Annotated in this window: 227 protein-coding genes, 3 pseudogenes, 1 riboswitch and 1 other annotated feature (2 of these 232 only partly in view); of the genes and pseudogenes, 208 read left to right on the forward strand and 22 right to left on the reverse strand. The window is 45.7% G+C overall.

The window, feature by feature from the left end:
• Both MHI01_RS29505 and MHI01_RS29510 read left to right on the forward strand, forming a co-directional pair.
• Positions 1-766, forward strand: partial view of a Gfo/Idh/MocA family protein gene (locus MHI01_RS29505; RefSeq protein WP_036674957.1) — the 3' portion only. 173 nt of this gene lie to the left of the window's left edge; the window shows 766 of its 939 coding nt (coding positions 174-939); the start codon falls outside the window, past its left edge; its stop codon occupies positions 764-766.
• Positions 767-798: 32 nt separating this feature from the next.
• Positions 799-1,113 carry a hypothetical protein gene (locus MHI01_RS29510; protein WP_036674958.1) on the forward strand — a complete coding sequence of 105 codons (315 nt, stop codon included), beginning with the start codon at positions 799-801 and terminating at the stop codon, positions 1,111-1,113.
• Between the two features lie 25 nt (positions 1,114-1,138).
• On the opposite strand, the gene MHI01_RS29515 is transcribed toward MHI01_RS29510, so the two are convergent.
• Complete coding sequence (locus MHI01_RS29515; RefSeq protein ID WP_307534607.1) at positions 1,139-1,957, reverse strand: AraC family transcriptional regulator; 819 nt, start codon at positions 1,955-1,957, stop codon at positions 1,139-1,141.
• Positions 1,958-2,147: 190 nt separating this feature from the next.
• Between MHI01_RS29515 and MHI01_RS29520 the strand changes: the two genes are divergently transcribed.
• From MHI01_RS29520 to MHI01_RS29545, 6 genes are all read left to right on the forward strand, one after another.
• Positions 2,148-3,260 (forward strand): Gfo/Idh/MocA family protein, encoded by a 1,113-nt coding sequence (locus tag MHI01_RS29520; RefSeq protein ID WP_036614448.1) that lies wholly within the window; start codon positions 2,148-2,150, stop codon positions 3,258-3,260.
• A gap of 201 nt (positions 3,261-3,461) precedes the next feature.
• On the forward strand, positions 3,462-4,430 hold the full coding sequence (locus MHI01_RS29525) for a sugar phosphate isomerase/epimerase family protein (protein ID WP_036674961.1): 969 nt from the start codon (positions 3,462-3,464) through the stop codon (positions 4,428-4,430).
• Between the two features lie 24 nt (positions 4,431-4,454).
• Positions 4,455-5,183 (forward strand): ThuA domain-containing protein, encoded by a 729-nt coding sequence (locus tag MHI01_RS29530; RefSeq protein ID WP_340984718.1) that lies wholly within the window; start codon positions 4,455-4,457, stop codon positions 5,181-5,183.
• 331 nt (positions 5,184-5,514) lie between these two features.
• Positions 5,515-5,811, forward strand: coding sequence for a winged helix-turn-helix transcriptional regulator (locus MHI01_RS29535; RefSeq protein ID WP_074096966.1), 297 nt, complete (start codon positions 5,515-5,517; stop codon positions 5,809-5,811).
• 194 nt (positions 5,812-6,005) lie between these two features.
• Positions 6,006-6,737 (forward strand): hypothetical protein, encoded by a 732-nt coding sequence (locus MHI01_RS29540; protein ID WP_340984719.1) that lies wholly within the window; start codon positions 6,006-6,008, stop codon positions 6,735-6,737.
• A 197-nt stretch (positions 6,738-6,934) separates the two neighbouring features.
• Positions 6,935-7,648 carry a hypothetical protein gene (locus MHI01_RS29545; RefSeq protein ID WP_017687552.1) on the forward strand — a complete coding sequence of 238 codons (714 nt, stop codon included), beginning with the start codon at positions 6,935-6,937 and terminating at the stop codon, positions 7,646-7,648.
• Positions 7,649-7,735: 87 nt separating this feature from the next.
• On the opposite strand, the gene MHI01_RS29550 is transcribed toward MHI01_RS29545, so the two are convergent.
• Positions 7,736-8,452, reverse strand: a complete 717-nt coding sequence (locus tag MHI01_RS29550; RefSeq protein ID WP_036614443.1) for a Crp/Fnr family transcriptional regulator — start codon at positions 8,450-8,452, stop codon at positions 7,736-7,738.
• A gap of 430 nt (positions 8,453-8,882) precedes the next feature.
• Here MHI01_RS29550 and adhE point away from each other — a divergent pair, with 430 nt between their 5' ends.
• The 17 genes from adhE (at position 8,883) to MHI01_RS29635 (ending at position 33,816) form a co-directional block, all read left to right on the forward strand.
• Positions 8,883-11,495, forward strand: a complete 2,613-nt coding sequence (gene adhE / locus MHI01_RS29555) for a bifunctional acetaldehyde-CoA/alcohol dehydrogenase (protein WP_211085307.1) — start codon at positions 8,883-8,885, stop codon at positions 11,493-11,495.
• Between the two features lie 635 nt (positions 11,496-12,130).
• Positions 12,131-14,389, forward strand: coding sequence for a formate C-acetyltransferase (gene pflB, locus MHI01_RS29560; RefSeq protein ID WP_076327975.1), 2,259 nt, complete (start codon positions 12,131-12,133; stop codon positions 14,387-14,389).
• 89 nt (positions 14,390-14,478) lie between these two features.
• Complete coding sequence (gene pflA / locus MHI01_RS29565) at positions 14,479-15,231, forward strand: pyruvate formate-lyase-activating protein (protein ID WP_076215706.1); 753 nt, start codon at positions 14,479-14,481, stop codon at positions 15,229-15,231.
• 450 nt (positions 15,232-15,681) lie between these two features.
• On the forward strand, positions 15,682-17,049 hold the full coding sequence (locus MHI01_RS29570; protein WP_340984720.1) for an ABC transporter substrate-binding protein: 1,368 nt from the start codon (positions 15,682-15,684) through the stop codon (positions 17,047-17,049).
• Positions 17,050-17,100: 51 nt separating this feature from the next.
• Complete coding sequence (locus MHI01_RS29575) at positions 17,101-17,985, forward strand: carbohydrate ABC transporter permease (RefSeq protein ID WP_282320858.1); 885 nt, start codon at positions 17,101-17,103, stop codon at positions 17,983-17,985.
• Entirely contained in the window at positions 17,985-18,815 is an 831-nt protein-coding gene (locus MHI01_RS29580) for a carbohydrate ABC transporter permease (protein WP_340984721.1), read from the forward strand. Before MHI01_RS29575 ends, MHI01_RS29580 begins: the two co-directional genes overlap by 1 nt.
• A 32-nt stretch (positions 18,816-18,847) precedes the next feature.
• Entirely contained in the window at positions 18,848-20,683 is a 1,836-nt protein-coding gene (locus MHI01_RS29585; RefSeq protein WP_036674969.1) for a cache domain-containing sensor histidine kinase, read from the forward strand.
• Positions 20,680-22,311 (forward strand): response regulator transcription factor, encoded by a 1,632-nt coding sequence (locus tag MHI01_RS29590; RefSeq protein WP_340984722.1) that lies wholly within the window; start codon positions 20,680-20,682, stop codon positions 22,309-22,311. The genes MHI01_RS29585 and MHI01_RS29590 overlap by 4 nt, the downstream gene beginning before the upstream one ends.
• Positions 22,312-22,339: 28 nt before the next feature.
• Positions 22,340-23,968 (forward strand): beta-N-acetylhexosaminidase, encoded by a 1,629-nt coding sequence (gene nagZ / locus MHI01_RS29595; RefSeq protein WP_340984723.1) that lies wholly within the window; start codon positions 22,340-22,342, stop codon positions 23,966-23,968.
• 275 nt (positions 23,969-24,243) lie between these two features.
• Entirely contained in the window at positions 24,244-26,499 is a 2,256-nt protein-coding gene (locus MHI01_RS29600; RefSeq protein ID WP_036674972.1) for a stalk domain-containing protein, read from the forward strand.
• 338 nt (positions 26,500-26,837) lie between these two features.
• On the forward strand, positions 26,838-27,302 hold the full coding sequence (locus tag MHI01_RS29605; protein ID WP_017687564.1) for a Fur family transcriptional regulator: 465 nt from the start codon (positions 26,838-26,840) through the stop codon (positions 27,300-27,302).
• Between the two features lie 2 nt (positions 27,303-27,304).
• Positions 27,305-27,556 (forward strand): membrane protein insertion efficiency factor YidD, encoded by a 252-nt coding sequence (gene yidD / locus MHI01_RS29610; protein ID WP_017687565.1) that lies wholly within the window; start codon positions 27,305-27,307, stop codon positions 27,554-27,556.
• A 456-nt stretch (positions 27,557-28,012) separates the two neighbouring features.
• Positions 28,013-30,037 carry a methionine--tRNA ligase gene (gene metG, locus MHI01_RS29615; protein ID WP_445744916.1) on the forward strand — a complete coding sequence of 675 codons (2,025 nt, stop codon included), beginning with the start codon at positions 28,013-28,015 and terminating at the stop codon, positions 30,035-30,037.
• Positions 30,038-30,280: 243 nt separating this feature from the next.
• A complete protein-coding gene (locus tag MHI01_RS29620; protein WP_340984725.1) occupies positions 30,281-31,339 on the forward strand; it encodes a metal ABC transporter substrate-binding protein in 1,059 nt (352 codons plus the stop codon).
• A 99-nt stretch (positions 31,340-31,438) separates the two neighbouring features.
• Positions 31,439-32,197, forward strand: coding sequence for a metal ABC transporter ATP-binding protein (locus MHI01_RS29625; RefSeq protein WP_036614907.1), 759 nt, complete (start codon positions 31,439-31,441; stop codon positions 32,195-32,197).
• Between the two features lie 52 nt (positions 32,198-32,249).
• Positions 32,250-33,053: a metal ABC transporter permease gene (locus MHI01_RS29630; protein WP_017687569.1), complete on the forward strand. Its 804-nt coding sequence runs from the start codon at positions 32,250-32,252 to the stop codon at positions 33,051-33,053.
• 49 nt (positions 33,054-33,102) lie between these two features.
• A complete protein-coding gene (locus MHI01_RS29635) occupies positions 33,103-33,816 on the forward strand; it encodes a cytochrome c biogenesis CcdA family protein (RefSeq protein ID WP_017687570.1) in 714 nt (237 codons plus the stop codon).
• Between the two features lie 146 nt (positions 33,817-33,962).
• On the opposite strand, the gene splB is transcribed toward MHI01_RS29635, so the two are convergent.
• Positions 33,963-35,033 carry a spore photoproduct lyase gene (splB, locus tag MHI01_RS29640; RefSeq protein ID WP_340984726.1) on the reverse strand — a complete coding sequence of 357 codons (1,071 nt, stop codon included), beginning with the start codon at positions 35,031-35,033 and terminating at the stop codon, positions 33,963-33,965.
• Between the two features lie 192 nt (positions 35,034-35,225).
• Between splB and mntR the strand changes: the two genes are divergently transcribed.
• The 3 genes from mntR (at position 35,226) to MHI01_RS29655 (ending at position 38,568) form a co-directional block, all read left to right on the forward strand.
• Positions 35,226-35,654 carry a transcriptional regulator MntR gene (mntR, locus tag MHI01_RS29645; RefSeq protein ID WP_036614415.1) on the forward strand — a complete coding sequence of 143 codons (429 nt, stop codon included), beginning with the start codon at positions 35,226-35,228 and terminating at the stop codon, positions 35,652-35,654.
• A gap of 210 nt (positions 35,655-35,864) precedes the next feature.
• Positions 35,865-37,475 carry a family 10 glycosylhydrolase gene (locus MHI01_RS29650; protein WP_340984727.1) on the forward strand — a complete coding sequence of 537 codons (1,611 nt, stop codon included), beginning with the start codon at positions 35,865-35,867 and terminating at the stop codon, positions 37,473-37,475.
• Positions 37,476-37,566: 91 nt separating this feature from the next.
• Positions 37,567-38,568 (forward strand): patatin-like phospholipase family protein, encoded by a 1,002-nt coding sequence (locus MHI01_RS29655; protein WP_340984728.1) that lies wholly within the window; start codon positions 37,567-37,569, stop codon positions 38,566-38,568.
• A gap of 61 nt (positions 38,569-38,629) precedes the next feature.
• Here MHI01_RS29655 and MHI01_RS29660 read toward each other — a convergent pair whose 3' ends face one another.
• Both MHI01_RS29660 and MHI01_RS29665 read right to left on the reverse strand, forming a co-directional pair.
• Entirely contained in the window at positions 38,630-38,962 is a 333-nt protein-coding gene (locus MHI01_RS29660; RefSeq protein WP_017687575.1) for a hypothetical protein, read from the reverse strand.
• Between the two features lie 5 nt (positions 38,963-38,967).
• Positions 38,968-39,960: a DUF1385 domain-containing protein gene (locus tag MHI01_RS29665; RefSeq protein WP_047843628.1), complete on the reverse strand. Its 993-nt coding sequence runs from the start codon at positions 39,958-39,960 to the stop codon at positions 38,968-38,970.
• A 213-nt stretch (positions 39,961-40,173) separates the two neighbouring features.
• Between MHI01_RS29665 and MHI01_RS29670 the strand changes: the two genes are divergently transcribed.
• The 5 genes from MHI01_RS29670 to MHI01_RS29690 all read left to right on the forward strand — a co-directional run bounded on the left by MHI01_RS29670 (position 40,174) and on the right by MHI01_RS29690 (position 44,680).
• Positions 40,174-40,752, forward strand: coding sequence for a YqhR family membrane protein (locus MHI01_RS29670; RefSeq protein ID WP_339186628.1), 579 nt, complete (start codon positions 40,174-40,176; stop codon positions 40,750-40,752).
• Positions 40,753-40,828: 76 nt separating this feature from the next.
• Positions 40,829-41,272, forward strand: coding sequence for a type II 3-dehydroquinate dehydratase (gene aroQ, locus MHI01_RS29675; protein ID WP_036614400.1), 444 nt, complete (start codon positions 40,829-40,831; stop codon positions 41,270-41,272).
• 39 nt (positions 41,273-41,311) lie between these two features.
• On the forward strand, positions 41,312-42,385 hold the full coding sequence (locus MHI01_RS29680) for a M24 family metallopeptidase (protein ID WP_036614396.1): 1,074 nt from the start codon (positions 41,312-41,314) through the stop codon (positions 42,383-42,385).
• A 293-nt stretch (positions 42,386-42,678) separates the two neighbouring features.
• Positions 42,679-43,236, forward strand: a complete 558-nt coding sequence (efp, locus tag MHI01_RS29685) for an elongation factor P (protein ID WP_017687580.1) — start codon at positions 42,679-42,681, stop codon at positions 43,234-43,236.
• Between the two features lie 190 nt (positions 43,237-43,426).
• Positions 43,427-44,680 (forward strand): aspartate kinase, encoded by a 1,254-nt coding sequence (locus tag MHI01_RS29690; RefSeq protein ID WP_047843625.1) that lies wholly within the window; start codon positions 43,427-43,429, stop codon positions 44,678-44,680.
• An 87-nt stretch (positions 44,681-44,767) separates the two neighbouring features.
• Here the strand turns inward: MHI01_RS29690 and MHI01_RS29695 are convergent, their stop codons facing one another.
• The gene (locus tag MHI01_RS29695; protein ID WP_051447358.1) at positions 44,768-45,517 is read right to left on the reverse strand and encodes a 2-phosphosulfolactate phosphatase; all 750 of its coding nucleotides are present in this window, start codon (positions 45,515-45,517) and stop codon (positions 44,768-44,770) included.
• A 263-nt stretch (positions 45,518-45,780) separates the two neighbouring features.
• On the opposite strand from MHI01_RS29695, the gene spoIIIAA reads away from it, so the two are divergent.
• From spoIIIAA to MHI01_RS29825, 26 genes are all read left to right on the forward strand, one after another.
• Positions 45,781-46,785 (forward strand): stage III sporulation protein AA, encoded by a 1,005-nt coding sequence (gene spoIIIAA, locus MHI01_RS29700; RefSeq protein ID WP_340386718.1) that lies wholly within the window; start codon positions 45,781-45,783, stop codon positions 46,783-46,785.
• Positions 46,778-47,296, forward strand: coding sequence for a stage III sporulation protein SpoIIIAB (spoIIIAB, locus tag MHI01_RS29705; protein ID WP_036614389.1), 519 nt, complete (start codon positions 46,778-46,780; stop codon positions 47,294-47,296). Before spoIIIAA ends, spoIIIAB begins: the two co-directional genes overlap by 8 nt.
• A 29-nt stretch (positions 47,297-47,325) precedes the next feature.
• Positions 47,326-47,529 (forward strand): stage III sporulation protein AC, encoded by a 204-nt coding sequence (gene spoIIIAC, locus MHI01_RS29710; protein WP_017687585.1) that lies wholly within the window; start codon positions 47,326-47,328, stop codon positions 47,527-47,529.
• 32 nt (positions 47,530-47,561) lie between these two features.
• Positions 47,562-47,951 carry a stage III sporulation protein AD gene (gene spoIIIAD, locus MHI01_RS29715; RefSeq protein WP_017687586.1) on the forward strand — a complete coding sequence of 130 codons (390 nt, stop codon included), beginning with the start codon at positions 47,562-47,564 and terminating at the stop codon, positions 47,949-47,951.
• 68 nt (positions 47,952-48,019) lie between these two features.
• Positions 48,020-49,162, forward strand: a complete 1,143-nt coding sequence (gene spoIIIAE / locus MHI01_RS29720) for a stage III sporulation protein AE (protein ID WP_397376270.1) — start codon at positions 48,020-48,022, stop codon at positions 49,160-49,162.
• 31 nt (positions 49,163-49,193) lie between these two features.
• Positions 49,194-50,024: a stage III sporulation protein AF gene (gene spoIIIAF, locus MHI01_RS29725; RefSeq protein WP_340984730.1), complete on the forward strand. Its 831-nt coding sequence runs from the start codon at positions 49,194-49,196 to the stop codon at positions 50,022-50,024.
• 15 nt (positions 50,025-50,039) lie between these two features.
• A complete protein-coding gene (gene spoIIIAG, locus MHI01_RS29730) occupies positions 50,040-50,678 on the forward strand; it encodes a stage III sporulation protein AG (RefSeq protein WP_036614381.1) in 639 nt (212 codons plus the stop codon).
• Between the two features lie 66 nt (positions 50,679-50,744).
• Complete coding sequence (locus MHI01_RS29735) at positions 50,745-51,575, forward strand: SpoIIIAH-like family protein (RefSeq protein WP_036614378.1); 831 nt, start codon at positions 50,745-50,747, stop codon at positions 51,573-51,575.
• A 139-nt stretch (positions 51,576-51,714) separates the two neighbouring features.
• Positions 51,715-52,179 carry an acetyl-CoA carboxylase biotin carboxyl carrier protein gene (accB, locus tag MHI01_RS29740; protein WP_036614903.1) on the forward strand — a complete coding sequence of 155 codons (465 nt, stop codon included), beginning with the start codon at positions 51,715-51,717 and terminating at the stop codon, positions 52,177-52,179.
• A gap of 55 nt (positions 52,180-52,234) precedes the next feature.
• Entirely contained in the window at positions 52,235-53,578 is a 1,344-nt protein-coding gene (gene accC / locus MHI01_RS29745; RefSeq protein WP_036614375.1) for an acetyl-CoA carboxylase biotin carboxylase subunit, read from the forward strand.
• 217 nt (positions 53,579-53,795) lie between these two features.
• Positions 53,796-54,206: an Asp23/Gls24 family envelope stress response protein gene (locus MHI01_RS29750; protein ID WP_017687593.1), complete on the forward strand. Its 411-nt coding sequence runs from the start codon at positions 53,796-53,798 to the stop codon at positions 54,204-54,206.
• 146 nt (positions 54,207-54,352) lie between these two features.
• Positions 54,353-54,892: an alkaline shock response membrane anchor protein AmaP gene (amaP, locus tag MHI01_RS29755; RefSeq protein WP_017687594.1), complete on the forward strand. Its 540-nt coding sequence runs from the start codon at positions 54,353-54,355 to the stop codon at positions 54,890-54,892.
• 14 nt (positions 54,893-54,906) lie between these two features.
• Positions 54,907-55,140, forward strand: a complete 234-nt coding sequence (locus MHI01_RS29760) for a DUF2273 domain-containing protein (RefSeq protein WP_017687595.1) — start codon at positions 54,907-54,909, stop codon at positions 55,138-55,140.
• Positions 55,141-55,361: 221 nt separating this feature from the next.
• Entirely contained in the window at positions 55,362-55,814 is a 453-nt protein-coding gene (nusB, locus tag MHI01_RS29765; protein WP_036675000.1) for a transcription antitermination factor NusB, read from the forward strand.
• Positions 55,815-55,931: 117 nt separating this feature from the next.
• The gene (gene folD, locus MHI01_RS29770) at positions 55,932-56,789 is read left to right on the forward strand and encodes a bifunctional methylenetetrahydrofolate dehydrogenase/methenyltetrahydrofolate cyclohydrolase FolD (RefSeq protein WP_017687597.1); all 858 of its coding nucleotides are present in this window, start codon (positions 55,932-55,934) and stop codon (positions 56,787-56,789) included.
• A 10-nt stretch (positions 56,790-56,799) separates the two neighbouring features.
• Positions 56,800-58,164: an exodeoxyribonuclease VII large subunit gene (gene xseA, locus MHI01_RS29775; protein ID WP_017687598.1), complete on the forward strand. Its 1,365-nt coding sequence runs from the start codon at positions 56,800-56,802 to the stop codon at positions 58,162-58,164.
• Positions 58,154-58,411 (forward strand): exodeoxyribonuclease VII small subunit, encoded by a 258-nt coding sequence (xseB, locus tag MHI01_RS29780; protein WP_017687599.1) that lies wholly within the window; start codon positions 58,154-58,156, stop codon positions 58,409-58,411. Before xseA ends, xseB begins: the two co-directional genes overlap by 11 nt.
• Positions 58,404-59,309: a polyprenyl synthetase family protein gene (locus tag MHI01_RS29785; RefSeq protein ID WP_445744935.1), complete on the forward strand. Its 906-nt coding sequence runs from the start codon at positions 58,404-58,406 to the stop codon at positions 59,307-59,309. The genes xseB and MHI01_RS29785 overlap by 8 nt, the downstream gene beginning before the upstream one ends.
• Positions 59,310-59,591: 282 nt before the next feature.
• Positions 59,592-61,499, forward strand: coding sequence for a 1-deoxy-D-xylulose-5-phosphate synthase (dxs, locus tag MHI01_RS29790; protein WP_340984732.1), 1,908 nt, complete (start codon positions 59,592-59,594; stop codon positions 61,497-61,499).
• Positions 61,500-61,521: 22 nt separating this feature from the next.
• Entirely contained in the window at positions 61,522-62,367 is an 846-nt protein-coding gene (locus tag MHI01_RS29795; RefSeq protein WP_340984733.1) for a TlyA family RNA methyltransferase, read from the forward strand.
• Between the two features lie 84 nt (positions 62,368-62,451).
• Positions 62,452-62,937: a hypothetical protein gene (locus MHI01_RS29800; RefSeq protein ID WP_340984734.1), complete on the forward strand. Its 486-nt coding sequence runs from the start codon at positions 62,452-62,454 to the stop codon at positions 62,935-62,937.
• An 84-nt stretch (positions 62,938-63,021) separates the two neighbouring features.
• Entirely contained in the window at positions 63,022-63,471 is a 450-nt protein-coding gene (gene ahrC, locus MHI01_RS29805) for a transcriptional regulator AhrC/ArgR (RefSeq protein WP_017687604.1), read from the forward strand.
• A 278-nt stretch (positions 63,472-63,749) separates the two neighbouring features.
• Complete coding sequence (recN, locus tag MHI01_RS29810; protein ID WP_340984736.1) at positions 63,750-65,468, forward strand: DNA repair protein RecN; 1,719 nt, start codon at positions 63,750-63,752, stop codon at positions 65,466-65,468.
• A 120-nt stretch (positions 65,469-65,588) separates the two neighbouring features.
• The gene (gene spoIVB, locus MHI01_RS29815) at positions 65,589-66,917 is read left to right on the forward strand and encodes a SpoIVB peptidase (RefSeq protein ID WP_036675010.1); all 1,329 of its coding nucleotides are present in this window, start codon (positions 65,589-65,591) and stop codon (positions 66,915-66,917) included.
• Between the two features lie 195 nt (positions 66,918-67,112).
• Entirely contained in the window at positions 67,113-67,922 is an 810-nt protein-coding gene (spo0A, locus tag MHI01_RS29820) for a sporulation transcription factor Spo0A (RefSeq protein WP_036614349.1), read from the forward strand.
• 425 nt (positions 67,923-68,347) lie between these two features.
• Positions 68,348-69,304, forward strand: coding sequence for a GGDEF domain-containing protein (locus tag MHI01_RS29825; protein WP_253501566.1), 957 nt, complete (start codon positions 68,348-68,350; stop codon positions 69,302-69,304).
• 265 nt (positions 69,305-69,569) lie between these two features.
• Here MHI01_RS29825 and MHI01_RS29830 read toward each other — a convergent pair whose 3' ends face one another.
• Both MHI01_RS29830 and MHI01_RS29835 read right to left on the reverse strand, forming a co-directional pair.
• Complete coding sequence (locus tag MHI01_RS29830; protein WP_340984737.1) at positions 69,570-69,893, reverse strand: hypothetical protein; 324 nt, start codon at positions 69,891-69,893, stop codon at positions 69,570-69,572.
• Positions 69,894-69,962: 69 nt separating this feature from the next.
• Positions 69,963-70,382: a FlxA-like family protein gene (locus MHI01_RS29835; protein ID WP_340984738.1), complete on the reverse strand. Its 420-nt coding sequence runs from the start codon at positions 70,380-70,382 to the stop codon at positions 69,963-69,965.
• A gap of 206 nt (positions 70,383-70,588) precedes the next feature.
• Between MHI01_RS29835 and MHI01_RS29840 the strand changes: the two genes are divergently transcribed.
• From MHI01_RS29840 to MHI01_RS29850, 3 genes are all read left to right on the forward strand, one after another.
• Entirely contained in the window at positions 70,589-72,550 is a 1,962-nt protein-coding gene (locus tag MHI01_RS29840; protein ID WP_340984739.1) for an AraC family transcriptional regulator, read from the forward strand.
• A 188-nt stretch (positions 72,551-72,738) separates the two neighbouring features.
• Positions 72,739-74,712, forward strand: a complete 1,974-nt coding sequence (locus tag MHI01_RS29845; protein ID WP_340984741.1) for an AraC family transcriptional regulator — start codon at positions 72,739-72,741, stop codon at positions 74,710-74,712.
• Positions 74,713-74,871: 159 nt separating this feature from the next.
• Positions 74,872-75,909, forward strand: a complete 1,038-nt coding sequence (locus MHI01_RS29850; RefSeq protein WP_282320871.1) for an NAD(P)/FAD-dependent oxidoreductase — start codon at positions 74,872-74,874, stop codon at positions 75,907-75,909.
• A 148-nt stretch (positions 75,910-76,057) separates the two neighbouring features.
• Here MHI01_RS29850 and MHI01_RS29855 read toward each other — a convergent pair whose 3' ends face one another.
• Positions 76,058-77,518, reverse strand: a complete 1,461-nt coding sequence (locus tag MHI01_RS29855; RefSeq protein ID WP_340984742.1) for an IS1182 family transposase — start codon at positions 77,516-77,518, stop codon at positions 76,058-76,060.
• Positions 77,519-77,990: 472 nt separating this feature from the next.
• Here MHI01_RS29855 and MHI01_RS29860 point away from each other — a divergent pair, with 472 nt between their 5' ends.
• Both MHI01_RS29860 and MHI01_RS29865 read left to right on the forward strand, forming a co-directional pair.
• Complete coding sequence (locus MHI01_RS29860; RefSeq protein WP_017687613.1) at positions 77,991-78,641, forward strand: hypothetical protein; 651 nt, start codon at positions 77,991-77,993, stop codon at positions 78,639-78,641.
• Positions 78,642-79,175: 534 nt separating this feature from the next.
• The gene (locus tag MHI01_RS29865) at positions 79,176-79,652 is read left to right on the forward strand and encodes a hypothetical protein (RefSeq protein WP_017687614.1); all 477 of its coding nucleotides are present in this window, start codon (positions 79,176-79,178) and stop codon (positions 79,650-79,652) included.
• 121 nt (positions 79,653-79,773) lie between these two features.
• Here the strand turns inward: MHI01_RS29865 and MHI01_RS29870 are convergent, their stop codons facing one another.
• The gene (locus MHI01_RS29870) at positions 79,774-80,373 is read right to left on the reverse strand and encodes a thymidine kinase (protein WP_017687615.1); all 600 of its coding nucleotides are present in this window, start codon (positions 80,371-80,373) and stop codon (positions 79,774-79,776) included.
• Positions 80,374-80,550: 177 nt separating this feature from the next.
• Here MHI01_RS29870 and MHI01_RS29875 point away from each other — a divergent pair, with 177 nt between their 5' ends.
• Complete coding sequence (locus MHI01_RS29875; RefSeq protein ID WP_340984743.1) at positions 80,551-80,763, forward strand: hypothetical protein; 213 nt, start codon at positions 80,551-80,553, stop codon at positions 80,761-80,763.
• Positions 80,764-80,771: 8 nt separating this feature from the next.
• Here the strand turns inward: MHI01_RS29875 and MHI01_RS29880 are convergent, their stop codons facing one another.
• Complete coding sequence (locus tag MHI01_RS29880) at positions 80,772-81,119, reverse strand: potassium channel family protein (protein ID WP_036607883.1); 348 nt, start codon at positions 81,117-81,119, stop codon at positions 80,772-80,774.
• Positions 81,120-81,182: 63 nt separating this feature from the next.
• The gene (locus MHI01_RS29885; protein ID WP_017687618.1) at positions 81,183-81,500 is read right to left on the reverse strand and encodes a DUF2627 domain-containing protein; all 318 of its coding nucleotides are present in this window, start codon (positions 81,498-81,500) and stop codon (positions 81,183-81,185) included.
• Positions 81,501-81,724: 224 nt separating this feature from the next.
• Here MHI01_RS29885 and lpdA point away from each other — a divergent pair, with 224 nt between their 5' ends.
• The 5 genes from lpdA (at position 81,725) to lipB (ending at position 87,618) form a co-directional block, all read left to right on the forward strand.
• Positions 81,725-83,149: a dihydrolipoyl dehydrogenase gene (gene lpdA / locus MHI01_RS29890; protein WP_340984744.1), complete on the forward strand. Its 1,425-nt coding sequence runs from the start codon at positions 81,725-81,727 to the stop codon at positions 83,147-83,149.
• A 139-nt stretch (positions 83,150-83,288) separates the two neighbouring features.
• On the forward strand, positions 83,289-84,317 hold the full coding sequence (locus tag MHI01_RS29895) for a thiamine pyrophosphate-dependent dehydrogenase E1 component subunit alpha (protein WP_017687620.1): 1,029 nt from the start codon (positions 83,289-83,291) through the stop codon (positions 84,315-84,317).
• A 2-nt stretch (positions 84,318-84,319) separates the two neighbouring features.
• Positions 84,320-85,306 carry an alpha-ketoacid dehydrogenase subunit beta gene (locus MHI01_RS29900; protein ID WP_017687621.1) on the forward strand — a complete coding sequence of 329 codons (987 nt, stop codon included), beginning with the start codon at positions 84,320-84,322 and terminating at the stop codon, positions 85,304-85,306.
• Between the two features lie 47 nt (positions 85,307-85,353).
• Positions 85,354-86,799, forward strand: coding sequence for a dihydrolipoamide acetyltransferase family protein (locus tag MHI01_RS29905; protein ID WP_340984745.1), 1,446 nt, complete (start codon positions 85,354-85,356; stop codon positions 86,797-86,799).
• 111 nt (positions 86,800-86,910) lie between these two features.
• Positions 86,911-87,618 carry a lipoyl(octanoyl) transferase LipB gene (lipB, locus tag MHI01_RS29910; protein WP_340984746.1) on the forward strand — a complete coding sequence of 236 codons (708 nt, stop codon included), beginning with the start codon at positions 86,911-86,913 and terminating at the stop codon, positions 87,616-87,618.
• A gap of 26 nt (positions 87,619-87,644) precedes the next feature.
• Here lipB and prli42 read toward each other — a convergent pair whose 3' ends face one another.
• Entirely contained in the window at positions 87,645-87,746 is a 102-nt protein-coding gene (gene prli42, locus MHI01_RS29915; protein WP_017687624.1) for a stressosome-associated protein Prli42, read from the reverse strand.
• 306 nt (positions 87,747-88,052) lie between these two features.
• On the opposite strand from prli42, the gene MHI01_RS29920 reads away from it, so the two are divergent.
• Entirely contained in the window at positions 88,053-89,186 is a 1,134-nt protein-coding gene (locus MHI01_RS29920; RefSeq protein ID WP_047843589.1) for a M20/M25/M40 family metallo-hydrolase, read from the forward strand.
• Positions 89,187-89,327: 141 nt separating this feature from the next.
• On the opposite strand, the gene MHI01_RS29925 is transcribed toward MHI01_RS29920, so the two are convergent.
• Positions 89,328-89,462: a Z-ring formation inhibitor MciZ gene (locus MHI01_RS29925; RefSeq protein ID WP_100527202.1), complete on the reverse strand. Its 135-nt coding sequence runs from the start codon at positions 89,460-89,462 to the stop codon at positions 89,328-89,330.
• Positions 89,463-89,584: 122 nt separating this feature from the next.
• Between MHI01_RS29925 and MHI01_RS29930 the strand changes: the two genes are divergently transcribed.
• From MHI01_RS29930 to sigF, 11 genes are all read left to right on the forward strand, one after another.
• Positions 89,585-90,178, forward strand: coding sequence for an NUDIX domain-containing protein (locus MHI01_RS29930; RefSeq protein ID WP_051447058.1), 594 nt, complete (start codon positions 89,585-89,587; stop codon positions 90,176-90,178).
• 2 nt (positions 90,179-90,180) lie between these two features.
• Positions 90,181-91,401, forward strand: coding sequence for an endonuclease Q family protein (locus tag MHI01_RS29935; RefSeq protein ID WP_051449832.1), 1,221 nt, complete (start codon positions 90,181-90,183; stop codon positions 91,399-91,401).
• Between the two features lie 161 nt (positions 91,402-91,562).
• Positions 91,563-92,192 carry a stage II sporulation protein M gene (spoIIM, locus tag MHI01_RS29940; RefSeq protein WP_017687629.1) on the forward strand — a complete coding sequence of 210 codons (630 nt, stop codon included), beginning with the start codon at positions 91,563-91,565 and terminating at the stop codon, positions 92,190-92,192.
• A gap of 107 nt (positions 92,193-92,299) precedes the next feature.
• The gene (gene fur, locus MHI01_RS29945) at positions 92,300-92,767 is read left to right on the forward strand and encodes a ferric iron uptake transcriptional regulator (protein ID WP_036607866.1); all 468 of its coding nucleotides are present in this window, start codon (positions 92,300-92,302) and stop codon (positions 92,765-92,767) included.
• 158 nt (positions 92,768-92,925) lie between these two features.
• Complete coding sequence (locus tag MHI01_RS29950) at positions 92,926-93,168, forward strand: DUF4227 family protein (RefSeq protein ID WP_017687632.1); 243 nt, start codon at positions 92,926-92,928, stop codon at positions 93,166-93,168.
• Between the two features lie 75 nt (positions 93,169-93,243).
• Positions 93,244-94,134 carry a tyrosine recombinase gene (locus tag MHI01_RS29955; protein WP_036607863.1) on the forward strand — a complete coding sequence of 297 codons (891 nt, stop codon included), beginning with the start codon at positions 93,244-93,246 and terminating at the stop codon, positions 94,132-94,134.
• Between the two features lie 129 nt (positions 94,135-94,263).
• On the forward strand, positions 94,264-95,088 hold the full coding sequence (locus tag MHI01_RS29960; RefSeq protein WP_340984747.1) for a purine-nucleoside phosphorylase: 825 nt from the start codon (positions 94,264-94,266) through the stop codon (positions 95,086-95,088).
• A gap of 304 nt (positions 95,089-95,392) precedes the next feature.
• On the forward strand, positions 95,393-96,514 hold the full coding sequence (locus MHI01_RS29965) for a D-alanyl-D-alanine carboxypeptidase family protein (RefSeq protein ID WP_235193874.1): 1,122 nt from the start codon (positions 95,393-95,395) through the stop codon (positions 96,512-96,514).
• Between the two features lie 144 nt (positions 96,515-96,658).
• Positions 96,659-97,012 (forward strand): anti-sigma F factor antagonist, encoded by a 354-nt coding sequence (spoIIAA, locus tag MHI01_RS29970; RefSeq protein ID WP_017687636.1) that lies wholly within the window; start codon positions 96,659-96,661, stop codon positions 97,010-97,012.
• Positions 97,009-97,464: an anti-sigma F factor gene (gene spoIIAB / locus MHI01_RS29975; protein ID WP_036672324.1), complete on the forward strand. Its 456-nt coding sequence runs from the start codon at positions 97,009-97,011 to the stop codon at positions 97,462-97,464. The genes spoIIAA and spoIIAB overlap by 4 nt, the downstream gene beginning before the upstream one ends.
• Positions 97,465-97,478: 14 nt before the next feature.
• A complete protein-coding gene (sigF, locus tag MHI01_RS29980) occupies positions 97,479-98,234 on the forward strand; it encodes an RNA polymerase sporulation sigma factor SigF (RefSeq protein WP_036607856.1) in 756 nt (251 codons plus the stop codon).
• A gap of 87 nt (positions 98,235-98,321) precedes the next feature.
• Here the strand turns inward: sigF and MHI01_RS29985 are convergent, their stop codons facing one another.
• Positions 98,322-99,251 (reverse strand): DMT family transporter, encoded by a 930-nt coding sequence (locus MHI01_RS29985; protein ID WP_340984748.1) that lies wholly within the window; start codon positions 99,249-99,251, stop codon positions 98,322-98,324.
• A gap of 108 nt (positions 99,252-99,359) precedes the next feature.
• Here MHI01_RS29985 and MHI01_RS29990 point away from each other — a divergent pair, with 108 nt between their 5' ends.
• The 17 genes from MHI01_RS29990 (at position 99,360) to MHI01_RS30070 (ending at position 115,764) form a co-directional block, all read left to right on the forward strand.
• Entirely contained in the window at positions 99,360-100,256 is an 897-nt protein-coding gene (locus MHI01_RS29990) for a helix-turn-helix transcriptional regulator (RefSeq protein WP_340984749.1), read from the forward strand.
• A 455-nt stretch (positions 100,257-100,711) separates the two neighbouring features.
• A complete protein-coding gene (locus tag MHI01_RS29995; RefSeq protein WP_036607850.1) occupies positions 100,712-101,368 on the forward strand; it encodes a stage V sporulation protein AA in 657 nt (218 codons plus the stop codon).
• Positions 101,349-101,777, forward strand: a complete 429-nt coding sequence (locus MHI01_RS30000; protein ID WP_026080996.1) for a stage V sporulation protein AB — start codon at positions 101,349-101,351, stop codon at positions 101,775-101,777. Before MHI01_RS29995 ends, MHI01_RS30000 begins: the two co-directional genes overlap by 20 nt.
• Positions 101,778-101,801: 24 nt before the next feature.
• Positions 101,802-103,469 carry a spore germination protein gene (locus MHI01_RS30005; protein ID WP_340984750.1) on the forward strand — a complete coding sequence of 556 codons (1,668 nt, stop codon included), beginning with the start codon at positions 101,802-101,804 and terminating at the stop codon, positions 103,467-103,469.
• 103 nt (positions 103,470-103,572) lie between these two features.
• Positions 103,573-104,904, forward strand: coding sequence for a diaminopimelate decarboxylase (lysA, locus tag MHI01_RS30010; protein ID WP_282320879.1), 1,332 nt, complete (start codon positions 103,573-103,575; stop codon positions 104,902-104,904).
• Positions 104,905-105,152: 248 nt separating this feature from the next.
• Positions 105,153-105,584, forward strand: coding sequence for a peptidylprolyl isomerase (locus MHI01_RS30015; protein ID WP_017687646.1), 432 nt, complete (start codon positions 105,153-105,155; stop codon positions 105,582-105,584).
• 111 nt (positions 105,585-105,695) lie between these two features.
• Positions 105,696-107,003, forward strand: a complete 1,308-nt coding sequence (locus MHI01_RS30020; RefSeq protein WP_340984751.1) for a hypothetical protein — start codon at positions 105,696-105,698, stop codon at positions 107,001-107,003.
• Positions 107,004-107,171: 168 nt separating this feature from the next.
• Positions 107,172-107,340: riboswitch (FMN riboswitch) on the forward strand.
• A gap of 323 nt (positions 107,341-107,663) precedes the next feature.
• A complete protein-coding gene (gene ribD / locus MHI01_RS30025) occupies positions 107,664-108,767 on the forward strand; it encodes a bifunctional diaminohydroxyphosphoribosylaminopyrimidine deaminase/5-amino-6-(5-phosphoribosylamino)uracil reductase RibD (RefSeq protein WP_036607842.1) in 1,104 nt (367 codons plus the stop codon).
• 61 nt (positions 108,768-108,828) lie between these two features.
• Positions 108,829-109,497, forward strand: coding sequence for a riboflavin synthase (gene ribE, locus MHI01_RS30030; RefSeq protein ID WP_036607839.1), 669 nt, complete (start codon positions 108,829-108,831; stop codon positions 109,495-109,497).
• A 32-nt stretch (positions 109,498-109,529) separates the two neighbouring features.
• Positions 109,530-110,762, forward strand: a complete 1,233-nt coding sequence (locus tag MHI01_RS30035) for a bifunctional 3,4-dihydroxy-2-butanone-4-phosphate synthase/GTP cyclohydrolase II (RefSeq protein WP_076318983.1) — start codon at positions 109,530-109,532, stop codon at positions 110,760-110,762.
• A gap of 102 nt (positions 110,763-110,864) precedes the next feature.
• On the forward strand, positions 110,865-111,332 hold the full coding sequence (gene ribH / locus MHI01_RS30040; protein ID WP_017687651.1) for a 6,7-dimethyl-8-ribityllumazine synthase: 468 nt from the start codon (positions 110,865-110,867) through the stop codon (positions 111,330-111,332).
• Positions 111,333-111,436: 104 nt separating this feature from the next.
• Positions 111,437-112,237, forward strand: coding sequence for a segregation and condensation protein A (locus tag MHI01_RS30045; protein WP_127551006.1), 801 nt, complete (start codon positions 111,437-111,439; stop codon positions 112,235-112,237).
• Entirely contained in the window at positions 112,206-112,862 is a 657-nt protein-coding gene (scpB, locus tag MHI01_RS30050) for an SMC-Scp complex subunit ScpB (RefSeq protein WP_338706474.1), read from the forward strand. Before MHI01_RS30045 ends, scpB begins: the two co-directional genes overlap by 32 nt.
• A 189-nt stretch (positions 112,863-113,051) precedes the next feature.
• Complete coding sequence (locus MHI01_RS30055) at positions 113,052-113,783, forward strand: DUF2953 domain-containing protein (RefSeq protein WP_339283295.1); 732 nt, start codon at positions 113,052-113,054, stop codon at positions 113,781-113,783.
• 147 nt (positions 113,784-113,930) lie between these two features.
• Positions 113,931-114,413 (forward strand): GerW family sporulation protein, encoded by a 483-nt coding sequence (gene ytfJ, locus MHI01_RS30060; RefSeq protein WP_036607830.1) that lies wholly within the window; start codon positions 113,931-113,933, stop codon positions 114,411-114,413.
• A 161-nt stretch (positions 114,414-114,574) separates the two neighbouring features.
• Positions 114,575-115,000, forward strand: a complete 426-nt coding sequence (locus MHI01_RS30065) for a phage holin family protein (protein WP_036607828.1) — start codon at positions 114,575-114,577, stop codon at positions 114,998-115,000.
• The gene (locus MHI01_RS30070; RefSeq protein ID WP_076328270.1) at positions 114,997-115,764 is read left to right on the forward strand and encodes a peptidoglycan recognition protein family protein; all 768 of its coding nucleotides are present in this window, start codon (positions 114,997-114,999) and stop codon (positions 115,762-115,764) included. Before MHI01_RS30065 ends, MHI01_RS30070 begins: the two co-directional genes overlap by 4 nt.
• Positions 115,765-115,788: 24 nt before the next feature.
• Here the strand turns inward: MHI01_RS30070 and MHI01_RS30075 are convergent, their stop codons facing one another.
• The 4 genes from MHI01_RS30075 to MHI01_RS30090 form a co-directional block, all read right to left on the reverse strand.
• Complete coding sequence (locus MHI01_RS30075; RefSeq protein ID WP_282320881.1) at positions 115,789-115,950, reverse strand: hypothetical protein; 162 nt, start codon at positions 115,948-115,950, stop codon at positions 115,789-115,791.
• 207 nt (positions 115,951-116,157) lie between these two features.
• Positions 116,158-116,385, reverse strand: a complete 228-nt coding sequence (locus MHI01_RS30080) for a hypothetical protein (RefSeq protein WP_076328272.1) — start codon at positions 116,383-116,385, stop codon at positions 116,158-116,160.
• A 175-nt stretch (positions 116,386-116,560) separates the two neighbouring features.
• A complete protein-coding gene (locus tag MHI01_RS30085; RefSeq protein WP_036607821.1) occupies positions 116,561-116,830 on the reverse strand; it encodes a hypothetical protein in 270 nt (89 codons plus the stop codon).
• A 184-nt stretch (positions 116,831-117,014) separates the two neighbouring features.
• Positions 117,015-117,755 carry a GT-D fold domain-containing protein gene (locus tag MHI01_RS30090; protein WP_340984752.1) on the reverse strand — a complete coding sequence of 247 codons (741 nt, stop codon included), beginning with the start codon at positions 117,753-117,755 and terminating at the stop codon, positions 117,015-117,017.
• A gap of 190 nt (positions 117,756-117,945) precedes the next feature.
• Here MHI01_RS30090 and MHI01_RS30095 point away from each other — a divergent pair, with 190 nt between their 5' ends.
• From MHI01_RS30095 to MHI01_RS30325, 47 genes and pseudogenes are all read left to right on the forward strand, one after another.
• Complete coding sequence (locus MHI01_RS30095) at positions 117,946-118,605, forward strand: glycosyltransferase family 2 protein (RefSeq protein WP_340984753.1); 660 nt, start codon at positions 117,946-117,948, stop codon at positions 118,603-118,605.
• 37 nt (positions 118,606-118,642) lie between these two features.
• Positions 118,643-119,674, forward strand: a complete 1,032-nt coding sequence (locus MHI01_RS30100; protein WP_340984754.1) for a glycosyltransferase — start codon at positions 118,643-118,645, stop codon at positions 119,672-119,674.
• Positions 119,658-120,296, forward strand: coding sequence for a hypothetical protein (locus tag MHI01_RS30105; protein WP_339283288.1), 639 nt, complete (start codon positions 119,658-119,660; stop codon positions 120,294-120,296). Before MHI01_RS30100 ends, MHI01_RS30105 begins: the two co-directional genes overlap by 17 nt.
• A gap of 255 nt (positions 120,297-120,551) precedes the next feature.
• Positions 120,552-121,373: a hypothetical protein gene (locus tag MHI01_RS30110; RefSeq protein WP_076328277.1), complete on the forward strand. Its 822-nt coding sequence runs from the start codon at positions 120,552-120,554 to the stop codon at positions 121,371-121,373.
• A 128-nt stretch (positions 121,374-121,501) separates the two neighbouring features.
• Positions 121,502-121,981, forward strand: a complete 480-nt coding sequence (locus MHI01_RS30115; protein ID WP_339186672.1) for a hypothetical protein — start codon at positions 121,502-121,504, stop codon at positions 121,979-121,981.
• A 20-nt stretch (positions 121,982-122,001) separates the two neighbouring features.
• Entirely contained in the window at positions 122,002-122,334 is a 333-nt protein-coding gene (locus tag MHI01_RS30120) for a hypothetical protein (protein ID WP_223199730.1), read from the forward strand.
• Positions 122,335-122,401: 67 nt separating this feature from the next.
• A complete protein-coding gene (locus MHI01_RS30125) occupies positions 122,402-126,256 on the forward strand; it encodes a hypothetical protein (RefSeq protein WP_340984756.1) in 3,855 nt (1,284 codons plus the stop codon).
• A gap of 23 nt (positions 126,257-126,279) precedes the next feature.
• Positions 126,280-126,930 carry an S-layer homology domain-containing protein gene (locus MHI01_RS30130; protein WP_340984757.1) on the forward strand — a complete coding sequence of 217 codons (651 nt, stop codon included), beginning with the start codon at positions 126,280-126,282 and terminating at the stop codon, positions 126,928-126,930.
• 100 nt (positions 126,931-127,030) lie between these two features.
• Positions 127,031-128,383: a hypothetical protein gene (locus tag MHI01_RS30135; protein ID WP_340984758.1), complete on the forward strand. Its 1,353-nt coding sequence runs from the start codon at positions 127,031-127,033 to the stop codon at positions 128,381-128,383.
• A gap of 15 nt (positions 128,384-128,398) precedes the next feature.
• Positions 128,399-131,539: a M23 family metallopeptidase gene (locus MHI01_RS30140; protein ID WP_340984760.1), complete on the forward strand. Its 3,141-nt coding sequence runs from the start codon at positions 128,399-128,401 to the stop codon at positions 131,537-131,539.
• A complete protein-coding gene (locus tag MHI01_RS30145; protein ID WP_340984761.1) occupies positions 131,539-131,955 on the forward strand; it encodes a hypothetical protein in 417 nt (138 codons plus the stop codon). The genes MHI01_RS30140 and MHI01_RS30145 overlap by 1 nt, the downstream gene beginning before the upstream one ends.
• Before the next feature lie 18 nt (positions 131,956-131,973).
• A complete protein-coding gene (locus MHI01_RS30150; RefSeq protein ID WP_076328283.1) occupies positions 131,974-132,384 on the forward strand; it encodes a hypothetical protein in 411 nt (136 codons plus the stop codon).
• An 11-nt stretch (positions 132,385-132,395) separates the two neighbouring features.
• Positions 132,396-134,315: a hypothetical protein gene (locus MHI01_RS30155; protein WP_340984762.1), complete on the forward strand. Its 1,920-nt coding sequence runs from the start codon at positions 132,396-132,398 to the stop codon at positions 134,313-134,315.
• Positions 134,316-134,328: 13 nt separating this feature from the next.
• Complete coding sequence (locus MHI01_RS30160; protein WP_036607790.1) at positions 134,329-135,465, forward strand: hypothetical protein; 1,137 nt, start codon at positions 134,329-134,331, stop codon at positions 135,463-135,465.
• 101 nt (positions 135,466-135,566) lie between these two features.
• Entirely contained in the window at positions 135,567-141,365 is a 5,799-nt protein-coding gene (locus tag MHI01_RS30165; protein ID WP_340984763.1) for a hypothetical protein, read from the forward strand.
• A gap of 45 nt (positions 141,366-141,410) precedes the next feature.
• A complete protein-coding gene (locus tag MHI01_RS30170) occupies positions 141,411-146,066 on the forward strand; it encodes a hypothetical protein (RefSeq protein ID WP_340984764.1) in 4,656 nt (1,551 codons plus the stop codon).
• Between the two features lie 16 nt (positions 146,067-146,082).
• Entirely contained in the window at positions 146,083-147,216 is a 1,134-nt protein-coding gene (locus MHI01_RS30175) for a hypothetical protein (protein WP_076328288.1), read from the forward strand.
• Between the two features lie 59 nt (positions 147,217-147,275).
• The gene (locus MHI01_RS30180; protein ID WP_340984765.1) at positions 147,276-149,042 is read left to right on the forward strand and encodes a hypothetical protein; all 1,767 of its coding nucleotides are present in this window, start codon (positions 147,276-147,278) and stop codon (positions 149,040-149,042) included.
• 46 nt (positions 149,043-149,088) lie between these two features.
• Positions 149,089-149,394 (forward strand): hypothetical protein, encoded by a 306-nt coding sequence (locus MHI01_RS30185; RefSeq protein ID WP_340984766.1) that lies wholly within the window; start codon positions 149,089-149,091, stop codon positions 149,392-149,394.
• A gap of 12 nt (positions 149,395-149,406) precedes the next feature.
• Positions 149,407-150,468, forward strand: coding sequence for a hypothetical protein (locus MHI01_RS30190; RefSeq protein ID WP_340984767.1), 1,062 nt, complete (start codon positions 149,407-149,409; stop codon positions 150,466-150,468).
• Positions 150,469-150,471: 3 nt separating this feature from the next.
• On the forward strand, positions 150,472-151,425 hold the full coding sequence (locus MHI01_RS30195) for a hypothetical protein (RefSeq protein WP_340984768.1): 954 nt from the start codon (positions 150,472-150,474) through the stop codon (positions 151,423-151,425).
• 16 nt (positions 151,426-151,441) lie between these two features.
• Positions 151,442-152,233, forward strand: a complete 792-nt coding sequence (locus MHI01_RS30200; RefSeq protein ID WP_127550969.1) for a hypothetical protein — start codon at positions 151,442-151,444, stop codon at positions 152,231-152,233.
• A gap of 13 nt (positions 152,234-152,246) precedes the next feature.
• Positions 152,247-152,807 carry a hypothetical protein gene (locus MHI01_RS30205; RefSeq protein ID WP_340984769.1) on the forward strand — a complete coding sequence of 187 codons (561 nt, stop codon included), beginning with the start codon at positions 152,247-152,249 and terminating at the stop codon, positions 152,805-152,807.
• Positions 152,804-153,199: a hypothetical protein gene (locus MHI01_RS30210; RefSeq protein ID WP_036672279.1), complete on the forward strand. Its 396-nt coding sequence runs from the start codon at positions 152,804-152,806 to the stop codon at positions 153,197-153,199. Before MHI01_RS30205 ends, MHI01_RS30210 begins: the two co-directional genes overlap by 4 nt.
• Positions 153,200-153,214: 15 nt before the next feature.
• On the forward strand, positions 153,215-154,129 hold the full coding sequence (locus MHI01_RS30215) for a hypothetical protein (RefSeq protein ID WP_340984770.1): 915 nt from the start codon (positions 153,215-153,217) through the stop codon (positions 154,127-154,129).
• A 156-nt stretch (positions 154,130-154,285) separates the two neighbouring features.
• Complete coding sequence (locus MHI01_RS30220; RefSeq protein WP_127550961.1) at positions 154,286-154,609, forward strand: hypothetical protein; 324 nt, start codon at positions 154,286-154,288, stop codon at positions 154,607-154,609.
• Positions 154,578-154,775, forward strand: a complete 198-nt coding sequence (locus tag MHI01_RS30225; RefSeq protein WP_340984771.1) for a hypothetical protein — start codon at positions 154,578-154,580, stop codon at positions 154,773-154,775. The genes MHI01_RS30220 and MHI01_RS30225 overlap by 32 nt, the downstream gene beginning before the upstream one ends.
• Positions 154,776-155,009: 234 nt before the next feature.
• A complete protein-coding gene (locus MHI01_RS30230) occupies positions 155,010-155,426 on the forward strand; it encodes a Na-translocating system protein MpsC family protein (RefSeq protein WP_036607758.1) in 417 nt (138 codons plus the stop codon).
• Positions 155,427-156,023: 597 nt separating this feature from the next.
• A complete protein-coding gene (locus tag MHI01_RS30235; protein ID WP_051447053.1) occupies positions 156,024-156,590 on the forward strand; it encodes a sigma-70 family RNA polymerase sigma factor in 567 nt (188 codons plus the stop codon).
• A gap of 166 nt (positions 156,591-156,756) precedes the next feature.
• The gene (locus MHI01_RS30240) at positions 156,757-157,113 is read left to right on the forward strand and encodes a hypothetical protein (protein WP_340984772.1); all 357 of its coding nucleotides are present in this window, start codon (positions 156,757-156,759) and stop codon (positions 157,111-157,113) included.
• 78 nt (positions 157,114-157,191) lie between these two features.
• Positions 157,192-157,566: a hypothetical protein gene (locus tag MHI01_RS30245; protein ID WP_282320899.1), complete on the forward strand. Its 375-nt coding sequence runs from the start codon at positions 157,192-157,194 to the stop codon at positions 157,564-157,566.
• On the forward strand, positions 157,563-157,778 hold the full coding sequence (locus MHI01_RS30250) for a hypothetical protein (RefSeq protein ID WP_340984773.1): 216 nt from the start codon (positions 157,563-157,565) through the stop codon (positions 157,776-157,778). The genes MHI01_RS30245 and MHI01_RS30250 overlap by 4 nt, the downstream gene beginning before the upstream one ends.
• Positions 157,779-157,841: 63 nt before the next feature.
• Positions 157,842-158,480, forward strand: a complete 639-nt coding sequence (locus MHI01_RS30255) for a lytic transglycosylase domain-containing protein (protein ID WP_340984774.1) — start codon at positions 157,842-157,844, stop codon at positions 158,478-158,480.
• 66 nt (positions 158,481-158,546) lie between these two features.
• Positions 158,547-159,350, forward strand: a complete 804-nt coding sequence (locus tag MHI01_RS30260) for a sigma-70 family RNA polymerase sigma factor (protein ID WP_315371738.1) — start codon at positions 158,547-158,549, stop codon at positions 159,348-159,350.
• 162 nt (positions 159,351-159,512) lie between these two features.
• Entirely contained in the window at positions 159,513-160,700 is a 1,188-nt protein-coding gene (locus tag MHI01_RS30265) for a D-alanyl-D-alanine carboxypeptidase family protein (RefSeq protein WP_127550946.1), read from the forward strand.
• Positions 160,701-160,731: 31 nt separating this feature from the next.
• Complete coding sequence (locus MHI01_RS30270) at positions 160,732-161,358, forward strand: nucleoside recognition domain-containing protein (RefSeq protein ID WP_036607746.1); 627 nt, start codon at positions 160,732-160,734, stop codon at positions 161,356-161,358.
• A 6-nt stretch (positions 161,359-161,364) separates the two neighbouring features.
• Complete coding sequence (locus MHI01_RS30275; protein ID WP_127550944.1) at positions 161,365-161,898, forward strand: spore maturation protein; 534 nt, start codon at positions 161,365-161,367, stop codon at positions 161,896-161,898.
• A gap of 64 nt (positions 161,899-161,962) precedes the next feature.
• Positions 161,963-162,781: a S1 family peptidase gene (locus MHI01_RS30280; protein WP_340984775.1), complete on the forward strand. Its 819-nt coding sequence runs from the start codon at positions 161,963-161,965 to the stop codon at positions 162,779-162,781.
• 196 nt (positions 162,782-162,977) lie between these two features.
• Complete coding sequence (locus MHI01_RS30285) at positions 162,978-163,727, forward strand: pseudouridine synthase (RefSeq protein WP_017687660.1); 750 nt, start codon at positions 162,978-162,980, stop codon at positions 163,725-163,727.
• A gap of 134 nt (positions 163,728-163,861) precedes the next feature.
• Positions 163,862-164,389: a redoxin family protein gene (locus MHI01_RS30290; protein WP_017687661.1), complete on the forward strand. Its 528-nt coding sequence runs from the start codon at positions 163,862-163,864 to the stop codon at positions 164,387-164,389.
• A 14-nt stretch (positions 164,390-164,403) separates the two neighbouring features.
• Positions 164,404-166,077: a cytochrome c biogenesis protein ResB gene (gene resB / locus MHI01_RS30295; RefSeq protein WP_127550939.1), complete on the forward strand. Its 1,674-nt coding sequence runs from the start codon at positions 164,404-164,406 to the stop codon at positions 166,075-166,077.
• The gene (gene ccsA / locus MHI01_RS30300; RefSeq protein ID WP_339186697.1) at positions 166,074-167,336 is read left to right on the forward strand and encodes a cytochrome c biogenesis protein CcsA; all 1,263 of its coding nucleotides are present in this window, start codon (positions 166,074-166,076) and stop codon (positions 167,334-167,336) included. The genes resB and ccsA overlap by 4 nt, the downstream gene beginning before the upstream one ends.
• A gap of 139 nt (positions 167,337-167,475) precedes the next feature.
• Positions 167,476-168,192: a response regulator transcription factor gene (locus MHI01_RS30305; protein WP_036607918.1), complete on the forward strand. Its 717-nt coding sequence runs from the start codon at positions 167,476-167,478 to the stop codon at positions 168,190-168,192.
• Between the two features lie 55 nt (positions 168,193-168,247).
• Positions 168,248-169,645 (forward strand): ATP-binding protein, encoded by a 1,398-nt coding sequence (locus MHI01_RS30310; RefSeq protein ID WP_340984776.1) that lies wholly within the window; start codon positions 168,248-168,250, stop codon positions 169,643-169,645.
• A gap of 194 nt (positions 169,646-169,839) precedes the next feature.
• A pseudogene (locus tag MHI01_RS30315) lies at positions 169,840-170,271 on the forward strand (collagen-like repeat preface domain-containing protein); the annotation flags it as partial.
• Positions 170,272-172,449: 2,178 nt separating this feature from the next.
• Positions 172,450-173,169, forward strand: a pseudogene (locus MHI01_RS31080) (hypothetical protein); the annotation flags it as partial.
• A gap of 90 nt (positions 173,170-173,259) precedes the next feature.
• Positions 173,260-174,323, forward strand: a pseudogene (locus MHI01_RS30325) (BclA C-terminal domain-containing protein).
• 195 nt (positions 174,324-174,518) lie between these two features.
• Here the strand turns inward: MHI01_RS30325 and serA are convergent.
• Positions 174,519-176,114 carry a phosphoglycerate dehydrogenase gene (serA, locus tag MHI01_RS30330; RefSeq protein ID WP_017687669.1) on the reverse strand — a complete coding sequence of 532 codons (1,596 nt, stop codon included), beginning with the start codon at positions 176,112-176,114 and terminating at the stop codon, positions 174,519-174,521.
• A 199-nt stretch (positions 176,115-176,313) separates the two neighbouring features.
• Positions 176,314-176,544: a binding site (T-box leader), on the reverse strand.
• 335 nt (positions 176,545-176,879) lie between these two features.
• Between serA and MHI01_RS30335 the strand changes: the two genes are divergently transcribed.
• Genes MHI01_RS30335 through MHI01_RS30345 form a run of 3 tightly spaced genes read left to right on the forward strand, consistent with a single transcriptional unit; the run spans position 176,880 to position 178,749 of the window.
• Positions 176,880-177,473 (forward strand): CPBP family intramembrane glutamic endopeptidase, encoded by a 594-nt coding sequence (locus MHI01_RS30335; RefSeq protein WP_036607728.1) that lies wholly within the window; start codon positions 176,880-176,882, stop codon positions 177,471-177,473.
• Positions 177,470-177,922, forward strand: a complete 453-nt coding sequence (locus tag MHI01_RS30340; protein WP_017687671.1) for a hypothetical protein — start codon at positions 177,470-177,472, stop codon at positions 177,920-177,922. The genes MHI01_RS30335 and MHI01_RS30340 overlap by 4 nt, the downstream gene beginning before the upstream one ends.
• A gap of 53 nt (positions 177,923-177,975) precedes the next feature.
• Entirely contained in the window at positions 177,976-178,749 is a 774-nt protein-coding gene (locus tag MHI01_RS30345; protein WP_340984777.1) for a metallophosphoesterase, read from the forward strand.
• Positions 178,750-178,794: 45 nt separating this feature from the next.
• Here the strand turns inward: MHI01_RS30345 and MHI01_RS30350 are convergent, their stop codons facing one another.
• Complete coding sequence (locus MHI01_RS30350) at positions 178,795-179,691, reverse strand: polysaccharide deacetylase family protein (RefSeq protein ID WP_340984778.1); 897 nt, start codon at positions 179,689-179,691, stop codon at positions 178,795-178,797.
• A 94-nt stretch (positions 179,692-179,785) separates the two neighbouring features.
• Between MHI01_RS30350 and MHI01_RS30355 the strand changes: the two genes are divergently transcribed.
• From MHI01_RS30355 to MHI01_RS30625, 55 genes are all read left to right on the forward strand, one after another.
• Positions 179,786-180,139 (forward strand): hypothetical protein, encoded by a 354-nt coding sequence (locus tag MHI01_RS30355; RefSeq protein ID WP_047843572.1) that lies wholly within the window; start codon positions 179,786-179,788, stop codon positions 180,137-180,139.
• 187 nt (positions 180,140-180,326) lie between these two features.
• The gene (locus MHI01_RS30360) at positions 180,327-180,941 is read left to right on the forward strand and encodes a genetic competence negative regulator (protein ID WP_017687675.1); all 615 of its coding nucleotides are present in this window, start codon (positions 180,327-180,329) and stop codon (positions 180,939-180,941) included.
• A gap of 43 nt (positions 180,942-180,984) precedes the next feature.
• A complete protein-coding gene (gene prsW, locus MHI01_RS30365; RefSeq protein WP_017687676.1) occupies positions 180,985-181,680 on the forward strand; it encodes a glutamic-type intramembrane protease PrsW in 696 nt (231 codons plus the stop codon).
• A gap of 114 nt (positions 181,681-181,794) precedes the next feature.
• Positions 181,795-181,965 carry a hypothetical protein gene (locus MHI01_RS30370; protein ID WP_164783335.1) on the forward strand — a complete coding sequence of 57 codons (171 nt, stop codon included), beginning with the start codon at positions 181,795-181,797 and terminating at the stop codon, positions 181,963-181,965.
• 121 nt (positions 181,966-182,086) lie between these two features.
• On the forward strand, positions 182,087-183,433 hold the full coding sequence (gene ypeB / locus MHI01_RS30375) for a germination protein YpeB (protein WP_036607717.1): 1,347 nt from the start codon (positions 182,087-182,089) through the stop codon (positions 183,431-183,433).
• Positions 183,434-183,581: 148 nt separating this feature from the next.
• Positions 183,582-184,235, forward strand: a complete 654-nt coding sequence (locus MHI01_RS30380; protein WP_340984779.1) for a flagellar brake protein — start codon at positions 183,582-183,584, stop codon at positions 184,233-184,235.
• A 63-nt stretch (positions 184,236-184,298) separates the two neighbouring features.
• Positions 184,299-184,523 carry a hypothetical protein gene (locus MHI01_RS30385; RefSeq protein WP_036607715.1) on the forward strand — a complete coding sequence of 75 codons (225 nt, stop codon included), beginning with the start codon at positions 184,299-184,301 and terminating at the stop codon, positions 184,521-184,523.
• Between the two features lie 103 nt (positions 184,524-184,626).
• Complete coding sequence (gene cmk, locus MHI01_RS30390; protein ID WP_036607714.1) at positions 184,627-185,331, forward strand: (d)CMP kinase; 705 nt, start codon at positions 184,627-184,629, stop codon at positions 185,329-185,331.
• Entirely contained in the window at positions 185,328-185,915 is a 588-nt protein-coding gene (locus tag MHI01_RS30395) for a lysophospholipid acyltransferase family protein (RefSeq protein WP_036607713.1), read from the forward strand. The genes cmk and MHI01_RS30395 overlap by 4 nt, the downstream gene beginning before the upstream one ends.
• A 142-nt stretch (positions 185,916-186,057) precedes the next feature.
• A complete protein-coding gene (gene rpsA / locus MHI01_RS30400) occupies positions 186,058-187,272 on the forward strand; it encodes a 30S ribosomal protein S1 (protein ID WP_036607712.1) in 1,215 nt (404 codons plus the stop codon).
• Positions 187,273-187,457: 185 nt separating this feature from the next.
• Positions 187,458-188,780 (forward strand): ribosome biogenesis GTPase Der, encoded by a 1,323-nt coding sequence (der, locus tag MHI01_RS30405; RefSeq protein ID WP_017687684.1) that lies wholly within the window; start codon positions 187,458-187,460, stop codon positions 188,778-188,780.
• A gap of 11 nt (positions 188,781-188,791) precedes the next feature.
• Positions 188,792-189,415 carry a glycerol-3-phosphate 1-O-acyltransferase PlsY gene (plsY, locus tag MHI01_RS30410; protein ID WP_127549793.1) on the forward strand — a complete coding sequence of 208 codons (624 nt, stop codon included), beginning with the start codon at positions 188,792-188,794 and terminating at the stop codon, positions 189,413-189,415.
• On the forward strand, positions 189,408-190,448 hold the full coding sequence (locus MHI01_RS30415) for an NAD(P)H-dependent glycerol-3-phosphate dehydrogenase (RefSeq protein WP_339283248.1): 1,041 nt from the start codon (positions 189,408-189,410) through the stop codon (positions 190,446-190,448). Before plsY ends, MHI01_RS30415 begins: the two co-directional genes overlap by 8 nt.
• Positions 190,449-190,551: 103 nt before the next feature.
• The gene (locus MHI01_RS30420; RefSeq protein ID WP_017687687.1) at positions 190,552-190,827 is read left to right on the forward strand and encodes a stage VI sporulation protein F; all 276 of its coding nucleotides are present in this window, start codon (positions 190,552-190,554) and stop codon (positions 190,825-190,827) included.
• A gap of 173 nt (positions 190,828-191,000) precedes the next feature.
• On the forward strand, positions 191,001-191,180 hold the full coding sequence (locus MHI01_RS30425) for a DUF2768 family protein (protein ID WP_036607705.1): 180 nt from the start codon (positions 191,001-191,003) through the stop codon (positions 191,178-191,180).
• Between the two features lie 83 nt (positions 191,181-191,263).
• Complete coding sequence (locus MHI01_RS30430) at positions 191,264-191,881, forward strand: hypothetical protein (protein ID WP_340984781.1); 618 nt, start codon at positions 191,264-191,266, stop codon at positions 191,879-191,881.
• Positions 191,882-191,898: 17 nt separating this feature from the next.
• Positions 191,899-192,249: a 2Fe-2S iron-sulfur cluster-binding protein gene (locus MHI01_RS30435; RefSeq protein ID WP_036607701.1), complete on the forward strand. Its 351-nt coding sequence runs from the start codon at positions 191,899-191,901 to the stop codon at positions 192,247-192,249.
• Between the two features lie 46 nt (positions 192,250-192,295).
• Entirely contained in the window at positions 192,296-193,075 is a 780-nt protein-coding gene (locus MHI01_RS30440; protein ID WP_340984782.1) for a hypothetical protein, read from the forward strand.
• A 452-nt stretch (positions 193,076-193,527) separates the two neighbouring features.
• Positions 193,528-195,006 carry a stage IV sporulation protein A gene (gene spoIVA / locus MHI01_RS30445; protein ID WP_017687692.1) on the forward strand — a complete coding sequence of 493 codons (1,479 nt, stop codon included), beginning with the start codon at positions 193,528-193,530 and terminating at the stop codon, positions 195,004-195,006.
• 217 nt (positions 195,007-195,223) lie between these two features.
• Complete coding sequence (locus tag MHI01_RS30450) at positions 195,224-196,321, forward strand: sugar ABC transporter substrate-binding protein (RefSeq protein ID WP_036672016.1); 1,098 nt, start codon at positions 195,224-195,226, stop codon at positions 196,319-196,321.
• A 112-nt stretch (positions 196,322-196,433) separates the two neighbouring features.
• A complete protein-coding gene (locus MHI01_RS30455; protein WP_076250000.1) occupies positions 196,434-197,951 on the forward strand; it encodes a sugar ABC transporter ATP-binding protein in 1,518 nt (505 codons plus the stop codon).
• On the forward strand, positions 197,948-198,934 hold the full coding sequence (locus MHI01_RS30460; protein WP_017687695.1) for an ABC transporter permease: 987 nt from the start codon (positions 197,948-197,950) through the stop codon (positions 198,932-198,934). The genes MHI01_RS30455 and MHI01_RS30460 overlap by 4 nt, the downstream gene beginning before the upstream one ends.
• A gap of 217 nt (positions 198,935-199,151) precedes the next feature.
• Complete coding sequence (locus tag MHI01_RS30465; protein ID WP_340984784.1) at positions 199,152-199,424, forward strand: HU family DNA-binding protein; 273 nt, start codon at positions 199,152-199,154, stop codon at positions 199,422-199,424.
• A 169-nt stretch (positions 199,425-199,593) separates the two neighbouring features.
• The gene (gene mtrB, locus MHI01_RS30470; protein ID WP_017687697.1) at positions 199,594-199,815 is read left to right on the forward strand and encodes a trp RNA-binding attenuation protein MtrB; all 222 of its coding nucleotides are present in this window, start codon (positions 199,594-199,596) and stop codon (positions 199,813-199,815) included.
• 121 nt (positions 199,816-199,936) lie between these two features.
• Positions 199,937-200,488 carry a hypothetical protein gene (locus MHI01_RS30475; RefSeq protein ID WP_017687698.1) on the forward strand — a complete coding sequence of 184 codons (552 nt, stop codon included), beginning with the start codon at positions 199,937-199,939 and terminating at the stop codon, positions 200,486-200,488.
• A gap of 101 nt (positions 200,489-200,589) precedes the next feature.
• Entirely contained in the window at positions 200,590-201,453 is an 864-nt protein-coding gene (locus MHI01_RS30480; RefSeq protein WP_340984785.1) for a heptaprenyl diphosphate synthase component 1, read from the forward strand.
• A gap of 15 nt (positions 201,454-201,468) precedes the next feature.
• Complete coding sequence (locus MHI01_RS30485) at positions 201,469-202,197, forward strand: demethylmenaquinone methyltransferase (protein ID WP_036607690.1); 729 nt, start codon at positions 201,469-201,471, stop codon at positions 202,195-202,197.
• Entirely contained in the window at positions 202,190-203,056 is an 867-nt protein-coding gene (locus tag MHI01_RS30490) for a UbiA-like polyprenyltransferase (RefSeq protein WP_047843561.1), read from the forward strand. Before MHI01_RS30485 ends, MHI01_RS30490 begins: the two co-directional genes overlap by 8 nt.
• Positions 203,057-203,677: a UbiX family flavin prenyltransferase gene (locus tag MHI01_RS30495; RefSeq protein ID WP_017687702.1), complete on the forward strand. Its 621-nt coding sequence runs from the start codon at positions 203,057-203,059 to the stop codon at positions 203,675-203,677. It begins immediately after the preceding gene.
• A 343-nt stretch (positions 203,678-204,020) separates the two neighbouring features.
• Positions 204,021-204,995 carry a polyprenyl synthetase family protein gene (locus MHI01_RS30500; protein ID WP_017687703.1) on the forward strand — a complete coding sequence of 325 codons (975 nt, stop codon included), beginning with the start codon at positions 204,021-204,023 and terminating at the stop codon, positions 204,993-204,995.
• 154 nt (positions 204,996-205,149) lie between these two features.
• Positions 205,150-205,593, forward strand: a complete 444-nt coding sequence (ndk, locus tag MHI01_RS30505; RefSeq protein ID WP_017687704.1) for a nucleoside-diphosphate kinase — start codon at positions 205,150-205,152, stop codon at positions 205,591-205,593.
• Between the two features lie 25 nt (positions 205,594-205,618).
• Positions 205,619-206,413, forward strand: coding sequence for a CheR family methyltransferase (locus MHI01_RS30510; RefSeq protein ID WP_127549785.1), 795 nt, complete (start codon positions 205,619-205,621; stop codon positions 206,411-206,413).
• Between the two features lie 178 nt (positions 206,414-206,591).
• Complete coding sequence (gene aroC / locus MHI01_RS30515) at positions 206,592-207,761, forward strand: chorismate synthase (protein WP_017687707.1); 1,170 nt, start codon at positions 206,592-206,594, stop codon at positions 207,759-207,761.
• Between the two features lies 1 nt (position 207,762).
• Complete coding sequence (aroB, locus tag MHI01_RS30520) at positions 207,763-208,857, forward strand: 3-dehydroquinate synthase (RefSeq protein WP_036607679.1); 1,095 nt, start codon at positions 207,763-207,765, stop codon at positions 208,855-208,857.
• A gap of 5 nt (positions 208,858-208,862) precedes the next feature.
• Positions 208,863-209,240: a chorismate mutase gene (aroH, locus tag MHI01_RS30525; protein ID WP_036607677.1), complete on the forward strand. Its 378-nt coding sequence runs from the start codon at positions 208,863-208,865 to the stop codon at positions 209,238-209,240.
• 503 nt (positions 209,241-209,743) lie between these two features.
• The gene (gene trpE, locus MHI01_RS30530) at positions 209,744-211,312 is read left to right on the forward strand and encodes an anthranilate synthase component I (RefSeq protein WP_036607674.1); all 1,569 of its coding nucleotides are present in this window, start codon (positions 209,744-209,746) and stop codon (positions 211,310-211,312) included.
• 68 nt (positions 211,313-211,380) lie between these two features.
• A complete protein-coding gene (trpD, locus tag MHI01_RS30535) occupies positions 211,381-212,421 on the forward strand; it encodes an anthranilate phosphoribosyltransferase (protein WP_091034830.1) in 1,041 nt (346 codons plus the stop codon).
• The gene (gene trpC, locus MHI01_RS30540; protein ID WP_340984786.1) at positions 212,411-213,199 is read left to right on the forward strand and encodes an indole-3-glycerol phosphate synthase TrpC; all 789 of its coding nucleotides are present in this window, start codon (positions 212,411-212,413) and stop codon (positions 213,197-213,199) included. The genes trpD and trpC overlap by 11 nt, the downstream gene beginning before the upstream one ends.
• A gap of 35 nt (positions 213,200-213,234) precedes the next feature.
• A complete protein-coding gene (locus MHI01_RS30545; RefSeq protein ID WP_340984925.1) occupies positions 213,235-213,936 on the forward strand; it encodes a phosphoribosylanthranilate isomerase in 702 nt (233 codons plus the stop codon).
• Positions 213,933-215,132 carry a tryptophan synthase subunit beta gene (gene trpB / locus MHI01_RS30550; protein WP_074095639.1) on the forward strand — a complete coding sequence of 400 codons (1,200 nt, stop codon included), beginning with the start codon at positions 213,933-213,935 and terminating at the stop codon, positions 215,130-215,132. Before MHI01_RS30545 ends, trpB begins: the two co-directional genes overlap by 4 nt.
• On the forward strand, positions 215,129-215,935 hold the full coding sequence (gene trpA / locus MHI01_RS30555; RefSeq protein WP_340029067.1) for a tryptophan synthase subunit alpha: 807 nt from the start codon (positions 215,129-215,131) through the stop codon (positions 215,933-215,935). The genes trpB and trpA overlap by 4 nt, the downstream gene beginning before the upstream one ends.
• A gap of 85 nt (positions 215,936-216,020) precedes the next feature.
• Entirely contained in the window at positions 216,021-217,121 is a 1,101-nt protein-coding gene (gene hisC, locus MHI01_RS30560; protein ID WP_340984787.1) for a histidinol-phosphate transaminase, read from the forward strand.
• A gap of 26 nt (positions 217,122-217,147) precedes the next feature.
• Positions 217,148-218,242, forward strand: a complete 1,095-nt coding sequence (locus MHI01_RS30565) for a prephenate dehydrogenase (protein ID WP_340984788.1) — start codon at positions 217,148-217,150, stop codon at positions 218,240-218,242.
• 727 nt (positions 218,243-218,969) lie between these two features.
• The gene (locus MHI01_RS30570; protein WP_036607662.1) at positions 218,970-219,563 is read left to right on the forward strand and encodes an RNA polymerase sigma factor; all 594 of its coding nucleotides are present in this window, start codon (positions 218,970-218,972) and stop codon (positions 219,561-219,563) included.
• A complete protein-coding gene (locus MHI01_RS30575; RefSeq protein WP_340984789.1) occupies positions 219,560-220,195 on the forward strand; it encodes an anti-sigma factor family protein in 636 nt (211 codons plus the stop codon). Before MHI01_RS30570 ends, MHI01_RS30575 begins: the two co-directional genes overlap by 4 nt.
• Positions 220,196-220,238: 43 nt before the next feature.
• On the forward strand, positions 220,239-220,838 hold the full coding sequence (locus tag MHI01_RS30580) for a histidine phosphatase family protein (RefSeq protein WP_076328398.1): 600 nt from the start codon (positions 220,239-220,241) through the stop codon (positions 220,836-220,838).
• Between the two features lie 234 nt (positions 220,839-221,072).
• On the forward strand, positions 221,073-222,191 hold the full coding sequence (locus tag MHI01_RS30585; protein ID WP_036607656.1) for a hypothetical protein: 1,119 nt from the start codon (positions 221,073-221,075) through the stop codon (positions 222,189-222,191).
• Between the two features lie 44 nt (positions 222,192-222,235).
• Positions 222,236-222,742 carry a gamma carbonic anhydrase family protein gene (locus MHI01_RS30590; RefSeq protein WP_036607653.1) on the forward strand — a complete coding sequence of 169 codons (507 nt, stop codon included), beginning with the start codon at positions 222,236-222,238 and terminating at the stop codon, positions 222,740-222,742.
• Positions 222,743-222,765: 23 nt separating this feature from the next.
• Entirely contained in the window at positions 222,766-222,945 is a 180-nt protein-coding gene (locus tag MHI01_RS30595) for an IDEAL domain-containing protein (RefSeq protein ID WP_017687723.1), read from the forward strand.
• Between the two features lie 153 nt (positions 222,946-223,098).
• Positions 223,099-223,521 (forward strand): DUF2487 family protein, encoded by a 423-nt coding sequence (locus MHI01_RS30600; protein ID WP_282320922.1) that lies wholly within the window; start codon positions 223,099-223,101, stop codon positions 223,519-223,521.
• Positions 223,522-223,713: 192 nt separating this feature from the next.
• Complete coding sequence (locus tag MHI01_RS30605; RefSeq protein ID WP_036607648.1) at positions 223,714-224,253, forward strand: QcrA and Rieske domain-containing protein; 540 nt, start codon at positions 223,714-223,716, stop codon at positions 224,251-224,253.
• 15 nt (positions 224,254-224,268) lie between these two features.
• The gene (gene qcrB / locus MHI01_RS30610) at positions 224,269-224,940 is read left to right on the forward strand and encodes a menaquinol-cytochrome c reductase cytochrome b subunit (RefSeq protein ID WP_017687726.1); all 672 of its coding nucleotides are present in this window, start codon (positions 224,269-224,271) and stop codon (positions 224,938-224,940) included.
• A 21-nt stretch (positions 224,941-224,961) separates the two neighbouring features.
• The gene (locus tag MHI01_RS30615; protein ID WP_340984790.1) at positions 224,962-225,846 is read left to right on the forward strand and encodes a menaquinol-cytochrome c reductase cytochrome b/c subunit; all 885 of its coding nucleotides are present in this window, start codon (positions 224,962-224,964) and stop codon (positions 225,844-225,846) included.
• Positions 225,847-225,957: 111 nt separating this feature from the next.
• Complete coding sequence (locus tag MHI01_RS30620; protein WP_091018277.1) at positions 225,958-226,584, forward strand: DUF1405 domain-containing protein; 627 nt, start codon at positions 225,958-225,960, stop codon at positions 226,582-226,584.
• Between the two features lie 66 nt (positions 226,585-226,650).
• Entirely contained in the window at positions 226,651-227,520 is an 870-nt protein-coding gene (locus MHI01_RS30625; RefSeq protein WP_282320923.1) for a sporulation protein YpjB, read from the forward strand.
• Between the two features lie 121 nt (positions 227,521-227,641).
• Here the strand turns inward: MHI01_RS30625 and MHI01_RS30630 are convergent, their stop codons facing one another.
• Complete coding sequence (locus MHI01_RS30630) at positions 227,642-228,511, reverse strand: YitT family protein (protein ID WP_036607636.1); 870 nt, start codon at positions 228,509-228,511, stop codon at positions 227,642-227,644.
• A 171-nt stretch (positions 228,512-228,682) separates the two neighbouring features.
• On the opposite strand from MHI01_RS30630, the gene MHI01_RS30635 reads away from it, so the two are divergent.
• From MHI01_RS30635 to mgsA, 4 genes are all read left to right on the forward strand, one after another.
• On the forward strand, positions 228,683-229,012 hold the full coding sequence (locus tag MHI01_RS30635; protein WP_017687732.1) for a nucleotide pyrophosphohydrolase: 330 nt from the start codon (positions 228,683-228,685) through the stop codon (positions 229,010-229,012).
• Positions 229,013-229,062: 50 nt separating this feature from the next.
• Positions 229,063-229,587 (forward strand): tetratricopeptide repeat protein, encoded by a 525-nt coding sequence (locus MHI01_RS30640; protein WP_017687733.1) that lies wholly within the window; start codon positions 229,063-229,065, stop codon positions 229,585-229,587.
• An 80-nt stretch (positions 229,588-229,667) separates the two neighbouring features.
• Positions 229,668-230,471 (forward strand): 4-hydroxy-tetrahydrodipicolinate reductase, encoded by an 804-nt coding sequence (gene dapB / locus MHI01_RS30645; RefSeq protein ID WP_036607633.1) that lies wholly within the window; start codon positions 229,668-229,670, stop codon positions 230,469-230,471.
• Between the two features lie 11 nt (positions 230,472-230,482).
• Positions 230,483-230,686 carry the 5' portion of a methylglyoxal synthase gene (mgsA, locus tag MHI01_RS30650; protein ID WP_017687735.1) on the forward strand. Its footprint extends 237 nt past the window's final position, so the window shows 204 of its 441 coding nt (coding positions 1-204); the start codon lies at positions 230,483-230,485; the stop codon falls past the right edge of the window.

A 230,686-nucleotide genomic window follows, 5' to 3' on the forward strand; every position in this document is an offset into this window, starting at 1 on the left:
AACGGATCTGAAAGAACTGTTGTCCTGGGACTTGGATGCGGTGTTTGTACATACAGCAACGGAAGCGCACTTTGACATTGTCATGCAATGTCTGGAACAGGGATTAGCCGTGTACGTAGACAAACCGTTATCCTATACGATTCGGGAGTCGGAAGAGATGACTGCTTTTGCCGAGGCACAAGGGCTGCTACTCGCAGTAGGCTTTAACCGTAGATTCGCACCGATGTACCAAAAAGCGAAAGAATGGATGCAGGGTGGAAAAGGTTTTGAATCCTTGACAGTGACCAAACATCGTACAGGCATTCAGGATCGTCCTGCGGCTGAAACCATCTATGATGATCTCATCCATATGCTGGATCTGATGTTGTGGTACTCGGATCATAATGTGGAGTTGCTTCATCAATGGATTCGGAAGAATGATCTGGACAGACTGCTGCACGCAACCGGAACGGCCAAGCTGGGCAGAACAGCCTACGGTCGATTCGATATGGTGCGTGAAGCTGGGGCAGATCTGGAGAAGATCGAATTGCATGGTGGTGGACGATCTGTTGAAGTGGTGAACATGGACACGATCAGCTGCATGGAACAGGGGAGTCTGGAAACCAAAGAAACGTTCGGGAGCTGGGAAACCGTGTTAACACGCAGAGGTTTTAGCGGAGCAGTTGATAATTTCCTGGCTTGTCTGGACTCACCTGATGATTGCCTGATCAGTGCAAGTCACGTCATGGACAGTCATGAACTGGCGGAACAATTGATTCGCAAATAATTGCAGAATACACATACGGAGGAATACAAGTCATGGATGAATATGAAAAGGAACGTAATAAACAGATCGAGGAAGCTGTTGTAGAAACCTATAAACAGGAAGAAGAGATGATGATCCTCGTATTTGCCCAGTGGTGTGTCAATAATGGTTTGGACCCGGAAGAGATGTACCGGCAAGCCTACCCGGATCAGCAGAGCAACGAGCGTTTGCAGCAGGTGCAGAAGCTGATTGTATCCAAGGAGGAAGCCGGTGAGATCCCGGATGATACGGTACTTGGCGTGTTGTCCATGTTTGGCAATGAAGATCTGGCGATGGTTGTATCCGAGGCCATAGCCGCGCGCAAATAAGTTCAACTTACGTATACTGGTATGATTACATCTGTTCCCGGTGAATGACGCGGAATTCCTTCGGGGACATGCCGAACCGGGAACGGAATACCCGATGAAAATAGGTATAGTTGTTAAAGCCGGAAGACTCAGACACTTGCTCCAGGGTCATTGGACTGAAAATAATCCGTTCCCTGGCCATATTCAGCCGTACGTCAAGCGTGTATTGCATGATGCTTTTGCCAAACGCTTCTTTGAAGAGATGAACACCCCGTGAAACACTGATGCCAATATGTGTTGCCACATCATCGAGCTTGAATAAAGAGGAAGCGTTTTCTTCAATGTAGTTTTTGATCTCATAAGCCACATAATTGGTGTTGGTTATCGTTGGATGCTCCGCGAGCAGACGATCCACTTCGAGACATAAAATTCGCATATAATAACTTGAAATTTCCGGATAAGGATTGGAGATGCGGCGCTGTTCCAGTACGAGCTGTCGAAAAAGGACCAAAAGACTTTCCGTCAGTTCGACTTTGATCCGGATCGGCCGTTTGTGCCGTTTCCACCACTCATCCACCCAGGAACCATTAAAGAAGATGTGATAGTCACCACTCTCCACCAGTCGTTCTCCCATCGGATTGGTTTCATTGTCTATTCTCAGCTCATAGGGTTCGTCAGGATCAAAAAGAAGCAGATCGCCCGCATCCACCAGGGACATGTCCCCGTCTATGCGTGCACGGCAACGTCCGTCTGTTTGCAGTCTTAACAGGTAGTTCTTCACCCCTTCAGGCTGCACCATAGCGTAGGGTTTACGATGAAATGAAAAGCCTGCTGTAAGAACTTGGCAGGTTTGATCTGTCGGCATGGGCATACTCCTTGCAATTTGAAAATTATGACCAGATAGTTCATGTTTCAATCATATTATTCATTTTAATTGAAGCTGAAACGGAATACCATAGTATTAGATTTAAGGAACAGGAAACATCCAACAAAACATATGTATCTCAACCATTCAAACGCAGATTTTCACCATGCGTAAGGAGATGAACATCACAGTGGAGAAAATGAAAGCAGGCATCATCGGGTGTGGTAACATCAGCGCCATCTACTTGGAAAATCTCAAAAACAACCCGGTCATTGAAGTCGTGGCTGTTGCGGATTTGATTCGTGAACGCGCTCAGGAACGGGCAGATGAATTTAATATCGCAAACGTTTACAATGTAGATGAGTTGCTGCAAAATAACGAAATTGAACTTGTGTTGAACCTTACGGTTCCTGGCAGTCATGCCATGACCGATCTGGCTGCACTCGAAGCAGGCAAACATGTGTATGCCGAGAAGCCGCTGGCAATTTCTCTTGAGGATGGTCGCAAGGTTGTTGAGTTGGCTGAGGAAAAGGGATTGTATGTTGGTTCTGCACCGGATACCTTCCTTGGTTCAGGCATACAGACAGCTCGTAAAGCCATTGAGGATGGGCTCATTGGAAAGCCGGTTGCAGCGACTTCATTCTTTATGGGTGGAGGACCAGAAGCTTGGCATCCTAATCCGGAGTTCTTTTATGTCGCAGGTGGCGGACCGATGTTTGATATGGGACCTTACTACCTGACCGCTCTGATTACGCTGCTTGGACCGATACGCAGAATCAGCGCCTCGGCAGGCATACAGATTGCAGATCGCAAGATTGGCTCTGGGCCGAAGGAAGGCACAGCACTGCAAGTAGAGACGCCTACCCACTTGGCAGGAACCATTGATTTTGCAGAGGGTGCCATTGCAACCATGATCACCAGTTTTGATATTCGTGGAGCTTCGGATCTGCCACGTATTGAAATCTATGGTACAGAAGGTACGCTTAGTGTACCGGACCCCAATTATTTTAACGGGGAAGTGAAGGTTCGCAGATACGGTCAAGACACTTGGGAGACGGTCAAACCAGTCTTCGAAAGTGGACAAAACGAACGAGGCATCGGCGTAACGGAAATGGTTGAATCCATTCGTGCCGGACGGGAACACAAAGCCAGTGGCAAGCTTGCTTATCACGTACTGGAAGCCATGCATTCATTCCAGCGTTCTTCACTTGAAGGCAAGCACATACATCTGGAAAGCAGCTATGATTCTTTTGCAGTAACTCGCACAGTTCAAACTGAGATTGAAACCGTGGAATCCCACTAGTCTGAGCAATAAGTGTTCGAAGCTTGATGCTCTTACGAGTGAAGCAGAATAACCAGTATTCTTACGTTCAATTTCAGGATAGAAACACTCTCGATTTTCCACACTAATCAAACAGGCATGTGATCTGAACGGTAATTGTATACAGTTCAATATTCATGAATTCAGCAATCATACGATATCTAATCCAGGGAGGAATCGCACTTGAAACTCGGCGTATTTTTGGTACTATTCGGAGGACGTAAATTGGAGGATGCTCTTGATTATGTAGCATCCAAGGGATTAAAAGCAGTAGAGATTGGAACAGGCGGACATCCAGGCAATGCACATTGTAAGCCAGATGAGTTATTAAGCAATCCTACAGCATTGAAAAACTTCAAAAATGCAGTGGAATCACGTGGTTTGACGATCAGTGCACTCAGCTGTCATGGTAACCCGCTACATCCGCAAAAGGATATTGCCAAAGGATTTCACGATGATTTTGTTAAAACGGTAGAACTGGCTGAGAAGCTGGAAGTACCTGTAGTGAATACATTCTCCGGTTGTCCGGGAGACCATGAGGATGCCAAATATCCGAACTGGCCTGTTGCACCATGGCCAAATGACTTCCAGGAGATCCTGAAGTGGCAGTGGGAGAACAAAGTGATCCCTTACTGGACAGAGTGGGGTAAATTTGCAGCAGATCGTAACGTAAAAGTTGGATTGGAGCTGCACGGTGGATTCTCCGTTCATACACCAGCAACCTTGCTGAGACTGCGTGAAGCAGCAGGTGAAGTGATCGGAGCCAATCTGGACCCAAGTCACATGTGGTGGCAAGGTATTGATCCGGTTCAGGCAATTCACATCTTGGGACGTGAAGGGGCTATCCATCACTTCCATGCAAAAGATACAACAATTGATCCGGTAAACGTGAACAAACACGGTGTAACGGATATGCAGGACTATACCAATATGCTGGATCGGGCTTGGCAGTTCCGCTCGGTCGGTTATGGACATGATAACAAGACTTGGGCAGATATTATGAGTGCCTTGCGTCTGGTCGGATATGATTATGTAGTAAGTATTGAGCACGAAGACGGTCTGATGTCGGTTGAAGAAGGATTCTCTAAAGCCGTGCAAAATCTCCAGCAAGTATTGATCGAAGAACCGCTGGGCGACATGTGGTGGGTTTAGAGCTACACTAGGGGGAAATTGAATATGATCAACGTCACCATTTGGAATGAATTTGTCCATGAGAAAATTCACGATGAAGTAAGGGAAGTCTACCCGGATGGTCTGCATCGAGCACTGGCTGACGGACTTGGCGGCGAAGGCTTTGCTATTCGTACAGCTACACTTGATCAGCCTGAACATGGATTAAGTGATGAAGTGCTGAATTCCACAGATGTGCTCATATGGTGGGGACATATGGCACATGATCGCGTAAGCGATGAGATCTCACAGAAGGTTGCGCAGCGAGTGCTGAACGGGATGGGAATGATTGTGCTCCATTCAGGTCATTTCTCCAAACCATTCAAAGCGCTGATGGGAACAAGCTGCGATCTGAAGTGGCGTGTAGCTGACGAGCAGGAAATTGTATGGTGTGTTAACCCATCTCATCCGATTGCGGATGGCATCGAAGGCAAGATTGTATTGGAAAAAGAAGAGATGTACGGTGAATTCTTCGATATTCCAGTACCGGATGAACTGGTGTTTGTGAGCAACTTCCAGGGTGGGGAAGTATTCCGGAGCGGATGTACGTTCCGGCGTGGTGAAGGTAAAATCTTTTATTTCCGACCAGGTCATGAGACGTATCCGACCTATTACAAACCGGAAATATTAAGAGTGATCAGCAACGCTGTGAAATGGGCATATCCTGCCCGCAGCTTTAAGCCGGAATTTGGCAAGAGCGAACCTGTAAGACCATTTGATGGCGTGCTGGTCTAATTCACTAACTCAATCGTGTAATGGAAATTATAAGTTTTATTCAAAAAGAACCCTTCTCCGAGTCATTGATGACTGTGGCAGCTGGGTTCTTTTTGGGTAAGATAGTACTATGGGGAAGTTATACGATATTTCCCATGGTGACGACGTAGCGTGTAATGTATACTGGGATGTATGATCCATTTTGGATGATATGCTTCTAAAATTTAAACTTTTTAGTTGCAGGCGTTTTCTTTGAAGCTTAAATATGTTATTATGAAATATACTAACAAAATGTAAGTTGATTTGAGTGATCTCTAAAGAGGTGATTAATGTGGAAGGTCAAGACTTGCGGATGTGTCCGCGTTTTGAGACGGCGTTTTCTTTTTTGGGCAAGCGCTGGAATGGTTTAATTATTCAAACATTGATGAGTGGTTCGAAGCGATTCAAGGATATCTCCAATCTGATTCCATCCATGAGTGATAAGATGTTATCCGAACGGATGAAAGATCTGGAGAGTGAAGGTATTCTGGTTCGTCACGTCTATCCCGAGACGCCAGTTCGTATTGAATATGAACTGACGGATAAAGGTAGAGCGCTCCAGCCTGTCATGAATCAAATTCAAGACTGGGCTGAGCAGTGGGTTGACTAACGCATAAGCAATATCACCCACTTTTGTTGCATGAATGACATAGACTCCTGATTTCTGTGGAAATCAGGGGTTTTTGTCTTAAGTACTATGTTGATCGGCGTTTTTCTCTTGGGCTATGCACATGTTGTCATGAGTTGTAGTATAATCTATAGAAAATGGCCACAGACGGCCGGAGCGAAGGAGGCCCACTTGTCATGAGAGAAGAAAGCTTATCCCGTGAAGTACGCTACGGCAAAAAAGATATTGCAGAACTTGAGAGCGCATCCATTCAGGTCCATCTAATTTACAAAAAAGCTGCAGAGTTGTTTAAGCGCACAGCATATTCCCGTTCGGTTAAGGATGATCTTGCCGAAGTGAATACGCATTCTGTGAACAGCGATGGTCCGAAATTAGCTCCGGCGGTGCTGCAAAAATGGATTCAAACGTCCAGGGGCTGGAAGTGTATCGGATGTGAGCTGGGACAACCTGATTCAACGATGTCTCAGATGGAAGAAACTATCCGTGGTAAGCAATTGGCTTTAAATGTGGGAGAAGGACGGCTGGTTCAGGCAGAAATGCTGATTCAGGCGGTTGTCTGGTCACAATATGAGAAGATTCGAATGTTTGCGCCATGGCTTGGTGATGAACCCTTTTATAGCGTGCAGGAGCTGGATGTCATTGCCCGTTATATTGTGCCTACCTATTTCTCGGAACGGCCTTTGCATGAGCAAGGCAAGGTATTTAAGGTCCATCAACAATATGGGCAGATTCCGTTGTATCAGGAGTATGTAGACGCACCTTCATGTTGCGTGCAGGTTGACGGTGGATTGCTTGAAGGGCGATTGCTGACAGGTGTATACGTATCTGAGGAGCAGTTCTTCGGGCTTAATCCATATCTGAAAGATGGCGATGGAGGACGGACATACATGCAGGCTAGTGTCCAATGATAACGTAACCAATGAGAACATAAAAATGATATAGATTGGAGAGCCTGTGTGCAGGCTCTCTTTCTTGTACAAGCCTTATTTGCAGGCGGTAGCCTATAAAAGTAACGGCTTTGACACTTTTTTTTGCCGAAGGTTGTGCCATAATAGAGGTTATGGACAACAGGGTGAATGATTTTACGCAGGGTGGTGTTACCTACATGATGAAGAAAATCCCCGGTTACATAGGTGTATGTTTGCTCCTACTGGCGATCTTGGCTGGTTGTAGTGAGACACAGCCTTCTGAGCAGCCAATTGTCAAGGAGACAGAAACAGCGAATACAATCACAGTGGCTGTAGATGGCAGTACGTTTTTGCCTGATGCAACAAAGTCCATTAAGCGAGATTTTAGTGAGGGTTTGACACTCAAAAAAGCATTACTCAATAGCGGACTGGTTGATTTTACGGCAGATGGCAAACGGATTCAATCCGTCGGTGAAGTTTCTCTGGATTCTTCGCTTAGCTGGGCTGTCAAATTAAACGGCAAGGATATTGAACAGGAAGATTGGGACATGGAGCTTCATGCCAAAGATGAAGTGATCATTTACGTGAAAGCCGCTGACAGTGGGGGGGATGGCGTTGCATATCAGACAACGTTACTCAAGGTTAGCGGTGGAAACATTATGCCAACCCTTAATCGTCAATATGCCGGCGTCTACGTTCAAGAGTGCACAGTTCGTGATGTGTTGAAGTCCAGCGGCATTGTAAGAATGTCGGAGAATAACAAATTTGTCGTTTCGGTCGAGAATGTCACGCCTCGTATGAATGAGCGGTGGGTCATTATGGTGAATGACAAAGAATTAATGGAAAATGGTCTGGACATGAAATTGAATCCACGTGATGCGGTTAAGCTTGAATTAACCAATGCATCCTAAGTATACCAAGAAGCCCAATCTCTTTTTAGAGAACTGGGCTTTTTTTCATTAAATATATAAGCAAGATCCGATCAGCATAGTCAAATATTAAATACGACAGATCTCGTTCGGGCAAAGCTCACAGTGACAGATTCCTTGTAGCATCTTCAGATCTTTGATGACAATCATGCCATTGTCATATTCAATCCCATCTTTCTTACGCAGGTCGCTTAACATGCGGTTTACACTTTCACGAGTGGCTCCAATCATATTGGATAGATCCGTGTGGGTAATTTTTTTGTGAATAATGACATGCTCTCCATGAGGCTCACCATACGAATTCGACAACCGAATGAGGGTGGAGCAGAGTGCACCCGGTTTGCCATATAACATGAGATCCCTGAATTTGGTCTGTGTCAACCGGTGGTGGATGCCCATCCATTTCATAAAATCGATCGCGAAGTCACAATGCTGGCAGATTAACATTTCCAGGTCTTTATGTTCCAGTACACCGATCTCACTGTCCTCCAATACTTCCGCTGAGAAGCTGTGTTTAGAGCCAAAGAAGGGATCAGCCTGCCCAATCATATCACCGGATTGATACATGTACATGATCAGTTCCTTGCCTTCATCCGTGGATTTGGTGATCTGGGCACGACCCCGTTTCATATAATAAAGTTTGTCAGAGATGTCGCCTTCCCAGTACAGATGTGTACCTTCCGGATAGGTTCTATCTTTCATGGTAACCAGCAGATGGTTGAAATTTGCTTCCGAGAAACAGTTAGTATTACCGCGCTTTTCCAGTACAGTTGTTAGTTCTCTCATAAGTCTATCTCCCCTTTATGTCCATCGGACGACCTTCTGTAGTAAGCAGTAGCCTCCGAGGTTCGCCGCAAACCGTTGCCGTCCTGATCAGGGTCATCTCGGCCGGGAGGAAGGACGGTACAAATTGCGGTGGTTCAATTTTTAAGTTCAGTATATACCTAATCTTACCGTTTGAGGGGGAAGGAAAGGGGGCAAAAATGACGAAATTTCAAACATTGTGATAAAATTCACTTTTGATGGAGAGGATGAATTTTACAGCTCTATATTTTAAATAGGAAGTGAAAATGGTCGTATGAAGGACACTACAAAACTTAAATTAAATTTGTTATACTTTGTGAAAAAAATCACATAATTAAGTTTATTGTCATGTTACGATGTGAATGTAAACGAGAGAGACAAACTAATACGAACCTTTAGGAGGATGAGGGAGATGGCTGTAAAGAACGAAGTCGCCCCAGCAAAAGAACCGACAGCAGGTCAGTATATTCAAACGTTAATCGACAAAGCGAATAAAGCACACGCCGCATTCATGAAGATGGACCAGAAGCAGATTGACCGGATTGTGCAAGCGATGGCACTTGCGGGTCTGGATAAACACATGATGCTTGCCAAGATGGCCGTAGAAGAAACAGGCCGCGGAGTGTATGAGGATAAAATCACCAAAAATATATTTGCAACAGAATATGTGTACCACAGCATCAAGTACGATAAAACCGTAGGTGTGATTGAAGATAACGAGTATGAAAGCTTCCAGAAAATTGCGGAGCCGGTCGGCATCATCATGGGTATTACACCAGTTACCAACCCAACATCAACGACGATGTTTAAAGCATTGATTTCCATCAAGACGCGTAACCCAATCATCTTTGGCTTCCACCCATCTGCACAGAATTGTAGCCGGGAAGCTGCCAAAATCCTGCTGGAAGCGGCTGTGAAACATGGTGCACCAGCAGATTGTATCCAGTGGATTGATGATCCTTCCATGGATCGTACAAACGAACTGATGAATCACAATGATGTGGCTCTCATTCTGGCAACAGGCGGATCAGGCATGGTACGTGCAGCGTACAGCTGTGGTAAACCTGCACTGGGCGTAGGACCGGGTAACGTACCTTGCTTTATCGAGAAAAGCGCGGATATCAATCAGGCAGTAACGGATTTGATTCTGTCCAAGTCTTTCGACAACGGCATGATCTGTGCTTCCGAGCAAGCGGTCATCATTGAAGAACCGATCTTTGATCAAGTGAAGAAAAAAATGATTGCAAATGGCTGTTACTTTGTTAACAAAGATGAAGCAGCAAAATTGACAGCAGGTGCGATTAATGCCGAGAAATGTGCGGTGAACCCGGCGATTGTTGGTCAATCTGCGGTGAGCATTGCCAAATTGTGCGGTATTGAAGTTCCAGCAGGCACCAAAATTCTCGTGGCCGAAATTGAAGGGGTAGGTACCAAATTCCCATTGTCGGCTGAGAAATTAAGCCCGGTACTGGCTTGTTACAAAGTTAAAACGGCAGCAGAGGGCATTGAACGTGCAGCAGAAGTGGTTGCTTTTGGCGGCATGGGTCACTCCTCGGTTATCCATTCAACAAATGAAGAAGTGATTGGCAAATTCGCAGATCGTCTGCAAACTGGACGGATTATTGTGAACTCACCATCCACACACGGTGCAATCGGGGATATCTACAACACAAACATGCCGTCATTGACACTGGGATGCGGATCATACGGACGTAACTCGACTTCTTCCAACGTAACCGCTGTGAACTTAATCAATGTGAAAAGGGTGGCTCGCCGTACCGTGAATATGCAATGGTTCAAAGTACCGAACAAAGTCTACTTCGAAAAAGGAGCAACACAGTATCTTGCCAAAATGCCTGACATCACACGTGTGGCCATTATTACGGATGCCATGATGGTGAAGCTTGGATATGTTGAAAAGGTAGAACACTATCTGCGTCAACGCCAAATGCCAGTAGCGATCGAAGTGTTCTCCGATGTTGAGCCAGATCCATCCACAACAACGGTAGATCGCGGAACCGAAATGATGCGCCGCTTCCAACCAGACTGCATTATCGCACTCGGCGGTGGATCACCGATGGATGCTGCCAAAGCCATGTGGTTGTTCTATGAATATCCGGACACGGACTTCAACGATCTGAAACAAAAATTCATGGATATCCGCAAACGGATCTACAAATATCCACGTCTCGGCGTAAAAGCCAAATTTGTAGCGATCCCAACCACATCGGGTACAGGTTCTGAAGTGACATCGTTCGCGGTTATCACAGATAAAAATCAAGGTAACACCAAATATCCATTGGCCGACTATGAGCTGACACCAGACGTAGCGATTGTCGATCCGGAGTTCGTATACTCCCTGCCTAAAACGGCCGTTGCCGACACAGGAATGGACGTACTGACGCATGCGATTGAAGCTTATGTATCTGTTATGGCAAATGATTACACGGATGGACTTGCGATCAAAGCAATCCAATTGGTATTCCAATACCTGGAGCAATCTGCGCTGCAAGGAGATAAACTGGCACGTGAGAAAATGCATAATGCTTCCACAATTGCAGGTATGGCGTTTGCCAACGCATTCCTGGGCATCAACCACAGCTTGGCGCACAAATGGGGCGGTCAGTATCACACCGCACACGGACGCACCAATGCCATTCTGATGCCACACGTCATTCGTTACAACGCAAAAAAACCGACCAAATTTGCATCGTTCCCGAAATATTCGCACTTTGTAGCGGATGAGCGGTATGCCGAAATTGCCCGCATACTGGGATTGCCTGCTCGTACGACAGAAGAAGGTGTAACCAGTCTTATCAATGCCATCCGTAACCTGAACAAAATCTTGGGCATTGAAGAATCGTTCCAGGAAATCGGATTTGATGCCAAAGACTTTGAAGCACATGTCGATTATCTGGCTGACCGTGCCTTCGAAGACCAATGTACAACCGCCAATCCGAAGTTGCCGCTGGTAACTGAACTGGCCGATGTATACCGCAACGCTTTCTACGGAAAGTTTGAATAATAAATTTAGAACGAAGCGTGCCTTACGGCAAGAAGATCAGGGTTCCCCGAGAGGGGAGCCCCGATTGCCGTCTTTAACACAATAACGAGAGGGCAGAAAAACAGAAGAGCGAAGCACCTGTTTTTCAGGGTTTATTCTAAGATTTGGTTTGCCCGAGCATAGAGGAGCAAAGGGTTCTATAGAGGTTACACGGAATTCGTGATGTGGCTGTTTGAGCCAGATGTTCACACAATAACGAGTGGGCAGAAAAAACTGAAGAAGCGGAGCGTTCGCCTTTATCCCCGGATTTTCCCCTTTGAAATATAAAATTGAAAAAATCCGGGGATAACAGCGATCGGAAGTTGTTCTGCCCGCGCGGTGGCTAAGTGTGAATTTACAGGGGTCAATGCGACACAGCGCAGATGGAGTGAGTTAGTTCACTGGCTTTGTGACAAAAATCACAGATGATGAAAGCCCCAAGTCGTATACTGAAAATGTAAGAAAAACATTCATCCCGCGGTTCCGGTTCCCAAGTAGAGAGAACATGTTCCGGTTTATGTGAAACAATTCACATTAATCGCGGCTCTGGGCACACAATGCTACGAATGAAGCAAGATGTTATGTGTCCAGAAATCCAAATTAGTGGAGGGATTACGATGTCGGTGATTGAAAAAGATGTCAAACAACAAACAGGCTGGAGAAACTTTACCAAAGGAACATGGACCAAATCCGTAGATGTGAATGATTTTCTGGCACACAACTTGTCTCCGTATTACGGTGACGAAGCATTTCTCGCAGGTGCAACCCAGAATACCAAAGAATTGTGGGAGATCGTATCTGATCTGACCAAAAAAGAACGGGATAACGGCGGTGTCCTTGACGTTGACGTGAACACACCAGGTACTATTATTTCTCACCAACCCGGTTATCTGGATCAATCCAAAGAGCAGATTGTCGGCGTTCAGACCGATGCTCCGTTCAAACGTTCCATTCAACCAACAGGCGGAATTCGCATGATGATTGACGCATGTGAGGCATATGGCTTTGAAATGCCACAGGGCGTCATTGATATATTTACAAACATTCGCAAAACACATAACCAAGGTGTATTCGATGCTTATACTTCCGACATGCGTGCAGCGCGTAAAGCAGGAATTATTACAGGTCTGCCAGATGCTTACGGCCGTGGCCGGATCATCGGTGACTATCGTCGTGTAGCTTTGTACGGGGTAGACTTCCTGATTCGTAACAAAAAAGGCGAACTGAATGCACTCGAAGTTGATGTTATTGATGAAGATGTCATTCGTCTGCGGGAAGAATTGTCTGAACAGATTCGTGCATTGCAAGAATTGAAACAATTGGGCGATATGCACGGGTTCGATATTTCCTTGCCAGCGACAACAGCAAAAGAAGCATTCCAATGGTTGTACTTCGGTTATCTGGCTGCGATCAAAGAACAGAACGGTGCTGCGATGTCACTCGGACGTGTATCTTCTTTCCTGGATATCTACATTGAACGTGACCTGCAAGAAGGGATTTTGTCCGAAGAACAGGCTCAGGAATTGGTTGACCATTTTGTAATGAAACTGCGGATTGTCAAATTCCTGCGTACACCGGATTACAACGAACTGTTCAGTGGAGATCCAACATGGGTGACAGAGTCCATCGGTGGTATGTCCGTGAATGGTGAAACACGTGTAACCAAAAACAGCTTCCGTTTCCTGCATACGCTGCACAACCTGGGTCCTGCACCAGAACCAAACTTGACTGTTCTCTGGTCAACGAAACTTCCAGAAGCTTTCAAAGATTATTGCAGTAAAGTATCCATCGAAACCAGCTCAATCCAGTATGAAAATGATGATCTGATGCGTCCGATCTACGGTGACGATTACGGTATTGCATGCTGTGTGTCGGCGATGAAGATCGGAAAACAAATGCAATTCTTCGGCGCTCGTGCCAACCTGGCAAAAGCTCTCCTGTATGCGATCAACGGTGGTCGTGACGAGAAATCCGGAGCACAAGTTGGACCTGAGTATCCTGCCATTACTAGCGAAGTGCTGGATTACAATGAGGTTATGAAACGCTTCAAACCAATGATGGAGTGGCTGGCTAAGCTGTATATGAACACCCTCAACGTCATTCACTACATGCACGATAAATACAGCTATGAGCGTATCGAAATGGCATTACATGACCGTGACATTGTACGTACGATGGCTTGCGGTATCGCTGGTCTGTCGGTTACAGCAGATTCACTGAGTGCGATCAAATATGCCAAAGTAAAACCAATTCGTAACGAACAAGGCATCGCTGTTGATTTCGAAATCGAAGGAGACTTCCCTTGTTACGGTAACAATGAAGACAGCGTAGACAGCATTGCTGTTGAACTGGTCGAGAACTTCATGGGCATGATTCGCAAGCACAAAGCTTACCGTAACGCAGTTCCAACACAATCCGTTCTGACGATCACTTCCAACGTGGTATATGGTAAGAAAACAGGGACTACACCGGATGGTCGTAAAGCAGGTGAACCATTTGCTCCAGGTGCAAACCCAATGCATGGTCGTGACAAAAAAGGTGCACTGGCATCCCTTGGCTCGGTAGCCAAATTGCCTTATGAACACAGTCTTGACGGGATTTCCAATACCTTCTCCATCGTGCCAAAAGCATTGGGTAAAGAGGAGACTACACGTAAATCCAATCTGACTGCGATGATGGATGGTTACTTCGGTCAAAACGCTCATCACCTGAACGTTAACGTATTTGATCGTCAGCAATTGATTGATGCGATGGATCACCCGGAAAGCTATCCACAACTGACTATACGGGTATCCGGATATGCCGTTAACTTCATTAAATTGACTCGTGAACAACAGTTGGATGTCATCAACCGTACGTTCCATGGCTCGATGTAAGTAATTTGCAAGTAGAAGACCGCTAGAGCAAGGCATTCCAAATCATATTAAACGCACAGCGGATGCGGATACAGAAAGGAAGAGGCAGCATGGTTAACGGACATATTCATTCACTCGAAACTTTCGGGACGGTTGACGGCCCAGGCATCCGCTTTGTGCTTTTTATGCAAGGATGTCTACTCAAGTGTCAATATTGCCACAACCCTGATACATGGGCGCTGGATGGCGGAAAAGAAATGACGCTTGAGGAGGTACTGGCTGAAATTGAGCCTTACCTGTCTTACTACCGCAGCTCCGGAGGCGGGCTCACGATATCTGGTGGAGAACCAACGTTACAGGCTCACTTTGTAGCCGAAATCTTCAAGGAAGTGAAGCGGCGCTGGGGATTGCATACGACACTGGACAGCAACGGATTTAACGAACCGGAACGGATTCACGATCTCCTGGATCACACAGACCTGGTTCTGCTGGACCTCAAGCATATTGATGATGAGAAACACATCAAGTTGACAGGCAAATCCAACGAGAGAACGTTGAAAACGGCCAAGTGGTTATCGGAGCAAGGTCGGAAAATGTGGATACGCCACGTGTATGTTCCTGGCATTCATAACGAGGAAGAGGATTTGCTTAACCTCGGACGGTTTATTGGAACATTAAATGGCGTCGAGAAGTTCGAAATTCTTCCATACCATCAGATGGGGATCTACAAATGGGAGGCGCTCGGCAAAGTATATCCACTGGATGGAGTTCCTTCACCAAGTGAAGAAGAAGTGGAGCGGGCGTATCGCCTGATCGAACAAGGTCGCCAGGAAACGGCTGGCGTGGCTTGTTCAGGTAAGTAAATACAGTTATATACAGGATCTATATAATTTGGACTAATTTTTTACACGAGAACGAAGAGGACAGAAATAAGCTGGAGAAGCGGAGCGTTCGCCTAAAAGCTTTCTGCAAGAAAGCTACATCGGAAGCATATGCTATCCCCAGATTTTCACCTTTGTAAAATTGAATTAAAAATAATCTGGGGATAACAGCGATCGGAAGGTTGTTCTGTCATCGGAGTGGCAAGTGTAATTATTTTTAAGTTCAACTTATATTTCAACCCAAGCAGTCCTTGCGAACATGTTTCGCAGGGGCTGTTTTTTTGCTGTTATCCATTGTAAATGTAAGATTATGGGTTCAGTGAAGGATTTTATCCCTCCATTGATGAATTGTCATCCTTACGATGTAAGCTCCGGCTTTTTATAATCAGAGTGTAAAGCCAAATGCTCAATATCTTGAGGAGGGTCAACCAGATGAAAAAAAGAATGACATTACTACTTTCATTATTGCTTATCACTTCATGGACTTTGGCGGGATGTTCTAGCTCAAGTAACGAGCCACAGCAAGGCGCAGGCAACACACCTGTGGAGGAAACAAGTAAGGAACCGGTTGAAATGCTTCTCCGCCACACACAGGTGGGAGCCGACAAACAGAAAAGACTGGCCATTCTGCAGGATGTTGTGGACAAAGTTGAAGGTGAGATACCTAATCTAACCTTTACGCTGGATGGTGTCGAATCCGATGTGAATCGTAAGGAAAAGCTTCGCGGAGAGATGGCGGCAGGTAACCCGCCGGATATATTTGAACTGTTCGGTAGCCCGGATTCCAAAGTTTATGCCAAGGAAGGTATGCTGCTTGATCTGACCCCAATCCTGCAAGAGCTGGGCATTCAGGACCAGTTTACATCCCTTGAACCGTTTACGTATGAAGGCAAAGTATATGGACTGCCGATTGGCGGTTCGGGCGAAGGTTTTTTCTATAATAAAGAGTACTTCGAACAAAAAGGATGGAAAGCCCCAACTACCATGGCTGAACTGGACAATATACTGGCTGAGATCAAGGCTGATGGCAAAGTTCCGCTTGCTTCCGCATCTAAGGCGGGCTGGGTGCCGCTTATGTTAACCAACCATCTGTGGTCCCGGTATGCCGGGCCGGAGATTACCGCAAAGTTTGCAACAGGTGAAGCGAAGTGGACCGATCCGGGTGTTGTGCAAGGTTTTGCCAAACATAAGGAATGGGTGGATAAGGGTTATTTCAAAAAAGGTGAACTGGGCTTTGAGTATGCCGAATATACCACGCAATTTACAAGTGGAGAAGTGGTATTAATGTATGACGGAACATGGAAATCATCTGTATTTAAGGAAGGTCAGAGCGGTGAATCGCTCATTGGCAAGGTTGGATTCTTCAATATGCCTCCGGTAGAGAACGGAGCAGGTGATCAGACGTCTTTGATGCGTGATGTGAACAATGGATACGGATTCTCGGCAGCAGTGGCGGATGACCCGCAGAAGCTGGACGCAGTGAAAGCTTTTATCAAAAATTTCTACAATGAAGATATGCAGATCCGCGGCCTTGTGGAAGACGGTGTGTTGCCTGCCATGAAGCTGGACGAGAAAGTGCTGACCGATAGCATTACCGATGATCTGATGAAAGAAATTGTGGCTGTGCTTAATGCGTCCAAGACGTCGTTCCCGGCATTTGATGCACTTGTTCAGGCCGATGTGACGACAGAGATCAGCAATCTGCAGATTCAGAAGTTGATTGGTGGGCAGACGACGCCAGAGAAAATGGCAGAAGAGCTGCAAAAGGTGCAAGAGGAAGCAAACGCCTCAGTGGAATAAACGAATTCAAGTCGAAACTGCGATCGTTGAAGTGACTGAAGGAGGCTGACCATGAATACTTCACTCCGCAGCCCGTTAATCTATACGTTGTTTGTAATGCCAGCCCTAATTCTGTTTGTAATGTTCTTCTTATACCCTATTGGTAGCTCCCTGTATTACAGTCTGACGAGTTGGAATGGGGTATCGGCTGAGCCACGTTTTGTGGGTTTATCCAATTATGTGAAGGCACTGACCGATGAACGGTTTTGGATTTCCACAAGGAATAACGGCTTTTTCATCGGATTTTCGGTACTGATTCAGGTACCCCTGATCGTCCTGTTTTCGCTTCTGATTGCCAATGTGAAAAGGCTGAAAGGTCTGTATAAAACCGCTGTTTTTTTACCATCCATCATGTCGACAGCTGTTATCGGTATTTTATGGGGATTCATCTATGAACCGAATATCGGGCTATTAAACAAAATGCTTCATGTGCTGGGAATCGATCCAATCTACTGGTTATCGGATAACCGATTTGCCATGTTGTCCATTTTGGTGACCAATGCCTGGCAGTGGACGGGATTTTACATTGTCATGGTGCTGGCGGCCATACTGGCGATTCCCCGTGATCTGGATGAAGCGGCTGCAATTGATGGGGCAACGGCGGTACAACGTGCAATGCGAATTACTTTGCCGTTGATCCGGCCGATCATTTCAGTAGTGATCATGTTGTCCATTGCAGGTGCCATGAAAGCAGCAGACATCGTGATTGTCATGACCAAAGGTGGGCCCGCTGGGTCCACCGAGGTTCTGGCCACATACATGATCAAATATGCAATTACCAACTTCAAATATGGTTATGGCAATACCATTGCAGTGCTGATCTTTGCTCTGACGCTTGTGCTCACTGTGGTGTATCAACTGCTGGTGGCGAGGCGGGGCGAGAAGGTGGAATATTGATGGCAAAAAGCATAAGAAGCAGTATACCTCATGTGTTGTTAATGTTGTATTTAATCGCGATTTTGTTTCCCTTTTTATTTGTAATTTTCTCTTCCTTCAAGCAGGATAACAATGAAATCGCCCTGAATCCATTCGGTTTGCCTACAACATGGGAGTTTAACAATTACGTGGAGGCTTGGGTGAATGCCAAGATTGGCACGTATTTCTGGAACAGCCTGTACATTTCGGTTTTATCGTCGGCGTGTACGATTGTGCTTGGGGCCATGTTTGCTTTTGCGGTAACCCGGATGAGACACCGGAGATGGAGTCTGTTTCTGTACAGTTTAATTCTGGCGGGTATGCTTATTCCCAACAATGCACTTATGTTGCCGATTTATCTGCTTGTTCGCAAAATGGGCATATTGGATACGCATCTGGCACTGATCGTGCCCTATGTGGCCAATGCGATCCCGTTTACAATTATTATCCTGGCGGCTTTTATGCGTTCTCTGCCTGGAGAAATTGAGGAAGCGGCGGTCATGGACGGCTTGAGGGCCCCGGGTATCTTTGCTAAAATAGTGATACCTCTTACCGTTCCGGCTATTGTTACCGTTTTTATCGTTAATTTCCTCGGCAACTGGAACGAATTTTTACTCGCCAACTATTTTTTATCCACCGATAAATTGCGTACGCTGCCAGTGGGCATGGTCCAGTTTCGGGATCAATATCAGATGAACTATGCTCAGATGTCGGCAGGTATTGTATACAGCGTTGTACCTGTACTTGTGATCTACGCTATACTCCAGGAGAAAATTATAGAAGGAGTAACTGCAGGTGGTGTCAAAGGTTAATACCATGAACCAGTTAATAGGGAGAACGGGATATGAACTTGCGAATGAAGCTGGCCTTGGCATTTCTGCTGCTGATTATTGTACCGATGTGTGCACTGGGCATTGGCATGTTTCTGGTCACATCACATACGATTGAGAAAAAATACAATCAACAGGCCGAATATGCGCTTCAGGCCATCAGCTACAATATCGAGAATGTATTTCAGCAGATTAACAATGTGACCGACAACGGGATAGCGACCTCGGTTTTTCAAATGGCATTGAACGCCAAAGATCCGACCAAGCAGGATCTGGGAACCGGTAATCAGTTATCCCTGAATGCCAGCCAGCGCAATTTCCGTTCCCTTCTATATAACTATCCATTCATCAGTTATGCCTTTTTATATGATTTGCGTTCTTCCGAGAACAACCAGATTGTCTCCATTTTCACCAAAGAGAACTTTCAAGCCCTTCCTTTTCAGCAATTCAAAGTGCATCCCTTATTCAACGAAATTCAGCAACTTAATGGTGTGCCTAAATGGCTCGCACCTCTAGAATATCCCGAATTAACCGGGGTAGAACCTGTCTTCACCCAGATCAGACTGGTCAAAGAACTCAGTTATTTTCAAAATATCGGCGTGCTTGTTGTTCAGATCAAAAAAGGAGAGATCGACCGGATCTTCCGTCACCTGCAGATCAGCGATTCAGCACAGGATACGTCGTTCCTATTAATTAATGAAGAAGGACTGATCGTCTATGATCCTGCAGGTATATATAACGGTGAGAACATGCAAAACCTTGGTGCTGAATCCAGCCGTTACGGTCCCGGTTTTAGCAGTGTCAGAACGGTCTTTGACGGCAAAGAGAGCATCATTTCGCAATATCATCTGAAGAACTATAACTGGAGCCTCGTCAGTGTGACTTCATGGGAAGCCTTATCTGCGGAAACCAATGCCTTTGCCGGTTGGTCTGTCATCATTATTCTGTCATGCCTGCTCGCAGCGATGATCTTTAATCTTTTTTTCATGAATCGCATTACGGGTAACATTGCTGTACTTGTAAGGTTTATGCGTCGTGTGGATGATGGTGATTTTAATGCGAGGGTGGAAGGAAAAGGATTCGATGAAATGCAGCTGCTTGCGCAAGGGTTCAATGAACTATTGGATCGGATCGGGGGATTATTCCGTCGCGTTCGGGCAGAGCAAGAGCAGAAGGCCCAAGCGGAACTGCGTGTACTACAGGCCCAGATCAAACCTCATTTTCTGTTTAACACATTGGAATCCATTAATGGGTTAGCGCTGCGAGGGGAGGGCCGCAAAGTAAGCGAGATGGTGACCAGACTTGGCAATATGCTTCGTATCAGCATTCAGGATCAGGAGGAGATTCCGCTGGGTGAGGAAATAAGACATTTGCAGAGTTATCTGGAGATTCAACAGTACAGGTTCAGTGATTTGTTCACCTATGAGATTGACATTCCACCCCATCTATACAGCTCAATTCTGCTTAAGCTTACCCTTCAGCCTCTGGTGGAAAATAGCATTCAACATGGGTTTGAGGGGATCACCTATCCAGGTGTACTGCGGATAAGCGCATATGCAGAACGGGGTCATCTGGTGTTATGTGTTGAGGATAATGGGATCGGTATTCCCCAGGAAATGCTCGCACGATTTGAGTATATGGCAGAAGATCCACCGGAAGATATGCTCGCGGAAGGGGCGGAATCATTATCGTCCATAACGGAACGCAGGGGATTGGGATTACGAAGTGTGGCAGATCGAATTCGTATTCAATACGGGGCCGGGTATGGCATATTTATATGTTCAGCACCGGGGTATGGCACAGTTATTCGATGCATCATTCCATTATATGAGCAGGAGGAAGCCGGATGAATCTGACTGCAATGCTGGTCGACGATGAGCTGCCGATTCTGGAGAATCTGAACTACATTTTACCCTGGGAAGAGATGGGGATTGAAATCACAGGTACAGCGAGAAGTGGTGTAGAAGCGCTGGGGAAAGTAACAGAAAGTCATCCGGACATTCTCTTGTGTGATATTCGAATGCCGTCTATGGATGGATTGGAACTTATTCGTTTGCTGCGAGAGCAGGGTGAAACGTGTGAGATTATTTTGCTGACCGGGTATCAGCAGTTTGAATATGCTCGAACTGCTATCCAATATAATGTACATGAATACATATGTAAGCCAATTGATTATTTGAATCTGGAACATAAACTGCGTGAACTTGCCGGACAGATCCAGAAGAGACGTCTGGAAAACGAATCGCAACGTTATCGCAGCCAAGAGATGGAAAGCTGGATCAGACACAAACAGTTGATTGACCTGTTACGAGGAGAAGCACCATTGAAGGTTGTCTATCCTGCCTCTGTTCCTGAATTCATAACAACTGCTACACCGTATACGTTGCTGCTGGTGGATGCGGTCGGTTATTTTCGCCATTCTATCGGCTGGTCCGAGCTTCATCATCAACGATGGCATGAGACCATAAGTTCCAGACTTAGGGAAGTGGCAGATCGAATTACGGAGGACTGTCAGATTCTTTCGACCCGCAAAGGGGAGTGGTGCATCCTGCTGGAGGCATCAGGTGAGTGGAAACGTCGCTCAGAGGAACTGGCCCATCAACTGTGTCTCGAATTAAATGTGATATTGTCTCTGGATTCAAATGTGAAGGTTAGGATTGTTCAGGATGCTGTGCCCGTGAACCTGGAAAGTCAAATTCTGGAGCGATACCGGCATTGTCAAAAAATACTGATGTCCCATTCGGAGAGTGAAGACAAGGTGCTGAAGGCAGGTTGTCCCGAAACCACCTTATCGTATGATCATACGGCCTCCAAAGGGGCTAACTCATGGATTACAAGAGAAGATCTGGAGTTGGTTACTCGGTGGATTCGTCAAGGGAACAAGCAGGGGTTACGTGATGTATTGGATCGGCTTAAACAGCAAATAGGGAATTCAGGACAATCCTTCAGCAAGATAGATGAAACCAATTTTCGGTTTATGCTTGTACACATGCTTCGGGAATTGCGTGAAGTACAGGTCCTCGCTGAAGAACACGAAGTGAATTATTGGAATGCACTGCAAGGGGCCGTATCCATGAGGGAACTTCTTGAACTTGCAGAGGTTGTTGCCCATGCCTGTCAGGGCAAACAAACGCAACCACGTCCTTCTGTATCGGAACTGATCCTCTCTGCATGTGAGTATATGGACGCACGGCTGCAACAGGACTTGGGAATAGATGAAGTCTCAGATTGGCTTGGAATCAGCCCGGGATACTTTTGCCAGCTATTTAAAACCCAAATGGGTGTTACTTTTGTGGAATATATGACGCAGAAACGGATGGAAAGTGCCGCTTTATTGTTGAGTACAACCGAATGGAGCATTACAGCGATTGGGGAAGCAACAGGGTTCAAGGAGCGCCGTTACTTCTCCAAGGTGTTTCATAAACACTTTCACATGAAACCCTCAGAGTACAGGCAGAGTAAACAATTGGGTTTGTAGTAGCAAGGGAAACGGGAGGAGAGGTCAAATGAAACCCTTGAATGATCTGACATTGGAGCAAAAGGTAGGACAATTGTTGATGTGTGGATTTCACAGTCAGCACGCAGATGAACAGATTACTCGTTTAATCCGTGACTATCACGTCGGGGGTGTCATTTATTTCCGGCGTAATGTCGAAAGTGTAGATCAATTGACACGGCTATCCGCCGAACTGCAAGAGATGGCTGCTGAAGCAGGGGCTCTACCACTCATGATTTCGGTGGACCAGGAAGGTGGCATGGTTGCACGGATTGACCAAGAGGGAATGACCCAAGTGCCGGGTAATATGGCGCTTGGTGCGACAGGCAATGCGGAATATACTCTGGAGTGTGCTCAAATTCTGGGTCGTGAGTTAAAAAACATCGGTATTGATATGAACCTTGCACCAGTGGTCGACGTGAATAACAACCCGCTTAACCCGGTTATCGGTGTGCGTTCGTATGGTGAACATGCTGAAAGTGTGGCCGCTCATGGCGTAGCAGCCATCACCGGATATCAATCACAGGGCATAGCTGCTACTGCCAAACATTTTCCGGGACACGGAGATACCGCCGTAGATTCTCATCTTGGTATGGTTACGGTACCTCATGATCGAAACAGGCTGGAACAGATGGAGTTGTTGCCGTTCCGCAAGGCGATTGAGGCCGGAGTTGATGCTATTATGACAGCTCATGTGATGTTCCCTTCGATTGAGCCCGAGCCCATTCCGGCAACGTTGTCACATAAGGTGTTAACGGGTCTGCTACGTGAGGAAATGGGTTTTGAAGGCATTATTATTACAGACTGTCTTGAAATGCATGCGATATCCAAGCCATATGGGGTAGCTGAAGCTGCCGTTCGTGCTGTGGAAGCAGGAGCAGATCTGATTCTGGTGAGTCATACCTTGCAAGATCAGGTTGCTACGCTGGAAGCCATTGTGGAAGCAGTTCAAACGGGCCGGATCTCGGAAGAGGTTATTCATCAGGCGGTTGAACGCATTATGACATGGAAAAAAAAGCGCTGTGGCCAGCAGAATGATCATCTGGTTTCGCCGAAAGCGAGTGAAACGGTCGAAGCAACCGATGTTGAACCTGTTGATTGCACTAAACCCACTGAGCCCAACGAATTGACGTTGTTCAAGATTGCTTCAAGCAGTATTACCATCGTTCATAATGATGGGCTGTTGCCGTTGGACCCAGAGAAGGGCGTATATGTCATCTGGCCTGAGGTTGTGCAACGGACAGAGGTGGATGAACCATGGTCCCATACAGAATCGTTGGGTATGGCGTTATCGCAGCTGCGAGGCAGAGTTCGTGAGCACAAAATTACAACGCAGCCCACTTATGATGAAACAGATCGGATATTGGCTGATGTGTCGGATAGTGAACAAGTTATCGTATGTACGTACACATCGGCAGGTCATCTTCCGAAAGGGCAACAGTTTTTGGTTGAAAAGCTTAGTGAAAATCATTCGCTGATTGTAATTGCTCTACGCAATCCATATGATCTGCTGGAGATCTCGAGGCCGGGTAGTTATGTATGTACATATGAGAATACACCTGCAGTTGTTCGGGTACTGTCCCATGTGTTAACAGGTGGACTGCAGCCAACAGGAAGTCTACCTGTCCGTTTGCGCTAGACCTATTTAATCCTTACATCTCTCTGCGATATGGTGCTAATTAACCATCTCCTGGAGAGATTTTTTTGTTGGAATTTTCTATTGGTTAATTTTGGGATATGAATGCCAAAAAGATAATTGATAGATAACTATTTTCATAGTATTTTCCTTCTATTAAAAGTTTACAATTCTCCTCTTAACTTTTTAGCAACTTTTCCCGGTTCCAAGCGTCTAATAATATGACTTTTTGAGGGGGATATTTATAAAATGGGAGCAGAAGGAGCCAAAGACAAAGAATGAATTTGAAGAAGAAATTGTCCATACTTACCGCTTTTGCTGTGTTTCAGGCGTTTGCAGTGATTCCTGCCAATGCACAATCAGCAGATCAGAGCGATACTACATCAGTGAATACAGCCAAAGTTAAATCCGTGGAGGTTGTGAAGAAAGAACAGACCATCGCGGAATCCGAAGTGAAATCCGGAACAAACACTCCAACATCAAATAATGAAACAACTGAAGAAGTGAACCCTCCTGAGACAGATGTTCCTACAGGAACAGACGCGACTCCTGTTGAGCCGGTAATTGAACCTATGGACGAAGAAGGTACAGCTGAGGAAACACCAGCACCTGCACCAGTAGAAGTGGAGCAACCATCTACAGGCGGTTCATCTGTTGCTGGAGGCCGGGGTGGAGACCTCACTCTTTATATGAACAGTAATAAAATGATGCAAGATGGCAAAACATATCTTGCTGGACAGCCGATGGCTGTAAAAAATGGTGTATCCTATGTAGCGATCCGTGCGCTCGTTGATCGGGTTGGCTATGATGTCAAATATGATAACACAACTAAAGAAACGATCATTATTAGTGGTGAAGATGAGCTGCGTTTCAAAACAAACAGCAAGATCTATACCGTTAATGGTGTGTCCAGAACGATGAAGGGCGCGGCTTATCAACAAAAAAATACGTTCATGGTGCCGTTGACTTCAATTACACAGGCTCTGGACATTACGTATAAAGTAAATCAATCTGCCAAAACGGTTGTATTGAATCTGAGTACCAAACCGGTGGCAAGCTTCACGGTACAAAAAGAGGTCTTTGCCGGAGACCAGGTAACCTACACAACCAGATCCAGCTCTCCCAAGGGACTCAGCATTGTAGATGAGCGTTGGACAGGCCGTCAGGATTCATTCGACCAACCAGGTGTATACACAGTAACCTATGCGGTCCAGGATTCAAGTGGTCAATGGAGCGATCCGTATTCGGTTACTATTAAGGTTGAAAGACCGAATTTGCCACCTGTGGCAATGTTTACGACAGATAAAGAAGAATACAAAATGGGTGAGAAAATCACTTATATTGATCAAAGCACAGATGATGAGAATGCAATTGTAAAAACCGAATGGGATAACAATGCACTTGCATTCTTTGTTCCAGGACCGAAGACCGTAACGATTACAGTTACCGATAAACATGGTGCTAGCAATAGCTATACCAAGATGATCAATATTACGGGAGAAACACTTTATAGTGTGACTGACTTTAATCAATTGTTCACACCAGTCGGTGAGAAGTTCACTTTTGACGGTGGTGGAGTACCGGCATTGGAGAAAGTACCTTTCACTTATTATGATGAACCAAGTCTGCTGATCCGCAGTAACAGCCCGGAAACCGTGAATACGGAAGGCATTGTGTACAAGGAATCTTCCTTTGGACAGACACGCTTCATGATTCACCATGTGAACAACACGGGCAAAAGCGTAAAAATGTATGTTGTAGCGACAAACAACAATGCATACACGGCATCCATTGACCAGCAAAACATGGGTTTTGCAGGACCGTCTCCTTTTGCAACGGTAGCTGGAAAGCTGTCGATTGACCGTTGGTTCCAGTCGATGCAGAATGGTACCGGACAAAAGAAAGTGTACATCCAGCCAGGAGAAAGCAAGCTGATTCTTAATGATCTGAGCGTTCTTCCGATGAAACAGGGACAAGTCATTTCCTTGTATTCGGATGTATTCAGTGACTATGAACTGGATTACAACATTATCATGATCGAAGAAAACAAGGACCCGATGGAAGTGTTATCGAGCCTGCCGGTTCTGGATCGTGATGGAGTTCACAACCGTGGTACCTATCCAAATGCAACACGGATCATTACGTATGATCAAGAAGTAGGGTCGAAACCTGCACGTCTTCCACTTGGAGACAATGCAAGTGATCCAAACCTTGTAGGAACGGACCCTATGGCTTTCACTGAAGCGTCCAACGCGGGTAACTTCGGTGTATTGTACAAAATTACATTGAATAATGTTGCTCCGCGCACGTTGATTTCATTCAACCCTCGTGGAGGCAGATATTCAGGTGTGGCACTCGTGAATGGACAGGTCGTTCAGATTTCCACAGGTAAATCTGTAACTGCACCTAATGAGCAAAGTGTTATGTATCGCACAGGTTCGTACGGCGAGAGTGTAACTATTCTCTTCTCGGCGGCACCAGGAAGTAACTTGCCTGTTAACCTGCTGTTCACGCCGCTTCCGGCTGAAAAGTAATACCATGAACATGCACGGACGGTTTGGAGTGAAAGCTTATATCATATATACCCGTTCACCCCAAAAGTCGCCCGAACGATTGATCATCTGAACCGTCAGGAAGGGACTCCATCAAAATGTAATGTCATTAGCTCAAGCTAGACTAATGGCAATGCATGTGCATGGAGTCCTTTTTATGTGATGTTGGAATGACCTAACCCGGTGTCTTCGTTGACTCTAATCGTAATTTGATGCATTATTAGAGGTATACAAGAAAGCAAAAGTTTTTGCTTTTGCCGAATAAACTGTCGCTCTATGAATGATGCAAAATGCTCGTATGACAGGAGGTGCTTTAGATCATGCTGTCGACAGAACAGATTATTTCAACCATGTCCTCACAGGGGCTTCGCATTACCGATCAGCGGAAAACACTGGCCCGGTTATTTGCCGAGTCTCCGGGGTATCTTACACCCAAGGACGTCTATGAATATATGGGTAAGACATACAGCGGACTGAGTTTTGACACAGTATATCGGAATTTGCGGGTGATGCAGGAACTGGGTGTACTGGAACAGGTCATCTTCGAAGATGGCGTTAAATTCAAAGCGCACTGTAGTGAAGATCATCATCACCATCATATGATCTGTCTGAAGTGTCAGAAGACATATCCTATTATTTTTTGCCCGATGCAGCTTGCAGATGCGCCTGAGCAATTTCAGGTTGTAGACCACAAGTTCGAGGTATTTGGATATTGTAAGGACTGTGCAGAGCATGCTCCGGCCAAAGCGGCATCGGGACATACACACGCTCATGGGAAGCACTGACCATGAAGTTATCGCGCAGAATTGCTCAGGCACCCATTCGGGTGTACCGCAACTATATCTCTCCATTAACACCGCCAACATGTCGGTTCTATCCGAGCTGTTCGGCTTACGCCATGGAGGCGATTGAAGTGCACGGTGCGCTCAAAGGTTCGTTGTTAACAGCGAAACGTATTGCCAAATGCCACCCGTTTCATCCAGGCGGTGTAGATCTGGTGCCACCAAAGGCGGAGAAATCCATGATGGTATCAGAGTAACGATGTAGCCTGAAGCATTCGGTTGGCCTGGAGGCAGGCCGGGATTGAACTTGAGGATGCTGTCCACTTGACAAAGGGGTCCGCATTTCAGTATATTTTTCCTATATGATTTTCCAGTGAAGGGATAAGTACAGACACACCCCCAGTGCAGAGAGCCGGATGAGCTGAGAACCGGTCTGGGAGGAGGATGGAATATGGTCCCGGAGGAACCTCTTTCGAGCGTGCAGACAGTGATTTCATAGCTGCTGTCGTAAGGCTGAGGCGTGATCCAGCGTTAATGGGCGGTCGAAGGACCGACAGAGCCTGTGTTTTGCGAAAAACATGGGGAATTTGGGTGGTAACACGTGAGAGCAACTCTCGTCCCATAGGGGCGGGAGTTTTTTGTGTTCTTTTTTAAGTTGTTTTGGACGAAGGGATCACATGAAGCAGAAACATTTGAAGGAGGAGAAGTCATTCATGGCTGACCAAAAAACATTTTATCTGACAACCCCGATTTATTATCCGAGTGACAAATTGCATATTGGGCATGCGTATACAACTGTGGCGGGAGATGCGATGGTTCGTTACAAGCGTCTACGCGGTTACGATGCTCATTATCTGACAGGAACCGATGAACATGGCCAGAAGATTGAGCGCAAGGCACAAGAGAAAGGACAGACACCGCAAGCTTTTATCGACGATATCGTTGTGGGGATCAAGGAACTGTGGAACAAGTTGGACATTTCCAATGACGACTTTATCCGTACAACCGAAGAGCGTCACAAAACCATTGTTCAGGATATCTTTGACCGTTTGCTGAAACAGGGAGATATCTACAAAGGGGAGTACGAAGGCTGGTACAGCATTCCGGATGAGACGTATTACACAGAGACTCAACTGGTGGATGTAGAGAAGAATGAGAATGGTGAGATTATCTCGGCCAAGAGCCCGGATAGCGGACACCCAGTTGAATTGGTCAAAGAAGAATCTTACTTCTTCCGTATGAGCAAATATGCAGATCGTTTGTTGAAATATTATGAAGAGAACCCGGGCTTTATTCAGCCGGAATCCCGTAAGAACGAGATGATCAACAATTTCATCAAGCCAGGTCTTGAAGATTTGGCCGTATCGCGGACTACATTTGAATGGGGCGTCAAAGTTAAAGGCGATCCAAAACACGTGGTTTACGTGTGGATTGATGCGTTGTCCAACTATATTACAGCACTGGGCTACGGTTCATCCGATGCATCCCTGTATAACAAGTTCTGGCCTGCGGATGTACATCTGGTAGGTAAAGAAATTGTTCGTTTCCATACGATCTACTGGCCAATTATGTTGATGGCGCTGGACTTGCCTTTGCCGAAGAAAGTGTTTGCACATGGCTGGTTGTTGATGAAGGATGGCAAGATGTCCAAATCAAAAGGCAATGTCGTTGATCCGGTTACCCTGATTGACCGTTATGGTCTCGATGCACTGCGTTATTACCTGCTGCGTGAAGTACCGTTTGGTTCCGATGGTACGTTTACACCGGAAAGCTTCGTAGAGCGTGTCAACTCCGACCTCGCAAACGATCTGGGTAACCTGTTGAACCGTACCGTTGCCATGGTAGACAAATATTTTGAAGGCAAAGCCCCGGCGTTTGCTTCGAATGTAACGGAATTTGATGCTTCGCTGGAAGAAGCAGGCCATGCTACGGTGGAAAAAGTGGAAAAGGCGATGGAAAACCTGCAGTTTTCCGTAGCACTGACAGCGATCAGCCAGTTTGTCAGCCGCACCAACAAATATATTGATGAGACGCAGCCATGGGCGCTGGCTCGTGATGAAGCAAAACGCGATGAATTGGCATCCGTTATGGCTCACCTGATCGAAAGCTTGCGAATTGCTTCGATTCTGTTGCAACCGTTCCTGACACGTGCTCCTCATAAAATCTGGGCACAGCTCGGCATTCAGGAAGGTGAACTTACGGCTTGGGATACAGCCAAGCAATGGGGTCTGGTTCCAGCTGGAAACGCATTGCAAAAAGGTGATCCAATCTTCCCGCGTTTGGATTCCGAACAGGAAATTGCTTATATTTCCGAAGCAATGACTGGTGGCCAAAAAGCAGCACAGCCTGAAACAAGTCAAGCAGATGCTGGAGCTTCAGCACCTGTTGAACCGGTAACCGCACCTGAAGGTACGGAAGAGATCGGTATTGACGATTTTGCCAAAGTTGAACTGCGTGTCGCGCAAGTCATTGCCTGCGAACCGGTCAAAAAAGCGGATAAGTTGCTGAAATTGCAGCTCGATCTCGGTTATGAGCAGCGCCAGGTCGTATCTGGAATTGCGAAGTTCTATTCGCCAGAAGAGATGGTTGGACGCAAAGTCATCTGTGTGACCAACCTCAAACCGGTTAAACTTCGTGGTGAACTGTCCCAGGGTATGATCCTTGCAGCATCGCATGGCGACCAGCTTACACTTGCAACAGTACCGGACAACATGCCTAATGGCGCACAAGTGAAATAAGAATTGAGTTATGAAATTGATTCAAATTCTGTCATAAAAATGACACAAGGTGGCCCGATGTAATTCGGGCCCCTTTTTTTGTTGATATAAATCGCATCTTAAGGGAAGAGAACAAGCATATACTGTTATGAACTCCGTACTTCAGGAAAGAATGAATAGGACGAGATAACTTGACAAGTAGGTTCAGGTTACCTATAATTCTTTCAGTAATGTTTACGATTAAGAGATGCGGAGTGAATCATAATGACATTTTATAAAGTGCAACATCAAGCTCAGGATAACCGGATAGGGAAGACGAGCAAAAGAGGCAACATAAAGTTACCTTGGACGGGTTTGCTTATTCTCACTTTGCTGGTATTGTCAGCTTGTGGGCAGGATAGTTCCAATAGTGCGAAGATTGTGGAAGGTAAGGTAAACGTTGTGACGACATTTTATCCTGTATATGCTTTTACAACTGCAATTGGTGGTGAGGATGCCAATGTTATTAACTTGCTGCCAACGGGAGTAGAGCCACATGACTGGACTCCGAAGAGTCAGGATATCGTTAATACGTCCAAGGCACAGCTGTTTTTCTATAATGGAGCTGGACTGGAAGGATGGGTGCCAAATTTCCTGAAGTCGCTGAATAGTGATACACAGGTGAAGTCTGTTGCCGTTAGCGAAGGTGTTAAGCTGTTAACCGCTGAGGGTGATGATGGGCACGGTCACGGCGAAGAGCACGAAGACGAGCATACAGATGAACATACAGATGAGGCTACCAGTGAAGATGTCGCTGATCATCATATTGATCCACATACGTGGGTTAGTCCGAAATCAGCGATGATCATGGCTGAAAACATCAAAAATAGTCTGGTCGAGGCAGATCCTGATCACAAAGCAGGTTACGAACAACGTTATGAAGCGCTTCGTACGAAGCTTGAGACGCTGGATCAGCGTTTTACAGATGAATTGGCTAACGTACCAAACAACGAAATTGTTGTCTCGCACCAAGCATTTGGCTACCTTGCACGTGATTATGGATTAACGCAGCATGCCATTATGGGACTTTCCCCGGATGCTGAACCGACAGGACAGGATATTGTGAAGCTTGCGAAACTCGTTAAAGATGAAGGCATTAAATACATTTTCTTCGAAGAGCTAGTATCTGACAAATTGGCGAAAACATTGGCAAGTGAAGCAGGAGTGGAGACCATGGTCCTTAATCCGGTTGAGGGATTGACCAAGGAGCAGGCAACAAACGGGGATGATTATTTCACCCTCATGGAGAAAAATTTGCAAAATCTGCTGATCGCATTAAAATAAGATATAATGAAGAATTCAGATCGAAGAGTCTTTACCGTTCACGGTGAAGGCTCTTAGGACGCTATGGGATTCTTATATATAATGAAGGGCGGCTTTGCCATGCAGCAAATCATGCCACTATGTCATGATCCAATTATAGAGATCGAGAAACTATCATTTTCCTATGGGGACCAGCGAGTGATTGAGAATCTCGATTTTATGGCCCAGGAACGGGACTTTGTCGGGATTATCGGTTCCAATGGGGCGGGTAAAACGACATTGCTGCGCATGCTGGTAGGACTTCTTCCTCCTGCGCAGGGAGATATCAAACTATTTGGACAGTCGATCCGCAGATTCAAGGACTGGGACCGAATCGGGTATGTGCCTCAAAAGAATGCATTTAACCCGTTGTTCCCTGCGACCGTTCGTGAAGTGGTCATGTCAGGCTTGTATAATAACAAAAACATGTTCCGTCGTATGTCTCGCAAATGCCAGCAACAGTGCACGGATGCGATGCAGGTCATGCGGATCGAGGATCTGGCGAACAAACGTATTGGTCAATTGTCCGGCGGACAGCAGCAGCGTGTATTTTTGGCACGAGCGCTTATCAATCACCCGGATCTGTTGATTCTGGATGAACCTACCGTAGGTATTGATGCTGAATCACAGGCCAGTTTCTTTGAACTGATTACCCATATGCATGAACATCACCGAATGACTTTTCTAATGGTGTCTCATGATATGGATCGCATGGAGAGTTATCTGGGTTCTGAAGCTGTTGTAACGAATGGCAAAATTAATTTTCATGTCCGTCATTCGCATGAGGTACAGGATTGTGCTGAGACCAATCTGCAACATACCACTGCACAGGTACGCTAGCCGTATTTATGGCCCATTAGATTAGAGTAAGGCCGAAGGAGTCGTGTTTGTTTTGGAAATATTAATGAGTGATTTTTTTCAGCGTGCCCTGGCGGGTGGGTTGTTAATTGGCATTACCGCTCCGTTAATCGGACTGTTCCTGGTCTTACGGCGGTTATCCATGATCGGAGACACCTTGTCTCATGTGACCATTGCCGGTGTTGCACTTGGATTCCTGATTGAAGTGTATCCCATTGCAGTGGGCCTGATATTTGCCGTGCTTGCTTCATTTGCAATAGAGAAATTGCGCAAAGCGTACAAGAGTTACGCCGAATTATCGATTGCCATTATCATGTCCGGTGGCGTGGCTCTTGCTTCCTTGTTCTTTACGCTGGGCAAAGGATATAATGCAGATGTCATGAGTTATTTGTTCGGCAGTATATATACATTAGACGCTACGGATCTGAAGCTCGTAGGTGTGGTTACGCTGATCGTGGTGATTGTAGTGGCATTGTTACATAAGGAATTTTTCCTGCTCAGCTTTGAGGAAGATGCGGCAGCGGTTACAGGGTTGCCTGTGAGAATTCTGAACATGTTGATCACTGTGATGACAGCACTTGTCATAAGCACGGCGATCAAGATTGTCGGTGCGCTCCTGGTGTCAGCGCTATTGACCATTCCGGTAGCGGTCAGCCTGCTGATGGCCCGAAGTTTCAAATCCGCCATTATTTTGTCCGTGGTGATTGGCGAAATTGCCGTAGTCCTTGGACTGGTTGTAGCAGGTATCTGGAACCTCGCACCTGGAGCAACGATTGTATTATTGCTGATCATGATGCTGATTCTGACGATGATTGGAAAAAAAGGGTTCCGAGCCTGACGGCTAAACGAACAAGCACGAGAGCCCGGGGAAGGGAGACATCCGCTTCATGCCTGATGTTAATGTATGGATGGCTTTTGTAGCAGGTTTGGTCTCATTTATATCACCATGTTGTCTTCCGTTGTATCCATCATACCTCTCCTACATTACAGGTATGACGGTGCAACAATTGAAGGATGACCGCAATCAGCGAGAAGTCCGTTTTAAGACGATGACGCACACGCTGGCGTTTATTTTAGGCTTCTCGGCTGTATTTTATTCGCTTGGCCTTGGTGCTGGACTGTTTGGCCAATTTTTCAATGACAACCGGGAACTGATTCGGCAATTGTCTGCCATTTTGATTATGCTTATGGGGTTATTTTTGCTTGGTGTGTTCAAGCCACAGTTTCTGATGAAGGAACGCAAGCTGGATATGAAATGGAAACCAGCAGGCTATCTGGGCTCTTTTATATTTGGTATTGGTTTCTCGGCAGGCTGGTCGCCCTGTATTGGCCCCATTCTGGCAACAATCATTGCGATGGCTGCAAGTGAGCCTACAACCTGGCTGGCGTTGATTACAGGTTATACGGCAGGGTTTGCAATCCCGTTTTTCATTTTGGCGTTTTTCATTGGTTCGACACGCTGGATCTTACGGTATTCCAATGTCATGATGAAAGTTGGGGGAGCATTAATGTTGTTCCTTGGTGTATTGCTTTTTACAGATCAGATGACGAAGATTACGATCTGGTTGCAGCAGATTACACCAGACTGGATGATTATTTAAACGGATGAACTGAATTCGAGTATTCTTATGTATGGCATAGCAGGCTACATGTTACCAGAGACATTCTGGGTCATGTAACCTGCTTTTTAATCGTTTGTTAGGAATGCCTATACGAGCATATCATTACGGGCAGTCGCGTTTTTCGTTTAGGTGAAGTAATCAATACTGGCTAGTGGGAAATGTTCAAAGATCCGTTCCGTAATGAATTCGCGCAGCGCATCTTGCTGGTCATCCTTATACACATACTTGTACTGACCCCAGCGGCCCCATTTCATCTTACGTTTCTCGATATCCATCTCCAGCTTGCTTTTGGGATAACGTTTCTCAATGGTTGCTTTGGCCGTTTTGGTAAAACGGTGCTGGATCATCTCAAAGGTAAGATCCTTGGTTGCTTCCTCTGGAAGCGTATCTGCCAGCTTCTGCAACAGATCCGAGTATCCTTCTTCCCAGCCTTCATACCACATAATCGGAGCGATAATGAATCCCAGGGGATAACCGGCGTGTGCAATTTTTCCAGCAGCTTCAATGCGTTCCTCAAATCTGGAGGTAGCCGGTTCAAAGTTTTTGATAACATAATCCGAATTGACACTAAACCGGATACGGGTGTGGCCGTTATGCTTAATGTTCAGCAACGGATCAACGTGATGGTATTTGGTTACAAATCGCAAGCGCCCATATTCTTCTTCCGCCATAAAACGAATCAGGTCACTTAAATTCTCCGTGATATGCTCGAGTCCTACGGGATCAGACGTACAGGCAGCTTCAAATCGTGTGATTTCAGGCGCGCGTTCTTCGATGTATCCTTTGGCTGCCTGAATGATCTCCTCGGTATTGACATAGACACGGACATAAGGTTTCGCACCAAGTGTAGTTTGAAGATAACAATAATGACAGTGCCCCATACAGCCTGTAGAGATGGGAATGGCATATTCCGCTGAAGGTTTCGACTGGTCAAACTTGAGTGTCTTGCGCACACCAACGACCAGAGTACGCTTTGCCATTCGATATTTTTCTTGTTCGGTTTCACCCGGCAAGTTTGTGATTCGATTATGGGATGTGGTCATCTGATAAGGTATGTTTTTGGATGTCACCCATTCCATAATCCGTTTGCCTTTGTCATATGCCAACGCACCGGGTTCAAAATACACCAAATCGGGAATAAAGGGTTTAGTACCTTTTGCTTTACGAACTGGCGGTGAGGCTACACTTGTACTCACGAAATCACTCCTTTCGATGCGGAACTTTGCTTAGTTTGCCTCATTTGGGGAGAAGTCACGCCTGCCAATTACTTGTGTAACAGCGCGCTCCGAACTGTACAGGACTTGCCAATGCGTATTGATAACATGTATCATTATAAGATAGGGACCAGGCACGAATAGGGGCCGGTCAGAGAGAAAAGAGGGAAGCAGATGCCAACGCCCAGTATGGAAGATTATTTGGAGCGTATATACAAATTAATTGATGAAAAGGGCTATGCTCGTGTGTCTGATATAGCTGAAGGACTGGAAGTACATCCTTCATCGGTGACGAAGATGATCCAAAAGCTGGACAAAGACGAGTACCTGATCTATGAAAAGTACCGCGGACTGGTGCTTACGCCAAAAGGCAAAAAGATGGGCAAACGTTTGATGGAGCGCCATCATCTGCTTGAACAATTTTTGACAACGATTGGTGTTCAGGAACAAAATATCTACAATGATGTTGAAGGCATTGAACATCATCTGAGCTGGGACTCCATTACATGCATCGAGTCCTTGGTTGAATACTTCCGTCAGGATGAGAGCCGGTTGCGTGACCTCAAAAACCTTCAGGATGTCATGAGTAATACAGAATCTTAAGTTTCAGCAGTGGAATGCACATGGTGATATACAACGAATCGTATCCCGTGATTCAAAGGATGCTTCTTGCCGTTTCAATGGCAGGAAGCATTTTTTTGTGTGCAATCACACCATAATTTGGTGATTTTCGCAACTAAACGAACGGTAGGAGCGTCTATTAAACTAGTAGAATTTACCGCAAATTTATAATGATTTTGGAGGACTGCACTAATGAACGTTCGTAAAGGATTGATGCTGCTGCTCATTTTTGTACTTGGATTACAGACAGCAGGCATGACGGCACAAGCGGCCGGGCAGAAGGAAATCGCTATTTTTCTAGACGGCAACCGTTTGGAATCGGATGTATCACCCTACATCTTGCCTAAAGTAAATGTAACGATGGTGCCTCTGCGTGTTATTAGCGAAGGACTGGGTGCGTCTGTTCTATGGTCTCAAGCTACTCGTACCGTGACCATTAAGAAATCCGATTCGGTCATCTCTATGACGAGCGGACGCCAGCAGGCGACGGTGGATAACGCTGTAGTTGGTCTGGATGCATCGGTCGAATTGAAACAAGGTCGAGTCATGGTACCCATTCGATTCGTCAGTGAGAACCTGGGCATTCGAGTGAACTGGAATCAGGCTGCCCAGACCATTGATCTTTACACAGGAGACGAATCAGTCCCAACTCCTGAACCAACCCCGGTAACCCCAGCGGAGCCTGGAGGCACGGGCACTGTACCAGCTTCTGAAGAGATGCGGGGAGCCTGGATTTCCACTGTGAATGGAGACTGGCCTACATCCGGTGCCAAGGGAAATGTAGAGAAGCAAAAACAGGAGTATACGAAACAGCTAGATACGTTGCAAGGTATGGGCATTAATGCCGTATTTGTCCAAGTGAGAGCCAATGGGGATGCCATCTATCCTTCAGGTCTGGTACCTTGGAACAGCGTATTGACAGGAACACAAGGTAAAGATCCAGGTTATGATCCCCTCGCGTTTATGGTTGAGGAAGCACACAAACGGGGCCTGGAGTTCCACGCCTGGTTTAATCCGTTTAGAGCAACGAACTCAGCAAGTACATCAAACTTGGCTGCAAACCACATCTCGAAGCTTCATCCCGACTGGATTGTGAATGCATCCGGCAAAATGTACATTAACCCGGGTATCCCGGAAGCCAGACAGCATATTATCGATACGATCATGGAAGTGGTCAATCAGTATGATATTGATGGTGTACATCTGGATGATTATTTCTATCCGTCCAATGTGACTTTTAATGATGATGCGGCTTTCAAAACTTACAACACATTAAATACTAAAGACCGTGCTGAATGGCGTCGGGACAATATCAATCAGTTCGTTAAGCAGCTCGGGCAGAGCATTCACAGCGTGAAAGCTAACGTTGAATATGGAATTAGTCCATTTGGTGTATGGCGTAATAAATCCGTTGATCTGACAGGCTCTGATACCAAAGCAGGAGTAACCGCGTATGACAGCATGAATGCAGATGTGCGGACATGGATTAATCAGGAGTGGATTGACTATGTTGCCCCTCAGGTATATTGGAGTATGACATTGAACGTAGCCCGATACGACAAAGTCGTGGACTGGTGGGCGAATGAAGTGGCTAACACAAATGTAAAATTGTATATCGGCCACTCGCCTTATAAGTTAGGTACGCCGGAAATTGGCTGGCAGACATCACAGGAGATCATCGATCAGCTGAACTACAACAAGAAGTATGGTTCGGTAAAAGGGGATATATTCTTTAGTTCACAGTACCTGACGAAGAACCCTCTCGGCTTGATTGCCAAATTAAAAGCCTACTATGGTCTATAAAACATTTTAACAATACAGTGATAAGACAAACCCTTGTTCTCATAGAGTGGCAGTAGAAACGTGGCTGCCTGGAGAACGGGGGTTTTTTGTTATGTTAATTAACGCGGTGTTTGAAGGTGGAGGCGTCAAAGGGATCTCGCTTGCAGGTGCTGTGCAGGGTGCTCAAGACTGCGGCATTCAGTTTAATCGAGTGGCAGGCACATCATCCGGTTCCATTGTAGCTGCTCTGCTAGCGGCTGGTTACAGGGCCGAGGAGATGAAAGTCATTATTGAGAATACCCCCTTTGTTTCATTGCTGCGTCGTTCCCCCATATTTAATACCCGATGGATCGGACCCGCGGCAAGGCTGTTCTTGAAGAAAGGACTGTATTCGGGAGAAGCGCTGGAATCATGGATTCGCAAGATGCTGGAGCAGAAAGGGATTCGCACATTCGCTGACTTGCCACAAGGCAAGTTGCTTATTACCGCATCCGATATATCCAATGGGACCATTCTGGTGTTGCCAGACGATATTCGGCGGTTCGGCATTGACCCTGGGAAGCTGGATGTTGCAAAGGCGGTACGTATGAGTTGCAGTATCCCGTATTTTTTCGATCCGGTAGTCATACGAAAATCACCAGTATTCTCCAAAGGACTTTCTTTTCAAGATCAGTTTGTGTATGTCGTGGATGGTGGATTGCTTAGCAATTTTCCGTTGTGGCTCTTCGATGGTGATCGTTCGGAACGAGGAGGAGACGTCATTCCGGTTGTCGGATTCAAAATGGTGGGGAAGACGGAAGTGGAACCTGCCCGGATTAAAGGACCGCTAAGCATGCTTCAGGCCCTTGTAGAGACGATGCTCACAGCACATGATGAACGCTACATCGAACAGATTAACCGGTTTCGTACAGTGAAGATACCAACGCTTGGCATTAAACCGACGCAATTTCATTTATCGTTACAGGATAGCACAGCCTTATATCGATCAGGCGCAACCGCAGGGAACGAGTTTTTCAACGGATGGAATATGAAAATGTATGATGAACAGCTGGACAAACAAAGAAAAGAATTGCGCAAGAAACAGGCAGAAGCTCCACCTCTGATTCCAGTATAAACGTGAAAAAAGCAATTCTCCGCATGTTGGGAGAATTGCTTTTTTGTATGTTCAGTACCTTTTAGTGAAATTTCGGTATATCTTCATCGCTTTTCCCTTTTTGTCCCTGAATCACTTGGAAAGGATAATCCTTGCGTTTCTTTGAAGAGCCGCTGCTCTTTCTGGCACTGGACTGTGCATTGACTTTTGCCATGGTTCGTGCAGATGGCTTAATCTTTGGTGATTTGGCTTTTTGTGCCCAGCGACGAGGCGGATATTTGTACAGCAGGAATACGGCTCCGAACACGACCAGAGGAATAATGATCCTGGATGGACTAGCGTTCCCCAGCCAAGTCAAGACTCCAACAGCAGCTAGTGCGATGAACGTCCAAAATAAGATTGCCTGCTTGTTCATATCATTCACCCTTTCACAGGATCGAGTGTTGCAACAGGTACTTCTGACGTAGCAGAGACATTGGCAAGCTTGGCATCCAACTCACGCATACGGTTAAACGAAGCAATGGATACTTCTACCTGTTCGTTGGTCGGCTCTTTTGTTGTCAGCAATTGCAGCCACAATCCCGGGTATCCGAGATAACGCAGTACAGGAATATCACGTACTGAATTCGTGAGCTTTAACAGTTCAAAAGAAATGCCTAGCACAACTGGCAATAACAACAGACGCTGACCCATCCGTTCCCAGAGGTTATCGTACGTGAAGAGAGAGTATAGAAACACTCCAATAATGACAGTCAACATAATGAAACTGCTTCCGCAGCGGTAGTGCAGTCGGCTGTACTTTTGCACGTTCTCCGGTGTCAGTTCTTCACCAGCTTCATGTGCGCTGATTACTTTGTGTTCCGCTCCATGATACTGGAAGAGACGTTTAATCATCGGCGTCTGTGAGATTAACCACAGATAAGCAAGTAACAGGATCAGCTTAATGCCGCCTTCCAGTAAATTATGCAAAAACTGATTGTCGAATGCATTTTTGAATAGAAAATTCTCGATAACAACAGGAAGCAATGTGAGCACAACTTTACCAAAAAGGAATGAAAGGATGGCGACGGCGGTCACACCAATGATCATGCTAAGGCTCCAGCCCGAACCTTCTTTCTCTTTTTGCTTGGCTTTCTCTTCCGGTTCCAGTTCATCATCAGCATAGGCGTCAGCAGAATAATTGAGATGTCTGCTACCTTTGACACTTGAATCTATAATGCTGACAATTCCGCGTAATAAAGGAATCCGCCGCAATTTCATGACCCAGGACTTGTCTTGCTTGGGAACTTCCAGATACGTAATTTCGCCGTCTTTTCTACGAACAGCTGTAACGTTGACATGTTTCCCACCGAACATTACGCCTTCAATGACAGCTTGCCCCCCATAGCTGACAGGCTTGGATTGTTGAGGCAAATTATTCACCTTCCTATTCTGTTCTTGGCCTTCGCGATCAAAGGCAGTTTAATAACCCTATTGTATCGAATTTTGAGACCAATTTCTAGTTTGTGAGTCAAACCTTGAAGGATGTTGTTAAGATTGTCCTGTTTTGAACATACTACCTCGTAGAATCGGAGCGGAAATTCGAGGCATAATGCGGGATTATCAACTGAATGAAGGAGAATATCGATGACAGAACGTAAGCATGAAGATACATCACAAGATGAAGGTCAACGTCCCAATGAGCGGCAGCAAAAAGACAGGGGCAGGCGCCCTACCCAGAGGCAAGGTCAAGCACACTACTACACGAAGCCATTTTCCTTTGCATTAGAGCTTGGCTTTTTTGCCGGTTTTATCTGGGGTGGGCTGCATTGGCTATTCTATCTGTTGCATTTTACGATTGTACCTGTCGGATTTCTGGCCGAGCCTTTTTTCAAACATGAATATATATATACCGCAGCAGGACATTTGACAGGCTGGCTGTTTTTTATCGTCTTTTCCATCTTGGCATCCTTACTCTACACATTCACGATTAGAAAACTGAAAGGGCCGTTACCCGGCATGGTATATGGAATCGTTTGGTGGCTGATTCTCTTTATACTGGTCGGACCAAAACTGGGGATGATGAAACCTTTGAACGGTTTAACGTGGGATTCAATCATCACGGAACTCTGTTTCTTTTTGTTATGGGGGCTGTTCATTGGTTACACGGTAGCCATGGAGTACACGGACGAACGCAAACGCGAGCCGGAGCAAGCGGGGGCATAGCGCAAAAAAGCTTCTCAATCCGGCAATGCCTGTGTTAAAATAGCAGATGGTTATTTGCAGAGAGGGTGGAGCAGCGATGAAACGAATTATTGTGATCAATGGTCCGAACCTGAACATGCTTGGTGTACGTGAACCGGGCATCTATGGAACGCTTAGTCTGAAGGATATTGAGGACAAAATTCGCAGACAGGCTGATGAAATTGGCGTCTCCATCGCTTTTTATCAATCGAACCATGAAGGGGACATCATTGACCGCATTCATGCAGCGATGGGTGAGGCAGACGGAATAATACTGAATGCCGGAGCATTTACCCATTATAGCTATGCAATACGTGATGCAATCAATGCTGTAAAAGTCCCTACAGTGGAAGTACATCTATCCAACATTCATGCACGCGAAGCGTTCAGACATCATTCAGTGATTGCAGCGGAAACAATCGGGCAGATTGCCGGATTTGGCGAAGTAAGCTATGAACTGGGATTGCTGGCTCTTGTGCGTCATCTGGACAAACAAACCTGAGCCGGGAACCCGGGAATGTGAGAGAAAGAAGGGTTACCGATGGAAAACAAACGAGTAAATAAGTTGCGTGAAGCCATGCGTGAGCATGAACTCACAGCAATGCTGATTACAAACCCGATTAACCGTCGTTATATGACGGGTTTTACAGGCTCGGCGGGATATGTTCTGATTACGGAACAGGATGCATATCTGCTGACTGATTTCCGTTATATGTCACAAGCGCCTCAACAAGCCAAAGGATTCACCGTTGTGGAGCATGGAGCCAAGCCGATGGATACAGTGCGTGAACTACTGGCATCCGCAAATATCAAAGAAGTGGGCTTCGAGCAGGATAGTGTCACATTTGGCACGCATTCCGCTTATGCTGAAGCACTTCAATCTATCGAACTGAAAGCTGTATCCGGGATCGTGGAACAACTTCGTATGTTCAAGGATGAAGATGAGATCGCGGTTATGCAGAGAGCAGCAGATCTGGCGGATGCCACGTTCAGCCACGTTTTGCAGTTTGCAAAACCAGGTATGACGGAGCGTGAAGTGGATCTGGAGATGGAGTTTTTCATGCGCAAGCATGGAGCAACGTCCTCTTCGTTTGACACCATTGTAGCATCGGGTGAACGTTCTGCTATGCCTCACGGTGTAGCGAGCAGTAAGGTCATCGGACAAAATGAGTTAATTACATTTGACTTTGGTGCACTTTTGGACGGATACTGTTCAGATCTGACACGTACCATTGCAACGGGTACACCTGTACCTGAACTGCGCAAAATTTATGACATTGTACTGGAAGCTCAGTTACATACGCTGGAGAACCTGAAACCGGGCATGACCGGACGGGAAGCAGATGCATTGGCTCGTGATATCATTGCAGGTCACGGATATGGAGATCAATTCGGACACAGCACAGGCCACGGTCTGGGTATGGAAGTTCACGAAGCTCCTCGCTTGTCCAAGCTTAGCGACGATGTATTGAAACCGGGTATGGTTGTTACTGTTGAACCGGGTATATATATTGACGGGCTTGGCGGCGTGCGTATCGAGGATGACGTAGTGATTACCGAGACGGGTATTCATATTCTCACGAAGTCGGACAAGAAGTTCACCGTAATCGGCTAAATTACAGCCACAGGGATATAAGACGATTTTTAATGTGTTATTATTTAAATTGAAAATAAGAAATTTCACCATAGCGAAGAGTGCAGAACCAATCTGAAGAAGCGAAGCGTTCGCCTTTATCACCGGATTTTCCCATTGATAATGGGATCAAAAAAATCTGGGGATAACAGCGATCGGAGGATGGTACTGCAATCGAAGTGAACGAGGTGGCCATTCTTGGGCTCATTTTACATATAACATTAACCCATCGTCTTATATCACCTACTTTTTAACCATATCAGGAGGGATTTTTTGTGATTTCAGTAAACGATTTTAAAACAGGCTTGACCGTGCAAGTAGATAACGATATCTATACCGTGCTTGATTTCCAACACGTTAAACCAGGTAAAGGCGCTGCCTTTGTACGTTCCAAATTGAAAAACCTGCGTAACGGTAACACCGTTGAAAAAACATTCCGTGCAGGCGAAACGATTGGTCGTGCCATCATCGAAAACCGTGGCGTATCCTACCTGTATGCAAGCGGTACAGAGCACACGTTCATGGATAACGAAACATATGATCAGTTCACATTGACTAGTGATCAACTGGAATGGGAATTGAACTTCCTGAAAGAAAACATGGTCGTTAAGATTGTTAGCTACCAAGGTGAAATCCTCGGAATTGACTTGCCAACAAGCGTTGAGTTGAAAGTCATCGAGACTGAGCCAAGTGTTAAAGGTAACACTGCGCAAGGCGCTACCAAAAATGCAAAAGTGGAAACAGGCTTGAACGTACAGGTTCCTTTGTTCATTAACGAAGGTGACGTTCTCCTGATTGACACACGTGAAGGTAAATACTCTTCCCGTGCGTAACTTTCACAGCTTGTAAGCTAAAAAAGGTTATTAACAACCCTTTGCCATTCCTTTGGCAGAGGGTTTTTTCGAAAAAAGATTAGCCTATCAGGCGCTTTCGTAATATACTGGGTTAAAGTCATTTCTCGTAGAGAATAATGACGATGGACATTAATTATGCATACTGCACAAGGTAGGGAGTGGATTTGCGTTGTCATTGTACGTCATGAAATTTGGGGGCAGCTCGGTCGGAGATACAGAACGCATGAAGCGTGTAGCCGGACGTGTTGTAGAAAAAGCTGATGAAGGACATCGGTGTGTAGTTGTGGTTTCGGCCATGGGGGATACAACAGATGATTTGATTGATCAGGCAAAACAACTGAATAGTGATCTGCCTGCTCGTGAGATGGATATGCTCTTAACGACAGGAGAACAGATTTCGATCTCTTTGTTATCGATGGCTATTCAAGCGCTTGGACGTAAGGCAGTATCGTTTACGGGCTGGCAAGCGGGATTCCGCACAGAGCCGGTTCACGGAAAAGCACGTATTCATGATATTCAACCTGACCGTGTGAATGCAGCACTTGCCGAGGGCAACATTGTTATTGTTGCAGGCTTCCAGGGCATGACGGAAGACGGCGAGATCACAACGCTGGGTCGTGGTGGTTCGGATACAACAGCTGTAGCGCTGGCGGCAGCAATTAAGGCTGATGCGTGTGAGATCTATACGGATGTAGACGGAATTTATTCTACGGACCCGCGGATCGTTAAGGTTGCGCGCAAGCTGAAGGAAATATCGTATGACGAAATGCTGGAGCTCGCTAATTTGGGAGCAGCGGTGTTGCATCCGCGTGCAGTAGAGTACGCGAAGCATTCCGGTGTACCTTTAATTGTAAGATCCAGCTTTAACCATAATGAAGGAACGGTTGTGAAGGAGGAAGCAGCAATGGAACAAGGCGTAGTGGTTAGTGGTATTGCCTATGACAAAAACGTGGCTCGCATCAGTATTCTGGGTGTGCCGGATGTACCAGGAGTTCTGGCCGAAGTATTTGGTGCGCTTGCATCCAATCAGCTGGATGTGGACATTATCGTTCAGAGCGGTGTGATGGATGGCAAAGCGGACTTCTCGTTCTCTGTGGCGCTGTCTGATCGTGAGAACGCATTACGTGTCATTGAAGGCCTTCACAGCCGCTTGCCTTACCGTGAAGTCACATCTGAGGAGAACCTCGTTAAAATCTCCATTGTTGGCGCAGGCATGGTCAGTCACCCAGGTGTAGCTGCGAAGATGTTCAAAGTCATTTCTGCTGAAGGCGTGAGTATCAAAATGGTGAGCACTTCCGAGATCAAAGTATCTTGTGTTATTGACGGAGATAAGCTGCATGACGTCATTAAGGCATTGCATACAGCATATGATCTCGACACTGCCGAGCAAGCCGTTATCGGTGGACCTCAAGATCGCAGATAAGTATCTTCTATGTATGTAAATTAGCAAAGGTGTACTGTTGCCAACGGGCAGCAGTACACCTTTTTTTTGTTTTTCTCATGGCAATTCTCACATCAACTTGAACATCTTTCCCCCGCGTATGCCTCTATAAGGCTGCATGCGGTTCCCCTCCCCCATCTCGGGAACACAATCCAGCAGGTTTAATTGAGAACAATACGAAATATCATGAACTCTGCCTAACTTTTCAAGCCTCCGCCCGCTAACAGACCCCTGCACCAACTCCGGGATGCTCTCCTTACATTGGGATACCGCCTGATGAAGCACTATGCCGAGATCGTTAAGTTGGAGGGGAGAACAGGATTGACGGTGCAGTTCATCGATGATACATCCAGCACACAAGCCGTCCTCCAGAGCAAATTCATCCTGGTTCCCCGCACATAACAGCAATACATCTCGTTGAAGTTCACATAGAGCTGCTGCAACAGCCTGCACATTGAGAAATGAACCAGCGAATACATGTTTCCCCTTGGAAGCCTTGATCAAAGCACGTGTTCCATCGGTTGTGGTTAGAATGATTGTTTTATCTGCAATGCCTGCAGTCATATATTCATAGGGGGAATTCCCCACTTCGAATCCGGTGATTTTTTTGTCAAATCGCTCCCCGCCTCGAATGCAATCTTTCACTTCCATTTGTTTGGCTTGTGGAACGGTCTCTACGGCAATCACAGCGGAAGCGTCATACGCCAGAGCCGTAACAATCGTACTGGTCGTACACAATACATCAATGACAACTGCACTTCGCCCTGCAATATCAATGGTACGTACTTCATTCACATTGCCAACGACATCAACTCGCACTCCCCACAACTCCTTTCTGTATCTGGGGATCGGTAGTTCTGTTTTGAAGCGGAATGGAACTTACCTATCTGCAATTACTATATGCATGCACATCTAGACGGGTGCCTAGAACATGAGGTGGATCTATGGTTTCAACTCTCAACCGTATTCTAAAGAATTGATAGATTTCAGCGTCATAAATTAAATGTACAGGCATAAACTTGAGATATGAACAAGCGCCAGAAGTGTGAACCAAATGATCTCAAGGTTGGAGGAGCCTACTCATGAAGGTGAACTGGAGGGAACTTTTTCCGGAACCGATCCGAACCATTCTTGGAAGAATGCCACCCGCTCTATTGGAACAAGTGGAGGAAATACGTATTCGAGAAGGCAGACCCCTGGAGATTAATGCAGGCAACACATACCACTTCCTGACACCTCAAGGTTGTCCGACCGGGAATCCTGAAGAAGCGTATGTTCCTCAGAAAGAAGTGACACACAGGTTGCTGGACCTGATCAGTAACCATTCACTTTATACATTGGAAGAGGAACTGCGCAAAGGGTTCATCACCATACCTGGGGGACATCGAATTGGGCTTGCTGGACGAACGGTACTAAGCGGTGGGCGTGTCGAATACCTGCGTGACATCAACGGGTTTAACGTTCGCGTAGCCCGTGAGGTACATGGAGTGGCTGATCGTATCCTTCCTTATCTTCTCGATATGAAGAGCGGACAGGTCCTGCACACGTTGATCCTATCACCACCACAACAAGGGAAAACGACGTTGCTGCGAGATCTGGCGAGACAAATTAGCAGTGGTACAAAGCTTACAGGGGGAACTGAACTGGTTCAGGGAATACGTCCTCGTCTGAAAGTGGGCATTGTGGATGAAAGGTCCGAAATCGCTGGTAGCTACAAAGGAGTACCTGGCTTCGACGTAGGTCCCCGAACAGATGTGATGGACGGTTGTCCGAAGGCTGAGGGCATGATGATGATGCTTCGCTCCATGTCGCCCGATGTCCTGATTGTGGACGAGATCGGTCGTCCGGAGGATGCCGAGGCGGTGATGGAAGCCCTGCATGCAGGAGTCTCAGTGATTGCGACTGCGCATGGCCGTGACCTATCGGAGCTGTCGGCCAGACCCGCCCTCAGAACCTTAATTACGGAGCAGATGTTTCAACGTTATGTCCAGCTGCAACGGACGAGCCGGGGCATGACCTTTCGGCTGGCTGATGGCAAAATGCGTGGGTTGCAGCAGACCGGGGCAGGAGGTGAAGCCTTTGGTTAACATGTTTGGTGCGGTAATTATTCTGTTAGCCAGCACCCTCGCCGGATTTTACAAGGCCAGACAGTATGCATTAAGACCGAGACAGTTGCGAGAACTCATTGCAGCCCTCCAGCGACTAATGACGGAGATTAACTATGGGCTCACTCCACTTCCCGATGCCATGGGCAAGATGGGAGCACAGACCAAAGAACCTGTAAAGACGCTGTTTCTTCATGCAGCTACACAGATGGAACCTCCTCATGGACTCACTGCCCGGGAAAGTCTGCAGTCAGGCGTGGATCTGGCGTGGGGAAGATCGGCCATGAAGGCTGACGAGAAGGAAGTGATGCTGCAATTAAGCTTCAGCCTTGGCACAAGTGACCGTCAGGATCAGACCAAACATATATCGTTAGCCATTCAACAACTAATGCATGAGGAATCCCGCGCCCAGGCCGATCAAATGAAATATGAACGAATGAGCCGAAGCCTCGGGATGCTTGTCGGAGCGTTAATCGTCATTCTGATCTTCTGAAATAGCCGGGATAGTGAGGTGCCAAGGTCATGAATCTAGAAGTGAACGCAATCTTTCAAATTGCGGGTATCGGAATCATCATCGCCATGATTCACACGGTACTGAAACAAATGGGAAAGGAAGATATGGCTCACTGGGTGACCGTAATCGGATTTGTCGTTGTATTGTTCATGGTGGTCCGTATGCTGGACAGCCTGCTACAAGAGATCAAATCGATATTTCTTTTTCAATGAAAAACGGTCATGAAGCCGGATGGTGGTGACCTGTGGAAATTATCCAAGTTGTAGGTTTGGCGCTCATCGCAACAGTGCTCATTCTGGTCATTAAGGAACAGAAACCGATGTTTGCCTTTCTGATTGCTGCTGCAACGGGCATTGTGATCTTCATGTTGTTGATTGGCAAGATCGGTGCAGTTATCGAAGTGTTGAAGCGGCTTGCCGAGAATTCAGGCATGGAAAGTATTTATCTGAAAACGGTGCTGAAAATTATTGGCATAGCGTACATCGCTGAATTTGGCGCACAGATTGTCAGGGATGCAGGCCAGGAAAGCATTGCGTCCAAGATCGAATTGGCTGGTAAGGTACTGATCCTTGTACTTGCTATACCGATCATCAGCATTATTATCGAAACCGTCATGAAGCTGATGCCGGTGTAGAAAGGGCGTGCGGACTTCATATGAAATCAATGCATCTTAAGCCGCAGTGGCGCCTTACGGTTGTGCTGATGCTCTGTTTTCTGTTTGGTATCCTGGGACAGGTTACTGCAACCTCGCCTTCCGGTGAGTGGATGGAGCAGCAGGCCGATCAGCTTCCCAAGGATCAGGTGGAGAAATACTGGGATCAACTGATGCAACAATACGGTGGTTTCTTCCCCGATGGGAAGACCCCTTCCTTCATGGATATGTTAATCCCCGGCAATGAAGGGTTCAGCCTGAAATCGGTGTTTGTAGCGATCGGAACCTTCATGCTGCATGAAATTTTATATAATGGCAAACTTCTGGTCACGATTGTGATGTTAAGTGTACTCAGCATGATTCTGGAGACTCTTCAGACCGCATTTGAGAAAAATAATATTAGCAAAATCGCCTATTCCATCTGTTATATGGTCATCATCATTATTGCGATTAACAGCTTCAGTGTGGCGATTGGATACGCCAAGGATGCCATAACCGGCATGATCAACTTCATGATGGCCATGGTTCCCTTGTTATTCACACTGCTTGCGTCCATGGGTAATGTCATCACCGTCTCGGTGACACATCCACTCATCATTTTCATGATTCATCTGGTGAGTACGTTGATTCACTTGCTGGTATTCCCGTTACTCTTCTTCTCAGCTGTTCTGCATCTCGTCAGTTCATTGTCTGACAAGTACAAGCTGACACAGCTGGCAGACCTCCTGCGCAATATTAGTGTGGCACTGCTGGGTATCCTGCTGACGATGTTTTTGGGTGTAATCTCGGTTCAGGGAGCATCGGGCTCCGTAGCGGATGGAGTTAGCCTGAAGGCCGCCAAATACATCGCAGGCAACTTTGTCCCTGTCGTGGGCAGAACATTTGCGGATGCGACGGATACTGTAATTACAGCTTCTTTACTTGTCAAAAATGCAATTGGACTCACCGGAGTGATCATCATTTTGTTTCTATGTGCCTTTCCGGCACTCAAGATTCTGGCTCTTGCCTTGATATACAACGTAACTGGTGCCATTATGCAACCGCTAGGAGACACCCCGATTGTAGGATGCCTCCAGGCCATCGGCAAGAGCATGATCTACGTATTTGCGGCGCTGGCAGCCGTCGGGCTGATGTTTTTCCTGGCCATTACCATCTTGCTGACCGCGGGCAATCTGACTGTCATGATGCGCTGAATGTATGTTGGCAAGAAAGGGGGTGGAAAGGATGGGGTGGCTGAGCAACTGGCTCCAGGAATTGATTATGATCGTTCTGCTGGCGACTTTTGTGGATATGTTGTTGCCTAATCGATCCATGGAACGTTATGTCAAGCTTGTGCTGAGCCTTCTCATCCTGCTGACCCTTTTATCACCCATAACCAAGCTGCTTAAAAGTGATCCGGTTGGCGAACTGAAACGGGCAATGTCTGCAATGGATGCTCCATCGAATGGGAATGCGACACTCGAACAGATATTAGCTCAGGGCAAACGGCTGCAATCCAATGAACAGGAACAATCCTTACAATGGACAGCCAAAGAACTGGCTAATGTCATGAAAGGTCAGATTGAAGAAACAACAGGAGCCAAGGTGCGGTCCGTAGAGGTACAGCTGACCATGAGTAAATATGAAACGGAGATGGAAGCTGCCTCATCAGTCGAACTGCCTGTGATCCAGCGTGTGTTGGTCGAGATGGCCGGAGAGGGTGTAGAAGAAGAAGTGAAGGCAGGGCAGCAAGAAGTCGCTGCTAACACACAACCCATATTTGGAACAGACACAGAAGTCGAGAAGGATAAATCACATCAAATACAGCAGCCCATCCAGATCGGTCAGATTGAAGTGCCTGATGTTCAGATTGATGTGAGTAGAGGGCAACGTGATGGAAATGAAGCGTCTTCGGAGCCTGTTATACGTGATCAAGCAGATGAGACGAAGCAGCAAGGTGAGACATCCACAAGGTCCGAACATGCGGTGCAGATTATTACATTGTTGACTGAAAAGTGGGATGTTGATGCAAAAAACGTTCAAGTGACAGAACCAAAAAGTGCTGAAGTGCTCTGAGAAGGAGGGTGTCCGATGAAACAATGGTTCAAAAAGATGGAAACCTGGATGGGTGGCGGAGAGGGTGGGGCAAGGCGAAGTCAAACCTTCCGCTGGCTGATTATCCTGGGTTTGATCGGGGTGGGAATCATGCTGTTCAATTCCTTCGTCAATGTCAAAAAAATTGATTCCGAAAATATCGGTCGGGAACCACCGGACCCGGCAACATCCATGGCATCCATACAGAGTGATCCGTCGGAACAGAATCCTTTTCAGGCGATCGAAATTGCATTTGAAGACAAAATCAAAGGTGTGCTGGAAAACATTGTTGGTGTGGGAACGGTTGATGTGATGGTTACCGTGGATTCCACAGAAGAATTGGTCGTTCAGCGGAACGTGAAGGATTCTCAGCAACTTACCGAAGAAACCGATGCTAGCGGGGGCAAACGGCATATGACGCAATATACCCGTGATGGCGAGATTATTACTTACGAAATAGCAGGGGATCAGACACCTATAGTGACCAAAAAGCTCAAACCGCAGATCCGTGGGGTGCTTGTGGTTGCGAGGGGTGCAGAGAACAAGGTTGTGAAGGACCTGATAACCGATGCTGTGGAAAAAGGACTGAATGTGGCAGCCTACCGGATCTCGGTTGTACCGCGCAAACAAGACTAATCTGATGTGTTGAATCACAAGATTCAATTCTCATAAGATTGAAGCCAATTTGAGGAGGAAGTTCTAATGAATAACAAACGTCAAACGGTATGGCTCGTTTCCATGCTGAGTCTGATGGTCATTTTGTCCGCGTATTATCTGTTCACTGAGGATTCCGGTCCAGTTAACGCGCCGGTGGCTGACAGTCAACAAGTGGATGGAATCAAGCAGGGGGAAGCAAAGGAGACGGCAGGCATTCTTGATCCTACAGAAGGTTTGGTTGTGAATGAAGTGGTTAATAGCGGCGAAGTTGAAAGTGATCCAAGCGCGGCTGGCGCTGTGGAAGAACCAGCGGCTACGGAAGGTAAAGAAGCTGGAAATACAGAGAAAACACCTGCTGTCGAACCAGGCGAGAATAAGGGCGAGGCAGGCAAGGAAACCAACAAAGAGACCGACAAAGGGGCAACAACTACACCGGAGACAGACGGTCAGGCAGGCAGCACTGCAACCAAGACAGATGAGGAAGTCCTCAAGGAAATGGAAGAGCAGAATACGACAGCATCTGCGAGCAGCCAGTTCCAGAACTACCAGTGGCAACGTGAGGAAAGCAACAATCGTAAGTATGAGGAACTGATGACCGTGGCAGGTGATCTGAGCAAAACGCCAGAGGAGAATGCCAAAGCAACCGAGCAACTCCGTACACTGGAAGAAAAAGAAGCTAAAATCACTGGCATTGAGGAGACGCTCTCTCAACAGTACGCTAATGCGATCGTTCAAGAAGATTCCGACAAGTATAAAGTTGTGGTCCTCAGTGACAAACTGGATGTAAAACAGGCGGTATCCATTGTGGATCTGGTCATGAAAGAATTGGCGGTTTCACAGAACAAAATCAGCGTGCAATACGTCACAGAACAGTAATCCAAATCATGGAAATGCAGTCCCGGGAGCTGGTTGTACTCTCGGGCTCTTTCCATTTTTAATGATTATGATATAATACATAAAGCCATATGACCGTCCTAGTGAGACTGGCATGATGCCGAAGGAGTGAATAATGGAAATGTTTAAATTGAGTGAAATCAAAGAACTGATTAAACTGGTAGATGAAAGTTCCGTTCAAGAGTTGGAAATTGAAAATGAAGGATCACGGTTATCAATCCGCAAACCGGGCAAAACGGAGTATGTTCAAGCAGCTGCTGTGCAACCGCAAATGATTGCTGCTCCGCAAGTACAGCCGGCAGCAGTGGTAAGTGAAGCTGCACCGCAGGTCGATACTACAAGTCATTTACATAAAATTGTATCTCCGATGGTAGGTACTTTTTACAGAGCTTCCTCGCCGGAAGCGGGTCCTTTTGTGAGCGCTGGTGATAAAGTTGTTGAGAAAACAACGGTATGTATCATCGAAGCTATGAAGCTGATGAACGAGCTTGATGCGGACATCAAGGGAGAAATCGTTGAAGTGCTGGTTGAGAACGGACAGCTGGTCGAGTATGGGCAGCCCCTTTTCCTGGTGAAACCGGAATAACCGTTATAGCTGGTTAACAGCTAACCGCATGAGCTTCGAAGGAGGACAAAACGAAATGAAATTTCAAAAAATACTGATTGCGAACCGTGGAGAGATTGCGGTACGTATTATTCGTGCCTGCCGTGAAATCGGTATCTCAACGGTAGCCGTCTACTCGGAAGCGGACAAGGATTCTCTGCATGTTCGTCTTGCAGATGAGGCTTATTGTATCGGACCGACACTGTCTAAGGACAGTTACCTCAACTTCACAAACCTGATGAGTGTAGCTACGCTGACGGAATGTGATGCAATCCACCCTGGATACGGTTTTTTGGCGGAGAATGCTGATTTTGCGGAAATTTGTGAGTCTTGCAATATTACATTCATCGGGCCTTCACCCGAAGCCATTACCAAAATGGGAGACAAGGCTGTTGCCAAACAGACGATGAAAGATGCAGGAGTACCTGTTATTCCTGGATCAGACGGCCTTGTTGAAAATATGGATGAAGCCATCATGATTGCTAGAGATATCGGATATCCTATCATTATCAAAGCTACTGCTGGTGGCGGAGGTAAGGGAATTCGTATTGCCGAAGATGAAGAAACGCTGATTAAGCAGATTACCGCTGCTCAGCAGGAAGCACAAAAGGCATTTGGCAATGCAGGTGTATATCTGGAGAAATTCCTGACAGGTATGAAACACGTGGAAATTCAGATCATTGCTGATAAACACGGAAATGCAGCACATTTGGGAGAGCGTGATTGCTCGGTTCAGCGTCGTCGCCAGAAATTGGTAGAAGAAGCTCCGTGTCCGATTCTCTCCGAAGATGTGCGCACACTGATGGGTGAAGCTGCGGTACGGGCTGCCCTTGCTGTGGATTACTCGGGAGCGGGTACATTGGAGTTCCTGCTCAGCCCGAATGGCGAGTTCTATTTCATGGAGATGAATACGCGTATTCAGGTAGAGCACCCGGTAACTGAGATGGTTACTGGCGTGGATCTGATCCGTGAGATGATCTCGGTAGCTGAAGGCAACCCACTCTCATTCCGTCAGGAAGACGTGGTTATCAATGGCTGGTCCATTGAATGTCGTATCAATGCAGAAGATCCGGACCGTAACTTTATGCCGTCACCAGGCAAAATCGGATTCTACCTTGCACCGGGAGGACCTGGCGTTCGTGTAGATAGTGCTGCTTATCCGGGTTATACCATTTCACCTTTCTATGACTCCATGATCGCAAAATTGATCGTGTGGGGAGCGAATCGTGAAGAGGCGATTGCCAAGATGAAACGTGCGCTTGGGGAATTTGCGATTGAAGGCATATCAACAACTATTCCTTTCCATCAGAAATTGCTGGAGCACCCAACGTTCATTCGTGGTGACTTTGATATCAAATTTCTTGAGGAAAACGAGATTTAAAAGGTATATTGGGCTTGTTTGTCATAATGTAGCCCAAATGATATAGTATGAATAATAAGAGCGCATGTCTCCTGCAAAGGATAAGCCCGCACCTCGCGGATGTTTGCAGGAGTTCCGGTAAAGCCGGACCGGAAGGGTTCTGAAGGTTGATTAACCTGAGTCCAGCGCCCTGACGGATGGCCGCAAACTTATCTCGCGAAAGGTGTGTTGAACAGTTATGAGTACACTACCGACTGAATTTGAACGAACGGATATCGGTGAAATCCAGATCGCACCTGAAGTTATTGAAGTGATTGCTGGATTGGCGACCCTTGAAGTGAAAGGCGTTGCAGGCATGAGTGGCGGATTCGCTGGCGGATTTGCTGAATTGCTTGGTCGCAAAAACCTTTCCAAAGGCGTTAAAGTTGAAGTGGGCCAACGTGAAGCTGCAGTTGATGTTTCCGTAATTATCGAGTACGGATACCGTCTGCCACAAGTAGCTACGGAGATTCAACAGAACGTGAAACGTTCCATCGAGAACATGACAGGATTGAATGTGAATGAAGTGAATGTGCACATTCATGACGTTCAGTTCAAGAGCACCGAGAAAGTGGAAGAGATCGACCTGAACAGTCAGCGCGTAAAATAAAAGAAGACAGATTCCCCCGGCATCATCTGCCGGGGGTTATCCCGTCTTGGACAGGTCTTCATTATAGCGAAAGCTAGATGAGGATCTGATTTTTTGCTAGTGAACAGGTTAAGTCATGTTAGTGAGCAAGGGAGGCTGTGCAGTTCGTGGCTAAAATACTGGATCGGCTTCTGTTGTTTATATACAGCATAAGCGTTGGAGCAATATCGGCAGCCGTCATTCTTCTGATTAGCGGTGTGCTGCCTTACGAATTGAATTACCAGCAGGAACAAAACGTTATTGTTGCGTCGGTTATTGCAGCAGCGATTTTGTTTATCCTGAGTTTGCGATTTTTCTACATCTCGGTTCGGCGTGAGCGTGCATCGTTGCCGTCTGTAGATCAACGTACTGAGTTTGGTGATGTACAGATTTCGATGGAGACGATTGAGAATCTCTGTTTGAAGGCAACTTCCCGTTTCCGGGGAGTACGTGATGTCAAGGCACGCATACGTGTGGTTGAGTCAGGACTGGAGATTATGATCCGTGCAGTAGTGGATGGTGAGACACCTATTCCTGCGCTGACTTCTGATCTGCAAAAGGCGATACATGATCATGTGCAAGAGATTACGGGCATCCCGGTTTCTTTTGTCACGGTGTATATCGCTAATGTAACCCAGTCGCCTAACTACAAGAGTCGAGTGGAATGAGGTGAGTTTCACTGATGCTGTGGAAAGAGATTTGGGATAGTCACAGAGGCCGAATTACCGGAATTATCGGCGGCATCTTTTTTGGATTTCTTTATGTATGGATCGGTTTTTGGGATATGTTGTTCTTTGCACTCTTGGTGTTCATCGGTTATACGTTAGGCAGACGAAGCGATTCGAAGCTGGGTTCGTCCATTCCCTGGAGGGAGTGGGGACAATGGCTGGGCGATCGCTGGCGTCCGTTTAAGTGACCTACCTGAACCCTGCAATATGTTTCTTCCGAAAATAGAGCTGTAGTTTAGGTTGCCCGTTTTTTGGAGGAAACGTATTGCAGGTTTTTTTGTGAAAAGGGATAACAATAACAATACCGTGTAAGCCATCGATCTAACCGATACTGGATAAGATGTGATGTTTGCATGATTTTAAAATAAGCATGATGACGCTCCAGACGGAGCGCTGCAGGAGGCAGGACATGAAAAGACGTTTGGCAAGGGAAATTGCAGTACAAAGTCTGTATCAGATGGAAATGAATGAGGTAGGTGCAGCAGAAGCTGTGAACATGTTGATCAATGAAGCTGCTGAAGATAATGAAACCGAAGTAGTTATTCGCGATGAAGATGTAATGCGTACTTATGTTACTGAGATTGTACAAGGAGCCTGGAACAATAAGGAAGCCATTGACGGGCTGCTTGTGGATTATTTGAAAGGTTGGCAGATCAGCCGTCTGTCACGTGTAGATCGCCAGATTCTACGACTGTCAACGTATGAAATGGTATTCCGTGATGACATCCCGGCAAAGGTATCGGTCAATGAAGCAATTGAACTGTCCAAATATTTTGGTACAGAAGAATCCGGTAAATTCGTCAATGGTGTACTTGGACGCATGATTCAGGAAGTTGACGCGATTAAAGCAAAATTATCTTAAGTTAAGATTAATTATAGTGTGTGTTCAAAAAGACCGGTTTTCAGTAACCTTCGTAATCAAAAGCGGGCTTTTTGAACAACCTCTAAATTTATATTCACATAAGGGAGAGAGAGTACAATGACAGCATCTATTATTAACGGTAAAGAAGTATCCCAAGAGATCCGCGCAAGCATGACAACAGAAGTAAAACAGCTTAGCGAACAGGGGGTAGTACCTGGTCTGGCTGTTGTGCTCGTCGGGGAAGATCCGGCATCCCAAGTCTATGTGCGTAATAAAGAAAAAGCATGTCACGACCTCGGTTTCTACTCCGAAGTACATCGCTTGGATGCAGATACGTCCCAAGAAGATCTGCTTGCGCTGGTGGACAAGTTGAACAATCAACAATCCATTAACGGAATTTTGGTTCAACTCCCACTACCGAAGCATATCGAAGAGAAAGCGGTCATTGATGCAATTGCCGTGGATAAAGACGTAGACGGATTCCATCCAGTCAATGTTGGTAATCTTGTTATTGGAGACGATAGTCTGCTTCCATGTACCCCAGCGGGTGTAATTGAACTGATCAAACGTACTGGATTGGAAATGTCCGGTAAACATGCGGTAGTCATCGGAAGAAGCAACATTGTTGGCAAACCGGTATCGCTGTTGCTGCAACGTGAGAATGCAACGGTAACCATGTGTCATTCCCGTACAGCCAACATGAAAGAAATTACACGCCAGGCGGACATTCTAGTTGTAGCCATCGGCCGTGCTAATTTTGTGGATGCTGATTTTGTGAAACCAGGTGCTGTTGTTATCGATGTCGGCATGAACCGTTTGGAGAATGGCAAACTGGCAGGAGACGTTGATTTCGAGAGTGTGAAAGAAGTTTCTGGTCCAATTACACCCGTTCCAGGTGGTGTTGGTCCGATGACAATCACAATGCTGATGCAAAATACATTGATCGCTGCCAAGCGCGCTCACGGATTGGCCTAGGGTTTTGTCTGTGGCAGATCAAAAGATCTACTCCATCAAAGACCTGAACCGATACATCCGGATGAAACTGGAATCGGATCAGGTCCTGTCGGACGTCTGGCTGCGCGGGGAGATTTCGAATTTCACACATCACTCCAGCGGCCATATGTATTTTACATTGAAGGACAAGGACAGCCGGATCAAGTCAATTATGTTTGCATCCCATAACCAGCGATTACCCTTTGTACCGAAGGAGGGTGCAAGGGTTATTGCCCGTGGTAATGTCTCGGTGTATGAACGGGATGGGCAGTATCAATTTTATGCTACCCATATGCAACCGGATGGAATTGGAAGTCTGTATCTGGCTTACGAACAGCTGAAGAAAAAGCTTGAGGATGAAGGGTTATTTTCACCTTCTCGAAAAAGACAGATCCCTCGTTATCCACAGACCATCGGGGTTGTAACTTCACCGACGGGAGCGGCGGTGCGAGACATCATGATCACACTCCAGCGCAGGTATCCTTCTGCCAAAGTTGTTTTATATCCTGTTCTGGTTCAAGGCAAGGGTGCAGCACCTTCCATTGTCAAAGCGATTGGCAACCTTAACCGGATGGGAGAAGCCGATGTACTTATCGTTGGACGCGGAGGCGGTTCACTGGAGGAGTTGTGGGCCTTTAATGAGGAGATTGTGGCAAGAGCAATAGTCGCTTCGGATATTCCTGTCATTTCTGCGGTTGGGCACGAAACGGACTTCACTATTGCTGATTTTGCAGCCGATTTGCGTGCGGCTACACCTACAGCAGCTGCTGAATTAGCTGTGCCTAATCGAGCTGAGTTGCTTGATCAGATCGGACAACGTCAGCGCCAGTTACAGCACAGCTTACGTCAGCGTGCTGTACATAATCGTGAACGGCTCGCAAGATTACAGCGTTCGCCAGTACTGGTGCATCCAAGACGTACCTTGATGCAGCATACGGAACGACTGGATATGATGCACCAACGGCTTTTGAGAACAGTGGATACACGTATGAAATGGACAGGAGAGAAGCAGGAGCGTCTGCGGGCAGCACTGCAACGGTTCAATCCTCGTGAGCAGGTCAATGCAGCACGCCGTGAGAATGCGGCAGCACGCAGACAACTTGAACTTGCGATCAGGTCTATAGCCAGATCGAAGCAGCAACAGTGGAAATCATCTGTGCGGCATCTGGATGCGCTTAGCCCGCTTAAAGTCATGTCACGGGGATACAGCCTTGTCTATGACGAGCAAGAACAGCGATTGATCAAGTCGACGAAGGATGTACAGCCTGGAGATTCAATTAAGATTAAATTAACAGACGGACAGCTGGACTGTCAGGTTTGGGGAATGAAGGAGGACGACAATACCCATGGCGAATGAACCGGAATTGAATTTTGAAGAGGCAATGGCGGCATTGGAAGACATCGTAGGTCAGCTGGAACATGGTGATGTTCCGTTGGAACAGGCCATCGATCTGTTTCAACGCGGGATGAAACTTTCGCAACTTTGCGGTCTGAAGCTGGAACAAGTGGAACGCAAGATCGAGATGATCGTAGAAGAAGATGGAGAGCTTCGCAAGAAGCCTTTCGGAACTGCTGACGATGAGAGCGGTGAAGTCCATGAGTAATCGTCCTTCGTTTCAAGCATACCTCGAAGAGGTCACAGCTGAGGTGACAGAAGCGTTGAAACATACGCTTCCCGATCACTGGGATGTACCCCAATCGTTGACGGATGCGATGCAGTACTCACTTATGGCCGGAGGCAAACGCCTTCGTCCTCTTCTGGTCGTTGCTGCGGCGGAAGCCTTCGGTGCACAGCGTACAGCTGCAATGCCGGTAGCCTGCGCCGTGGAGATGGTTCATACGTATTCACTGATCCACGACGACCTGCCTGCTATGGATAATGATGATTACCGCAGGGGAAAATTAACGAATCATAAGGTATATGGTGAAGCAACAGCCATATTGGCGGGCGATGCGTTGCTAACTCATGCTTTTTATAGCATTGTTCAAGCTGGACGCCGTAGCGGTGTGGCGGCAGATGCGTTACTGTCCATCGTAGAGGACATGTCCGAACTTGCTGGAGCAAGAGGCATGGTCGGCGGCCAAGTCGCGGATATGGAAGGCGAGCAAGGCATGACCGATCTTTCACAGCTCCAATATATCCATTTGCACAAAACGGGTGATCTGATTGTTTTCTCACTCATTGCTGGAGCACGAATTGGTGGAGCAACGGAGGGACAAATGGAAGCCTTACGTGTGTTTGGCCGTGATCTGGGGCTGGCATTTCAGATTCAGGATGATATTCTCGACCTGACGGGTGACGAGCAGAAGATGGGCAAGAAAACACAGAGCGATGTGAATCAGCAGAAGGTAACATATCCTTATTTTATTGGCATGGAGGCTTCTGTAGATGAAGTGAAATCCCTTACCCAATCTGCCAAAGACGCACTTGAAAGAGCCGAGTTACCTGATGCATCCAGATTGCTGGAAATTGCAGATTATCTGATGAGTCGAGACCATTAGATTCTGACGGAGCGGTCTGTTTCAAAACCTGTATAACCGTGTAATGAATGTAATGTCCTTTTTCCGAGTAGATGGAAAGAGCTGTCCCGAGTGGATGCAGGAATACATATGGAGAAGAATTTTAAATAACTTGCTGGCGAGAATGCTCGTTATCGGGAGTATAGTGCAGTAAATTATGATTCTTGTTCTTTTATGTTATAATGATTTAATGTCATTTGATTCATAATGTATATATCGATTTACAACAATAACTAAACAATCTAGGAAAGCGGGGAGATTCTCGTGCTGCTTCCACAAATTAAACAACCCAGTGATCTAAAGTCGATGTCTCAGGATGATCTTGCCCTTTTGTCGGCAGAGATCCGGCAGTTTCTGATTGAGAAACTGTCTGTTACAGGTGGGCATCTCGCACCCAACTTAGGCGTGGTTGAGCTCACGGTAGCCCTGCATTACTGTTATAACAGTCCAGCAGACAAAATGATTTTTGATGTAGGGCATCAGGCTTATGTGCATAAAGTCCTGACAGGGCGTAGGGATCGCTTTGATACATTGCGTCAACATAACGGCCTGTGCGGGTTTGTCAAACGCAACGAAAGTGAACATGATGTATGGGAAGCTGGACACAGCAGTACTTCATTGTCCGCTGCGATGGGGATGGCCCTTGCACGTGATCTCAAGGGTGAGGACAACCAAGTTATCGCGATGATTGGTGATGGAGCGCTTACAGGTGGCATGGCTTTTGAAGCCCTCAATCATATCGGTCATGAGCAGAGAAAACTGATGGTTATTCTGAATGATAATGAAATGTCCATTGCTCCAAACGTTGGGGCTATGCATAAATATTTGAGCAAGATTCGTTCGGATCGTCATTATCTGAAAGCGAAAGATGATGTTGAGGGGATGCTTAAAAAGATTCCTGCTATTGGAGACCGTTTGGCCAAATCGGCAAGCTGGATCAAAGATAGTGTCAAATATATGATGGTACCAGGTGTTCTTTTCGAAGAACTGGGCTTCACGTATTTGGGACCGATTGATGGGCACGATATTCCCAAATTGATCGAAACCTTCAAACAGGCAGATAACGTTGATGGTCCTGTGCTCGTTCACGTGCTCACGACCAAAGGCAAAGGTTATCAGCCAGCAGAAGCCGATTCGCACAAGTGGCACGGGATTTCTCCGTACAAAATTGAATCCGGTCAAGTGCTGAAGGCAGTCGGAAAACCGATGTACACGGAAGTGTTCGGTCAAACGTTAATTGATCTTGCGAAGCAGGATAAGCGGATCGTAGCGGTAACGCCCGCAATGCCTACAGGATCAGGTCTTATTCCGTTCAGTAAGGAATTTCCCGATCGCATGATTGACGTAGGTATTGCAGAACAGCACGCGGCGACCATGTGTGCTGCATTGGCTATGGAAGGCTTGAAGCCGGTCTTTGCCGTGTATTCTACGTTTATGCAACGTGCTTATGATCAGATTGTACATGATATTTGCCGTCATAACGCCAACGTGATGTTTGCCATTGACCGTGCCGGGTTTGTTGGTCCGGATGGGGAAACACATCAAGGGGTATACGATGTGGCATTTATGCGCCATATTCCAAATATCGTTCTGATGATGCCAAAAGACGAAAATGAATTGCGTCATATGATGAAAACGGCGCTTGATTATAATGAAGGTCCAATTGCCTACCGTTATCCACGAAACAATGTGGTCGGTGTACCTTTGGATGATGTACTTGTTCCGATTCCGATCGGATCATGGGAGCAACTGCGTCCATCCGAGGGATATGCTGTTATCGCTTCAGGGTCAATGGTGCAGCTTGCAGAAGAAGCAGCAGAGATGGTGAAGCGGGAAGGGATCACAGCAGGCGTAATCAACGCTCGCTTCTTGAAACCTCTTGACGAGCAAATGTTGCGTGATTTAGCTGTTCGAGGCACCAAATTGATTGTACTTGAAGAAACATCCCAAGCAGGCAGCATGGGTAGTGCAGTGCTGGAGTTTTATGCAGAACAGGGACTACATGATGTTCATGTACAATTGATGGGGATTCCGGATCGCTTCATCGAGCATGGTAGTATTAAGGAACAACGTGAGGAAGTGGGTCTTACCGTTGAAAATGTATGTGCTGAACTGCGCAAGATGGCTGTTCAATCATCTTACGGCATACCCAAAACACGTTTTCCTTCGTAAATTTACATGATAGGAGACAGACATGTCACTCCCGAAAGAACGAATTGATGTTCTGCTGGTTGAGCAGGGCTATTATGAAAGTCGTGAGAAGGCAAAAGCTGCAATCATGGCTGGACTGGTATATGCCAATAATGAGCCGATCGAAAAGGCGGGCATGAAAATTCCAAGGGAAGCCGAGCTGAAAGTAAAAGGCTCGGTACATCCCTACGTCGGCAGAGGCGGATTGAAGCTCGAAAAAGCGATCCGTCATTTCGGCCTTGATATGAATGGACTTGTCATGCTCGACATTGGTTCATCCACCGGTGGATTTACGGATTGTGCACTTCAGCATGGCGCGTCTCACGTTTACGCTATTGATGTGGGGTATAATCAGCTCGACTGGTCTTTGCGTAATGATGAGCGGGTTACTGTTATGGAACGAACTAATTTCCGCTATGTGACTCCTGAAGATCTGACGGGACCCGTGCCGAACTTTGCGAGCATTGATGTGTCGTTCATTTCACTGCGAATCATATTGCCGCCACTTCTGGCTCTTTTGAAACAACCTACAGATATCGTTGCATTGATTAAACCTCAATTTGAGGCAGGGCGTGAAAAAGTAGGCAAGTCCGGTGTGGTACGTGATACGAAGGTACACAAGGATGTATTGCAGACAATGCTTCATTTTTCCAGTCAACTTGGTTTACATCTGCAGAGTTTAACTTTTTCACCGATAACGGGTGGAGAAGGTAATATAGAATTTCTCGCACATTGGCGTCTGGAAGCACCAGAGGCAACACAACCAGAGATCGATCCAGCTTCACTTGACGCACTTGCGGAGCAAGTTGCAAAGGAAGCAGCTCATACATTTACGGGAAACTCATCATAAGATGGGTTTCTTTTCGCTGGAAAGGTGATTGACGTAAAGGGAAATCATTACTGAACCTCGAATATGTCTTCGAGGTGAGCGATAATGGATGGTCAATATGACACAATCTTTATAGGTGTACTTGCTGTCTGTTTGATCTTGTGGCTGTTCTTTGGCTTGCGTAATTGGGTGAACCGACCGACGCCGGTAAGCTTGTCTGGAATGCAACTGAACGTTAAGATTCAAGATTCCCCGGCCTTGGATTTGCTTGAAGCACAGGGCTACGAAGTCATCGGTGGGAAAATGAAAGTCCCTCTGGCTTTTGAGGCCAATGAATCCGTTTATTACAGCAGATTATTCATTGATTATGTTGCAGAACGTGAGGATCTCAGATACCTCGTGAAAACGTCTCGTCGCAGACAGCCAATTGAAATGACCGGCCCTGCGCTAAGGGATCGCTTCCTCAATTATCTGTTGTTATATCCTGGCTGTGAAGGATTGCTGTATGTTGACGTGGAGGATTCCGATATTAAGTTAATCAGGCTCATGGACTATCAGGAAGATGTGTATGATGGGGATGATCTGGACTAATATAAAAGAATGAACATTGCAGGGCAAAGTCTGCGGCGAATTACAAATGCTGCTTTATTGCAATACATCTAACTGGAGGCATGTATGAAAGGACAAAGGCACATCAAGATTCGTGAAATCATTAGTCAAAATGAAATTGAGACCCAGGATGATCTGGTTGAAGCACTACGCAAATCAGGTTTTCAGGTGACTCAGGCGACGGTATCTCGGGATATCAAGGAACTTCTGTTAATCAAGATTCCGATGGATGACGGAAGATACAAGTACTCTTTACCAACAGATCAACGATATAATCCGATTCAAAAGTTGAAGCGTGCACTCGTTGACAACTTCTTGCACATTGATCACACGAACAATCTGGTTGTGATGAAATGTTTGCCAGGCACAGCCAACTCCATTGCAGCTTTGCTTGATAATATTGAGTGGAATGAAGTCATGGGCACGATCTGTGGAGATGACACCATTCTGATTATCTGCCGGACTGAAGGTAACAGTGTGACCGTTATTGAGCGAATCATGGGTTATATTGCTTAAAGTGCGTGTTCAAAAAGATCGGTTTTCAGTACCGAGAAGATGGGATGAAGCTAGAAATGGAGTAGCGGAGCGTAGGGAAAACTACGTGAGCAACTGCAATGTTTCCGAAGGAAACATACTTCGTAAGCATCCCACTTATTTCGGCTAAATTCCATATTCGATGCTGATGATGCCACCAGGCATCCTTCGTAATCAAAAGCGGACTTTTTGAACAACCTCTTAAATCAATGGTTCAAAAACATAATTTCTGAGTTAGTCATCCGGAGGTGTTTTTGCAGATGTTAGTTACGTTATCGATTCGTAATCTGGCTGTGGTGGAAGAAGTGGATGTTGTATTCCATCCGGGATTCCATGTACTTTCAGGGGAAACGGGTGCAGGTAAGTCAATTATTATAGATGCACTTGGATTAATTGCTGGTGGACGAAGTTCAGCTGATCTGATCCGGTACGGATGTGAGAAGGCAGAGATGGAAGCATTGTTCGAGATGGAGCAGAGTCATCCGGTATGGCAGACATTAGAGAAGCTGGGTATCCATTGTGAGCCTGAAGAGCATTTGGTCATTCGACGTGAACTGAATACACAGGGAAAGAGTACGTCCCGCATTAACGGGCAATTGGTCAATCTGACCATGCTGCGGGAAGTAGGCGAGAAGCTGATCAATATTCATGGACAACATGAACATCAGAGTTTGCTGCGCGCTGAGAGCCATCTGGGGCTTCTCGACACCTATGGCTCGGAAGTCATCGGACCAATTAAAGCGAAGTACCAGGAGCGCTACAGCAAGTTTATCACGGCGGAAAAAGAATTGCGTGCGCTTCAGGAGTCCAGTCAGCGTGCATATCAACTCTTGGACATGTATCGCTTTCAGCTTGAGGAGATCGCAGCAGCAAGCCTAACACAAGGCGAGGATGAATTACTCGGGGAAGAACGGGTCAAACTATCCCATAGTGAGAAAATGATGGACAGTGTTGCTGGTGCATATGATCTCCTCAGTGGTCAACGCGGACTTGAAGCTGTGAGCATTGCTCTTTCAAGAATTGAAGACATTTCTGGATATGATAACAAAGGACTGCAACCAATCGTAGAGCAGCTGCAATCCGCATTTTATCAATTGGAAGATGCGACATTTCAGTTAAGGGATTACCGGGAGAAGATTGAATTTAATCCGGCAAGGCTGGAAGAAGTGGAGCAAAGGCTGAATCTGATTTCTGGCCTCAGACGGAAATACGGGGACAGTGTTGAACTTATTCTGAGTTATTATGATCAGATTAGCCATGAAACCGACCAACTGGAGAACAAGGACGAACGGCTGGAGAAATTGCGAGCTGAACGTGATAAAATGCTTAACCTTGTGATGGAGTCTGCTGAAGAGCTCAGCAAGGTTCGCAAACAATGCGCCGAGGAACTTGCTGCACAGGTGGAAAGCGAACTCAAGGATCTGCAAATGGAGCGGACTACACTGCGTGTTCAGATTACTCCTTTCGAAGATCCGAAGGGCATTGAATGGAATGGACGTCGTATTCGTCTGAATCGTCAGGGTGCGGACAATGCGGAATTCCTGATCTCACCGAACCCGGGCGAGCCATTAAGACCACTTGGCAAGATTGCTTCAGGTGGTGAGTTATCGAGAATGATGCTGGCGATGAAGAGTATCTTTGCGCGACATGACTGGATACCTGTGTTGATTTTTGATGAAGTTGATACCGGAGTTAGCGGTAGAGCAGCTCAATCCATTGCGGAAAAACTGTTCCGCTTGTCTTCGACTTGTCAGGTTTTCTCAATAACGCACTTACCACAAGTGGCTTGTATGGCAGATCATCAGTATCTCATTGAGAAACATGTCTACGATGGACGGACGATGACGCAGGTGGAATCGCTGTCAGACGAAGGCAGAGTGAAGGAATTGGCACGTATGTTGGGCGGCGTGGAAATTACAGAAAAAACACTGCATCACGCACAGGAAATGCTGAATTTGGCGGAAGCCAAAAAAGGGTGAAACGGACGGCTGGCGTAATGATTGACAGTAATAAAAGCCTGGGGGCGAGGTTATCTTAAAGGTACGCAATTGGCGACCACCTTTCGTCAAGCGAAAGAAGCAAAGGGAGTGTGACAGCCATTGAATTCCCCCCTCAGGAAGAAATTGCTAGGTCTTTTATTTGCCTTCTTTCTTTGTGTGATTAGCCAGGCCATTCAGCCTGTGCAAAGTTATGCTTCACTGCCGGATGAATTGCAAGTGTTTGCTGGCAGGCAAGCGGATGTCCGGCTCGCTGTACCTGCTGTTTCAAGCGCCGTTGTAGATCGTCCTGATATCGTTGGTTTGGATGATCAGGCAGCGATGCATGTTACCAGGCAACAACCTTTGCATCTTCACCCTCAACAGACGGGACATGCCAAATTAACGTTGAAGTTGTGGGGTAAAATTCCGGTCAAAACAGTCCATGTGAATGTGATACCGGATTTGCGTGTTGTACCCGGGGGTCAAACGATTGGCGTCAAAGTTAAATCGGCAGGCATTCTGGTGGTTGGACATCATCTGGTCCGTTCCGGTCAGGATGAGCGTGTATCGCCCGGAGAAACAGCGGGCATTAAGCTCGGAGATCTGATTACGCATATGGATGGTAAACGTCTGGATGGCGTAGCAGGTGTCTCTGAAGCCGTTGAACTTGCAGGGAAAAGTAAAAAAGGTATTGATGTTGTGTTAAAACGTGGTAAGGAAACGGTGAAGACACGATTAACTCCGGCGTATGACTCCGAGGATCAAGCGTGGAGGCTTGGATTGTACATTCGTGATTCTGCAGCCGGTGTTGGCACACTTACCTTCTATGCTCCCGATCAGGGCGTATATGGCGCACTGGGCCATGTCATTACAGATATGAACACACAGACATCTATTGTTGTGGGTAGTGGTCAGATTGTTCAGTCCAATGTAACGTCAATTTCGAAGAGTGAGACCGGTGATCCGGGTGAGAAACGTGCTCATTTCCTCAAGGAAAGCAAAATTTTGGGCAATATTGAACGTAATACGGCTTTTGGTATCTTTGGTAAAATGTCCGGAAATCCTGAGCACAGTTTGTATTCGAAAGGCATTCCCGTAGCTTTTTCTCATGAAGTCAAGGAAGGACCGGCCGAAATACTTACCGTGGTTGACGGTCAACAAGTTGAACGCTTTTCCATTGACATTGTTCATGTGGCAGATCAAACCGAACCAGCAACAAAAGGTCTGGTGCTTCGAATCACGGACCCGAAACTGCTGGATAAGACCGGAGGTATCGTTCAAGGGATGAGTGGCAGCCCAATTGTACAGAATGGTAAGTTAATCGGTGCAGTTACTCATGTATTCGTGAATGATCCAAAATCGGGTTACGGTTGCTTCATTGAATGGATGTTACAAGATGCTGGCGTTATGATGAAAAAGGAAAACGATAAGAACCTCAAGGCTGGTTAAACAGCCCTGAGGTTCTTTTTTGTCGAAAGCAAACATAATATATCGGATAATGAAATAAATTATTTATTATATAGGAACAAGAAAAAAAAATAAAGAAAAATAATTTTCGACAGGAGGAATTTAACTTGCTGTGTCGAAAATTTAACCTGTAAGGAAATGTACGAAACGATGTTTAATTTAAAGGAGGATACCGTTTTGCAAAAAATTGAGGTATTGCTGGCCGATGATAATCGTGAATTTACGAATTTGCTTGCCGAATATATATCTGAGCAGGAAGATATGGAAGTAACCGGTATTGCATACAATGGAGAAGAAGTACTGCAATTGCTGGAGCAAACTCGGGATGTGCCAGATGTATTGATTCTGGATATTATCATGCCTCACCTGGACGGATTGGGTGTGCTTGAGCGCTTGCGCGACCTGAACCTGTCTCCACAGCCTAAAGTCATTATGCTTACGGCATTCGGACAAGAGAATATCACACAGCGTGCCGTGCAACTCGGAGCTTCTTATTATATTCTCAAGCCGTTTGACATGGAAGTGCTTGCGAATCGTGTGCGTCAACTGGTGGGAACACAGACGGCGATGTCCACAAGCAGCGGATCATCCATGTTCATGAAATCATCCAATGTTGTGCCAATGGGCAAACACAAAAATCTGGATGCAAATATTACGTCCATCATACATGAAATCGGCGTTCCTGCGCATATTAAAGGATATCAGTATTTGCGCGAAGCGATTACGATGGTGTATAACAATATCGAAATTTTGGGAGCCATCACCAAAACACTGTATCCGGCGATTGCCGAAAAATTCAAAACCACGCCGTCCCGCGTCGAACGTGCCATCCGTCATGCCATTGAAGTGGCATGGACTCGCGGTAACATCGACAGCATCAGCCACTTGTTTGGTTACACGATCAATATCAGCAAGTCGAAGCCGACAAACTCGGAATTCATCGCGATGGTTGCTGACAAGCTGAGAATTGAGCATAAGGTAAGCTGAAAGGGTCAGGAGTAGTGAGCTGGCAAGTATAGTTTGGATTCAAATTTGATTCTAGCCAAATGGATTTTTGGCGGCCTATATCTGAATTCGTTCATTTCATGCCGATAAACTTCTGTAATATATGCCAACGAATACCGTCATTTATTGGATTAAAGATATCCAGTAAATGACGGTATTTTTGCATAACGAAATAACACAGAACATGATGATGAAATTTAGTGTTGCATGATTGCTTCAAAATTTTGAGATCAAGCATTAAAATAAGCTCACTATAGCAAAGTTTAGAAAAGGAAATAATTCATAAACTTTTACTCTCAGTTAACGCTTTTTCAAGTAGAAAGTGGTACGATGTGACCATTGACAAAGACCTACATATATATTTGAAAAGTTCGGATAAGATGCTACGAACAGAGGAGTAGAATAGTATGTTTACGCAAATAGGCGAGATTGCTGAACCAATTCCTGTAGTACAATCTGATACAAAATGTGATATCGTCTATCATCTTTTCAAGTCCAATCCTAGTCTGGAAGGTATAGCTGTTATGGGGGAGAAGGATGTGTCATTAATGATGCGGCCCCGATTCTTTCAGCAGATTGGCACCCAGTATGGCTATAATCTATATATGGGACGTCCTGTAGAACTGGTGATGAACACACAGGCACTGGTCGTGGATTATTCAGAACAGATTACAGATGTCAGTGTTCTAGCCATGGACCGAGATGAAGGGGAAATATATGATCTTGTGTTGGTCACGTCAGGAGAAAGTTTCTTTGGAGCTGTGAGTATTCGGCGTTTGCTACTTGCTGTTGCTGATGTACGGGCTGAAATGGCGATTTTTATGAACCCGCTGACTGGTCTTCCTGGTAATCATATTATAGATGAAAGGCTGTCTCAGGCTCTTCAGATGGACCAATTTAGCGTACTGTACGTTGATCTCGATCAATTCAAATCCTACAATGATAGCTACGGCTTCAAAATGGGGGATCAGCTTATTCAGGCGACAGCTAACTTGCTTCGCAAGCTATTTGTTCCCCCTGAAGCTTTTCTTGGACATATCGGTGGTGATGATTTTATTACGATCCTGAATCACCATGATTACAAATATATTAGTGAGGAAGTCATCTTAGGTTTTGAGGAAATGAAAAGGACATTCTACAACGAACATGATTGGCATCATCAATATGTTCTGGGGGAAGGACGTTCCGGGCTAAATCGGCCCATTCCTCTCGTGTCGGTATCCATCGCCGTTGTAACCAATAGCAAGCGAAAATATGAAAACATAGATCAGATAATTGATGAGGCCACACGCATCAAAAAAGGTTGTAAAGCGATTGCTGGAAGTATCATCTGTGCAAATGATACCGCCACTACTCCGTGCTAGACATAAAATTACGAGAACGTAGAGGACAGAGAGAATCTAAAGATGTGGGTCTAAAAGCTTTCTGTAAGAAAGCTTCTTCGGAAGCTGAGGCTTCGCTTCTATACTCATAACGTTAAAATACAGAAAAACCGCTATTTATCAGGAGTTAGTCACCTGTAATAGCGGTTCTATCATTGGATGCGAGTCAAAGGTTGTGTAGCGAACGAACCACTTTAACCTTCAAACCCATTATGTATACATAAAATTATGTTTGATCAATGCGCACTCAGATTCGAATATCGACGGATGGATATGAAGCAGCAGGAGATGTAGAAGCTGTAGTTTGCGGACCATTTCCTGATTCCTGATCTGTGGCTCCGCCATCTGATGGGTGCTCCTTACTTCCCGTTTTCTTTCCTTCATTTACTTCCTGATCTTCTTCTCCAGTTGTTGTAGAGATAGGTGGTTGTATTCCCTTTTTAGGTGCGGGCTGATGGATCTCTTCCACCAGCTCCCCAATCTTCTGATTGACCTTGTTTAACTGGGAGTTGATGTCCTGGACGGTCTCTCGCTTTGCCTGAAAGACGGTGCGTTCTGAATTTTCCAACATCATTGATTTGCCTAGATCGAGATCATTTGCGGGAGGATTGATCTCGAGAACAAGTCGGTCAAAGCGGGTTTATCCTTCGGTGGTCTGAATGGAGCCCTGCATGCGATCACGCAAACCGACCAGCTTACCCAATTGATCATAAGTCTGACTATGCTTGATCAGGTGATCGAGTGAAGGGGCTTGTGCCTCGTCGGTTGGTTTGGGTTGTTGCTGTTGAGCCTTTTCGGGCTGTCTTAATTTGTCCTTTTCTTGCAATTCTTCAGCTTTAATTTGGGCAATCTGGCTGTCGATCTGGGAAATGGAGCTTGTTAAGGATTTAATTCGCTGAGCTTTGGTTTTGGTATCCAACTCGTCATTGGTTTTTACACCTTGCATTTCTTCATTGAGCCGGATCTTCTGCTGCATGAGTCCCTGAATTTCTTTATCCCGATTGGAGACTTGATTCCCGGGAGTGAAACTGCTTTTGGTTGCAGATGAGATTGAATTCATATCCTCTGTTCTCCTTCTCCACTTTATCATGGTTCTATTTACATATATCGGATGTTAAGAGAAAGATTTGAATAGCTCTTGTTTCCTCGCAATGGATTCATTTTGCGTCGGTTGTATTGCGTACTTCATCATAATAATTGATAATGGTTATCAATAAGTGAGTAGAGTACAGACACAATTTATGTAGACGGAGATGGGTTAGCAAAATGTGGAATGATTATTATATCCTCTGGAACTATGCTGCGGTGAGCATAACAGATATCCGTTACATTGAATTAGAGGCATATGAAGAGATGAAATACAAATTTCCGACAAGTACCTTTGTACTCACCATTCAGGGTGATGCTGGAGTGACGATTGACAATCAAACATATGAAGTGAGTCGCTTTTATATTTTCCATGGGGGAAAAGGGAGTAAGTTGATGATTCGAGCAGGCGAATCCGGATTGCGCCTATATTACTTGATGTACAAAGCAAACCTGCCTAGTGGAGGGAGAAATGATCTGGGAAGGTTAATGGAGCGTATCAATCCGTTCCAAATGAACTATGGCTTTACCCCCGATATGCCAACCATTCTATATGAGCAATGGAAAAAGATGCACTTTTTGTGGGATCAAAAGAACCCTATTCAGCACTTTCAGGCCAAGAGTTTGTTCTATGCATTTGTGGAGCAGATCTCATCACAGATTCCTCGTATATCCAATCGTTATCCAAGTATGTTGGATCAGGTCAGCAAAGTCATTGAAATTGTAGAGTCTTCGTACACCCAGCCACTTACACTTCATGTTTTGGCAGAAATGATTGGCACCAGCCCAAGAAGTTTGTCACGCAAGTTCAAGCAGTCGACGGGATATAGTCCCATCGATTATCTGATTCAGTTTCGTTTGTTCAAAGCCAAGGAGATGTTGCTACAAACGGACGCCACATTGGATGAGATCGCAGCAGGCATCGGTTATCCTGATGGATATTATTTGGGACGTATGTTCAAGAAACATACAGGTCTTTCTCCTCTGCAATTTAAAGAAAAGACCTCAGCCCCCCTATATTGGCCTGATCTGACATCAGGTGTGGCGCGAAATGACATTTTCAGAGGTGGAAGTGGAAGGTATGTTTATACTGATGGTGATAATCATTATCAATATAAACACGGAGGGTCAATAAATATGAACAGACAGACAAGAACGGGAATGTTGCTTAGTATTTTACTAAGTCTTACGTTACTGCTAAGTGCCTGCTCTACAGGTGTTGCCAGTAATTCGAGCGGGGATGCTTCTGGAAGCAAAAGTACATCAAGTTCCACAAACACAGTAACAGCGGGTAATCACACCAAAACATCTGAACCACGTATAATCTCAACGGTGAAGGGAGATATTACAATTCCGGCTGAACCTAAACGGATTGTGGTTGACTTGTATCTAGGAAGCTTGATCGCTCTGGGGATCAAACCTGTGGGTACACCCGAGATGAACCTGAAAAATCCTTATTTTATCAGCTCACTTGAGGGTGTGCAGAATATTGGTGAATATGAAACCATCTCTCTAGAAAAGGTGTTGGAACTTGAACCGGATCTCATTGTGACAGGTAATCCTGATTTATTTGATTCCTTTAGCAAAATTGCACCTACCTTGGTTGTACCTTATGGTGAATTGAAAAATACCCACGAAGAAATTACCTATTTCGGTGAAGTGTTAAATAAAGAAAAAGAATCTGAGGCATGGTTAGCCGATTATGATGCAAGAATTGCAGATGCCAAGAAACGTGTTAGTGAGGCAATTGATCCGCAGGCCGAGGTGTCGGTCATGCAGTTCTATGATAAAGCACCGTTGGCCTTTGGTGATAATTTTGGTCGGGGAGGTCAGGCAGTCTACAGCGCGCTTGGTTTGAATCCTCCTGCAGATAAAAAAGAGATCTTAATGAAGGATCAACTGGTTGAAGTTTCATCGGAAGCGATTCCTGAATTTGCCGGAGACTATATTATTCTAACAGCAGATAATCTGACCCTGGAAGAGTTGGAATCGAAACCGGTCTGGAGTTCACTGGATGCGGTTAAAAATGATCGTGTGTTTATCTGGAGCCCGGATCGTTCATGGTACTTTGACCCGATTGCAACATTGGATCAAACAGAGGAATTGGCCGCGTGGTTTAAGAAGATCTCTGAACCAAATTAAGTCTAACAAGTGATTGATGAGATGAAATCCAATTCCATTCTAAATTTCAGTTGATAATGAAAATTATTATCATTTATAATAAAGGTACATTAGTGAACCTCTGCTAGGCATATGTTATCGGATGTGTGGCAGAATGATGACCTTGTAAGGCCTTTGTTCCGGGTGAGGTTGGGATTGGAGAGTATTCGATGCAATTAGACGAACAGATGAAATGCTGGAATCATGCCGCTGTTAAGGTTCTGGATATACGCCGAATCGTTATGGAGGCAGGGGCACAACTGAGTTCCTACACACTTCCGGCAAATGGTTTTATATATACGATTCGAGGATCTGCTGTGCTTCAGTTGGATGGACAAACATACAAGGCAGAGCGGTTCTACATGCTTCATGGGGCCAAAGGATCTTCACTGGATATCCAAACCAACGAAGATTTCGAATATATTCTGCTCTATTACAGAGCATTTCTTGCCTTTCCTAGTTATCGTAAAAAGTGGTTATTGGCACAGCCGGAAGTTGCACCGTTCTCTTTGCAATATGGATTTGCACCGAGTAGTCCGCTGGGGTTATTACGTTACCTTGATGAGCTTGAGGGTGCATGGATTCAATCTGGCAGTCTGGATCTGCTTCATACAAAAAGTTTATTTTACCAGTTCATTCATGAAATGATGGTTCAATTGGCAGAGCAGGAGATCAAAACAGAGCTTGCTGACCCGGTGAAACAAACACTTCGTTATATACAGAATCATTATAGGGAACAGGTCACGCTTGATTTCCTGGCTGAACAGTTCAACTACAGCTCCCGTCATTTATCCATGCAATTCAAACGACAGACGGGTCACAGTCCCATTGATTATTTAATTCAGACCCGAATCGCTAAGGCTCGCAATCTGCTTTTGCGATCTGATGCAACGCTGAGTGAAATTGCAGCAGAAGTAGGTTATTCGGATGTGTATTATTTTAGTCGTATCTTCAAAAAACATGTGGGAATTTCTCCCATTCAGTATCAACGAAAGATAAGAGAAGAAGCGAGAGCAGAGGATCGTCCATTGGTAATCTCTGAATCGTCCATTGGCCGAAGATGGAAGTCGGGATATATTGATTATGAGAATCATTATCAATATATAGACGGAGGGTCTACACCAATGAAAAGAAGAAAAACAAGTTCCAGTATGATTATGGTTGCATTATTGAGCATAACGATGCTCCTCGCAGCCTGCTCTTCAGGTACAGCAACAACACCAGCAGCCGGCGAAGGAACGGGTACCAATTCCAATAACAGCAGTACGGCAGTATCATCAGATACAGGAAGCCAGACGAACAAAGACAATGAAACACGCACGGTCTCAACGGTTAAGGGTGACGTAGTTGTTCCAGCGAATCCAAAACGGGTTGTTGTATTGTATCTCCAGGGGGATGTCGTCGCACTGGGAGTTAAGCCAATCGCTACCTCAGATGTATATGACGGAGCTGCATACAAGAATGAACTAGAGGGTGTAAACGCATTGGGTACCTGGTTTGAACCAAATCCTGAAGCTGTCATTGATCTTGATCCGGATCTGATCATTGTTCCTTCAGAAGAGACGTATACGTTATTAAAAGATATTGCACCAACGGTATATATTCCGTATGAGAAATTGACTACAGAAGAGAGACTTCATGATATAGCAAGTATCTTTGGCAAAGAACAGGAAGCCGAGACGTTAATCACCAATCTCAACAACAAAGTCGAAGAGAGTAAAAAAACTCTTGCAGATGCAGGCATACTGGACAAAACAATCTCCATTGTGGAGGGTGGTTTGAAAGGTATGGTTATTGTAGAGAGCAAACAATTTGGCCGTGGATCTCAGGCGGTATATGAGTACTTGGGAATGAAAGCACCTGAAGTTGTACAGAAAAAAATCGACGTGGTTTCGGACGCGGCAGGCTCCACGATTTCCATGGAAGTTCTTCCTGAATATATCGGAGACTATGTGTTTCGCTCTGTGTATGAAGGGGCAGATAACTTGACGGATAATCCAATATGGAGCAGTATCCCAGCGATCAAGGAAGGTCGTCTGATTGAGATTGATTTCGATTTCTTCTATTATTCGGATATCTATTCAATTAATAAACAACTTGATTTTGTCGTTGAAAAGCTGTTGGCGGCTCCAAGAGCGCAATAGTAAAGAGCAGATGTGTTCGTGAAATTTTTGTACAAGAAATGTTTGTTTTTTAGCCATTGTATTTTGATAAGATTACCATTACACTAGGATTTAAGTGATAATGAGAATCGATATCAAATACTCGATGTTCTGGATCGAATTAACGGAGGTATTTTTAATATGAATCAGCAGTTGGAACTTTATGATGTAACCATTATCGGCGGTGGCCCTGCGGGCATGTACTCTGCCTTTTATAGCGGCATGCGGGATATGAAGACCAAGTTGATTGAGGCACGTGACAGATTGGGAGGTCGCATGCTCTTTTATCCGGAGAAAATGATCTGGGATGTCGGGGGTGTGACGCCAATTCTGTGTGAAGATCTGATCAAACAATTGGAAGAACAGGCAAGGACTTTTGAGCCAACCCTCGTATTTGAACAACAGATCGAAGGATTCGAGCGTCAACCTGATGGCACAATTCTGTTAACTTCTGCAACAGGTGAGCAACACTGGACACGTACCGTCATTATGGCAATCGGATATGGTATATATAAAATGGCCAAGCTGGAGCTTGAAGGTGCAGACCGCTATGAGGTTAGCAATCTGCACTATACTGTGCAGGAACTAGAGCCATTCCGTGGTAAACGTGTGCTAATCTCGGGTGGAGGCGACTCTGCTGTGGACTGGGCGAATGAACTGGAAGCACTGGCAGAGCAAGTTACGGTTGTGCATCGTCGTGACCGCTTTGGCGGGTTGGAGCGTAATGTACTGCGTATGAGAGAATCCTCTGTAGATGTCCGTACACCTTACGCGGTAGAGACCTTGCATAGTAAGAGTGGTGATGTGATTGAACAGGTGACCATCTCACATGTGGACACAGGTGAAACTGAACTGCTTGAAGTCGATGCTGTCATTGTAAACCATGGCATGAAGAGTGACTTTGGTCCAATCCGGGATTGGGGACTTGATCTTGGCGAATGGCATGTCACTACAACGGAGAGATTACAAACCAATGTTCCCGGCGTATTTGGCGCAGGTGATTTTGTAGATTATGGTAGCAAACTGTACCTGATTGCGGGTACTTTCACTGATGCAGCCCTAGCGGTAAACAGTGCGAAGCTTTACATGGACCCTGAAGCGGAGAAAGTGGCTTATGTTTCTTCCCATAACAGTCGTTTCAAGGAGAAAAATAAAGCCCTTGGCGTTGTAGAAGAATAAAGGTCTTCGATCGGTTATATTAAGATGACTTCGAGTTCATTCGAGGCCACTGAAAAACTTACCATTTCAATTGTTAAGATTCATTTTAAATCAAAAAGGCTATATTTCGTTCACATTGGAACGGAATATAGCCTTTTTCTCTATCCTTTTACTTTGAGTCTTTCATGAGTGTAATGATTCGCTTGAGATTAACAGTAAATATGGCCATGGCACCTTGCATTTGCATGCCAACAAGACCCGAGGACGATGCAACATCATACCCGTGTCTGTGCTTGAGTTCGCTATTTTTCGCTTCAATTTTATAACGTTCTTTTGATTTTTCTTTGAAACTATCGCTATTTTGAAATGCCTCATGTTCCTTATGTTCGGTCGATTTGATGGTTACAGAATAGGTTTTACTTTTCGCACCTTCTTTATAGCACCCGTCTTTCATTGGGCATACTTTGCATTTTTCAATGTCAAACATGTAGGTATTCTTTTGGTTATTATTCATACCTTTCTTACCTGTGCGCGCTCTTTGAATCGCCATATGTCCAGCTTTACAAACGTACATACATGCATCTTTATTAAACTCAAATTCATCTTCTTTTTTACGAGTTCCTTGTGTGATATTAGGGTTTAATTTTGATATTAATTGTAGTTCTTTGTGATTGGCATATTGAATATTATCTTTTTCAGAATAGGCAGTATCTCCAATGACGGTATCGATCTTCATACCTGTGTCGCGACTTTTTTCAATGAGAGTTTGGAGTTGTTTTCCATCACTTTTCTCACCAGTCGTAATTACCGCAGCTGTAATAATTCGTTCTCCATTCATAGCAAAATGTGTTTTGTAACCGAAGAACGAGGAGTCTGCCGTTTTGTGACCTATTCGTGCATCTGGATCATTGCTGAGTTGAAAGTGCTCATGGTGATCAGCTATGATTTCTTTTAAGTAGTTCAGCTTTTCTTTCACCTTTGGGTATTCACGGAGGGATTCTTCTTTTTCTACTGTATCTACAACTTTTTGGCAATAGTCCAGTTCATCAGATAATTCGTTCGTCGTTGTTTTCGGTGGGAATTTATCCTTCATTTTTTCATCGATCTTGTAAACGGATTTTCTCAACAACTTAGACTTTTGCACTAATATTTCTTTGGGTGATAGCTGATTAAATCGCGCTTTCGTATGGGTGGCATCCACAATAATTGCACTGCTTTTGATAATTTCTTTTTCCAACGCGATCTCCATGGTCTTTTGAATAAGTATGTCGAGGAGGTTCACATCTTTCAGGCGAAGCTTGCGAAACTTCGTTAGTGAACTAGGATTAATGACTTCATCTTCAGGCGCCATATCTAAAAAGTACTTAAAGGACATGTCATATTTAGAACGTTCCACAACATCCGCATCGGATACATCGAAAATGGATTTCAACAATAGGTATTTAAACATTCGAATGGGAGGCACTGCATTGCGACCATTGTCGAGGCAGTATCTATGTTGCAATTCTACCTGAACAAATGAAAAATCTACGAGATCATTGATTTGACGAAGCATATTATCTTTAGGTACGACGATATCGTATATGTCCATAAATGCACTAAGGTTAAGAGATTGTTGGTTTGAAATCATCCGAGACACCACCTGAAATTAATCATTTAATTATACAGGAAAACAGATATCCCTCCTCAAAAAAATGAGGAGGGATATCTGTTTATAGATGTTGGACTTTTTCAGTGGCCTCAGTTCATTCCGAAGTCATCTTTTTTGCATAAAATGGGTAATAAGAAGGCATAATGGCACAAGATAGAACACGCTTAGAATTGAACATGAACCACCAAATGTCTATAATAAGGCTGATAAACTGTAGAATGACACTATATAAGTTGAAATAATCATTTACCGTTAACGGAGAGGACAGAAAAAATCTGAAAAAGCGAAGCGGTCGCCTTTATCACCGGATTTTCCCTTAAGAAAAAGGGAATCGAAAAAATCTGGGGATAACAGCGATTGGAAGATTGTTCTGTCATCGTAGTGTCAGTGTAAATAAACTTTATTTCAACTTATATAGATACAATAACTAGATCAGAGTGGAGTGCAGCGTATGAAAAAGGGATCACAGCCACAACGAGGCTTCACCTTCATCCAGCGGTGGTTCAAACGATCTGATAAAAAAAAGATCAAATGGTCTGAAATGTATCTCGCACTGGCTGGCGCGCTTCATCGCTTGTTGGTTGAAGGGCGGCGTGAACGTTCAGCAGCCAAACGGCTGCATCAGGACTTGCCTATTAACGCGTTGGGCGAGATGAAGCTAGAGCCAGGGGATATTGTGTACACGCCAAGCTCGGAATCGACGTATTACGCCGGGCATATGGGTATTATCGGTCTCGACGGCAAGGTGTATCATGTGCACCCTTATGGGCCTGTATTTGCTGATTCATTAGAGTGGTATCTGACGCGATTTTATGAAGGAGATCGTTTCATTGTATTCCGTTCCAGATTGAATGAGGCAGGAATGAAAGCAGCGGGGTGGGTACACGACCATTACAAGCAGGTAAAATTCTACCGTTTGCAGACCAATCTGCGCAGTATTGAGCGCAATTACTGCTCCAAGTTTATATATCAGGCCTATCAGTTCACATCGGGACTGGATCTGTGGAGCCGCAAATTTACCCGAATGAATCAGGGGTATATCTATCCATTTCGAATTGAGCGTTCATCAGAGCTGGACGTTCTGGGAACTTTTTATAAATAAGGCTGGAACCGACTAAAATACTGTTCTTCCGAAAAAAAGGAGAGCAGGTTCTGTCGGTTTTTTTTATATGTGTAGAGATTAAAAACAGGAAAAACGCTCAAAACGTCGAATAGATTATGAGATAGGCACGCACAACTTGGAATCGTATACATAAAAAAAGACGAGATGATTATTAGCCCAGAGTAAAAAAATGACTACGAAGTAGACGAACAAGAAAGAGTGAAGCGAGATGAAATGGCCGGGTTTCTTACAACGATTCCGACCGAACAAAAACGTGGTTAAGCTATCGGATTATATCCCAAAAAAGGAAAGGAGGCACTACTGTTCCATATGCAAGAAAAACGTTAAATCGGTCGTGCATTATGCCGCGCCACAGGGAAATGTTTCAGGTGTATGCAGTTCTTGTAAGTCTTTAGCGGATGAACGTGGAATGTTTCCCATTTAATAAGAAGAGATGCGCTCAGGAAATAAGAATTTTTTGATTTATGCGCGTTTTTGTAGTACATTAGCAAATGTATTCGAAGGAGGATTCTAATGTACTCAGGTAGACAAGACGATACTTTATACATCATGACCTACACCTTAAACAGCGGTATCAAGGGTACGGTTCCACTGTCTAATAAGCAGATTATTGAGTGGCTGGATTGCTACAGAAATGAGAAGCGCTTCGTGACCGAAATCGGCAAGGAGTTTTTTGGATTGAATGCAGGATTGGTAGCAGACTTCAAGGTTCAAAATCATTTATCGGATTATCAGCAGACCATTATGCCTACACAGCAGCAGGATAACCTGGAACGCTTGTCCAGTGCTTATAAATCAACCGAGTTATTAATGAAGATTGATTGTAAATGTGGCACGGCTTATGTGACGGAATCCCCATACAAGCGCACAAAATGGTACTGTACAAAGTGTAAAGAAATTGTATTTTTGGATGCCAAAAAAGGAATGGTGGAAACGTCGCGTGGTGACGCTTACTACATGACCAACAAATATTTTGTTTCCCGGGACTAGCGGGAAGTGACTCTGGAAGCATCGCTGCGAAGCGGTGCTTTTTTGTACGAATGTTTGCTCTATAACAAAAAAAGCCCCAAGGGGCCTTTTTGGAAGATATCTAAGATCTATCTTTTAGGAATTATGATGAGCATTCAACTTTGTGAGGAGGAATGAAGCAGCAACGACAGCGTGGCTCGTAAGCTTCTGAATCGCCAATCATGACAACCGGACCCAAGGTAACAGGCTCCCCATTGACGATACGTTGCGTAAAGGCTGCATCCGGGCTACCACATACCGCACAGAAAGCCGAGAGTTTCTCAATGTCGTCTGCCATGGCAAGCAAACCACCGACATATCCGAATTCCTTACCACGGTAATCCATATTAAGTCCGTCCACAATGACATGTTTGCCACAATACGCTAACTCCGAGACAAGTTCCATAATGGCACTGCTGAAAAATTGTACTTCATCAAATGCAACAACATCAGCATCTATGGTTTGGTTCAAGATCATTTCTACGGATTCCGGGGTTAATTGCCGGGGAATGGAATGGGCAGGGAGTCGATAACCAATTCGGCTTACGATCTCGTCCTGGGCAAACCGATTATCCTCGGCTGGTTTGTAGGCCACAACCTTTTTACGGCCAAATTGTATTAATTTCTGACAACGGCGAATGAGTTCACCGGATTTTTCACTGAACATGGGTCCAGTAATTACGGTAATACGTCCTGTTTGCACGGTGCTGCTACTCCTCTCACATACGGGATTCAACAAAAAAAGCGACCTTTACAGAGTACCACAAAATCTTTGGAAAGAGCCAGAACTAATCTGCGCAGCTTTGTGTTACTATATGGAATGTTAAGGTATTGGTTACGGCAGCTAGTTAACAGGAGTTGTGAAAAGAGGTGTTTTAGTATGAGTGAAGCATTATCATCACTTCAAGAGCGATATGAAAGCCTGAAAGAACAGGGATCTCTAGATGAAGCGGCGCAGGCGTTATTTGCAGAACTGCTCGCAGAAGCGGAGAGACTGCAGGCAAGTAACCTTACCTTGCGTAGAACGATCTTGAAGTCTTCTTCCAAAGAATCACGTATGTCTACCAAACTGCGGGATGCCTTATACGAATGACCCGGAGATTACTCCGGGTCCTCTTCTGTCTTTAATTTGCGAGGGAATAGAATACCTGCTGTAATTCTGGCAATCATGGCAAAGGTGAGACCAATGCCTGCAAACATGTAAATTACGGTAAAGGCTTTGCTGAATCCGGTGGTTGGCACAAATTCAGGATGTCCCACCGTAGTCAGGGTAACCGCACAGAAGTATAACGCATCGATCCAGTGCAGACCTTCAACACGAGTGTAAAATAAAGTGCCTGATAGCAACGTTGCTGCCGTTAACGCGAACAGAGCCAGAAACTTAGGGTCTTTGAACGCATGGAAAATGCCTTTGAGCAATCGTTGTAACGTGATTAGAAATGATACCATGATGATCCATCCTGTCTATGTAAAGTAGGCGGTGTGTTGTATAAACACACAAAAAGCCCGGACTCATGGAGTCCTTCCGGGCGTCTCTGCTTTTTCGGGTACACTTTTGGACCGGAAACGGGGACCTACATAATTACGCTTGCGGTCACGGAACAAGATCCAGCCTCCCAGAAAACTCATACCTGCGGCAAAAAGGACAAGTCCACCGCCAAAGGAAAGCCACTGGAATCCTGGTGAAATCAGTTCGTTCCCGTGCTCGGCATAATATAGGAACAGGGCATCTTTCATCATCAGAAAACCCTTCATAGCCATTAACCCGGGGATGACCAGAACAACAATTGCCAAAAATCGCGCAAAGACCAATCTTGTATTCATGAGCATTATACCCTTTCTGCCAAAGTCGACATTAAATAAAGGTTACGCTTACAGATCATACCTGATTCCATCATAGCTTGGAATGCATAGGCTGTCCATGTGTGATTGGTTCAAACTTTGAGTTGACCGCTCAAGGAGAGTACAATGGCATATAGAGGGTATAAGCTAAACCATGATTTAAGCCATCATAAATTATATTGAAATTTGATTCATAGAGGAGAGCATGAGAGATGCCAATTACATGTGATGTTGCAATTCTTGGAGGAGGAACCGGTGGATATGTAGCCGCGATCCGGGCTGCACAGCTGGGAAAACAGGTTGTTATCATTGAGAAGGACAAGCTTGGCGGTACCTGTCTGCATCGTGGCTGTATTCCGAGTAAGGCTTTGCTGAAAAGTGCGGAAGTATACGCCGAAATCCAGGAGAGCGAGACGTATGGTATCGAGACAGCTGGAGCTACACTTGTATTTCCCAAAGTACAGGCGCGCAAGGATGCAATTGTCGAACAGCTCCATCAGGGCGTTCAATATTTGATGAAAAAAAATAAAATCCAGGTTGTACACGCGAAAGGTCGCGTCATCGGACCATCCATCTTCTCACCGCAGAGCGGAGCAGTCGCTGTAGAGTTCGAAGATGGCGAGATGGATACGGTTGTACCAACCAATCTCATCATTGCCACTGGTTCGCGTCCTCGTGTGCTGCCGGGCCTGGAACCGGACGGCAAATTCATAATGAGCAGCGACGAAGCACTGCGTATGGATGAACTTCCTGCATCACTCATCATTGTCGGTGGGGGTGTGATTGGACTGGAGTGGGCATCCATGCTGAATGACTTTGGCGTAGACATCACAGTAGTAGAAGCAGCTGCTCACGTGTTGCCTGCCGAGGATGAGGATGTTGCCAGAGAAATGCAGCGATTGCTCGGCAAACGAGGTGTTCGTTTCCTGACAGGTGCCACTGTTCTAACGGAAACATATAGCACAGATCAAGAGGGCATCCAGATTGATGTGCAGCTTGGTGAAGATAAACAGGAAACGCTGAGAGCGGAGAAAATGCTCGTATCGGTTGGACGTCAAGCTAATGTGGAAAATATCGGACTTGAAAATACAGATATCAAATTGGAGCGTGGGTTCATCGCTGTGAACAAACAGTTACAGACCGGTGAAGGTCACATCTACGCCATTGGTGACTGCATCGGCGGTTTGCAGCTTGCACATGCCGCAAGTCATGAAGGCATTCTCGCTGTCGAACATCTGGCGGGCGAAACGGTACATGCCGTAGAATCCCACCGTATCCCGCGCTGTGTGTACACACGCCCGGAAGCAGCAAGCATCGGATTCACCGAGCGTGAAGCCAAAGAACGTGGCTATGACATTAAAACAGGCAAGTTCCCATTTTCGGCCATTGGCAAATCGCTCATTCACGGAAGTCGGGATGGATTCGTGAAGGTGATCGCAGATGCCAAGACGAATGATATATTGGGGGTACATATGATTGGCACCCATGTGACGGAATTAATCGCTGAGGCTTCTCTGGCTCAGATGCTGGATGCCACACCTTGGGAAGTCGGACAAACCATTCATCCGCACCCTTCTCTGTCTGAAATTATGGGTGAAGCCATGTTGGCGGTCGATGGAAAGGCCATTGGAATGTAAGCCAAACAAGCTTATGAGAAAGGTCCTTTCCTTTTTTGGGTAAAAGGGATTATAATAAGGTTAAGCCAAGTCTTAGTACCAGGTTATAAGATCGGGTAGTAAGAGTGGCACAGGCTCTGATTAAAAGGAGGTACCTCATATGAGTTCACAAGGTACTGCAGACGCGGTCCACCGGCATCAACAGCTGGGACTTAGCGATGGTGAAGTATTGGATATGTACAAATACATGCTGCTCGCGCGCAAGTTTGACGAGCGTTGCTTGCTCTTGCAACGGGCTGGCAAAATTAACTTTCACGTATCCGGTGTAGGACAGGAAGCTGCGCAAGTAGGCGCTGCTTTTGGTTTGGATCGGGATCACGATTATTATTTACCTTATTACCGCGATTACGGTTTTGTACTGGCGGTAGGCATGACTCCGCGTGAGTTGATGTTGTCTGCTTTTGCGAAGGCGGAAGATCCGAATAGTGGCGGTAGGCAAATGCCGGGTCACTTCGGTCACAAAAAGTTACGGATTGTGACGGGTTCCAGCCCGGTTACAACACAGGTTCCGCACGCTGTTGGATTTGCGCTGGCTGCCAAAATGAAGAAGCAAGAATTTGTTTCTTTTGTTACGTTTGGCGAAGGATCAAGCAATCAGGGTGACTTCCATGAGGGAGCCAACTTTGCAGGTGTGCATAAATTGCCTGTCATTATTATGTGTGAGAACAATCAATATGCAATTTCGGTACCGATTCATAAACAGTTGAGCGGCAAAATATCCGATCGAGCACAAGGATACGGTTTCCCCGGACTACGTGTAGATGGTAATGATGCATTAGAAGTATATGCTGCAGTGAAGGAAGCACGTCGCCGTGCCATAGCCGGGGAAGGCCCGACACTGATTGAAGCGATGATGTATCGGTTGTCACCTCATTCCACCTCCGATAATGATCTGGCTTACCGGACCAAAGAGGAAGTTGAGGAGAACTGGAAGAAAGATGGCGTTCCTCGTATGAAGAACTACTTGATCGATTGTGGCATCTGGGACGAAGCCCGGGATGCGGATCTGGCTTCCCAGCTTGCGCTGGAAATGAAAGAAGCAACTGAATATGCAGACAACGCGCCATATCCTAAACCTGAGGACACTCTGACGCACGTTTATGCGGACAGCGAAGAAGGGGGACGGTAAGTATGGCAGTGATGGAATATATTGATGCAATCCGTCTCGCGATGAAAGAAGAGATGGAACGGGATGAGAATGTTTTTATCCTTGGTGAAGACGTAGGTCTCAAAGGTGGTGTGTTTACCACAACTAAAGGGCTGCAAGATCAGTTTGGCGAAATGAGAGTGATGGACACACCTTTGTCTGAATCCGCTATTGCAGGTGTTGCCATTGGTGCAGCGATGTATGGCATGAAGCCGATTGCCGAGATGCAATATTCGGACTTCATGTTGCCGGCAACCAACCAGATCATTAGTGAAGCGGCGAAGATCCGCTATCGTTCCAACAATGACTGGAGCTGTCCGATTGTTATCCGCGCACCGATTGGTGGTGGGATCTTCGGTGGGTTGTATCACTCCCAATGTCCGGAATCGATTTTCTTTGGTACACCTGGTCTGAAAATTATAGCTCCCTACTCGGCATACGATGCTAAGGGACTGCTCAAGGCCGCTATTCGCGACCCGGACCCGGTACTCTTTTTTGAAAATAAAAAATGCTACAAACTTATCAAGGAAGATGTGCCTGAAGATGATTACATCGTTCCGATTGGTAAAGCCAACGTACTTCGTGAGGGTGCGGATATTACGGTGATCGGTTACAGTCAGCCGCTGCATTTTGTCATGCAGGCTGCTGAGGAGCTGGAGCGTGAAGAAGGCATTACAGCACACGTTCTCGATCTGCGCACATTGCAGCCGTTGGATCGTGAAGCGATTATAGCTTCCGCTCGTCTGACAGGCAAAGTGCTGATCGTACACGAAGATAACAAAACGGGTGGTGTAGGTGCCGAAGTTGCCGCGATTATTAGTGAGGAATGTCTATTTGAACTGGATGCACCGATTCAGCGTCTCTGCGGACCTGATGTGCCGGCCATGCCAATTAGCCCAACATTGGAGAAATTCTACATGCTGAGCAAAGACAAAGCCAAAGCAGCAATGCGTACACTTGCCGAGTTTTAATTTCGTTTTTTGGATCGTTTAAAAGTAAAGTTTGGAGTGATAATCAAATGGCTGAACGTATGAAATGGATCGAGGTCATTATGCCGCAATTGGCGGAATCGCTGGTCTCGGCTACCATAGGCAAATGGTTGAAAAAACCGGGCGACCGTGTGGAACAGTACGAGCCGATCTGTGAAGTAATCACTGATAAAGTTAATGCCGAGATTCCATCCACTGTGGATGGAATAATGGGTGACCTTTTGGTGGAAGAGGGCACAACGATTGCTGTTGGTGAAGCAATCTGCCGCATGCAGGTCGCAGCTTCTGACGAAGAAGCGGCTGAGCAAGTAACACAAGTATCGCAGCAACAGGAGCAAGTGCAGCAACATGCGAGCCCCACTCCTCTTGCCGCGTCAAATACAGCAGGACATGATCCGAACCAGCCGATGCGTAATCGGTATTCCCCGGCAGTGCAATCCTTGGCAGCAGAGCATGGCTTGAACTTGCAAAGCATCCAAGGCACCGGTGCCGGTGGTCGTATTACCCGCAAAGATGTGCTGACATTTGTTGCACAGGGAGGTAACGCGGTTGGATCGTCTGCACCAGCATCATCTCCTGTAGCACAGCATACACCTTCTAGTATGCCGTCTGCTTCTCCATTCAGCGGAGTGAATCGTGGAAATGGAGAAATGGGTTTGACCGCTGGAGAAGCGATCTCAGCGTCCGATGCAGGTGTTCCTGTGAGACATTCAGGCATTCATCTAACCGAAAGTCCGAAAATTCCACAGATCGAAGTGGAAGGTGGCGGCCAGGGAAGATCGGAGTATTTCATCGATGTTACCCCTGTGCGTAATGCCATTGCCCGGAATATGCGTCAAAGCGTATCGGAAATCCCGCATGCATGGACAATGATCGAAGTGGATGTAACCAATCTTGTGATGCTGCGCAATAAACTCAAGGATGAATTCAAGCGTAAGGAAGGCATCAATCTGACATATCTGTCCTTCATGATGAAGGGAGTCGTTAACGCGATTAAAGACTACCCAATCATGAACTCGGTATGGGCAGTGGACAAAATTATCGTCAAACGGGACATCAACTTGTCCATGGCGGTAGGAACCGAAGATTCTGTACTGACACCCGTAATCAAACATGCCGATCAGCGTAATATCGCAGGTCTGGCCCGTGAAGTGGATGAACTGGCTCGCAAAACACGTGAAGGTACGTTAAAGCTGGACCATATGCAAGGTGGTACGTTCACGGTGAACAACACCGGTTCATTTGGTTCGATCCTGTCCCAGCCAATCATTAACTACCCGCAGGCAGCCATTCTTACATTCGAGTCGATTGTCAAGAAACCAGTGGTTATTAATGATATGATCGCCGTTCGTTCGATGGCTAACCTGTGTCTGTCGTTGGATCACCGAATCCTGGATGGTGTAATCAGCGGACGTTTCTTGCAACGTGTCAAAGAAAACCTTGAAGGATATACCATGGATACCAAGGTGTATTAAGTAAATAGTTGTCGGGAAAGTGTATGTGCCGGAGGCCGTGCACTTTTCCTGCTGTCTACGGACAGGTGCTCAATTGTACACTGAACCTGAAGCAGAAGGGTGTGGGGAATCATGAGCAAGCCGCTGGATGTTGCATACATACCATTGCTTGATTATGAAGAGGCTTGGAACCGCCAGAAAGCGATTGTGCAACGATTGGACGAGGGCGAGGGAGCGGAGCAGATGTTGCTTTTACAGCATCCACCAACGTATACGATCGGCTCACAAAATCATCCGGAGCATCTGCTTCTCAGTCCGGAAGAGTTGCGTGAGCAAGGGATTTCTTTGTTTCAAATTGACCGTGGCGGTGATATTACTTATCATGGCCCGGGCCAGTTGGTAGGTTACCCGTTATTGATTCTTGGTCGGGATGAAGACCTGGATCTGCACGGCTATCTACGGAAACTTGAGCAGGTGCTTATGGATTATCTCGCAGACCAGGGCATTGAAGCTGGACGCAAAGAGGGTTACACGGGTGTGTGGATTGGTGATATGAAGATTGCTGCAATCGGCATCAAGTTTAATCGTTGCAAACACCGCCGCGGTTTTGTGACCAGTCACGGGTTTGCTTTTAACATCAGCTCAGGCATTCAACATGCAGGTTTTCAGGGGATTGTTCCTTGTGGGATTGAACAGTATGGCGTTACCTCACTGGAGGATATAACGGGCAAGTCCTATGCGGTGGAGCAAGTAGCGCAGGAGATTGTTCCGTACTTTAATCGTATTTTTCAATATCAAATTAATTGGGTCACGGAAAAAGAAGCCCTTCAACGTCTGTAAACAGGTCGTCGAAAGGCTTTAGGTTGCTATCCAAACAGCAACGGTTCGAGAGCTATGAAAAGGGTGGACCCGATCATGGCGATCAGCATGAGATAGATGATGATTTTGAACCATTTCTTTTTTTGCATGGATGAAAGAACTCCTTTCAACATAAAGTGTATGTTCAAAAAGACTGGTTTTCAGTACCAAGAAGATGGGATGAAGCTAGAAATGGAGTAGCGGAGCGTAGGGAAAACTACGTGAGCAACCACAATGTTTCCAAAGGAAACATACTTCGTAAGCCTCCCGCTTATTTCGGCTGAATTCCATATTCGATGCTGATGATGCCGCCAGGCATCCTTCGTAATCAAAACTGGACTTTTTGAACAACCTCATAAAATAAACAAGCCATAGTAATTGTATTGTACCGTATCTACGAGAGGGAGGAAAGTCCTATGATTAAACAACAACGTGTTATCGATCAGTTCATGGAACTGGTGCAGATTGATAGTGAAACGAAAAATGAACAGAACATCTCCAAGGTGTTAAAAGAACAGTTTACAGATCTCGGGCTTCATGTCTATGAGGATGATACCATGGAGCAAACCGGACATGGCGCCGGAAACCTCGTCATTACTTGGGAAGCTGAAGGAACTGAAGGGGTTGCACCGATCTTTTTCACATGTCATATGGACACCGTGACGCCGGGACAGGGAATCAAGCCTGAACTGGGTGAAGATGGCTGGATCCGCAGTGATGGAACAACGATCCTGGGAGCAGATGACAAAGCAGGGATTGCGGCATTGTTTGAAGCGATTCGTGTGATCCAGGAAAACAAGATTCCACATGGTAAAATTCAATTTGTCATTACGGTCGGCGAAGAGTCTGGCCTGGTGGGCGCACGTGCAATGAATCCGAAGGATATCGATGCCGAGTTCGGTTATGCGCTGGATTCTAATGGAGCTGTAGGCACGATCTGTGTTGCTGCACCAGCCAGAGCTGAAATTCAAATGAGCATCTATGGTAAGTCCGCACATGCGGGCGTGAACCCGGAAGACGGGATCAGCGCCATTCAGGTTGCCGCAAAAGCTATTGCTGCGATGACACTGGGCAGAATTGATGATGAGACGACAGCGAACATCGGTAAATTCCAAGGTGGATCAGCACTCAACGTGGTATGTGACTTTGTACAGCTTGAAGCGGAAGCTCGCAGTATTGTGCAGGAGAAAGTTGAATTGCAGGTTGCACAGATGCGTGACGCGTTGGAAACGACATGTCGCAAATACGGTGCAACAGCTGAATTCAGAAGTGAGATCCTTTACCCTGCATTTGGCTTCCATGATGAACACGAAGTTGTACAACTTGCACAGCGTGCCATCCGCAGTATTGGGCTGGAGACAAGTACGTTTGCTTCCGGTGGTGGCAGTGATGCCAATATCTTTAACGGATTCGACCTTCCAACAGTGAACTTGGCGGTAGGGTATGAGGATATTCATACAACCAAAGAACGTATTCGTGCCGAAGACATTGTGAAGTTATCCCAGGTAGTCGTAGCTATTATTCAGGAAACGGCAGCTGACAAGAAATAATATAGAGCACATGTTACCTCACATGTTGTTAGACAAAAGTCCGAACCCGGTTTGTACGGATTCGGACTTTTTGTGAATTCATGTTATATTTCAAGGGAGTTAATTTAGGGTCAAAAATGAAACAATGGATCGATTACCCATTCATTTACGTCCAGCGAGGAGATCGATTAACTTGGCATCAGGGCCCCACTCGCGTAACCATTGTTTGAGTATGAGCTGTACTTGCCGTGCTTGTCCTACCACGTGTAAGGATTGAGGCGTCATATAACTGTTCATTGAAAGTCCCCCTGATTCGTTTATATTTGCTGTGAGAATCCTATACGCTCACCATATGCCCAAAATCAGAGATATATACATTAACCAAATATATAATCCTACGATATGGAGTTGAAGAACCAATGAAACCAAATCAATCTGCCCAATCCATCCACGCGGCGCAACCTGCCAATCCAAAACTAGATGAAGTGACCGTATCCACTAAGCCAATCTTCGAGGGCAAAGTGATTTCGCTTCAAGTCGATACCGTTAAACTACCGAATGGCCAGACGGCTACACGTGAGATAATCCGGCACCCTGGAGCGGTAGCTGTACTCGCTCTGAATGGGGATCGCATGCTTGTTGTGGATCAGTATCGTCAGGCAATGGGACGCACCGAAGTGGAGATTCCTGCGGGAAAACTGGACCCGGGAGAAGAGCCGGAAGTTGCCGCAGCACGTGAATTGCGAGAAGAGACGGGATATGTAGCCAAGTCGCTGCGTCATTTGCGTTCGTTTTACACGTCACCGGGGTTCGCAGATGAGATCATTCATCTTTACATCGCTGAAGAGTTGGAAGCAGGGGACATGGCGCTGGACGAAGATGAATTCCTTGAAGTTGCCGAAATAACTCTGGAGGAAGCTTATGCGCTTATGGACGAGAACCGGATTAGCGATGCCAAAACGATGATGGCCGTGTACGCGTGGGACCTTTACAGAACGACAGGACGGTTCTAAGGATGCAAGATCAACTGGAAACGTCCACGATGTGGGAGCCCTGTTATACAGACCTGCATATCCACATCGGACGAACCTCACGTGGGGAGGCCGTGAAAATCAGCGGCAGTCGTGATCTGACATTTGAGAATATTGCCCGGGAAGCATCGGATCGCAAAGGAATTCATTTGCTTGGTGTTATTGATTGTCATTCTCCGGTTGTACAGATGGATATTGAGCAATTGCTGGAGAGTGGCACCATGTCCGAGATTGAGGGCGGCGGTATTGCCTACCAGGACACCACCATTCTGTTGGGTACAGAGATTGAGTTGCGCGAGCCTGGAATGCGTGAGTTCCATATGCTGGCGTACTTCCGTGATTTGAAAACGATGAAGTCCTTCACGGACTGGATGAAACGTTATATGAAAAATGTGAATCTCAGTTCTCAGCGGGTGTACGTGCCCGCTCTAGAGATGCAGGCCGAGATTAAGGCACGTGGGGGACTTATTGTGCCTGCACATGTGTTTACACCGCATAAAGGCATCTATGGCAGTACAGCCCCCCGTATGGGCGAAGTGCTGGATACTAGCCTCGTGGATGCGGTAGAGCTGGGGTTAAGCTCGGACTCATCCATGGCCAGTTATATTCGGGAGTTGGATCATGTCCCTTTTCTGACCAATTCGGATGCTCATTCACTCGGTAAGATTGGACGGGAGTATAACGAACTGCAAGTTGCTGCCCCTTCTTTTGATGAATTCCGTATGGCACTTCAAGGAGAAGCCGGCAGGAGCATAGCTGCCAATTATGGACTGAATCCAAGGCTAGGCAAATATCACCGTACTTACTGTGCAGCATGTGGCAGCATTATGGACGAGCAAGCGATGTCGGCAGAGCGTTGTCCGCACTGTGGTAGTCTGAAGCTGGTGCAGGGGGTGCTGGATCGCATCCTGGCGATCTCTGATCGAGAGAGTCCTCATGTTCCTGCAAACAGACCAGCCTATCATTATCAGGTGCCACTGGAGTTCATTCCGGGACTTGGCAAAGCCAAACTGCGCCAGCTACTGGACCATTTTGGTACAGAAATGAACGTACTTCATCGCACGCGTGAGGAAGAGCTTGCTGCGGTTGTTGGACCTGTGCTGGCAGGCTTGATTGTGGCTGCACGGAACGGACAACTGGAGCTGTCCTCCGGAGGTGGCGGTACGTACGGAAAGGTTGCTGTTCAGGAAAAAGCCTCGGAGTGACCGGTGTAAATAATCTTTAGTTCAACTCATATAGCTTTCGCTTTACAGAGGTCCAATCTGGACAAGAAGTCATACAGGTGCATTCCGGTTCATAAGAATGACTATGAGGATGTAAATGAAAATCCTTGCAGCATGATACCGGAAAGGGGACTCGTACCTGTATGCGCTCTTCCTACTTTACATTTAAAGGTCAGACTTCGTTATATGTATTCGTGGCCGTCTTGTTTCTGGTCGGCGTCATTTTTGGCGCGCTCATGGTGAACGCATTGTCTCTCGAGCAACGTCAGGATCTGGAGGGTTATCTCGGTAATTTCTTCATGACCGTGCAGCACAGTGCACAAGTGACTGAGACCGGGGCATATTGGGACATTGCCATGCTCCATCTGAAATGGGTGGGTCTGATCTTTATTCTGGGTTTATCCGTCGTTGGACTACCCGGTATACTGGTTCTGGATTTTTTGAAAGGTGTGCTCATTGGATTCACAGTGGGGTACCTTGTTGGACAGTATTCCTGGAAAGGGCTACTGTTTGCACTGGTGTCCGTGGCCCCGCATAATCTATTTGTCATTCCGATCCTCCTGATCTGCAGTGTAGCGGCGATGACGTTCTCGTTATACATCATTCGTAATCGTGTTTTGATGCAGCGAACACCTGGTCGACAAAGGCCTTTTGCTTCATATATAGTGTTAACTTTGGTTATGGCTGCATTGCTGCTCGGCGTGGCGTCTTTTGAAACATGGGTTACACCTGCAATGATGCGTTGGGTCACGCCAATGTTACTACCGGCCTAACGTGCACCGTATAGTGTAAAATGTTGACTTTAATTACGCACTCCCCCTATAATGAAAAGAGTGGGTTAAGTTGCAGTGTGCAGTGATTTCCTAGGGGGAGGGAGAAAATGGAAGCACGGATTGATAAAATTAAGCAGCAACTACAGTCCCAAGGATATAAATTAACGCCCCAGCGGGAAGCCACCTTAAGAGTACTTCTTGAGAATGAAGAAGATCATCTGAGCGCAGAAGATGTATTCATGCTCGTTAAAGAAAAGGCTCCCGAAATCGGTCTGGCAACCGTGTACCGTACCCTCGAACTGCTGAGTGAGCTGCATGTTGTAGAGAAAATCAACTTCGGCGACGGTGTAGCGCGTTATGATCTGCGCGGAGATACATCCAAGCATCACCATCATCACTTAATCTGTGTTCAATGCGGAAGTATGGATGAAATACGTGAAGACTGGCTTGGACCGCTTGAAGAGCGTTTGGAGCGGGAATTCAACTTTTCGGTAGTAGATCACCGACTGGACTTTCATGGAATTTGTTATCGTTGCAAAGCTAAAAATGAACAGAAACCCAAAGATGAAGAATAACATAGCATATCTTCAAGCTCTCACCGGCGGTTTTGACGGGAGAGCTTTTTTGGCACCGGACATGATCTGGAGTTTCGCCCAAATGGCATAAACCTGTGTTTATGGACATACCCTGATTCAAGGACATTACCGGATTCGAATCAGGAGGGGACGCGCCCATGATTATATCAGTGCGGAGAGGGCTCCGTTTTATTCGATTTATTATATTTTTTGCTGCATTAGTTTATCTGTTCTATCATGTTCTGGATCTGTTTAATGGCTGGATCTCACCTGTGGATCAGTATCAGATGCCAACTGGCAATGCAATCAAAGTATTTCAGGAAACGGATTGGCCGGGTAATGGAGAAGGACGTCCTACGATGGCAGAGCGTCTCCGTTTGTTCTATTGGTACGGGGAGTAGCTTCGAACAGCCAGGGATGCAAATACGGGAGCAGTCTGCCAGAGCGGCAGATCTGTCAGTTGAGGAGCGTTGTACATGAAACAGACGATACACGCCTATGCCTTATACTTGGAAGATGATAAAGGGATGTCGAGCAGCACGCTTGAATCGTATCTCCGAGACGTGGACAAGTTCATTGAATTTGCAGATAAGGAATATGGCATACGCGAAGCCGACCAGGTCAGACGTACACATGTCGTCCTGTTTGCAGGTCAGCTCAAACAGGCAGGACGTGCCAATGCAACCATTGCCCGCAGCATCGTATCTCTGCGCTCCTACTTTCATTTTTTGATGCGACGGGGTGATATTATACAGGACCCTACGTTTGATGTGGAAGCTCCAAAGGCGGACAAGACGCCACCACAGGTGTTAAGTATCCAAGAGATCGAACAACTTTTGACAGCGCCTGATACTCGTTCACCGCAGGGTGTGAGAGATCGAGCGATGCTTGAACTGTTATATGCTACAGGCATTAGGGTCTCGGAACTGATTGCCCTTGACATTCGGGATGTACAGCCAGGGATGCGCTTTATACGATGCGGTGGGGCGGGCAAGGAACGTATCCTTCCCATTGGTGCACCAGCTGCACATTGGGCAAGTGTATATGTGGAGGAATTCCGCAACAAGTTGCTCAAAACCGATTCGGACGAGCAGGCACTATTCGTGAATGTATCTGGTAGACGTTTAACCCGGCAGGGCTTCTGGAAGCTGCTCAAAAAAGCGGCGGTGGATGCGGGAATCTCGGAAGAAATTACGCCGCATACCCTTCGTCATTCTTTTGCAGCACACCTGATTGCCAATGGGGCGGATACACGTGCGGTTCAAGACATGCTGGGTCACGTGGAGCAGCCTGGACAACAATATGGCAATCATGGTCGCAAAACCATGAAAGAAATCTATGAAACCCATCATCCGAGGGCAAGATAGATTTTGACGCATGGCATTCACAAATAAATGCGGAACATTGGGCCGATTTAGGATAAAATAAATTGAATACATCCAAACGCCGTTATACATAAGACGGATCGTTTCAACTCAAGGAGGAACATACATCGCATGAGAGCATTAAACCAACAAATGATTTCGGAAGCAGCATCTTATATTCAAAGCAAAAGCTCCATCAAGCCGGAAGTCGGTTTGATTTTGGGTTCAGGTCTTGGCGTACTGGCAGAACTGATTGAAGATGGCGTAAGTATTGCTTATCAGGATATTCCGCATTTTCCAGTGTCCACAGTAGAAGGACATGAAGGTGAACTATTGGTCGGAACCATTAAAGGTCGTCCAGTCGTGATGATGAAAGGCCGTTTCCATATGTACGAAGGATATGGTCCGGAATTGACAGCTTTCCCGGTACGGGTTATGAAAGAACTGGGTGTAAGCAGCCTGCTTGTAACCAATGCTGCAGGCGGCGTGAATACGTCGTATGAAGCTGGAGACTTGATGCTGATCTCGGATCACTTGAATCTCACAGGCAAAAATCCACTGATCGGACCAAATGACGCTGCACTGGGCGTGCGTTTCCCGGATCTGTCCGAAGCATATAGCCGCCGTTTGCGTGCGCTGGCGAAGGATACGGCTGCATCACAAGGTTTTAACGTACGTGAAGGGGTATACGCAGGTATGCTCGGTCCGAACTATGAGACACCGGCAGAAATCAGAATGCTGCGTACATTGGGCGCAGACGCAGTGGGCATGTCCACTGTATCTGAAGTGATTGTGGCACGCCACGCGGGCCTGGAAGTACTCGGTATTTCCTGTATCAGCAACATGGCTGCTGGAATTCTGGACCAGCCGCTGTCACATGATGAGGTTATGGAGACGACGGAACGTGTGCGTGAGTCGTTCCTGGCGCTGGTAGTGGCAGTTATTCCACAAATGTAAGCAAGATTTGAGTAGATAAGGTTACCTCTTTAGATGAGAAATCATAGGGGGGTAACCTTTTTTTGTTGTGTTGAACGTACGGTTACTCATTCCTTGAGTGCAGTGCGTTTTTTTTGGCTATGACCACATTTTCAATAAAAGTTCGGGAAATCATGCTTTACATGGAATAATTTACTGGAAACGGGCCGACAATGATTAGCAGTACATGCATGGAACATGCAGTAAGCAAGTCATTTGAGGAGGTAACCTTGTGAAGAAAAGAATAATGGCATCGTTCATGACCCTTTGTATCCTGCTGTCCCTTATGGCATCAACAGCATTGGCTGAAGAAACACCGAAGGCAGCGGGAGGAACTGATCTGGCCCCGTCGGCGCGCTCTGCGATCTTAATGGATGCAGACACGGGAACGGTCATTTATGAGAAAAACAGTCATGATCAGCTGCCTCCAGCGAGCATTACAAAGATTATGACCATGCTGCTTACAATCGAAGCGATCGACTCGGGTAAGCTGAAGCTGACCGACAAAGTAAGAACGAGCGAATACGCAGCTTCCATGGGCGGTTCGCAGATCTTTCTGGAGCCTGGGGAAGAAATGACGGTCGACGATATGTTAAAAGGGATCGCGATGGCTTCGGGCAATGATGCCTCGGTAGCGATGGCTGAGAAGATCGCTGGCTCGGAAGAAGCTTTTGTACAGCTGATGAATGAGCGGGCGAAGGAGCTTGGCATGAAGGATACTCATTTTGCCAACTGTAACGGCCTTCCGGTCGATAATCATTATTCTTCCGCCCATGACATTGCCGTCATGAGCCGTGAACTGCTGAAACATTCCGGGATTACGAAGTACACCGGTGCATATCAGGATTACCTTCGCAAAGATACGGAAAAGCCCTTCTGGCTGGTGAATACAAACAAGCTGGTTCGTTTTTATGAAGGGGCAGATGGTTTGAAAACAGGTTACACATCCGAAGCGAAGTTCTGTCTCTCCGCAACAGCGTCCAAGGATGGATTGCGTGTCGTTTCCGTGGTACTTGGTGAACCAAATACTAAAACACGGAACAGCGAAGTATCTTCGATGTTTGACTATGCGTTCAGTCAATATACGATGAAGGCTCTCTATAAGGCAGGGGATCTGCTGGGTAGTCTGAAGATCGAAAAAGGTGAAGTTGCCGAATTGCCTCTGAATGCCACGCAAAATTATAGTGTGCTGATGCGCAAAGGAGCCAAATCCAACGACATCCGGCATGAATTGCTGGTTGCCAAAGAATTGAAAGCTCCGATCAAAGCCGGGCAAAGTATAGGTAAACTGGTTGTTTACCAGGGCAACGACGTCATTAAGGAGTTCGACATTCAGGCTCCGCAGGATGTGAATAAGGCTGGCTGGTGGAAGCTGTTCAAGCGGACAACGTCCAATCTGTTTGACTAAACGGCGATTTCCGCGAGTTGCACACATCCTTCGAACATATTTTGTAGTTAAATAGGGGTTTTCTTCTAGTTTTGTCGGGGGGCAGGAAAAGCCTTCGGAAGCGTAGAAATCCTTGTTCTAAGACAGGGAGGAGAGTGAGCAAACGTGAACTTGCATGTGGAAATGGAACACCATCGCGGGATTCTGATTGTACGATTATCCGGGGAGCTGGATCACCATACAGCTGACATGGTACGGATGCAGATGGATGAAGCTATCCAGCGGAGACAAAGCGAGCATCTCGTACTCAGCCTGAAAGATCTGCAATTTATGGACAGTTCAGGTCTAGGTGTCATTTTGGGAAGATACAAGCTCATTAAGAATAAAGGTGGCAAGATGGTGGTCTGTGACGTCAATTCGCCAGTGTACCGTTTGCTGGAAATGTCGGGGCTGTTTAAGATTATGCCGATATACGAAAATGAGGGAACTGCTCTCTCAGGTCTGGAGGTCGTCTCATGAATGAAGGAACAGGGACAAATTTCATGAATCTGCAATTCGCGGCCAAGTCAGAGAATGAGTCGTTTGCACGGGTAACCGTTGCTGCGTTTATCTCCCAGCTTGATCCAACGATGGACGAGCTCAGTGACCTGAAAACGGTCATTTCGGAAGCCGTGACCAACAGCATCATCCACGGATACAACAACAACTCCGAGGGTGTGGTGTCCATCCAGGCGGAGATTCGGGAAGACATGATCACAATCATTGTGGAAGACCGCGGTGAAGGAATCGAAGATCTTGAACTGGCCAAGCAGCCGCTATATACGTCCAAACCCGAACTTGAGCGGTCGGGCATGGGCTTCACCATTATGGAAAACTTTATGGATGAATTCGAAGTCAGCAGTGAGCCCGGCAGAGGCACCTCCATCAAGATGAAAAAAAGGATTGAATCCAAGAAAGCATTGTATAATTAGGGGTTGGTGTTCTTATGGATGCTGAAGTGAAACCATCTTCACAGACCTATTTGGACGATGCCGAGGTCAAACGGCTGATTGCGCTCAGTCAGTCGGGTGACCATGTCTCACGGGATACGCTGGTGAACTGCAACATCAGACTCGTCTGGTCCGTCGTACAGCGTTTTATGAACAGGGGATATGATCCGGAAGATCTGTTCCAGATTGGTTGTATCGGTCTGCTCAAGTCAGTGGACAAATTCGATCTCAGTTATGACGTGAAGTTTTCAACCTACGCGGTACCGATGATCATCGGAGAAATCCAGCGATTCCTGCGGGATGACGGTACCCTTAAGGTCAGTCGTTCACTGAAAGAGATGGCGAATAAAGTCCGCAAAAAAAGGGACGAACTGTCCAAACATCTGGATCGTTTACCAACGATTAAGGAAGTTGCCGCAGAGCTGGGGGTAACCCCGGAGGAAGTCGTATTTGCCCAGGAAGCGAACAAACCACCGACCTCCATCCATGAGACGGTATTTGAGAATGACGGTGATCCCATTACGTTAATGGATCAGATTGCCGACGAGTCTCAGGAACGTTGGTTTGACAAACTGGCGCTGAACGAAGCCATCGGTGGTCTCAGCGAGCGGGAGCGGTTAATCGTTTATCTTCGGTATTACCGGGATCAGACCCAGTCCGAGGTTGCCAGCAGGTTGGGTATATCTCAGGTGCAGGTATCACGTCTGGAGAAAAAAATACTGCAATCCATCCGCGACCAGATCGCGCAGTGATTTCATGGGTTGCACCAACAGTATTGGCGTTTATACACCAATATACGACAACTAACAACCTTCTATCGCGCATTATGGCGAGGGAGGTTATTTGTTGTTAATACGGGCAGATCTCGAACGATTGGACTGCATGACCAGCATCATGCCAAGAATACATGCCATACCAATCCATTGATAGAAGCCAAAAGGTTCATGGAGCCATATGACGGTTGTTCCAACAGCGGCAAGCGGCTCTGCGCTCCCAAGCAGGCTAGTTTCCTTAGGTGTAAGACTTTTGAGACTCGCAATATAAAACCAAAAAGCAATCATGGTTCCAAAAAGGATCGTAAATATCAAATATCCGTAGGTTTCAAGCGTGATGTTAGCAAAATTCATTTTCCAGGGCGGGTGAATAAAGCTCATTCCCAAACCACCGATGATCATAGCCCAGCCGACCACAACAAGTGAATCGAACTTTTTAATCAGTTGCACGGCATACAACGTATAAAATGCTGCTGAAACCCCAGATAACAGTCCCCATATCACTGCGAGCGAGGAGACAGATAACTGCGTAAGCGAGCCATTCGTGAGCAGGAGAAAACACCCACTGAGAGCCAGAACGGCGCATGCAAGGTCATTGCGTGTGAGGACCGACTGCTTACGGAGTGCGATGTAAATCATGATCATGATAGGGGACAGGTACTGCAGGAGTGTAGCCACCGCCGAATTGCCGTGTTTAATGGATGCCATGTACGTATACTGAACGGCGAGCATGCCCACCAATCCGAAAATGATCATCTGCCCAGCCGTTTTTTTATTTCTCCATACATCAAAAATCTGAAATCGTCCATTTGTAAACGATTGAATAACCAGTAATAGTAACCCGGCAATCAACAATCGTACAGTGACATACCAATTGACCTCAATTCCATCCAGTTGAAACAGTTTTTGAGATACCGTACCCCCAATGCCCCAGCAGATGGCTCCCGTCAGAACGAGTACGATACCTGAAATTTTGGATTTTGCAGAAGTTGTCATTCTTGTTCGCCTCACCTTAAATATAAGAATAGTGTTATATTAAGGAGAAATACGATACATTTATATCAATATTACACTTAAAAATATAACTATATTGAGATGAGGGCCATGCAGAAGATCGAATTTATCATTGATCAACATTTGAAAGAAATGACGGAACACCGTACCGATACATTATCTATAGCTTGTTATGAGACAACCATTGTTCAAAATGTTCACAGACATATTCCTCTCCACTGGCATGATGAATTGCAGTTTGTTGCCGTTCTTCAGGGTACGGCGTTGTTTCATATCAACGATCAAAAGATGATTTTGTCCAAAGGTGACGGGATTTTTATCAACAGTGGAATAATGCATATGGCCGAAGATCACGGGGTGAGCGAGAACTGCATTTATTTATGTCTGAATTTGTCCCCACACGTTATTATGCCTTCGGATTTGTATATAAAGTACGTACATCCATATGTAACAGCAACTAATTTGCCTTTTCTGTATATCGAAAGAGCTAACGCTTGGGGAGAACAGATCTTGGATGCTGTTGCACGGATTAGAAAGGAGCTAGTGCACCAAGTTCCTTTTTACGAAGTGAATGTTGCTTCTGCGGTGCTTAATATGTGGAAACTGCTGATTATGAACGGATATTCTCTTGAACATGATCCATCAGAGATGAGCAGAAACAACCGAATGAAAGACATGTTGCAATGGATTAATCTCAATTATGCCGATCCAATTAAGCTTGAAGATATTGCAAAGGCTGGACAGTTAAGTCGATCGGAGACATGCCGTTATTTCAAGCAAATCCTGAAAACCACACCCATGCAATACGTGATAGAGTACCGCATCCAAAGAAGCATTGAACTATTGCAACTCTCCGAGCGTAGTATCACCCAAATTGCCTATGAGGTTGGTTTTAACAGCACGAGTTATTACATTAACCAATTCCGCAAAACAATGAATTCAACCCCTTTACGATTCAGAAGTGAATTGAACAAAAGAGAAAAATAACATAATTGTTGAGTTATTGTACATGATCAGTGAACTTATCTACTGATATCGAAGAGTCGCCCATACGGCGACTTTTTTGATATGTAAAATAATGCTCCGCACTAGTTGCGCCTCAAGTCGGGGTAAAAAGGAGAGCGTATAAAGTAACCCCAAAAAGCTCATCTTTCAATTCCCTTCCTGCCTACTCCTCCAGCATATTTATTACAAACCTTTGGAAACGGGAGGACGATGGGTAGCGGAGGGATGGAATCGGTCAAAAGGAGCGAAGCGTTCGCCTTTAGCACCGGATTTCCTCCTTGAAAAGGAGAGTTCAAGAAATCCGGGGATAACAGCGACCAATGACCGATCCATCCCGCAGCGTCCACCCACCTCACGATCTTTTTCCAACCAGACTGTAATAAATTTGCACATTCTTCAAATACTAACCTAAATTACGCAGTAAAGGAGTGCTATGGATGTCCCAGACACCCACTCCAATGGTCTATATTCGTCTGCGCAGCCGTATTCGCATCCAGAGGGGCAGAGCAGTCAAGCTTGGAGACATTGCACATGTACTGACCTCTTCAGAAGACCAAGAGGTCAGGCTACTGGAGCTTGAACTGCTACGCCCTGGACCGGAGGATGGCAATCTGATCCTCATTGATATATTGCAGATAATTCCCCGAATTCGGCACATCTTGCCGGAGGTAAGTGTGGAACTGATAGGATCAGGCCATACGTTGGTTGAAGTCATTGCGGGAAATGGTCAACCTTCCAAGTCTCTGTTCATATTGGTTTGGCTGCTGCTGTTCTTCGGATCGGCCTTAACCATTATGAATTTTCATGCCGATGTGAACATGCAGGAAGTACAAATTCGTATTGTGGAGATGCTTACTGGGCATCGGGACGAACATCCCTATCTGTTTCAAGTGGCGTATTCCATTGGCATTGGATTCGGAATGGCAGTATTTTTTAATCATTTGTTCAAGAAAAAGTGGAATGAGGAGCCTACCCCGCTTGAAGTGGAGATGTTCCTATACCAGCAAAATGTAGATAAATATGTGGTGATTGAAGAAAGCGAACGGATGCACGAGCAGGAACGCAGGGAGATGAATGCGGATGAGCGTTCTTAATGGAGCAATCAGCATTGTATTGGGTATTGCAGGGGGAATTGCCGTAGGGAGCGGCGTAATTGCGCTTATTCTGGTGCTCGATATGATTCCCAGATTGGCTCAACTTACGCAATCGTATGACAAAACTCACTGGTACGAAGGGGCGCTAATTGGTGGTTCACTGCTTGGGACAGTGGCGGACTTCTGGCACTGGAAAATGCATGGGGTGTTGCTGCTCAGCCCAATCGTTGGTTTATTCTGTGGCGTGTTCATCGGTCTGCTGGCCGCAGCGCTCACTGAGGTACTCAATGTACTGCCCGTGCTAGCCAAACGATTGGGCATGAAACCTTATTTGTTTGGATTACTGCTCGCCATGATTTTGGGTAAAATGACAGGTTCCCTGTTTGATTTTTTCATATATCAGCGGTAACTCGTGGCCATAGGAGGATGGAAGATGGATGAACAAACGGAGCACACAGGCCAGGAAAATAGTGAAGGTATAACGGAAGAGATGTTACACAAGTCTGCTTATGAGATTCAGAAGGAAGAAGAGGAGAAAGCATACAATAAGAAAAAACAAAATGAGATGTCCGACAGCGTTGAGGAATCCGTACAATATTGGCAGGAAAACGATGATATCTCCCCTCGGATGAGTGAAAATAGATATACATTACAACAGGTACTGGGGCTCGGAGAATCGTTCGACGTAAATATGAGGGAAATGGTCCTGGGTGGGAAGCATGTTGGATTGCTGATGATCACTGGCTTCGCCAAGGATGAGATTTTGCTTGAAGTGTTGAAAAGACTAACCTATCTCACGCCGGATGACGTGTCCGGACATGCTCTCAAATCTTATTTTGAATGTTACATTCCCCATATTCAGGTGGAGAAAGTCGAGAAGATGAGTGCGGTCATCAACAAGGTTCTTACCGGTATGAGCGCAATGTTCGTTGAAGGAGACCGCTCGGTCTTAATTATGGATACCCGGAGTTATCCAGTACGTTCACCCGAAGAACCTTCCTTGGAAAGGGTAGTCCGAGGTTCCAGAGACGGCTTTACCGAAACACTCCTGACTAACGTGACCCTGGTGCGTCGCAGAATACGCGACCCGGGACTGAAGTTTGAGATTATGCAGGTAGGGCGGAGAACACAAACCGATGTCTGCGTGGTGTATATTGATGATATTGTGGATAAAGTGCAGGTCGATTCAGTTCGTGAAAAAATTCAGCGAGTAGATATCGATGGTATTCCCGCAGCCGATAAACAGCTGGAGGAAGCGATTATCAACAAGGGTTGGAATCCGTTCCCACTCGTTCGTTATTCGGAACGACCAGATGTTACAGCTTCTCATTTGCTGGAAGGACGAGTCGTGATTTTCGTAGACACTTCCCCCAGTGTGATGATTCTACCAACGACCTTTTTCGACCTATGTGAGCATGCGGAGGAGAACAGACAGACGGCCTTGATGGGAACATATTTACGATGGGTGCGTTTTGCAGGGATTCTCATCTCGTTGTTTTTGCTACCATTATGGCTTCTCATGGTTATTGACCCTTCGATTAAACCGATGGGACTTGACTTCATTGGTCCACAGGAAAATGTAAAGCTACCGCTGATTCTACAGTTTCTACTGATCGAACTGGGCGTCGATTTATTACGTATGGCAGCGGTCCATACGCCTACACCTCTGGCATCGGCTATGGGCTTAATCGCGGCCATTCTAGTCGGGGATATCGCGGTGAAAACAGGATACTTTGTCAATGAGGTTGTGCTCTATATGGCCATCGCAGCCATCGGTATGTTTGCCACGCCAAGTTACGAATTGGGTCTCGCCAATAGGCTGGTCAGGCTGGTTCTGCTAGTCGCTGTTGCGATATTCAAGGTTCCGGGGTTGGTCGTGGGCTGTACATTACTCATATTGGCGCTCACCGTTCACCGGTCGTACAATTCTTCGTATCTCTGGCCTTTTATACCGTTTAATGCAAAGGCCTTGGGCAACTTTTTATTCCGGCTTCCGCTGCTGGAAAATAAAAAACGTCCATCATTCAATAAAACCCGTGACAACACCAAAATGTCCGATGATCCGGACGGGGAACTGCAAAAAAGTAAAAAACACAAATGATCTTCCAAAAAATCCATTCATCTCGCTGCCTAATTTGATATACTGGTGTAAAATCATTGGAATATCAATTGTTCCAGTATATAAAAAGTGAGGAATGCAGATTATGTATTTACATGGTACAAGTAAAATAAATGCGCAAGGGCATCTGGAGATTGGCGGAGTTGATGCAACAGTTCTGAAAGAACAGTTTGGAACTCCCCTGTACGTTGTGGACGAGCAATTGGTTCGTGAGCGTTGCAGAGAGTACATGGAAGCATTCCGTGCTTCCGGACTGGGCTTCCAGGTTGCTTACGCAAGTAAAGCATTCTGTGTAATGGCGATGTGTGCCCTTGCAGCTGAAGAAGGACTTTCCTTGGATGTTGTATCTGACGGTGAACTGTTTACTGCACTGCAAGCAGGATTCCCGGCTGAGCGCATTCACTTCCACGGTAACAACAAAACGCTGGAAGAGATCGAAATGGCTCTTGATGCAGAGATTGGATGCTTTGTTGTTGATAACTTCAATGAATTGCATCTGTTGCAGGCTGTAGCAGCGGACAAAAATCGTAAAGTAAACATTTTGCTTCGTGTGACGCCTGGTGTTGAGGCACATACGCATGAATATATTTCTACAGGTCAGACGGATTCGAAATTTGGATTCGATATCGGTAATGGTACAGCATTTGAAGCGATTGACTTGGCTTCCAAGCAGTCTAATCTGGTATTGCTCGGTGTGCATTCCCACATCGGTTCCCAGATCTTCGAAGTTGAAGGCTTCCAGATGGCGGTTCAACGTGTTGCCGAATTTGCAGCAAGTGTATATGAGCGTCTTAATGTTGCTTTCAAAGTGGTTAACCTTGGTGGTGGATTCGGAATCCGTTATATCGATGGAGATACGCCACTTGAAGTTGCACAATACGTGAAGGCTATTACAGACGCCGTTAAAAATCATTTTGCTCAAATCGGCTATGCCGTACCTGAGATCTGGGTTGAGCCAGGCCGCAGCATCGTGGGTGAAGCGGGAACAACGCTGTATACCGTTGGAACAAGCAAAGACATTCCAGGTGTGCGTAAATACGTTGCCGTTGATGGTGGTATGACCGATAACCCACGTCCTGCTTTGTATGAATCCAAGTATGAAGCTGTGCTTGCCAATCGTGCGAATGAGGCTGCTCAGGAAACAGTATCTGTTGCGGGTAAATGTTGCGAGAGTGGCGATATGTTGATCTGGGATCTGGACCTGCCAAAAGTGGAAAGTGGCGACCTACTCGCTGTAGCTTGCACAGGTGCGTATAACTACTCCATGGCGAGCAACTACAACCGGATTCGTCGTCCAGCCGTTGTCTTTGTCAAAGACGGTCAAGGGGATGTCGTGGTACGCCGTGAGACGTATCAAGATATCATCCAGAATGACCTGGTACCTGCGCGCATTGGAAAACAGCCAGTTACTCGCTAATTCGTCAAAAGATAATGCGTTTCTGCATTATTCAAGATATAGCGCTCTTAAAGTTAAAGCAGATGAAAAAGGAACTTCCTTTTTTGTCTGCTTTTTGAGTATTTGAGCTAAATCATGAAAAAAGTTGCCGTTTTTTTTGCGATCCAGACATTTTCGGTGTACACTAAGAAAAGTGCTGTAATGCTTGGCCCAGGGTCATGCGTTCTGGCACCATTAACGATGGTCAATACGAAAGGAGTCATTTACATATGGCGAAACAAGCGAAAATTAAATTGGCAAACGGCGGAGAAGTTCTGATCGATCTGTTCGATCAAGAAGCTCCAAACACAGTAGCAAACTTTGAGAAACTGGCTAATTCCGGTTTCTACAATGGTCTTACATTCCACCGCGTTATCCCGGGCTTTGTAGCTCAAGGCGGATGCCCTAACGGTAGCGGTGCAGGTGGCCCAGGTTACACAATCAACTGTGAAATTAACCCGAACAAACATGAGCGCGGAACACTTGCTATGGCACATGCTGGCCGTAACACAGGTGGAAGCCAGTTCTATATCTGCTACCAACCGCAACCACATTTGGATGGACAACATACTGTATTTGGTAAAGTAACTAAAGGTATGGAGTTCGTGGACGCTTTAGAAGGTAAAGACAAAATGGAAACTGTTGAAGTTGTAGAAGCTTAATACCTTCACCTTAACTGGATCCAAACATGAAGTGCTTCTCTTATAGAAGCACTTTTTTTATTTTTACATACTTCAAATCGATAATTAGAAAGGATGAATAAAACCTTGGATATGGTTACTCAGCTAAGCTTGTTAAAACAAATTTATAGTGAGCGCACGTTGTGGGATGAAGAATTGCAGGCATCGCGCCATGTCGTTCCGGATAGTCTATCCGTAAAGGATCGAGAAGCGCTTGAGACAGCCGGGCATGAACCGAATCGCTTTGTACGTCCGCAACATGATGAAACGATTACTGAGCTGAAAAAAGTTGCGAATCAATGGACGATCAATGATGCAGCGCAGGCCTTTGTATCCTCTTTGTGGTCAGCACCCATGATCTGGCGCTCGTTGCTTACGGGCAAGCTTATTGCGAGCAGTATGCCAAGTCATGAACATACGCCATATCCATCTTCGAACACTTGTAAGATCTGCGGATTAAGTGTAGATCAAGCAACCGACACAACGCTGCAATGGTATTGGCGGATGACCAATGGAACCCCGTTGGACGGTGATCCTTTTGGATGCGTGTTGGCACTTCGAGAGCTGGCTACCGCACAGGAGCTTCCAATACCCAATGAGTACGACCGCTGGACATTCCGTGCGGTGTTAACGGTGCTGCGCGAATTACCTCCCAAAACACGTTACAGCAAGGCAGCAGTAGCGCTCAAGAAGGAACGTCTTTTGCCTACACAGAAGGAATATGCTTACCGTGATTTGCTTGAGACGTTAGCTCTGATTGGCATATTGGATACGCCGGAACATCCCGGAATGATCACGGAATTCACCTCTTATATGCAGCGTGACGCACGCCCCAATGTGCGGGTGGAAGTGCAGGCCCCTCTGGCGTGGTGGGACTCATCTGTCGGAATTAATGAGAACAACCTGAACAAGATATTTCATGATTATGATCTGAATAATATATCTCTTGCGGATAAGCCTGATGAGAGTCCAGCTCTAAAGGACACGATCTTAGGGGCATTGGAGAAGAAGAGAAGTGTTCGTGGAAAAGTACCAAAGGCATCTCCTGATGCAGGTACCGGGGAGGTACAGTCTGGCGATGTGTATGCTGTTCGGGTCCGAGAAGGTGTATGGGTGACTGTATATTGTCATGAAGTCAGAGACAAGCGCGTCATCGTTGAATATCTGGATGGTGTCTTTCCAGAGATGCCGGGTAAAGCAGATTTGCATGGGACGTTTCGACCGAGAGCGAATGGACGCTGGAAATGCTCGGCTATTGCGATCGATTCCACAAGTTGGGTCAGAAGGGTGGCAAGAGAGTTCCCGCTTCCGACTTCGCCCCTGCAAGAACCTGATCGCACTCCATTCCATAATGCCAAAGAATTAAAGCATATGGCGAGCTGGTGTTTTCCTGATATGTAGAATGATACGATGGATGTGAAATGTGTCTCCAAACAAAAACCGTGCCTCCTTGAGAGGAAGCGGTTTTTTGTTGTTTCTTAGCTTATTAAAAGTTAGTATGTGACAAAAAGGAACAAAAAACAATTGATTTTTTGGCATTAAAGTGCTAACATCCAAGTAATAACGAAAGCAATCCTTCAGGGCAGGGTGCAATTCCCTACCGGCGGTGATGCAGGAAGTGTAAGGACCTATGTGTCCAGCACTTGATGCAAAGTCCGTGACCTGTCTGCCATTGGCAGATGGCTGATCTGGTGTAATTCCAGAACCGACAGTATAGTCTGGATGGGAGAAGGAGAGGTGCAGACCTAACAGGTTTGCATTCAGCAGGAGTATTGCTGCACAGTCACGATTTGTGATGTCTTGCACTGTGCAGGGAAGATCCGGTTACGCCGGACAGTTCCATACATATGCCGCACTATAAAAGCTCTTTACCTGTAATTGATGTTCATTAAGGTATGTGTCTATTTTCACTTGCCCGAAATGAAGTTTTGGGCAAAGTGTTGGCGTGCTGTATCCATTTCACTCCTGCTGGTGACATTTGTCTCTCATCATCCCCATCGAACTGATTGTTCGACGGGGATTTTTTAATAAACAAGACTTTAAACCGCGGGGTGAACGGATTTGGAAATGATCAATGATGAATTTTATATGGCACTGGCATTGGATATGGCGGAACGAGCACAGGGACAGACGGGGATTAATCCGGTTGTTGGATGTGTAGTAGTGAAAGAAGGCCGTATTGTAGGCCTGGGAAGCCATCTGAAACGTGGGACCGGTCATGCAGAGGTGCATGCACTTAACATGGCAGGCAGTGATGCAGAAGGAAGTACGGTATACGTTACACTTGAGCCTTGTAGTCATTATGGCAAGACGCCACCTTGTAGTGAACGCCTGATTCATGAAAAGGTGAAACGTGTTGTGGTATGTTGTGAAGATCCAAATCCGCAAGTATCCGGCAGGGGCATAAGCATGCTTCGTCAACAAGGCATTGAAGTTGAAGTTGGCGTACTGCGTGAGCGAGGAAGACGCATGAATGAAAAATTCATTAAGTTTATTACAACGGGTCTACCTTTTGTGACGTTGAAGACAGCTACAACTTTGGATGGGAAAATTGCTACTCGCAGCGGAGACAGCAAGTGGATCTCCAACGAGCCTGCTCGTGAGATTGTGCATGCCCTTCGTCATCGTCACCAGGGAATTATGGTTGGCGTCGACACGGTAATCGCCGATAATCCGGAACTAACAACCCGTTTGCAAGTCGAAGGCATTAGTCCAGTGCGCATTGTAGTGGATTCCAAGTTACGGCTTCCCGTAGGTGCCAAAATGGTTAAGGATGGTCTTGCTCCAACATGGGTGCTGACAACAGACGAAGCCAGTCCTGAAGCTGCTGAACGTTTGGAAGCCTATGGCGTCGAAATTATACGCTGTGGTCCTGGACCACGTGTGGATCTGTTAAACGGACTTAGCAAGTTGGGTGAGCGTGACATTGGTTCAATTTTGCTTGAAGGTGGAGGTACCTTGAATGGAGCTATGCTGGAGGCACGGTTGGTTGATCGACTGCTCATGTTTATCGCTCCGAAGATTGTAGGCGGTTATGATACACCTGGAAGCTTCCGCTTCGAGGGTGTGGAACGTATGAATCAGGCAATTCAATTGAATCAGTTGGAGATTGAACAAGTTGGAGATAATATCAGCATTGGCGGTATTCCGGTGTGGCCTGAATAAATAAATGGATTTGAAAGTAGAAAGTTAGGTTCTTTATAACTTGAAAAAGGGAGGCGGCAGCATGTTTACCGGTTTGGTGGAAGAAGTCGGTCAGATCCGGCGTATTGGTCGGAAAGGCGAAGCGATGGTCCTGAATATCGGAGCTTCCGCCATCATGGACGATCTGAAGATTGGTGATAGTGTAGCAGTGAACGGCGTGTGCTTAACTGCGACAACGCTCGAAGGTGGAGGTTTTACCGCCGATGTAATGCCTGAAACCTATCGCCATACCAATCTCAGTCAGCTGCAATCTGGCAGTAAAGTTAATCTGGAGCGGGCCATGCAATCAGGCGGTCGTTTTGGCGGACATATCGTTCAGGGTCATGTCGATGGTACTGGAGTGATTGGCAGTATAACACGTGATCAGAATGCAATTGTGTTTGAGATCAAGCCTGATGATCACCAGTTGTTCAAATATCTGATCCCCAAAGGATCGGTTACACTGGATGGCATTAGCTTGACCGTTGTCCATACATCGGATACCGCATTCACGGTTTCCATTATCCCGCATACCATTGGTGAAACTGTACTAAATGTGAAAAAGACAGGGGATACCATTAATATCGAATGCGATATTTTGGGCAAATATGTGGATCATCTGCTCCAGTATGGGAGAGGACATCGGGAGACGGGTGCTGGCAAGCCGCGCAGTATCAGTGAAGATTTTCTCTCCAATCACGGATTTGCATAAATAGAGAACAGAAATTAACTGGAGGTGGACCAATGTCAGAACAATCCATTCTGGACACAATAGAAGAAGCCATATATGATCTCATGCGTGGTAAACCCGTCATTGTTGTGGATGATGAAGATCGGGAGAATGAAGGCGATTTTATCGCTTTGGCCGAAAAGGCGACGCCTGAAGTCATTAATTTCATGATTACTGAAGGTAGAGGTCTGGTCTGTGTTCCGATTACACAACAACGTGCGGACGAACTTAACCTGAAACCGATGGTTCAACAAAATACGGATTTCCATGGAACAGCCTTCACCGTCTCTGTGGATCACAAAGATACAACAACAGGTATCTCGGCACATGAACGCTCTATTACCGTGAAAGGTCTAATCGATCCTGAGGCAAAAGCCGGGGACTTCCGTAAGCCTGGTCACATGTTCCCGCTGATTGCAAAAGACGGCGGTGTACTTCGTCGTGCCGGACATACGGAAGCGGCTGTAGATCTCGCTATCATGTGTGGTTCCTACCCTGCTGGCGTTATTTGTGAAGTGATTAAGGAAGATGGCACGATGGCCAGACTTCCGGATCTGCAGGAGATTGCCCGCAAGCATGATCTGAAGCTGATCAGTATTCAGGACATGATTCGTTACCGTAACGAAAAAGAGCAGCTGGTTCAACGTGAAGTGGCTGTGCGTATGCCGACGGACTTTGGTGAGTTTCAAGCGGTGGCTTATACAAATGCTGTGGACAATAAGGAACATGTGGCTCTGGTCAAAGGAGAAATTGATGGTTCGAAACCTGTGCTTGTACGTGTGCACTCTGAATGTTTGACAGGTGATGTATTCCATTCGCATCGTTGTGACTGTGGTCCGCAGTTTGATGCAGCACTCAAACAGATTCACGAGGAAGGCAATGGTGTACTGCTTTATATGAGACAAGAGGGTCGGGGTATTGGCCTGATCAACAAACTCAAAGCCTATAAGCTGCAAGAGGAAGGTATGGATACTGTTGATGCAAACCTGAGTTTGGGTTTTGCTGCTGACTTGCGTGATTACGGAATTGGCGCTCAAATTCTGAAAGACCTTGGGGTTCGTCAGATCAGACTGCTAACTAACAACCCTCGTAAAATTAAAGGCCTTGAAGGATATGGACTTGAAGTCGTAGAGCGTGTCGCGATCCAGATGGAGGAGAACGAGGACAATACGGTGTATCTTCATACCAAGCAAGCCAAGCTGGGGCATATGCTCAAGTTTGATGATATCGAGCAGAACGAACAGTAAATATATTTTAGATGAATAACGTTCACCATGTAATTTATGGAAGAGATTACTTAGGGATTTCCGTTACTTACATTACATTATACCGTTAGGGAGATGACTTGAATGCCACAATTTTTTGAAGGACATTTAGTATCAGAAGGATCCAGATATGGAGTTGTCGTTGGACGTTTTAACGAATTCATTACCAGTAAATTGCTTAGCGCAGCACTCGATGCATTCAAACGCCACGGCGTGCAGGATGATGAAGTGGATGTAGCCTGGGTTCCAGGTGCGTTCGAAATCCCTTTGATTGCGCAGAAAATGGCGGAGAGCGGCAAGTATGATGCGGTGATTACCCTGGGAACCGTTATTCGTGGATCAACTACGCATTACGATTATGTGTGCAACGAGATGGCTAAAGGGGTAGCAGCAATTAACCTGAAAACTGGCGTGCCTACGATCTTTGGACTGGTTACAACAGAAAATATTGAACAAGCGATTGAACGTGCCGGAACCAAGGCGGGTAACAAAGGTTGGGATGCAGCTACGGCGGCAATTGAGATGGCAAACTTGACGAAACAGCTAAAATAGTGCTTATTTAATAGTAGTGCCCTGCTTTGCGCAGACGAACACGGGAAACCGGATTCGGACGGCTTAGCAGGGTTTTGTATTTTTCTGGCGGGAGGATTCGTCTAGTGACGGTAGTTACATACAAACTGGAGACTTTTGAAGGGCCTTTGGATCTGCTGCTTCATCTGATTGATAAGGCTGAAATTCATATCCAGGATATTCCCATCAGCGATATTACCGATCAATACATGGCGTATCTGCATTCGATGCAGGAACTGGAACTGGATATTACGAGTGAATTTCTGGTCATGGCAGCAACATTGCTGGCGATCAAGAGCAAACTTTTATTGCCCAAACCACCGGTCATTGAGGACTTCGAGGATTATGATTTTATGGAAGAAGAAGATTATGATCCACGTGCAGAGCTGATTGCACGTCTGATAGAATATCGCAAGTACAAGGGAATTGCGCGTCATCTTCATGAACGGGAGTGGGAACGCAGCCTTATATTTTCCAAAGAGCCCGAGGATCTGCGCCCCTATATGCCCGTAGAAGCCCAATCGAATCCGGTTGAGGGTTTACACACCTCTGACCTGATTGCAGCCTTTCAGAAGGCGCTACGCAAGGCTGAGAAGCGCACAACTGTAACTCGAATCAAACGGGATGAGATTTCGGTTAAAGACCGGATACGGGATGTCATCGGCGCTTTGGAAAGTATGGGGCCGGGAGGCAGACTGTTATTCTCCAAGTTGATGGATGAGCATATCTATCGCCATGAGATTGTTGTCACTTTTCTGGCGGTGCTGGAACTGATGAAGATGAAGCAGATTGTCTGTTATCAGGAACGGATGTTTGAGGATATTGTTATGGAGTGGAGAGGGGAAACAAAGAATCATGGATTTTCCGAAATTGAAATCGATTATTGAAGGCCTACTGTTTTTGTCCGGAGAAGAAGGTCTGAGTATCAAACAAATCGCCGAGATCGTCGACCAGCGAGTGGAACTTGTAACGGACGCGATTGAGGAGATGATTCATGAATTTTCACAGCAGGGACGAGGTGTACAGATTCTCAAGATCGCGGGTGTAGTTCAGTTGGGCACCTTGCCTGACCACGCTGTATATTTCGAGAAACTGGCATACTCTCCCGCGCGTACGTCCTTATCCCAAGCGGCTCTGGAGACGCTGGCTATTGTAGCGTACCGGCAGCCCATTACACGGGTAGAGATTGAGGAAATCCGCGGTGTAAAATCGGAGCGGGCCATCCATACGCTTGTGAATAAGGATCTAATTATTGAAGTGGGACGAGCCGAGGCGATCGGACGACCAATTCTGTACGGAACGACCAAGTCATTCCTGGATTATTTCGGATTGGCAACAATTAAAGACCTTCCGGAACCAGGCTTGTTCGAAGATTCCGAAAACCTGGAGGAAGAGACACAACTATTATTCAACAAACTGGATTTGCAACAACTGGAACCGGAAAGTGCTGATCCGGCGGATGACCTAAGTCATATCGACAACGAAGACGATAATACGGATTCATCATTCTAATTTGCAAATTCATACTAACCGACACCCATCAGTGGAGTCGGTTTTTTTGTGCATTGTTCTTAGATAAATGGTGTGTAAAACATTTTCCAAACAAATATGAAATGGGATTTTTAGGTCAGACGTGAATTTTTTCCTATTCAGAGTGCCATACTAGACGAGAAAAGAATTGAGGGCTTGGAGGTAAGGCCTGTGTGGATTTGGCTTGGAGGAATCGGTTTGTTGTTCGCATTGCTGATTGCCGCAGTCCTCATCTCAAATGTTCATGTACATTTTACATTCAGTAAACATAAAAGTGATGATTACGCCAATATTAATGTTCGTCTTCTCTATGGAATTGTGCGGATTAACTATGAGATCCCGAGTATTGTTTTTCGCAATATGAAGGAAGGTTTTCTGGTCAAGACCGAACAATCCATGAATCATTCGAGAGGCGAGGCCCAGGGAAGCGAGCGGGTCAACAAACGCAAAGTCAAAAAGTGGGCTAAAGATGTAAAAATTATGCTTAGGGCAACGGACGCGCTCAAGCTGTGGCTGAAGCAAACACTTACACGCGTACATATGACCCAACTGTCCTGGGCTACCCACATCGGCGTTGGTGATGCAGCATATACAGCGGTGCTGACGGGCTGGGTGTGGAGTGTCAAGTCCATTATTATTGGTTTTCTCACCTATCAGATCCGCTTTGATGAGACACCTGTGCTTCAGGTTATGCCGGTATGGTCTGATGAAATGGAATTTAGAACGGAGCTCGATTTCAGAGTGAAAATTCGGATTACAGCCGTCCTAATCGCTGGAGTTACACTACTCACCCGTGTGCTTCAAGTCGAAGGCGGATGGCGGATGTGGTTCAAGCTTCTTCAGGAACAGCGCCGCAGGCATAAGGAGAAGCAAAAGAAGAAACTTAGTGGGACAACAGTATAAAAACCCATCATAGTCGGTCTGTTTTTGGGAATGTAAGGTTGGGATTTGGTGAGTGTATTTAAAATGCTTATTACATAAGTCCCTTCAAGTTTGGGGATGATATGGTTAGATCAAACCTAGCTTACATTGAAACTGGAGGGAATTTAAATGTCAGATCATCCAATTCAAGGCTTAATGGAAACCGCAATGGAAAATATCAAGGCCATGGTGGATGTCAATACAATTGTTGGCGATGCAGTCGAAACACCAGATGGTACCGTGATTCTGCCAATCAGTAAGGTGGGATTCGGATTTGCTGCCGGTGGTAGTGATTTTCACGTTAATGGAGAAAGTAGTGGCAAAAGTGGTGCTACGGGTACCTCTGCTGAACATGCGAGTTCAGCTAAAGTAGCTTCTCCATTTGGTGGCGGTAGTGGCGGCGGTGTATCCATACGTCCTATTGCGTTCCTGGTGGTAGGTAAACAGGGGGTACACATTGTACCACTCGATAACTCCACACATCTGTTTGAGAAACTCATTGACTCCACCCCTTATGTTTTGGACCGAATTCAAGGCATGTTCCAACGGAATACAACACCAACGAATACAACAGGTGTACCAGTTACACCAGATCCTTCAACCTATAGCTGAATCATTTCGTCATGATCCCTCCCGCATCCAAGCGTGAGGGATTTTTGCTGTTTGTATAGCAGATGGTGAGTGTTTTTTCGGAGGTTTCCGTATTTCATGAGACTTATGTCTATGATCCGCCTAACCTAGACATGAAATAGGTTATTAAAGGGGGAACGTTAATGCACAGAGATACCGTGTTTATGGTTTTGTTTGGCTGGCTGCTATCGGCAGTCGTGTATTTGGTAGGAGGAATTGATCACCTGTTTATTGCCGTGACCATCTTTGTGGGGCTGGATTACATCACAGGGGTGCTGTCTGCATGGTATAGGAAGGAGTTATCCAGCAGGGTTGGATGGTGGGGGCTTGCTCGTAAGTCATTGACATTTGTTTTTGTCATTATTGCACATCAACTGGATATGGTTGCAGGCAATTCCAATGATTTTATGCGAGATGCAATGTTAATGTTCATCATTGGTACAGAAGGAATCAGTATATTGGAGAACATGGGAAAACTGGGCCTGCCTGTACCGAAGTTTATCACTTCAGCACTCTTTAAGCTTCGAGGGAATGAAGATCAAGTTGAAGATAAGGAGAAGATGTCATGATACAGATCACCAAGGATTACATACCTGTGAATAAATACAGTCGGGCCGGACTTAAATTAAAAGCGAAACGTGGAATTGTAATGCATTATACGGCTTCTCCCGGAGCGCCCGCGAAGAACATTAGCAAATACTTTGCAAGTCTGGCACAGCAGGATTCCAATAAAGCAGTGAAAGGTCGTTATGCAAGCGCACACTTCTCGGTAGATCGCACTTCGATATATAACAGTCTCCCGGATGATGAACTAGCCTATCACTGTGGGAGTGCAACATACACGAAGGAAGCGCTAGCCAAACTTGGGACATATCCGAACAATAGTACAGTGGGCATTGAGATGTGCATTGAAAAGGATGGCAGTATCCATGAAGATACATTTAACAACGTTGTAGACCTCGCGGTATACCTAATCAGGGAACGGGGCTTTCCACCCGTCTTCTTCACACATAAAGAAGTGGTTGGATGGAAGGAATGCCCGCTGCCATGGATTAAACAACCAGGTGAATATGAAAGATTTAAGCAAGCAGTACATATAAAATTAAACCCACTGCAAGAAATAGCAGTCACGGAGGATGATGATATGAATACCGTTCTTAATTACGCACAATGGGCCTGGAATGAACTTGATCAGTACATTGGAGATGCCTACAACGACAAGGTGATTGAAGATTGGGCATGGGTAGAGAAGGTACGCAAGAAGAAGTTAACCTATGGAGAGTTGCTGTTACTGAAGGTTTTAATTGATGAGCGCAGACGTAAAAAGTCCTGACCCAAAGTACATCTCAGATAGAGGTTATGCCTGTCTGCTGGTTAACCAGGAGTTAAAGTGTGCTGGATCTTTCAAAAAATAAAAATGTTGTATAATCACGATATGGTCAGGATACTCAAGTTCATATTGGGTCTGAATCGAGGATTCATCGACGACTCCAATAACAGCGAGTTGCTTTGTTTCCATCACATGTGTTGGTGTGGGTGAACTCATACAACCATCCTTTCGTTTATTAAGTCAGAGTCAACAGGGGCGATGGAGATGTCCATAGTCCCTAGATGACCTATACGAGGCAGGATGGGGAAGGTTAAGCTGATCCGGTTCAAAAAGGGTTCAAATTCAAAAAAAACCAGAACCCCACGTCGAATGTGATGTGGGGTTCTGGTTATGTAACTACTCTTTTGAGAACGTGTCCAGGGCCTCATCTGTAAGATGGAGTTCTGCGAAAGCCCTGCATATCTTTTGGAAAGATCTAATCGTATTTGTCTCGTACAACATCTCAATGGGATCAAAACCTAACATGACAAGCGAATCCACAAGTTCTGTCTGATCTACTTCTGTATGGTGGAGTGCTTCAAGCATGGTTTCAATAACAGTTAAAAATAAAATGGCTTTATTCACTGTCTCGATTGGTGTCCCCTCCTTCGTAATACTACTAGAATAAGCAGAGGAGGACAGAAAATAACGAGAAATTCCAATTTCTCAGTGATGAATCTATTCAATCTAAAAGTGTGGAGAGAATAACTGGTTGTTGTAAATTAAAATCTGATGATAAGCTCTCCTTTTGTATGTAAGATTAAGCTTTTTCGTTTACTTCGTGGAGAATGGAATCAATTAATTCATCATCAATCAGAGTGCTTGCTTTTTCGAGCGCCAATAGAATACCTTGCGGTTGTTCAAAAAAGACTGTAGAGAGAATAGGGGCAACCTCATCTAAATTAATCTTCTCAGCTTTGACCATACTGATCAAGGCAACAACGATCTCATGTCCCTCTACGTTACCTTCCATAAATCTTGTTCGTAAATGAGTTGCTACAATTTCGGTCTTTGACTGCGAGTACGCCATTACATTTCCCTCCAACGGTTTGAATATCTTAGCAGAGCTCCTCTTCATGCAAGTTTAAACCAGGTTAGATTAGGAGTTATCTTAACAATAATAAGGCAGATAGTTTAAATTATCAACAGCTACTAAGTCAATAAAATCGGATTTGGAATCATAGTTTTATCCAGCAAAAAAGACCCGGAGAGGGTCATTTTTTGGGTCTGCCTTCCCAATAATCAGGAAATCCGTTGTAATCCCATGCGTTCAGATTTTCGCTGTCGGCTTGAATGGCAACATCTGCTCCGGAACCAAAGTCAACACCTACGGTTTGCAGTTCTTTGGCCTTAATAACCAGTACCTTGCCGGGTGCACCTGCACACACCAGAGCAAGCTTCCACGGTGTCTGTTGGTAGATATGTTCCATTTGTTTGGATGCTGTGCTCACATGAGACCACGAGGGGCAGTCCACCGTTCCCACGATGCTTGTCCACCCGTATCTCCGCTCCAGAACTTCTCGATATTGCTCGGCCTTGGCTCCGCAGATCAGAATAGGCATGGTCTTGAATGTTTCATAGAATAACTTGAATCGGGCGATGTAATTATTCTCAAAAGCATAGAAGGTCTCTCTGGGCTCAACTTTGTAATATGCAAGGCACATATCGAATAACGGCTTGAAATACCAGTGATCTGTCTGGGTCAGATGTCCGACGTAATCCGCTTTTCGCAGGCAGTGTACGATAATTTCCCTCGCACTTGAATTGGGTAAGGTTATCCCGCAATAGGTAGGGTCGTTCAACCAGCCGTAATGAGACTTAATGAAATCCATAGTCAGAACGGTATCGTGGGCCAGAATGGTGTTGGAAGCATCCCCAAATCGAACAGAAGCATGGGCTTCTCCATCAGAGGCCATTTGGAACCAGTTGTGGATTAATTCTACACTCCCCAGCATGCTTGTCACCTTCTTTCCATGTGTGAATAATGGTTTTTTTGGTATACATATTCATCAACTCCTTCTGTACTAGAATAGGAAAAATGCTTCGTTCTCTCTCTTCTTTTGAGGAATCACTCCTTTTTAGTTCAATGTGCGAAGGTTATTGAGCAACAGTCTAGACTATGTAAAAAGGGAGAGGGGCTGGACTGTGAAAAACGTATTTATAGGTAGTCCTGTACGTAACCGGGCTTGGATTATGGAACGGCACTTGCAATCACTTGAGCAACAAGCAGTGCAGAAGCATTATATGTACATCCTGAATGATAGTGAAGATCAGACGGAGCATATCCTTGATTGTCATCAGATTCCTTATCTGACTCATAATCTGGGGAGAACATATGGTCATATACGTGGACAATATTCCTATCACCACCTGGCGTTGTTGAGGAATATGCTTCTGGATGAGTTTCTGAAATCGGACTGTGATTATCTGTTCTCAATTGATACGGATATCATCATTCCTGAGGGTAGCCTACGGCAGTTAATGGATAATGACAAAGATATATGCGCAATGCTTATACGGAATCACTCAAAATTGAAGGCTCATAATGCCATGAGTGGCGGAAAACATATACCTGAATTCAAAGCGGGTTTGTTCCCGGTAGAACTGACAGGTGCCGTATATTTGATTAAGCGTGAAGTGATCGAAGCAGGGGTTCGATATGGTTCCCATCCAACAGGTGAAGATGCACCATTTTGTGAGCAAGCTAGAAGATTGGGGTTTGAACTGTTTGTAGATACTCGGTTGCGTCCCGTTCATGCCTATGCGGAAGGGGTGGAGTTGATTGCTCAATTGGCTGCTTCGTAGAAAACAACGAGAAAATCCGGTTTTTGAAAGTATAGAAATGACCATTGTCTACCCGCCCGCACTTGACTGGAACCTCTTGTTCCAACGTCCTCAGCAATTGATGACCGCCTTCTCTAATATTCCAGGTATACGGGCTATCTTTATCAATGAAGAAACCTACAGAAAGCAGACCCGCCCGATTGAAAAGTTAAATGAGGATCTGTTCCTTGTGCAGAAAGGTGTGAACTACGATCACCTGGTCAAAGGAAAGAAGGTACTCTGGTTCTCGAATCCAGGTCAATACAATTATTCGGATGGACGGAAGTTTGATTTTACCGTATTTGATTACCTGGATAATTCGGCTGATGAGTTTGCTGTGTGGAAATCCTACATCCCGAAATGTTTTGACCGTGCAGATCTTATTGCCACGACTGCCAAGGTGATGTACGAGGCACATAAACATGACGGAAAACCAATCTTTATGTGCCCTAACGGGGCAGATTACCAACATTTTGAGAAAGCGCGGGTTATTCTGCCCAAACCGGCCGACTTCCCCGATGTTCATGATGGGCAAAAGATTGTGGGTTTCCACGGTGCAATGGCATCGTGGGTGGATTATTCGCTGATTACCGCTATTGCAGATAAAGGTTATCATGTTGTTTTGATTGGAAACAATGCCCTCTATCAAAAAAATATTGTGCATCCCAATGTGACTTGTCTTCCGCACAAAGATTATAAAGTGCTTCCCGCCTACATTGCTCAATTCGATGTCTGTATCGTGCCATTCAAGCTGACAGAGATGATCCGTGGCTGCGATCCAATCAAGTATTACGAATATTTGTCAGCGGGCAAACCTGTGTTGACAACGCGTATGGAGGAAATTGTTCATAAGTACAGCGATGTAACTTACTTTATGAATCAGCATAATTGTGGATTGATGTTGGAGAAAGCGATTCGTGAGAATAGTGCTTCCAAAATTGCGGCAAGAGTAAGGGTGGCTAAGTCTAATAGCTGGGATGGCAGGGCAATGGATGCCGTGAAGATGATTAATCAGGTCATAGGAGGTATGAGAAATGAGAAATATATTTAAACGAATGTTTGGTAGCCAACCGACTACACCGACAATTGAGCTTGAAGAAATAGAGATTGACGCGACGGAGTTCAATGTTACGACATATACCCCAAACACGGATACAACGATTGTATATCTGCCTGCGATCGATTTCCATAGTGAACGATTCGGGCGTCGACCACAACGGCTGTTAAAAGCACTCGCGGAAGTAGGCTACAATGTAATATATATCAACTCCAGTGATGAGTTCTATCAGGTTGATGCCTTGGAGTATCCATATCCGGAGATTCCAAACTTTGTTGTAGCCCGTGTGGGCCAGAATGTCCGTACGCTGTTTCAGGGTGATCGCGTGATCTACTGGGTGAACGATAGCCGGCTGGCAAGTTCTGTCGAGACAGCATATCCTGATCTAGTCGTATTTGATTCGTTGACTGATCCGGATCAGTACGAGAAGCACAAACACAAGATGGAAGCTGTTGCTGACGTTGTCTTCATTACACCCGAGAGAATCTATGAGCATGGCAAATATTGCTCGCATGTTCATCTGGTTACTGCCGATGATTTTGAGATCAAGGAACGTGCAGAACAGGTAGCGCAAATTATAGATGCTTTGCCAAACAGAATGGCCCCTCTAATGTAGGGGTCTTTTCTTTGATCGTATATAGGCCTTTTCCTTTTGCAAAGATGACGGGGCTAATCGTGCTTCAATATATTTCGTTTACATTATCGTTAGGGATTGAAGATAGCGTTCTACACTATAAAAAGCAGAGACGGCGAACAGCCAGACGGGTTAAACGAAATGGATCTCCCGATCATCAAGTCAATTAACCTGATCCCGGCTTAAGCAAGTCTCAGTAGCTAAAATTACATACTATCCTAAGGAGTGGACTGTTCAATGGCTAAAAAAATGATTATCAAAGGTGTAGGTACGTTTATGGCTAAACGCCTTCCAAAAGATCCGATGGGCGAAATTGAGGTAGTTACCCTGGGTACTCTGCAAGATCTGAAAATTGACCTTAACGTGGAGCTTGAGGACATCTTTGGTGGTGACGGTCTGTTCGCCATTGATGTACTGGTGAAGTCCAAATCGATTGAAGTATCGGCAACAGACGCCAAGTTCGATCTGGATGCGATCCAGCTGATGATGGGTTCAACGGTACAAGAGCAAGTGAAGTCTTATGTATGGGTGCTGAATGAGCAGTCTACAGTGGCGGCAGGCGTATCCAATTCTGGCTTTGCTGAAGCCAAGCCAAAATATGCAAGTAAAATCTATGGAAGCAACGGTGGCATCACGGTTCGTCTCAAAGATTCCAACACATTGCTGAAACAACTCACTTTAAAAGGAACGGCCGTGGAACCAAATGCGTTCTTCTACGACGAAGCAAATGGTGTAGTCATCCTGAATGCGGTCCATATCGATAAGGAGATTGTGCTGAACTACAAACGTGAAGAAACTGTAGACATGGTTGACCTGTTGGTTGACGAAGTACCATTCCCAATCTCTGTCGTTCATCACGGGACGTTCCAGCAAAAAGATGGTTCGTATGCAGGTGTTGAAACCGAGCTGTACATGTGCCGTGCAAAAGGTACATTCAGCATCAATGCCCAGCGCGCTGCCGCTTCTGCATCTGCAATCTCTTTGCAGATTCTTGACCCTGAACGTGCTGATGGAAAAATCGGCAGTATCAAACGCTTCAGCGCACCAAGCAAGATCTAATATCTAAATAAGGTTGATTGCTCCTGGCAAGGTATCAAACGGCATCTGTGTCCTCCCCTTCACAGAGCCTTGCCTTGCCAGGCTTTTTATTATATGGGGGAGAATGTCCTGGGGAGGTCTTTAAATTCATGGAAACAGAACAAGAAAAATCCGAGCGTGAGCTTGCGGAAAAGCTGAATGAGGAAGCGGCGAAACGAATCAAAGATGATCCGGAAAACAAACGGGTGACTCCGGAGGAAGTGGAAGCTGCTGAGCGTGCATTCTTTGAAGATGATGAGATTATTACGCTACGGGATCGACGGAAATATCGTATTCCGCCATGTAACCTGAAGGATGCCCGCCGTCTGATGAAGTTGCTAAAAACGGTGAATATCGATGCCATTATTCTTAACTTCATTCCGACTGAGAATGATGAACTGGATGAAAAGCGGCAGCAGGATTTATTTGATGTATTGGCAATGGCATTCAAAAACTATCCACATATCGTTACCAAAGATGAGCATGGTGAGTATACCATCAATCGAGAGTATCTGGATGAGTACCTTGATCTGAACACAGCTCGCAAAGTCATTGATTTGCTCATTGGACTCAATGGTTTAAAAAAGTAGAACGCACCGAGGGGGAGTCTTTGGAGGGAACCGAAATCCGTGATACGGAAACACAGGAACCTGTTCACTGGGGAGAAATCTTCTTCACCCTCCATAAACACTGTGGGCTGAACAAGTGGGAGATTTGGGAGTACACACTCCCTCAGGTTGCGGAGCTGTGCAAGTCAGCCGAGAAATATATTCAATTTGAGGTTGAACTTATGACAGCACCTCTTCGCATGTTCGGTGGCGGTGGGGGCGAGGAAGTTGAAGAAGATGGGACCGTCAGACGTAAAAGAACCTTCAATGACGAGGATTACACGGAGATATCAGAAGATGATATCGGTATGCTTGCACAAGCGCTCGGAGGATAAGAGAGAGATATCCCGTTTTGCCTAAATGAAGGTAGAACGGGATTTATGCATAAAGGCGGTGATTCTTTTGACTGAAACAGAAGGACAAGGAGATAAACATTCCTTAACACAAGAAATATTAACGGATAAGGATCAATTAACTGGACAAAACGCAGTACTGAAAGAGAGTTCCCCTTCAGGCGTTAGCACACTGATTAGACGAGTGGAGACAATCAGAAGTGATATGCAGTCGCAAATGATTGAAACACTGACTACCGATTTGGAGCACTTTTATCGTGGAGCGTTCAGTGAAATGAAGGATGTGTCTGCAACTGGCTCACAGGGGTTGTTAGACTCCGTGATGAATACGATGAAATATATTTCAGCAGGTGAAACCAAGGGGTATTCATCAACATTACTCAAGAAATCCCTTGACTCGTCGCAGCAGATGGATCAACAGATAAGCCGGGCCGACCAAAATTTGGAGCTTAGATTGTCTGGGACTACAAATGGCAGTGGGCAATTCACACAAACCGGAACGGTCAAAAATCTGCAACGAATTGCACTGCAACATGGTATGGATCAGGAAGATGTAGGTCTTGCCTATCGCATTGGTTCTCGTAATTATGATCATTCATCCGAAGCTGTCGCGTTTGCTGAAGAAGTAGCCAAGCTGCATTCAGTAGGCAATATGGATGTAGAACAGACGGCAACAGGTCTGGAAGCTGTTACTCCGGCATGGGGTAGCAGTAGCTTTGATCTGTCCCAAGTCACAGACATGATAATAAGAGCTTCAACGATGTTGGATATTGGCATTCAGGACTTGATGGATATGATGCGTCAGACCCTTCCAATGGTCGGTAACCCTGATGGAACGTTTGCACAAGAGGATGCATTAGCCAACTGGATTAGCAAGGCTGGATTGTTGGTTCAGTCAAAAGGAGATCATCCTCAGCAGGGCTTTGCATCGAATCGAGTTAGATTCGATCTTCTTGCTGAACAAGTGAAGGCTACGGATGCAAACGCGTTGATCCATCAGCGCACAGGTAGTAGAGACAACCTTCAATTCCAACAACGAGAGATCGAAATCGCTTTTCAGATTGCAACACATGAGGCGATGCAAGGGTTGAAAGAGGAATTTGCCGAGCTGGGCGATTATCTTATCGCAGTTATGCGGTTAATTGGAGATCGTACGGGTGGCATTGTTGATCATATGGAATTGCTTAACCGAATTATGGATGAAGTCGGTGTTCAGGTTGCGTGGGATAAGTTCGGTGAAGTGATGAATGAAGGCGAACAGAAGCGATACGGTGCTACAAATGCGGATCCAGGGGAAGTCGAAAATACGGGGAGCAACGTTCCCGAGCCACTTCGAGTCACGGATGTGCAACGTGCTGGTGTAGCGCAAGAAATGGGCAGACAGCAGAGTCGTCTACAGACTCTGGAACATCGCAGAACAGAAATTCAAAGTAGGGCCGCCTCCAAGCAAGATGATGTACTTCAGGCTCGGACTAACCGAGATCATCAACATGAAATGTACAATCAGGCTATACAAGATGGGGATACAGCAGCTTCTTCCATTCATGCAGAAGAACGTGACGAAGCTGAGAAGCGAGTCAAAACGTATAGTCGAGAACTTCTTCTGTTGCGAGAAGAAATGCATTCACTCGATATTCAGATTGCAAAGACGAAACGAAGTCTTGAGTTTCTAGGGCGAGAACTGGATGACACGAGTAGAGCAATGATGCAACTTGAACACCAAGCTAGAGTTTTGATGATGGCGATGGATGACATGGACCTTGATGCAGTTGAACTACGAAACAAGTTGTATTTCCTTAATGCTGAGTTTACATACGGTTCAACCGATGTTCAGCGCTACGAATCCGAGATCCAGAAGCTGCGTAAACAGTCAACTCTATTGAATGACGTTCTCTCCACATTGAGAGCCGAAGTCAATGAGTTAAATGCTTCTTTTAGACAAGGCATGATCGATGCTACAGCATACATATCCAAACTGAAGGAACTTGAACAGGTTCAGCTCGCGAGTATGATGAGTGGTCCAGGAGGATTGTTAGTTACTCAAGGTGCAGGAAGTGTTGGATCCCCTGGATCCCCTGTTAAGGATGACAAGGAAGACTCAGCAAACAAGCCTTTTTTAGAGAGACATCAAGATTTTATCAATGACGTAATTAAGGATATGGCTAAATCAAAGATTGAGGAAGTTATGGATTTTGGTTCAGACAAGAAGAAGAAGGACAAGCCGAAGCGACGAGGGATAAAACAGAGATTCGAAGATATGAAAGAAGTCGGTAGTAAAAAAGCATTTTTTAACGGTCATGCACCTATTCGTGACAAGGACGGGAACGTACTAAGAGGTCCAGATAAACCTGATGGAACCCCTGGAGATATCCTTACCCAACGTGATATTACAAGCGAGCGTAAGAAAAAAGGAGACATTCCAGGGAAATTAGCAAAGCTCGGCAAGTTCGGTAAGTCTATACTGAAACCCCTAAAAGCCGTTCCTTATCTTGGGGCTGCCATGACTGCTGTGGATGTAGTGTCCGGTCTTGTTGATCCGCTGAGTAATATGGGTAAGTCAGAAGCGGAGAAGCAAAGTATTCGTGCAACAAATAAAGAGGAACTGGCCAAGGATTTTAAAGATATGGAGCAGTCTTCAGTTGTAGGTAAAGTGTGGAAAGGCCTTAACCTTGGAATGGATGCAGTTGTTAAGGGAGGAATCAGCAGCCTATTTGGTAACAATGCAACGAATAACAAGTTCGGGGACTACTGGAAGGGATTTAAGGCGGTATGGAGCGAAGACGGCGGAGATGCAGTTGAGAAGAAACTGGGCAAGGAATACAACTATAAGCAGGAGAAAAAAGAAGCCCAGATTCAAATGGATAAAGAGTCTGGAAAACCGCCTGGGGACAACAAACAACAACAACCGCAGATACAATACATTCAACCTCAAATGCAGTATATTCCTGCTGCGGGTGGAATAGGAACTATTGCTAACGGTTATAGGCCACAGCCGCAAAGCAATGGTATTGATGAAATGATCGCCAAGATTAATCGGCAGCTTAACAAATCGACAAGTGATAACGAAACCAATTACCAAGTCACTCGATCCCGTCTGTTGATTAGTGGTGTTCGCGAAGATTCTGGTCAGATGCGCGCGCTAATGGAGAAATATTTGCAAGAGAATATCAAGTTCTTCGATAAGGCCATTGCAAGTTTACAGAAGACGTACGACAAGATGGCTGAAGGTAAGGATAAAGATGAACTGGGCCTGGAGATCAATGAGAAGAAACAGCAGAAGGCACAATCAGAGCTTGAACTGAATGGTGTTAAAAACAGCCAGATTGATGAGCTTAGACGCAAGATGAATGATCAGTTTGAGTTGACGCAGTTGGATTATGATAAACGAATGTATGATCTTCTTGCGGCTAATGGGGGGAAGGAAGATGCACCAGAATTAATTGCATTGAACAAATCCCGTGCATCTGAAATGAACTCACAAATAAGTTCGATCAAGCAAGATTGGAAGAATCTGCTGAATAGTGGTGTGTTTAAACCGGGCTCGGATGAATATATGCAGATTTTTAAACAAATCCAGTCATTGGGTGTAGAACAGTCCAAAAATTTGTTTGAAATTAGCAAAAAAATGGATAAACCGATTTCTTCTTTCAACATTCCAGCAGGTCTTAAGGTCATGGATTACTTTGACTACATGACGACGAACAATACACATAAAAGTGTGATGGTTGGCTCGGGGGATGTTACGGTTCATGTGAACATCGATAATATGACAGGCAGCACAAAAGATGTGGAGAGACTTACATCTACGTTGGACAAGACACTACGGCAGAACAGTCCTGGTATTGCAAACCGAATGGCCAGCAATGTAGGTGCAAGAATGGGAAGCAATCATATCCCCAGATAAAATAGGTAAGGAGGGCTTCTGATATGACGCAGCAAGACCCGTTTGGCTTAGTTAATGACCGGTATAAAAGAAGGCTGTATGTAGATACAGGCATGAAGTTCGAGCCAGTGAACGGAAGAATCATTGATCCGTACTCTTCACCTTCGCCCAATCCGCAAGTGAGGGAAATTAAAATGATTAATGCTCCCTCGCATTTTCATCAGATGGGCGTATCTTCGTACAAGGCCATCATTAACATCCTGTTTAAAGATAAGCAATCCTATCACGACTACGCGATGTACGTAGGCTGGACACACAAATTTTATGATGAGAAGGGCAATATTTATGTTGGTGTTGTAGAGTCCATCAAAGTTGACCCTATTTTCTACCATCAGGATACGATGGATAAAGATCAAAAGGGGTACAAGGTCGAATTGACCATGACCCTGATCAAAAAAGATGGTTATGACCGTAAGAGTGCAATACAGTTTCAGGATTTACAGACGACAGAAGGAAAGGACCACTGGGCAAGAAATTCCATTGAACGCTTGGCTGATTTGGGGCTGACGGTTGTAACACAATTGGATGGCACCCCAATTCTATATTTCAGACCGGAAAACTTTATAACCAGAGCAGAGTTTGTTACTTTCCTGATGCGAACCAAGCGTCTGCTGGAACGAACAATTCGAGAGTAGGGTGACCTACTCTCTTTTCTGTCTATTCTAAAGATAGGAGGTGTTTATCATACGAAAATGGGTTGATGTAAACGAAGGGGATTGGTTCTATAACGATGTTATGGAAGCCACGAATATGGTTTTGGAAGATGGTGAAGTCTTTGTGGCCGGGATCAACTATAACAAGTTTGAGGAAGGCAAGCCTTTTGTATATGAGGAAATCAAAGGGAAAGCGGGGCAAACCTCATTTAGTCTGCCTGTGTTGATTAAACCAACAGATGACAATCCACTGTATGTGTTTATTGATGGTGTTCAAACGATCTACCAAACGGCTGAAACCAATAGTAAGGGATTAACCGATGTGGAGTTGTATACCGGTGTGAAAGCAGGACAGGTGGTGTCCTTCTGTAGTTATGGAGAACCGTTGCTAGACAGTGCTTGGAAAAGGCCGCCCGTGTCCTGGACTGGAGATTTGCCCAGAGCTGTTCTTAGTGCAGCGACGACCTACTTCTACGATCCATTCAGTCGTAATCATCAGGAATATTTGTATGCAGCAGGCCAACCGCTTCGCAGACTCAGTATTCCTTCCGAGGTATGGGCAGACACCATGGGGGATGCCGCGGCGGTAACCAAAATTGCAACAAAGGCTATTGGTTACCGAACGGATGTATATTGTGTCAGCCCAGGGGGCTCGGTGTTTCTTCCTTTTAATCTGAACGGTGTCACCTGCAAGTTCAATTATTGGACTAAGAATAACAAATTCAAGAGTGAAGATATCAAAGCGACAACACTCAAACCGGCATACAACAATTGTTTCTTTCCTAATGCCATTATACAGCGGGGAGAAGCCTTTCATCTGATTAATAAGTTACGCAAGGTGTTCTATGCCAGATTTACGGACATGAAAGCACCAACGACGGGGATTAATCAGCCTATTACGGCATTTCAGGGACAACGGGTTTTTAGACTTAACGGCAATTATCCGGCAGGTAAAAAGAAACTTAAAATTACAGTGAAATTCAAAGAACCAAAAAAAGATAAAGTCCAAGAAACACCGGCTTATTCGGAAATTGACAACCATACGGTTGTCTTCAATCAACCTTTCTCAGAAGGAGACGAAGTGACGTTCTATTATCTCAAAGATGTGAGCGAGAGGTTCGCAGACGTCGGCAAAGATTCGGCCATTTATTATCGGGACAAAGAGGAGCGAGTTGTACAGAACAAGGATGCCTTCTGGAAAATAGCCGTCTCAGAAATGGAAGACGAAACATTTGCGAACAATGATCCACTAATTGCTGGCATTCCGATCAATAACAAGCTGGATGGTGCAGCGATAGTAACAGATATGGGGAGACCTACAAATGGCACAGAGCAGGCAGAGGTATGGTTCCTTGGGAATTCCGCTATGACCCGGGCTGAAGCGGTAGCTTTCCTGGACCGATTCATGAAATGGACCATCGAGCGATTCAAGTAAGGGGGAGATTACAATATGATTCCAATTTCGGATGAGGTTATGAACGTGCTGTCCCAGCGTCTGAAGCTGGGGGAAGGAGCAGTTCCCAATATCCGTGTCGAAGTAGATCGGCTGGCATTTATCCCGGGACGGACAGAAGAGTTCAGACATATCGTAACCGAGCAGGTACCCATCATCAGTACAGAATCCGTTTGGGTGGATGAGTCGAGTAATGGTATATATAACGGATCGACTCAAGCGAATGCTCAGGAGATTTGTTTTCCGATCAAGGGTAAAACGCTGATTACCACTCCTGTTACAGATGAATTTGGTGCTCCTCGTAATAGTGCGTCAAAAATTCACCGAGGCATCGATTTGTCGGAGAAGATCGGGACGCCAATTTTGGCTGCGTGGGCCGGAAAAGTAGTCCGAACATCCTTGAATAAAACAGAAGGTGCTGGTAATGCCGTAAATATTAGACATGCTAATGGTGTAATCACCAAGTATTTTCACCTGAAAGAAATTCTCTGTTCGGTGGATGATGAAGTAGCTCAAGGGACTGTCATTGGAACGCTAGGCAATACGGGTGGCGTATATACCGGTGGGCATAAGGTGTCCGCGGCTGAACGTGCGGCGGGCAAGGGACGACATCTACATTTTGAAATTTGGGAAGGAGTCAATCCAACAACGAGAACTGGAGAAGGTGGTAAGGCAGTTAATCCTCAATTGTATTTCAAGGGACAGCGCAAGTTGCACGGAAATGCGAAAACAACATTTACTGATGTAAAGCCGGTTCAGGTCGAAGGATATCCCGGAGAGATCAAACTGAATGAGAAGTTCGATAAACGAAACTGGTATGAGAAAAACGTTTATACAACCGGATTGAAATTTTCGGATTATGCCAAGATTGAATCGGGTTGGACTATGTTTGATTCAGGAGGCAAGTTGCTATACACCTTTGAAGGCAAAGCCGCCGTAGCTGAATTTGAGATTAACGTGACAAAACTGAGTATGCCTACACAAGGGCTGCTTAGTATTGGAATGGGGACTAATTTTAGTGATGCGGAAGGGGATTCTTTCGCCGTGGTGATCGATGGTAAAACGTATGCCTATGTCAATAAGTTTAACGGGGCCTATGATCTGACCAAACTGACGGAATTGAATAATATTGTGATCCCTGCAAAAGCCAAGAGTATCAAGATTAAGGTGACGTATGGGGGCAAACAAAACTCCACTGTCCCAACCGGGTCTGTTCCTGCTTCAAGTAAGAAGTATAAAAAATTCGCCATTGATTATATTCGCATACAAGAGTTGGTGCCTGCTCCGTTGAAGAATCAAAAGAGTGAAGAAGGGCTCGATCCATCTAAAGGATATTATCAAACGAACAGCTACGGAGATTTTATTAATAATAGAAGGACAGAGACGGATGTTATTCAGGTCGGGTCTTTTGTCTATATGGACACGCAGGTTCTTCCCAATATCATTAGTGCCGAAATCGATGATCAGTTTGATTCTGAAGCCCGGGAAGCACGGCTGACCATCTCCAATCTAAGAGGATTCTTCTCTCCGGATTATAATCCTGCTCATTTTCCCGAGCTTGGTGGTGTACCGTCTCCATGGTCTTATTTTGCAAACGGATTCCATATCGGGATTCTGAGTGAAAATACACCGATACGCATATATATGGGATATGGTCAGCACATGATGCGGGTATTTACGGGACTGATTGACAAGGTGGACATCAATGGCGAAGGCTCCACGCTGGAGATTACGGCCCGAGATATGTACAAGCGCATTATCGAGAAAGTCATTTCCGAGAAAAAAGCCTATCCAGAGGTAGAAGAGATTGATAATGTGCCAGATCCGGTGCCGCCTGCAGCAGTTGGCACGGACCGGACATCATCCATAATTCAGGCTGCACAGGCCCAAGCTGCAGCGTATGGTGTGCCTGATCATAAGTTTTTGCTTGCGATATGCAGGCACGAGACCGTTCTCGGAACACAGGGGAAGGGTAAAGATGAGAACGGTAGCTTTATTCTTGGATATGGCTGTCCTAGTAAAAGCGAGTGCAATCCCCTTTACAAGGGAATTCAGGAGCAAATGAAGCGCGGAGCAGAACGGATGTCCAAAGCACTAGCTTCCAGAGGTAAAAAAGTGACTTCAAAAGCCGATGTACTTTATTTCCACAATGGTGGAGACATTGCTCCCATGACCTGGAGTCAAGATCGGGAGAATTGGGTGGACAAGGTATGGACCTATTATCAGGAGATGCTCGCAGATCCGGCAAGCTGGACCATTACAGCAACCTCCACCCCGGCAGTTACACCAACACCCGCTCAGCCTGTAGAATTTGAAAAGCCGGCTTGGGTCAAATCAACGGTTGTACTAGATCTGGTTAAACATGCAGGTATGGTGGGTTGGCGGGCTACCAGTGAGGATCGCTCTTATCCTGACTACGTGATTGACGAGACCTATCTGATTGAGGTGAATCAGAAGACGGGCAGGGTCATTGTCCCCGTACCTGGTCAGGAAGGCGAGTTTGAAGTTAAGGACGCAAGTACAGTTCTGACACCGAACGGATGGCTTAATCCATTTATTGAGGAGTATGGCAAGACGTTTGAGCAATGGTCTGCCAAAGTTACGGAAGCTGTTCAGGAGGTAATCTCGGAGATTCCGTATCGAAGCTACTGTGACCGTTATGGTACGTACCGACTGGAGCGCCTGAATTATGACAAACCTGTCGTTGCAGAGTTTTCCGAGAATGACAATCTGATCTCCATTACCAAATCCACGGATTGGTCCAGAGGAAGAAGCCACATTGTTGTTATTGACTCGAATGATAGTCAGAGCAGTTTCGTAGACAAGGAGATTTTACTCGAACTCAAAGGAGAAATCCGAACCATGGTGCTGGCCGTTCCTTGGGCGAAGACGGTTGAAGCCAAGAGACAGGTGGCAGAACGAGCTTTTTTTGATATGAAACGGATGTGCCGTACGCTACAGGTGTCCATTCCTGCGAATCCTGCGCTTGATCTGCTCGACAACGTCATTGTGACGGATAAAACGACCACCACACGAGCTGTATATACGATTAAAAGTATTAAAACCAGTTATTCGGTTGACCGTGGCATGTTACAGGTCATTGATATGATGTGGGCAAGAAAGGGAGTGATGGTGTAATGGCCGGCATTGTGAATGAAAATATTGTATTTCCCGTGCTGGATCTAATCCACCGGGAGCTTCGCAAATATAGCAGTATCTCCAATTCGAATGTTTCTCCCCTTGAAGGTGAACCTTCCGTTACATTATATCGGGAGCACATACAGGACCCGGACAGGGTGACTGGAGCAGACCTCTTGTATGAATCGGCATGGAAGGTTTCGATCTGGATGAAGTTTGGCTCAGAGGATGAGGAAGACTTTCCTTCCGGAGTGGGCTATTCCCACCCGGATTATGATTATTACAAGTATTTCAGGTTAACGCAGGTGACGGCCCGTACATATGATCCGAGTGGAGAGCCCATGTTCACTTACAATATTGGTCTAAATTATGATGACGAAGGACGCTTAACTGGAACGAGCGTAAGTCGTATATAACATGTAGGAGGTGGTTCCATGGCATTTAATGTATCTTACATCGCGGGTGGCGTCATCGACAAAGTGCGCGAGCTGCCGTACCCACACTTCAGTAAAAAGACGATCCCGTTCATTCGGGGACAGATGTTGGACATTCCGGCGGCGAAGACCACCAAGTCTGATACTTTCACCTTGGCGTATGACACAGAGTTTCTGAGCATTGCATTTGCTGCGAGCCACTACTGTGTCGGCGATTACTGGGAGCTGATGATCGGGACGGAGCGAGTATGTCAAACCATCTATACGAAGGAACTTCCCGAGTCGGTTTCCATGGGGAACAGTTTCGGAATTGTCTACCCGATTCCGGCGGGGACGACCATTAAGTTTGACTTCTACAACGCGGTGGCTGAAGCCAAGTCGGTCTGGTACAACATCAAATTTTTGAGATAAGGAGGGTGACGATGGCACTGCAAAAACCGCAGACGAACTTTGCCGCTTATATTGACGGAGAGTCGGAAGCACAAAAACTAATCAACACGCTGGCTGATGAAATCGTAGGTGCTGATATTCCCAGAGTAGAGGGCGGGATTGACGCCAATCGCTGGGAGAAGGTATACGAGGCAGAGCAAGATTATTGGGTAACATATACTCCTAAAACTCGGCCTAATATTCAAGGGAAGTACCTTCATACAGATGGTAACTTGTATGACGTCGTTAAAATTCCTGACTACAGTAAACTTAAGTTTAAAGATGGAACACCAGCTGTTGAAGATGATGGTTTTCTTTATGAAGTGAGTTCGGTATATTGGGATCCAATTGTCGAAGGTGGTAGTCGTCCCACAGTTAGAGAAAAGGATTACGGTAATTACAAGACAGGCAGAAAGATTCAAGTTGTTCAGTTTTCTTATACAAATAAGACAGGAGCTAATATTTTTGTAGACGTTCCTAATCAGCTAGCTACATTGGTAACAGATCTCACTAAACCTGATGGTGTTACTGCCTACATTGTAAAGCAGAAGCAAACGCTTAGTACAGGTGACGTAGTTTACTTGGACGACTGGAATGAATTTGAGTTAGTTACGGAACTACCTGATGACTGGAACTACGGTCTTAAGACGGCATATCAGTGGGAATACGTTAGGAATTTTGACTATTACGGTAATTGGACTACGTTGAAATCTAGTATTGCAGAACCCGCCAAATCAAAATACACGTTTACTGAGCGTTATTATACTGCGGATCCCGTTCATGATGTGCCTTCTAGAGTAGTGGTTAAAGGTACGCCAACTGTACCAACTGGAATTCCTGTGCGAGAGTACTCTGTAATGTTGGAGCAGCCAACGAATGATTGGAACTATATTAATATTTATTATGGTGAAGAGTTTGAAGGTACAAACACAAGTGGAGATTCAACGACCACATACAGAGGAGCTTGTGACCCATCTACGGTTAAACCGGGGTTAACACCTACGGTTACAGATCAAGCCAAGGCACAGGCCATTTATGAGATGTGGAACACAGATACGATTGTCAAAACATTCATCGCACCGTCCACGAAGTGGAAACTGGATTATGACGGCAAGACAGAGATCGTAAGCCCTGCAGCTCGGTTTTTCCACGGACGACATTCTACAACGTCATGGTTGCCTAACAAAAAACGCAGACCGGATTACCTGGTAGCTTACACTTTATCGGTAAACAATGATCGAGTAGTTCTTGTTCTGGAAGGTGATCCTTCACCGAATATTCACAGTTATTACCGCAGTTTTGGATACATAGGCAAGATCGTTCCGTTCAATGATTACGACCATGGAGGCAACTTTGGTGTCACCGTTGGCATGGGTGATCTGCGAACAGATATGACAGGTTATACGAAAAATGATATTCTCACGGATCTTAATCCGGATATCTATGCCAAATACGGTGAGTACACTTCAAATGGTATGGACTCCATGTCCATGTTGAAGACACGCAGTAATGTCTTGTTCCAGCGGTATTACCCGGCATTTATTTCGCATCTTCCGAACTATCCTTCTGTGGGTAAACTTCCCCCGGGCCTCTCGAAATTGATTGTAGATACGGATGGGTTCCAGAAATCTCTCTGGACAGGAAAGTATCACGCAAGCCCAATCTACCTTGTGCATCAGGCAGAAGGATATCGGGGTTATATGGACGGTGTAGTTGCGATATACGACCATAATTTGGTCAATCGCGATGAATTAATCGTAGATACAGAAATTCTGAAAGATCCTTCCAAACCTGCGTTGGGTACGTGGACAGAGGTTTACAAGTTTTTCAGTATCAAGAGTCCGTTGAATCTATTCAAGCATTCCCCATCACCAGATGTAATTACGATTGCATTTTTGAAAGAGATAAAATAAGGAGGATTACATAATGGCAAATTTTAAATATGTAGAAACAATCACTACTTCACAGGACGTGTTGACAAAACTGAAAGAGGAAGTTACAGGGTTTAAGAGTTTCCCATTTGAATCCACAGCAGGCGAGTCTCAGGAACAAAATCTGTGGGAAGTATTTTACGAAGAAAAGGACAGTAGTGACCGTATTCAGGAACTTATTCTTCGCGGGATCATGACCATTGGAACACAAGCAACACCGATTACTAAACATTTCTATGTAAGTTTCATTAATCATGCTCTGGTACCACGCGTCGTTGCACCAGTTCCAGCCTATGAGGAGCATAGTACGTTGACTGTTCAGCTGCTTGAAGGATTGGAAGGCAGCGAACCAACTACACTACCAGTTACCACTCGCCCTACATTCAAGCTAACAGGACATCCGGTACTCTACCAATGGGCACTGGAAAACTATACACCAACGGATCGGAATAAAGAAAAACCTGTATACATGTATGTAAATGTCATGAACAATCGTTTGGCGATGGTTCTCGTTGCGGACCCAGCAGTAAACTTCCTTGATTACAAAAAATCCTTCCTGTATGCAGGTGCATTGAAACCGTTCAAATACAACCTGAATGACGTAGACGGAAACGTAATGCTGACAGCTGGAGCAGTAATCGAAGAACCAGATATCTCTCAGATTGCAACAACAGGAACGTATTACTACGGTCAATATACTTCTGCAGGTAACAACACACTTCAGATGTTGAAAACCAAGTCAGGTATTGAATTCCAGCAACACTATCCCTCCTTTATTACTCAAGCTCCACCGAAGGGGAAAGCTTATCAAGATCCGGAATTGGGGGATACGGGGTTGGAACTGGAGCCTCAAGGCTTCCAAGCGTCCAAATGGACATCCAAATATCACTTGTCTCCGATCTACGTGGTTCACCCTTACGAGGGCTACCGCGGTCAATTCGATAACTGCATCGCGGTTACGAAGCATAATATCCTTCATCTAGATGAGTTAATTATTGATGTGGAAGGCAAGTCTTGGGACCAAGAGGTGTATCGTTACTTTGATACCGATACGGCGCAGAATTTCATGAATCTGTCTGCCAACCAACGCATGGGTGTGGCTATTCTGAAGGAAGTCCGTTATACGGCGTAAGTTAAACTGAATCAAAGCTGAGTCGTATAGATTCAGTGAGAGGGAACTTTCTGAGACTCCACTCAGGGGTTCCCTTTTTTTAGTTGGAAGGGGGCAGTGACGTGAGTCAAGTAGTCAATAAGTTTGATTTCACCGTTATAGATTACACGACAACTCAGTACGGTTACCTGTTTACAGTCGGAACTACAGGAAGCAGGCCTGAGGATTATCGATTTATATACATGCCTTACAGCCGGTATCCAAGTGTCCTGATGCTTGATTTTTACATGGCAAGATCGATCTCTCATGGATTTAATCATCAACTTGTGGAAGCGATTCGCAAGGATCTGGAAGGAGAAGAACGATTTATTGTTCTAAGTGATGCTGAACAGGATAAAGAAGGACTTTTACACAGTTCCATGGAAGGATCGAGCTCAGCTACCAAGCAAGGCGATGTCATGGAATTTTCGTTTGAAATGCAGCGGTCTGCTTTAATTGAAGCTTTGGAGATGGATCATCACGATGAAGGCCACAGGCCCGGAGGTTTAAAGGACTCATTCATTCCTGAAGATATGTCAGAGGGCTGGCGCGTAGATAACGATAAAGAGCTAAAGATTGTCCGTAATTTGGGTTTAACTCGTAACTTTGTTAAGAATCTGGATAAGCTGGAGCCTGGAAAAATCAGTTTCAGGGTTAGTGAATTTGGGATGATTGCGGACTATGCAGATAGTGCAGAGCAAGATAACAGCTCTGAACTGGTGATTAAACAATTGATACACTCTGTTCGAAACGATAAACCGGATATGGATGTGGCAGAGGTTTTCGAGAAAGTGGAGAAGATCATTGGACGCCGGGCACAAAATGACTTTTTGTTAGAAGCCATTCAAGACCACTTCAGAAGTACAGAACTTGAGAGAAGTCTCCAGTCCCGGAAAGTAAGCAAACAAGATGTGGAAATTCTATATCAGGACCTGTTAGGTTTACGTGATGATCATAAAGAAACATTTGCTGATCAAGCTACCATGATTGGGAAAAGGGTAGATGATCATCAGCAATTATCCATTTTCTCTGATATGTCGACTGCTTATATTCGTAGATTTCAGGAAATAAAGTATATGCACCTTGATCGGACGTTGCCGTTAGCCCAAAGAGTGGATAACATTTCACAATTGACACTCATGCATACACTGGGAACAGCTGTGCGAGCAACAACGTTTGGTGGAACGACTACAGGCAAAATTGTTCAAGCAATGAGAGACAACGAAGAGAATATGTTTCTTTCACAACTGAATCATGCTACGAGGGTTATTAAGAATGAAATGACAACTCACGAGAATGTACTTGCCAAACTGAAGGATCGTCAGTACCCGACTGTTCTACATACCGAAATGAGAAGTACGCGAGAAGTCTTCAAGCAACTTTACTTTCATGATGATCTCAGTCAAAGCAGCCGTGACCAACATCGAAATGCGTTAGTCTTTCGTCCGAGTGATACCCTTTGGCATCCGCTCCAAGCTCACAGAATTATAGACAAACATCCAGCAACTACAGCATCCGGTATCATTTTGGCATCCAGAGATATAGGCACTATTACGGATGTGGAAAGGCAATTTCCTTGGGCTGTTCGAGATCAAGCAGAAGATATGAACGTCATAGGTGATCTGACTACGGGGCAAAGAGTTTATTTGGAGAAAATGTATATTGAGCACGAGCATCCTAAGGCACGACGAATTTATGTGGTTCATAGTGAGGTGGACCGTCATGCAGAACAGGCTTATCGTGAAAGTAAGGAGCACGGTTTTGTTTTCAGAGATTTGCAGGAGAGCAGAAGGATCAGTAAGGTTCCTGGGTATGTAGAGAGGGAGAGTAGGTTAGGCAAAAGAGTGATTGCAGAGGCTCTTGAAATACTCAACAAGCAATCACTTGGTGAAAGGGAAAGCAAGTTCGATAGCTATATTGAGGACAAGTTCCATACTGCAAAAACAGAAAAAAGGAATTTGTTCATCCCGAACAGCGAAGAAGGTGCAGAAAGAAAAGCATCCTTTGAAAGTTATAAGGCTGGTTCAACAACGGCAGAAAGAGCGTTGGCTCATGATTTGTGGTTACCTGAGTCTGAGGACCATTTGGCTGACAAAGAATTATTACGTTCTACCATGCTCGAAAAGCTAAATTCGTATGGAAAGAACGACGAACAGAAGCATGTACATCTGACAGAGAAACCACTTGTATCACATAGAGATCGTAAAAAGTTACATCTGGAAACGACCCTGCAATCCATCCGAGATAATAGTCGACCAACCATGATTCGGGATGAGCTTTTGGACAATTTGGTTGGTGGAGGATGGTTGGGGAATAAAGCATACCCTGGATATCTGGACGAGGAATTTATCGTAGGGGAGATCTTGGAGAACAGTCCGGCAGTCATCCTGGAAATGATGATGGAAGCTGTGAATAATGCAGGCGCTTCGGTTTATTTTGATGAACCGTTTTTGGCTGGGGTTAGAGAGCGGGTAGATGCGTTAATCGATTGTGGGATCTTAACAGCTGATAAAGAAGGAAGCAGATCAGGCATCATTTCCTTTAATTTCGAAGGTGCGAAGGAATCTCAGCTTGGTGATATAGGGACGGAACTCTCAGAAGCATCCAAAGATTTGAGCATAACAGTACTTGAGGATGAATCTCGATCGGCTGAACTGAACAGACGTAATTCTACTCTAGAGACAGACGTTTTCGAGGGAGTGAAAGTAAAGGAAGATCAGCATGGCGAAATTACGGAAGTCATTTACGGCGCAGATTTTAATGCAAGACCGGCTATTATTGAGTTCGAAGATTCATTAGGTTACCTGAATCCTGGAGGGGGATTATTCCCGGATGACCCAGCGTATGAAGGAAGTCAAGTTGAACGCAGAGGACAAACCTTTGATGAGTACGGGATAGGCGCAAAATATAAACGGGACGGAATGGCTCTCGACCATCATATCGTGAGTTCCAACATGAACCGTGAGAGTGTGATTCATACCGAATTTAATATGGGCGGGGTTTCCCGGTATCGATATGGAATAATTGATGATGAATACACCATGGGTGGCACGAACTTGCGCCAGATGCTTTTGAACAGCGAATATGCTATCGGAACGTCAAAGACTCGTGAGGGATACTCGTATGATCAACAACTTATGGCTACTAATCCAATAAGAGAAGGTTTAATCAGTGGTGAGTACTCCATAGGCACAGCCAAGATCAGACAGTTGTATTTGAATGAGAGCTATTCTATTGGCATGATTGAACCACGTCAGGCAGCTATTGATATAGATTACTCACTGGCGACTTTGGCATGGAGATCTGCGCTGCTCAGCGAGGATTATTCCATAAGCAGCTCGAAATATCGAGATGGAGTAGCTGAGATTGGATATACGCTTGGTTCATCGTGGGCAAGAGAAGGTGCGATGGATATTGAGTTTAACGAAGGTATGCGGCAAGCTTGGGAATCCACGTTGGTAAATATTACTTCTGAAGCGATTAGGGTAGATCGATATGGATCGGTGCAAGATGAGATATCTCTAGCCACTACTGTAATGAAATCTGCGAATCTTGACGATATGCTGACGGCTCATTCAATCATGCGCAAAGGACAATTGAACGTTGAAATCATTTCGGATAACATGAACAGATTATCCCTCATGCTTGAAGATAACCATTTTACAAGAATCGTGAAAGAGGCATCAGTTCATGAAATTGAGAGTGAAGTTGTCAAGTTACGCTTGAGTGAATTGCATGGTGAGGGTTGGTACGGTGGTAAAGGTATCAGAGATACTGACTTGGTCGAACTGATCTATGATTCGATAAAGAGTAAAAAGGATTCAGCACTGGATCATGATGTGATTCTTGCATACAAGCATACTCATGACGCTTACCTTCATGAGACAACTGATAGCACGATTGAAAAGATTGCTAATCTTGAAGAACAACTTATAGCGGATAAACCGCAAAATGGTTACCTTGACCTCACGTTACCACTAGGCGGTACAAATCTGAAATATGCAGATGTTCCAGTGGAATCTGTGGGTGGGACGGGGCTCACTTATGGAGATATACCTGTAGAGATTGTTGGCGGAACGAATCTGAAGTACGGTGATGTTCCAGTTGAGATTGTTGGTGGAACAAACTTGAAGTATGGAACAACAGAGATTGTACTCTCAGCGGACAAACCCCAGTACGGCAATATGGAAGAGAATCTGCTCGCTGACAAACCGCAATATGGATATTTGGAAGAGAACATGTACGGTCTGAAAAATGCCAAAGATTCCACTATTGATGAGCAAATTCATGCGTTTAAAAACGGTAATGAAGCTGATTTGATCCAAACGCTTGAGTTAAATAAAGAGGATAGGTCAGCATTCCTTCATGACAACCTTTTGGGGGTAAAAGCTGAAAGATGGGCGCATACCCATGAGACGATCAATGATGTAGTGAAACTGCGAAATGGATCGTTGGATCAGGACATGTTCTACGGAAACAAGGAATTTAATGAATCCATTTTGGACATGGAACTGGTTGGCTTCCAATATAAACAGCTAGACCTGATCCGAAGCGAATATGCTTACCTTAAAACGAGAGACGTTCATATTGAAGATAATTCGTTCATGAGCTCCAGAAGTTCTTATGACGCGTATAACCATCAATTGGATTCTGGAATGAACTTGTTAAGAAGCACGACTCTGGATTGGGAGCAATTCGCAGCGGAGAAAATAGATCGATATGGTCATTTACATGAAATGGAAAGTGGCGTTGGGGATGAGCGAGCCGGTGAGCATTTTGATGGGATATATGGTACCACACTCCAGAGGTTTGCTTTCTCCAGTGAGGAGTTAAGTTACGGAAATAGTCTGCCATACACAAGTTACATTGTTAATGACGGCGAGAGTTTTGGCAGTAAGTTAATAGACCCGGGTTATCTTAGTGAAGATGATTTTGAAGGGATAACAGAGGAACGTGAATCTAGCATAGAAAGAGAGTGGCCGACTGGAACAGCAAACGCCAGATTGTCTGAAATTGAAGATCCTGATTCTCTCATGGCTTCATTTGAAGAACGCTGTTCTCAAGTCATCACAGGTTTTATTTTCGCTGAAAGACCTGAGAAAAGAGCAGAGTATCTGGAACAGTTGCACGCGTTCCTTCCCGAGAGAACAGCTCATCTTATGGAAATGTATCACGAAGCCAAGATGGAACCACGTGAGAGCTTCACACTGACTGATCATCCGGTGGCTGAACGTGAAACCGCTGATGCTTACATTCCGATGATGGACACCATGGCACAGGGTCTTATATTCGATTACTCGGAAGATCTGCTCGATCGAGGGATGGATCCTGAAGATTGGGAAGGTGGTTTGGGTGTGCCGGAGGACTATGATCCGAATGATCCATTTAATGTGTACTATCCGTATTCCAAGGATATGGATGCACTGGAATTATCCCAATCAGACGATTGGACTAAATTCGGTCAAGGCGATTGGGATCGGGATCCATTGCTTGGAAAGTTTTATTCCAAGGCAGATACGAAGGACATCAGTGGATGGTACCGCAATAATTTCCTGGCTGAGACGTATAAGTTCTCCATTGATTTCAAGGTGGATACAAGTACGGATGGGAATGGCGCAGGAATTATTTTCAAATACTTCGATGAAAATAATTATTGGATGTTTATGGTTCACGGAGGAGATAGCGATAACAGTCTGGATATGAGAACGCCGATGCAGCTATATAAAATCGTTGCTGGCAATCCAACTGCAGTGGGTTCTCCGATGCAACCCTTTAAGTGGGAGAAGGAAAAATGGTATACATTGTCCGTGTCGGTCATGAAAAATAAACTCCAGATCTACACAGATTCGAAATTGCAATATGATCTGACGGGCACCGATTAACTCGGTGCTCTTTTTGTCGTATAGAGAGATTGGGAGGTGATTGGTATGGGTCATACATTTGGTTTGTTCTCCAAGTCACAGAAAGGTGTATTGTTCGCGAATATGAGAGCGAAGATTGCGGACGAAAGTTACGGCAACCCCAATAACCCTGCGTATTTACCGCAGAGTCCCAATGCACCGAGGAGTGAAACGGACCGGCATGGTGAAGAAAATAATCCTATTCTGGGTGATCCAGGTTACGGTCAGATAGGACGATGGCAGACGGTTCAATTGGATGCACTGGAAAACAGTATTGATCAAATCATTGAGCAATATCTGAAAGATAAGTCGTGGTATGCGAGTGTACGATGCCGTGAAGCACTGTGGAATATGTATCGCAGGATTGAATGGTGGGTAGAACAACAGCAGCCTCCAGATAAAACACAATATCAGCGAGTACTGCAGATGATTAAAGATTGTATTCACAAGATTCTTGAAAATGCTCAGAAGCCTGGCGGTAGTCATCATGGTGTATCATTGCCCGTATGTCCGGCACCCTACTACCATCATTTTAGTGGGAATTACTTTAATCATTTTGATGCAACCGTATATGAGATTCCGCTCTTTTCAATGAAAAAGGACGTCCCGTTCTCGAATAAATTCCCTGATTTCTTCAGATATGTATCATCGACGGAGGATCAGGAATGGGTAGCTGTCCACTCCGTAGGCCGAAATGAACAATCTGGATCAGAGATGATCTTAAAACTGGATTTAGGGCTTCTGGAGATTGGCAACTCATCCAAAATCACATTTAACTGGCGTGTGAAGCGTTATGGACAGATCAGGTTCAAGTACCTGGCTAGTGCCAAGCGCGGTAATGGCATGCTGTTCTATATTAATGGGCAGCAAGTTGGGGGCGAATGGAGCGAGAATAGCGGATGGCAAGAAGCTGCATTTACGTTGCAGCCAGGACAGATGTACAAGTTCGACTGGTTAATCCGCAAAATGAGACCCGAAGTATGGCAGAACAATGGTATCTATATCAAGGATGTTGAAGTTGTTGAGATTGTGGATACACGCAAGCCGCCTGCGCCTCTGGATTATGATTTGGATGGGGAGCATGTACATGAGTACGGTAATTGGGTAGTAAGATCCCCACAAAGTGTGGCACAAGCGCATTTTCAAGGTCAATTTATTGCAGATGATTTACGAAAGAAAACTATGATAATGGATTTGGACAACGAATGTAACGGAAGTATCTCATTTGCCTACAAAATGGGTGTAGATGAAGAGCCCTATCCTGATCATGATTATGAGTTGTTTTTCGACGATAAAATGCTTCAACGTACCCAGCGCGGGGATGGAGATCATGGCAGCTATGCTCGATCAGTGCATGGTGTGGAGTGGATACTAAATGGAGAATATTCAGAAACGGAAACCGACCTAGCCAAGATTGAGTATGAAATTGTTGCAGGGCATGATACGACCATTGACCTGAAAGGGGTAGTTGAGGTCATTTGTCCACCTCAAGAAATTGATCACTGGGAGCCCAGTCTTTATGGACAAGGGATTGGGAATTATCAATGGACAATGTCGGGAAATCCCAGTTGGATTCGTCACAATGATACCTTGCGTCTGGATGAACCAAAGCATGGTGATATGATTGCCCAAACAGAGGTGATTTTAGATGATGATGGTTGGTTTTTATTCAATTACTCTCATCAATTGAGGACTACTGAAGCGTTCGAGGTAACAGTCAACGGTATGTTAGAACATTATACAACCATGCAAAGTCACGGAGATCAGATACGTATCCCTTTAGAGGCTGGTACTAATCTAATACAGTTTTATATTCGAGATAGATTGACCGAAGAACCACTCATATATGAGATGGATAAACCGTTCACCTATGGAAACAACACCGGCAATACATATCGTACCTTATCTCCGCTAGGCTCATATGTTGATGTGACAAGGAACTGGGATGTTACGGATGCTGGTGCAAGGACAGAACAACATGGAGATACGATTACGTATAAGGCGGAGTTGAACCCTGGTGCCAAGTTTAGTGTAAAAGAGCATATGCGTATTTATCCTGCAATGGACCCCGCGTACAATCCTGATAAAGGAGGTACAAGAGATGAGAACGTGTTTGAAGAGATATTTAATGACGAAGGCAACTATGATGAGGCATTGAGGTTCATAGGGAGTTGGGATTGGAAAGAAGTTGTAGTCGGAGATGGCGTGATGTGGGCCCAAGGTCATGATCAGGATTTCATATGCGAGTTTGAAGCACAGTTAGACAACTCAGGATATATCTGCTGGCAGTATGGAGGGGAATTTGACATCGGCGAGAAACTGGAACTTCAAATTGATGGTGTTTCAGTCTGGACAGGGAGTCAATCCAATGGAGACGATGGAACAAATTGTATGTATCCATTACCATCGGGGAGTCACAGTTTCCGCTGGATTTACCGGGATGGTAAGGCGTATGCACCAGGTAATGGTAGTACAGGCGGAGCAGAAAATGGATCAGCAAATTCCGGAGGGAATGGTACCGGTAATGATCAATCAGGTATAGCAGTTAAAAATCCTTTTGGAGAAGAGTGTTATCCAGCTTCGTTCAAGAATCATGACATTCAATACGGGCAAAAGCTTTATTCAGGTAAGTCTGATCGTAATGCTTTGTGGAAGGCTTATAATCAGGGACAGGTCTTCTCAGGATCTGGTGGAGCATATGCGATAGGTGTTACGAACAATAAAGCCATTAAACGAGATTTTGTTGTTTCCGACGTTGGGACGATTCAATTCTCGGAATATCTCACTGTATACCCGGTTCAAAAGTTAAAGGTATATGGATTAAGAACGCTTAAAGATTCTACTTTCAAAGCAGAAGCAGGAATAAAAGAGCCGGGTAAAAATTTAAATTATTACTCAATAGATGTCCGTAATACCAGACCAGGTAATAAAGATTCAGATTTTGGAAGTGAACACACCAGAAAAGTTTACGTTGAATTTTATTGTAATGGAAGCTTTGAAATCATTTTCGATTATATGTGTTATCTATTTGATGGAGATGAGAAAGCCAGATTTCGTGTCCAGTATTACAAAGGTACACAAGTAGAGGCGAAAAAAGGTGTAGTCATCTTAGATGAGAAGAAAAATTTAGGGTACAACCAAGGAATAATTAACTACAAATCCATTACTGATAAGCAGTGGAAGGATGCAATACCTTTTAACAAAAAAGTGACTGTTAAGGAGCCGGGTACTTATACCTTGTGTATTGGACTTACGGATACCTTGAAAGACGAAGATGAAGATTCAAAAGGGATTCCTTATCATGCATCCATTAAGAACCTTCAAATTCGAACTGAAGATCCTAACGGTAAAAACGGAGATAAACTAGTTAATTACTCTATTTATGATAATAAAACCTATGTAGATGTTGAATTGACAAATACTAAGACTGGGGCAAAAAGCCTTCTTAGAAAATTGAAAGTAGAAGCAGGTAACCAAACAGGTGAAAGCATCCAAATTCCAACTAACCTAGAACCTGGAACTAAATATACCATTACATACACACTCCATAAAAATAAGGGCTCATCGAACGCCACGGGTCTTGATGCTGGTGGTTTCACGCTTAGTAATGGGAGCTTTACAGAGACCTGGGGCGCTTATTGCACTGATGCGAAGGGGGGGATATATCTAAAGGATAAATCTCCCCATCCAGGAGAAGATTCATGGAATCCACCTGGACCAGATACGACTGCGCCAGATGGTGGTAGTCATGCCTGGCTCGACGTTATTCGATTATACGAGAATAGAGATAGGGCTTGTCGAGGAACCAAAATTGTCATTGAAACTTACGAGGACGGTCAACTACTAATTCCACCACGAGAAGTAACAACTGAAAATGATCAAATCATTTCAATTGAAGTCGAAAACACTTCAAATCAGAAGAAAAACTACGAGGTTCGTGTTCGATTCGAGCGAGGATGCCCGGGAGATGGCGCAATGATCTGGGGAGGGAAACTGAATATTGATGATATTATCAAAGTTGATCCATCCTGGGCTGAGGTGACTCACTTTGAAGTTTGGAATAATAAACCGATCTGGATGGGTGGATGCGATAACAGTAATATGCGCGTAAAAATTACACGTGAGGACGGAAAAGTGCTATGGGATGAAAAGTATTACGGGGATGGGTATCGTGGCTTCGAACTGAATGATCTGGCTCCCAAGCCATATAGCAAGTATAAGGTGGAGATTACAACAGATCAGAAGGGGCAAATCAGCGATTGGACAGGAAAACGATATCTAACCACCTTCCGGGTGCATGACTTCAAAGCCTACGAACGATGGGTGTGGGTACCTGAGCCATTTGATTGTCAACTGGATTTCTTCATTGACGATGAGCTTATCAAAACATTCACCCAAGAGGGTGGATACTATACATTTTCACATCCAGTGCCCAAAGGCAAACATGAGTTCAAATGGGTGTTCACCTCACTTCAGGAAGTGGGTACGCGTAGTTACGAATATGCTAATCTGGACTGGATGGAGCTGACCAACTGGATATGTGATGACGTCTACGTCATTCCTTACTGCGAAGGTGGTGGTGGAGACAAGTGTGTTGAAGCGCTTATTAAATGTTTGCTGGAAGTTTGGAAAGCAAGGCCCAAGATGTGTGTGATCGGTAAACGCATCTGGCTATTCACGTAAAGAAAGGAGGTTCTGTATGGGTGTTGTGAGGTTGAAAGAGTCAGGCAGGATTTATGAGGATGCGTTCGTAAGCTCCAACCTGGATTCCAAATGGGAAGTACTCCCTAACGATGCTACTCGATATGAAGCGGGTAGTGGCAGCCTGGTGCTCAAACATGGTCAAGATCCGCTGTATATGTTCTATAAACCTTTGACAGATATGAAGCAATTCGTCATGGATGTGAAGAACAGTTACAATCCCGATACAGAGGGATGTTACGGTGGAGTTATCGTGTTTGTAGATGAACATAACTACATGGAGATTGAAGAGTTTTTGGATATGTCCTTGCCCAAGCCTTTGCTGAAGACTTACCCGTGGATACGTTTGATTCGAGATTATAACTATTATACGGCGTATTGGTCGGATGATGGCGTGATTTGGAACATCATTGGTTCTGTAGAACTGGTGGGAGCCCCTAAAATTGGTCTTTATCTGAAGGGTGAAGGTGATCACCCCATGCATATTCAGTATATTCGAATCAACAAAGGAACATCTATTGCCGTAGACAATCTAACCAAAGGAACTGTGGTTGATCTAATCGATCAGAATGGTGTTGTGCTTGAGTCCAGGGTATGCCGATCTGAAGAAACGGTTGTACATTTTAACATGGATCCATATTCATATCCGTTTGAGGGCAATTTTGGGATTAGGCTTCCGGATGGAAATCGGTTTCAGGCCATGGATTCTATAAAGTTATACAGGGGAGACCTAATGTATTTTGAGGTTACACCAGATTTATATTACAAAGAATCAAATCCTGAAACAGGAGAAGATTTCGATGTGCTTCTCTATCCCAACACGGATAGGTTTCTAGGCTATTTAACGGCAGGTGGTTCTGCTACACAAGAAGTTCGAATGTTTGCCAAGAACCCCATGATATCAGGAGACTTTAAAAATGTAACCTTTGCGCTCACAAGCGGGACGGATAAAGTGCAGATTGCGCCTGATGTTGAAGGCATTCCGGGGTCTTTCAGCTACTCGATCACCGCGTTTACCATTCTACCAGGAGCGTCCTATCCATTCTGGCTGCGAATGGAAAGGGAAGAATCTCAAGACAGGTATGCTTCCCAGGTCAAATTTTCGCTACAGATGTATTCGACATACATATGACTTAATCGTATTGGAGTAATTACGTATAGATCATGTAAGGCATGAATGGAGGTGGTCAAATGTCAGTAAGAATTAACCAGTCTCATCGATCATCCGCCAAGAGTCATAAGGAATTAAGTGATATTGGGGTCCGTACGCATGATGAGATTGATTCCTATCTTGCAGAGTTGGATGAAGCCAGAGGGAATGCGCTTAGTCTAGGTGATCGAATCACACTCGTAGAAGAATCTGCACACGATAGCCGAGACGCAGTAAAAAATCATGAGCAGAGATTAGGCGATGTCGAGACTAAGGTTATTTCAAACAGCTCACGATTGGATGATGTTCAGCAGGATATTGTGACGGCAAGAGCAGATGTCAATACTATTTCCAAGAGTCAGGATGACCATGAGAAGAGATTGAGTCTTGCGGAGACGGAGATAAAAGAAGCACGTGGAGCAGAGGCATCCATAGATCATCGATTTGACACGTTGGAGAAAGCGATTGAAGTTGTAGTGAAGCAACCCATTCAGGATCTCAGTGTTACCAACCCCACGTACCTAGATGCAAATAACAGTGTCCAAGTTACGATTAATGCAGGACGAGCCAGTATCAACAAGGTTATTGTGGATCAGTTTTCTCAGACATTCAGCATTTCAGACATTGAAGCCAATACGACATATTATATTTTTCTTCATGAAAATGGGGAGTACACTTATAGCTCAGATCAAAAAGAGCCCAAGGATGCCATGATCATAGGTGGACTCGATGTTGGAGTTTCTCCAACAACTTCACTCACGGCTTTGGATTTCAGGTATTTCTTAACAAAGGGTTCTGTTGAAAATGACATGTCTGCATTGGGAATTCGTGTAGATGATCTGGAAAAAAACGTTGGTGAGCAAACCACAACAATTGCTACACATCATACGGCGATCAAAGCGATGGAAGTCCAATTAGAAGCAACTGCTAAAGAAGTTGTGGCTTCAAAAGAAGATAAAAACGGAGTTGTCTATGATGCTCTCAAGGACAGACTCGACAACATGCAGAGTCGTCTTGAACTCGCTGAGAGTCGAGGTACTATGGAGCATCAATCCGTATTCCATTTTACTTCTGCTCCTAACAGCAGGTTGTCGACGACTAGAGATTTTCAAGTGCCCAGATATGTGATTGGTTCAAATTCCGCAGAGGTATTTCTGGATGGAATACGCATGGATGCAGGAGACGATTACATTGAATATAATGATACGCTTATACGGTTTACTTTTGATGTGCCCAAGGAAGCCCGAGTAACTGTCATTGGTCGTGGGTCAATTATTAACACCACTTCGGTAACCGAATATACCTATTATCCAGATGGAAAAGTACATACGGAGAAGATTGATGGAGGGATCAACCGCACCATTGAGCACTTCTATAGCGCGGATGGAAATCTGGAACGACAGGAGGTTACTGAGAGTAACGGACAGATCAAGTCCATTGAGTATCAGCGTGACATTACGGGTAGAGTACTGCGCGAAATTAACAATGGTGCAGAGTATTATGTGCTTCAAGGAGGTGCTACCTTCGATGACACGGACATCCGGAGGAGACTTGTCTTTCTTGAAGGAAGTACACTTGAGCTGGATGTCGTATATAACTACTTCTCTAATGGTGACATTGAGTCAGAAGAAGTATTCTCAGTAGATTTGAATCCACAGCTATTGAAGAAAACATCGTTTACTTACAATGCAGATGGTACCGTTAAGACTGAGACCTTGATCTATGACGGCCAAGGAGTTCAGAAGGCATTTGAATATGATGCTAGCGGTAACATCAAACAAGTAAAAATTAGAAAGGTCGTGATTTGACGTGACGAGGACCGTGCAGGATGTAAAATTTGCACTACATACCATTATGGATAAATTAGTGGGCAATCACTTAGAGCCATTCAGTACAGAGGAAATTGAAATTCTAATCTTTGCTTTTGAAAGCAATATTCTGTTTGATAATGTGGCTCATAAGTTTCTGCCTTCACTTAAAGGGCTACCTAAAATTTATGAGGTTGCTAGTGGTGTGGAGTTGGAGAATGAAGTTAGGGAAAAAGAGCAGTCCTATCAAGAGAATCTCATAAGAGAGAGAAGCGACATGGTGAAAACAGTCTTGTTTGCTGTTATTAAGGAACATATATTTCGTGACATGAGTTTAAGATTCGGGACTTAAGGAGGTATTAGAGTGGCTGAGAACATTCTACTAAGCGCGCTACGAAGATACGAGTTTTATTCTTACTCGTCCACATTTATTTCAGAACTCTATAAAACAGTGAGCCAAGAGTTATATGGAGATACCAACTGGGAATGGGATTACAATACAACGAATGAATACTCGATTCCAAGAAGCTGGAATAGTACCAGTAGATTTACAGGAAACCAAGGCACAATAACGGCAAAAAATAAAAATGATCCAAGTTTGTTTTTTACAATAAGTATGAATATATCAAGATTTTATACTAATTATTATACTAATGACTATACACGGAGTTATTTACTTAGAACTGGATATAGAAACAATGGTTCAGTAGTTAAACCGGATCTTTATACTGAAGTAGGCGCTGTGTCAGAAATACCATTAAACACCTGCGTAAACGAGGCCTATTCCGACAGAAGCACTGCCCCAAATGTATACTGGAAATGGAGCTTGTTCATATCAAAATATTATATTTTTATGATAGGTGAGCCACAGAATGCTACTGACGTAGCGTATCCAGTAAGATTGTATCTTGGAAAATTGAAACCTTTCGAAAATGAGGACCCTTTAGTGGCTAACGATTTTGTAGGCGTTTTCGGACATTATCCTCTAGGTTTGAATATGTCGGACGACAAATTGAAGTACAGTACAGGGCGAGGCTATGTGAGAACATCAAGAAACGGCACAGCGAATGCTCTATATCATTTTTCAACAAGCTCTCAAGTCTCTTCTCCAGGTTTGGGTGGGAGGTACTTTATCTCGCCCTTCTATGTATGGCATGAATCAGAAGGTGTTCGTGGGGAGTTTTATGGTATTCGAACAGCCGTTTTAAGGGATGCAGGTATGTATCCCGATGGCTCTATTCTAGATCTTGGAGACGAACGCTATTATGTTTTTCATGTTATGAATCAACAGCATCCCGCAACACATCAAGGTTTTTATGCAAGCAATGGAGCTTACTACACCGGCCAACCCTACTTCTTCGACTCTCCCTTACTTCTCGGTGGCGGACAACGGGTGCTGCTATTCGAGATCGAGAAGGAGGTGTAGTGCATGACCATGATTCGCAGACACGAGTTTACCAGTACGCTAAGCTTATTTACTTCAACGCTTGTTAACACATTGAAAGATGCACTCGATCCTTACTGGGATACCATACATACGGCCGAAACGACATATGCCAATTGGGGAAACGCGCTGCTTACCAATAAAAAAAATACATCCATGCGTTTTACCATGTGTGTATGGGCGCACGCCAGAGGAGTCAACATTCGCTGGGGACTGAAGAACCTGGGAAGCAATGTGGCATCACCAGATCTATTCATAAATCCGCCAGTGGACACAGATAAATTCATGACGGAAACGCCATTTTTGTGTCATAACGTGCAGTACAATGTGAACTATAAGTGGTCTGTAATTACGAATGAGGACATACTGTTTATCCACGGAGAGAGTCTGAACTACCCGGAACGAGCTTACCCAGTACGAATATTCCTAGGCAAATGCCAGGCTTTAGAGCAAGAAGACCCGGCGATTGCCAACAAATTTTATGGCGTTTTCCCACATATGCCTTTATCCGCTTCGGATAACAACATATCAGATCAATATGACACTCCTAGAGGTGTCGTGATGACTTCACGGAATGGAACGGAGTACGCACTGTACAATTTTGGGACAGAGTCCATCCCTTCTCCAGGTGTAGGTTCAAGATACTATGTTACGCCTTTTATGGTCTATCATCCATCTGAAGGAGCTAGGGGTGAATTCAAGGGTATGCGTTCCATTGTATTTAAAAACAGTGCGCAGCACCCGGACGGATCGATCCTGGATCTTGGCAATGATGGCAAGTATTACGTGTTTCATGTCGTAGATCAGGATTATCCGAATACAGACTATGGACGTTATTACCACAATTCGAACCTGGCTCCTGTGTATTCAAGACCGAAGTTCTTCCATGGAGCCAGACTGCTTGGTGGTGGACAAAGAGCGTTACTTTTCCAAATATAGGAGGTGTTTATGAGGGATGGCTAATTTCACAGGCAAAGTTAAGATGAATGAATTATTTGCAAATATTGTTCAAGGCTTTAAAACGATTGCGGGATCTCCCTGGTCCATTTTTTACGAGACAGCGAGTGTGATCGTGCTTAAATCGGTGGGCACAACGGGTTCAGATAAACTGTTCTTCAGACTTGAGGTTGGAAACACGAAGGGAACTACGGGAAATAAATTGACCGTGAGTGTGGCTGAAGATGTGATGGCAACAGATGGTAGTATTCCTTTGGGCAGAGCCGAAGTGAAAAAGGACTTCCTATGTCATACGAGTGCCGTTGATACGAATCTATTAATCGATTACCAAGTTTCAGTACAACCAAACCGGATTATTATTTATTTGCAGGGGGATGTGAACTCGGTTACCGGTATATCCAATCTGGGTTACTTCGGAATTCTGAACAGGTATGCCACAGAGACAGATTCCTCGAGTTTGAGTGTTGGCCTCAGCTACAATGGGGATAATGGTATCCGGACGTTGCGTGATAAAGATAAACAGATGGTGAATAACATTTATGATGCCTACTCTGCCATGCTTCCTGTTAATCCAGGGTGGGGGTCTCTTTATCATCTTGCTCCGGTTATTATGTGTAATGGTGTGGAAGGTCCTAGGGGAGAGCTTATTGATATCTATGCGGTACCTTCTGCCGGGGTTTCCCATGGAGATGAGATCAAAGTGGGCACTAAAACATATAAGGTATACTCGCTGTCGATTGGTGGACAGAGCTTCTTATCAGGCGCTACGGTTGCTGTCCTGATGAATTAAGGTGGTGATGGACATGGCTATACATCAAGGGAAAGTTGTAGGGACCGCCGAGAGCGGTTCTCTCTATACCCAGAGTAAGGCGGCAGTTCTCCATGGCATTGGATACGATCTTGATGCTGTTCCGGTCACCATTGAAGGTAAGGAGATAGTCTATTCATTAGGAACGTTATCCACTACGGCTGAATTAATTGACATCTACCGTTGGGGTACATGGAGGATGCTGGACATCCATAATGATCAATTGATTGGATACGTTACGGATAAGTATATTTATGGGCCACGAACCAGAGTGGGAGTTCCTAATGAAAAAAATATGATACTCAAGCATAAATTTTTGACCCAGTCCAGTGGAGTAGGTTTAATTCGTGATACCATAAGAGGCCTCAAAGTGAAACAAAATTATGCGGGGCTCGATTGGTGTATTAAGGTCAAGATTCCTGTCCAACAGGCTGGGTTAGTGGGGAAAACGTGGGGGGATTGGTCCTACAGCGGAAGTGGCAACACATCTGATAGTCATCTTCGTCCACGACGGTATCCGGATACACATATTCCTAGAAGGAGGGAAGGCTCTTGAACAGGACATGGAAACTGATGGAGGAGATGAGAAAAGTGCTATTGCCGGTATCGTTTGCCCAAAGAGTAGAGTATGTTGGCGGTGGGGCGAAGGCAATGATTGATATTCCCATGGAACATCCTCGATTCATGATCAAAACGATTAGGGTCATTCCGTCCAGAGAGACGAATGTGGAAGTTCATGTTTTGAACAGTGCGGGTCCACATCCAGAGGTTCTCTATTTCAACAATGCCCAATACTCGACGGGAAATTTTATGGAAGGGATTTACGATATGATCGATTTGCCATATGAGGACGTAGATGGGACTTCAACACTTCACTTGTCGTTAAAAAATCTGGGTACAGATGTGGCCAACTTCGATATTGAGGTCGTTGGTTTGACTACAAGGTGAGAGGAGGACCACCACATGGATATTGTTTCATACAGCAAAGCTGCCAAAGTAGAACGTGAAGTTAAACAAGCCAGGGATTCTTATGCCTCACTTGATGGCAGGCTGGACGCAGTGTCAGTAGGGAACGTGGTCTCGGTCAGACTCAAAACAGAACTTCCAACCGTAGGTGAAGCAGGAAGATTGTATTTGGTACGCCAAGACTCAAGCAATCAAAATGAATCAACGACCTATACATACAGCGGTGGGAAATATGTAAAGGTGGGTGGTGATCGAGTTTCGAACCATCCTGAGAATGGAACGATTAATCTTAATGGTACCAAAACGGTGATCTATAGCCATCCGGATACACACAGTGCTGATATGTTAACAGATGGAAGTCATAACGTTATCATGACTCTGAACGAACGTGAAAAGTTGTCCAACATCGAGCTTGAGGCCAATCATTACACACATCCTGACACACACAGTGCCGATATGATCAGCGATGGAGAAACCCATGTGAGCATGACTTGGGGTGAACGAAAACGCCTGAATGTCATTGATCCGTGGGAATCGATCAGCGATTTGGTAGATTATACGGATGTGGTTACATATTTTGCTTTTGACAATCAGGGAAGAGTTATTCGACAAGTCGTTACAGACAACTACACCGAGCAACTGGTTAGAGAACCTGTACTGACCATGCCAGCTTCTCCAGAAGGTTATGCACAGCATGAATCTTTCATGGTCACTTCCATTGGTGAGATTTATCGATATGATGGTCTAGACTTCGTGCAGCTTCCTACTTTGGTTGATGTCATCTATCAGTATGATGATGAGGGAAGCTTGGTGGCCAAGTCCATCACCAGGTTGGGAACAACACCTGTTCAAACCAACTTCCAATATATATATGACTCATACGGCAATCGTATAGCGGTTAAGAAATACTAATACGGAAGGATAGCATATGCTGTCCTTTTTTTCTTTTAACAACAAAATAGTTTGTGTATCCCACATCTGCATTGAAGATTAGCATTAACAATTAGCTGATCAAGACGTATAGAGAAAGTAGTATGAGAACGTAATTATTCCGGGAGGTAGTGTACGATGAATATTGAACTTACTGCTCATTTCTATTTCAAGGGAAGTGGGAAGAAAAAAACGGTGAACTGGATGGAAGATAATCCTAGATTACAACAAAAAGAGAAAGATTCGGATAAGGTCGTACGCGAAATCCCGTTAACTGGGGATGAGGTTAAGCAAGAATATCGCCGACTATTCACCAAACACAAGAACGAGGGGAAATCGATTACGTTGGAAGATACAGACGATGTGGTTCATATCATTGATCTTACTGATGTGCGAAATATTGAATTGACCTCTAAGGAGGGGAATACAGATGCTGTACAGGCTGACGTTTGCATTGAATAATGAGGAAATTGTCACTACCGAGATGACCTCGGATAAGGAGGATCTGGTTGGAGCAACGGAAGAAGCGTTCGATTTGATCGAAAGAGACTATGGTGCCAATGTCGTTTTGAACCTGGTTGCGTTTAGCCTGCTCAAAATAGAGCTCACCAATGAAATGATAAATTAAGCGTATAAGCTAACTAATGTTAGCTTTTCAGCACCAAGTGTTGATTTATTTGAATAATTATAAAATATAGTTAATAAAGTGATATACCCCAATCCTAGTTCTGGGGTCTATTCCTTTTTCATGAAAAGTTGATAGTGACTTGATTTAATGCATCCATTGAAACTTGTCTTGTACAAGCAGTTTTGATTAAACTAGGTTGAATTCATATGTTCAGGGGCAGTAGAAGGTGTCAGGATGATTGGCAAGGAGGGATGGGACATTGAGATAAAAGACTTGGAAAGAGAGCTCGCAAAGTTGGCATCCAGAATAAGAAAAGATTTTACTGAGCGCGGGCCGGTAGATACCAGAGTCTCTATCATGAATCATTTTATCATCTTAAAGTTTACAGCAAAATTCACCAAGCCTGAAGCATTCATGCTGGAACATATGCAATCACACTCAAGTCAAATTTTCGCCGAATACAAGATGAAGCTAGCACATATGATGAGAGAAGATTTCAACCCCGTTTTCTCCTATATCAACATGGGTCTGAAGATCGAAGACATCGAAACAACATTTTTTGGTCATGATTTTGCAGAGCAGATTACAGTCTTCAAGATGAACAAGGATGTTGAAGTGCTGCTGAAAAATGATGAGATCAACATGCCTTAAGACCTATGAACTAACGTTTGAATGCTGGACAGGTTCTTAGGAACCAAATTTTGTCGTTGACAATATCCTACATATTTCCTTATACTACCCTTATGGCGATCGAATAGATTAATAATCTTGACGAAGCCTATAACCTTGTTAAAGAACTTGAAGGCCATATCTTCGGTAATTGGGACGAAATAGATGTCAGACCAAGACCGACACATTCCACCATTTTGGTATTTTCCAGTGGTGCGCTCTGTGTTGGTCTTTTTGTTTGTAAAAAATGTTGCTTTACCTTTCACCGTATACTTCGTATATAGTCAGTAAAAGGCATATAAGCGAACGAAATAAATAAATGTTGCGAACACTAGTTCGTATTTGTTATTCTGAATGTAATAGGATGGGAATGGGGAGGCGGATCAAAGGGAGATTTCTTGATCGTTTGTATGTAATTAGGCTTATTAGCTTCAATTGTGTGTAACAAGACTACATATGGTATATGAGATTTCGGGAGCAAAAGCGGGAATGTAGAGTAAGATCATGCTGGATAGCGAATAGATTGTGAAGAAAGAATACGATTACTGATAATTAAATAGTTAATGGGGGAAATGAATAATGTCTGCTACAACTGCTATGGGTTTTGATGATTTATTTGAGATTGGGGATATAGACATGTTCCTGAATAAAGCTCAGGAGAAGTGTCGTCACAAACTTAGAGGTAAAACGTTTGCCGGGATGGAGAAAGAGGATGTGACCCAGGAGATTATGATCAAATTAGTTAATTCCCTGGACAAGTATGATGCAGAAAAGGCCAAAATGTCGACGTTTGTTGATCATCTTATCGAAAATAAAATCAAGGACATGTACCGCAAGTGTATGTCTGAGAAAAATCTCAGTGTGGTTAACGCTGTACAGATCATGTGCACGGATCAGGGTGGTGGCGATGAATCGGAAAGCTCAGACATCGCATTAGCGCTTGGTCATGCTGGGTTTGCTTATGAGAACTTTGAGTTTGTAACAGATATTATGGAAAATATGAGGCTGAACGAACGTGAGAAACAAATCTTTAAGCTTCGGACTTCAGGGTATGAATTTGTAGAGATTGCAGGAATGCTAGGTGTATCCAAGGCACGTATATCCCAGTTATGGAAAGCGATTCGTGAGAAATACGAAGCATTGTAGTCATAAGTGGCAATTAATAGCCTAAGTTTGATGAAGATAGATTCAGTAACCTACATAGAACAGAGAGAGCACCCTTAACTGGGTGCTTTTTTATGTCGTATAGAGAGATTAGTACAGAAAGAAAGGCGGAACAAGGATGCTTAGTGTGGTGGTTTTAGGATTTTCTGTGGAACGTCTAGAGGGGTATTCGGATATCGCTTGGGCAAGTCATGATTCTTCGACAGCTTCTGATTTAAGCAACAGGGAGTATACCTTGATCATTGAGAAAGTAGTGGTACAGGCTGATGCTGTCTTGGTTAATCTGGAAATGGATCATTTGACCTCTACTGATATTGTGATCATGCATCATGCGTATATACATAAAAAACCGATCTTGGCTGTAGGTTTCAGGCCATTGGAGCCTGTCATCGAAGATTTTGTCTCCAAACGAGTGGCTGATCTGGACGTGGCTGTACACCATATGCGGACGAACTATATGGTCCTAAGCAGCGGAACCAATCCTTCATCTGCGGCTCCAATTTAACTGCCGCTCCGATAACACGTATAGAGAATGTAAGGGCAAGAATATTCGCGAGACTTTAACTAATGGAGGAATAATTCAATGACACATATGATCAAAGCAAAAGATGATAAATTAACGGAAGAAATCGTAGCCAGTATGATTGGAAAGTATATCCACGCGCCGACCAATATGCATGAAATCCAGACGCCAACCGGCGCAACAACGAAAGCCAACGTATGGTTTGCTGGTCGTGTAGCTGGTTACGAAAAAGCCGTTATTGGATTCAACTACGAAGAGGGTACCTTTCATGAAGAACTACAAACATTTTATAACGTTCATTTAACGGATGGTATGGGGTACATTCTGACAAGTGCTTACGAATTGGAGATTCATGAACTGACCGAAGAGGAGTTTAATCAACTCATTGAAGAGAAAAAGGAAGAGGAACAAGAGTCATCGGGTGAAGAGCAATGAAAGTGTTAAACTACGCTTCGGATTTAGCTGTAAAAACGTTTGTGTCCCCTAGCGCTGCAGGTGTGGAAGAATTAATCAACGCATGGATGTTATCCAAGCCGCACACGTTCGTTACCGGACTGGAGTTTACCTCCACCGTTGATCCATCCAGTAACACGTTGGAATTTGCAGCAATCATTGTATATCAGCCAAGTGAACAAGACCAATCCTAACTTAGGTATTAGATTATTCCATCTATAATATAGAGGCTTTCAGTAAGGAGGTGGGCGAATCTGTTGCTCACTTTAGAAAGAGTAATAGGTATTGTTGTTGCGGTGGTGGTGTTAGTTTCACAATACCAAGCAACGGAAGCAGAGCAGGTAAAGCCAGTAAACCCAACGAAGCAAGAAAAACAAGAGAAGCAAGAAAAGCAGGGAAAACAAGTTAAAGATGCATCGGTTGCTCCTACGCACATACAAATGACGGATATGCTTGAGCAGTATATAGAACTCCAACATGAGAAAACAGTGAGCCGGGCAAAGCTGCTGAAGTATGTGAGGTGGGTAGTTCAATATTCGAAGGATACGGATATCGATTCCGTCTGGATTCTGGCTATGATGTGGCAAGAGAGCCGGATGTTAGAGGAAAGTGAATCATCCCATGGAGCGATTGGTTTACTTCAGATTCTTCCTAGCACAGCGAAATCGTTTGGAGTGAGTAAACAGGAGCTACATCAGCCTGAAACGAATATCAGGACAAGCATTATATACTTGGAATATCTTATGGATAAGTACGACGGAAATCTTCGTACGGCAATTATTGCGTACAATCAGGGGGAGGGCAATGTAGATAAGGGAAAGGCTCGCCCCTGGTACTACAATCAAGTGAAGGAACATCATAACAAGATGCTTGGAATAATCAAAAAAGGTCAATAAACATCATTTAACAATAGAATTTGAATACTATAAGACCGTTTATCAATTTTACATAGGGAGATCCAAATGGGAAAATTTCCAGAACATATTAGCACGAATTTGCAGGCAGACAAGAAGCATTACACAATGGATGACGTAGAAAATATTGAACGTTGTAAGCTCGATGAGCATTTCCTCGGGGATTGTATTCTGGTCAATGAGAACCTGATATGGCATTCCGTTCATAAGTATATTGGAAAACCCGAAATGATTATTAAGAATCATTGTGTGGAGAAGGATGATATTCTTCAACTGGGTCGTCTGGGATTCATCAAAGCGGTTAAAGCATTTGATACGGGGCGTGGCGTAAAATTCAGTTCGTTTAGTGTTACTGCCATTGTCAGAGAAATCAGATGTTTTCTGAGAGATAGTGCAAGCATTATTCGTCCAACTCGCACAGCTACGGAATTAATTAACCGAATCAATCGACTTGAGCACGATATGGGCTACCTGCCACCAGCACATGAAATCGCATTGTTGCTTGATGAGGAAGAAGAGAAGATCAATAAAGCACTTCAAGTGGGTAAAGGTGTGAAATACCTGGATGAGCCTGTAGGTGCTGATGATCAACAAACTCAATCCGTGACGTTGATGGATACCATCTATAGCGGGGAGAATATTGAAGAAGATATTCTGGACAAGTTATACGTTGATGCGGTTATTGATTCGGTCAAGCGCAAGCTTAGTGAGAAAGAAGTGACTGTACTGAAGCATCGTGTTGAAGGGTTTAATCAAACCCAGACCGCAGATATGGAAGACATTAGCCAGATGAGAGTCTCTAGAATTATGCGAAAAGTAGCTAAAATGCTGGATAAAAAGGATCAGGCTTGATTGTCGTCTGAGCCCTTCATATCTTATATAATGTCTCATACATAACGTCCCTCCCGCATCCAAGCGTGAGGGATTTTTGCTGTTTTTGCCCTATGGGACATACTCCAAGTTGTCCGAACATAAGATAGTACAAGATTCCAAGTGACCCGGAGGAATGAATTGATGCGAAAAATAACGAAAGTCATTGCATGCATGCTTATCCCTGTCTTCTTGTTGTCTTCATTAGGGACTACTCAAGCCCAGGCAACGATTCAAGGTCCGTCTACACATGCGCAAAGCGCTGCTCTCATTGATGTCACATCAGGCCGGATCTTATACAGCAAAGATGGGGATAAAGAACTGCGCATCGCCAGCCTGACCAAAATCATGACGGCGATCGTAGCAATCGAACACAGCAAGCTGGATGATAAAGTGAAAGTGTCTCCCTCGGCTTTTGCCAAAGAAGGATCTTCTCTCTATCTCAAGTTAGGTGAAGAGATGACGCTTGAAAACATGTTGTACGGGCTCATGCTCCGTTCAGGCAATGACGCGGCCTCTGCGATCGCAGAACATGTCGGTGGTTCGGAAGAAGGCTTTGTCCTGTTAATGAACAAAAAGGCGGAGCAAATCGGTCTGACGCATTCTCATTTTATGAACCCTCATGGACTGGATGCAGAAGGTCACTATTCAACAGCTAACGACTTGGCACGATTAACGGCATATGCATTGCACAATCCGGTGTTCAAACGCATCGTAGCCACGGAGGACAAATCCGCACCGAACCCCAATGAAAGCTGGGAATACTCTTGGCACAATAAAAATAAAATGTTGCGGATGTATGAAGGTGCGGATGGAGTGAAAACCGGCTACACAAAAAAAGCTTTCAGATGTTTGGTCAGTTCCGCTACACGTAACGGACAGCAGCTCGCCGCAGTAACGCTGAACGACGGAAACGATTGGAACGATCATGCTCGGATGCTAGATTTCGGTTTTGAGTACTTCCCGTTAGTAGAGGTCGCCAAGCAAGAACAGCCTGTGCAAAATACAGATGTCGTTACGGGCCGGGGATTCTGGTACCCACTGGCTAAAAGTGAAGAAGGCTCATTGACCAAGAAATTGATACTACACGAAAATAGAGGACAGTCGGAAACGGAAGGCAAGGAACAATCGACAGATCCTTCGTTTGGATTGGCAGGGCGCATTGATATGCAACTTGACGGCAAACTTGTGGGCTCAATTCCCGTGTATCGCAAAGGCAGTTATATTCCTCCTGAACCGAAGACAGAAGATGCAACGCTGGGTGGAATCGGTGATGTCTCTTCCTGGGCAACTGCATGGCGTGCCGTGTTAAGCCACCTGTTGTCTCCTTAGCTAAATCGCCATTGAAGGGAGGATATAATCCATGATTAATCTAATTTGGCTACTCATGATTTTAATCGGATTTGTTTTTGCAGCCGTCAACGGCAATATCGAAGTGGTCACGCAAGCTGCTTTTGATGGGGCGGCAACGGGAGTCACGGTCTGTTTTGGACTGATTAGTGTGCTTGTGTTCTGGATGGGCATGATGAAAATGGCTGAAGATGCGGGTCTCCTGGCTCGGATTGCCAAGCTGCTCGGTCCGGTTGTGGGCTTCCTGTTCCCCGATGTGCCCAAAAATCATCCGGCGATGGGTTATATTCTCTCCAATATGAGTGCCAATTTGCTGGGACTAGGAAATGCGGCTACACCGATGGGAATCAAAGCGATGCAACAGCTACAGGAGCTTAATCCGGACAAACAAACCGCTTCTCCTGCGATGTGCACCTTACTGGCTCTGAATACGGCTAGCATTACCATTATTCCGACAACGCTGATCGCCATCCGCTTAAACTATCATTCCGCCAATGCAACAGAGATTGTGGGAACAACATTGATGGCTACCATTATCGCTACACTTGCTGCTATAATCGCCGATCGCTGGTATCGAAACAGGGCTTTACACAAACCGCCGCGCATACAGAAAAGTGGCAATCCCGGCATGAAAGGATGAGCACCTTTGTTAACCTTCATCAACTGGATTTCCGTCTGGGCCATCCCGGTTATTATCGCGTTTGTTCCATTATATGCGTTTACCAAAAAGGTCCCGGTTTACGAATCCTTTGTTGATGGGGCCAAGGATGGTTTCTCCACTGCAATCAGTATTATTCCACATCTCGTGGGAATGATGGTCGCAATCAGCGTATTTCGTGCCTCGGGTGCACTGGATTTTGTGATTAGTCTGTTTGCTCCGCTGGTGTCCTGGATGGGTGTTCCGGGCGAAGTGTTACCACTCGGAATACTGCGTCCTTTAACGGGGACAGGCTCTCTGGCGTTTACAACCGATCTAATCAAAACCCATGGCCCTGACTCCATGATTGGACGTATGGCATCTACGATTCAGGGGAGTACAGACACCACGTTATATGTGCTGACTGTTTATTTTGGGGCTGTAGGCATACGTAACGGTCGATATGCACTCAAAGTAGGGTTGTTTTCCGATGTCATTGGTTTTATTGCTGCCCTCGCCATTTGTTTGCTCGTTTTTGGTTAAAAAGATATCTCCTTTCCTTCCGATATATTAGATATGCTAGAATAATAGCGGAGGAGAGTGAGACATGCAGAAGAGTTGGAAACGAATGCTCCGTGTCGGAATGTCAGGCGTGCTTGCTATTGCAATGCTCGCAGGGTCAACGGGGCTGGCGGCAGCTCAAGCCGTTCAGACGATACATTTTACAGGTTACTTCGACAAACAGCTGCGTGCACAAATGGCAGTCACAGCGGATTCTTTTCCAGTCGTGAATGTACGTTTGGTCAAGCAGGATGAACCCGATATGGTATATTATGATGTTGGTACCTCAATATTGATCTCAAAGGATGAAGTGCTCACGAATTATCATGTCGTTCAGAGTTTTGCTGAACTGTCTGATGGTGATGAAGGTACACTGACTGTTGCAAGTCCGGGTTCCTTGGGTAAGCCTGTAAAGGCAAAAATTATTAAGACAGACCCGGTGACAGATATGGCACTGCTGAAGCTGGACAAGGAAATAGACGCCCAACCGGTCACGTTTGCAAATGCAAGGGATAACCAGGTTGTTTATACGATTGGATTCCCCAAAAATCCTGCTGGTGATCTTGTCATCCTGGATGAAGATTTTCCTTCAACCTTCAATACGATAGCCAAAAGCAGAGTGTTTAGTTCCAAAGCTTTGGACGTTCCAGGTAAAAAGGGAATCGGCAGTATTGTGAAATCCATGGCACAAGGTAATTCAGGTGGCCCTGTTCTGGATCAGAACAACCGGGTAATTGGTATGATGACATTTGTGTACGGTGGACGTACCTATTATATTACTTCCAAGACATTGCAGACTTTCATTAAAGAGAGTACCACACCTGCCAAAAAACAGGTTGCAGTTGCCGGCAAAGTTTCCAATTAAATGATTTGAGGAAAAGGCTTATCTTTACACCATCTGTGTTCAACAGGTCGTGTAAAGGTAGGCTTTTTTTTGCGGCGATCTCCAGGGGAAGGTAGTCTAAAATGCATATTCGTGTCGCCAGTTTACAAAATCCTTGGATTATCCTTGTGATTTCCTTGCGTGATGGGTATCATTAGTGTGAGGTGACATGACAAACATGGAAAGATTACAAAAAATTATCGCACAGGCAGGCATTGCATCCCGCCGCAAGAGCGAGGAACTAATCCTGTCCGGCAAAGTAGAAGTTAACGGGGAGGTCGTAACCGAACTGGGTACAAAAGCGAACCCCGAAGAGGATATGATTACGGTTAATGGAAAACCGATCCGCAGTGAGAAAAAAGTGTACTTGATGTTGAACAAGCCAAAAGGTGTAATCACAAGTGCATCTGACCCGGAAGGTCGGAAAATTGTATCCGACTACCTGAAAGGTGTCAAGGAACGCGTATATCCTGTAGGTCGTCTGGATTATGACACAGAGGGCTTATTGATCCTTACCAATGATGGTGAGTTTGCACATTTGCTGACGCATCCGAAGCATCACGTACCCAAAACGTATCATGCAACGGTTAAAGGTGTGCCGCATGGTACAGCTCTGGAGAAATTAAAGACAGGCATTATGCTGGATGACGGCATGACTGCTCCTGCAGAGGTAGAGTACAAAGATGTGGATACAGCGGCCAATGAGTCGATCATTTCCATTACGATCTATGAAGGACGTAACCGTCAGGTTAGACGTATGTTCGAGGCAATCAACCATCCGGTAACTCGTCTGAAACGGATTTCGTTTGGTGGTATTTTGCTACAAAACCTGAAACGTGGTCTGACACGCAATCTGACCAAAGAGGAAGTCAACAACCTGATTACCCTCGCACAATCAGAACCAGCCAAAAAAATGAAAAAAAGGTAATGTGAGGACACATAATTTTCATAAAACCGCCGCAGTTTTGTGACGAAATTCGCTATAATTGTTCATAGGATGTTCACAGTTGTCTTAGACCAATAAGATGCGAATGCTACAGTCACTTAAAAGGGGAGCAGCACATGGGCAAATCAAGAAGAACGGTGCAAATCGTCATTTTGTTATTGATCCTGGTGTTGGGCGGATATGCGATTACCACATCGGTATCCGGCTCGAATGGCAAGCCAAAGGAAGGGGACAAGTCTCCTTCTTTTGAACTGCTGGGCCTGGATGGTCAAGTTCATACGTCTGATGAGTACAAAGGAAAAGCAATGGTGATCAATTTCTGGGGCACGTGGTGTGAACCTTGTGTTAAAGAAATGCCTGCACTTCAGGCGCAAGCTGACAAATGGAAGGACCAGGGAGTACAATTTGTCGGAATTAATGTTGGAGAAGACCAGATGACCGTGGATAATTTTGTACGGCAGGTTGGGGTTACGTTTCCAATCATGCTTGACAGGGAGAAAAACTCGGTTCGTGATTTCGGGATCTCTCCGATGCCAACAACATTCTTTGTATCCGACACGGGCAAAATCTCTACCATTCATATCGGGCAACTTGATTTGGACACACTTGACGCTCAAATTTCGCAACTGGCGAAGCAGCCCTGACAGGAGGTCTATTCGTGTTCCAAAATACCAAATGTGAGTGCGGACACCAGAATCCGGTTGGCACTGTACTATGTGAAGCATGTGGAAAACCGTTACTGGAGTCTGAAGCTAAATCGGATGAAGTGCTGGAAATGCGTTATGATGGCATGGCGCGCCGTTCACAGCGTAGTAATCCCAACATCATTGACCGCATATGGAACTTTTTTTCATCCGTCAAAATTGCCGTCTATATGATTGTTTTCACGCTTGTAGGTTCTATGCTTGGTACAATCTATCCGCAAGAAAGTACGTTCTTGAATATTGATCCTTCCGTGTATTACAAAGAAACATACGGTCAATTGGGTCATATCTATTATCTGTTGGGTTTATCCCATACATACGAATCCTGGTGGTTTATTCTACTGCTGGTGCTGATTGGGGCATCATTGGTGATATGCAGTCTGGATCGCGTCCTACCGCTCTACAAAGCACTGAATAAACAGAGAATACGTAAGCATACGCAATTTTTGACAAGACAGCGTCTCGTGTACCAAGGTACCATCGAAGAGGCACCAGAAGACTGGATTAAGAAAGCGGTTACGCCGTTGAAAAAGAAAGGATACCGCGTGCACACTCAGGGGGATGCATTACTCGCCGAGAAACAGCGATTCAGTCGATGGGGCCCATATGTCATCCATATTGGACTCATTATATTTTTGCTGGCGGTGCTCGCACGAGGTCTTCCAGGTCTGAATTTGGACGAGCACGTCGCTTTTCCTGAAGGTGAGATCAAAAAGATCCCGAATACATCGATGTATCTGCAAAATGAACAGTTTAATGTTGAATTCTACAGTGAGGACGAAGTACCCGAGCAATTCCGTAACCTGAATAAGACCGTTCCAAAACTGTTCGAAACAAAAGTTGTTTTGTATGAATGTACAGCAGATTGTTCGGATCTCTCGAAGAAACCTCAGTTAGCTGAGGTGGCCAGACATGATGTACGCGTGAATCATCCATTGAATTATAACGGTCTGAAAGCATATCAGTTTGATTATGATCTAACACCGACCATTCGTTCCGTAACGCCTGATCTGGTCAATACAGAGACGGGTGAAGTATATGGGCCAATTAAGATCGATATGGTAGATACCCAAAGAACATTTGAAGCTGGTCCTTATAAGCTCACGGTAAAAGAAAAGTTTATGGACTTTGGATTGGATGAGAATGGTCAGCCCAAATCAAAATCACCTTCACCTAATGCACCTGCTTTTCTCTTTCTCATCAAGGGACCGGATCTGCCCGAAGAGGGGATACAATATCTGTACTTTGCGAAGCAGATTGATAAACAACGGTTTCAACAGGATGCAATTAACCAACAGCTGATTGGAGCTGAGATTCCTTTACAGCTGGAAGTAGACAGCATGGACAAGGTCGATATTATTCAGTCCGTAAGTTATCTCAATATAAGAGTGGACAAGGCAATGCCTTTTGTGTGGGTAGGAGCCGGTATTGTTATGTTGGGTCTGGTCATGGGTTTTTATTGGCATCATCGCCGCATCTGGATTCGTTTTGATGATAAACAGCTCACATTGGGTGGACATACCAACAAAAACTGGTTTGGCTTCAGGCGTGAAGTTGCGGCCGTCTTGAAACAGATGAATCTGGAAGTGGAAGAGAAGTCGTTGGATAACGGGGGGAATCAGGCATGAGTTTATTGGATTTCAGCAGCGACGCATTTATCGTATCTTTCTTTCTCTATTGTGCTGCATTCTTGTTATATGCTGTCGCGGTCATGGGCAAAAAATGGAGTAATCGTGATCCTCTGGACCATATGAATCGTTGGGGTAAAAGAGCTTTTATCGCTTCGACTGTCGCCTTGGCGGCACATATCGTATTTTTTGTAACCCGATGGGCTGGGGCAGGTCATATCCCGGTTAGTAACATGTATGAGTTCATGTCTTTTCTGTCCATGATGATTATGGTTGCATTTATTGTTGTATATGCCATATACCGCAAGTCATTACTGGGTTTGTTTGCGTTACCACTTACCATTATTATTATGGCGTACGCCGCTGTATTTCCTCAGGAGGTACAACCATTAATCCCTGCACTTCAGTCCATTTGGCTGAAAATTCACGTGACGTTGGCGGCGCTTGGTGAAGCATTCTTCGCCGTGGGTTTTGCCGCAGGGTTCATGTATTTGCTCCGTACTGTTGATTTCAGTGGTAAAGACAAATCTTCAAGACGTCAACGAGGATGGGTTGAATTCACCCTAGTTACGATCGTTGTAGTCATCGGATTCATCGGAACGGTATTTGCCTTTCGTACAGCTGGTTACGAGGCGGTTTTTGTACAGAAAACGGTCAGCATTGACACAGAGGTACAGGAAAATAGTACAATAGAGAAAGTGATTTATCGCATGCCTCCGATTTTTGCACCATATAATAGCGAAGTGGAGAGCATGACACCGTTTCTTGGCATGAAAAAACCTTTACTTGAGACGCCTTCCTGGATGAACGGGGTAAATGCCGGGCGCAAGCTGAATACGGTAGTTTGGTCACTTATTGTAGGTCTGATCCTGTATGGAATTGTACGACTTCTTGTGCGCAGACCACTTGGACAAGCGTTACAGCCAATGATGGATGGAATCGATGCCGATGATCTGGATGAGATAAGTTATCGCGCGATTGCCATTGGTTTTCCGATATTTACGCTGGGAGCATTAATTTTTGCCATGATCTGGGCTCAGATTGCCTGGAGTCGCTTTTGGGGTTGGGACCCCAAAGAGGTGTGGGCATTGATTACATGGCTATATTATAGTGTGTATCTGCATTTGCGTTTATCCAGAGGTTGGCAAGGTCAGAAGTCTGCATGGCTTGCAGTTCTTGGCTTCCTGGTGGTCATGTTTACGCTGGTTGGAGTGAATCTGATCATTGCCGGATTACATTCTTATGCTGGGGCTGACTAGGACAGACTCGTATTGCAAAGGTTGAGTTTAGAAGCGGGAAACACAAATGTACCTTTTTATTGAAGGGTATTCAAATATTGTTCGCCAGATCGAACATAATAGAAGTGATGAGGAGTTATTGCAAAGGGGCTGGAGAGGCATGGCTGAACATGAGAATCGAATACTGGTCGTGGATGACGAAGAGAGAATCCGCAGGCTTTTGAAAATGTATCTTGAAAAAGAAGGTTATGAAATCGATGAAGCTGAGGATGGGGAAACTGCACTGCGTAAAGCAACAGCAGGGGATTACGGGCTGATTTTGCTTGATGTGATGTTGCCGGGTATGGATGGAGTTGAAGTGTGTACCCGTCTTCGTCAGGTGAAATCAACGCCGGTTTTGATGCTCACTGCAAAAGGTGAAGAGATTAACCGGGTTCAAGGCTTCGAAGTTGGCGCTGATGATTATGTTGTAAAACCATTCAGCCCGCGTGAAGTGATTTATCGTGTCAAAGCGATTTTGCGTCGAGCTTCCGCGACAGCTTATCTCTCCAAGGAGAGCAATTCGAGTAACAACATCGTGTTCCCGCATCTGGTTATTGAGCATGATGCCCACCGGGTAACCGCGGGTGGCGAAGAGATTAGTCTTACACCAAAAGAATATGAATTGCTGCACTACCTGGCAACATCTCCCGACAAAGTTTTCTCCAGAGAAGAATTGCTCAAAGATGTATGGAATTACGAATTCTTTGGCGATCTTCGTACCGTGGATACGCACGTGAAGCGTCTTCGCGAGAAACTTAACAAGGTATCGCCTGAATCGGCGGCCATGATTACGACGGTGTGGGGTGTGGGTTATAAACTGGAAGTACCGAAGTAGTTTTAGTTTCTGGAGATCACTGGTCGGGAAGTTATGGATCACTATTATCTGCCTTGTGGGTTGTGTACTTATAGCGCTGGGTCTTTTTTTGCTGCCCTACATTGATACGAACTTTGCAGAATCCGAATCCAGAGATATTAAGCGGTTGTTCACCTATATCTGTATTATCGGATTCAGTTTAACCACGTTTTTTGCATTGTTTCTATTCACTAAAATAACGCAGCCCATGCAGCAATTGATTCAGGCAGCCAATGCGATTCGCAAAGGGAACTACGGAACACGTCTCTCCCTGGTAACGAGTGATGAGATTGGTGAACTTGCCAACACATTTAATCATATGGCTGCCCAACTGGAAGATAATATTCGAAACCTTAACCATGAGAAGGAACATTTGGCGAGTGTGCTTCGCAGCATGACCGATGCGGTGGTTACATTTGATGGTGAAGGCAAAGTTATTCTGACGAATCCGCCAGGAGAGAAGATCATGCAGGCATGGTATGATCTCGATTGGGCAAAAATGGACGAAGGACAAGAATCCGAGCAGTCTGACAAGACTTCGCGTGATGTACCTGAGCCCCTTCTTCCTTTGTTCAAAATGGTGATGGAGCAAGGCGGGGACCAGAACTCCAATGTTCACGTACAGCAAGGTGTCTGGTCTGTTCAGATGGCACCGTTGTATGCTGACAGTGTTGTCAGAGGGGCTGTGGCTGTTTTAAGAGATGTAACAGAAGAAGTGCGACTGGAGAAAATGCGGCGTGATTTCGTGGCTAACGTATCTCATGAGATACGAACTCCGCTATCCATGATGCAAGGCTACAGTGAAGCCCTTTTGGACGGCATGGCAACCTCACCGGAAGAGAGCGAAGAACTGATCCAGGTCATTCATGATGAGTCTCTCCGGATGGGCAGACTGGTTAAAGACTTGCTTGATCTTGCGCGGATGGAAGCTGGACACACGGACATGGTGATGAAGGAAGTTGACCTCGGAGAACTACTTGAACGTGTATATCGGAAGTTCTCTGTGCGTTCAAAAGAACAGGGAATTCAACTGCACTTTGAGTTCGAACAGCCAACTATTGAACTTCAACAGGCAGATGAGGATCGACTTGAGCAAGTATTTACGAATTTGCTGGATAATGCGTTCAGACATACGCCTACTGGCAAAAATGTAATGATCTCAGCCGAGCGGGTCACTTATCTTCGTGCTCCATTTGTCAGAGTTTCTGTGAAGGATCAGGGAGTAGGTATCCCTTCATCCGACTTACCATTTATTTTCGAACGATTCTACAAAGCAGACAAGGCTCGTGTTCGGGGAGAAAGTGCAGGTACGGGGCTTGGTTTAGCGATTGTGAAAAATATTGTTGATGCGCATCAAGGTATGATTACCGTCAATAGTGTGCTTGGCGAAGGAACAGAGTTTATTTTGCAATTTCCTTTGGATTCATCGAAATAGCCTGAATTTCATACAAAAAGTGCGGAAACACCCTTTTAAGGAGGGTGTTTTTTTGTTGAAGACTACCGTTTAATCTTGTTCAACGTGGAACATGAATGGTCTTTTTTTGACTAAAAAGAGTGTCCAAGATAATTTTCCTTCCTATGTGACATAAGCTTGAAAAGCAAGCAAGATAGAGGAGGATTGAGTTAAGCATGTCCGATGATCGAAAAAGGGTCAATATTAAAGCTTTCCTGGAAGGCAGATCTTTTAGAGCAGGCTCTCCGTTTATTCCAATAACCACAAGCGAACTGGAGCAGTTTGAATCCATACTGCGTTCTTTGGCTGTGGCTATTCCTGCTACAATTAGTCAGCCGACTTCAGCCAATATACTGTCATTACAGAATGGATTACGCCAGTTACTTACTTTTGTAAATCAATCCGGATTTCGTGCCGGAGTAAAGGCAGAATTACAAGCCGTATTGGAATTAACGATTGCAGGTTCAGAGGTTGTTCCTGTTCCTCTTATTAATCTCGCAGGTAACTTGCAAAACTTACTGGATGACTTGTTAAGTGTGACGCTGCTTCTGGAAGTACCTCCTGCAGAAAAAGATAAACTTGTGGGATTAATTCGATCGATCTCCATATCGCTAAGCCGTGCGACGACAACTCTTGGAACTGGAGGGATTACCGGACCAGCCGGCCCACAGGGAGTGCCAGGAGTCCCAGGGGTACCAGGTGTCCCAGGAGTCCCTGGGGTGAAAGGGGATACTGGCACACCGGGAGGACTTGGACCAGTAGGACCGGTTGGCCCAGTTGGTCCACAGGGAGCACAGGGTCCGGCAGGAGCACCTGGTGTGGGTTTGAACAATATTACGGCGTTTGACCCTGCGCTTGGGCCAACATATGCTCAAGGTCAGGTCGTTAGTTTCAACGGGAGTCTCTATGTTGCCAATGTAAACGGTCCCTTGGGTACACCCGGAAGTTCTCCAGACTACACTCTTTTGCTGTCGGGTGGGACGACTGGAGCAACGGGAGCAACCGGAGCTGGTTTGACAGGAGCCGTGGCATTTAATCCAGCGCTCGCCCCGGGTTATCCAGCAGGTCAAGTAATTACGTATAACGGTAGTACTTACATTACGAGTGTAGCTGGTCCTCTAGGAACACCAGGATCTTCATCGGATTACACATTAATCGCTGCTGCGGGGGCGACTGGTGCAACTGGAGCCACAGGTGCAGGATTAAGTGGCATCGTGCCATTCGATCCCGCATTAGCCCCAACATATCCAGCTGGACAGATCGTCACGTTTGGTGGCAGTACTTACATTACAAATGTCGCTTCGCCAACGGGTACGCCAGGAAGTTCTCCAGACTATACATTGCTTGCAGGTGCAGGACCTACAGGAGCCACAGGTACATCAGGTGTAACGGGAGCAACCGGCGTTGGAGTAACGGGAAGTACCGGAGTATCGGGCGTAACAGGAGCGACAGGTGTAGGTTTAAGTGGCATTGTACCATTTGATCCAGTTGTAGCCCCAACATATCCAGCCGGCCAGGTTGTAACGTTCAACGGCAGTACGTATATCGCGAATGTGGCGTCACCAACCGGAACGCCGGGGACTTCACCAGATTACACGTTGCTTGCTGGCGCAGGAGCAACAGGTGTGACGGGTGCAACTGGTGTTGGAGTAACGGGAAGTACCGGAGTGACAGGAGCGACTGGTCTTACAGGGTTGACTGGGGCGACGGGAATTACAGGAGCGACGGGATTAAGCGTAACGGGATCAACAGGAGTAACTGGGGCAACTGGTGAAACAGGAGCGACAGGCGTAGGTTTGAGTGGCATTGTACCATTTGATCCAGCCGTAGCCCCAACGTATCCAGCGGGTCAAGTAGTAACGTTCAACGGCAGTACGTATATAACTAATGTCGCATCGCCAACCGGAACGCCGGGCACATCGCCGGATTACACGTTGCTTGCTGGCGCGGGAGCAACGGGTGTGACAGGTGCAACTGGAGTTGGAGTAACAGGAAGTACCGGAGTCACAGGGGCATCAGGGGTAACGGGAGCAACAGGCGTAGGTTTAAGTGGTATTGTACCATTCGATCCAGCCGTAGCCCCAACGTATCCAGCGGGTCAGGTTGTAACGTTTAACGGCAGTACGTATATTGCGAATGTGGCATCACCAACGGGAACACCGGGGACTTCGCCGGATTACACGTTGCTTGCTGGCGTGGGAGCCACGGGAGTTACGGGTGCAACTGGAGTTGGTGGAACGGGAAGTACCGGAGCTACAGGAGCAACGGGCGTAACAGGAGCGACAGGTGTGACAGGTGCAACTGGAGTTGGAGTAACCGGAAGTACCGGAGTCACAGGGGCATCAGGAGTAACGGGAGCGACCGGCGTAGGTTTAAGTGGTATCGTGCCATTCGATCCAGCCGTAGCCCCAACGTATCCAGCGGGTCAGGTTGTAACGTTCAACGGTAGTACGTATATTGCAAATGTGGCATCGCCAACCGGAACGCCGGGGACTTCACCGGATTACACATTGCTTGCTGGAGCAGGAGCAACGGGTGTGACAGGTGCAACTGGAGTTGGAGTAACGGGAAGTACCGGAGTGACAGGGGCATCAGGGGTAACGGGAGCAACAGGCGTAGGTTTAAGTGGTATCGTACCATTTGATCCAGCCGTAGCCCCAACGTATCCAGCAGGTCAGGTTGTAACGTTCAACGGTAGTACGTATATTGCAAATGTGGCCTCGCCAACCGGAACGCCGGGGACTTCGCCGGATTACACATTGATCGCTGGAGCAGGAGCGACAGGTGTGACGGGTGCAACTGGAGTTGGAGTAACGGGAAGTACTGGTGAAACAGGAACGACTGGTCTTACAGGGTTAACCGGGGCGACGGGAATTACAGGAGCGACGGGACTAAGCGTAACGGGATCAACAGGAGTAACTGGAGGAACCGGGGCAACTGGTGAAACAGGAGCGACAGGTCTTACAGGGTTAACCGGGGCGACGGGAATTACAGGAGCCACGGGACTAAGCGTAACAGGATCAACAGGAGTAACTGGAGGAACCGGGGCAACTGGTGAAACAGGAGCGACTGGTGTTGCAGGGTTGACTGGGGCGACGGGGATCACAGGAGCCACAGGAGTAAGTGTAACAGGTAGTACTGGTGCTACAGGGGAAACAGGAGCAACAGGCGTAACGGGATTGACTGGCGCAACGGGAGTAAGCATAACCGGAAGTACCGGAGCAACTGGTGTCACGGGGGAGACCGGATTCACAGGTATAACCGGTGCAACGGGAGTGGGCGTAACGGGAAGTACCGGAGCAACTGGTGTCACGGGTGGAACAGGAGCCACAGGTATAACAGGAGCCACAGGAGTCGGCGTAACAGGAAGTACCGGAGTTTCTGGTGTCACTGGTGAAACCGGAGCAACTGGTGTTACGGGGGAAACCGGAGCGACAGGTATAACGGGAGCAACGGGAATCAGCGTAACGGGGAGCACCGGGGCAACTGGTGTCACGGGGGAGACCGGATTCACAGGTATAACCGGTGCAACGGGAGTGGGCGTAACGGGAAGTACCGGAGCAACTGGTGTCACGGGTGGAACAGGAGCCACAGGTATAACAGGAGCCACAGGAGTCGGCGTAACAGGAAGTACCGGAGTTTCTGGTGTCACTGGTGAAACCGGAGCAACTGGTGTTACGGGGGAAACCGGAGCGACAGGTATAACGGGAGCAACGGGAATCAGCGTAACGGGGAGCACCGGGGCAACTGGTGCGACGGGGAAACCGGAGCCACAGGTATAACAGGAGCAACGGGAGTCGGCGTAACGGGAAGTACCGGAGCAACTGGTGTTACGGGGGAAACCGGAGCCACGGGAGTCGGCATAACAGGAAGTAGTGGAGTAACTGGCGTCACTGGAGGAACAGGAGCCACAGGTATAACCGGAGCCACGGGAGTCGGGGTAACGGGAAGTACCGGGGCAACTGGTGCAACGGGGGAAACAGGAGCGACAGGTATAACAGGAGCAACGGGAGTCGGCGTAACGGGAAGTACCGGAGCAACTGGTGTTACGGGGGAAACCGGAGCCACGGGAGTCGGCATAACAGGAAGTAGTGGAGTAACTGGTGCGACTGGCGTAACGGGAAGTACTGGAGTTACTGGTGCGACGGGGGAAACCGGAGCCACAGGTATAACGGGAGCAACGGGAGTCGGTGTAACCGGAAGTACCGGAAGTACAGGAGTTACCGGAGCAACAGGTGCAACCGGTGCAACCGGAACAACTGTAACATCTAATTCGGCTTTTGCTGAGAACACTAATGGTACGATTGTTGTAATATTGGGTGGTACACTCGTTCCATTACCGAATAACCAAAATATTGGCACAGGTATAACCGTCAATGGGGCTAATGACACCTTCACACTGACCAACGCAGGTCGCTACTATATCTCATACAAAATAAATCTGACAGCTGCACTTGCTATCCAATCTCGGGTTTTACTTAACGGTACAGCTATTCCAGCGAGTGTAGTATCTCCAGTACTCTCTCTCAGTCAGCTGCAGTCTGACTTTATGGTTACCGTTACCGCTGGTTCAACAATACAGTTACAATTATTCGGGCTTGTTGGCGCAGCCGTTCTTTCTCCTCCGGGGTCTACACTAAACATTATTCAGTTAAGTTAATAGTTCGATAACGTATTAAGACTATTTCCATTGACCAAGAGAAGCGGAGTTTATATGGGGTTGATGGGCACCCCTTTTCCAATTCCACAAATATTTTGTTTGCAATCTTCTTCACCGATATTTCAGCGAGTACATGAAAAAAGACGGGAACCACGAGGGTCCCGTCTTTCCTTTTACATATAGAAATATATTGGATTATTCCAGAACAATTTCAACAGCAGTATTGATTTCAGGCAGCGCAGCAAGCTGCACAAGTACATCTTTTGGAACAGCTTTATCTACGGTCAGAATCATGATCGCTGCACCACCAATAATTTTACGTCCAACCTGCATGGATGCTATGTTGACATCGTTTTGTCCAAGCAGGGTTCCTACACGTCCGATAATACCTGGTTTATCGTTGTGGGAGATCAAAATTTGATGACTTTCCGGTGCGATATCTACCGGGAATTTATCCAGACGAACAATACGTTCTCCATAACCTGCAAGCAATGTACCTGCTACACGACGTTCCTCAGCATCCTGAGTTGTAACCAATGTTACGGTAATCAGGTTAGTAAATCCTTTAGTGGTTGAGGTTTGGCTTACAACCACATTCAGATCACGGATTTTGGCCAGATGCATGGAGTTAACGATGTTGGCTTCCCCACCCAAATGTCTGGCGAGAATCCCTTTCACAATGTAACGAGTGAGAGGAGAAGTATCTACTTCAGAAAGTTCACCAGCATAGTCGATCCGAATCTCCTGCACTGCATTTTGTGTAATCTGTGCTGCAAAACTACCCAACGTTTCACCCAGTTTGAAATAAGGCTGCAATTTGTTCATCACGGTTGGTGCAACAGCCGGCATGTTAACTGCGTTTTTAAATGGTTCGTTACGCAAAATGTGAAGCACCTGTTCCGACACATCGATAGCCACGTTCTCTTGTGCTTCTACTGTGGACGCACCAAGGTGAGGCGTAACGATAATGCTTGGGTGATTCAGGAACGGGTGATCAGCGGCTGGCGGCTCGCTTTCGAATACGTCAAATGCTGCACCAGCAACAATACCTTGATCAATGGCTTCGACAAGTGCCATCTCGTCAACTACACCACCACGAGCACAGTTGATGATACGCATTCCTTTTTTCATCACTTCGAATTGTGGACGTGAAATCATGTGCCGTGTTTCCGGTGTTAATGGTGTGTGAACGGTCATGAAGTCCGCATTGCGAATGATATCATCTACACTAGCCAGCTTCACTTGCAGCTTCTCGGCACGCTCCTCCGTGAGGAACGGGTCGTAAGCAAGAATGTCCATTCCAAATGCTTTGGCGCGCTTGGCAACTTCACTACCGATCCGTCCCATACCCAGTACACCGAGCGTTTTATTTCTTAATTCCACACCCAGGAAGGTTTTACGATCCCACGTACCCTGAATAGTCTTGGCATATGCCTGAGGAATGTGTCGTGCCAATGCCATCATCATGGCAAACGTGTGCTCACAGGTTGTGATGGTATTGCCATCAGGTGCATTAATAACGATGATACCGCGCTGTGTAGCAGCTTCCAGATCAATGTTATCTACACCAACACCTGCACGTCCGATCACCTTAAGGTTGGTACCAGCCGTCATAATACGATCTGTAACACGAGTCTGGCTGCGAACCAAGAGGGCATCATATTCACCAATAATGGCAACAAGTTCATCTTCACTAAGACCGGTTTTCTTCTCAACAACAACATCATTTGCATCCACCAGTTGCTGGATCCCCAGATCACTGATTGGGTCCGACACTAACACTTTGTACATGGTTTCTTCCTCCTTAGGTATGTGTATCTATATCGTCAAGGTCTGACCTCAGCGAAGAGGTATTCCTTAAAACCAGGTTGATTCTTCCACCCAACAACGCGGTGTCGCAACAGAGGGGGAAGGTGAAGCAAATAGAGTGATCCCACAGATATCCTTTAAAATAAATCAAAAAACTCTCAATCCACATACTGCTTGCGCAATAAGGGACGAGAGTTGTCGTGGTACCACCCTAATTCACCGCCGTTTCGCAACGACAGTCTTAGCGGTCAATGAAGACCGAAGAGGATAACGGGTCTAAACCGATTGCACCTACTCCAATTTCAATGCAATAACTCAGGAGCGCTCAAGACCATTTGCCTGCCACCGATTCACACCTACCATCGGCTCTCTGTAAGACGAAGCAACGTCTTTTTTCCATCATCGTGTTTAACGTGACTAATTTTTTCATAATGTATCATGGCTGACATGAGCATGTCAATAGGCTTAAATGTTTTAAAATGTTTTGCAGATGTCTTTAGATTCACACATAAACAGAGTCACCATAAGTAATACAATAGTTAATATACCTACCACAAGAAGATGGAAAGTAAGCTGTTTGGTGAACTGAATTTTACTGCTTTAATGAAGTAATGGCACGGACATATAACCAGGACTTGGGGCAGGCCTTGAACCTAATTGGTTTTTTGGCTATCATTTAGTATACTATCCGATTGGACAACGTAATTGTTATCCATCAAATTTAACTCAAGAGGACAGACGCATCCGATGAAAAAATTCAAGTTTCCCAAGTTCAAGATTCAGAAGGCTGAGCCACAACAGCTTACCGAGCGTTTGCTTTTAATCAATCTATACTTTACACAAGGTCTGACACTGATTATCGGAGTTGTGTGGATCTTATTGCAGAAACGAAACTTGTTAGATGTACTCGCATGGCCTGACAATTACCAATTTATATGGTGGGGTCTTGGTCTTGCAGGAATAATGCTTGTTATGGACTTGGTACTGTCGTATGTTATACCTCAGGAAAGCATGGATGACGGTGGAATTAACGAGATGTTGTTCCGTGGGCGTCCGATCTGGCACATTGTATGTATAGCAGCCATTGTTGCTGTGTGTGAGGAATTATTATTCCGTGGAGCCATCCAACATGCCATCGGTCCTTACTGGACAAGTATTTTATTTGCAGTTATCCATATTCGTTATTTGCGCCACTGGATTCCAACAGGCTGGGTGTTTGTCTCAAGTTATGGATTGGGTTGGATTTACTTGCAGTCCGGCACATTATGGGCGCCTATATTATGTCACTTTATAATTGATTTGGTGTCCGGATTAGCGATACGTTTTCGGAGGGGATCATGAATCAGCCATTAAGTAGAATGAAGACATATGGCAGTCAGCGCCATCGTCAATCGGATAAAAAAGAGAAATCCGAGCGTCAGGTGGCTTCTCAAGTAAGCATCGTTGCTGAAACGGCAGCAGCTGCTGAGGTTGGCGGAATCACACCAATTACTTCCGTTTCTTTACCTAGATCACAGCGCAAGCCTTATACAGAAAAACTGGAAAGTCCAGTACTACCTCAAAGGGCACCATCACGCTCCAAAAAAACGCCAAATTCAACGGAAGAATCGATCCCTGAAGCGGGTTCGCTTCCTACACGGACAGAATTACATCCTTCACGTCGGTTAAAATTGAGCAAGAGGTTTGTTAATTCACTCATTTTTATTTTTGTCATGTTAACGATTAGTCTGGTTTGGTGGGGGGTTGAAGGGGCACCCGCTCTGAATACGTTCCTTCCCTTGCCGTGGTAATGCTTTTACTCGCAGGTTTAATCATTTTGATGGGAGTTTTACTACTTTTTCATATGTGGCGTGAAGCCCATATTCATCAAATGATTGAAGAAGAGGTTGAAGTGCCTCATCTGCCAACATCCTTTGACGGGGCCATGATTTTGTATGTATCCGACACGCACAAGCGCAAGCTGAAGCAGAAGGATCTGGCAAACGTTAAAAACAAGGTGGACTGGGTTCTCATCGGCGGGGATGTTGCGGAAAAAGGAATCTCATGGTCTTTAGTTAGACATAACATGAAAATTTTATCGAACATTGCTCCTTCATTTACGGTGTATGGCAACCATGACAAGAGGGCTGGTACCGCTCAACTTGCGCGAATCCTTCGGGAATCGGACGTTAGGCTCCTGCAGGATAATGTAGAATATCTGCAAAGGGGCAACGACAGATTGAGCCTGATCGGTATAGACTATCGTTCCAAACAGGGCGATGTATTACTACAGCAGATCGGTAACCGTTTTTGCAAAATTGCTATCGTTCATGATCCTTTGCAGGCCCTTCGCTTGGAAGAAAATGCAGATCTTATTTTAAGTGGTCATACACATGGCGGACAATTGGTTTTACCATTTTTCGGACCTGTGTTCCTGAGCAAAGCGTATCGTCCCGTATCGAATGGGTGGTACTCCCTGAAGCGAAGTCCGGAGGACATTCACCAAGAAGGCAAAATGCTTGTTAGCAGAGGATACGGTACAAATCATCTTCCTCTCCGACTAAGTTGTCCTGCGGAGATGCATATCATCACGTTAAGAGTGCCCGCGGAAAAAGCACTCACAGAGAAACAGCCTTGATCCATTGGATCAAGGCTGTTTTATTTTAATGCGCAAAATTACAATTTAACGAGTTTCCAATTCAATTGCACGCGGATCAACAAAGGAATAACCTTTCTTTTCGAGCTTGGTCAGCAACTCATCCAATGCTTCAACCGTCCATGGCAACTCGTGCATCAAAATATTGCTTCCGGGATTTAACTGATCGAGTACATTTTGGATGACTTTTTCCGGGTTGTCTTTGGTGCTTTTATCCCAATCGAGAGAACCATTAGACCAAGTCATATATAACATGCCATTTTTCTTCACAGCAGCCTTCAGTGCATCATTTCCCGAACCAAAAGGTGGACGGAAGAATTGCGGTTCCTCACCAATGGTATCCTTCACTATTTTTTGGACATCTGTAACCTGTTTTGCCGCCTCAGCGTTGGACATTTTTTTGAGATCCTCATGATCCCAGGCATGATTGCCTACAATCTGACCCCGATCATGTATGAGTTTGAGCAATTCCGGATGGCTTTTCACCCGATATCCATTGACGAAAAATATCGCTTTAGCGTTATGTTTATCTAAAGTGTCGATCAGTGAAGTAATCATTTTTTCTTCTTTGGGTCCATCATCAAAAGTTAACAAGACTACTTTGCTTGGGCTCGCTTCATCGTTTGGTTTAATATAATAATTTTCATTCATATGATACGTCTTTTCCACTTTCTCTTCTGTAGAAACCTTCTCCGAAGATTCAGGTTCTTCTTCTTTCACATTTGAATCTTCCGTTGAAGGCTCGGGCACACCAGTTCCGGGTTCTCCTGTTTCAGTTGGGTTAGAGTTACCTTGCTCTTCTTGAACCGTGGTAGTTGATTCAACCGCTGGTGTGGAATTATCAGATGTTTTTTCTTCCGCTGTCCCACAAGCTGACAACAGCAAACTTGCAGCAATGATCAATGCGGCGGTATGTCTAAACATGATTTCAACTCGCTTTCCTGTATTTATACGGAATGAGATCGCTCACTACCGCAAACACTAAATATGATTTTAACACTTGAAGGAGGTTGGTGTAATGAAGACGTCATCCTTTTTTTGGGGTATTGTCATTGGTGTTGCAGCCAGTTCATGGCTGTCCAAAGGCAAATTGCCCATGATGTCATCGGGTTCATCAAGAAATATGATGGATCAGGCAAAACATAAGATGATGGAAATGACTTTCCCGGGTATGGACGGGTTCACAAGCAAGCAAAATCAACATGGTGAATCTCACAAAAATCCGGCAGCAAAGACCGCAAGAGCAATCACACCGCAGGAAAAAGAAGCGAATATGAGCATGCTCAAAGATTTTATTCGCACCAATCCCGATGTGAAGCATGAAGTTGAGCAAATTTTAAGCCAAACAAACACAACAGTACCGGGTTTATAAACCAAAACCTCCAATTAGAATCATCCACAGTCTTGATTTGCTGTGGAATGATTCTTTTTTTGTCGATTTTACTTCGTGCATTTAGAGGTATAAAATGATAACATAACTACATAGATTTATTTTCAGCACATATTGTTTTGTGCTTCATAATCTGTTATAAGACTTGCTTATAAAGGGGAGATCCTGTATGAAAATAGAACGACTAAGTCACGATAAGATACGGATTTTCCTGACCTTTGACGATCTGAGCGAGCGCGGAATACAAAAAGAAGATATGTGGCAGGAAATACCTAAGGTTCATGAACTGTTCACTGAAATGATGGATCAGGCCTATTCCGAACTTGGATTTGATGCCACAGGTCCACTCGCTGTCGAAGTATTCGCACTTCCCGCTCAAGGGATGGTTGTCATTGTCACACGTGGAAAATATGATCCGCAACAATATGGTTTAGGTCATGAAGATGATCTTCCTGAAGAAGTATATGAAATGGAAGTTACACTCGAGCAAAGCGATTCCATTGTTTATGCATTCAAGGACTTTGAAGTGCTCATTGAAGCTGCACATATGTTGCGTCAGCATGTTACGGATGCTGGGAGACTTTATTCCTATAAAGACAAGTGGTTCTTGCATTTGGAGCCAGATGAGGTAGATTCCACCAAACATGCGGCATTGATTGCCTTGCTTGCTGAATTTGGCGAAGGCTCCTCAGTTACTCCAGCAGTCATGGAAGAGTATGGTAAGGTTGTTATTCCTGCACAAGCGATTGATGTTATCTGCACCCACTTCAAACGCCAGGATTAATCTCTAGTTGTAATCGCGTCTTTAGTCAGAGGAGGGAATTTCGGTGCTTTTGTTTTCGGTCTTAGCGGCAGCAGTTGCTCCGGGTCTCGCCTTGTTAACATACTTTTACCTGAAAGACCGTTATGATTATGAGCCACTTCATATGGTATTGCGGGTTTTCCTCATGGGGATTCTGATGGTACTGCCTGTGATGATTATTCAGCGTGGCATGATGATGTGGCTCGGGGATAATCCTTATCTTGAGGCCATTATGATCTCAGGTGGTGTGGAGGAATTCGTTAAATGGTTCGTACTTTATCATATCATCTATAATCACACCGAATTTGATGAGCCGTATGACGGGATCTTATATGCAGTCGCTGTTTCACTTGGATTTGCCACTGTTGAGAATGTGTTGTATGCCTTTGCGGGGAATGCATCCGTCTCAGCCATGTTCCTTCGGGCACTGCTCCCTGTTTCAGGGCACGCTATGTTTGCGGTAATCATGGGTTATTATATGGGTAAAGCCAAGTTTATCGGTGGTAAGAAAAAGCGGTGGTATCTGGTTCTTTCTCTGGTGTTACCTTTTTTCTGGCATGCATTGTACGATGTCATCATGAACACCATGGTGAATCATTGGTTGTGGTTTATAGCGCCGCTAATGGCGGGCCTGTGGTATGGGGCAATGGGTAAAATCACACGAGCTAATAACCGTTCTCCTTTTCGTTTTGTGAAGCGGGAGGAAGAGGTTAAATTATAAAAATACGGACACACTGGTGGACATAAAGCGCATATTGCGCCTATGACTCCGGTGTGTTTTTATTTTTACAGATAAACTCCCGGGGAATGACCGACAGAAACGGAGATCTTTGTGATGAGAATTAAAATTAAAATCAGATGCAAACAATGCGGTGAACGATTTACATTACGAGGCAAGAAAGATCGGGGCCGGATTGAGACGGGATTCAAGCAGTGCCTATGTGATAACAGAGACCAGTTCGAAATTGAAGAAGAGGGCATGGCAACTGGGATTCAGCTGAATTAAAAGGAGGACCCAAACGCTACTTTAGCAGCCTGCTTGTGTAAGGACTGGAAATCGCATGCATAAGAGATCTTTCTTCGATCCACAATAGAGGTAGTGGTTTAGAAGAAAGGAGACTCTACCGATGTATAAACGATTAAGTTCAGTTATGTTTCCGATATTTGCGGTTCTGCTGGTCGGTGCGCTCGTGTGGGGCTATCAGGAGAATCAGGAGAAGAATGCAATTCTGATCAAGGCAGAGAATCAATATCAGCGTGCATTTCACGATTTATCTTTTCATATGGACAAATTGCATTCGGAGATTGGCAACACCTTGGCGGTTCACTCTACATCACAGGGGATGCATCGCAAAGGTTTGATGAATGTATGGCGACTCACCAGTGAAGCGCAGAATGAGATCAACCAACTGCCACTCACCATGCTGCCATTTAACGAGACAGAGGAGTTTCTCTCGCGTATTTCCAACTTTGCCTATCGGGCGTCGATGCGTGACTTGACGAACGAACCGCTAAGTGAGAAGGAAATGGGCAACCTGAAAAAGCTGTATCAGAATTCATCCGAGATTACCAAGAATCTGCAGGATGTGCAGCAGAAAGTCCTGACGGACCGATTGCGCTGGATGGATGCAGAGACTGCCATGGCAACACAAGAGCAAACCATGGACAACACGATCGTTGATGGTTTTCGTACTGTAAACAAAAAGGTACAGGAATACCCGGAGCTTGATTGGGGTCCTTCCGTATCCAACATCTATGCAAAACGATCAGTCAAGAAACTGGACGGCTTGCCGGTGACCAAAGAACAGATTCAGAGCAAGGCTGCAAAATTCTCTGATGCGGATCGTAGCAAAATCCAAGTGCAGGAGAACGGCAAAGGAACAGACTGGGAGTCCTACACTGCCACGATTGATCATGCCAACAATGGCAAACTGATGATGGATTTCACCCGTAATGGCGGAATGCTGATCTCTTACAGTGATACGCGTCCAATCGGAACCAAAAAAGTGTCTCGTCAGAATGCCATGGCTAAAGCAGATCAATTTCTAATGAACAAAGGCTATAAGGATATGAAGGCTGTAAACTACGATGAATATGGTAATCTGGGTAACCTTACTTATGTGCGTAAGCAAGGGGACACCTTGATTTATCCCGAGAAAATGTCAGTTCGTGTAGGTTTGGATACAGGCGAAGTAACCGGCTTCCAGGCGAGTGACTTTGTTTACGAACATAATGACATGCGCAAAATTCCGAAAGCAACTCTTACGGAGCAACAGGCGCGGAAAAAGCTTAATTCGGAGTTCGAAGAAAATTATGTTCGCAAATCCCTGATTGAGAATGATTACAGCAAAGAAGTATTGTGTTATGAATTCGGAGGGAAAATTAACGGTTCTCGTTACCGGATATACATTAATGCGAATACAGGAATAGAAGAAGCGGTTGAAGAGATCAAACCGGTCAATGCAACCTCATAAAAAGATGGATAATTTGAATTTGAAGTTGAGCGAATAACTGCGGCAGACCACGATGTGGTCTGTTTTTTTCTTGTTCAATGTGAGAAAGGTCATGGTATAATAGTCCTTGTACATACGAAGATAAATACATAAAGTGGCGGTGAACAGCTTGTTTCCGAAAATAAATGAAATTTTATACATCCAGATTGCTTCTGCAGATGAAAAAGAGGAACACAAAGAGTACAAATCACGCATTGCAGATATGGATGACAGCAGTTTTCTGATTGAGGTCCCAATGCAACAAGGAAGCAACCGTCTGAAAAGGCTCTTTTTCGGAGATGAATTGTCCATTTCATATATTACGGAGGATGGGGTCCGGCATTATTTTAATACCTATATCACGGGATTTGAGGAAGATGTGGTCCGTCTTGTCCGTATCCGCAAACCGCTTCCGAGCGATATATCCAAAATACAACGGCGCAGCTTTCTTCGTGTTCATGCAAACCTCGAATTGGCCATCCAGAGTGAAGATCTGACCCGTGCTGTCGGATTGACTGAAGATATTGGCGGTGGTGGATTGTCCATCTACGGCGAAACAGGTTTCTCAATAGCTGAAGGTCAAAAATTGAAATGCTGGTTGCTGGTTCCCTACCGGAATTCAACCATTGAACATGTGAATTTTGAAGCTGAAGTTGTGCGGATCAAAACCCTGGAAACCGGCAGACAGCTATGCATGTTGAAATTTGTGCAGATTTCAGATTCGGAGCGCCAGAAAATTATCAAGTTTTGTTTTGAGCGGCAACTTGACTATCGCACGAAATAGGAATGTTGTGGCATAAAGAGAGGGAACTGCGGGTACCGTAATGAAAAAAACGGAGGTATTGCCTTGAATCGTCGTCATGCAACCCGCAGATATGAACGACTTTATTATGTTTTCTCCAGGCGAATGGAACGAAAGGTTACGATTCTGATTGCAGCCCTTCTAATCCTGCTTGTGGTATATCAATTGCTGCTGTTGGTACCAGGCTTCAAAAAGAATTTGACCACCATTGACCGCCTGGAAGGAACGCCAATTGAAGTGCAAACGATGAATGATTACAACCGTCGTTGATTTGTCTGTTTTTGCATCCATGTGTAGAGTGTGGTATAATTTTCACGATGCAGGCAATGCCTGTTTTTTTATTGAGGTTTATCGTTTGAGGAGGAATGCCCCGTTGGCAAGCCAGAACACATCAGAGAACGGGAAAATGAACGTTGCAATTGACGGACCTGCCGGTGCCGGGAAAAGCACGGTGGCCCGATTGGTTGCAGAGGCGCTCGCGTATGTATACGTCGACACAGGCGCAATGTACCGTGCGGTAACCTTGCATATGCTTCGGAAAGGTATTACACCGGAAGATGTGACACAGGTACTTCAGGAAGCCCAAAAGCTGGTCATTGATTTACAACCGGATCCCGACGGACAGAAAGTGTTCTGTAATGGGGAAGAAGTAACCTCGGAAATCCGCTCCCGTGAAGTGACGGGAATCGTGTCCCGATATGCGCAAATCGAGGGGCTGCGTACGCAATTAGTGGATACTCAGCGGCAAATGGCTTTGCGCAAGGGCGTCGTCATGGATGGACGCGATATCGGAACGACAGTACTGCCCGATGCGGAAGTGAAAATCTTCATGACTGCCAGTGTGGAAGAGCGTGCGCTTCGCCGCTTCAAAGAACTGGACCCCTCTGAAGGACTGACGTTGCAACAGCTGGAGCGAGACATTGCCACCCGTGACAGATTGGATGAGAATCGGGAAATTTCCCCATTGCGTTGTGCTGAGGATGCTATTGTCCTTGATACAACGGAGATGAACATTCATGAAGTGGTTGACAAAATCGTATCTTATTGCACAATGGTCAGAGGAGAGATCGGTCTATGATTTACACATTTTGCAGCACATTACTGCGGATCATTTATACCATTCTTTTCCGCTTGGAGGCCGTTGGACGGGAGAATATTCCGAAAGAAGGCGGCGTACTTTTATGTTCCAATCATATTAGTAACTTCGATCCTCCAACCGTTGGTATCAAACTTCGCCGTCAGGTACGTTTCATGGCCAAAAGCGAATTGTTTGAAATTCCGGTACTCGGCCGAATTATTAAAGCCGTGGGCGCTTTCCCCGTTAAACGTGGAGGTGTCAGCAAGGAATCCATCAAAACCTCACTCAATATTTTGCGTGATGGTCAAGTGCTTGGAATCTTCCCCTCGGGAAGCCGTCACAATGATGGAGGTATCGGCAAAAAAGGGGCAGCGAGTTTTGCTCTCCGCAGTGGCGCTACAGTTATTCCTACTGCTATTATCGGTAACTACAAAGTTTTTCGTAAGATGAAAGTTGTATATGGAGCACCAGTAAGTTTGGACGAGTTCAAGGAAGACCCATCTGGAGAAGCTCTGGAGAAGGCGACTGAAAAGATTATGTCCAAGATTAACGAGATGGTGCAAACGGGCGTGCCAAGCAAGTAATGGCTTCGTCGGTAGCTGAGTGCATGTTTCCATATTTTTGAGGGAGACTAAAGTTTGAGCACTCAGTGATGAAAGTGTTTTGAACTCTGCTACAGGCAGGTTTGAATATAATGGGGTTTTTGAATTGAGGAGGGTATTTGACATGTCGGAAGAAATGAAAAATCAAGAAGCAACCCAAGATGAGTTGGATCAATTCGTTTCCTTGAAAAAAGGAGATACCGTAAAAGGAACCATCGTCAAATTGGAAGATAACCAAGCCTATGTGAGCATTGGATATAAATATGACGGTGTCATTCCAATTCGTGAACTGTCTTCATTACATGTTGACAGCGCGTCTGACGCAGTAGAAGTTGGACAAGAAGTTGAAGCTAAAGTTCTTAGCATCGACGACGAGAAAGAAAAACTCGTTCTGTCCAAACGTGCAATCGACAGCGAAAACGCATGGGATCAATTGCAAAAGCATTTTGAAGACCAAGACGTATTCGAAGTTGTTGTAGGTGATGTTGTTAAAGGCGGTCTGGTAGCAGACGTGGGCGTACGTGGATTTATCCCGGCTTCCATGGTTGAACGCCATTTCGTTGAAGACTTCAGCGACTACAAAGGACGCACACTGCGTGTTAAAGTGAAAGAGATCGACCGTGAGAACAACAAAGTGATCCTTTCCCAAAAAGACGTACTGGAGCAAGAATTCGAAGCAAACAAAGCTACAGTAATGGCTGGTTTGCAAGAAGGTCAAGTGATCGAAGGTACAGTACAACGTTTGACTCAATTCGGTGCATTTGTTGATGTGGGCGGAGTTGACGGTTTGGTTCACGTATCCGAGCTGGCTTGGACACACGTTGAAAAACCATCCGACGTACTGTCTGAAGGTGATAAAGTTAGTGTGAAAGTGCTGAAAGTTGACCCTGAAAAAGGCAAAATCAGCCTGAGCATGAAAGCTGTTCAACCAGGTCCTTGGGAAACAGCAAGCGAAAAATTCAATTCCAGCGATATCGTAACAGGTGTTGTAAAACGTCTGGTAGACTTCGGTGCATTTGTTGAAATCGCTCCTGGTGTTGAGGGACTTGTGCATATCTCGCAAATCTCCCACAAACACATCGGCACTCCTCATGAAGTGCTGAAAGAAGGACAAGAAGTTCAAGTTAAAATCTTGGACATGAACCCTTCTGAGCAACGTGTAAGCTTGAGCATCAAAGAAACAGAAGAAGCTCCAGCTCAACCACAAAAATCAGAAAGACCTTCAAGAAACAACGCTCCGCGTGAAGAAATCAACAATCCAAACGTTTCCTTGAACAATCAAGGTATGAGCACTACGCTTGGCGAACTGTTTGGAGACAAACTCAGCAAATTCAAATAAGTTAACAATGCATGGTTCTAAGTTATATACTGCATATTTTGCTGAATAACAAAAGCAAGATCGGCGAGCCCAAGGCGGGTTCGCCGATTGTTTTTATTGCGAGTAATTTGGCATGAAACGTTAGCCAAGATATATCTTTTTTGCTATGATGAGTATCGTAAGTATGGACAGGAGGAGTGGAATGTATGGCAAGACCCGTTGTGGCAATTGTCGGACGACCGAACGTGGGTAAATCCACCATTTTCAATCGGATCATCGGCGACAGACTGGCCATTGTGGAAGACAAGCCGGGCATTACCCGTGACCGCATATATGGAATCGGTGAATGGAACGGTAAACCATTTAGTATCATTGATACAGGTGGTATCGAAATTGATGGTGAAGATGTAATCTTAAAATCGATTCGGATGCAAGCAGAGCTCGCTATTGAAGAAGCGGATGTTATTGTATTCATGTGTGATGCAAAAGCAGGTATTACGCAATCGGATGAAGAGGTAGCAGAGATGCTCTACCGCTCAGGCAAGCCTATTGTTGTAGCCGTTAACAAAGTGGATAATATCGGACGAAGTGAGCTCATTTATGAGTTTTATGGATTTGGTTTCGGTGATCCCATCGGCGTATCCGGAAGTCACGGTACAGGTGTAGGTGATTTGCTTGATGCAATTGTGGAGAAGTTGCCAGAACTTGAGGAAGAGACTTACGATGAAGATGTCATTCGTGTAGCTCTGATCGGACGTCCTAATGTGGGTAAATCTTCACTGGTGAACGCTATTCTGGGTGAAGAGCGTGTCATTGTAAGTGACGTGGCTGGAACGACCCGGGATGCGATTGATACACCTTTTGAAAAAGACGGCCAACGTTACGTGCTGATTGATACAGCAGGTATGCGTAAGCGTGGTAAAGTATATGAAACAACTGAGAAATACAGTGTAATGCGTGCGATGCGTGCGATTGAGCGTGCAGATGTTGTTCTGATTGTCATTAATGGTGAAGAAGGCATTATTGAACAGGACAAGCATATTGCAGGATATGCATTCGAAGCTGGTAAAGCGTCATTGTTTGTTGTGAACAAATGGGACGTGGTAGAGAAGCATGACAAAACGATGAAAGAGTTTGAGAGAAAAATTCGGGATCACTTCCTGTTTATGACTTATGCTCCGGTCGTATTCTTGTCAGCCCTCACAAAACAACGCTTACAAAAATTGTTACCGGTTGTGAAAAGGGTAGCAGATCAACACTCGTTACGTGTACAAACACATCTACTTAACGATGTGGTGTCTGATGCGGTTGCAATTAACCCTCCGCCAACGGATAAAGGACGGAGAATGAGAATTAACTATGTGACTCAGGTTGCCGTTAAGCCACCGACCATGGTTGTTTTTGTGAACGATCCGGAATTGATGCACTTCTCATATGAGCGCTACCTGGAGAATAAAATCCGTGCAGCGTTTGACTTCGAAGGAACACCAATTCGCATATTTACTCGGAAGAAGTCCGACGAAAGTTAGGGGAGAAGTGTGTGATTTTACAAATCGCAGCGATTGTACTGAGTTATCTGCTCGGTTCGATCAGCTTTAGTGTCCTCCTTGCCAAAGCGATACGGGGGATCGATATTCGTCAGCACGGAAGCGGAAACGCGGGAGCTACCAATACATTGCGTATTTTGGGTAAAGGACCAGCAGTTGCTGTTCTGTTACTTGATGTACTTAAGGGTGTTGCAGCTGTATGGATTGGAATCTGGCTGAGCGGCGGTTCTGCCTGGATTCCTGCACTCAGTGGTATAGCAGCCATTGCAGGACATAACTGGCCGCTTTACTTCCATTTTCGTGGAGGAAAAGGCATTGCCACAGCCATTGGTGTTCTGGTAAGTCTTGCTTTCCTGCCTGCGTTATGTGCTGGGGTGATCGCCATTCTGTCTATTGTATTGACACGCTATGTTTCATTGGGGTCTCTGATTTTTGTAGCATTTACACCCATCTTTATCATGGTATTACCCGGATATTCAATGAATATCTTCTGGGGGAGTCTGATTATTTGTCTGTTTGCGTTCTGGAGACATCGTACCAATATTGCGAAGCTCGCCAAAGGACAGGAAAATAAATTGGGATCGAAAAACCCTGGAGGGGGTAAACGAGTTGTCTAAAAAAGTTGCTGTTCTAGTCGCTGGGAGCTGGGGAACAGCTCTCGCCAGTGTACTCGCCGCCAATCAGTTGGATGTGATGATGTGGACACGTGGTGAAGACCAAGCTAACGAAATCAATAACAAGCACACTAATACTCGCTATCTTCCGGATGCGGAGCTTTCAACACGGATTCAAGCAACAACTGATATGGAAGTTGCGGTGGAAGGCGCTATAGCTGTGTTAATTGTTGCGCCTTCATCAGCCATGCGTGCAGTTACGAACCAGCTTAAGGCTTATTACAAGCCTGAGATGTTAGTCATTCATGCAACCAAAGGTTTTGAGACAGAAAGCCTCAAACGGATGTCCACAGTCATTTCAGAAGAGCTTGAATGTGAAGAAGGACGTGTGGTTGTTCTTTCTGGTCCAAGCCATGCGGAAGAAGTGGTGAAGCGTTGTCCAACGACGGTGGTTGTAGCTTCACTGGATAAGGCATCTGCCGAGTCTGCCCAAGCTTTGTTTATGAATGCTTATTTCCGGGTTTACACGAATCGGGATATGATCGGTGTTGAGTTGGCGGGTGCATTCAAAAATATCATTGCTCTTGGTGCAGGTATGTCGGATGGTCTTCAATTTGGTGATAATGCCAAAGCCGCTTTGCTAACACGTGGTTTGGCAGAGATCACACGTATTGGTGTTGAGATGGGAGCAAATCCGCTAACGTTTTCGGGACTTGCTGGAATCGGGGATCTGGTTGTAACGGCTACAAGTCAGCATAGTCGGAACTGGAGAGCAGGTTCCATGTTGGGCCAGGGACAGAAGCTGGATGATGTTCTGAAGTCCATGGGCATGGTGGTAGAAGGCATTCGAACTACGCAAGCTGCCTATTTCATCTCACAAAAATACGGTGTACAAATGCCAATTGCGGATCAGTTATATCACGTTTTATTCCAGGAGAGACAGCCACGTGATGCGGTTGAAGCCTTGATGGGACGTGACCCGAAGACTGAAATGGAAGTCATGAAGCTTGAAACCTGGGAGCAATGGCATTCCTGATTGTAATCAGCCTAAACGTACCTTGTGAAATAAGAAGCTTATTCACCTTTTCTGTAGCAGACTCATACTATACACATGAGTATTGCCGGAGGAGGGGAGACGAATGGGTAACAACATTTCCAAAGATGCACTGAATGCAATCAACAAGAAAACGGGTAAAACGATAACGGAAGGTGCCGTTAAGAAATTGGCAAGCACGGTGAAACCAACGACGATTCAAAATGAAGCTCAGTTGCGCCAATTGATCAAACAAGTATCCGCCATGGCGAAAGTTCCGGTATCTGAGGATACGGTTAAGGATATTGTGAGTGCGGTCAAGAAAAGCGGATTGAATCCGAGCAGTATGGAATCGTTAATGAAAATGATGATGAAAAAATAATAGATCACACCTGCATGTGCAGGTGATCCAGTAAGACAAAAAGACGAGTCGGCTTCTGCCGGCTTGCTTTTTTGTCTTTTTTTTGGAAAGTTGAGCTGAATTTCGTGTTATAATGGTTGCAATTGTCACAGTGTCAGTGATGAATATCGGACTGAAGGGGAGACTGCTGGATTATGAGTGCAATGGACAAGATGTGGCTGTCATTGGTGGCCATCCTCATTATGGGACTATCTGTATTCCTGATTACGTTTGCTCGTGCCAAAACAAAAGGTATTGTACGGGGGATTCTTTCTCTGATTGCATTTTTGATTATGCTGATTGGCTTGTTCGGTGGAATCGCTTCTCTGACCTGATTTCCCATGCCTGAAGGATAACATCCGCATAAGCACATCATAAGAACTGACACAATGAACACGGATGAGGGGAGTGTGAGCCTATGGGGCCGCATGATACGGAGGGTCGGACAGAGCGTTATCCGGAATTACACGCGGCTTTGCTGGAAACGGCCAAAGCCTGGAACACACAGCCACAGACATGGTTACTTGGAGGAAGTTGTGGGTTGCTGCTTCAAGGAGTGGAGTTGCAACAGGCTCCGAGAGATATTGATATCTATGCGGATGTTGCTGCTGCTAAAGAACTTCACCGTAGCGCTCCAGGGGAAATGCTTGACGAGCCTACAGTGGACAAGACAGGACCGTATGCTTCTCTGCTGAGCCACTATCAGGTGGGTGAATGTGCGCTGGAACTGGTTGGTGGTTTCGAAATATGGGCTCGCAAAAGTTGGTACCGTATTGAGATTGAACATGTACTTGCTCCGCATGCACCAGTAGCACAAGTGGGTTCATATAGCCTGCGACTGATGCCGCTTGCGCATGAGCTTTTGTTTAATCTGCTACGAGGTCGTGAAGATCGTTATGTCCCCATTGCGAAACAGATGCGCGAGCAGCCAGATGCACATCAACCTATAATGATGCTGTTAAGTCAACAGAATGTCTGGACAAGCCGCTTCAGAGCCGAAGTGGAAGAGCTTGTTGGCTTTACATGGCCCCAGTAGGTTGAGGGAGGAAAATGATGGACTATAAAGTTACTTTTTTACCTATGAACAAATCGATAGCGCTCAAACCAGGGGCAACACTTCTGCATGCAGCACGACGTGCTGGAGTCAAGATTACGACCCGATGTGATGGCAAAGCGGCTTGCCTGATGTGCAAAGTGAACGTGGATGAAGAACATCGGACGGAACTGTATCCACCAACAGATGCAGAAAAGCGCAAGCTGGGTTCACTGTTGGAAGCAGGTACACGACTGTCCTGTCAGGCCAAGGTGTGTGGATCTCTATCGGTTCATGTTCCAGAGGACCCGCTGAAGGCAGCCATTCGGAAACAACTGGAACGTCAACAACAGGAAGACGACTGGTTCTGAGCGTTATGACATTGATTCTCTAATGAGTTATTCAAGGAGGACACGAATGATTAGGAACAAGCCAAAATGTGTGGAAGGAAGCGGACGGCAGCGTCTGAAACATCAGACGGGCGGTCTGCTGTTATTCCTGTTGTTTGCTTTTACAGCAAGTGGTTGTATGTATCCATCCCAGAGCAATTCAGACCCTAAGATAGCCTATCGGGAAAGCGTGAGCCGCATCCAGAGTGCGGTCGAGGCATTTCAGCAAGATGAGGGGATTTTGCCAATCATCAATGCAGATATGGAAACGCCAAAATATGAAAAGTTCAGAGTGGACCTGCCCAAGTTGAAACAACTGGGGTATCTGGATGAAATACCGGGGACTGCTTTTGAAAGTGGTGGGAGCGCTTACTTCCTTATTCAGGACGAAGAAGTGAATCCGACCATTAAAGTGATGGATCTTCTGACCGTACAGAAAGTAAACGATGTGCAACGAATGGTTAATCAATATAAGTCCGTACATAACAATAAGCTGCCAAGCGGGGAAGAACTGTATCCGGGGTTATATGTTGTGAATATGGAGCAGGCTGCTCAGGCAGGTACTCCTTCCATTACGCTGAATAGTGTATATTCAGGTCAGGCGTTACCGTTTATGATGGATGACGAAGGCAAGGTCTATGTAGATTATGCTTTTGATATTATGCAGGCAGTGGAAAAGTCTGACGTGTCTCCAGCAGAGACTGAAGATGTTCGGGATTTGCTGGTGGAACACTCCTACTTCGTACCTGTAAAATCGGTTTTCTACGCTTGGAAAAATAATGCGCCGGTTGCCCAGCCCATAAAATAAGCATGGTTGCAATTCAAATGATTTAGCTGTATGACCACCATGGCTCTAATGGTAAAAAGAGATATTCCAAATAAGGGATATCTCTTTTTTCTTTTGTCAGTATGAGCAATAACCGTCATAAAAGCTTCGCGGATCACATAAAGTAGATTGAAATAAAGACGCGCAGTCCGAGATCGGGGGATTCTCCTAATGTCATCACCTTAAGATAAAAAAACAAAAATACGCGTCATATTGCCGCATACGGATACATAAGATGATACTAGTCCAATTGCATGTACGAGTTAACGCCGCTCTCGCCGGTTTCATCAGAATGCAACGTTCGGCGGCGGACGACTTCCGGGCACTCACAAAGGCGGCTCTACCGTTGCAGGGATTTCAGTCTTCTGATTGAAAAAACGAAGCGGATGCTCTTTAGCATTTTTCCTTCGGAGTAATTTAGGGAGGGGATTTCATTGGAGAAAGTGGACATTTTTAAGGACATAGCTGAGCGGACCGGAGGGGATATTTATCTCGGGGTTGTCGGCGCAGTCCGGACGGGAAAATCAACATTTATTAAACGATTCATGGAAACGATCGTATTGCCTAACATCGCAAGCGAGGCTGATCGTGCCCGTGCAGTGGATGAACTTCCACAAAGTGCAGCAGGCAAAACCATCATGACAACCGAGCCAAAATTTGTACCGAATAACGCAGTCCAGATCAAGGTGGCAGAAGGACTTGATGTCAATGTGCGCCTTGTGGATTGTGTAGGTTACGCGGTGGAAGGAGCCAAGGGATACGAGGATGAGAATGGTCCACGCATGATCTCCACGCCTTGGTTCGAGGAACCAATTCCATTCCAGGAAGCCGCCGAAATTGGTACTCGCAAAGTCATTCAGGAGCATTCTACACTGGGTGTTGTGGTAACAACAGACGGCACAATCGCCGAAATCGCCCGCAGCTCCTATGTGGAATCTGAAGAACGGGTCATTGCGGAATTAAAAGAAGTGGGTAAACCGTTTGTCCTGGTCATCAACTCCACTCGGCCTCGTAGTGAAGAAGCCCTGCAATTGCGTAGTGAGCTTGCTGCCAAATACGACATTCCGGTGATGACACTCAGTGCAGCGACCATGACGGAAGATGATGTGACGGGTGTACTTCGTGAAGTGCTCTATGAGTTCCCTGTGCATGAAGTGAATGTAAACTTGCCGAGCTGGGTTATGGTACTCAATGAGACTCACTGGCTGCGTAGCAACTACGAAAATTCCGTACGGGATACCGTTAAGGACATTCGCAGACTTCGTGACGTGGATCGGGTTGTCGCACAGTTCATGGAATATGAATTCATTGATCGCGCAGGCCTGAGTGGCATGAATATGGGGCAAGGTGTAGCCGAAATTGACCTGTACGCGCCGGATGAACTGTATGATCAGATTCTCGTGGAAGTGGTTGGCATCGAGATTCGCGGTAAGGATCATCTGCTGCAATTGATGCAGGAATTCTCGCATGCGAAGAGAGAATACGACCGCTTCGCAGAAGCGCTGGAGATGGTCAAAACGACCGGATATGGCATTGCTGCTCCATCTCTCGCCGAGATGGCTCTGGATGAACCTGAGCTCATTCGTCAGGGCACCAAATTTGGCGTACGTCTGAAAGCAACGGCACCGTCCATTCACATGATCCGGGTTGATGTAGAATCTGAATTCGCACCAATTATCGGTACGGAGAAACAAAGTGAGGAACTGGTGAGATACCTGATGCAGGACTTCGAGAACGATCCGATCAAGGTATGGGATTCAGACATGTTTGGTCGTTCACTGCACTCCATTGTGCGAGAAGGTATCCAGGGCAAGATTGCCATGATGCCGGATAATGCAAGATACAAATTGCAAGAGACGCTGGGAAGAATCATTAACGAAGGTTCGGGCGGCTTGATCGCTATCATTCTGTAAGACATCAAAAGACCGTAAGGGGGCATCCCCTCGCGGTCTTTTTTACGTGATTTCTTTATTTTGGATGAAATGGATAGGAAGAATAGTACTTTCGAAAAAACTTAGCGAGTTTTAGCTTTAAATTGCTAAAACCCATTTACATACTAGGGATTAGCCGTTATATTAATATTCAACTATTGTGATCGAGATCACAGAGAGTGGACAGGGGGATACAGAGATGAAAAGAAAAGAGACTAAATGGGTATGGTTGAGTGTGTTATTAGTATTTACATTGGCGCTGTCCGCTTGCGGAATCAAAAAAGAACCGGCAGCCACTCCGGCTTCGGGTGCATCAGATGATACACCAAAAACGGAAGCAGTTACAGGCCCTCTAAGCGGCAAACGGATTGCACTTATTATGGAGTTTAATACAGGTACTTTCTCGCAGCAATATGTACAAGGTGTAAAAGAAGAAATCGAAAAATTCGGTGGAGAACTGACAACGTTTGTTGCCGATAATGACAAAGCAAAGATGGTATCCTTGCTTGATAGCGCTATTAACCAGAAGTTCGATGCCATTCTCACGGATCACGGTGATTCCCTATTAGAGCCAGGCGTGAAGAAGGCAGTAGAACAAAATATTCCAGTGGTCGTGTTTGACGCAGCTATCAGTGTTCCAGGAGCTACAGTCCTGTCGCAGGATGACCAGAAGATGGCTGAACTGACACTGGAGCAAATGAAAAAAGATATCAATGGACAAGGCAATATTGTCAAAGTATGGGTAGCTGGTTTCGCACCGATGGAACGCCGTCAGATTGCATACGGTGAATTCATGAAAGCAAATCCGGACATCAAGGAAATAGCTACATTCGGTTCTGCACAGAATCCGGCGCTGGATACACAAGCCAAAATGGAAGCTATTCTCAAGCAGTATCCAAAAGGTGAGATTACAGCTGTATGGACTGCATGGGATGAGTTCGCCAAAGGTGCAGCACGTGCCATTCAACAAGCTGGACGTGATGAGATCAAAGTGTATGGTATCGATATGAGTGACGAGGATCTGCAAATGATTCAGGACCCGAAAAATCCTTGGGTTGCTTCTGCGGCTGTGGATCCAACAGATATTGGTCGCGTCCAGGTACGTTATGCTTATCAGAAATTGAACGGGGACGAGACGGAAGATGCAGTTGTTCTTAACCCGGTCTATGTTCAACGCGAAGCTCTGCCGGATAAACAAATCTCCACTTCGGAGCTGTCTGAGTTCGTTGAAGGTTGGGGTGGCAGCACACAAGGAATCAAGGACTGGATGAGTGAATACGGAATTACTGCTAAATAAGCAGCGTAAGGGAAGCGCGCCGCAAGGCGCGCTTTTTCCACCATAATGAAGATGTGCAAGTCTGGATGAGAAATGGGATACTCCCGTATGGGAACGATTGGAGGTTAACATCATGAGCACTGCACCGATTCTGCTTCAAATGGAACATATCCACAAGCAGTTTTCAGGTATTCCTGCACTGAAGGATGTGGATTTCTCTGTAAAAGGTGGGGAGATTCATGCGCTGCTGGGTGCCAATGGTGCCGGTAAAAGCACGTTAATGAAAATTTTGTCCGGTGCCTATCCATTGGATCAGGGAACGATTCAGTTAAGTGGACAAGCGCTTCATTTGAGTTCTCCGGGAGACGCGAAGGCAAGTGGGATTCACTGTGTCTATCAGGAAGTGGATGCGGCACTGGTGCCACAGCTGACGGCTGCGGAGAACATTATGTTGGATCAGTTGGCTTCATCTGCTGGAGGTTGGTGGAAAAGTCCACGGAAGCTGCAACAGCGCGCGGTTGAGGCATTGAAGCAATTAGGGGCGGACATATCCGTTCACCAAAAAGTGGCCGATCTGACACTTGCAGAAAAACAGATGATTTTGCTGGCACGGATTTTGATTCAGGATGCCAAGGTCATCATTTTTGACGAGCCTACTGCACCGCTGAGTCAGGAAGAAACGGATGCATTTTTCCGTATTGTACATCTGCTGAAGGAGCGGGGCGTAGCCTGCATTTTCATTACCCATCGTCTTGCGGAAGTGACGGGTCACTGTGATCGCGTTACGGTTATGAGAGATGGACAACATGTATTTACTGGTGAAGCAAAGGGACTGACGATCAATGATTTGGTTACTCAGATGTTAGGCAAACCATTTGAAGAAGAATTTCCAAAGACGGAAGCGCCCGTGGGGGAACTGCTTTTGGAGGCGCGTGGGCTTCGTCGTGGAGTGAAGGTTAAAGGTGTTAACCTCTCTGTAAGCCGAGGTGAAGTCCTCGCTGTGGTGGGTCTGGTAGGCGCGGGTAAAACGGAAAGCTCTCGTTTGCTGATTGGTGCAGATCGGCTGGAGGGAGGCGAGATCCGGCTTAACAACCGTAATCTCCGCCTATCTCAGCCTGCGGATGCGGCGGCTCTGGGGATTGTTTCTGTACCGGAGGAGCGGCGTAAACAAGGAATCCTGATTCAGGAGAACGTGGAACGAAATTTAAGTCTACCTTTGCTAAGTCGTCTTAGTACATTAGGTTTCGTAAGCCGTAAGAGGGAACGTCTAAACGCAGAGTCATTGGTGAAACAGCTTGGAATTAAAACATCGTCCGTGAAACAGGAAGTGAAATATCTAAGCGGTGGTAACCAGCAAAAGGTAGCCATTGGTAAATGGCTTAATGCGGATGCGGATGTATTTATATTTGATGAGCCAACCAAAGGCGTAGATATTGGGGCAAAAAGTGACATTTTCCGCATCATTAATGAACTGGCTTTGGCGGGCAAGGGTGTAATCTATTTCACCTGTGAACTGGATGAAGGCATGGGAATTGGTGACCGAATCGCTGTCATGTGCGAAGGTGTTATCGTAAAAGAGTTCAAACGAGGCGAGACTAACCAAGAACAGCTGCTATACTATGCAAGCGGTGGACAAGAGGTGCAATCATGAAGGATAAATCACTGGATTTTGCGTTCCGTTACGGGGCGATTATAGTCATAATAGGTGTTATCGCATTTTTCGGCATTAAATTGCCTTATTTCTTTACGTACAGTAACTTGACCGATATTTTGGGCTCGATCTCTATCGTTACTTTTGTAGCGATCGGTGTTACGTTATCTCTCATTGTTGATGGATTCGATCTCTCGGTTGGGGCGACTGTCTCATTAACTACCGTCGTTACTGCTTCGTTAATGATTTGGTATCAACAACCACTGGCAATTGTAATTATTGTGCCACTAATCATTGGCGCTGTTATTGGTTTACTTAACGCTTTGCTCATTGTAAAATTGCGTATTCCGGATTTGCTCGCCACCCTTGCCACGATGTACATTATCGGAGGTATTCACAAAACGTATGCACAGGGATATACCATTTACAATCACATGCAGTTCCCTGATGGGAGCAAAGCTGCGGGAGAGATGGACCCGACATTCCTGCTAATAGGGCAGGGTAAATGGCTTGGTATGCCGATATCGGTTATCATGCTACTTATTGCGGTAATAGGTGTGCATATCTTTTTGACGTATACGAAATATGGGCGCCAGATGTACATTACAGGTGGTAATGAGGAAGCTGCACGGTTGTCTGGAATCAAGGTGAAAAAGGTGCGTACACTCGCCTATGTAGCCGCTGGAGTGTTTGCAGCAATCGGGGGTATCATCTATGCCTCCAAAGTAGGATCTGGGCAAATTGATGCGGGATCACCGTTGTTAATGGAATCCGTAGCTGCAGTATTTGTCGGTTTCTCTGTGTTTGGTGCGGGTAAACCAAATGTCATCGGAACCTTCATTGGTTCGGTTCTGATTGGTGTACTTGTGAACGGTTTAACAATGATGAACGTACAGTATTTCACACATGATATTGTAAAAGGTGGGGTTCTCGTGCTTGCCCTGGCGGTTACATTTTACGTCTTAAACCGCAACCGGACTTGAAATTGTGGGCTGTCTGTATTAGTATGAAATTTGTTCGGCGTCTGAAATGCCCGTGGTTTCAGACGACATTCTGCCGAAAATGACTGTTGACCGCAGGCGGAGATTTGTGTTCAGCGCTCAAGATGTACGTAGATTTTTTGCGTATGAACGTATATTTCGCTATAAAACGGAAACACAGTATAACATTCAGGACATTGATACAGGAGGTGAAAAACAAATGAACAAATCAGACTTGATTACACACGTATCTGAAGCGACTGAATTGTCCAAGAAAGATGTAACGAAAGCGGTTGATGCCGTATTCGATGCAATCTCTGAGGCTCTTCAAAGCGGAGATAAAGTACAATTGGTTGGTTTTGGGAACTTCGAAGTTCGCGAGCGCTCTGCACGTAAAGGACGCAACCCGCAAACAGGTGAAGAAATCGAAATTCCTGCGAGCAAAATTCCTGCATTCAAACCAGGTAAAGCGCTCAAAGACGGAATTAAATAAGATTTCTACATATTCCATATGTCGACAAAAAGACCGTGACTTGTTCACGGCCTTTTCTTTTGCCCTTTAACGATGATTCTTGCGGTTCATTCGTATAAGGCGCAGGTTGACAAATGAAACAATCTTAATCATCATTAACGCTATCGAACTAAAGAAGGGGACATGCGTGATGGATCATCCAACCGGCAATGATTATATTGTAATTAAGGCAGAGGAAAATGGTGTCCAGGTGATCGGATTAACCCGAGGTCAGGATACACGTTTTCACCACACCGAGAAATTGGACAAGGGTGAAGTGATGTTTGCCCAATTTACCACCCATACTTCAGCTATTAAAATCCGGGGCAAAGCCACGCTGATTACCAAGCATGGACAGATTGAATCGGAGTAATGGACAGATTGAATACATTCAAATGAAGATTGCAGGCATAGCCTGCTTTTTTTCATTGTACAATGAGGTATGAGCCTTTACCGGACAGACTACACTAACAGGTAAAGGCAGGGAGGCGTATATGAAACCGCGGATGATTGTTACTGCTTCAATGCTGGCAACGGTTGCGGCGGTCTTTCTGCTTGTTGCGATACAAACCTTACATATGCGTACATGGGGCGGGGACAACGTACAGCCTGCCTCTGCATCACATCATCCAGTTCAGCTAACGAATGACAATCTGGTTGATGTGCTAAGCTCCATGCAACTATCAACTCCCATTGCAAGAGTGGAATGGAAGCAGTCCATTTTGAGACTGGACCTCAAAGTTAAAGGAACGGGTACAAGTTACACTGAAATCTATGAGAACATGGCAGCTGTGGCGGATCTTGGCTTTCGGAGTCTGGATAACGTGGATCAGGTGCTGTTGCGTGTGATGGCAGAAGATGAATGGATGCATAAACGACATCTGTTACTTGCTGCTGATATTCGGCGTGGAGAGTGGCCTCTGTATGCGATTGAAACATTACGGAACTGGAAAAGTGCGGCCTTTTCAGATGAATTGAAGGACTGGTTTCATTTGATGGAGACCGAACTCTGGAAGAAGCAATTCGAAATGACAAGTCAGGGGTAATAGAATAGCAGGATTCAGTGCGTGCCCGTTCAACATATGCTATAATATATAAGATTGTAGTGCAGAAAAGGTTTAACAATGTTAAGGCTCGGAGGCTGAGAATGAATTCATATCGCGTACCCCAACTAGCAAAGAAATATACGGATTACGACATGATTCGACAACATACGGAAATCCCATCATTTCCGGATAGCCGAGCACGTCTGTTGCAGGTATTTGTGGGCCGCACAGACGAAAAGGTGCATCAAGAGTTATATGCTCTTGCAACTTCGCTCGTTCAGTTGGCCATGGATACGCATGATCGAATCGATACCATTTCCGGTGAGCGGAAAGAGCAAGAGATGCGTTCACGTCAGTTGAATGTACTCGCCGGGGATTATTTAAGTAGCCGTTTTTATCAATTGCTTGCCCAAGCGGGCAGAATTGAAATGATTGGCAAACTCAGTGGTGCTGTATCCGGAGTGAACGCACGCAAGATGACGCTGTATGAACGGATGAAGAAGCTTCTCGTTTCGGCTGACGAATACTTGCGTGAAACGGTACAGCTGAGAATGCAGCTGTTTCTTTCATTTACAGGCATGATTCAACATAACGAAGAGTCTTTATGGAACAGCCTGTTGACCGAATTCAGCTCCTGCGAAACGATCGTGGAAGAACTGAAGCGGATGAATGACGCAAAACGATATCTTCACAGCTATGCATATTGGCACATATACGAGCATGGTAATGACGATGAGCGCAAAGTGTTGCGTCAGTCTGAATTGGATGCACGTGCATGGAACGCTATGGTGCTGAAGCATAGGGTTGGCGAGGTTTTGCTGGACAAGCTTCGCGAGTGTACACACCGCATTCAACTGTTGTTGCAAGATGAGGAAGGGCGGATGGGCTTGCATGAGATACATGCAATTCTAGAGCCTTACTTGGCATATTTGCAGCCTTCACATGCGGCAGTAAGGGAAGATTGAGGGGGAGACAGACGAATGGGGAGCGGAGAGACCAAACCGAAAGAAGAATATGTCCATTCGGTTTTTCAGAGTATAGCCGGAAAATATGATGTCATGAATGATATCCTAAGTTTCCGGAGGCATAAGGCTTGGCGTAAATTCACCATGAAAAAGATGAATATGTCCAAAGGCGATACCGGTCTTGATTTGTGCTGCGGCACATGTGACTGGACGCTTGCTATGGCAGAGGCAAGTGAAACGGGGCACATGCACGGACTTGATTTCAGTAGCAACATGCTGGAGGTCGGCCAGACAAAGATCAATGCGGTGCAACGTCAAAAACAGATTACCCTGACACAGGGAAATGCCATGTCACTTCCTTTTGAAGACAATTCGTTTGATTATGTGACGATCGGGTTTGGGTTGCGTAATGTACCTGATCTCAGACAAGTGTTGTCTGAAATGAAACGTGTGGTCAAACCGGGTGGTATGGTTGTGTGCCTGGAATTGTCCAAGCCAACATGGCAGCCGTTCAAAGGCATTTATTATTTTTATTTTGAGAAGGTTTTACCGAATCTTGCCAAAGTGTTTGCTAAAAGTTTTGAGCAGTACAAATGGCTACCGGACTCACTGGCCATTTTCCCGGGAAGGCAGGAACTGGCAGACATTTTTGCAGAAACTGGATTACAACAAGTGCAGGCCTACCCTCTGACCGGAGGTATCGCGGCACTGCATATTGGAACCAAGGAGAATCAGCATGTTTAGGAAAATTCGCATCTTTTTAGAAATGATCAAGATTGAACACACGCTTTTTGCTTTACCTTTTGCATTTATGGGGGCGATCCTCGGCTCCATGGTAGTGAATGATACCTTCCCAAGCTGGATGCAGATTATGTGGGTATTGCTTGCGATGGTCGGCGCACGTAGTGCGGCTTTTGGTTTGAACCGAATTATCGACCAAGCGATTGATAGCAAAAACCCGCGTACCGCGATGAGAGCCATCCCGGCAGGACTGTTGAAAAATGGGGAAGTTGTTATATTTGTCATTATCTCATTTATATTGTTATTCTGGGCCTCATCCAATCTTAATGTATTATCGATGCAGCTGTTACCTATTGCTGTGTTTATGTTGGTACTGTATTCGTACACCAAACGATTCACATGGTTATGCCACATTGTTCTCGGAATGACGATTGGTTTGGCACCACTTGGTGGCTGGGTAGCTGTAACAGGAACGATGGATTGGACAGCGATTGTGCTGTACGTTACGATTGTGTTCTGGACCGCGGGCTTTGATATTATCTATGCATGTCAGGATCTGGAATTCGATCAGGGAGAGGGTCTTCACTCCATACCTTCCCGTTTTGGCCTGGTTAAATCCTTGCAGATCGCTAAGTTCTTCCATGTGATTACTGCAATTGGTTTTCTTGCGTTATTGTTGATGACAGATCTGAGCTGGTGGTATGGCGCAGGCATGTTGGTGACGTATGGAATTCTATTCTATCAACACTATATTGTATCGCCTAATGATATGAGCCGTGTTCAAACGGCGTTTTTTACCATGAACAGTTTGCTTAGTTTAATTGTATTTACGTTCACTCTGATTGATCTGGCGGTGAAATAAATGGTGCAGCAGCCGGACAATAAACGACTGGTTGTCGGAATTACCGGAGCGAGTGGCAGCATATATGGCATTCGATTAATTGAAACGCTGCTTGATTTGGAATATAACGTTCATCTGGTCATATCCAATGCAGGGTGGCGTGTACTGAAAGAAGAATTGGACTGGGATGTGACGAATCGGGACGCGGTGCTGGAAGAAAAATTCGGCAACCGTGCCGGTTCTCTGATCTATCATCCTGTGAGTGATATAGGGGCCTCCATTGCAAGTGGTTCTTATCTGGCCGACGGCATGATTATCATGCCATGTTCCATGGGAACTCTTTCGTCCATCGCGCAGGGATCGTCGGATAATCTGATGTCTCGCGCAGCCGATGTTATGATGAAAGAGGGAAGAACATTGATCCTCGTACCACGTGAGACGCCTCTTCATGCAATCCATCTGGAGAACATGCTGAAGCTTTCTCGTCTTGGTGTACGAATGATACCGGCTATGCCTGCTTTTTATTACAAACCTCAGACTATGGATGAGTTGATTCTGTTTTTGGTGGGGAAAGTGCTGGATAGCTTGCGCATCCCACATCAACTGTTTACAAGATGGGGAGAACCGGATGAACGGGGATAACGACTGAGTTCGATACAAGGCTGTTTTTTGCCAAAGTGTTGCTCGGTTTATTTGTCCCCCGAATCCCGGGGTATTGGTGAGCACTGATGGTGAGTCTTCATGAACCACAGTCTTGACCCATGCTCCGGCAACTTCTGTATTTTGTTTCAGAACAAGTCGCAGAGTTTAATTTTCGGGTGTCGGCTATGACATTCGGAGAAGAAAAACACGTTAGATTACCTTATAGAACAACACAAGCAAGAACGGTAAGCCGGGTTTTTCGTAATGCCTGCAGGCCCGACTTGCTGGAGGGGAAGGTAAGCATGAATTTATGGACTGACAATACGCTGATACGGGTGAACGAATGAAACTATTGGATATTTTCGGGTTGTTAAAAAAGGACATGGATTACATTGAGAAAGAGTTGTATCGCAGTGTTCGAGGAGAACAGAAGCTGCTGAGTGAAACGTCACTTCATTTGCTCAAAGCAGGAGGAAAACGGTTGCGGCCCGTTTTTGTGTTACTTGGTGGGAAATTTGGTACATACGACATTGAACGTCTGAAGCTGGTTGCGGTTCCGCTGGAACTCATTCATTCGGCATCCCTCGTTCACGATGATGTCATTGATAATGCGGAGACACGCCGAGGCAAACCCACGGTGAAGTCAAAATGGGATAACCGGATTGCCATGTACACTGGAGACTATATCTACGGTAAGGCACTTGAAATGACTGCCGGATTATCCGATCCAGCGATTCATCGTATCCTTGCCAAAGCTATGGTACAGATGTCCATTGGTGAGATGGAGCAAATTCGCGACTTTTTCAATACGGGACAAAGTGTTCGTAACTATCTGCTACGTATTCGCCGCAAAACAGCACTTCTGATTGCAGTTAGTTGTCAGTTAGGGGCATTGGCTACACGTGCGCCTGAGCATGTATCTTCCCTGCTGTATACGTACGGATACAATGTGGGGATGGCTTTCCAGATTCAAGATGATGTACTTGATCTGGTAGGTACCGAGAAACAACTTGGCAAGCCACCTGGCAGTGACATGAAGCAAGGAAATATCACTCTTCCTGTACTTTATGCCTTAGAAGAATCCGATCTGCGGGAACCTTTGCTTAAGGAGATTTCCCGTGTCCAGCATGAAGAAGGACGGGCAAGTGCATCGGATGCAATTGGAATGATTCGACAAAGTCAAGGAATTGCTAAAGCTGAAGCCCTTGCTGACCGATATATGAAGAAAGCGCTCGATGCTCTCGATCAGCTACCTAACATCAAGACGACCAAAAACCTGCGTGATATCGCTCATTTTGTGGTTAAACGTACACATTAAACAATGTATGACCTTCGACTCTCAGATTACTCATACCCAAAGATGAACAGAACTGTGAGATTCCTCATTGGGAGGATTTGGACATGTATGTTACAATCATAGGGATTGCGTTTACATAGTGATTAACTTTGAACCGTGAGTGAGGAGTGAGCTGATGGATCGTACATTTTTGATGGTGAAGCCGGATGGTGTGCAGCGTGGATTGATCGGTCGAATTATTAGCCGTCTGGAAGACAAAGGATTTAAGTTGGTGGCAGGCAAATTGGTGCAGATGTCTGAGGATCAGGCAAAACGCCATTATGCTGAACATGAGGGCAAACCGTTTTTCGATGATCTGGTTCGTTTTATCACATCGGGGCCTGTATTTGCCATGGTGTGGGAAGGCGACGATATTGTAGCGCTTGCGCGAATCGTCATCGGAAAAACCAATGTGAAGGAAGCAGCTCCGGGTACCATTCGCGGAGACTTCGCCAGCCACACACCACATAATCTGATTCATGGGGCAGATTCACCGGAAAGTGCTTCCCGTGAAGCAGCAAATTTCTTTGCTTCAGATGAACTGGTGGTATACGACAAGAGCATCGCAGCCTGGTTGTAATTATTAGCCAAAAGGGTGATACACGATGCTGGAGCAAGAACAACTACTAGACCCGGATTACACCGGATTCATTCGTAAAATCAAAGAGAGCACAGGCATTGATCTTGCTCAATACAAGGAAGGCCAGATGAAAAGAAGGCTGACCACACTTCGCAACAAAAACGGGTTTCATACATTTTCTAACTTTTTTGAAGCTATGCAGAAAGATAAATCATTGTTTTACGAATTCCTTGATCGTATGACGATTAACGTGTCGGAATTCTGGCGTAATCCCAATCGTTGGGAAGTGCTACGGGACGAGATCATGCCTGAGCTGCTGGGGTCCAAGCGTCGTGCTAAAGTTTGGAGTGCGGCCTGTTCAACAGGTGAAGAACCTTACACACTTGCCATGATTCTGGACACGATGGGCATTTTGAAGGACAGCTCCATTACGGCAAGTGATCTGGATGAAGGTGCATTGGCCAAAGCCAAGGAAGGGCGTTATATGGAACGCTCGCTTAAGGATGTGCCAAAGGAAACGGCGAACCGTTACTTCAAGCAGGATGGCTTGGTATACCGTATTGATGAGCAACTCAAAAATTCGATCAAGTTCATGAAACAAAATTTGCTGGTGGACCGTTTTGACGATGGTTACGATCTGATTGTGTGCCGAAATGTCATGATCTATTTTACCGAGGAAGCCAAAAACCTGTTGTATCACAAATTTGCAGCAAGTTTGCGTCCAGGCGGTATTTTGTTTGTGGGTAGTACGGAGCAGATCTTCTCCCCGGGACAATATGGTCTGGAGACAGCAGAGACATTCTTCTATCGGAAAAAATAATGATAATGGTTGTTCAGCCGTCTGAAGCACATGTACATGTGTTCAGGCGGTTATTTGTATACCAAGTACAAGAAAGAGCCGACTTTCTTGTCAAAGCCGGTCAGCTATACTATAATAAGCAAAGAAATTATGGGATTTTAGCAATGTGAAGTTTAACAGTTTAAAGGGGGAACGTATTATGAGTTTACGCTATTTAACCGCAGGGGAGACGCACGGACCCCAATTGACCGCTATTATTGAAGGATTGCCAAGTAATTTGACAATTGATTTTGAAGAACTGAATTTCCAGCTTCACCGCCGCCAAAAGGGATATGGCCGTGGACGCCGGATGCAGATCGAGAAGGATCAGGCGAATTTCGTTGGTGGTATCCGTCACGGATATACAACAGGTGCTCCGGTAGCGCTGGTTGTTCAAAATAACGACTGGAAACATTGGCAGAATATTATGAATATTGAGCCGATTGAAGGCAGTGACGAAGAGAAACGTCGCGTTCATCGTCCACGTCCCGGACACGCTGATCTGAACGGTGGGCTCAAGTATAATCTTAAAGACTTGCGTAACGTACTGGAGCGCTCCAGTGCACGTGAGACAACGGTACGTGTGGCATGTGGTGCCATTGCACGTCAATTCCTGGCTGAATTCGGAATCAAGGTAGCTGGACGTGTACTTCGCATTGGAGAGATCGAAGCTCCATATCAGGACCTTCCGATTGATGAACTGATCGCAGTAACAGAAGCTTCCTCTGTACGTGTTACGGATGCTGAGACAGAGAAGAAGATGGAAGCCTACATCGACCAGATTAAACAAGAAGGCGATTCCATCGGAGGAATAGTGGAATGTATCGTTGAAGGTGTACCTATTGGTCTTGGTAGTTATGTTCAATACGATCGCAAACTGGATGCACGAATCGCTCAAGGCGTAATGTCCATTAATGCATTCAAAGGTGTAGAGATTGGTATCGGATTCGAAGCCGGAGTCATTCGAGGATCACAGGTGCATGATGAAATCATGCATACGGATGAGCGCGGCTACCACCGGGCAACCAACCGTTTGGGTGGATTCGAAGGTGGTATGACAAACGGTATGCCAGTCGTTGTACGTGGTGTGATGAAGCCGATCCCAACGTTGTATAAGCCACTGCAAAGTGTCGATATCGATACAAAAGAAGCATTTACGGCTCAGGTTGAGCGCTCGGACGCTTGTGCTGTACCAGCAGCGAGTGTGGTTATGGAGCATGTTGTAGCGTGGGAAATTGCCAAAGCATTCCTGGAGAAATTCGGCGGGGATTCCATGGAAGAGATCCGTGCCAATGTTGCTAGTTATAACGCTCAACTGGAGAATTACTAATATGCGTCAGCTGACGGTACAGTTGGAGGAACGCTCATATCCGATTCTGATTGGCAGCGGTCTATTGGCACAAGCCCCTCAATATTTTGAGCAATATGGGTTGACCAAAAAAAGTCCGTTACTCATCATTACAGATGAAAATGTGGCTCCCAAATACTTGTCAGGTTTGGAGCAAACGCTGCGTACGGCTGGTTATACAGTCGTATCGGCGGTTGTACCCTCTGGTGAAACATCGAAATCCCTTTCGGTGTACCAGGATATGATGACCGTTGCTATTGAAGGCAAACTGGATCGGAGTTCTGCGATTCTGGCCTTAGGTGGTGGTGTCGTAGGTGATCTGGCTGGTTTTGTTGCCGCTACATATATGCGTGGAATCAAGTTTGTTCAAGTACCTACAACGATTTTGGCGCATGACAGCAGTGTAGGCGGCAAGGTGGCTGTCAATCATCCGCTGGCCAAAAATATGATTGGTGCATTCCACCAACCCGAGCTAGTGCTCTATGATGTGGACACACTTCAATCCTTGCCGCCACGAGATGTATCGGCAGGGTTGTCAGAGATGCTGAAGCACGGGCTGATCCGTGATGAGGCTTTTGCACATTGGTGTGAGGAACATGCGGAAGAACTGCTTGCGCTTAATCCGGAAGCACTTGGATACGGCTTGGAACGTGGATGTGGCATTAAGGCGGAGATTGTATCCAGAGACGAACGTGAAAATGGAGAACGTGCGTTGTTGAACCTGGGACATACGATTGGTCATGCCATTGAAGCGATTGCCGGTTATGGAGAATTTCTGCACGGAGAAGCGATCTCGATCGGTATGGCTGGATCAGCATTGCTTGGTGAGAAGCTTGGTGCGCCAGCAGGGCTCTATGAAGATACGGTCCGCATGTTGCGTTCACTTCGCCTTCCAACAACGATGCCTGCGCATCTCGACACGGATGCATTAATGGAAGCGATGATGCATGACAAAAAGTTCCGTGAAGGTCATATGGTGTTTATCATTCCTGATCGGATTGGGGCTGCAAGAATTGTGAAGGACGTACCTGTGTCGGCAGTTCGGGACGTCATTGAAATGCTCAGGAAGGGAGAATAACAGCGATGGTCACACGGGGAATTCGCGGGGCTACAACAGTCACGCAGAACAACGAAGAACAGATTTTGAAGGAAACGGCAGTATTGTTGCAGGAGATCGTGGATCGCAATGAGATCCAACCGGAAGATATCTGCAGTGTGTGGATTACGTTAACTGGGGATCTGGATGCTGCTTTCCCGGCAAAAGCTATTCGCCAACTGGATGGCTGGGAACTCGTACCACTAATGTGTGCACTGGAGGTTCCTGTTAAAGGTGCCTTGGCGCAGTGCATTCGTTTCATGGTGCATGTCAATACAAACAAAGCTCAGAATGAAATCAACCATGTGTATCTGAACGGTGCACAGGCATTACGTCCGGATTTGGCAACACCTTCTGGTTCTTAAGTAGTGGGTTGTCAAACCGATCATAATGATGTATAGTGAGAACCAGTTGAGTAGAGTAGAGATTGAGCTGAGAGCAGCTGAGCTAGTGGAGTATATAGCAGAGTCCAGTGGGTGGTAACCGGGGCAACAGAAACCGGTCAACTGATTCACGGTACGTCGTGCTACGGAATAGGTAACAGGAACAGGGAAAACAAACGTGTCATAGGACATCTTTTGTTTTGATATATTTTGGTACAAACACAATCAATGCACTCTCCTATATTTTACGTAATATTGGAATGAGTAGTTGAAGTGTTATAACTAATTTATTTTCCCGATTTGGATGATGTGAGATGCATCAATTCAGCGACCTGTGAATAATCCGACAGCGAAGTATAGGGACTTGTTATTTATGAAGCATCACCCTGTTAAATACAGCTTATAACCAAACCTCTACCTGATGGTAGAGGTTTTTTTGTACATATAACCTTTTCTTCTACCTAAATCTGAAAGGACGTGATCTGATGATAACGCCAAACGTTAATCAAGTACTGAAAATGTCGAATGAGTATAATCTGATTCCGGTAGTCAAACGGATTCTGGCAGATATGGAGACTCCGATTCGAATATTCCGCCGTTATGCTGACAACGACCGGGCATTCCTGTTGGAAAGTGTAGAGGGCGGTATCCAATGGGCGAGATACTCGTTCATCGGTACAGATCCGTTCCTGATGATTTCGGCCAAGAAGGGCCGGATTGTTGTAGAAGAAGCAGGGAAGACCCGTGAATTGCCAGGTAAACCGATCGAAGAACTGAAAGCACTGCTGCGTAAGTATCGCAGTCCAAAAGATGATGAACTGCCACCATTCACAGGTGGGGCAATTGGTTTCTTCGGATATGATCTGCTGTCCTATTATGAGAAACTTCCAGCTCACGCGCTGGATGACCTGAATATGGATGACATTCGCTTTATGTTCTGTGACCAGATTATCGTGTTTGACCATGTGAAGCAGCAGATGCTGCTCGTTGGTAATGTACACGTTAAGGACGGTGCAACGGATGATGAGATACGCCAAGCGTATGCAGTGACTTCGGAGAAGCTGGAGCAGGCGGCAGAACGTTTGCAACAGCAAGGACCAGGGGAGAACCTGAATCCGCGTTCCATTCCGGGAGACGTGGAACTGGGGGATATTCGCTCCAACCTCACGAAGGAGCAATTTATCGGTAATGTAGAGCAAGCCAAAGATTACATTCGCGCAGGTGATATTTTTCAAGTGGTATTATCCCAGCGTTTCCACATTGATACGGAAGTTTCTCCGCTTCACGTGTATCGTGTGCTTCGGACCCTGAATCCATCACCTTATATGTACTACCTCAAAATGGATGATGAGATTATCGTGGGTACTTCGCCTGAAGCTTTGGTCAAGGTGGATGGAAATCGTGTGGAAACACGACCGATTGCAGGCACACGTCCAAGAGGGGCAACAGAAGCGGAAGATCGTGCACTCGCTGCTGATCTGCTCCAGGATGAGAAGGAACGCGCGGAGCATCTGATGCTGGTTGATCTGGGTCGTAACGATCTGGGCCGGGTATCCAGCTTCGGCAGTGTGAAGTGTGACATGTTCATGGAGATTGAACGGTATTCTCACGTTATGCACATGGTATCCAACGTTACGGGCGAGCTTAGAGAAGACAAGGATTTCTTCGATGCGTTTCTCTCATGCTTGCCAGCGGGTACTGTATCCGGAGCACCGAAACTGCGTGCAATGGAGATTATCGCGGAACTGGAGAAAGAGGCACGGGGTGCTTATGCAGGAGCCATCGGATACCTTGGTTTCTCGGGTAACATGGACTCCTGTATTACGATTCGTACGATTATTTTTAAAAAAGGAAAAGCATATGTACAGGCCGGAGCGGGAATCGTATGGGATTCTGTGCCTGAGAATGAATATGAGGAAACGGTTAACAAAGCTAAAGCATTGCTCAAGGCGATTCGAACAGCAGAAGCAATGTTTCCTGCCAAAGAAAAGGACAGCACGTTGAGACTGGCGAATGCAGACTACTTTGTCACACCAGCGGCCGCTAAGAACTGAGAGAGGAGAGACCGGAGATGAACATAAACCCAATAATGAATGAGAACCCTGTAACCCCTATTGCTGAGATTACTCGTGAGGAAGGCATGAAAAATGGCCTGGCGAAGATTCTAGAGGGCAGCCATCTGGAGCAAGCCGAAGCAAGAGATTTGATGTACTCGATCATGAGAGGTGAGGCAACGCCGGCTCAAATCGGAGGTTTGCTGATGGCGCTACGGATGAAGGGTGAAACGGTAGATGAGATCACCGGTTTTGCTGAAGCCATGCGTGGTCAGGGCGGACGAATTCTAACGGATGGCAGCGGCTTGCTGGACACTTGTGGAACAGGTGGATCGGGTATTCACAAATTCAACATTTCCACAGCATCCGCGATCATTGCTTCGGCCGTCTCGGTTCGGGTCGCCAAACATGGCAACCGTTCAGCTTCAGGCAAAGCGGGTAGTGCAGATGTATTAGAGGCACTCGGTGTAAATATCCATCTGAACGGGGAGCAGGCCAGACAATGTCTGGATGATATCGGAATCTGCTTCTGTTTTGCCCAGGTATATCACCCTTCCATGCGACATGCAGCAGGACCAAGAAAAGAGCTGGGGGTTCGTACCATTTTCAATATGCTCGGACCGTTAACGAATCCTGCGGGAGCAGATCGCCAACTGCTTGGCCTGTATGATCGTTCCCGGACGCCGATGATTGCTGAAGTACTGAATCGTCTTGGTCTCAAAAGAGCGTTGGTTGTGGCCAGCCATGATGGTCTGGATGAAATCAGTATTTCGGCACCAACTCAGGTATCTGAACTTCGCAATGGTGAAGTGCACACCTATGATATTGATCCACGTGATATGGGTTTGTCTCTGCATCCGCTCGAAGCGGTACTTGGAGGAGATGCGGCACAGAATGCCGAAATTATTAAGAGGATCTTCCAGGGTGAGCAGAGTGCCTATCGTGATGTCGTTCTGTTGAACGCCGGAGCGTGCATCTATGTATCCGGTCTTGCAGATAGCATTGCTGAAGGGGTGACACTTGCCGCAGAAGCGGTAGATTCGGGCAAAGCTGCCGGGAAGCTTGAACAGTTAATTCATACAACGGAGGCGTACAGTCATGTATCTTGATCGAATCGTTGCAACCAAACATAAAGAAGTTGAAGTTCTTGCACAGACATTTCGCATGGATGAAGCTATCCAAAAAATCGAACAACTACCCGCAACTCGGGGGTTTGAACAAGCACTATCAAGCGGACGCAATCGCAAACTCGGCCTTATTGCTGAAGTGAAGAAGGCATCGCCGTCCAAAGGGTTGATCCGTCCGGATTTTCATCCGGTAGAGATTGCTGCCGCTTATGAACGAGCAGGTGCAGACTGCATCTCCGTATTAACAGATGTGTCGTATTTTCAAGGGAGCAATGAGTACTTGCAGGCGATTCATCAAGCGGTGAACATTCCGCTATTGCGCAAGGATTTTATTATAGATGAACGACAGATTGCCGAGGCAAGATTGCTGGGTGCGGACGCGGTATTGCTGATTGCCAGTATTCTGACACCTGAACAGATTCGTCAATATCTGGAATTTGCCAAAAGTTTGGGGCTGGATGCCTTGATTGAAGTCCATGATCGAACAGAACTGGAGCAGGTATTGGAGATTCCGCAGGCAACACTTGTGGGCATCAACAATCGTAATTTGAAAACATTCGAAACCAGTCTGAACACGACACTGGATTTGATGGAATTGATTCCAAGTGGCGTTACCTTGATTAGCGAAAGTGGTATTGACGGACCAGAATCAACTGTACCTCTGATCCAGGCCGGTGTTCATGGTATTCTCGTAGGTGAGCATCTCATGCGCAAGGATGATGTCGAGGCGGCTGTATATGATCTGATGGGACCCAAATGATGAATACTTCCTTACACGATGGCACAGGCGACAGTATGTCAGAACTGAGAAACCCGCTGCCAGCGGCCGTAAAAATATGTGGACTTCAGGACGTTGAAGTGCTAAAATCGATGATAAACTTGCCTGTGGATTACATTGGTGTTGTTTTTGCCAAATCACGCCGCCGAATCGAACCCGAGCAGGCTGCTGCATTAAGAACGGTGTTGTTCGAATGGTCTACCTATGATCGGCCGAAGCTTGCGGGTGTATTTGTGAATCCTGCGCTCGAAGAACTGGAACACATTATGGACATTGCTCAGCTGGATGTTATTCAACTGCATGGACAGGAGACTGCGGAATTTTGCCAGCAGGTGAAGCAGCGGTGGAATGCCGCAGTGTTCAAAGTTTTTTCTTTTCCCAAAGATGAAACGGGACCGGAAGCTGATGATGCAGCCATAAGGGCTCTTGATACTTATGATAAATACGTGGATGCGATATTGCTTGATACCCATGATCCTCTATATGGAGGGGGCTCCGGGAAAACGTTTGCCTGGGAGCGAATCCCTGCCTATGCTGAATGGGCGAAAAGTCGCGGAATTGCTCTGTTCGTTGCAGGAGGGTTGCAGCCGGACAATGTACAACAACTAATACAGACATATGCACCTTTCGGCGTCGATGTATCCAGCGGCGTGGAGACTGAAGGTGTGAAGGATATTGCCAAAATTACAGCATTCGTAGAAAGGGTGAAGCAGGCATGACACATCAATTGCCGGATCAACACGGGCGTTTCGGTCACTTCGGAGGCCGCTTTGTACCTGAGACACTAATGAACGCACTCATAGAGTTGGAGGAGGCATATAGCCACTTCTCTAAAGATGAGGAATTTAACAAGGAACTGAACTATCTGCTAAGCGAGTATTCTGGACGTGAAACGCCATTGTACCATGCAGAGCAATTGTCACGCCGATTGGGCGGACCGAAAATTTATCTGAAACGTGAAGATCTCAATCATACAGGCGCGCACAAAATTAATAACGCCATTGGACAAGGTTTGCTTGCCAAACGGATGGGCAAAAAGAAAGTTATTGCCGAAACGGGTGCAGGTCAACATGGCGTTGCGACCGCAACCGTAGCCGCATTGCTTGGACTGGAATGCAAAGTATTTATGGGCGAAGAAGATACAGAGCGTCAGCAGTTAAACGTATTTCGGATGAAGCTGCTCGGAGCAGAAGTAATTCCGGTGACGTCCGGAACACGGACACTGAAGGATGCTGGTAATGAAGCACTTCGCTACTGGGTCAGCAATGTAGAGGATACGTTCTATGTGCTCGGATCAGTGGTTGGTCCTCATCCATATCCGATGATGGTGCGGAATTTCCAACGTGTGATTGGTGATGAGACCCGTCGTCAGATTCAGGAGATCGAAGGGCGTTTGCCGGATGTAATTGTAGCCGCTGTTGGTGGAGGAAGTAATGCGATCGGTATGTTCTATCCATTTATCGGTGATCAGGATGTGAAGCTTGTTGGTGTTGAAGCCGCAGGCAAAGGGGTCGAAACCGAGTATCACGCTGCAACGATGACCAAAGGTACGCATGGTGTATTCCAGGGATCTATGAGTTACCTGTTGCAGGATGAGTATGGACAGGTTCAGCCAGCGCATTCCATCTCGGCCGGACTTGATTATCCGGGTGTTGGTCCGGAGCATTCCTATCTCAAGGATATTGAACGGGCAAAATATGTACCGATCACGGATCAGGAAGCACTGGATGCCCTGCAACTCCTATGTCGGACGGAAGGAATCATTCCTGCTCTGGAGTCTGCACATGCGGTAGCTCAAGTTGTCAAACTGGCGCCTGAACTTACAGCAGATGATATTGTAGTCATTTGTCTGTCGGGACGTGGAGACAAGGATGTTGAATCCATCATGAAATACACGGGAGGTGACTTGGGATGAATCTGATGGACCAGACCTTCCAGCAATTGAAGGAACAGAATCGCACGGCACTTATTCCATTTTTAACCGTGGGAGACCCGGATGTGGATACAACGATTGATATCATCAAGGAGCTTGAACAGGCTGGAGCGGACATTTTGGAACTGGGTGTTCCCTATTCCGATCCGCTTGCAGATGGCCCAGTCATTCAGCGCGCTTCCGAACGTGCGCTGAAAAGCCAGATTACCATTCGTACTGTGATGGAAACCGCTGCAAAAGCTCGTAAGGCAGGTGTGAAACTGCCGTTTGTACTGTTCACCTATTATAATCCGGTATTGCAGACAGGCCTGGATGTATTCTTTGATGAATTGGTCAAACACGATATTAGTGGCATGATCATTCCGGACCTGCCAATTGAGGAAGCGGAAGAGATGCGAGAACGCGCAAATCGTGCTGGTGTGCATCTGGTGCCGCTTGTTGCACCTACATCTAATGCCCGGATTGAGCGGATTGTAACGGGCGCGAGGGGATTTATCTATTGTGTATCATCCCTTGGGGTAACCGGAGAGAGAGCTTCTTTCTTTGATGGCGTAGAGAGCTTTATTGAGACGGTGAAAAGTCTGACAGACCTCCCTGTAGCGGTGGGTTTTGGTATCTCCAGTCATGAGCAGGTGGCACATTTCTCCCGCATCTGCGATGGCGTTGTTGTAGGTAGTGCCATTGTTCGTCAGGTGGAAGATGCGATTCCTCTGCTTGAAAATCCGGATACGCGTGTAGCGGGCCTGTTGCAAATTCGCAACTTTGTGGCACAATTAAAGGGATAGAGAGTCCTGAAAGGACATCTTTTGGACACGTAAGGTGCACGCTGATTCGTGTCTAACATTATTTCAATAACAGGAGGCGGTCGGGTTGAAACCGAAATCCCAGATTGTCAATCTGCCTGTGTACCAGCCGGGCAAACCGATTGAAGAAGTGAAACGTGAACTGGGGCTTGAACAAGTCATCAAGCTGGCCTCCAACGAAAACCCGTACGGCAGTTCTCCTGCCGCCCTGGAAGCCATTACGAGAGAAATGACGAATATAAGCATATACCCAGACGGTAGCTCGGTTGAGCTGACGGGAGTTCTTGCCGAGCATCTTGGGGTTGAACGGAACAACTTAATATTTGGTTGTGGTTCCGATGAGATTATTGCTTTGATCACGAGAGCTTTCTTCTTGCCGGGTGACGAGACCATCATGGCAGATCAGACATTTTCTGTATATAAAAGCAATGCAGATATTGAGGGGGCCGTGTCCATCGAAGTGCCTCTGAAAGATGGCACGCATGATCTGAGCGCGATGCTCGCGCAAATTAACGACAAAACCAAAGCAGTATGGGTGTGTAATCCAAATAATCCGACAGGTACGATTATCTCCGAGCAGGAACTTACAGCCTTTATGGACCGTGTGCCTGCTCATGTGATGGTCATACTGGACGAAGCTTATTATGAATTCGTAACCGATGAAGCATACCCGCAAAGTATACCATTGATCGAACGGTATCCGAACTTGGTCATCCTGCGGACATTCTCCAAAATTTACGGTTTGGCTTCGCTTCGGATCGGATATGGTATTGCACGTCCCGAAGTTATTGATTTGATTAACCGTGTACGTGAACCGTTTAACACTTCCCGTTTTGGACAGGTTGCGGCAAAAGCTGCACTACTGGATCAGGATTTTGTTCAAGAGTGCTCGAAGCGGAATGCAACGGATCGGGATTACCTGCAAAATGAATTTACACGGCTCGGATTGTCGTATTTCCCTTCACAGGGTAATTTTATTATGGTTGACCTGAATATGCCTTCGGCAAATGCGTTCCAATCCTTGCTCAAACAAGGCATTATCGTTCGCTCAGGATTTCACGTATACCCAACTTACATTCGTGTGTCCGTCGGAACATCAGAACAGAACCGTGCATTTGTCACGGCACTGGAGAACACGCTGGCTGAGAAGGCGGTAGCACGCCCTTAATACTGGCGATGAAAGAGTGAGGACCCATGAAACTAAAAATTGCAATGATTGGTGTAGGACTCATCGGCGGTTCACTGGCGCTTTGCTTCAAAGGCAAGCCAGATGTAACCGTGATGGGCTACGCCCACTTGGATGAACTGAAGGACAAGTACATAGCGAGCGGTGTAGTGGATGATGCTACGCTCTCTCTGGAAGAAGCGGTAGAGGATGCCGACTTTATTTTTTTGTGCGTTCCCGTAGGTTTGCTAGAATCCTATTTCGAAAAGCTCTCCAAGCTGCCATTGAAAAAAGGATGTATCATCACGGACGTAGGAAGCACTAAAGCTTCCATTGCCGCTTGTGCCGAGCATGTGCGGTTGACTGACGCTTACTTCATTGGTGGTCATCCTATGGCAGGGTCGGAGCGTGCAGGCGTAGATGCGGCCTCAGCTGTGTTGTTTGAGAATGCATACTATGTCTTAACCCCTTCAGAACATGTACCTGAGGAAGCCTACAGCAGGCTGTCTGAGCTGCTTGCGTATACGCGGGCACAGATCGTGCGTGTGGAGCCTCTGCTGCACGATGACATCGTGGGGGCGATTAGTCATCTGCCACATGTTATTGCTGTTGCACTGGTGAATCAGGTGCGTGAATATAATGAGTCGAATCCACTGTATAAAATGCTGGCTGCAGGTGGTTTCCGGGATATTACCCGGATTGCGTCCAGTGATGCGATTGTGTGGAGAGATATCTTGCTTAGCAACCGTGATGTACTGCTGGGCTTGCTTAAGGACTGGAATAGCCAGATGATGGCCTTTACGGATATGCTGGAGCATAAGAACGGTGAAGGCATAGAGGAGGCATTCCGTCAGGCCCGCGAGTTCCGCAGTATATTACCAGAACGACGCAAAGGCATGATTTCGCCGTTATTTGATCTGTATACTGATGTCCAGGATGCACCGGGTATGATCGGTAAGATCGCAACTGAGCTTGGGGCGAATGATATCAACTTGAGCAACTTGGAGATTATCGAAAACCGGGTGGATGTGCCGGGCATTATGCGTCTGTCTTTCCGTCAGGAAGAAGATATGGAACGAGCCAAGACGTTATTGGATTCCTTAGGCTATCAAGTGTGGATATAAGACGAGAAAGAGGGCGAAAGCCCTCTTTTTTGTAAGGTTATATTGGAGTTGTTATTTGATTTTCAGTCACAGAAAAAAAAGGATGTATTATCCTGATTTACCGAAAGATATAATTAATTCAAACAATTTTACTGAAAGTGTTGACAAAATGAAAACGTATACATATAATAAGGGTACAGTATGGTTTCTCTCCACTCCTATCCAATAACTGTATTGCTCCACGTGAGCAATGGCCGCTTATGTAAGCGGTCTTTTTTTTGTCTTAAAAAGTTATGGGAAAGGCATTGATATGTTAAAAGTTACACTTGAACTTACATCCTCTATTTACATCTCCCTCCTTAATCTGTTAGGATACCTTAGATCCAATAAATATCACATTTTTGTAACCTTTTCGGTATATCGTCCGTCTATATAAGCAAGGGTTACCAAAAAGGCTCAAAATGAAGTCATGAACGTGAAAATGACCGCATATGAATGACAGGTCGGGTTTTGTGGATGCCAATGGATTTGCCAGGATGATGCAGACCGTTGTACAATAAATACTGTTAATGTAGAAACGTTGGGGAAATTGCCATTACATAGGGGAATTTGGCGGGAAGGCCAGTTATGGCGCTGAACGCTTTTTATATGCGGTGAGAACCGCAACTTTTTTGTGCCTGTTCGGTAATACATGGATAGAGTCGAACGGGGAGAAGCACATGGATGGGCGAGGAGGGGTCGCACTCAAATGACGGATTCCCAGTTGATTCGAGAGATCAAGGAAGGTAACCTGGAGTTATATTCCGAGCTGATGAGTCGTTATCAGCGTAAAATACTGGCTTTCGTATATCATATGTTGAAAAGTTCCAATATGGAGCTGCTTGCGGAAGATCTCTGTTCTGAGACTTTCTATAAGGCGTTCCGCAGTCTGCACTCTTTCCGTGAGGTGGATGCCTCATTCTCAACATGGTTATATACCATTGCGAGAAATACGGTACTGAGTGAGCTTCGCAAACAGCGTAGCGGAAATGTCCCACTTGAAGAGAGCGGGATTGTTCCCGTTGCTCCTTCGGAGAATACACCGGAGTATGCTGTACTACGCAGCGAGCGGGTGATGCTGGTTAGGGATGCGATTAACAATTTGCCGGAGAAGCAGCGTTCTGCGATTATACTCCGTGAGTATGATCAACTAGACTACCAAGAGATTGCGAATATTCTTGGGCAGAGCGTCAGTTCTGTGAAATCGCTATTATTCAGAGCAAGATCAAGCGTAAAAACTCAATTGGAACCTTATTTCTTCGAACCGGTGTACGAGCCATATGAAGGGATGAAGAACCGATGAATTGCAATGAAGCCCAGGAACTGTTTGCACTGGTCTGGGACTTGCCGGAAACTCATCCTCAGCGGATTGCATTTCATGCTCATCTCGCTGGTTGTGAAGAGTGCTCCGAGCAGTTTGAGGTCTGGGAAGAAGCTCAGATCTTGCTGCACAGCATTCCGGTTCCAGTGACAGAACAACAAGCAGAGAGAGTGAACCGTAACGTTATGGACCGGATCTACGCGGAGTCTCCATGGTTACTGCCGGAAGAGGTAAAGGTTAATCGTTTCTCTGCTGTGATCCGCAAGCATATGTCTTTGTGGATTGCCGCGTTCCTGGCTATTTTTTTATGCAGCTTTCTGTATATGGCAATGTTTAAGCCAGATGTATCAGAAGCTGAGCAAACCAAAGTTGTTACTACGGGTATCCTGGAGACAGGGGTTGCCGGAAGCGGATCATCGTCCTCTGGAATGTATCAGTACAACATGACTGGAGCGGACAGAGGAAGTATCATAGAACCTTTTGTTGTGAGCATGGGACCTGCATATCCGCAGTATTGGATGGCCCTCTCTTTACTTGCAATAGGAATGGCGTTATTTTCTCTTGGACGTATGCATCGAACAACGAATAAACGCAAACAAGGTGCGAGTGCATAGGTAATAACCTTTCGTTCGCCGTGTGGAGAAATGAGGGATGTAAGTGCGAATCGGGCTTATTCGTCACGGTCTTACAGACTGGAATGCGGCGGGCCGTATACAGGGTCAGACGGATATTCCTCTGAATGGAGAAGGTCGTGAACAGGCAGAGCGCCTGGGAAGACGTCTGCTGACGGAAGAATACCAATGGGACTATATCATCACAAGTGGATTATCGCGGGCACAGGAAACAGGGGAGATTATCTCCAAGCTGTTGAATGTACCTTTGCTCAAGCCAGACGCACGGTTGAAAGAAAGGGCTTTTGGTCAGATTGAAGGTCTGACTTCAGAAGAACGGGTTGCCCGTTGGGGCCAAGCCTGGGAGACATTAGACTTGGGACAGGAGCAGATAGCGGATATCCAGATTCGTGCACTGGCGTTTCTGGAAGATCTATGGTCGGCCTATTCTGACCAAAACGTACTCATTGTCACTCACGGAGCTTTCTTAGCCAACCTTTTAACAGCTTTGTTTAAAGATCGGTATACAGAACGGATTGGAAACCTGTCACTGACGATCCTGGAAAAGGAACGTGATGACTGGAGTCCACTGTTATATAATTGCACACGACATCTGTCTTTGGACACAGCGAAACAACCTGAGTAATCCAACTTGGGTTGTTTTTTTTGCGTTTTATGGGGAAATAAAGACTGTATATGATTTCAAACCTCTCATTTTTCTTCTGATTGACCAACTCGGGGCATAGTATGGTTTAAAACATAAAAGATTTCCAAAAAGAGGTTTAGATTATGGGAATTCCGTCAACGATGTTTACAAAACCAAACTATTTCAGGCTCTGAATCAGTAGTCGAAGTAGTTAACGGGCGAGGCGATGGACCCATGAATCTAGCGGATATGCTTACTTTTGCCGATATTGGCCAGCTTAATCGAATAGCAGACTATTACCAATGTGAATGCAAGCCCAATTCCAAACATGAACTCATCCAGAGTATTCTCACTACATTGGGCAGCAGACCCTTTTTTGAGCAGCAGGTACGTCAACTGAATCAAGCAGATCAGCGCTTTTTGAACAACTTGTTGTTTGATCCTCGCCAGTATTATGGTATGGAAGAACTCATTGCCATAGCCCGTCAATCGATGGACAAAAAGGAGAGTGAGGCTGGCGCGAGTCCACGTGATCTCATCGTTCGCTTCAATAAGAGTGGATGGCTGTTCAATGGGACAACGCAGCAGACCAGGTATTTGTATCAGGTACCCCAGGATCTGAAATTAAGATTCAGGGATGTGTTATCCACACATCTGCGAGCAGGGATTACCAAAACAACGGAGCCACCCATGTATCGGGATGAGTATCATCTCTTAGCGGATGATCTCAAGTTGTTCCTGCAGTTTGTCCAGCAACACGAAATTGCCCTTAACGCTGAAGGCATGATGTACCGTCGCTCTCAACAGCAGATTATGGAGCATCTGCACATTAGTGAGGAATTGGTGGGCAAAGGTGGATGGAGATTCGGATATGGCCGTTCCTTCAAGGATTACCCGGATCGTTTCGCACTTCTGTACGACTATGCATTTCACCATCGGCTGGTTCGTGAGGAGCAAGGCACGCTGAAGTTATCACCAGCTGGAGAAGACAAGCTGGGAGCTGAGAAAACAGCCGAAATGATACAGCTATTTAGGTTTTGGTTAAGATTGTATAAAGGTGCTATTCCCAATCTGTCCTCTATTGTGTATTGGACAGGCGAATGTGCCCAAGAATGGTCAACCGCCGAGTCGCTGTTTCGTCAGATCGGTCCGTTCATTCAGCCGTTTTACTATGATACGGCCGAGGCCATTTATGATAACAGAATTGTTAAAATGATGTTGCATCTTGGCATGGTCCGTATTGGGGAACATGAGGAAGGCAGGACTATACAAATGACAGCCTGGGGCACACGTCTTGCTGCATCCTGTCGCTCCATCTCAGGAGACATTACGCCTATTATGTTTGACAAGTGAAGGACAAGTTGCTAAAATCACTCCCAAATTAAGGAGTGATAATAATCATAATTCCATACAAAGGTCTACAACCTCAGTTACACCCTTCGGTATATATGGCTGAAGGTGCAAAACTGATCGGTGATTTGAGAATGGGAGAAGAGTCTTCCGTCTGGTTCAATGCAGTCCTGCGGGCTGATTTGGCTCCTATTATCATTGGAAAGCGCTGTAATATTCAAGATAACGTTGTCGGGCATGTCAATACTGATCAACCTTTGATTGTGGGAGATGATGTCTCAGTAGGACATACAGCGATCATTCATGGTTGTTGTATTGGAACAGGATCATTAATCGGCATGGGAGCCATTCTGCTGAATGGAGCCGATATTGGCGAATATACGCTGATTGGAGCCGGTTCTGTTGTTACTGAGAATAGTAAAATTCCGCCCTATACTCTTGCTTTGGGGACACCTGCCAAAGTGATACGTGAGCTGACTGATGCCGATCTGGAGCGGATGTCCAGAACTTCACTGGGTTATGTTACCAAAGGAAAAGAATATAGGAGCTCTTAAATCCGTTTTGGAGGTGCATCCTATTGGATAAAATGAAAGTTACGTATGAAGTCATGTTGGGGCTGGCAGCTGAGATGGTTTGGGACGAAGCGCTTCGCAAACAGCGCAGCGAGAAGCTCTATTTGGAAATCGATAAAGCGTTAGCTACCGGAGACGAAGTAGCTTTCCGGAGTCTGACGGATGAACTGAGGACCATAAACTGATTAGCAAAATAGTTCCTTTCTGAGATAAAAGGGAATGCGCAGATGCGTGTTTCCTTTTTTTGATATGTGTAATTCCGAAATGAATGTCTGGATTTATAAGATATAGTCATATATAATATGGGAATAAAATGGATAGAGAGGGGATATAGGGAATTGAAATTCAGTGAGATGACTCAAGACAGCTGGGCTGAACTGCAACTCTATCTGGATACATGCCTTATTCCATACACAGCTCTTAGCGGTGAGCAGTCGCCAGTTGAAGCTACCGAGGCGTTGGAGCGGCTGAGAGATTTTCTGGATCTGGTCGAAATTCCTTTCAAAGGGAGAATCATGACTTATCCAGCCTTTCATTATGCTAATTCGGAATTGTCAATGACATTAAATTCCTTGTCCGAACAGCTTAAATCCTCAGGATTCAAATATGTGGTTATTATGTCATCGGATGGTCATTTGGATGGCATGGAAATTCCAGCTGCTGATCTGGTTTTGAGTCGGTCCGTCTTAACTCATGAGGTCGGAGAAGAAGGGATTGCGAGATTTATAGGGGAAAAGATACGAGAGTTGTGGAAAAAATAGTTTTTAGCGACAAATGTGACAATTTTACAACAATTTTTTAATAACGCTTACAATTGAACCTTAAAAATGTGTGACAAATTCTTGACGGTGTTCTAGGGCTACTATATGATTATGTATGTTCTAGTAAGTCGTGGAATTTATGAAAATGAAAACGTTTGAGAGAGTTGGCTGAAAAAGGGGGTTGGAGACAGTATGAGCAGTGAGCATGACCACGAAGCTTCATTGAAATTGCCAAGCCGCATGGAGATGTCACGCAGGCAGTTTTTGACGTACACGCTTGGTGGAGCTACAGCCTACATGGCCGCCGGTGCAATCCTTCCTATGGTCCGTTTTGCGGTGGACCCGATTTTGCAACATAAGGGAGAAGGCACCTCTGTCAAAGTAGCTGAAATCAGCAAAATTACGAATGAGCCTCAAGAATTCACCTTTGAACTTAAACAACAGGATGGTTGGTATCTGAGTAATGCATCGTTAGTGGCGTGGATTCGCAAAGACGAGCAGGGTAAAATTTATGCACTCTCACCTATATGTAAACATCTGGGATGTACAGTAGGCTGGAATAGTGACAAGCAATACCCTGACGAGTATCATTGCCCCTGCCATGGCGCGCACTATGACAAGGAAGGGAAGAATCTTGCCGTAGCCCCCAAACCGCTGGATGAGTACGTAGTCAAGGAAGAGCAGGGTTGGGTATATCTGGGCGACATTGTTCCGAACACCCGAGTGAATTAGGAGGCGTGAACGCAGATGTTTAAAAATGTCTATGACTGGATTGACGAGCGTCTTGACATCACGCCAATCTGGCGGGACGTTGCGGATCATGAAGTTCCAGAGCATGTAAATCCGGCTCATCACTTTTCCGCATTCGTGTACTGCTTTGGTGGATTGACGTTCTTTATTACTGTTATTCAGATTCTGTCAGGCATGTTCCTGACCATGTATTATGTACCTGATATTATCAATGCCTACGCTAGTGTGGAGTACCTGCAGACCAAAGTAGCCTTCGGCCAAATTGTTCGCGGCATGCACCACTGGGGAGCCAGTCTGGTTATCGTAATGATGTTCTTACATACGATGCGTGTGTTCTTTACAGGCTCTTACAAGGCACCGCGTGAAATGAACTGGGTTGTTGGCATGCTGATCTTTTTCGTCATGTTGGGCCTGGGGCTGACAGGGTACTTGTTGCCATGGGATAACAAAGCCTATTTTGCAACAAAAGTAACACTGGAGATTGCCAATACGGTTCCTTGGCTGGGACCGATTATTAAAGAATTCCTGCAAGGCGGTACGATTGTTGGTGCACAGACACTAACCCGATTCTTTGCCCTGCACGTATTCTTCCTCCCCGCTGTGCTTCTGGTGCTTCTGGTCGGACACTTTATCATGATCCGCAGACAGGGCATTTCGGGACCACTATAAACTGAGAAGGGAGGAATCGCAATGGCTCACGGACATAAGAAGGATGATGAGGAAAAGGTTATCTTTGTCGGTGATTCACGGGTCCGTAAAGGGTCGGGATTTATTACCCCTCCTGATTACACGGCGTATCCCGGCAAATCAGAAGCCTTTATCCCCAACTTCCTGCTGAAAGAATGGATGGTTGGTGTCGTTGTATTGGTGGGGATTCTGGTTCTCACGATCTCAGAACCTGCACCTTTAGGCTATCCGGCCAATCCGAGCGCATCCGTAATTCCTATGCCGGACTGGTACTTCCTTTTTCTGTATCAGTACTTGAAGTATCCATACGCATCGGGCGATTACGTTTTGCTCGGGGTACTGGGGGTCAGCGGAGTCGCTTTTGGAGCTTTGCTGCTGGCACCATTCCTGGATACAGGCAAGGAGCGGCGTTTCTATAAACGCCCAATTGCTTCATCACTGATGATTTTGTCGGTCATTTCTGTATTCTACCTGACAAATGTAGCGTGGACGCACTACGAGCATGAGTTGGAAGCAAGTGGACAGAAGCCTGAACATATTCAACGTGAAGAAGAAGCGCTGGAGAGGCGTGAACAGGGGCTCCCACCCGTTTCCAATGCACCTGGACAGCAAGAAGAAGTTGCGATCGTGGAACAGGATGATCCTGCAATGGAAACGTACAAGAAGGCTGGATGTATTGGCTGCCATGCGGCTGATATGAAGGGCGCAAGTGGACCTTCACTTCGGGGTGTGGGTGACAAGCACAGCCAGGAAGAGATTCTGACCATCATTAAAGATGGTTATAACGAGATGCCTGCGATGTACAATCAAGCGATTGCTCAAGGCGTCACGGATGAAGAGATTACTCATCTGACCGAATGGCTTGCGAAACAGAAAGCAGAACAGTAAAATCGAAATAACCAATGAAACCTGATCGTTTATGCGGTCAGGTTTTTTTGAAGTGTTTTTTTGGACAGCACTGTATCGTGCACAATATTGATGAAGGAAGGGGCAGGGAATGTGGCTTTATCGTATTTCTGGAGTAGAGAATTTCTAACCAATCGTTATTTCCTGTGGCTATTATTTTGGTGTAATGCGGTAGGAACGGTATACGGATACATCTGGTACGGAGAGCAAATGAAATTGACGCTGGCTGAGCAGCCGGTGTGGCAGATCGTATTTGTGCCGGATAGCCCAACAGCGAGTTTGTTTTTTACTTTAGCGTTGTTATGGGTCTTGTACCCACCACGGTCCATCATTATCAAACGGATCGGACATGTGATTCAGGCGCTTGCCGTGGTTACATCTGTGAAATATGGCGTGTGGGCCGTATCCATTATTTTCGCTGGCTGGATGCAAGGCGGTACACAGCACTGGCAAGACTGGATGTTGATTGCTTCGCATAGTGCGATGGCCATTGAAGCTCTTATTTATGTACGCTTTTTCGGCTTCCGCTGGGCTTCCCTTGTCGTTGCAGGTCTTTGGACGCTGTTGAACGATACGATGGATTATACATATGATATTTACCCTTGGTTACCCGCTTCCCTCTATGATCATGTAGATGGTGTGCGTAATTTCACATTCGGACTAACACTGGTAAGCATTCTGTGCGCGTGGCTGGCCTTAAGACAGGCGAAACGAACCTGATATCCGATCTTGAGCTTGTTCTAATGAACTGTCCCCCGCCATACATTGGTGGTGGGAGGGATGTCCATGAAGAGAACGTTTGGGATCAAAACTGGCTTATTGGTGGTATCGTTTATAGCTATAATGCTGTGGACGAACTTAGCATATCGTGTATCCGCGCAAAGTGAAGCATTGAATTCGAATTCAGATCAGCAAGTGTCCACAAGCAATTCAATTGCACAACTGAACGAGGAAGCAGCCATATTGTATCGGCAGGCGCTCGAGAATAATATTGAAGAAGTGCGAGGAAGCATTCTGCGTATCAGTAAAAGTCTGGAGCATATCTCCTTTGAGGGACAAACAACAGTCGAGGGCATACACGCCTTGTCCGAAACCATAGTTGAAGTGAAACAAGCCGTTGTGAAGGTGAAAAATGACGATGCTTCTCTTCAGCAGTCCTCAGCCAAACTCAGACTTGCAGCAGATAGTCTCGCGAATCCAACCAAGCCTTTATGGCTTCAGTATTATAAAATCGTGAAAAACGATCTGGACGCTTTATCCGCTGCTACAAATCAAGGGCAAACTGCGGCCGTACTGGCAAACCGCTATACCGTTCTGGAGGAGCATTATGAGACGATTCGTCCTGCCGCACTGATTCGCCGTGAACCGTATGAAATTGCTCAGATGGACGCTTGGTTATCTCATACCAAAGGGCTTACCAATGCAAAGCAGCCAGATCTGGCTCAGTTAAAGAGCATGGTGGGCCATGGTGAGGAACTGGTGAACCAGTTATTTGGTCGGGAGAAGGATGAGAGTGCTTTCGTACCATTTGTACAGGGCCCTGATCGCAGGGCGGCCGGGTTGCTCATCAGTTCGGTCATTGTGGCAACGCTTAGTTACGCCGGATATCGTAAATATCGTGCGCAGCAGCAGGGGATTTTTCCTTTTCGGCGTTAATAGAACATGAACTTGATCCTGGTCTATAAGTGGTATATAAAAAAAGACCTCTTTCCGCATGAATAGCCACGCTAACGGCTCTTCATGTAAAAAGAGGTTTTCTTGTAGTTTCTGTGATATATCAGCTTTCTTTGAAACCTTCGCCATGTACATCGTGAACATCGCTGATGATGACAAAAGCTCTCGGGTCAATGGAACGTACAATGGTCTGCAGTCGCCTGAACTCTTGCCTGGAGATCACGCAGTAGGCCATGTGTTTGGCCTGTTTAGAGTACGCGCCAATGGCTGGAATGAGGGTGACACCACGATCCATATCCCGTGTGATCTGGTCCGCAATCTCGGGTGCATGGTCACTAATGATCATAAATGCCCGGGCAGAATATGCACCTTCCTGAATAAAGTCGATGACTTTGGAGGCGATGAATACAGCTACAAGCGTGTACAGAATTTTTTCTTTGGGGATGTAGATGAGAGAGAGCCCGATAATGACAAAGTCGATGCCCAGTAATACTCGGCCCATGCTCCATCCATACTTGCGGTTCAGAATACGGGCAATGATGTCTGAACCGCCCGTCGTTCCGCCCCAACGGAATACAATGCCAAGGCCGGCTCCAAGGGTGACACCTGCATATAGGGCTGCGAGCAGGAGGTCATTCTCGGTATGTAATGGTTCAATCCAGCCCAGATGAATCAACTTCTCAAACAACCATAGAAAAACGGTCAGTGCCCCGATTCCGATACCCGTATAGATCATCTGTCTGCCGCCCAAAATTTTGAGCCCAATCAGAAAGAGGGGAACATTCAGAATCAAGGTTGTAAGTGAAGGTGAGATGCCAAAAGCGTAATTGATCAGCACCGTAACCCCGGTGAGGCCACCTTCCATAAGCTGGTTGGGGATAATGAAATAGAGGAGCCCAAAGGCATATAAGGCTGTACCCAGTACGATGGGAAGAACCAGTTTAACTTGTATCCAGGTTTTGGCAGTGCTCATAAGATCCCTCGCTGTAGATAAATTAGAATGAAGAAGCAATCATTCCCATCTAGTATACCTGTTTATTGATTCTTTAAAAATGATTTGTCGCTGATGATGGTGGAAGTGAATCTAAATAACTGATATTATTAGGAACAAATACGACATCATTTCAAAGGAGAATCCGTTCTCATGGAGAAAAGCATCGCAGAAATGCAGCGTGAGGTTGATCAGTATATCTCCCAGTTCAAGGAGGGGTACTTCAGTCCTCTGGCCATGTTGGCCCGGATGTCTGAAGAGGTTGGGGAGCTCGCCAGGGAAGTGAATCATGAATTCGGCGAGAAGCCGAAGAAATCTTCCGAAGCAGCCAATTCCATTGAACTTGAGCTTGGAGATATTTTATTTATCACGATTTGTTTTGCGAACTCACTGGGAATTGATCTGGCTGAGGCGCACGATAAAGTCATGCATAAATTTAACACCCGCGATGCCAATCGGTGGACTCCCAAAAACACCGATTAGGCGTAGATTACATATGCTGTACCATCACCCGATCGGGGAGGGTCAGCTTAATGATGAAACCGGAAGAATATATGCAGCAGGCTTACCGCTGTATATTGCAAAATGATTTTGAGCAGGCGATTCGTTGGTTCGAGTCAGCCATTCACGCTCATCCAAAACATGCGGAGTTATATTATCGCTGTTCCATTACACACGCCCGCAGCAAACATCTGGTTCCAGCGCTTGAATATGCGCGCAAGTCGGTTGAATTGTCGCCAGGAACAGAAGAGTATATTTTGCATCTGCAGACGTTGGAAGCAAAACAATTGACCTCCAGAGCGAAGTTGCTGTTGGAGCAGGCGGGTATTGCAACACAGGAGCGCTATGTGGAAGCGTCTACGCTTCTGCAAGAAGCGGTCAAACTTGATCCGCTCTCAGTGGAAGCTCATGTTATGCTTGCGCTGGCTTACAGTGATTTGAATGAATTTGACTATGCAATTCAGGCGCTACGTGAGGCGATTTTGCTGGATCCGCAGAATGGGCAACTGCATCAGATGTTACAGGAAATCAAGCAACGTATGAAATCCATTCAATAAGAATTCATTTTGCAAAGATTTCTTTCGAGTTGAAATGGATTCTACGATATGATCCAACATAGTGAGGAGATGCAGTCAATATGAGTGAAGTAATCAGAGTTGCCGTGATCGGAGCGGCTGGCCGTATGGGCCGTGAAGTTGTGAAATTGGTACTTCAGGACCCGGAATTGGAGCTTGCAGCGGCTGTCAACCGCTCCGGAGCAGGCACGGATGCAGGAACCCTTGTTGGTTTGCCAGAGTGTGGGGTGCTGGTGACTGATGATATCGAAATGGCTTTTGCCGAAACAAAACCTCAGGTTATGGTTGATTTTACAGTACCACAATTTGCGTTTGCACATACTGAGATCGCGATCCGTCATGGAGTCAGACCTGTCATGGGTGTTACTGGCTTCACGCCGGAGCAGATCGAACAGTTGGACAAGCAGTGCCAGGACAAAGGAATTGGAGGGCTTATTGCCCCTAACTTCTCGATTGGTGCCATTTTGATGATGCGATTCGCAGCACAGGCTGCCAAACATATGCCAAATGTGGAGATCATCGAATATCACGGAGATCAGAAGCTGGATGCTCCTTCAGGAACTGCGATCAAAACAGCGGAACTGATTGCTGCCAATCGGGAAGAACTTCGTCAAGGTAATCCGAATGAAGAAGAAACGATTGAAGGATCACGAGGCGGGTATTACAATGGTTTCCGAATTCACAGTGTACGATTGCCTGGTGTATTCGCGCAGCAGGAAGTTGTTTTCGGAGACTATGGACAGTCACTAAAAATTCGGCATGACTCCTACGAGCGCGCAGGTTATATGCCTGGTGTTAAGATTGGTGTGCAAAAGGTTATGGAGTATACAGGTATGATCTACGGATTTGACCACTTTATCGACTAAAGGAGATTGTCATGTTGAAAATAGCATTTATCGCCCATGATCGTAAAAAAGAAGAGATGGTTAACTTCGTGACGGCATATGAGCCTGTTTTTACGGACCATCAATTATATTCTACAGGAACAACAGGCCTTCGTATTATGGAAGGAACGTCTCTGAAGATTCACCGATTCGAATCAGGCCCATTGGGCGGAGATCAGCAGATTGGAGCTTTGGTT

It is taken from the genome of Paenibacillus sp. FSL M7-0656 (genome assembly GCF_038003225.1).
Classification (GTDB): Bacteria; Bacillota; Bacilli; order Paenibacillales; family Paenibacillaceae; genus Paenibacillus; species Paenibacillus amylolyticus.

Excerpts from the sequence above, each read along its gene's own strand:
- MHI01_RS29510 (WP_036674958.1), top strand. The coding sequence starts at position 799 with ATGGATGAATATGAAAAGGAACGTAATAAACAGATCGAGGAAGCTGTT.
- MHI01_RS29515 (WP_307534607.1), bottom strand. The coding sequence starts at position 1,957 with ATGCCGACAGATCAAACCTGCCAAGTTCTTACAGCAGGCTTTTCATTT.
- MHI01_RS29530 (WP_340984718.1), top strand. The coding sequence starts at position 4,455 with ATGATCAACGTCACCATTTGGAATGAATTTGTCCATGAGAAAATTCAC.
- MHI01_RS29535 (WP_074096966.1), top strand. The coding sequence starts at position 5,515 with ATGTGTCCGCGTTTTGAGACGGCGTTTTCTTTTTTGGGCAAGCGCTGG.
- MHI01_RS29540 (WP_340984719.1), top strand. The coding sequence starts at position 6,006 with ATGAGAGAAGAAAGCTTATCCCGTGAAGTACGCTACGGCAAAAAAGAT.
- MHI01_RS29545 (WP_017687552.1), top strand. The coding sequence starts at position 6,935 with ATGATGAAGAAAATCCCCGGTTACATAGGTGTATGTTTGCTCCTACTG.
- MHI01_RS29550 (WP_036614443.1), bottom strand. The coding sequence starts at position 8,452 with ATGAGAGAACTAACAACTGTACTGGAAAAGCGCGGTAATACTAACTGT.
- adhE (WP_211085307.1), top strand. The coding sequence starts at position 8,883 with ATGGCTGTAAAGAACGAAGTCGCCCCAGCAAAAGAACCGACAGCAGGT.
- pflB (WP_076327975.1), top strand. The coding sequence starts at position 12,131 with ATGTCGGTGATTGAAAAAGATGTCAAACAACAAACAGGCTGGAGAAAC.
- pflA (WP_076215706.1), top strand. The coding sequence starts at position 14,479 with ATGGTTAACGGACATATTCATTCACTCGAAACTTTCGGGACGGTTGAC.
- MHI01_RS29570 (WP_340984720.1), top strand. The coding sequence starts at position 15,682 with ATGAAAAAAAGAATGACATTACTACTTTCATTATTGCTTATCACTTCA.
- MHI01_RS29575 (WP_282320858.1), top strand. The coding sequence starts at position 17,101 with ATGAATACTTCACTCCGCAGCCCGTTAATCTATACGTTGTTTGTAATG.
- MHI01_RS29580 (WP_340984721.1), top strand. The coding sequence starts at position 17,985 with ATGGCAAAAAGCATAAGAAGCAGTATACCTCATGTGTTGTTAATGTTG.
- MHI01_RS29585 (WP_036674969.1), top strand. The coding sequence starts at position 18,848 with ATGAACTTGCGAATGAAGCTGGCCTTGGCATTTCTGCTGCTGATTATT.
- MHI01_RS29590 (WP_340984722.1), top strand. The coding sequence starts at position 20,680 with ATGAATCTGACTGCAATGCTGGTCGACGATGAGCTGCCGATTCTGGAG.
- nagZ (WP_340984723.1), top strand. The coding sequence starts at position 22,340 with ATGAAACCCTTGAATGATCTGACATTGGAGCAAAAGGTAGGACAATTG.
- MHI01_RS29600 (WP_036674972.1), top strand. The coding sequence starts at position 24,244 with ATGAATTTGAAGAAGAAATTGTCCATACTTACCGCTTTTGCTGTGTTT.
- MHI01_RS29605 (WP_017687564.1), top strand. The coding sequence starts at position 26,838 with ATGCTGTCGACAGAACAGATTATTTCAACCATGTCCTCACAGGGGCTT.
- yidD (WP_017687565.1), top strand. The coding sequence starts at position 27,305 with ATGAAGTTATCGCGCAGAATTGCTCAGGCACCCATTCGGGTGTACCGC.
- metG (WP_445744916.1), top strand. The coding sequence starts at position 28,013 with ATGGCTGACCAAAAAACATTTTATCTGACAACCCCGATTTATTATCCG.
- MHI01_RS29620 (WP_340984725.1), top strand. The coding sequence starts at position 30,281 with ATGACATTTTATAAAGTGCAACATCAAGCTCAGGATAACCGGATAGGG.
- MHI01_RS29625 (WP_036614907.1), top strand. The coding sequence starts at position 31,439 with ATGCAGCAAATCATGCCACTATGTCATGATCCAATTATAGAGATCGAG.
- MHI01_RS29635 (WP_017687570.1), top strand. The coding sequence starts at position 33,103 with ATGCCTGATGTTAATGTATGGATGGCTTTTGTAGCAGGTTTGGTCTCA.
- mntR (WP_036614415.1), top strand. The coding sequence starts at position 35,226 with ATGCCAACGCCCAGTATGGAAGATTATTTGGAGCGTATATACAAATTA.
- MHI01_RS29650 (WP_340984727.1), top strand. The coding sequence starts at position 35,865 with ATGAACGTTCGTAAAGGATTGATGCTGCTGCTCATTTTTGTACTTGGA.
- MHI01_RS29655 (WP_340984728.1), top strand. The coding sequence starts at position 37,567 with ATGTTAATTAACGCGGTGTTTGAAGGTGGAGGCGTCAAAGGGATCTCG.
- MHI01_RS29660 (WP_017687575.1), bottom strand. The coding sequence starts at position 38,962 with ATGAACAAGCAGGCAATCTTATTTTGGACGTTCATCGCACTAGCTGCT.
- MHI01_RS29670 (WP_339186628.1), top strand. The coding sequence starts at position 40,174 with ATGACAGAACGTAAGCATGAAGATACATCACAAGATGAAGGTCAACGT.
- aroQ (WP_036614400.1), top strand. The coding sequence starts at position 40,829 with ATGAAACGAATTATTGTGATCAATGGTCCGAACCTGAACATGCTTGGT.
- MHI01_RS29680 (WP_036614396.1), top strand. The coding sequence starts at position 41,312 with ATGGAAAACAAACGAGTAAATAAGTTGCGTGAAGCCATGCGTGAGCAT.
- spoIIIAA (WP_340386718.1), top strand. The coding sequence starts at position 45,781 with ATGAAGGTGAACTGGAGGGAACTTTTTCCGGAACCGATCCGAACCATT.
- spoIIIAC (WP_017687585.1), top strand. The coding sequence starts at position 47,326 with ATGAATCTAGAAGTGAACGCAATCTTTCAAATTGCGGGTATCGGAATC.
- spoIIIAE (WP_397376270.1), top strand. The coding sequence starts at position 48,020 with ATGCTCTGTTTTCTGTTTGGTATCCTGGGACAGGTTACTGCAACCTCG.
- spoIIIAF (WP_340984730.1), top strand. The coding sequence starts at position 49,194 with ATGGGGTGGCTGAGCAACTGGCTCCAGGAATTGATTATGATCGTTCTG.
- spoIIIAG (WP_036614381.1), top strand. The coding sequence starts at position 50,040 with ATGAAACAATGGTTCAAAAAGATGGAAACCTGGATGGGTGGCGGAGAG.
- MHI01_RS29735 (WP_036614378.1), top strand. The coding sequence starts at position 50,745 with ATGAATAACAAACGTCAAACGGTATGGCTCGTTTCCATGCTGAGTCTG.
- accB (WP_036614903.1), top strand. The coding sequence starts at position 51,715 with ATGTTTAAATTGAGTGAAATCAAAGAACTGATTAAACTGGTAGATGAA.
- accC (WP_036614375.1), top strand. The coding sequence starts at position 52,235 with ATGAAATTTCAAAAAATACTGATTGCGAACCGTGGAGAGATTGCGGTA.
- MHI01_RS29750 (WP_017687593.1), top strand. The coding sequence starts at position 53,796 with ATGAGTACACTACCGACTGAATTTGAACGAACGGATATCGGTGAAATC.
- MHI01_RS29760 (WP_017687595.1), top strand. The coding sequence starts at position 54,907 with ATGCTGTGGAAAGAGATTTGGGATAGTCACAGAGGCCGAATTACCGGA.
- nusB (WP_036675000.1), top strand. The coding sequence starts at position 55,362 with ATGAAAAGACGTTTGGCAAGGGAAATTGCAGTACAAAGTCTGTATCAG.
- folD (WP_017687597.1), top strand. The coding sequence starts at position 55,932 with ATGACAGCATCTATTATTAACGGTAAAGAAGTATCCCAAGAGATCCGC.
- xseB (WP_017687599.1), top strand. The coding sequence starts at position 58,154 with ATGGCGAATGAACCGGAATTGAATTTTGAAGAGGCAATGGCGGCATTG.
- MHI01_RS29785 (WP_445744935.1), top strand. The coding sequence starts at position 58,404 with ATGAGTAATCGTCCTTCGTTTCAAGCATACCTCGAAGAGGTCACAGCT.
- MHI01_RS29795 (WP_340984733.1), top strand. The coding sequence starts at position 61,522 with ATGTCACTCCCGAAAGAACGAATTGATGTTCTGCTGGTTGAGCAGGGC.
- MHI01_RS29800 (WP_340984734.1), top strand. The coding sequence starts at position 62,452 with ATGGATGGTCAATATGACACAATCTTTATAGGTGTACTTGCTGTCTGT.
- ahrC (WP_017687604.1), top strand. The coding sequence starts at position 63,022 with ATGAAAGGACAAAGGCACATCAAGATTCGTGAAATCATTAGTCAAAAT.
- recN (WP_340984736.1), top strand. The coding sequence starts at position 63,750 with ATGTTAGTTACGTTATCGATTCGTAATCTGGCTGTGGTGGAAGAAGTG.
- MHI01_RS29825 (WP_253501566.1), top strand. The coding sequence starts at position 68,348 with ATGTTTACGCAAATAGGCGAGATTGCTGAACCAATTCCTGTAGTACAA.
- MHI01_RS29830 (WP_340984737.1), bottom strand. The coding sequence starts at position 69,893 with ATGTTGGAAAATTCAGAACGCACCGTCTTTCAGGCAAAGCGAGAGACC.
- MHI01_RS29835 (WP_340984738.1), bottom strand. The coding sequence starts at position 70,382 with ATGAATTCAATCTCATCTGCAACCAAAAGCAGTTTCACTCCCGGGAAT.
- MHI01_RS29840 (WP_340984739.1), top strand. The coding sequence starts at position 70,589 with ATGTGGAATGATTATTATATCCTCTGGAACTATGCTGCGGTGAGCATA.
- MHI01_RS29845 (WP_340984741.1), top strand. The coding sequence starts at position 72,739 with ATGCAATTAGACGAACAGATGAAATGCTGGAATCATGCCGCTGTTAAG.
- MHI01_RS29850 (WP_282320871.1), top strand. The coding sequence starts at position 74,872 with ATGAATCAGCAGTTGGAACTTTATGATGTAACCATTATCGGCGGTGGC.
- MHI01_RS29855 (WP_340984742.1), bottom strand. The coding sequence starts at position 77,518 with ATGATTTCAAACCAACAATCTCTTAACCTTAGTGCATTTATGGACATA.
- MHI01_RS29860 (WP_017687613.1), top strand. The coding sequence starts at position 77,991 with ATGAAAAAGGGATCACAGCCACAACGAGGCTTCACCTTCATCCAGCGG.
- MHI01_RS29865 (WP_017687614.1), top strand. The coding sequence starts at position 79,176 with ATGTACTCAGGTAGACAAGACGATACTTTATACATCATGACCTACACC.
- MHI01_RS29875 (WP_340984743.1), top strand. The coding sequence starts at position 80,551 with ATGAGTGAAGCATTATCATCACTTCAAGAGCGATATGAAAGCCTGAAA.
- MHI01_RS29880 (WP_036607883.1), bottom strand. The coding sequence starts at position 81,119 with ATGGTATCATTTCTAATCACGTTACAACGATTGCTCAAAGGCATTTTC.
- MHI01_RS29885 (WP_017687618.1), bottom strand. The coding sequence starts at position 81,500 with ATGCTCATGAATACAAGATTGGTCTTTGCGCGATTTTTGGCAATTGTT.
- lpdA (WP_340984744.1), top strand. The coding sequence starts at position 81,725 with ATGCCAATTACATGTGATGTTGCAATTCTTGGAGGAGGAACCGGTGGA.
- MHI01_RS29895 (WP_017687620.1), top strand. The coding sequence starts at position 83,289 with ATGAGTTCACAAGGTACTGCAGACGCGGTCCACCGGCATCAACAGCTG.
- MHI01_RS29900 (WP_017687621.1), top strand. The coding sequence starts at position 84,320 with ATGGCAGTGATGGAATATATTGATGCAATCCGTCTCGCGATGAAAGAA.
- MHI01_RS29905 (WP_340984745.1), top strand. The coding sequence starts at position 85,354 with ATGGCTGAACGTATGAAATGGATCGAGGTCATTATGCCGCAATTGGCG.
- lipB (WP_340984746.1), top strand. The coding sequence starts at position 86,911 with ATGAGCAAGCCGCTGGATGTTGCATACATACCATTGCTTGATTATGAA.
- prli42 (WP_017687624.1), bottom strand. The coding sequence starts at position 87,746 with ATGCAAAAAAAGAAATGGTTCAAAATCATCATCTATCTCATGCTGATC.
- MHI01_RS29920 (WP_047843589.1), top strand. The coding sequence starts at position 88,053 with ATGATTAAACAACAACGTGTTATCGATCAGTTCATGGAACTGGTGCAG.
- MHI01_RS29925 (WP_100527202.1), bottom strand. The coding sequence starts at position 89,462 with ATGAACAGTTATATGACGCCTCAATCCTTACACGTGGTAGGACAAGCA.
- MHI01_RS29930 (WP_051447058.1), top strand. The coding sequence starts at position 89,585 with ATGAAACCAAATCAATCTGCCCAATCCATCCACGCGGCGCAACCTGCC.
- MHI01_RS29935 (WP_051449832.1), top strand. The coding sequence starts at position 90,181 with ATGCAAGATCAACTGGAAACGTCCACGATGTGGGAGCCCTGTTATACA.
- spoIIM (WP_017687629.1), top strand. The coding sequence starts at position 91,563 with ATGCGCTCTTCCTACTTTACATTTAAAGGTCAGACTTCGTTATATGTA.
- fur (WP_036607866.1), top strand. The coding sequence starts at position 92,300 with ATGGAAGCACGGATTGATAAAATTAAGCAGCAACTACAGTCCCAAGGA.
- MHI01_RS29950 (WP_017687632.1), top strand. The coding sequence starts at position 92,926 with ATGATTATATCAGTGCGGAGAGGGCTCCGTTTTATTCGATTTATTATA.
- MHI01_RS29955 (WP_036607863.1), top strand. The coding sequence starts at position 93,244 with ATGAAACAGACGATACACGCCTATGCCTTATACTTGGAAGATGATAAA.
- MHI01_RS29960 (WP_340984747.1), top strand. The coding sequence starts at position 94,264 with ATGAGAGCATTAAACCAACAAATGATTTCGGAAGCAGCATCTTATATT.
- MHI01_RS29965 (WP_235193874.1), top strand. The coding sequence starts at position 95,393 with ATGGCATCAACAGCATTGGCTGAAGAAACACCGAAGGCAGCGGGAGGA.
- spoIIAB (WP_036672324.1), top strand. The coding sequence starts at position 97,009 with ATGAATGAAGGAACAGGGACAAATTTCATGAATCTGCAATTCGCGGCC.
- sigF (WP_036607856.1), top strand. The coding sequence starts at position 97,479 with ATGGATGCTGAAGTGAAACCATCTTCACAGACCTATTTGGACGATGCC.
- MHI01_RS29985 (WP_340984748.1), bottom strand. The coding sequence starts at position 99,251 with ATGACAACTTCTGCAAAATCCAAAATTTCAGGTATCGTACTCGTTCTG.
- MHI01_RS29990 (WP_340984749.1), top strand. The coding sequence starts at position 99,360 with ATGCAGAAGATCGAATTTATCATTGATCAACATTTGAAAGAAATGACG.
- MHI01_RS29995 (WP_036607850.1), top strand. The coding sequence starts at position 100,712 with ATGTCCCAGACACCCACTCCAATGGTCTATATTCGTCTGCGCAGCCGT.
- MHI01_RS30000 (WP_026080996.1), top strand. The coding sequence starts at position 101,349 with ATGCGGATGAGCGTTCTTAATGGAGCAATCAGCATTGTATTGGGTATT.
- MHI01_RS30005 (WP_340984750.1), top strand. The coding sequence starts at position 101,802 with ATGGATGAACAAACGGAGCACACAGGCCAGGAAAATAGTGAAGGTATA.
- lysA (WP_282320879.1), top strand. The coding sequence starts at position 103,573 with ATGTATTTACATGGTACAAGTAAAATAAATGCGCAAGGGCATCTGGAG.
- MHI01_RS30015 (WP_017687646.1), top strand. The coding sequence starts at position 105,153 with ATGGCGAAACAAGCGAAAATTAAATTGGCAAACGGCGGAGAAGTTCTG.
- MHI01_RS30020 (WP_340984751.1), top strand. The coding sequence starts at position 105,696 with ATGGTTACTCAGCTAAGCTTGTTAAAACAAATTTATAGTGAGCGCACG.
- ribE (WP_036607839.1), top strand. The coding sequence starts at position 108,829 with ATGTTTACCGGTTTGGTGGAAGAAGTCGGTCAGATCCGGCGTATTGGT.
- MHI01_RS30035 (WP_076318983.1), top strand. The coding sequence starts at position 109,530 with ATGTCAGAACAATCCATTCTGGACACAATAGAAGAAGCCATATATGAT.
- ribH (WP_017687651.1), top strand. The coding sequence starts at position 110,865 with ATGCCACAATTTTTTGAAGGACATTTAGTATCAGAAGGATCCAGATAT.
- scpB (WP_338706474.1), top strand. The coding sequence starts at position 112,206 with ATGGATTTTCCGAAATTGAAATCGATTATTGAAGGCCTACTGTTTTTG.
- ytfJ (WP_036607830.1), top strand. The coding sequence starts at position 113,931 with ATGTCAGATCATCCAATTCAAGGCTTAATGGAAACCGCAATGGAAAAT.
- MHI01_RS30065 (WP_036607828.1), top strand. The coding sequence starts at position 114,575 with ATGCACAGAGATACCGTGTTTATGGTTTTGTTTGGCTGGCTGCTATCG.
- MHI01_RS30070 (WP_076328270.1), top strand. The coding sequence starts at position 114,997 with ATGATACAGATCACCAAGGATTACATACCTGTGAATAAATACAGTCGG.
- MHI01_RS30075 (WP_282320881.1), bottom strand. The coding sequence starts at position 115,950 with ATGGAAACAAAGCAACTCGCTGTTATTGGAGTCGTCGATGAATCCTCG.
- MHI01_RS30085 (WP_036607821.1), bottom strand. The coding sequence starts at position 116,830 with ATGGCGTACTCGCAGTCAAAGACCGAAATTGTAGCAACTCATTTACGA.
- MHI01_RS30090 (WP_340984752.1), bottom strand. The coding sequence starts at position 117,755 with ATGCTGGGGAGTGTAGAATTAATCCACAACTGGTTCCAAATGGCCTCT.
- MHI01_RS30100 (WP_340984754.1), top strand. The coding sequence starts at position 118,643 with ATGACCATTGTCTACCCGCCCGCACTTGACTGGAACCTCTTGTTCCAA.
- MHI01_RS30105 (WP_339283288.1), top strand. The coding sequence starts at position 119,658 with ATGAGAAATATATTTAAACGAATGTTTGGTAGCCAACCGACTACACCG.
- MHI01_RS30110 (WP_076328277.1), top strand. The coding sequence starts at position 120,552 with ATGGCTAAAAAAATGATTATCAAAGGTGTAGGTACGTTTATGGCTAAA.
- MHI01_RS30115 (WP_339186672.1), top strand. The coding sequence starts at position 121,502 with ATGGAAACAGAACAAGAAAAATCCGAGCGTGAGCTTGCGGAAAAGCTG.
- MHI01_RS30130 (WP_340984757.1), top strand. The coding sequence starts at position 126,280 with ATGACGCAGCAAGACCCGTTTGGCTTAGTTAATGACCGGTATAAAAGA.
- MHI01_RS30135 (WP_340984758.1), top strand. The coding sequence starts at position 127,031 with ATGGAAGCCACGAATATGGTTTTGGAAGATGGTGAAGTCTTTGTGGCC.
- MHI01_RS30140 (WP_340984760.1), top strand. The coding sequence starts at position 128,399 with ATGATTCCAATTTCGGATGAGGTTATGAACGTGCTGTCCCAGCGTCTG.
- MHI01_RS30145 (WP_340984761.1), top strand. The coding sequence starts at position 131,539 with ATGGCCGGCATTGTGAATGAAAATATTGTATTTCCCGTGCTGGATCTA.
- MHI01_RS30150 (WP_076328283.1), top strand. The coding sequence starts at position 131,974 with ATGGCATTTAATGTATCTTACATCGCGGGTGGCGTCATCGACAAAGTG.
- MHI01_RS30155 (WP_340984762.1), top strand. The coding sequence starts at position 132,396 with ATGGCACTGCAAAAACCGCAGACGAACTTTGCCGCTTATATTGACGGA.
- MHI01_RS30160 (WP_036607790.1), top strand. The coding sequence starts at position 134,329 with ATGGCAAATTTTAAATATGTAGAAACAATCACTACTTCACAGGACGTG.
- MHI01_RS30170 (WP_340984764.1), top strand. The coding sequence starts at position 141,411 with ATGGGTCATACATTTGGTTTGTTCTCCAAGTCACAGAAAGGTGTATTG.
- MHI01_RS30175 (WP_076328288.1), top strand. The coding sequence starts at position 146,083 with ATGGGTGTTGTGAGGTTGAAAGAGTCAGGCAGGATTTATGAGGATGCG.
- MHI01_RS30180 (WP_340984765.1), top strand. The coding sequence starts at position 147,276 with ATGTCAGTAAGAATTAACCAGTCTCATCGATCATCCGCCAAGAGTCAT.
- MHI01_RS30185 (WP_340984766.1), top strand. The coding sequence starts at position 149,089 with ATGGATAAATTAGTGGGCAATCACTTAGAGCCATTCAGTACAGAGGAA.
- MHI01_RS30195 (WP_340984768.1), top strand. The coding sequence starts at position 150,472 with ATGACCATGATTCGCAGACACGAGTTTACCAGTACGCTAAGCTTATTT.
- MHI01_RS30200 (WP_127550969.1), top strand. The coding sequence starts at position 151,442 with ATGGCTAATTTCACAGGCAAAGTTAAGATGAATGAATTATTTGCAAAT.
- MHI01_RS30205 (WP_340984769.1), top strand. The coding sequence starts at position 152,247 with ATGGCTATACATCAAGGGAAAGTTGTAGGGACCGCCGAGAGCGGTTCT.
- MHI01_RS30215 (WP_340984770.1), top strand. The coding sequence starts at position 153,215 with ATGGATATTGTTTCATACAGCAAAGCTGCCAAAGTAGAACGTGAAGTT.
- MHI01_RS30220 (WP_127550961.1), top strand. The coding sequence starts at position 154,286 with ATGAATATTGAACTTACTGCTCATTTCTATTTCAAGGGAAGTGGGAAG.
- MHI01_RS30225 (WP_340984771.1), top strand. The coding sequence starts at position 154,578 with ATGCTGTACAGGCTGACGTTTGCATTGAATAATGAGGAAATTGTCACT.
- MHI01_RS30230 (WP_036607758.1), top strand. The coding sequence starts at position 155,010 with ATGATTGGCAAGGAGGGATGGGACATTGAGATAAAAGACTTGGAAAGA.
- MHI01_RS30235 (WP_051447053.1), top strand. The coding sequence starts at position 156,024 with ATGTCTGCTACAACTGCTATGGGTTTTGATGATTTATTTGAGATTGGG.
- MHI01_RS30245 (WP_282320899.1), top strand. The coding sequence starts at position 157,192 with ATGACACATATGATCAAAGCAAAAGATGATAAATTAACGGAAGAAATC.
- MHI01_RS30250 (WP_340984773.1), top strand. The coding sequence starts at position 157,563 with ATGAAAGTGTTAAACTACGCTTCGGATTTAGCTGTAAAAACGTTTGTG.
- MHI01_RS30260 (WP_315371738.1), top strand. The coding sequence starts at position 158,547 with ATGGGAAAATTTCCAGAACATATTAGCACGAATTTGCAGGCAGACAAG.
- MHI01_RS30265 (WP_127550946.1), top strand. The coding sequence starts at position 159,513 with ATGCGAAAAATAACGAAAGTCATTGCATGCATGCTTATCCCTGTCTTC.
- MHI01_RS30270 (WP_036607746.1), top strand. The coding sequence starts at position 160,732 with ATGATTAATCTAATTTGGCTACTCATGATTTTAATCGGATTTGTTTTT.
- MHI01_RS30280 (WP_340984775.1), top strand. The coding sequence starts at position 161,963 with ATGCAGAAGAGTTGGAAACGAATGCTCCGTGTCGGAATGTCAGGCGTG.
- MHI01_RS30285 (WP_017687660.1), top strand. The coding sequence starts at position 162,978 with ATGGAAAGATTACAAAAAATTATCGCACAGGCAGGCATTGCATCCCGC.
- MHI01_RS30290 (WP_017687661.1), top strand. The coding sequence starts at position 163,862 with ATGGGCAAATCAAGAAGAACGGTGCAAATCGTCATTTTGTTATTGATC.
- ccsA (WP_339186697.1), top strand. The coding sequence starts at position 166,074 with ATGAGTTTATTGGATTTCAGCAGCGACGCATTTATCGTATCTTTCTTT.
- MHI01_RS30305 (WP_036607918.1), top strand. The coding sequence starts at position 167,476 with ATGGCTGAACATGAGAATCGAATACTGGTCGTGGATGACGAAGAGAGA.
- serA (WP_017687669.1), bottom strand. The coding sequence starts at position 176,114 with ATGTACAAAGTGTTAGTGTCGGACCCAATCAGTGATCTGGGGATCCAG.
- MHI01_RS30335 (WP_036607728.1), top strand. The coding sequence starts at position 176,880 with ATGAAAAAATTCAAGTTTCCCAAGTTCAAGATTCAGAAGGCTGAGCCA.
- MHI01_RS30340 (WP_017687671.1), top strand. The coding sequence starts at position 177,470 with ATGAATCAGCCATTAAGTAGAATGAAGACATATGGCAGTCAGCGCCAT.
- MHI01_RS30345 (WP_340984777.1), top strand. The coding sequence starts at position 177,976 with ATGTGGCGTGAAGCCCATATTCATCAAATGATTGAAGAAGAGGTTGAA.
- MHI01_RS30350 (WP_340984778.1), bottom strand. The coding sequence starts at position 179,691 with ATGTTTAGACATACCGCCGCATTGATCATTGCTGCAAGTTTGCTGTTG.
- MHI01_RS30355 (WP_047843572.1), top strand. The coding sequence starts at position 179,786 with ATGAAGACGTCATCCTTTTTTTGGGGTATTGTCATTGGTGTTGCAGCC.
- MHI01_RS30360 (WP_017687675.1), top strand. The coding sequence starts at position 180,327 with ATGAAAATAGAACGACTAAGTCACGATAAGATACGGATTTTCCTGACC.
- MHI01_RS30370 (WP_164783335.1), top strand. The coding sequence starts at position 181,795 with ATGAGAATTAAAATTAAAATCAGATGCAAACAATGCGGTGAACGATTT.
- ypeB (WP_036607717.1), top strand. The coding sequence starts at position 182,087 with ATGTATAAACGATTAAGTTCAGTTATGTTTCCGATATTTGCGGTTCTG.
- MHI01_RS30395 (WP_036607713.1), top strand. The coding sequence starts at position 185,328 with ATGATTTACACATTTTGCAGCACATTACTGCGGATCATTTATACCATT.
- rpsA (WP_036607712.1), top strand. The coding sequence starts at position 186,058 with ATGTCGGAAGAAATGAAAAATCAAGAAGCAACCCAAGATGAGTTGGAT.
- der (WP_017687684.1), top strand. The coding sequence starts at position 187,458 with ATGGCAAGACCCGTTGTGGCAATTGTCGGACGACCGAACGTGGGTAAA.
- MHI01_RS30420 (WP_017687687.1), top strand. The coding sequence starts at position 190,552 with ATGGGTAACAACATTTCCAAAGATGCACTGAATGCAATCAACAAGAAA.
- MHI01_RS30425 (WP_036607705.1), top strand. The coding sequence starts at position 191,001 with ATGAGTGCAATGGACAAGATGTGGCTGTCATTGGTGGCCATCCTCATT.
- MHI01_RS30430 (WP_340984781.1), top strand. The coding sequence starts at position 191,264 with ATGGGGCCGCATGATACGGAGGGTCGGACAGAGCGTTATCCGGAATTA.
- MHI01_RS30435 (WP_036607701.1), top strand. The coding sequence starts at position 191,899 with ATGGACTATAAAGTTACTTTTTTACCTATGAACAAATCGATAGCGCTC.
- MHI01_RS30440 (WP_340984782.1), top strand. The coding sequence starts at position 192,296 with ATGATTAGGAACAAGCCAAAATGTGTGGAAGGAAGCGGACGGCAGCGT.
- MHI01_RS30450 (WP_036672016.1), top strand. The coding sequence starts at position 195,224 with ATGAAAAGAAAAGAGACTAAATGGGTATGGTTGAGTGTGTTATTAGTA.
- MHI01_RS30455 (WP_076250000.1), top strand. The coding sequence starts at position 196,434 with ATGAGCACTGCACCGATTCTGCTTCAAATGGAACATATCCACAAGCAG.
- MHI01_RS30460 (WP_017687695.1), top strand. The coding sequence starts at position 197,948 with ATGAAGGATAAATCACTGGATTTTGCGTTCCGTTACGGGGCGATTATA.
- MHI01_RS30465 (WP_340984784.1), top strand. The coding sequence starts at position 199,152 with ATGAACAAATCAGACTTGATTACACACGTATCTGAAGCGACTGAATTG.
- mtrB (WP_017687697.1), top strand. The coding sequence starts at position 199,594 with ATGGATCATCCAACCGGCAATGATTATATTGTAATTAAGGCAGAGGAA.
- MHI01_RS30475 (WP_017687698.1), top strand. The coding sequence starts at position 199,937 with ATGAAACCGCGGATGATTGTTACTGCTTCAATGCTGGCAACGGTTGCG.
- MHI01_RS30480 (WP_340984785.1), top strand. The coding sequence starts at position 200,590 with ATGAATTCATATCGCGTACCCCAACTAGCAAAGAAATATACGGATTAC.
- MHI01_RS30485 (WP_036607690.1), top strand. The coding sequence starts at position 201,469 with ATGGGGAGCGGAGAGACCAAACCGAAAGAAGAATATGTCCATTCGGTT.
- MHI01_RS30490 (WP_047843561.1), top strand. The coding sequence starts at position 202,190 with ATGTTTAGGAAAATTCGCATCTTTTTAGAAATGATCAAGATTGAACAC.
- MHI01_RS30495 (WP_017687702.1), top strand. The coding sequence starts at position 203,057 with ATGGTGCAGCAGCCGGACAATAAACGACTGGTTGTCGGAATTACCGGA.
- MHI01_RS30500 (WP_017687703.1), top strand. The coding sequence starts at position 204,021 with ATGAAACTATTGGATATTTTCGGGTTGTTAAAAAAGGACATGGATTAC.
- ndk (WP_017687704.1), top strand. The coding sequence starts at position 205,150 with ATGGATCGTACATTTTTGATGGTGAAGCCGGATGGTGTGCAGCGTGGA.
- MHI01_RS30510 (WP_127549785.1), top strand. The coding sequence starts at position 205,619 with ATGCTGGAGCAAGAACAACTACTAGACCCGGATTACACCGGATTCATT.
- aroC (WP_017687707.1), top strand. The coding sequence starts at position 206,592 with ATGAGTTTACGCTATTTAACCGCAGGGGAGACGCACGGACCCCAATTG.
- aroB (WP_036607679.1), top strand. The coding sequence starts at position 207,763 with ATGCGTCAGCTGACGGTACAGTTGGAGGAACGCTCATATCCGATTCTG.
- aroH (WP_036607677.1), top strand. The coding sequence starts at position 208,863 with ATGGTCACACGGGGAATTCGCGGGGCTACAACAGTCACGCAGAACAAC.
- trpE (WP_036607674.1), top strand. The coding sequence starts at position 209,744 with ATGATAACGCCAAACGTTAATCAAGTACTGAAAATGTCGAATGAGTAT.
- trpC (WP_340984786.1), top strand. The coding sequence starts at position 212,411 with ATGTATCTTGATCGAATCGTTGCAACCAAACATAAAGAAGTTGAAGTT.
- MHI01_RS30545 (WP_340984925.1), top strand. The coding sequence starts at position 213,235 with ATGTCAGAACTGAGAAACCCGCTGCCAGCGGCCGTAAAAATATGTGGA.
- trpB (WP_074095639.1), top strand. The coding sequence starts at position 213,933 with ATGACACATCAATTGCCGGATCAACACGGGCGTTTCGGTCACTTCGGA.
- trpA (WP_340029067.1), top strand. The coding sequence starts at position 215,129 with ATGAATCTGATGGACCAGACCTTCCAGCAATTGAAGGAACAGAATCGC.
- MHI01_RS30565 (WP_340984788.1), top strand. The coding sequence starts at position 217,148 with ATGAAACTAAAAATTGCAATGATTGGTGTAGGACTCATCGGCGGTTCA.
- MHI01_RS30570 (WP_036607662.1), top strand. The coding sequence starts at position 218,970 with ATGACGGATTCCCAGTTGATTCGAGAGATCAAGGAAGGTAACCTGGAG.
- MHI01_RS30575 (WP_340984789.1), top strand. The coding sequence starts at position 219,560 with ATGAATTGCAATGAAGCCCAGGAACTGTTTGCACTGGTCTGGGACTTG.
- MHI01_RS30585 (WP_036607656.1), top strand. The coding sequence starts at position 221,073 with ATGAATCTAGCGGATATGCTTACTTTTGCCGATATTGGCCAGCTTAAT.
- MHI01_RS30605 (WP_036607648.1), top strand. The coding sequence starts at position 223,714 with ATGAGCAGTGAGCATGACCACGAAGCTTCATTGAAATTGCCAAGCCGC.
- qcrB (WP_017687726.1), top strand. The coding sequence starts at position 224,269 with ATGTTTAAAAATGTCTATGACTGGATTGACGAGCGTCTTGACATCACG.
- MHI01_RS30615 (WP_340984790.1), top strand. The coding sequence starts at position 224,962 with ATGGCTCACGGACATAAGAAGGATGATGAGGAAAAGGTTATCTTTGTC.
- MHI01_RS30625 (WP_282320923.1), top strand. The coding sequence starts at position 226,651 with ATGAAGAGAACGTTTGGGATCAAAACTGGCTTATTGGTGGTATCGTTT.
- MHI01_RS30630 (WP_036607636.1), bottom strand. The coding sequence starts at position 228,511 with ATGAGCACTGCCAAAACCTGGATACAAGTTAAACTGGTTCTTCCCATC.
- MHI01_RS30635 (WP_017687732.1), top strand. The coding sequence starts at position 228,683 with ATGGAGAAAAGCATCGCAGAAATGCAGCGTGAGGTTGATCAGTATATC.
- MHI01_RS30640 (WP_017687733.1), top strand. The coding sequence starts at position 229,063 with ATGATGAAACCGGAAGAATATATGCAGCAGGCTTACCGCTGTATATTG.
- dapB (WP_036607633.1), top strand. The coding sequence starts at position 229,668 with ATGAGTGAAGTAATCAGAGTTGCCGTGATCGGAGCGGCTGGCCGTATG.